This window comes from Pseudodonghicola flavimaris, assembly GCF_030164425.1.
GTDB lineage: Bacteria > Pseudomonadota > Alphaproteobacteria > Rhodobacterales > Rhodobacteraceae > Pseudodonghicola > Pseudodonghicola flavimaris.
On sequence record NZ_JASNJD010000003.1, the window covers coordinates 1 to 227,006 of the forward strand.

Here is a 227,006-nt window from a genome sequence, read left to right on the forward strand (position 1 = left end):
CCCGCCCGCCCCCCCCCCCCCCCCCCGGGGCGCCGGCGCCCCCCCCCCCCGCGGGGGGGGGGCGCCCGGGGGGGGGGGGGGCCCCCCCCCCCCCCCTCCCCCGAATGCGACAACGCCCGGCCGAGGGAGGACCGGGCATTGCTGCTTCTGCGTGGAGACGCGATCAGATCGCGATCACATCCAGCGGCGGAAAGCCGTTGAAGCCCACGCTGGCATAGGTCGAGGTATAGGCGCCGCAGTTCCGGATCAGGATGCGGTCGCCGGACTTCAGGCCCAGCGGCAGCTCGACCGGGCGCTTTTCATAAAGCACGTCGGCGCTGTCGCAGGACGGCCCGGCCAGGATGCAGGCGCCCATCGCCTCGTGATCACGATCGGTCACGAACTGATAGCGGATCGCCTCATCCATGGTTTCCGCCAAGCCGGAGAACTTGCCGATGTCCAGATAGACCCAGCGATGCAGGTCGTTGTCCGACTTGCGCGACACCAGCAGCACCTCGGCGGCGATCATGCCGGCCTCGGCGACCAGGCCGCGGCCCGGCTCTGCCATGATGTGCGGCACATCGCCGAAACGCTCCGCGATCAGCTCCATCACCCGGGCGGCATAGGAGGTCGGGCCCTCGATTTCCTCGCCGTAATAGGCCGGGAAACCGCCGCCGATGTTCAGCAACTCCAGCTCGTGACCGGCCGCATGGGCGGCCTGCCAGACAGCGGCGATCTGATCCAGCGTGGCGGTCCACATCTCGGCGCGTTTGGTCTGGCTGCCGACATGGAACGACAGGCCCGCCGGGGTCAGCCCCAGCGCGACGGCGTAATCCATCAGCGCGATGACCTTGTCCCGGGCGCAGCCGAACTTGCGGCTCAGCGGCCAATCGGCTTCCGAGGCATCGACGATCAGGCGGATGTAGACCCGCGAATCCGGTGCGAATTCGGCAATTTTCTCCAGCTCTTCCTCCGCATCGGCGGCAAAGAGGGTGACACCGGCGTGCCAAGCGAATTCGATATCGCGCGGTTTCTTCACGGTGTTGCCGAAGGAGATATTCTCCGGGTGCGCGCCCAGCGACAGGCACAGCTCGATCTCGGCGCGGGAGGCGGCGTCGAAGCCGGAGCCGAGGTTGACCAGGCGCTCCACGATCTCACGGGCGGGGTTGGCCTTCACGGCGTAATGGATCCGCGCGCGGCCCAGGCCGGCTTTCAGCGCGTGATACTGATCGGCCACGCGATCGACGTCCAGGACCAGGGTCGGACGGTCGAACTGGGTCGAACGGATAAAGGTTTCGATGCGGGATTGCGGGCGCACGTCGTGCGCGACCGGAAAACCGGTTACGTATGCGTTCATTGGTCATCTCCAACAGACCCGGCCATTCCGGTTTCCCGGCGCAGACCGCTCACTTCCAGGGAGACGTTACCGTCGCTACGTAACCGCAGGGGACCTTGCCCCTCTCGCCAGAGGCGCGTGCGTTGGCGTCTTGAGCGCGCATATCGTATCGTTTTGCGAGTCGATCAAGACAAATTTCTGCCTCGGACTCACTTTTTTCGCGAGGGGAGCGAAAATCCCCGTTTCGGGGCCGGATTTCCCTGAAAAACCAGAGAAAACCGAATATGATCAAAACCCTAGCCGCGACCCCGGACGCAGATGCGCGGCATCTTTCCGTCTCCGGCGGGCAGTTCCCCGCCACAGGCCGGACAACGCCAGACGCCGCTGGCGCGATCCAGGCGCCACCGGCAATCTCGGGTCAGCGATGAGGTGAAATGCCGCCAAGTGAAATAGGCGACCAGAGCGAGCAGCAGAAGGGGAAGGAGAAAAACCATTGTCCTGCCGTCCCCGCCCCTGCACCCGCAGCCAGATCAGGCCGCGTTGTGGTAGTGGAAGATCTCTTCCTGATCGGCCACATGCTCTGCTTCCGCCGGCAGTTGCTGCGGCGTGTAATAGGCCCAGGCTTCTTCCAGGATATGCAGGGCGGCCTCGGCGGAGACCTTGGTGTTTTCAGTGCGACGTTCCATCGGACACTCCGTTACAGGTCAGTGCCTCCCTGCGCGGTTACCTAAGCGTTACACTGATCAGAAACACCCCGGAAAATCCGCAACCTCGCCATGCGTTTTCTGCATTGCAGCATCGAAGATGTGTCGAAACGCAAACGCCCCGGGCCCTAACCGGGCCCGGGGCGCTGACAAGAGCATGACGAGGGGTCAGGTCAGACCGCGCGTTCGACCATCATCTTCTTGATTTCCGCAATCGCCTTGGCCGGGTTCAGGCCTTTCGGGCAGGTGCGGGTGCAGTTCATGATGGTGTGGCAGCGATAAAGCTTGAACGGGTCTTCCAGACCGTCCAGGCGTTCGCCGGTGGCCTCATCGCGGCTGTCGATGATCCAGCGATACGCATGCAGCAGCGCGGCCGGGCCCAGGTACCGATCGCCATTCCACCAGTAGGACGGGCAGGAGGTCGAGCAGGAGGCGCACATCACGCACTCATACAGACCGTCGAGCTTCTTGCGGTCCTCGATCGACTGGCGCCATTCCTTGGCAGGCCGGTTGGTCTTGGTTTCCAGCCAGGGCATGATCGAGGCATGCTGCGCATAGAAATGGGTCAGGTCGGGGATCAGGTCCTTGACCACCGGCATATGCGGCAGCGGGTAGATCGACACCACCGATTTCTTGATCTCGTCCAGACCGAAGATACAGGCCAGCGTGTTGTGACCGTCGATGTTCATGGCGCAGGACCCGCAGATCCCCTCGCGGCAGGAGCGGCGGAAGGTCAGGGTCGGGTCGATCTCATTCTTGATCTTGATGAGCGCGTCCAGAACCATCGGCCCGCATTTGTCCATGTCGAGGAAATAGGTATCGACACGGGGATTCTCACCGGTATCGGGGTCCCAGCGGTAGATCTTGAAGGTCCGCAGGTTGGTGGCCCCTTCCGGTTTCGGCCAGGTCTTGCCGGTGGTGATCCGGCTGTTCTTGGGAAGCGTCAGTTGGACCATGTCGTCTCTCCTGCTTCGGTCTGCGGCGCCTCCATCGGAGAGCGCCTCGTAAAGGTTGCTGCTGGTTAGGCGGCTGCCGGGGGTACTGGCAGGGTCTCGACCCAGCTGGTGTCTTTCTCATAGCCCAGCGCGATCAGATCCGCGCCGAACCGGTCTGCATAAATCTCGCCCACCGCGCGGGGCAGCTCGCGCCGCCAGCGCTGCAGACGGCCGGCCGAGGCGATGTGGCTCTCCAGCCGGCCGGTCCGGGCCTCCGCCCGGGACAGGCCGCCGAACAGGCTGTTGTCCCAGAAGGCCTTCAGCCCGGCGGCCAGCTCCGCCCCTTTCAGCCCCAGCGCCGTCAGCGCCCGGCCGAAAAGCGTCCCGTCGCGATCCGCCATCAGCGCCTCATAGCGCAGCTCGGTCGCGCGGGGATCGCCCCAGGGCCAGGCCCGCATCTCTGCCAGCGTCTCGGCGTGCTTGTTCTCCATCTCGAACAGCAGACGCTCCGCCGGATCGGCCAGGGCGTTCAGATGTTCCTGATAGGTCGCCCCGCCCAGATCGGCGCGCGGCTGATGCAGAAACTTCTCGCCCTTGACCGGAGCGCTCAAGTGATAGCCGCAGCCCGACAGAAGGATATCCCGCGGGTCGCGGACCAGGTGCAGAAACGCCACATCCGACCGGTCCCAGATCGCCCGAGGAAACCGCCCGTTCCAGTTGCACAGGAACGCGCGGCCCTCTTCCGGGACCTTGGCCAGCTGGCGATCGGACCACAGCCCGATCCAGGGCACGTCGATGGCATGGCTCAGCGCCCGGACGACCCGTTTGATCCAAACGGTGCCGCCCTTGTGGTGCGTGGCGATGCACATCAGACGCGCCATGGCCGATCAGTAGACCCGCTTCTTCGGCGCGATCTTCTTCAGGTCGATGCCACCGTCTTCGTGCTTGGTCAGCGGGTCAAGGTGCACCGGACGGAAAGTCAGATCGACTTGGTTGCCCTCGACATGCATGATCGAGTGCTTGCGCCATTCGGCATCGTCGCGATCGGGGTAATCCTCGTGGGCATGCGCCCCGCGGGATTCCTTGCGCGCCTCGGCGCCGACGATGGTGGCCAGAGCGTTGGGCATCAGGTTGGTCAGCTCCAGCGTCTCCATCAGGTCGGAGTTCCAGATCAGCGAGCGGTCGGTCACATGGACATCGTCCATCTTCGCGGCCACGGCCTTGACCCGCTCCACCCCTTCGGCCAGCGTCTTGTCGGTGCGGAAGACGGCGGCATCGGCCTGCATGGTCTTCTGCAGCTCAAGCCGCAGCTCGGCGGTGGCGATATTGCCCTTGGCATAGCGCAGGCTGTCGAAGCGCTCGAAGGCCTTGTCGACCGACGCCTGGTTCAGCACCGGGTTCGGCGCCTCGGGATCGACCACCTCACCGGCGCGGATAGCGGCGGCGCGGCCAAAGACCACGAGGTCGATCAGCGAGTTGGAGCCGAGACGGTTGGCACCGTGCACCGAGGCACAGCCAGCCTCGCCCACGGCCATCAGACCGGGCACGATGGCATCGGGATCGTCGGCGGTCGGGTTCAGCGCCTCGCCCCAATAGTTGGTCGGAATACCACCCATGTTGTAGTGCACGGTCGGCAGCACCGGGATCGGCTCCTTGGTGACGTCGACACCGGCGAAGATACGCGCCGATTCCGAAATCCCCGGCAGCCGTTCGGCCAGCGCCTCTTTCGGCAGGTGGCTCAGGTTCAGGTGGATGTGATCGCCATGCTCGCCGACACCGCGGCCTTCGCGGATCTCGATGGTCATGCAGCGCGACACCACATCGCGGGAGGCCAGGTCCTTATAGGTCGGCGCGTACCGCTCCATGAAGCGTTCGCCTTCGGAGTTGGTCAGATAGCCGCCCTCGCCGCGCGCCCCTTCGGTGATCAGACAGCCGGAGCCGTAGATGCCGGTGGGGTGGAACTGGACGAACTCCATGTCCTGCAGCGCCAGACCGGCCCGGGCCACCATGCCGCCGCCGTCGCCGGTGCAGGTATGCGCCGAGGTGGCGGAGAAATAGGCACGCCCGTAACCGCCGGTGGCCAGAACCACCATCTTGGCGTTGAACACGTGCATGGTGCCGTCGTCGAGCTTCCAGCAGACCACGCCCTGACACTGCCCGTCTTCGGACATGATCAGGTCGATCGCGAAATACTCGATGTAGAACTCGGCCTTCTGCTTCAGCGACTGGCCGTAGAGCGTGTGCAGGATGGCGTGGCCGGTACGGTCGGCCGCGGCGCAGGTGCGCTGCACGGGCGGGCCTTCGCCGAATTCGGTGGTGTGGCCGCCGAAGGGCCGCTGGTAGATCTTGCCCTCTTCGGTACGGCTGAAGGGCACGCCGTAGTGTTCCAGCTCATAGACCGCCGCGGGGGCGGAGCGAGCCAGATATTCCATCGCGTCGGTGTCGCCCAGCCAGTCGGACCCCTTGACGGTGTCATACATGTGCCACTGCCAGTTGTCCGGGCCCATGTTCGACAGCGAGGCGGCGATGCCCCCCTGCGCGGCGACGGTATGCGAACGGGTCGGGAAAACCTTGGTCACACAGGCGGTCCTGAGACCCTGTTCTGCCATGCCCAGCGTGGCACGGAGCCCCGCGCCGCCGGCACCGACAACCACGACGTCATAATTATGCGTCTCGTATTCGTAAGCAGCCATTGCTTGTAGTCTCCCGTTCGGGGTTAGAGCGCGATGCGGGCGATGGAGAAGACCCCAACCGCCATCGCGGCATAGCTCAGGCACATCACGGCGATGATCAGCCCGCGCTGTTTCCAGCCGTGCACATAGTCCTCGATGGCCATCTGCGCGCCCATGTGGAAGTGGCGGAAGCCCACCACCAGCGTCAGCGCCGCGACAATCGCCGGGAACGGACGCGAATAATAGTCGAGCACCACCTCATAGGGCGATCCGAGCACGGAGCCAAAGGTGAAGATGAACAGCGGGATCAGCACGATCAGGGCGATGGAGCTGACCTTCATCGCCCAGAAATGATGAACGCCGGACTTTGCGGTGCCCAGCCCGTCAACGCGCTTGCGGTCCGTCAGGTAACGCATGGGGGTCTCCTCAGATAACCGCGACAGTGATAAGGGTCAGCAGGACGGAACCGATGATCGCGGCCCAGCCCATCTTGTCGGAGGTGGACATGTCCAGCCCGACGCCGTTTTCCCAGATCAGGTGCCGGATGCCGGCCAGCAGGTGATACCAGATCCCCCAGAGAGACAGGAACATCACCAGATCGCCGATGAAGCTGGTGACGATCCAGTCCACCACGGCGAAATATTCCGGCGCCGTTGCGGCGGCGAGGAACCACCAGACGATCAGCAGCGCCGCGACGAGCATCGCATTGCCGGTGATCCGGTTCAGGATCGAGGTTACGGAATTGAGCTGAAACCTGTAATACTTGCCCAGCATGAATGGCGAAAGCGGGCGATTGCCCCGATTGACATCGGCCATGTTGGCTCCTTTCCGGTTGGCTGCGCCGTTTGTACTTGTTTTCGCGCAACTGTCACGCTCAGGCCAGATCAAAATCCACGGTTTTTGAGGTGCTGAGACAGAATATTCGCAGATGTGATCACATGAAACGGGCGCGTGATCACAAAACTCGCACCTTTACCTGACGCGCCGCGACGGAACCCCGGGGCTGAGTCTCTCGCCTACGCGACCCCATCGGCCGGGGTTGGCCGGCGGCGCGACGGCAGGCTTGCAACCGGCCCGTTCCCGTCCAAATCTGACGACAAGGGGGGCGAAGCGTCAGAAAGGACCTGCGATGACCCAGACAGACAAGAGCCCGGAGTCAGATCACCTGAGAGAAGAGTTGAGCGTGCCGTTCTTCTGGCCCATGGCGGCCGGCATAGAACTGGGCGAGGCCGGGCTGGATCTGTTTCGCCGCAACATGAAGTTCGTCAGCCTGGCCGAGAAGGTCGATCATCCGCCGGAACCGACCTGGGCGACGGCGAATGAAATCCGGCTGGATCTGGACACCATGCGGCTGCGGGATTTCTCTGCCCCCGGCGCCGGGGGCGTGCCGGTTCTGGTCGATGCGCCCTTTGCCGGCCACAGCTCCACCATCGCCGATTTCGGCATCGGCCAGAGCCTGGTGAAAACCCTGCTCGACAACGGCATCGGCCGGGTGCTGGTGACCGAATGGAAATCCGCCACGCCGGAGATGCGCGATTTCGACATCGACAAATACCTGGCCGAGATCAACGTCGTGGTGGATGACCTCGGCGGCCGGGTGAATCTGGTCGGCCTGTGCCAGGGCGGCTGGATGTCGTCGATGTACGCCAGCCGCTTCCCCGACAAGGTGGCGAGCCTGGTGCTGGCCGGCTCCCCCATCGACACCAATGCCGGCGCGGGCCCGATCCGCGAGATGGCCCACAGCCTGCCGCTCAGCTTCTACAAGGAGCTGGTCGAACAGGGCGGCGGCCGGATGCTGGGCAAGAACATGCTGGCGGGCTGGAAGAACATGCATCCCGACAAGCAGTATGTGGAAAAATACCTCACGCTTTATGAGCATGTCGACGATGCCGATTACATCGCCCGCACCGAGAACTTCGAAAGCTGGTATGAGAACCCGGTCGACCTGCCCGGCGTCTATTACCTTCAGGCCATCGACCTGCTGTTCAAACAGAACCTCTTCGCCAAGGGGGAATTCGTGGCGCTGGGGCAGACGCTGTCGCTGAAGTCTGTCACCTGCCCCGCCTATCTGCTGGCCGGCGAGGCCGACGACATCACAACCAAGGAACAGGTCTTCGCCGCCCGCGATCTGCTTGGCACGCCGAAGAAGCATATCGCCGAAAAGCTGGTGCCCGGCGGCCATATCGGCCTGTTCATGGGCTCGCGCACCCTGAAAGAGGCCTGGCCGGCGATCGCCAACTGGCTGAAGGAAAACGGCGGGGCCTGAGCCCCGCCGCCACAGGTTTACATCGGCATCAGCGCCCAATAATCGAGATCGAGCAGAACCTCGGGCTTGTATTTGCCGTCCTCGCCCTTCAGCTCGAACGGCGTGCCGCCCTTGGTGGCGACCAACCGAAGCCGGATCGCGCCGACGCCGGGCGCCGCGGTCTCGGCCTTGTCCAGCACTTCGGACCAGGCCTTGACGGTCTGTCCGGCGAAACAGGGGTTCGCATGCGCCCCGCCGTTCAGCCCGACGATCATCTGCGCGTTGGCCAGCCCGTTGAAGCTGAGCGCCCGGGCCATGGAAATCACGTGGCCGCCATAGATCAGCCGGCCTTCCGGGCGGAAGGTCAGGTCGAAATGCACCTTGGCAGTGTTCTGCCACAGGCGGGTGGCCAGCATATGCTCGGCCTCCTCGATGGTGACACCATCGACGTGGTCGATCGTCTCGCCCACCGCGTAGTCCCCCCAGCGATGCGGCTCCCCCGCCAGGGCGAAATCGTAGTTGCTGAAATCCAGCCCCTCCGGGATCACCAGATCGGCGGGTGCCAGCACCTTCTTCAGCTCGGGCACAACGGTTTCCGGCGCCGGCGCGTCGAGGTTGGATTTGCGCACCATCACCCAGCGCACATAGTCCATCACCACCTCGTCCCGCTGGTTCAGGCCACGGGTGCGGACATAGACCACGCCGGTCTTGCCGTTGGAGTTCTGCTTGAGCCCGATCACCTCGGATTCAGACCGCAGCGTATCGCCTTCATAGACCGGCAGCAGCCAGCGGCCTTCGGCATAGCCGAGGTTCGCCACCGCGTTCAGCGACACGTCCGGAACGGTCTTGCCGAAAACCACGTGGAAGGCGGCCAGATCGTCGATCGGCGATTTCGGCAGCCCGCAGTCCTGCGCGAAGGCGTCCGAGGAATAGAGCGCATGCCGCGCCGGATAGAGCGCGTGATAGAGCGCCCGCTCCCCCCCCGAAACGGTGCGCGGCACCGCGTGTTTCAGCACGTCGCCAACGGCGTAGTCTTCGAAAAACCGGCCCGGATTGGTCTTGGCGGCCATCATTGCTCTCCCAGTTTCAGGTCAGGGGTATAGGGCACCTCCACCTCCTTGGTGACGGCCTGACCGCAGCGCATCACACCACGCGCCGCGTCAAAAGCATAGGTGGGCGCGCCCTGCAGCACCCAGCCCTGGGCCAGCGCCTTGCTGACCTTGTGACAGAAGGCCGAGGTGTCGTCCTCGGTCAGGAAACGATAAAGCGTGGTCATGATCCAAACACCGGATAGCCCAGAAGGCCGTGAATATAGCCGATGATGCCCATCAGCACGATTGAGGCGACGAAGAACATCGCATCCTTGGCGTAGCTGCCCGCCGGTCCCGGGGTCCAGTTCGGCTCGGCCCGGTTGATCACCTTCATCTCGACCAGCGCCCACAGGAAGATGCCGCCGAACAGGACGATCGAGGCCAGATCACCGTTCACCAGCAGGTGCGCGATGGACCAGCCGTGCACGCCGCCCAGCATCGGGTGACGCACCTTGTTCAGCAGCCGCCCCTTCTTGCCCGCCGGGCTGAGCAGGAAGATCGCGATCAGCACCAGCAGGTTGTTGATGTGGATGGTGAAGGACGGCGGCGTCCAGACCGTAATGAAGGGCGCCGCCCGGAAGCCGATCACCATCAGAACGATGGCCACCACCAGCAGCAGCGCGACAACACCCTTACCGGCGTCGCCCATGGCGGCGCGGCGCGCCGGCGCCACCCGCTTGAACAGATGGGCGGCCCACCACAGCGCCAGCCCGAGAATCAGAAGTGTAAAGCCCATGCCGGCTTACCCCGCTTGCAATGCCTCGATTGCTTCGGCTTTTGCCAGAATCTCGCGGGCGGTGACAACATGCAGGTTCTCGACGATCTTACCGTCGACCACCGCGACCCCCTGCCCCGACGCCTCGACTTCCTCGAAAGCGGTGATCTGGCGGCGCGCCAGGTCGATTTCGGCCTCGGAGGGGGCGAAGGCAGCATTGGTCACCTCCACCTGCGCCGGGTGGATCAGCGTCTTGCCGTCAAAGCCCATGTCGCGGCCCTGGGCGCACTCGGCGGCCAGCCCCTCGTCGTCCTTGAAGGCGTTATAGACACCGTCGACGATGATCAGCCCCTCAGCCTTGGCGGCCAGCAGACACAGGCCGAGCCCCGCCATCATCGGCAGGCGGTCGGCGCGGAACCGGGTCTGCAGTTCCTTCGCCAGATCGTTGGTGCCCATCACCATGCCGGTCAGCAGCGGATGCGCGGCGATCTCGGCCGCGTTCAGCATGCCGCGCGGCGTCTCCATCATCGCCCAGACCGGCAGATCGCCGGTGATCGCCGCCAGCGCGTCGATATCTGCGGCAGAGCCAACCTTGGGCAGCAGCACCACATCGGCATCCATATCGCAGACCGCGCGGGCATCGTCGGCGCCCCAGGGGGTGTCCAGCCCGTTGATCCGCACGATCTTGACCCGCTGACCATAGCCGCCCTCGGCCAGCGCCTGCTTCAGCGTGTCGCGGGCGTTTTCCTTCTCATCGGCGGAGACCGCATCTTCCAGATCGAAGATGATCGCGTCCACCGGCAGGCCACGGGCCTTGTCCAGCGCGCGCGGCTTCGAGCCGGGGATATAGAGGACGGAACGGTAGGGGCGCGAACGGGGGTCCATGAATCTCTCCTCGGGTCATAATATTGCGCGGGAAAGGGGCATTCTTTTCCGGAAAATTCAAGAGGAAATCGCCGCGCCGCAGAAAAGACGCCCAAAAGACCGGGCAAACCACCGCCACGACAGGGACCACGCCCGGATTTCACCCGCGGATGACGGGCCCCGGGCAGTTTGAAAAGGCCTGAGGCCGCCCGCTGCAGCGGTGCCGCGCCCGCCGCCGGAGCGGTGGCAGAGCCGCGGCCCCCACGTATCAGAATCGAGGACTCAGTTCGACCTCACGTTGCGTCACCGCCCCGGTCCGGCGTCGCGCTCCGGCCATCGCAGCGCCCGCAAGCGATCATTGCGCGGGCGCTGGCGGCGAAAATCCACCCGCCGGCCCCGCCCGGCGTGGCGATGGCTAACAGTCCGTTATACAAATACTTTTTCCAGGGAACCGGCGCTGCGGCCGGTGCTGCACTGCGGCGGCGGCATGCGGCCAAGTCTTGCGCCTGAGCCCGTAAGGCACTACGCAACCGGAAATTCCAACCCGACCGGAGAATAGTTCCATGGCCAGACCCAAGATTGCCCTGATCGGTGCAGGTCAGATTGGCGGTACGCTCGCCCACCTCGCTGCTCTGAAAGAACTGGGCGATGTCGTCCTGTTCGACATTGCCGAAGGCACGCCGGAAGGCAAGGCGCTCGACATCGCCGAATCCGGCCCCTCCGAAGGGTTCGATGCCTCGCTGAAAGGCACCCAGTCCTATGAGGACATCGCTGGCGCCGACGTCTGCATCGTCACTGCCGGTGTGCCGCGCAAGCCGGGCATGAGCCGCGACGACCTGCTGGGCATCAACCTGAAAGTCATGAAATCCGTGGGCGAAGGCATCGGCCAGCACGCTCCCGACGCTTTCGTGATCTGCATCACCAACCCGCTCGACGCGATGGTCTGGGCGCTGCAGAAATTCTCGGGCCTGCCCGCGAACAAGGTCTGCGGCATGGCCGGTGTGCTCGACTCCGCCCGCTTCCGCCACTTCCTGTCGCTGGAATTTGGCGTGTCGATGAAAGACGTCACCGCCTTCGTTCTGGGCGGCCACGGCGACACCATGGTGCCGTCGGTCCGTTATTCGACGGTCGCCGGTATCCCGCTGCCCGACCTGATCGAAATGGGCTGGACCACGCAGGAGAAGCTGGACAGCATCCTGCAGCGCACCCGTGACGGTGGCGCCGAGATCGTCGGCCTGCTGAAAACCGGCTCGGCCTTCTACGCGCCGGCAACCTCGGCCATCGAAATGGCCGAAGCCTATCTGAAAGACCAAAAGCGCGTTCTGCCCTGCGCCGCCTACTGCGATGGCGAGCTGGGCGTGAAAGACATGTATGTGGGCGTGCCCACCGTGATCGGCGCCGGCGGCATCGAGAAGATCGTCGACATCAAGCTCAACAAAGAAGAGCAGGAAATGTTCGACAAATCGGTCAACGCCGTCAAAGGCCTGGTTGAAGCCTGCAAAGGCATCGACGGCAGCCTGGCATAAGCCTGACGCGACCAGAATTCGGAACGGGCCGGTGCAGATGCGCCGGCCCGTTTTCGTTCGGCCCCGGCCCGCGGGCGGAACGCGACATCGCACCACAGCGCAGCGACGCAGGTCACCCGGCGCAGCATTCGACCACGCAGACACGTGCGCGTGAGTGATTCTTTCAAAGTGACCCGCTTCCGACCCCGCCATCCGGTTTGTGATCACAGATTTTCGGGGTGTGATCACAGAATGGGAAAATTTCCGCCGAAACCTTTTCCGCCGCCGGAAAACCCTTTATCTGGCAGGGGCAGACATGCCTATACAGGCTAAATCGCAGCCCGACGGGAGGACATTCTACCCATGAACATCCATGAATACCAAGCCAAGGCGCTTCTGCGCAGCTACGGCGCGCCGGTATCTGACGGCCGTGCCGTTCTGAAAGCCGAAGACGCCAAGACCGCCGCAGGCGAGCTCGACGGGCCGCTCTGGGTCGTCAAAGCGCAAATCCACGCCGGCGGCCGGGGCAAGGGTAAGTTCAAGGAAGCCGAAGCTGGTGAAAAAGGCGGTGTGCGCCTGGCCAAATCGGTGGAAGAGGCTGCCGAGCTTGCCAAGCAGATGCTGGGCAAGACCCTGGTGACCCATCAGACCGGCCCGGCCGGCAAGCAAGTCAACCGCATCTACATCGAAGACGGCTCCGACATCACCAGCGAACTCTACCTGGCGCTGCTGGTGGACCGTCAGACCAGCCGCATCAGCTTCGTCTGCTCGACCGAAGGCGGTATGGATATCGAAGAGGTCGCCGCCTCCACCCCTGAGAAAATCCTCAGCTTCTCGGTCGATCCGGCCACCGGCTACCAGCCGTTCCACGGCCGTCGCATCGCCTTCTCGCTGGGCCTCGAAGGGGCGCAGGTCAAGCAATGCGTGGCGCTGATGGGCAATCTCTATAAAGCCTTCGTCGAGAAGGACATGGAGATGCTGGAAATCAACCCGCTGATCGTGATGACCGACGGCAACCTCAAGGTGCTGGACGCCAAGCTGGGCTTCGACGGAAACGCGATCTATCGCCACCCCGATATCGCCGAGCTGCGCGACACCACCGAGGAAGACCCGAAAGAGCTGGAAGCCTCGAAATACGATCTGAACTACATCGCGCTGGATGGTGAGATCGGCTGCATGGTGAACGGCGCCGGCCTGGCGATGGCCACCATGGACATCATCAAGCTCTACGGTGCGGAACCGGCCAACTTCCTCGACGTCGGCGGCGGCGCCACCAAGGAGAAGGTGACCGAGGCGTTCAAGATCATCACCTCCGACCCGAACGTGAAGGGCATCCTGGTGAACATCTTCGGCGGCATCATGCGTTGCGACGTCATCGCCGAGGGCGTGATCGCCGCGGTGAAGGAAGTGGGCCTGCAGGTTCCGCTGGTCGTCCGTCTGGAAGGCACCAACGTCGAACTCGGCAAGAAGATCATCAACGAGTCCGGTCTGGACGTGATCGCCGCCGACAACCTGTCCGACGGTGCCGAGAAGATCGTGAAAGCGGTCAAGGGCTGAGCGTTTGAGGTGCAGCGGGCTCCGGCCCCGGCGCCTCACCAGTAGAGAACACAAGCGGCCCCGCCGCCAGAAATCAGGAGAACGCCAACATGGCAGTCCTCGTCAACGAAAACACCAAGGTCATCTGTCAGGGCTTCACCGGCTCGCAGGGCACCTTCCACTCTGAACAGGCCATCGCCTACGGCACCAAGATGGTCGGCGGCGTCACCCCGGGCAAGGGCGGCCAGACCCATCTGGATCTGCCGGTCTTCAACTCGGTGCACGAAGCCAAGGCCGTGACCGAGGCCAATGCCTCCGTGATCTATGTTCCGCCGCCCTTCGCGGCCGACTCGATCCTCGAGGCGATCGACGCCGAGATGGAGCTGATCGTCTGCATCACCGAAGGCATTCCGGTGCTGGACATGATGAAGGTGAAGCGCGCGCTGATGGACAGCAAATCGCGGCTGATCGGCCCGAACTGCCCCGGTGTCATCACCCCCGGCGCCTGCAAGATCGGCATCATGCCCGGCCACATCCACAAGCGTGGCTCGGTCGGCGTCGTGTCGCGCTCCGGCACGCTGACCTATGAGGCGGTCAAGCAGACCTCCGACATCGGTCTGGGTCAGTCCTCGGCTGTCGGCATCGGCGGCGACCCGATCAAGGGCACCGAACACATCGACGTGCTGGACATGTTCCTGGACGATCCGGAGACCCAGTCGATCATCATGATCGGCGAAATCGGCGGGTCCGCGGAAGAAGAAGCCGCCGAATTCTTGGCCGAGCAGAAGAAAAAAGGCCGCTGGAAGCCGGTCGCTGGCTTCATCGCCGGTCGTACCGCCCCTCCGGGCCGCCGCATGGGCCACGCAGGCGCCATCGTCGCCGGCGGCAAAGGCGGTGCCGAAGACAAGATCGAAGCCATGAAATCGGCCGGGATCGTGGTGGCGGACAGCCCCGCCGGCCTCGGCGAAGCCGTGCTGAAAGCCATCGGCTGATACACTCTGGACGTCGGGCGGATCGCTCCGCCCGATGCCCGAATTCTGTTTGACGAACGCCGCCCGCGTCGGGCGGCGTGACCCCTTGGAGGCCTGGCAGATGCCAGTCGACATGTCGCACAAACGGATGACTTCCCGGACAGGCAGACTTGCCATGGCCGGAACGGCGCATCTGTGCGAGGTGCCGGCATGAGCTCCCTCGCCCCCGACCCGGCCCCAGCGCCGCAGCCCGAAGAAGTCCCGCAGCGCCGGCGCCCGCAGGCCGGCTCCCGGTCTCTGCCGCATCGTCCCGCCGCGCTGCCGCCCCCGGCCGGCGCCCCGCCCTGGGCCCTGCGCCATCTCCTCGCTCCGCCCCGATCCCGCCGCTCCGGCGTCCGCAGACCGGCCCTGAAACAGGCCCGCACTCAGGATCAGGTCGGCCCCGCCCCCTTCGCCATCCGCGCGCAAGCCCCTCAGAGGTAGCACCATGACAGAGCATTCCCCAAACGACCTTTTCCACGCTTCCAGCTTCATGCAGGGGCAGAACGCGGAATACCTCGATCAGCTCTATGCCCAATATGCCGGCGACCCCAATGCGGTCGACGCCGCCTGGGCCGATTTCTTCCGCCAGCTCGGCGATGACGAGCTTGACGTCAAAGCCGAAGCCAAGGGCCCGTCCTGGGCCCGCACCGACTGGCCGCCGATGCCGACCGACGAACTGACCGCGGCGCTGACCGGCGAATGGCCGGCCGCCGAGGTGAAGGCCGCCGGCGAGAAGATCAGCAAGAAGGCCCAGGAATCCGGTGTCGCGGTCAGCGACGACGCCATCAAGCGGGCGGTGCTGGATTCGATCCGCGCGCTGATGCTGATCCGCGCCTATCGCATCCGCGGCCATCTGGTGGCCGATCTCGATCCGCTGGGCATGCGCCAGGAAACCCCGCACCCCGAGCTCGACCCGAAGACCTACGGCTTTACCGAGGCCGACATGGACCGGCCGATCTTCATCGACAACGTGCTGGGTCTGCAGGTCGCCTCGATGCGGCAGATCATCGACATCGTGAAGCGGACCTATTGCGGCACCTTCGCGCTGCAGTACATGCATATCTCCAACCCCGAGGAAGCCGCCTGGCTGAAAGAGCGGATCGAAGGGCTGGGCAAGGAAATCGCCTTCACCCGCGAAGGCCGCAAGGCGATCCTGAACAAGATGGTCGAAGCCGAGGGCTTCGAGAAATTCCTCCACGTCAAATACATGGGCACCAAGCGCTTCGGCCTCGACGGCGGCGAAGCACTGATCCCGGCGATGGAACAGATCATCAAGCGCGGCGGCTCGCTGGGCCTGAAGGAAATCGTCATCGGCATGCCGCACCGCGGCCGGCTCAGCGTGCTGGCCAACGTGATGAGCAAACCCTACCGGGCGATCTTCAACGAATTCCAGGGCGGCAGCTTCAAACCCGACGACGTCGACGGGTCGGGTGACGTGAAATACCACCTCGGCGCCTCCTCCGACCGCGAATTCGACGGCAACAAGGTCCACCTCAGCCTGACCGCCAACCCCTCGCACCTCGAGGCGGTGAACCCGGTGGTTCTGGGCAAGGTCCGGGCCAAGCAGGACCAGCTGAACGACACCGACCGCACCCAGGTGATGGGCGTTCTGCTGCATGGTGACGCGGCCTTCGCCGGCCAGGGCGTCGTGGCCGAGGGGCTGGGCCTGTCCGGCCTGCGCGGCCATCGCACCGGCGGCACCATACACTTCATCGTCAACAACCAGATCGGCTTCACCACCGCGCCGCATTTCTCGCGCAGCTCGCCCTATCCGACCGACATCGCCCTGATGGTCGAGGCGCCGATCTTCCACGTCAACGGCGACGATCCGGAGGCCGTGGTGCATGCCGCCAAGGTCGCGACCGAGTTCCGCCAGAAGTTCCACAAGGACGTGGTCATCGACATGTTCTGCTATCGCCGCTTCGGTCACAACGAAGGCGATGAGCCGATGTTCACCAACCCGGTGATGTACAAGAAGATCAAGACCCACAAGACCACGCTCAGCCTCTATACCGAGACGCTGGTCAAGGACGGGCTGATCCCCGAGGGCGAGATCGAGGACATGAAGGCCGCCTTCCAGGCCCACCTGAACGAAGAGTTCGAGGCCGGCAAGGATTACAAGCCCAACAAGGCGGACTGGCTGGATGGCCGCTGGTCTGGTCTGAACCGCGAGGGCGAGGAATACGTCCGCGGCGAGACCGCGATCAGCCCCGACACCCTGCAGGAGGTCGGCCATGGCCTGACCGCCGTGCCCGAGGGCTTCGCGCTGCACAAGACCGTGGGCCGTCTGCTGGAATCCAAGAAGGACATGTTCGCCAAGGGCGAAGGCTTCGACTGGGCAACCGGTGAGGCGCTGGCCTTCGGCTCGCTGCTGACCGAAGGCTACCGCGTGCGTCTGGCCGGTCAGGACTCCACCCGCGGCACCTTCTCGCAACGGCATTCCGGCCTGATCAACCAGAACACCGAGGAACGCTATTATCCCCTGAACAACATCCGCGCGGGCCAGGCCCATTACGAAGTCATCGACTCGATGCTGTCGGAATATGCGGTGCTGGGCTTCGAATACGGCTACTCGCTGGCCGAACCGAACGCGCTGACGCTGTGGGAAGCCCAGTTCGGCGATTTCGCCAACGGCGCCCAGATCATGTTCGACCAGTTCATCAGCTCGGGCGAAAGCAAGTGGCTGCGGATGTCGGGCCTGGTGGTGCTGCTGCCGCACGGGTTCGAGGGCCAGGGACCGGAGCACTCCTCCGCCCGTCTGGAACGCTTCCTGCAGCTCTGCGGTCAGGACAACTGGATCGTCGCCAACTGCTCGACCCCGGCGAACTACTTCCACATCCTGCGCCGGCAGCTGCACCGCTCGTTCCGCAAGCCGCTGATCCTGATGACGCCGAAGTCGCTGCTGCGCCACAAGCTGGCGGTCAGCAAGGCCGAGGATTTCACCACCGGCTCCAGCTTCCACCGCGTTCTCTGGGATGATGCGGAAAAGGGCAGCTCGACCACCAAGCTGGCGGCAGACGACAAGATCAAGCGCGTCGTGATGTGTTCGGGCAAGGTCTATTACGACCTGCTGGAAGAACGCGACGCCCGCGGTATCGACGATGTCTATCTGCTGCGGATCGAACAGTTCTATCCCTTCCCGGCGATCTCGCTGGTCAAGGAGCTGGAACGCTTCAAGGGCGCCGAGATGATCTGGTGCCAGGAAGAGCCCAAGAACCAGGGTGCCTGGACCTTCATCGAGCCCAATATCGAATGGGCGCTGACCCGCATCGGGGCCAAGCACCAGCGGCCGCGCTATGTGGGTCGCGTCACCTCGGCCTCCCCCGCCACGGGTCTGGCCAGCCAACACAAAGCCCAACAAGAGGCGCTCGTGAACGAAGCGCTGACGATCGAAGGATAACGGAACAATGACTATCGAAGTTCGCGTCCCCACGCTTGGCGAATCCGTCACCGAGGCCACCGTCGCCACTTGGTTCAAGAAACCCGGCGATGCCGTCGCCGTCGACGAGATGCTCTGCGAGCTGGAAACCGACAAGGTGACCGTCGAAGTGCCGAGCCCGGCCGCCGGCACCCTGGGTGAGATCGTCGCCGCCGAGGGCGAGACCGTGGGCGTCGATGCCCTGCTCGCCACCATCGCCGAAGGCGCCGGTGCAGCCGCCGCCCCGGTCGCCGCAGCTCCGGCCCCGGCCGCAGCCCCTGCCGCCGGCGGCAGCGACGAAAGCGTCGACGTCATGGTCCCCACCCTGGGTGAATCCGTGACCGAGGCCACCGTCGCCACCTGGTTCAAGAAGGTCGGCGACAGCGTCGCCCAGGACGAGATGCTCTGCGAGCTGGAGACCGACAAGGTCTCCGTCGAGGTGCCCAGCCCCGCCGCTGGCGTGCTGGCCGAAATCCTGGCGCCCGAGGGCACCACGGTCGACGCCGCCGCCAAGCTGGCGGTGATCTCCGGCTCCGCCGCCGGTGTTGCGGCCGCCCCCGCCGCCGCGCCTGCCCCGGCGGCCGCGCCGGCCGCCTCTGGTGCCAAGGACGTGGAAAATGCCCCCTCGGCGCAGAAAGCGATGGCGGCTGCCGGCCTCTCCGCTGGCCAGGTCACCGGCACCGGCCGCGATGGCCGCGTGATGAAGGAAGACGTGCAGAAGGCCCTGGCCGCCGGCGTCGCCGCCGCTGCCGCACCGGCCCCCACCGCCGCGCCGCGCGCCCCGGTTCCCGCCGATGACGCCGCCCGCGAGGAACGGGTGAAGATGACCCGCCTGCGCCAGACCATCGCCCGCCGCCTGAAGGACGCGCAGAACACCGCCGCGATCCTGACCACCTATAACGAGGTGGACATGACCGAGGTGATGGCGCTGCGCAAACAGTACAAGGACGAATTCGAGAAGAAGCACGGCGCGCGCCTGGGCTTCATGTCCTTCTTCACCAAGGCCTGCATCCACGCGCTGCGCGAAGTCCCCGAGGTGAACGCCGAAATCGACGGCACCGACATCGTCTACAAGAACTACGTCCACATGGGCGTTGCTGCCGGCACCCCCCAGGGCCTGGTGGTTCCCGTGATCCGTGACGCCGATCAGATGTCCTTCGCCGATATTGAGAAGGCGATCGCCGAGAAGGGCAAGCGCGCCCGCGACGGCAAGCTCTCCATGGCGGAAATGCAGGGCGGTACCTTCACCATCTCCAACGGCGGCGTCTACGGTTCGCTGATGTCCTCGCCGATCCTGAACCCCCCGCAATCCGGTATCCTCGGCATGCACAAGATTCAGGATCGCCCGATGGTCATCAATGGCGAGATCAAGATCCGCCCGATGATGTACCTGGCGCTCAGCTACGATCACCGCATCGTCGACGGCAAGGGCGCCGTGACCTTCCTGGTGCGCGTCAAGGAAGCGCTGGAAGATCCCCGTCGCCTGCTGATGGACCTGTAAGTAAAGACGGCCGGGCTTAGGCCCGGCCTGCCCGAGGCGGGCCGAGGCCTGCCTCAGGCACCAATCAGGTCCAGGGCCCCTGGCTTGCCGACCTGCCCCGAGACGGCGATGGATTTCCGATCCACGGAGCGTGCACCATGACCCCCGAGCTCACCGCCCTCACCCTCGCCGCCCTGCTGCAGGTGGTCCAGATCGGTCTGTTTTCCGCCAGCGCGCAGAAACAGGTCGGCGGCGCCTATGCCGCCTCCCCCCGGGACGAGGCGAAACAGCTGACCGGCACCGCCGGGCGACTGCACCGCGCGCTCGACAACCATTTCGAGGGGCTGGCGCTGTTCACCATCGCGGCGGTGGTGATCTCGGTCTCGGGCCAGTCCTCCCCCCTTACCGCCGCCTGCGCCTGGCTCTACCTCGGCGCCCGCCTGCTCTATATCCCCGCCTATGCGCGGGGCTGGACCCCGGGGCGCTCGATCATCTGGGCCGCCGGCTTTGTCGCCACCATCGTGATGCTGCTGGCGGCGCTGCTATGACACCCACCCGTTTTCCCGGCCTTTTTCTGGCCCGAAATATCCCGGGGGAGCCGCGCAGAGCGCGGTGGGGGCAGCGCCCCCTCCCCCTTCAACGAAAGGAGCCTACCCATGGCAACATATGACGTGATCATCATCGGCGGCGGCCCCGGCGGCTATGTCTGCGCCATCCGCTGCGCCCAGCTGGGCCTGAAGACCGCCTGCGTCGAAGGCCGCGGCGCCCTGGGCGGCACCTGCCTGAACGTCGGCTGCATCCCCTCGAAGGCGCTGCTGCATGCCACCCACCAGCTGCATGAGGCCGAGCACAACTTCGCCAAGATGGGCCTGAAGGGCAAGGCACCCAGCGTCGACTGGAAACAGATGCTCGCCTTCAAGGACGAGGTCATCGAAAGCAACACCAAGGGCATCGAGTTCCTGTTCAAGAAGAACAAGGTCGACTGGCTGCAGGGCTGGGGCACTATCCCCGAGGCCGGCAAGGTCAAGGTCGGCGATGAGGTCCACGAGGCCAAGAACATCATCATCGCCACCGGCTCCGCCCCCGCCTCGCTGCCCGGCGTCGAGGTCGACGAGAAAACCGTCGTCACCTCCACCGGCGCGCTGGAACTGGCCAAGACGCCGAAGAAGATGGTCATCATCGGCGCCGGCGTCATCGGGCTGGAACTGGGCTCGGTCTATTCGCGGCTCGGCGCCGAGGTGACGGTGATCGAATTCCTCGATTTCATCACCCCCGGCATGGACGGCGAAGTGCAGAAGAGTTTCCAGCGCATCCTGAAGAAACAGGGCATGGAGTTCATCATGGGCGCCGCCGTGCAGAAGACCGAGATCGCCCGTGGCAAGGCCAAGGTCACCTACAAGCTGCGCAAGGACGACAGCGAGCATGAGATCGACGCCGACACCGTGCTGGTCGCCACCGGCCGCAAACCCTATACCGAAGGTCTGGGCCTGGAGGCGCTGGGGGTCGAGATGACGCCGCGCGGTCAGGTCAAGATCGGCGCCGACTGGCAGACCAACGTCAAGGGCGTCTATGCCATCGGCGACGTGGTGCCCGGCCCGATGCTGGCCCACAAGGCCGAGGACGAGGGCATGGCGGTGGCCGAGCAGATCGCCGGCAAGCATGGCCACGTGAACTACGGCGTGATCCCTGGCGTGATCTACACCAGCCCCGAAGTCGCCAATGTCGGCAAGACCGAGGAACAGCTGAAGGAAGAGGGCCGCGCCTATAAGGTCGGCAAGTTCCCCTTCATGGGCAACGGCCGCGCCAAGGCGACCTTCTCGACCGAGGGCTTCGTCAAGATCCTCGCCGACAAGGACACCGACCGCATCCTCGGCGCCCATATCATCGGCCCGGCAGCCGGTGAGCTGATCCACGAGATCTGCGTCGCCATGGAGTTCGGTGCGGCGGCCGAGGATCTGGCGCTGACCTGCCACGCCCACCCGACCTATTCGGAAGCGGTGCGCGAGGCGGCCCTGGCCTGCGGTGACGGCCCGATCCACGTCTGATCTGCGTCTGATCCATCTCCGATCCGAACGCCCGCCCGACCCCGGCCCGGCGGGCGTTCTTCAGGCCGGCGGCCAGCCCCGCCCCTGTCGTCTGCCCCGAAGGGAGCCCGGATGAGCGGCTTCGATCTCTCTGCCTATCTCGACCGGCTCGGGCTCACCCCGGTGCCGGTGACCGCCGCGGGGCTGCGCGACCTGCAACGCGCCCAGCTCCGCAGCCTACCCTTCGACAGCATCACCCCCTATCTCGGCGGCACCCCCGATCTCGATCTGGCCGCGATCATGCAGAAGATCGTCCATGGCCGCCGCGGCGGCTATTGCTTCGAGCTGAACGCGCTGCTCGGGGCGGCGCTGCAGGCGCTGAGGTTCCCGCTGCGCCGGTCGCTGGCCCGGGTGCGCAAGGGCGCGTCCACGGGCGGCCCGCGCAGCCATCTGATGCTGCAGGTGACTCTGGAGGACGGGCTCTACCTCGCCGATGCCGGTTATGGCGGCCCCGGTCCGCTGACCCCGCTCAGGATCGACAGCGATGCGCCGCAGCAGGCACCGAACGGGCGCTATCGGTTCTGGGACGATCCGATCAGCGGCGAACGGGTTCTGGACAAATGGACCGGAACCGCGTGGTTCCCGCTCTACGGCTTCGACGACGCCCATGTCGGTGACATGGATATCGCCGGCGCCAACCACATCTGTGCCACCTGGTCGGCGATGCCCTTTGCCGCCAACCTGATGCTGGCGGGCTTCGATGGCGACACCCGGATCGGCGTGTTCAACCGGGCCCTGACCCGCGAAAGCCCCGAGGGGCTGGAGAAATCCGAGATCGCAGACATCGCCACCTTCGCCGCGCTGCTGACCGGAGAGCTCGGCCTGCGGCTGAGCGACGAAGAGCTGGACCGCCTCTGGGACAAGCTGACCGCCGTCCCCTGATCCCGGCGTTACCAGAGGCTCTGTTGCGCCCGCTCCGGCCAGGCCTCGTCATAGGCCTTGCCATCGAAACTGCCCTGGGTCATCTCGCTCAGCATCTCGCCCACCGTCGGCAGCCGGTCGCTTTCGTCCCCGCTCTTCCAGGTTCTGGCGCGCAGCAGGGCCCGGGCGCATTGGGCATAGATCTCCTCGATCCGGATCACCATCACGCAGATCGGCAACCGCCCCTTCTTTTCGAAGCGGGCACGCAGATCGTCATCGGCGGTGATCTTCGCGGTGCCGTTCACGCGCACCACATTGTCCGACCCGGGCACCAGGAACATCAGCGACACCCGCGGATCGCGCACGATGTTGCGCAGGCTGTCGATGCGGTTGTTGCCACGCCAGTCGGGCAGCGCCAGCGTCCCGGGGTCGAGCTCCATCACCACCGGGCCATCGTCGCCACGCGGGCTGCCATCGGTGCCCTCGGGCCCGACGGTGCCGAGGATGCACAGCCGCGATGCCATGATCCACTGGCGATAGCAGGGCGTCATCCGTCGCGCGACCTTGACCAGCGCCGCCTCCGGCGGCTTCCCATACAGCGCTTCCAGGGCCTCGGTGCTCTCAACGTACTCCATAGTGCGCCTTCGCCTCCACCATCAGCATGTCCGAGCGCCCCTCAATCACCTGTTCAAGCTGATCCATGAACTGATGCCGCTCGACCCCGGGCTGGATCGGATCGAGGAATTCGACCACCCCGACGCCGGGATAGCGCATGATGCCCTTGCGCGGCCAGAACAGCCCCACATTGGTCGCCACCGGCACACAGGGATAGCCAGTGCCCTCATAGAGAATCGCCGGCCCCACCTTGTAAGGCTTGCGGTCCCCCGGCGCGACGCGGGTGCCCTGCGGGTAGATCACCAGCTGCCCGGGTTCGGCGAATTCCGCCGCCACGTCCTTGACCATCTTGGCGATGGCGCCGCCGCGCTTGCCGCGGTTGACAGGGATGCAGCCCAGCCGCTTGGCATAGAGCCCGATGAACGGGGTCCACATCAGTTCGCGCTTCATGATGAACTTGGCATGCGGCAGGGCGCCGAAGATGATCAGGATGTCGAAGAACGACTGATGCTTGGCGGCGACCAGAACCTCGCCCCGCGGCACCGCGCCGCGGACCTCGACCTTCAGGCCCAGCATCCAGCGCGCCGTCCAGATGGCATAGCGGGCATAAAGCTTGCAGGCCACCAGCGCACCGCGTTTCGACACCAGCGCCCAGGGGGTGAAGCCGAAGCCCAGCACCGCCATGGCGATATAGACCTGAATCACATAGATCAGAGACAGCGGGCCCTGCAGCAGTTTGCGCATCAGGTCAGTTCCTTCAGACGGCTTCGCGCGGCGGCCCAGGTGGCGGCAAAGGCCACCAGCGCGCCCAGAATCGGTATCAGCAGCGGCCAGAGCCAACCCAGTCCCTGAAAGCCCAGCCCGGTGAGAAAGCCGCCCTCGTCCGAGGCGGCAGGCAGCAGCAGCACCCCGCCCATCCCCAGCCCGGTGCCGAGCACGGCGCCGATCAGCGCCCGGATGGTGAAGCGCCGCACGAAGGCACTGGCGATATAGACATCGCGCGCCCCGACCAGCCGCAGCACCTCGATCACCTGGGCGTTGGCAGCCAGAGCCGCATGGGCGGCCAGGGAGATCATCGCCGCCATGGTGCCGCCGATCAGCGCGATCGAGATCCAGCCGATCCGGCGCAGGCTGGTGGCGGCCTCGACCAGCGGCCGGCGCCAGCGGGTGTGATCGTCCAGCACCGCGCCCGGCACCTCCGCCGCCAGCCGCAGCCGCAGCCCGGCGGCGTCATAGCCGGTTTCGTCTTCGGTCACCTCGATCAGCTGCGGCACCGGCAGGGTCGCCAGATCCAGTCCCGGACCGAACCAGGGGGCCAGCAGCCCGGCCTGTTCCTGCGGGCTGAGCGCGCGGGCGCGGGCGACCCCGGGGGTCTGGCGCAGGATGGTCAGCGCCACCTCGGTCTGGGCCGCCATCTGATCCGCCGGCGCGGTGATCCGCAACGTGGCGGAGCGCGCCAGTTCGCTCGCCCAGCGATCGGCCAGACGGCCGGCGGCCAGCGACAGCGCCAAGGCGAAAACGGCGAGAAAGGCCATCGCACCGGCGGCGAACAGGGTCAGCCGCGCGGTAAAGCCCGACGGCGGCACCACCCGGTCGGCCTGGGCATCGCCGATGAAATAGCTGCGGATGGTTCCCCGGTTCACAGATCCGCCCCCGCCAGTTGCAGCCGCCGGTTCGAAATCCGCAGCACGCGGGCCTGAACCTGGCTCTTGGCGGCGCGGATCAGCCCCAGATCGTGGCTGGCGATCAACACCGTCTTGCCCATGCGGTTCAGCTCGACCAGCAGCTGCAGCAGCCGCATCGACATCTCCCAGTCGACGTTGCCGGTCGGCTCGTCGGCCAGAATGACATCCGGCGACAGGATCACCGCCCGCGCCAGTGCCGCCCGCTGGCGTTCGCCGCCCGACAGCTCCGGGGGCAGCGCGTCGGCCCGTTCCGACAGGCCCACCCAGGCGATCAGCTCCCGCAGGTTCTCCGCCTCGCGCAGCATGTCGCGGCCCGAGACCACCAGCGGCAGGGCGATGTTATCCGCCACCGGCAGGTGATCGAGAAACCGACAGTCCTGATGCACCACGCCGATGCGCCGACGCAGCATCGCCATCTGGTCGCGGTCGAACCCGCGCATGTCCGACTCGAAGGCCTTGACCCGCCCCGATGTGGGTTCCAGCGCGCCATAGCAGAGCTTGAGCAGCGTCGTCTTGCCGGCGCCGGAGGGCCCGGTCAGAAAATGAAACGACCCCGGGGCCAGCGTTACCGAGACATTGCTCAGCAACGCGCCGCCGCCATAGCTGTAGCCGACATTGTCCAGCTCGATCACTGAGCGCCCCCTGGTTTGCACATGATCTTGTGCCCCAGCCTCAGGCCAGTTTCAATGCCAAGCGCGCGGGCCCCGGCGAACAAGCGGTCCGCTGCGCGGCACATGAACCGGTTTCCTCTCTTCCCCGGGAAGCGCTTGCGCCCTATGATCAGTCGAACACACAGGAAATTCGCCGGGCCAGGAGGGCTGCATGCGTCTGACATGTCCGAATTGCGGGGCACAATACGAGGTCCCGGACGAGGTGATCCCGCCTGAAGGACGCGATGTGCAATGTTCGAACTGCAGCCACACCTGGTTCCAGGCGCATCCGGCGCATCCCGAGGGGCTGCTTGAGGACGAGGCCGAGCTGCTTGAGGAAGAGGAAGAGCTGCGCGCCGCCGTCACCGGCGAGGACTGGACCCCGCCGCCGGAGCCCGAAGCCCCCACGCCCCCGCGCACCCCGGAATGGGACGCGCCGGAGGAGGAGACCGCCGCGGCGGAGGAGATCGCAGAGGACGCGCCCGAGGCCTGGGACGAGGAAGAGGACGACGAGGAGATCGTGGAAGCCGCAGCGCCGCCGCCGGCTGCCCCGGCGCGTGCCGCGATCGATACCTCGGTCGCCGACATCCTGCGCGAGGAGGCCGAGCGGGAAACCCGGCTGCGCGCCCGGGAGAGCGGATCTCTGGAAAGCCAGCCGGAGCTCGGGCTGGAGAGCTATGATCGCGACGACACCGACCTGCGCGCCCGGCAGGCCCAGGACCGCATGGCCCGGCTGCAGGGGGGCACCGCTGAACCCGAACCCAGCGAGGATGCCGCGACCGACCCCGCCACCGGTTCGCGCCGCGATCTGCTGCCCGATATCGAGGAAATCAACTCGACCCTGCGGGCCGGCGGCACCGGCGCGCGCCCCGCAGCGGCCGAGGAGAGTGCAGAGACCCGCGGCGACGCGCGGGGCGGAAGCACCATGGTGCGCGGCTTCGCGGTGGCGCTGCTGATCGGCGCGGCGCTGCTTCTGGTCTACGTCAACGCGCCCCGGATCGCCCGGGCGGTGCCGCAGGCCGACCCGATGCTCAGCGCCTATGTGGCGATGGTCGATCAGGCCCGCTATTGGGTCGACAGCACCCTGGGTGGAACACGGCCGGAATAGGGCTCGGGCGGAGCAGGGTTCAGGCAATCGGGACCATGCCTCGCCAGGGATGCACCTGGGCTATGCCCGGTGCGCGCGCCGCGCTCCTGTAAACGGCCGGCCCCAGGCAGGTCTCAGAACCGCTCCAGCAGCCGGCGCAGGTATTCCAGCTCCAGCGCCGGCCGTTCTCCCTCACCGGAGCGGCGGCGGATTTCGTCAAGCAGGTCGCGGGCCCGGCGATAGACATCCTCGCCCTGCAGCATCCCCTCGTCCGAGCCGAGTGCACCGTTCGAGCCCGCCTCGCGGCCCAGCGGATCGCGGCTGCGGCCGCTGGCGTCGCCCTCTGCCATGCCCTGCCCCTGCGGTGAGCGGCGCCCCTCTTCCTGCGCCAACGCCTCTCCCAACGCCCGCATGCCTTCGCGCAGCGCCTCGATCGCTTCGGACTGCTTGTCGATCGCCTCGGCCAGATCGTCCTGACGCAGCGCCTCCTCGGCGCCGTCCATGGCGCGACCGGCCCGGCCCAGAGCCTCGCGGGCGGCATCGCCCTCCGGCGTTCCGGCCCCGGGCAGATTCCCCTGCTGGCGCTGAAGTTCCTGCCGCAGCGCCTGCTGCCGGTCAGCGAGCGAGCCCGGGCCGTCGCCCGGGGACATCCCCTGGCGCGTTCCCGGCCGGCCGTCTTGGCCCGGCTGCTGGCCATCCTGGCCCTGCCCCTGCGCCTGCCCGCCGGAGCCGCCCTGGCCCATCTCGCCCTGGCCCATCTCGCCCTGGCCCATTTCGCCCTCGCGACCGTCCTGGCCCTGCTGCCCCGGTTGCCGCTGGCCCTGCTGCCCGTCCGGAGAGAAGCGGTCCTGCAGATCGCGGAAGGCCTGATCGCTCAGCCCCTGCTGGTTGCGCAGGGTGTCCGACAGCCCCTCCATCGCGCGCTGGCCCTCGGATTGGCCGCCCTGCCCCTGGCCCTGGGTGACGCGCATGTTCTCCATCATCTGCTGAAGCTCGCGCAGCGCCTGTTCGGCCTCGGCCATGCGGCCCTGCTCCATCAGCTCCTGAATCCGGTCCATCATCCGCTGCAGGTCGTTCTGCGACATCTGCAGGGTGTTCTCCGGCAAGGCGCTCGGGTCCATCTCCTCGCCGTTCTCGCGGGCCTGACGGCTGAGCTGGCGCATGTAATTGTCGGTGGCGTCGCGCAGCTCCTGCATCAGCTCGGCGATCTCCTGATCGCTGGCGCCGTTCTTCATCGCCTCAGACAAACGGTCCTGCGCCCGGCGCAGCCGCTCCAGCGCATCGCTCAGATCGCCCTCCTCCAGCAACAGCGCCAGGGTCCAGAGCGCTTCGGCGATCTCGTCGCGCTCCGCCGCGGTGATGCCATGGGCGGTAAAATTCTCCAGCCGGCGCAGGGTGACCCGCAACCTCAGATAGGCGGTCTCGGAGCGAAACACCTCATCCGGGCGATGAGAGATCGCCCGCAGCACCTGTGCCACCCGCACCGCATTGTCCCGGGACCACAGCAGATCGCGGCGCTGTTCGGCCACCGCGGCCGCCAGCGGATCGAAGAACCGCCGCGCCGGCAGCGCCGTGACATAGGGCAGCGCCTGCCCCACCTGGCCCGCCGCATCGGTGGCGGCAAGCGTGATGGTCACCGGCAGATTGGCCCAGGGGTGTTTCGAGAAATCCTCGATCAGTTTCTCGCTGAAATCGGTCCGGCTGCCGGTGATCGGCATCGGCAGTTCGACCGTGACCGGCTCTCGTGGTTCGGGATCGGTGGCAAGCCCATAGCGGCGGTCGACCGCGTCCAGGTCCAGTGCGATGACCGCCTGTCCGCCGATGATGCCGTAATCGTCACGCGCCAGGAACGGCAGCGTCATTTCGCCCGCGGCACCGACCTCGGCCGCGCCGGTGACCGAGATCTCGGGAACGGCATCGCGCACCACCGTCACATCCCAGCTGTGACCGCCCGGCCCGTCAATCCGCAGATGGCCGGAGCGGGTGACAGTGAAATCCTGTTGCGGGTCGGCGGCGGAGGGCAGTTCTCCGGTGCGGCCCGACACGGTTTCCGCCAGCGTCAGCGCGCCGACCTCGCCATAGAACCGCAGGGTGACGCGGCTGTTCTCCGGCACCGTCAGCTCCGCCTCGGCGATATCGTTGAGATAGAGCGTCGGCAGGCCGGTATAGCGTGGCGGCTCGACCCAGCCTTCCCAGGTCGGCCCGCCGGCCAGGGGCGCCGCCCCCCCGGGGGTCATCCGGGTGACCGAGCCCACCTGCCAGATCGATCCGAAGACCAGCCCCACCAGCAGCGCCAACAGCGCCACGTACCGCAGGGCAAAGGGATCGCGACGCGCCAGCCGCAGATCGGGGCGCACCGGCTTCGCGGCGGCGGCACGGGCCGCCATGCGGGCCTGATGCGCGCGCCAGACCGCCGCCGAGGCGGCATCGCCGGCACCGATCGCCTGCTGGTCGTGCAGCGCGCGGAGCGGCCGGCCCGGCAGGGTTTCGTCGAGCCGTGCCAGCGCGTCGGCCCGGCCCGGCCAACGGAACCGCAGCGCGCCCCGAAGGCCCAGTCCCAGACCTGCGAAAACGGCGATCACGCCGAGGATCCAGACAACCTCGATCGGGGCGAGTTCGTGCAGCCCCAGCATCAGCGCCGCCAGCACCGCCATGACGATGGAAATTACCGGCCAGAAACAGCGCAGCAACCGTTCCGCCAGCATGCCGGCCTGCGTCAGCCGCAGGGGCAGACGCAGTTTCTGTGTCACGGGGTCGTCGTCAGGCGCCCGGGGCATCGGCGGTACCACTCCTTGACGCTCTGGCGGGACAGCGCGCCCGTCCGGCTCAGAGCCATTCGGGGATGGTATCGCGATTTATCATTTCGTCAAAGGTCGGACGTCGGCGGATTACCGCGAACTGGTCCCCTTTCACCAGCACCTCGGGGATCAGCGGGCGGCTGTTATACTCGCTCGACATCACCGCGCCATAGGCGCCGGCGCTGCGGAAGGCGATCAGGTCGCCCGGGGCCACCGGCGGCATCGCCCGCTGGCGGGCGAAGGTATCGCCGGTTTCGCAGACCGGCCCGACGATGTCGTAAGGCGTGCTTTCGGCCGCAGCAGCGGCTTCCACCACCGGAACAATGTCGTGATGCGCATCGTACATCGCCGGACGCACCAGATCGTTCATCGCGGCATCGAGGATCAGGAAATCGCGCCCCTCCCCGTGTTTGACATAGACCAGCCGCGACACCATCAGCCCGGCATTGCCGGCGATCAGCCGGCCCGGCTCGATCTCGATCTCGCAGCCCAGATGCCCCAGCGTGCGACGGATCAGCGCACCATAGTCCGACGGCAGCGGCGGCGCCTCGTTCGAGCGGGTGTAGGGAATGCCCAGACCGCCGCCCAGATCGAGTCGGCGGATGTCGTGCCCGTCGGCGCGCAGCACCTCGGTCAGTTCCGCCACCTTCCGATAGGCCAGCTCGAAAGGCTCCAGCTGGGTCAGCTGGCTGCCGATGTGAACATCGATGCCGATCGCCTCGACCCCCGGCAGCTCAGCCGCACGGGCATAGACCGCACGCGCCTGGGCGATCGGGATGCCGAATTTGTTCTCCGATTTGCCGGTGGCGATCTTGGCGTGAGTCTTGGCATCGACGTCCGGATTGACCCGCAGGGTGATCGGCGCGACCACTCCCAGCTCCACCGCGACGGCGCTGATCACTTCCAGCTCGGGCTCGGATTCGACGTTGAGCTGGCGCACCCCGTCGGAGAGCACATAGCGGATCTCGTCCGCCGTCTTGCCGACACCGGAGAAGACGATCTTGTCGCCCGGCACTCCCGCCGCCCTGGCGCGGCGGTATTCGCCCTCGCTCACCACATCCATGCCGGCGCCGGCCGCGGCCAGCGTGCGCAGGATCGCCTGGTTCGAGGCCGCCTTGACCGCGTAGCAGACCAGATGGTCCATCCCCTCCAGCGCATCGTCGAAAAGCCGGAAGTGCCGCAGCAGCGTCGCCGTCGAATAGACGTAGAAGGGGGTGCCCACCGCAGCCGCGATCTCGGGCAGCGGGACATCCTCGGCGTGCAGGACGCCGTCCTTATAGAGAAAATGATCCATATCGCGCGCTTAAGAGAAAGCGCGGCACAGATCAATTGCAATCGAAGGGCGCAGGTCGCCGGCGGCTCAGCGGCGGTGGTATTTCGACCGGAGCCGCCCGCCCGGACGCGCCTTTTTCGCCGCGCGCATCCGATCCGACCGGGCGATCGCCGCCTCCAGCCGCGGCAGCAGGCCGGGATTGCGCACCCCCTGGCCGAAGGCCAGCTGATAGAGCGTGTGATGCGGCGAGTCGTTGGCCTCGATGATCACCGGACCGTCGGCGCAGATGGCGATATCCCAGCCGATCAGGCCGAAATCGGGGAACATGGCATGGGCCCGCGCCGCCACATCCAGCGCGGCGTGGAAATGCGGCACCTCGAAGCCGTCGAAGGCCATGCCGGACACCGGATGTTCTGCGATCCAGCGGCCCTGCAGGCCGGTGCCGATCCGCGCCCGCGACAGCCTGCCCGCGTCATCGACGGCGGCCACCATGCTGCCCTCCTGCCAGAAATTGTCCGACATCGCCTTGGGCGAAGGCAGTTTCCACAGCGCATAGAGCGGCCGCGGCAGCGCCTCGTCACGCAGGGTGACAATCCGCAGCGATCCCACCGCGACGCCACCGGTCATCGCCGCCATATCGGGATGCTGACGCAGCGCGGTCTGGAACAGGAAGCCATCCGGGTAATCGGTGAACACCTCCCGACAGAAGGCCTCAAGCGCGACGCGGCGACCGCTGCCCAGCACCAGCATGTCGTCGTCGATCCCGGTCAGCAGGGCCGAACCGAAGCTGCCGGAGGCGTTGCGTGGCTTGGCGAAGATCGGATAGGCCGCCTCCCGGCGTAGGAAACCGCTGATCTCCTCCGGGGTCGAGAGGGTCGGGATGTTGCCATAGAGCCGGTCGGCCTGCGCCACCGCCTGGGTCCGGGTGGAGGCGATCCCCAGCTGGGTCAGCAGCGAGGGGTAAAGCACCTTGTCGCGCATGAAATGGGTGGCGCGGCTCAACTCGCTGGGGTTCAGCCGCCAGTTCAGCTGATGGCTGCCCTTGACGCCGACATAGGCCCGTTTCGCCTCTGCCGAAATCGCCGGATCATAGAGCCCGAGGCTGTAGTAATCCTTCTGCGCGACGCGCCCCTGCCCGAGGTTGAGCTGAACCATTTCCCGCAGCTGCCGGAACGGGCTGACACGATAGCGGCGCGCAACCTCGACGATGTTGGGGGCACTGACCGGGCCGGAACTGCTCGGCGGGGTGACGAGCGCTTTGGCGTTAACGGTGGAATCGGTCATCGCGGCCTCCGGCTGGGAACGGTGTTGCGTTCACGGTTACCCAACAAAGATGGCCAAAATGGGGCTTACTGTCGCCCAATCGGAAAAAGTCAGACCACCGGGCGGCTGCGCAGGAACAGGTAGAGCGGCAGACCGCAGCTGACCCCGATCAGCAATGTCGCCGGAATCGCAACGAGGGCGATCCAGTTCCGCCGCACGGCGACTTCCGCAAGGATGAAGACGATCAGCGCGATGGCGGAGATCACCAGATCCCAGGTCACCGCCGCGCTGGCCGGCGTGCTGAACCATTCGGCGATCAGCCCCAGCGGGTTCGGCCCGTTGGCCGCGATCCAAGTTCCGATATGCATCATCGGGTGCACCGCACCCCAGATCGACAGGGCCAGAAAGATCATGCGCAGGGGGGACATCGGCCGCTCCTTCCGCCAGGGGCGATGGGTCAGTATCCGGCGATTGGCCCGGCATGGGCCGCGCGCGACGGCGGGATCGGTTCTCCGTCCACGCCGCAGGCCGCAAGTGCCAGCAGCGTCAGCATCGCAGCAATCATCTGTTTCAACGGCAAGGCTCCTCAGCTCGCGTTACGGTCGGGTCCCGGCGCCGGATCACCAAGTCTTCTTACCGGGCCGGCGGCGCGTCCATTGGCCCAGTCAGCCTGCCTCAGCCCAGCAACGCGGTCCAGCGCGCGATCTGCTCGCGCACCTGCGCCGGCGCGGTGCCGCCATAAGACATCCGCGAATTGACCGAATTCTCCACCCCGAGGACCGAGAAGACATCCTCGGTAATGCCGGCGTGGACCGACTGCATGTCTGCCAGCGTCAGGTCGGGCAGATCGCAGCCCTTCTGCTCCGCCATCGCCACCAGGGTGCCGGTGACGTGGTGGGCATCGCGGAACGGCACCTTCAGCACCCGCACCAGCCAGTCGGCCAGATCGGTGGCGGTGGAGAAACCGGACCCGGCGGCGGCGGCCAGGTTGTCGCGGTTGGCAGTCATGTCCTTGACCATGCCTTCCATCGCCGCCAGCGCCAGCATCCAGTTGTCGGCGGCATCGAAGACCTGCTCCTTGTCTTCCTGCATATCCTTGGAATAGGCCAAGGGCAGCCCCTTCATCACCATCATCAGCGCGGTATTGGCGCCGAAGATGCGGCCTATCTTGGCGCGGATCAGTTCCGCCGCATCGGGGTTCTTCTTCTGCGGCATGATCGACGACCCGGTCGAGAAGCGATCACTGAGCGCCACGAACCGGAACTGGGCCGAAGACCAGATCACCAGCTCCTCGGCCATCCGGCTCAGGTGCATGGCGCTGATCGAGGCTACCGACAGGAATTCCAGCGCGAAATCGCGGTCCGACACGGCATCGAGGCTGTTGGCCGAGGGCCGGTCGAAGCCCAGGGCCTCGGCCGTCATGTGGCGGTCGATCGGAAAGGAGGTGCCGGCCAGCGCGGCGGCCCCCAGCGGGCTTTCGTTCATCCGCTTGCGGGCGTCGCGCACGCGGGAGAGGTCGCGACCGAACATCTCGACATAGGCCATCATGTGGTGGCCCCAGGTCACCGGCTGGGCGGTCTGCAGGTGGGTAAAGCCCGGCATCACCCAATCGGCGCCGGCCGCAGCCTGCGTCAGAAGCGCGCGGATCAGCGCGATGAGCCCGGCTTCGGCGGCATCGAACTGGTCCCGCACCCAGAGCTTGAAGTCGGTCGCAACCTGGTCGTTGCGCGACCGGCCAGTGTGCAGACGGCCCGCAGGCTCGCCGATGATCTCCTTCAGCCGCGCCTCCACATTCATGTGGATGTCTTCCAGCGCGGTGGAGAAGGCGAAACTGCCGGCCTCGATCTCTGACAAGACCGTGAGCAGCCCTTCCCGAATGGCTTCGGCATCGCTATCGCTGATCACGCCCGTCGCGGCCAGCATGGCGGCATGGGCTCTCGACCCGGCGATATCCTGGGACGCCATCCGCTTGTCGAAGCCGATCGAGGCATTAATTGCCTCCATGATCGCGTCCGGTCCGGCGGCGAAGCGGCCGCCCCACATCTGGTTCGAGGATTGATCTGCCATGTTCTGCACCCGTGGAGGTAAAATGCGCCTGTTCCGTTTCCTGACCCTTTATATGGCCCTGATGCTGGGTGCAAACGTCGCAGCTGCGGCCGATCTGGCCACCCTCCAGGCGCTGCGCGAGGGCGACATGAAGAAGCTGGCCCTGCACGAGACGCCAAAACCGGTCTCGGACCTCGCTTTCCAGAAGCCGGACGGCGCCGGCACCGCGACGCTGGCCGAGTATCGCGGCAAGTATCTGCTGGTGAACTTCTGGGCCACCTGGTGCGCGCCCTGTCGCAAGGAGATGCCGATGCTGAATGCCCTGCAGGAGGAATTCGGCGGCGAAGGCTTTCAGGTGGTGACCATCGCCACCGGGCGGAATTCTCCCGCCGGGATCAAGAAATTCTTCGACGAGATCGGCGTTACCGACCTGCCCCGCTATCAGGATCCGAAACAGGCGCTTGCCCGCGACATGGGGGTGCTGGGGTTGCCCGTCACCCTGATCGTCGACCCCGAGGGGCGCGAGATCGGCCGCCTGATGGGCGACGCCGACTGGACGTCCGAGAGCGCCAAGGCGATCATCGCGGCACTGCTGCTGGAAGAGGCCTGAGCCGCGGGCCGACCTTGGCAGACCCTGCAGCGGTGCCGCGCTGCGGCGGAGACAGGCCGTGACAACAGCCGCCACGACTGACATAAGCTCTGGTATGTCACAGACAATTTTCGCATAGCGGAAGATGTTTTCTCGAGGAAGTTGACGTTACGTCAACCTTTTTCCTGTCAGCTGTCCCGCACGAAGGCCGGAGCATTTCAGCCCGGCACGCCGACCGATAACCGGCAACCTTCGATCCGACGATTTGTTTTTAGCGAGTTTCACAGCCAAGCGGCTAGATTTTGCAGAATTTTTTTCAAGGAGCCTCACCATGGCCAGCACATCATTCACCATTCCCGGCGCAATCGACATCATCGTCACCGTGACCGAGGTCATCAATCCAGGTACCGGCTATCGCGAACTGCGGTTCGACATTGCGCTGGACGAAACCGGCGGTCTCGAGGGCGACCTGCGCGGGCTCTTTTTCGATCTTGCCGATGAAAGCGTCCTGGGCGGGCTCTCGGTGCGCGGCGACGATGTCACCGCCTCGCAGTTCGCCGCCGATGCCGTGACCGATCTCGGCCGGGGCAACAACATGAATGGCAAGCATACCAACAAGGGCAACGGATTTGACGCCGGTGTCGGCTTCGGCACCCCGGGCATGGCGAAGGACGATATCGACGCCACCAGCTTCACCCTTGCCTCGGCCGACGGGGATCTGAACCTCGATATCCTCAGCGAAATGCGCTTCGGCGCCCGGGTCACCTCGGTCGGCCCGGATGGCGACCGTGGCGACGGTCAGAAGGTGGTGGGCGATGCGCCCCATATCAACCTGCCGCCGGACGCCTATGACGACGGCACCACCGCCGCCGACCGGATCGTCGTCGAAGCCGGTGACAGCGTCAGCATCGACGTGCTCGCCAACGACGAGGATCGCGACGGCAGCCTCGACCCGGCGTCACTGACGGTGGTGGCGACCAGCCCCTATGGCTCCACCTCGGTCAACGGCGGCCAGATCGATTTCACCGCCAACGATGTCGGCGGTGACAACACCGATGAGTCCCGCATCGCCGTGGTGAGCTACACTGTCGATGACACCGAAGGCGCCACCAGCAACATCGCCGACGCCCACATCCACATCATCGACCCGCTGATCGAAAGCGATACCGACACTGCCGTCGCGGCGCTGAACGGCCAGACCATCAGCCTGGGCCTGACCACCGAGGACCGCACCTATAACGACGAAAGCGAGGTGTCGGTCAGCATCAACTTCGGCGATCTGGACCAGAAGGATGTCAATGTCTCCTTCGTCATCGATGGCTCCGGCTCGATCAACGCGACGGAGTGGACCCAGCAGCTGACCGCGGTGCAGGACACCATCGACCTGTTGCGCAGCCAGTTCGCCGGCACCGGAACCGACGTCGAGATCCAGCTGGTGCAGTTCTCCGGCGAGCTCAGCCCCACCCCGGATGCCTTCGGCGCCACTTTCGATCTCTACGATGCCGCGCTCACGGATATCCGGACCGGAACCCCGCTCCAGGCGCAGCTGCGGCAGGTCACCAACTACGAAGCCGGGATGCGGCTGGCGGCGGATTTCCTGGTGCCGCAGGACGGTGACGAAAACTACATGGTCTTCATTTCCGATGGCGTGCCACTGATCGCCTATAACCCCAACGGCAACGGCACCTCGGTCAGCAATTCCAGCCCCAGCGCCTATATGGACGAGGTGCAGGCGATCTGGAATGCGGGGACCTCGGTGACCGCGATCGGTTTCGGCACGGTGACGAAATCGCGGCTGGACCAGATCGACAACACCGGTGGCGCGCAGGTCTTCGCCAATGCCTCGCAGCTGGGCGATGCGCTGGGGGCCTCGCCGCTGTTTCCCGCCGATGTGATCGAGTTCAACCTGAGTGTGAATGGCACCGATTCCGGCCTGACCACCGCCGATCTGATCGATCTCGGCGGCGGCGATCTCGGCTTCGAGGGGCAGATCACCGGGCTCGACACCACGCCCGGCGCCGTCAACACGGTGATCGCCACCGCCAGTTTCGATGTCGATGGCGACGGGCTGGCGGATGAAACCCGCACCGTCCAGACCCTTATCGAGGCGACCGACGGGTCCGACATCTTCGCCTGGGTCTGATCCCGCCACCGCTCTGCCACCGCCCGCGCCGCAGATGCGTGGGCGGTGTTTTCCCTTTTGACAGCGCCCCCTGCCCGCCGCTTATATCCGGGCAAGGGGAACGCCGATGTCGACCACGCTGATTGTTATCCTCACCGCCGCGGCCCTGGCGCTGCTGACGGTCCTGCTGAACCTGGCCGGCCGGCCCCGGCGGATGCGGCTGGATGACGATGCCGCGCGACGGGCCTGGGCCGACAGCCACCCCGGCGACGCGATCCGGCAGGTCACCCTGTCGACCGACCGCCGGGCCGCCCTGTTGCTGACCGATCAGGGCCCGGTGCTGGTCTGGGCCGCCGGCCGCGAGATCGTCGCCCGCCGTCTGCGCGATTTCGATCTGGTGGACGAGGGCCGGGCGATCCGCGTCATCTTCCGCGATTACGCCACCCCGGCGGCGGAACTGCGGCTCGATGCTTTCGAACGGCAGCACTGGCTGAACCTGATGGACCGGTCCTGAGGGCTCAGCGTCGCTCGGCCAGGGCCGCGACCGGTTGATGACAGGGGCAGCCGACCAGATGATCGTTGACCATGCCCACCGCCTGCATGAAGGCATAGACGATGGTCGGACCGCAGAATCGGAAGCCGCGCTTTTTCAGATCCTTGGAGATTGCGGTGGAGAGCGGCGTGAAAGCCGGCACCTGATCGAGATTTTTCCATTTATTTTGGATCGGGCGACCGCCGACAAATGCCCACAGATAGCGGTCGAACCCCTGTTCCGCCTCGATCGCCTGCCAGGCCCGGGCATTGCCGATGGTCGCCTCGATCTTGCCGCGATGGCGGATGATCCCGGGATCCTGCAACAGGCGGGCGACCTCTTCCTCCCCCCATCCGGCGATCACGTCAGGGTCGAACCCGGCGAAGGCAGAGCGGAAGTTTTCCCGTTTTTTCAAAATGGTAATCCAGCTCAGCCCGGCCTGGAACCCGTCCAGGATCAGCTTTTCCCAAAGCGCGCGGCTGTCCCATTCGGGCCGGCCCCATTCGGTATCGTGATAGGCGATGTAAAGGTCGTCCTGGCCGACCCAGCCACAGCGCTGCAGATTTTCGGGGAGTTCAGTGGTCATCGAGATTCTCACAAATTGTGAAAAATTTTCACTAGCGTTAATCGCCCGGAAAGGAATTTGGATGACTGTAGCGAGGTAAGGCAACGGAAACCAGAACCCCCCCGAGGTCCCGCAATGTACAGCCCCCGCACCCGTTGGGCCGATCAGCCCGAAGGCTCCGAAAACCCCCTGAACGCCGCCCTGGCCGCGCGCGACCGGTCGACCATCGACATGGTCACCGAGGCCGTCCGCCACAAGCAGTGCCTGCTGGCCTTTCAGCCGGTAGTTCAGGCCCGCGCGCCGCACAATGTCGCCTTCTACGAAGGGTTGATTCGCATCCTCGACGAAACCGGCCGGGTGATTCCCGCCCGCGACTTCATGCCGGTGGTCGAAAATACCGAACTCGGCCGCGAGATCGACTGCCTGGCGCTGGAAGCCGGGTTGCAGGCGCTGGCGGAGAACCCGACCCTGCGGCTGTCGATCAACATGTCGGCCCGCTCGATCGGCTACAGCCGCTGGATGCAGACGCTGAACCGCGCGCTGAATCTGGACAACCGGATCGGCGAACGGCTGACGCTGGAGATCGCCGAAAGCTCCGCCATGATGGTGCCGGAACTGGTGATCGATTTCATGGACCGGTTGCAGGGCAACGGCATCGCCTTCGCGCTGGACGATTTCGGATCGGGCGCCATTAACATCCGGCATTTCCGTGATTTCTTCTTCGACGCCGTCAAGATCGACGGCCAGTACGTCCGCGGTGTGCACCGCGATTACGACACCCAGGCCGCATTGCGGGCGCTGGTCGCCATGGCCCGCGAATTCGAGATGCTGATCATCGCCGAATCCGTCGAAGCCAGCGAAGACGCCGAATACCTGATGTCGCTCGGCATCGACTGCATGCAGGGCTACCTGTTCGGTGCCCCGACCATTCGCCCCGACTGGGCCGACGAAGACAGTCAGGCGGCCGCCGGCTGAGCCGGTCCGGCGCCAGGGCGCGCCGTGGTCTGGGGGGACCGCGGCACGCTCGTTATTGCTGCGGGTGCAGCAATCCGGTATCACAAGCCTATCGGGGCGGCGGCCCCGGGGCAGGTCCGATGACCCACCCGCGGGACCGACACAGGAGGATGCCGCCCTTTGGATGGCAAAGGACCGGATCACATGACAAATGTAGTTATTGCATCGGCGGCACGGACGGGCGTGGGGAGCTTCGCTGGCTCGTTCGCCAACACCCCGGCACATGACTTGGGCGCGGCGGTACTGGAAGCGGTCGTCGAACGCGCCGGGATCGCCAAGGAGGAGGTTTCCGAAACCATCCTCGGGCAGGTGCTGACCGCGGCGCAGGGCCAGAACCCGGCCCGTCAGGCCCATATCAACGCCGGCTTCCCGAAAGAAAGCGCCGCCTGGAGCATCAACCAGGTCTGCGGCTCCGGTCTGCGCTCGGTCGCCCTCGCGGCTCAGCACATCCAGCTGGGAGACGCCAGCATCGTCGCCGCCGGCGGCCAGGAAAACATGACCCTGTCGCCCCATGCCGCCGCCCTGCGCGCCGGCCACAAGATGGGTGACATGACCTATATCGACACGATGATTCGCGACGGTCTGTGGGATGCCTTCAACGGCTATCACATGGGGCAGACCGCCGAGAACGTGGCGGAGCAGTGGCAGATCAGCCGCGACATGCAGGACGAATTCGCCGTCGCCAGCCAGAACAAGGCGGAAGCGGCGCAGAAAGCCGGCAAGTTCGCCGATGAAATCGTGCCCTTCACCATCAAGACCCGCAAGGGCGATATCGTGATGGACAAGGACGAATACATCCGCGCCGGCGCCACCATCGAAGCGATGCAGAAACTGCGCCCCGCCTTCGTCAAGGACGGCACCGTGACCGCCGCCAACGCCTCGGGCATCAACGACGGCGCCGCCGCCGTGTTGCTGATGAACGCCGACGATGCCGAGAAACGCGGGATCGAACCGCTGGCCCGCATCGTTTCCTACGCCACCGTCGGCCTCGACCCGTCGATCATGGGTGTCGGCCCGATCTACGCCAGCCGCAAGGCGCTGGAAAAAGCCGGCTGGAGCCCCAGCGATCTGGATCTGGTCGAAGCCAACGAAGCCTTCGCCGCCCAGGCCTGCGCCGTGAACAAGGACATGGGCTGGGATCCCTCAATCGTGAACGTGAACGGCGGCGCCATCGCCATCGGCCACCCGATCGGTGCCTCCGGCTGCCGCATCCTCAACACCCTGCTGTTCGAAATGAAGCGCCGCGATGCCAAGAAGGGCCTCGCCACGCTCTGCATCGGCGGTGGCATGGGCGTTGCGATGTGTGTCGAGCGCCCCTAAGGCTTTGATAAAAATGCTATCGGTTGAGGGCGCCTCTGGCGCCCTTTTCTTTTGCATTGCCCCGCTCAACGGCAACGGCGTTGATTTTTCCGAATAAATTCGCCCCTAACTCACGAAACTTTATTGCGAATTTACATTTCAATATGTAACAGAGTTACCATGTCAAATTGAGATTGGAGGACACCTCAATGACTCGGACAGCACTTGTCACCGGCGGGTCCCGTGGGATCGGCGCCGCGATTTCCCAGGCGCTGAAGGCCCAGGGCTATAGCGTCGCAGCCACCTACGCCGGCAATGACGAGGCCGCAGCCGCCTTCACCGCCGAGACCGGCATCAAGACCTACAAATGGAATGTCGGCGACTACGAGGACAGTAAGGCCGGCATCGCCCAGGTCGAAGCCGATCTGGGTCCGATTGAGGTCGTGGTGGCCAATGCCGGCATCACCCGCGACGCCCCCTTTCACAAGATGACGCCGGAACAGTGGCAGCAGGTGATCGACACCAACCTGACCGGCGTGTTCAACACCATTCACCCGATCTGGCCCGGCATGCGCGAGCGCAAATTCGGCCGCGTCGTGGTGATCAGCTCGATCAACGGGCAGAAAGGCCAGTTCGGCCAGGTGAACTATGCCGCCACCAAGGCCGGCGATCTGGGCATCATCAAGTCGCTGGCCCAGGAAGGCGCCCGGTTCAACATCACTGCCAACGCGATCTGTCCCGGCTATATCGGCACCGATATGGTCATGGCGGTGCCGGAGAAGGTGCGCGAATCGATCATCGCGCAAATCCCCGTCGGTCGCCTGGGCGAACCCGAGGAAATCGCCCGCTGCGTGGCCTTCCTGGCCTCCGACGACGCCGGCTTCATCACCGGTTCCACCATCACTGCGAATGGCGGTCAGTTCTTCGTCTGATCCATGCGCGCACCACCGGCACGCGGCGCAGGAATGCGCCGGAATGAGACAGGGCCGACCCCGCGGGGCCGGCCCTTTTCAATCCCGTAAGTCCCTGCGCGCCGGGTCAGCGGGAAAGAGAACGAAACCGCAGCCGGCCCCAGATAGACCGCAGCGCATCGCCGCGAGCCACGTGTGCGCGGTCAAAGGCCGCCCGCACGGCAGGGGTTGCAGTCATCTCGGTCATCGTCATCACGGCCTCCTTTCGGAACAGGCATACTTGATGACAACCACTATGACTTACGGCATAATATGGGACAAACGAGAGTTTTCCGGCACTCACTTAAGAAAAACTAATCCGATATGGCTGACCGGCTGCCACCCCTGACCGCCCTGCGCGCCTTCGAAGCCGCAGCCCGGCACCTGTCCTTCGCCAGGGCGGCAGAGGAGTTGAACGTCACCCCCGCCGCGTTGTCGTTTCAGATCAAGTCGCTGGAACAGCATCTGGGGCAGCCGCTGTTTCACCGGCTGAACCGCGCCGTCGACCTGACCGAGGCGGGCCGCACCCTCGCGCCCGGCGCCACCGACGGGTTTCAGATGCTGGCCAGCGCCTGGCGCAGCACCACCCGGTTGAACGATAAACGCGGACTGGTCGTCACCGCCGGACCGGCACTGACGGCAAAATGGCTGGCACCCCGGCTGTATAATTTCGCCCAGGCCCATCCGGATATCGACCTCAGATTCTCCGCCAGCCTGAGGTTCATGGATTTCGAACGCGACGACATCGACGTCGCGATCCGCTTTGGCTATGGGCCGGATCCGGGTCTCTATTCCCTGAAACTGGCCGAAGAATGGCTGACCCCGGTCATGATCCCGGAGCTAGCCGACCGCTATCCAACACCGGAGAGCCTGCTTGGCGCCCCGTTGCTGATCGACGATTCCATCGATTTTCTCGATCCGCCTTGTGACTGGGCCGCCTGGTTCCGCGCGGTGGGCATCGCGTCGCCCCCACCTACGGGCCTGCGGTTTTCACAGGCCGACCATGCCATCGACGCAGCGATGACAGGCGTCGGAGTCGTACTGGGGCGACGCGCGCTGGTGATCAAGGATCTGGCCGAAGGACGACTTGTCGCGCCCTACGGAGTGGCCCTGACCACCACCGCGCATTTTCGCTTTCTCTGTCAGACCGGAGCGGAAACCCGGCCGCAAATCCGCGCCTTCCGTGACTGGATGCTGCACGAAGTTCGGAAAACCGCATCGGTTTCCGAGACGCTGACCCTCATACCGGCCGAATCCGTTCCCCCTGCTCCCTGAGAGCCCGGGCAGGCGTCAGTTCGACAGGCGTTCGATCTCTTCTTTCAGTTTCAGCTTGCGTTTCTTCAGAGAGACCAGATGCAGCGCGTCGACGCTGGGCGCGCGTTGCGCCTGTTCCACCTGGAAGCTCAGACTTTCATGCTTGCGCTTCAGTTCCGTCAGGTGCGAACTAAGGCTCATGGCAATCCTCCTCTGAATTGGTTTTGCCCAATGAGTTGAGCATAACTCGATCCACCTGTCACGCTGCAGGCGCATTAGATTTTCACAAAAGCGACACATTGCCGTCATGGCCCCGGCGCGACGGCGCGCGGGCTCCGTTGGTCTCAGGCCAGACCAAGGCCGCGCCATGCCGTAAAACAGCTGCGATTTCAGGGGCATAATCCTCACGGTCCTGGCCGTGACAGGCCCCCTGATGCAGCAGGAGCGGCGCATGCAGGCGAAAAGCCGCGCGCCCGCCCTTCCGGGCCCGCAGAATCACCAGATCGGGGGCCCGACCGGCGCGCGCTGCCAGCGGCAGCACCTCCAGCGACCCCAGTCGCCCGGCGCAGGCCGCCAGAATTTCCGGCAGCCGTTCGGTCCGCTGGATCATGTGCAGCATCCCGCGCGGCGCCAGCCGCCGCGCCGCCACCTCCAGCCAGAGCGCCAGTGGCGTCTCCGCCTCGCCCAGGGCCACCGCACGACCACTGTCCGCCGCCCGGGTATGCGCCCCGGCGCGGTAATAGGGCGGATTGGCGATCACATGATCGACCTGCCGCCGCCGCAGTTCCGCGGGCAGGGCGGCCAGATCGGCGCAGATCACCTCCAGCCCCAGATCGTTGTCAGCGGCATTGCGTCGCGCCAGCGCCGCATAGCCCGGCTGCAGCTCCACCCCGGTCGCCTCCAGCCCCGGCACCCGCGCCGCCAGGCAGAGAATCGCCGCCCCCGCACCACAGCCCAGCTCCAGCACGCTCTGCCCCGCCCGCGCCGGCACCGCCGCCGCCAGCAGCACCGGGTCCACCCCGGCGCGATAGCCCCGCCGGGGCTGCCACAGCCGCAGCCGCCCGCCCAGAAAGCCATCCCGGCTCAGCACGCTGTCGTCGAAGTCAGTCACAGTCCACGGGGGATGTCGTTGTCACTGAGCACCCGCAGCGCGGCATCGTAATCATCGTCCCGCACCATCATGCGACGGGGAAAAAGACCGATGCCGCCTTCGAGAATGCTCATATTTACGTCCATCTGAAAGCAGTCTATACCCTCACCTTCGAGAAGGGCAGAGGCAAAGGCCATGACGGTCGGGTCGGTGCTGCGCAACAGTTCCTTCATATCGGGATGTAAGGGCAAGCCGCCCGCGATGTCGAGCCTCGGGGAAACCGCGCCATGAATATGACACTCGTCACCAAACCTCACGACCGGCTGGCGGCCGCGCTCTCCACCGAGATGGCCGAAGTCGACCTGCTGATCCGCACCCGGATGCATTCGGACCACGCGCCGCGCATCCCGGAGATCACCGCCCATCTGGTCAGCGCCGGCGGCAAGCGGCTGCGGCCGATGCTGACCCTCGCCGCGGCCAAGCTCTGCGGCTATCAGGGCGAGCATCACCTCGGCCTCGCCGCCACGGTGGAATTCATTCATACCGCGACGCTGCTGCACGACGATGTCGTCGACGAAAGCGAAAAGCGCCGCGGCCGGCCCACCGCCAACCTGCTCTGGGACAATAAATCCAGCGTTCTGGTCGGCGATTACCTGTTCTCCCGCAGCTTCCAGCTGATGGTCGCCACCGGCAACCTGCGGGTTCTGGAAATCCTCGCCAACGCCTCGGCCACGATTTCCGAAGGCGAAGTGCTGCAGATGACCGCGGCCAGCGACCTGAAGACCGATGAGGATATCTATCTGCAGGTGGTGCGCGGCAAGACCGCCGCGCTCTTCTCTGCCGCGACCGAGGTCGGCGGCGTCATCGCCGGCGCCACGCCAGAGGCGGTCGCCGCCCTCTTCGCCTATGGCGACGCGCTGGGGATCGCCTTCCAGATCGCCGACGACCTGCTTGATTATCAGGGCGACAGCGGCGCCACCGGCAAGAATGTCGGCGACGATTTCCGCGAACGCAAGCTGACGCTGCCGGTGATCAAGGCTGTGGCCCAGGCCGATGAGGCAGAGCGCGCCTTCTGGACCCGCACCATCGAAAAGGGGCAGCAGCAGGACGGCGATCTGGAGCAGGCGCTGGCGCTGATGGCGAAATACGACACCCTCGCCGCCACCCGCCGCGATGCGGAGGCCTGGGCCGCCAAGGCGCAGCAGGCGCTGACCGCCCTGCCCGCCCATGAAATCCGCGAAATGCTGCACGATCTCGCCGGCTACGTGGTCTCGCGCCTGTCCTGACCAGCGCGCACCCCGGCGCCGGCGGCAAGTCTTTTTCTGGCCCTAAATATCCCCGCCGGAGGCTGCGGCCCGCAGGGGCGCATCCCCTTTCATCCTCGGACGCCGGCCACACCCGACGGGGCTCAGCCGATGGCGCTGGGGGTACTCTGCGTCGGCATCACCCACCAGCCGGGATGGGCGCGCGACAGATCCGCCGCCGCCCGCTCCGCCGCCGCCCGCGTCGCGAACAGACCGAAGCAGGTGGCCCCCGATCCCGACATCCGACCGAGATCCGCCCCCGCCTGCCGCAACGCCGCCAGCACATCGCCGATCACCGGCGCCAGCCCGCGGGCCGGGGCCTCCAGATCATTGCGCTGTGCGCCCAGCCAGGCGGCCAACCGGTGCCCGGGCCAGGGCGTCATCGCCGGGTTCTGGCGCTGCTCCAGCGCCTTGAACACCGCCGGTGTCGGCAGCGGCACACCCGGGTTGACCAGCAGCAGCGACAGGGCCGGCAGCCCGGTCACGGGGGTCAGACGCTCGCCGATCCCCTGCATCCGCTGCGGCCCGGCCGACAGGCAGACCGGCACATCCGCCCCCAGAGCGATGGCCTGATCCGGCGCGCCGAAAGCGCGCAGGATTGCCGCCGCGTCGGACGAGCCGCCGCCGATCCCGGCGCCATGCGGCAGGTTTTTCTCCAACCGGATATGCAGGCGCTGCCCGGCCAGCTCTGCCGCGCGCCACACCAGGTTACGGGCATCCGCCGGCACCCCGCCGGCAAAGGGGCCAGTGACCTCCAGCGACATCTCCGCCGCCGGTTCCACCCAAAGTCGGTCGCCGACATCACCGAAGACCACCAGCGAATCCAGCAGGTGATAGCCATCGGCGCGCTGACCGGTGACATGCAGGCTCAGGTTGATCTTGACCGGCGCGAAAAGCTCACTCGCCATCGGCGGCGGAGAGCGGCGGCGCCCCCTCTTCGGCCAGCACCTGATCCAGCCCCACGTCCAGCTTGCGGCGGATGCGGTCCGGGTCGGCCTCGCCATCGGTCTCGTCGGGCTTGATGAAGGACAGCGCCCGCTTCCACTGGAATTCCGCCTCGCGCTTGCGGCCCACCGCCCAATAGACATCGCCCAGATGGTCGTTGACCACCGGGTCGACCGCCATCAGCTCGACCGCATGTTCCATATGGCCCACCGCCTCCTGATAGCGGCCGAGGCGGAACAGCACCCAGCCCAGCGAATCGACGATATAGCCGCTGTCGGGCTGCGCCGCGACGGCGCGTTCGATCATGCCGAGCGCCTCGTCCAGCTTCACCTTCCGCTCAACCAGCGAATAGCCCAGATAGTTCAGCACCTGCGGCTGATCCGGGTTCAGCTGCAGCGCGTGGCGCAGATCCGTCTCCGCCGCGTCCCATTGCTTCAGCCGTTCATGAGCGATGCCCCGGGCATAGAGCAGGAACCACTCCCCCGGCGCGCCCTCTTCGGTATATTCCAGCGCCTTGTCATAGGCGGCGACGGCACCGGCGTAGTCCTCCTGCTGGCGCAGGAGATCGCCCAGCGAGGTATGGACCACCGGCAAGCCGGGATAATCCTTGGCCAGCCGCTCCAGCACCTCGATCGCCGCATCGGTCTTGCCGGCGCTGCGCAGCGCATCGGCGCGGCCCAGTTCGGCCGCGTGGTAATCCGGGCTGTCCGCCGGCACTTGTTTATAGGTCGCGACCGCCAGGTCGTATTGCCCCAGCTGGTCCAGCAGATCGGCGCTCAGCAGCAGCGCGTCGATGTGATCGGGGCGCAGATCGCTGGCCACCCGGGCATAGATCAGCGCGAAATCATCCGACGCCTCGCCCCTAAGGGCGGAGGCCACCGCGAAGAACACCTCGGCCATGCCGTCGCGCACGCTGGTGATATGATCGAACGGCACGGTTTCACCGGCGGCCAGCCGGTCGGCCAGCGCCGTCAGCCCGGGATCGAAGGAGGTGCCGAAAGCATCGGTCATCATCTCCAGCGCCTCGGCATCGCGGCCCAGTTGCGACAGGATCTGGGCCCGTGCGATCACCGCGCGGCGCGACAGCCCCAGAAGACCGGCATGTTCGTCGCTGTAGATCGCCTCGGCGCCTTCGAAATCGCCGACCAGCGCCAGCGCCAGCGCCTTGTGATAGAGCGCAAAGCTGCGCAGCCCCTTCTCGTCGGCCACCTCGTCGAAACGCTCCAGCGCCTTGGAGACCGAGCCGAGCCCCATATTGGCCCAGCCCGCCAGCAGCCCGTCGATCAGCGGGCCGATGCCGCTGCGGTCGGCCACCGCATCGACCAGCGGCTGATAGTCTTCCTTCATGATATGGTCGACGGCGAGGGTGATGCGGGTACCCTGGCTGCGCAGCCCTGCCGCCTCCATCTTGCGGGCCACGGGCACTGCGGCGGCGACATTGCCCAACGCCAGCTGCGACAGCACCAGGCTTTCCATCAGCGCGCCATTGTCCGGATCGTTCATCAGCGCCCGGGCGAAGTAGCTGGCGGAACTTTCGTAATCGCTGGCGAAAAGAGCATGCCGGCCAGCCAGATAGGCACCGGCGCCGACATCGATCATCGGCCCGGTCACGGTGGGATCGGGGGCTGTTTCAGTGGATTGCGCCCAGACCGGCGCCGGAACGGCGAGCGTCGCAGCCAGAACTGCGGTGGCCGCGCGTCGAAGAAGGGATGTCACCAGAAACCTGCCTCTTTTCATGTGATAGTCCCAAGCTAGGCCTATCCAGGGGCAAGGGCAAGGCAACGCCCGGAGCCCGGGCGCGCCTTTGTCGATCACGATCACATGTTGGGATAATTCGGACCGTCGCCGCCCTGCGGGGTCACCCAGTTGATGTTCTGGCTGGGGTCCTTGATGTCGCAGGTCTTGCAGTGCACGCAGTTCTGGAAGTTGATCACGAAGCGGGGATCCTTGCCCTCTTCCTCGACCACCTCATAGACACCCGCCGGGCAATAGCGCTGCGCCGGCTCGGCGTATTTCGGCAGGTTCACCGACAGCGGTACCGACGGATCCTTGAGCTGCAGGTGGCAGGGCTGATCTTCCGCGTGGTTGGTGAAGCTGAAGGAGACGTTGGTCAGGCGGTCAAAGCTGATCTTGCCATCCGGTTTCGGATAGTCGATCGGCTTGAACTTCGCCGCCTCGCCGGTGGCAGCCGCATCGGTCTTGCCATGTTTCAGCGTGCCGAAGAAAGAGAAGCCCAGCGTGTTGGTCCACATGTCCAGCCCGCCGAAAGCCAGCGACGGCAGGAGCCCCCATTTCGACCACATCGGCTTGACGTTGCGGACCTTTTTCAGGTCCTGACCGATCGCACCGCCGCGCACTTCGGTCTCATAGGCGGTCAGCTCATCGGCGCTGCGGCCGGCCTGGATCGCCTCATAGGCGGCCTCGGCCGCGGCCTTGCCCGACAGCATGGCGTTATGGTTGCCCTTGATCCGCGGCACGTTGACCATGCCCACCGAACAGCCCAGCAGCGCCACGCCCGGCGCGACCATCTTCGGCATCGACTGATAGCCACCCTCGGAGATCGCCCGGGCGCCATAGGCGATGCGCTTGCCGCCTTCCAGCAGCTCCGCCACGATCGGGTGATGCTTGAAGCGCTGGAACTCCATATACGGGAAGAGATACGGGTTCTCGTAGTTCAGGTGCACCACGAAGCCCACATAGACCTGGTTGTTCTCAAGGTGATAGATGAACGACCCGCCGCCGGCGTTCGACCCCAGCGGCCAGCCCATCGTATGGGTGACGGAACCTTCCTTGTGCTTGGCCGGATCGACTTCCCAGATTTCCTTCATGCCGATGCCGAATTTCTGCGGGCAATGGCCTTTGGACAGATCGTATTTGGCGATCACCTCTTTCGACAGCGACCCGCGCACGCCTTCCGACAGGAAGACATATTTGCCGTGCAGCTCCATCCCGGGCTCATAGGCCGGGCCAGGGGTGCCGTCAGGGTTCTTGCCGAACTCACCGGCAACCACGCCCTTCACTTCGCCGTTGTCGCCATAGACCAGTTCGGAACAGGCCATGCCGGGGAAGATTTCCACCCCCAGCTCTTCGGCCTGCTCGCCCATCCAGCGGCAGACGTTGGCCATCGACACGATGTAATTGCCGTGGTTGTTCATCAGAGGCGGCATCGGCCAGTTCGGAACGCGGATCTTGCCGGCCTCGCCCAGCATGAAGAAATTGTCTTCCTTCACCGGCACGTTCAGCGGTGCGCCCTTTTCCTTCCAGTCGGGGATCAGCGCGGTCAGACCGGTCGGATCCAGCACGGCGCCGGACAGGATATGCGCGCCCACCTCCGAGCCCTTTTCGAGAACGACGACATTCAGATCGGCGTCGAGCTGTTTCAGGCGGATGGCGGCGGAGAGACCGGCGGGACCGGCCCCGACGATCACAACGTCATATTCCATCGCTTCGCGTTCAATATCGGCCATCGCGCGGCTCCCTGGCTAGATCTTCTTGCGTGCCCTGATTTCGGGCAACAATCTTTCGCGGCTCGTTACCTTTTGTCAGCCCTCTCGGTCAATCGCAACACCGCGTCAGTCCACACTGTGACGGAATTGCCAAATCAGCTCAGATTTCCGGCCGGTCCCCCATAAGATATCGTGGTCCATTGCCTTTTTCCGCCGCCTTGTCCCCCGGATTGTAGAGTGCGCATTTCGGCAGCGACAAACATCCGCAGCCGATGCAGCCGTCGAGGTTGTCGCGCAGCCGCTCCAACGTCTCGATTCGCGCGTCCAGCCGGGCGCGAAACCCCTCTCCCATGCGCGACCAGTCGGCGGGTGTCGGGGTCCGGCCGGCCGGCAGCTGTTCCAGCAGGCCGCGAATCTCGGGCAGCGTGAAGCCGAGCTGTTGAGTGATCCGGATAAAGCTGAGCCGGCGAATATCGGCCCGCATGAACCGCCGCTGACCGCCAGCGTTGCGCCAGGGCGCAATCAGCCCCTGCTCCTCGTAATAGCGGATCGCCGAGACCGCCAGCCCGGTCCGCGCCGCCAGCGCCCCGATCGACAGCCCACGGGGCCGGCGCCGCGTCGACGGCTGCGCGGTCTCGGGCGGGGATGACAAAGACATGGCGATGCTCCGAAAAACGTCTTGACCTCAAGTTAGGTTGAGAAATTACACCCGATCAGGTCAAGGCAAAACAGAAAGGACAGGCCGATGACCTCTCATCTGGAACATGCGAATTTCACCGTTTCCGACCCCGATGCCACCGCCGCCTGGCTCTGCGAAGTGTTCGGTTGGGAAATCCGCTGGGCAGGGCCCGCGATCAGCGGCGGCTATACCGTGCATGTCGGGACCCCCGCAGGCTATCTCGCGCTCTACCGGCCGGCGAACCCGCTGCAGCCGGGGGATGACAGCTACACCCGTCTGGGCGGGCTCAATCACGTCGGCGTGGTGGTCGAGGATCTGGACACCACCGAGGCGCGGGTGAAGGCCGCCGGCTTCCTTCCGCACAACCACGCCGACTACGAACCCGGCCGCCGATTCTATTTCGACGACGGCGACGGGATCGAGTTCGAGGTGGTCGCCTATGACGATTGACCGGCCAACGCCTCCGGCGATCGCGCGGCCTCTGGCCCGGTTCCGGCCCGGCGGCGACCGGCCGAATTCCCCGGGCTGAAGCGCGATGCTCCGCCGGCGGATCGCTGCGCCCCCTTGCATTCTCCCGCGTGTTTGGGTCAGGTATTCGTCAACCTACAACTCGCCCCGGCGCTACGTGCGGCGGGGCGAAATATCATGCGTGGAAGCACTGACATGGAAAAAATCCTCATGACGCCGGCCGGCTTTGCCGCGCTGGAGGCCGAACTGAAGCAGCTGAAATCTGTCGAGCGCCCCGCGGTCATCAAGGCGATCGCCGAGGCCCGCGAGCATGGCGACCTGTCCGAGAACGCGGAATATCACTCCGCCCGCGAGAAGCAGTCCTTCATCGAAGGCCGCATCAAGGAGCTGGAAGGCGTGCTGTCGCTGGCCGACGTGATCACGCCGGCCAAACTGTCCGGCTCGATCAAATTCGGCGCCACCGTCACCCTGGTGGACGAGGACACCGACGAAGAGAAGACCTGGCAGATCGTCGGCGAACATGAGGCCGATATCGAAAACGGCCTGCTCAACATCAAATCCCCCATCGCCCGTGCGCTGATCGGCAAGGACGAGGGCGACAGCGTCGAGGTCCGCACGCCCGGCGGCGTCCGGTCCTATGAGGTGCTGAAGATCGCCTATATCTGATCGGGACGCCAGGAATGTCTGCTCCGGCTCCCTCCTCTGACCCGAAGGCGGAAAAGGCCCGCAGCACGCCGCTCGGGCTCTATGCCCAGCCGAACACGTCACGGATTTCCGGCATCGAAGTGATCGCGCTCGCGCTGAGCCTGCTGTGGCTGGCCGGCGCGGTCATCTTCTTCGTCTTCCTGCCAGAGGCCGGCGGCAATCTGGATGCGCTGCGCTTCATCATCACGCTGCTGGCGATCTTCCTGCCGGTGGCGATGATCTGGGTCGCCGCCACCGCCGCGCGCGCCAGCCGGGTGATGCGGGAGGAAAGCCTGCGCCTGCAGACCGCGATCGACGCGATCCGCCAAGCCCAGATCGCCCAGGCGCAGCGCGGGGCCGTCTCGGCCGAGGGCGCGGTGCAGAAGAAGCTGGACGAGATCGCCGAGACCGCCAAGAAGACCGAGACCGCGCTCGCCACCTTCCACACCATCCGGATGTCGTCGCCGCGCCCGGCGATGCCCGCCCCGGCCCCGGTCCAGGCCGACAGCGGCGATCAGGGCGCGCTGGAGCTCGGCACCCCGGCAGAGGCGCTGAGCCCGCCGCTGGCAACCCAGGATTTCATCCGTGCGCTCCACTTCCCCGAAACGGCGGAGGACGAGGAGGGCTTTGCCGCGCTGCGCCGGGCGTTGAAGGACCGCAAGGTCGCGCAGCTGATCCAGGCGGCGCAGGACGTTCTGACGCTGCTGAGCCAGGATGGCATCTACATGGACGATCTGCGCCCCGACCGCGCCCGCCCCGAAATCTGGCGGCAGTTCGCCCAGGGCACCCGCGGCCGCGAGGTGGCGGTGCTGGGCGGGGTGCGGGACCGCTCGTCGCTGGCGCTGACGGCGGCGCGGATGAAGCAGGACCCGATCTTCCGCGATGCGGCGCATCACTTCCTGCGCCGGTTCGACCAGATGTTCGCGGCCTTCGCCGAAGAGGCCAGTGACGAGGAGATCACCGCGCTGGCCGATACCCGCACGGCGCGCGCCTTCATGCTGCTGGGCCGGGTCGCGGGCACCTTCGACTGAGTGAGCCCTCTCTTCCCCCGATGGGGGGGCCTGCGATCAGCCGGCGGCGCCGATCAGGGCCATTTGGCCAGGGGCGGCAGGCTCATCAGCACCGCGTCGGGATCGTGGCCGGTGGCCAGGCCGAATTTGGTGCCCCGGTCATAGACCAGGTTATATTCGGCATAGAGCCCGCGATAGATCAGCTGCCGGTCGCGATCCGCGGCGTCGAAGGGGGTGGTGCGGCGGCGCTCCACCAGCGGCACGAAGGCCGGCAGGAAGGCCCGGCCGATATCCTGGGTCAGGGCGAAATCCGCCGCCCAGTCACCGGAACAGTAATCGTCCATGAAGATACCGCCGACGCCCCGCGCCCGCTTGCGATGGGGAATATAGAAATACTCGTCCGCCCAATCCTTCAGCCGCGGATAATGCCCCACCCCATGCGGATCCAGATGCGCCTTCTGGGTGGCGTGGAAATGCGCGGTATCCTCGTCGTATTCGATGCAGGGGTTCAGATCGGAGCCGCCGCCGAACCACCAGGCGTGCGGCGTCCAGAACATCCGCGTGTTCATATGGACCGCCGGCACATGCGGGTTGCGCATATGCGCCACCAGCGAAATCCCCGAGGCCCAGAACCGCGGGTCCTCGGCCATCCCCGGCAATCCCTTGCGCGCCATCATCGCCGCCTGCGCCTGGGCGCCAAGCTGGCCGTAGACGGTGGAGATATTGACCCCGACCTTCTCGAACACCCGGCCGCCGCGCATCACGCTCATCAGCCCGCCGCCGGCGTCCGATCCGTCGTCCGAGGCGCGACGGGTTTCCGTCACCTCGAACCGGCCGGCGGCCTCCTCCGACAGCGGCCCGGAGATATGGCTGTCCTCCAGCTCCTCGAACGCGGCGACGATCTGGTCGCGGAGGCTGCGGAACCAGGCCGATGCGCTGGCTTTTTCGGTGGCGAAATCGGTGGTCATGCGGACCCTCCCCCGGTCTGTCGGCTATGGTTTCGGTTGCGGCTGTCGTTCGCGCGGCACTCTAGCGGCGCTGGCGCCAGAGGCCAGCGGTTTCCGGTGCCGGCGGCCCCGGACCGGCGACCGCCCGGCCCGGATCCTGGTGGAGGAGAGGGGCTCTGCCCCTCGGTGTGCGGGCCGCGCGCCCACCCCGGGATATTTCAGGCCAGAAAAAGAGACCTGACGGACGGGAACCGCCGTCAGTGGGCCGGTGCCGCCACCGGATCGAGCAAGGTACGACCCCCGTCCAGCGTCAGAATCTGGCCGGTCATGAAGCCCGCGGCATCGGAGGCCAGGAACTGCGCCGTATCGGCCAGTTCAGAGGGGGCGGCAATCCGCGCCAGCGGCGTGTGATCCTCGATATCCTGGCGATATTCGCGATTGTCCTTCAGCGTGGTTTTCAGCGACGCGCTCATCACCGAGCCGATGGCAACGGCATTGACCCGGATCCGATGCGGCGCCAGCGCCACCGCCAGCGAGCGGGTCAGCTGATCGAGCGCGGCGGAGCTGACCGAATAGGCCATCAGATCGGGATGGGTGCGCCGGGCGGCGATGGAACTGAGGTTGATGATCGAGCCGGCACTGCCGGCGCCGTCGCGATCCTTGGCCTGCTTGATCATCCGCCGCGCCACCAACTGGCTGAGCCGCATCGCCGGCAACACGTTCTGGTTCAGCAGCGCGATCACCGAATCGTCGTCAGAATCCAGCGGATCGGAGGGGATCACCTGGCGCGCGCCGTTGACCAGCACATCGACCTGGTCGAAGGCGTCGATGGTGGCGGAGAGCAGATTGGCGATGGTCAGCCGTTCGCGCAGATCGCCAGCGAAATAGCGCACGTTGCTGTCTTCGACATGTTCGCCGAGTTCATCGATCAGCCGCGCCTCGTCGATATCGGCGAACATGACGTTGGCGCCCTTTTCGGCGAACTGGCGGCCGATGGCCAGGCCGATGCCGTTGGCGGCCCCGGTGACGATGGCGGTCTTGCCGGCGATGGAAAAGGACATCCTCAGCTCTCCCTGAAACGGATCATCCGCGGGCGCGTATGGGCCGCGTGGCGTGAAAGATCTTGAAACGCGTGTCGCCGGCGATCTCCTGATGCACGGCGAAGGCCGCGGACAGCGCGGCCTCATAGGGCAGATGGCGGTTGGCCACCATCCACAGCTGGCCACGCGGCGACAACAGCCGCGCCGCCGCGGCGATGAAGGCCTGCCCCAGCCCGGGATCGGCGCTGCGCTCGGTATGGAACGGCGGGTTCATCACCACCGCGTCGAGCGGCCGGTCAGCGTGGAAACGGCGGGCATCGGCCCAATGAAAGCGCACCCGCGGATCGGAGATATTCGCCTCGGCGCAAGTCAGCGCGATCCGGTCTGCCTCGACCAGATCGAGCGTTTCCAGCCGCGCGTCCTGCAGCAGATGAGCCGAGAGATAGCCCCAGCCGGCACCGAGATCGGCGACATGGGCGCCCAGATGCGCCGGCAGATGATCGACCAGCAGGCGTGAGGCCGGGTCGATACCATCGGCGGAAAACACTCCCGGCGCGGTGGTGAACCCCTCGACCTGCTGCCGATCAGGCGCCTGCCAGTCAGCCAGCGCCGCGGCATCGGCGGCAAACCAGAAGATGCGGCCATGCGCCTTGGAGAGCCCGCCCACGACGCTGAGCCGCTTGCGCAGGGCCCGCCACAGGCTGTCGACCCCGTCGGTCTTGCTGCCATCGACGATCACCAGACCGTCGCTGCGGGCGGCGGCCTCGGCGATCAGCGCCTGCGCCTGCCGCTTGGCGCGCGGCAGCATCACCACGACGGCGGCAAAGCGCATGCCCTCGGGCAGCTGCCAGCCGGTGGTCCAGCCAGCGGCGGCCAGCGCATCGTGATCGGGGCGAAACGGCTGAACGATCCGGACCCGCGCGAGCGTCAGCGGCGCCAGATCGGCGTCGGCGCGGGGGTGCAGCACCGCGATGGGGCCGACCTCGGGCAGGGACAACCCGCCTTCGGCCACCGCAAGGGCAAGACGCGCGGACAAGGCGCCCCTATTCCTCTTTTTCCATGGTGCATTGCAGCGGGTGCTGATGCCGGCGGGCGAAATCCATCACCTGCCCCACCTTGGTCTCGGCGATCTCGTGGCTGAAGACGCCAACAACCGCGACGCCCTTCTTGTGCACCGTCAGCATGACCTCGAATGCCTGAGCATGGGTCATGTTGAAGAATCGCTCCAGCACATGGACGACGAACTCCATCGGAGTATAGTCGTCATTGAGCAGCAGCACCTTGTACAGCGGCGGTCTCTTGGTCTTTGGCCGGGTCTTCAGCAGGATGGAGGTTTCGTCTTCATCGTCCTGCTTGTCCGTCATCATCAATGGCTGTAGCAGCATCGCGAAGCTCTAATCCGGTTCCGGGGTATGGGGTGAAGTCCCCCTACATATAACGTTCCGGCGGGTTTAGAAAAGGGAAAGCGGACTGACAAGCCATGGCGGACAGATTGACGGCAGTTGGTTTCGATGCGGATGACACCCTGTGGCATAATGAGCGCTGGTTCCGCCTGACCCAGGACCGCTTTGCCGGGCTGCTGGCCGATTACGCCGACCCCGATCACCTGTCCGACCGGTTGCTGGCAGCGGAGCGGCGCAACATCGGGCGCTATGGCTATGGCATCAAGGGCTTCGTGCTGTCGATGATCGAGACCGCCCTGGAGGTGACCGAGGACCGCGTCCCCGCCCCCGTTATCCGCGAGTTGATCGAAGCCGGGCAGGAAATGCTGGCCCATCCGATCGAGCTGCTGCCGCATGCCCGCGCGGCGGTGGAGCGGCTGGCCGAGAGCCATCGGGTGGTGCTGATCACCAAGGGCGATCTGATGGATCAGGAACGCAAGCTGGCGCAATCCGGGCTGGGCGATCTGTTCCACGGGGTCGAGATCGTGTCGGAGAAAACCCCCGAGGTCTATGCCCGCATCTTCGCGCGTCACGGCGATGGCGCGGCACGGGCGCTGATGGTCGGCAACTCCATGCGCTCGGACGTCGTGCCGGCGATCCGCGCCGGTGGCTGGGGCGTCTATGTGCCGCACGGGCTGGTCTGGGACATCGAACATGCCGAGCCGCCAACGGACTCGCCGCGCTACCGCACGATTGCCGACCTGGGGGAACTGCCCGATTTGGTGGCAGCCATCGAGGCGAATTGATTTGCCGTGACCCGCGGCGGATCCGCCGTGACGCCGCGACACTTTACTTAGAGTTTTAAGTAATACCGAGTGTTGCGGCCGAAGCGGTTCCGGTCCCAAGATGTTGGAAACCGCTTGGTCGGCAATTCAACACCGCGCCGCAAGCGGCGGGTTTATTTTGATAATTTCCTATGCTACCTTTTCATCAATAAAATTCACAAATCGCCCCGGGCCAGCCGGGAGCGACGAGGCAGACAGAGGCAACATCGTGCAGGTCCGGCGCAGTCGGTCGGCCCGCTATGGGCTGACGAATCTATACCCCGCTCTCATCATGGTCGCCCTTTGGGGCTGCCTGTTTATCACATTCTCCCCCAGACAGACGCAGGCGGCGCCCTATGCCGCGATGGTCATGGATGGCCGCACCGGAGAGGTGCTCTATTCGACCAATGCCGATACCCGGCTGCACCCTGCCTCGCTGACCAAGATGATGACGCTCTATGTCGCCTTCGAGGCGGTGCGGAACGGCGAAATCACCATGGACACCATGGTCCGGGTGTCGAAGAACGCCGCCAGCGAGCAGCCTTCCAAGCTGGGGCTGCACACCGGCCAGAAGATCGCCCTGCGCTATCTGGTGCGGGCCGCGGCAGTGAAATCGGCCAATGATGCCGCCACCGCCATCGGCGAGGCGATCAGCGGCTCCGAAGCCGCCTTTGCCCGTCGCATGACCCGCACGGCGAAGGCGCTGGGGATGACCCGGACCACCTTCAAGAACGCGCACGGACTGACCGCCAGCGGGCATCTGTCCACCGCCCATGACATGACGATCCTCGGCCGCCATCTGCTTTACGACTATCCCGAATATTACAACCTGTTCTCGCGCCGCAGTACCAATGCCGGGATCAAGACGGTGACCTCCCACAACCGTATTCTCGACAGTTACCGGGGCGCCGACGGTATCAAGACCGGCTATACCCGCGCGGCTGGCTTCAACCTCGTGGCCTCGGCCAAGCGCGGCGACAAGCGTATCATCGCCACCGTCTTCGGCGGCAAGTCCTCCACCTCGCGCAATGCCAAGGTGGCAGAGCTTCTGGACCTCGGTTTCCGCCGGGCCCCGAACCGGGCGCCGATCCGCAAGCCGTCGCGTCCCGCCTATGCCGGCAATTCCGATGGCGGCCACGGCCAGGCCGGCAAGGTGGTGCGTCTGGTCGGCGCAGTGCAGACCAGCCTGCGCCCGATCGCGCGGCCCGGCGACAGCAGCCCGGCCACGACCGTCGATCCCGAACTGGTCGCCAGGTCCGAGGGCGGGCCCGACGCGGATGTCATCGCCGCCGCCGTCGCCGAGGCGATCCTGACCTCCGGCGGCAGCGAGGCACCGACCCAGGCGCCGCGCCCGGAAATGCGCCCGGACGAACTGCGCGAGGCGGTTCTGGCCGACGCCAGCACAGAGGAACCGATCGAACCGCAGGAGATCGTCACCCGCCTGTCGACTTCCGGGGAACGGCACTGGGGCATCAATGTCGGCCGCTATCCCAACCGCTATCAGGCGGAAAAGACCCTGCTGCGCACCGCCCTGTCCGAGATGGAGACCCTGGATGGCACCCTGCGCAAGGTGGTGCACACCCAGCGCGGGTTCGATGCCAATTTCATGGGGATGAGCGAGGAAAGCGCCGAGCTGGCCTGCCGCCGGCTGAAGGCCCGCAACCTGACCTGCAACCTGATCGCCCCCTCCTGAGGCGGCGAAATCAGTGCCCAGAAGACAGAAGGAGCGGCCCGGCGGCCGCTCCTTTTTCATGTCATCCCGCGCGTTGCCCCGCCGTCAGGGTTTCGGGTGATCGTCCCACTCGTCGCTGAGGATGCGGCGACTGTCGCCCTCGGGGTCGTCGTACTGGCCCGATTTCACCGTGTAGATGAAGGCAACCAGCCCCACCGCACCCAGCGTCAGGGAGATCGGGATCAGATAACTCAGGACTTCCATCGGCTCACCTCAGCCTCAGCGCGTTCAGCGATACGGTAATCGAGGAGGAGGACATCGCCAATGCGGCTATCAGCGGCGTGGCGAAACCGGCCACCGCCAACGGCACCGCGATGATGTTATAGACCGTGGCGATACGGAAATTCTCGCGGATGCGGCGGGTGGCGCGGCGGGCGACATCGCAGGCCTCGGCGATCGGGGTCAGATCCTGCCCCAGCAGCACGATGTCGGAAGCGACACGGGCCGCATCCAGCGCCGAGGCCGGCGAGATCGACACATGCGCCGCCGCCAGCGCGGCGGTGTCGTTCAGCCCGTCGCCGACCATCAGCACCTTTCGGCCCTGCTCCGACAGCTGGGCGATCCGGGCGGCCTTGTCTTCCGGCAGAGCCTCCGCCACCCAGCGGGAAATCCCCAGCCGCCCGGCCAGCGCCTCAACCGCCGCGGTGGTATCGCCGGAGATCAGCAGCACCTCCTTGCCGGCCTTCTGCAACGCTGCCACCGCTGCGGCGGCCCCCGGACGCAGCGCGTCGGAGAAGACGAAGGGCCGGGCCTCCGCCCCGCCGACCGACAGCCAGGCCGCCGTCTGTGCGCCCTGCGTGGCCCCGACCCAGGCGGCACGGCCCAGCCGCACGGTGCGACCGCGCCAGATCGCCTCGGTGCCATAGCCGGGCACCTCGTGCAGATCGCCGAGCGTGGCGGGCTTGATCCCGGCCTCGCGCGCGGCGCGCGACAGCGCCAGCGACAGCGGGTGGGACGAGGCCTCGGCCAGCGCCAGCGCGATTTCCAGATCGGCGCGGGTGTGATCGCCCAGATTGGTCAGCTCAGGCGTGCCCGCGGTCAGCGTGCCGGTCTTGTCGAAGACCACGGTATCGACTTCGGCCAGCCGCTCCAGCGCGGTGGCATGTTTGATCAGCATCCCCTTGCGGAACAGCCGCCCGGAGGCGGCGGTGGTCACTGCCGGCACCGCCAGCCCCAGCGCGCAGGGGCAGGTGATGATCAGCACCGCCGCGGCGATGTTCAGCGCGGTGCGCACGTCCCAGGTATAGAGATACCACCCGACGAAGCTGAGCGCGGAGAGGATATGCACCCCCGGCGCATAGAGCTTGGCGGCGCTGTCGGCCAGAGAAGTATAGCGCGAGCGCCCCGATTCCGCGATTGCCACCAGATCGGCCATCCGGTGCAGCGAGGTATCCTCTCCCACGGCAGTGGCGCGGATGGTCAGGGGGCCGGTCAGATTGACCTCCCCCGCGCTGACCGGCACGCCGGGTTCGGCAAAGACCGGCACGGTTTCCCCGGTCAGGAGCGAGCGGTCCAGTTCGGAGCGGCCGGCGGTGATCTCTCCGTCGACGGGCATGCGTCCGCCCGGGCGCACCCGGATCAGATCGCCGATGCGCAGCTCGGCGACGGCGACTTCCTCTTCGCCATCCTCGGTCAGCCGCCAGGCCCGCGGCACTTCCAGCGCCGACAGCTCCTCTGCCGCCGAGCGCGCCACCGCGCGGGTGCGATAGTCCAGGTAGCGCCCCGCCAGCAGGAAGAACGTCAGCGTCAGCGCCGCGTCGAAATAGGCGTGCTCGCCCGACAGCGAGGTTTCCCACATCGAGGTGACCAGCGCCAGGACGATGGCCAGGACGATCGGCACATCCATGTTCAGCCGCCCGACCCGCAGCGCGCTCCAGGCATTGACGAAGAAGGGCTTGGCCGAAAAGGCGATGGCCGGCAGGGTGATCGCGGCCGAAATCCAGTGGAACATGTCGCGCGTCGCGTCGGTCGCCCCCGACCAGACCGAGACCGACAGCAGCATCACGTTCATCGAGGCAAAGCCGGCCACCGCCAGCCGCATCAGCAAATCCCGCCCGGTGCGGTCGGTCTGGGTGGCCTGCAGGGTGCCGGCGTCCAGCTCGTGCGCCTCATAGCCGGCGCGCTCCAGCACCGGGATCAGATCGGCGGCGCGGATCTCGGGATCGGCCTCGACCATGGCGCGTTTCAGCGTCAGGTTCACCCGCGCCGAATGCACCCCCGGGGTGGCGTTCAGCTCGCGCTCCACGGTGGAGATACAGGCCTGGCAATGGATCCCCGGCAGGGACAGCGCCAGCCGCGCGTCCTTGGGCGTCTCTTCAATGGGTTGCGCCGGGGCGGCGATACAGCCGGGACAGGCTGCGGCCGAGGGGGGGCGAAGCTCTGCGGTCATGGGATTTCCGAAGATTGGAAGGAAAATCGTGGAGCGTCCGGCAGGGGGCCGGAGCAGGCATCGCAGAGCGATGCAGGCGCGGCCGCCCGGTCCCTAAGGATCGGGCCCCCCAGGGGCCACCGGCCCGGGATCGGGGCGACCGCCGCCATCTCAGCCCGCCACGTAGAAGACGAGCCGCTGGGTGAACTCGGTCCCGTCGTCGGCCAGGGCCTGCAGCCGCAGGTCCCATTTGCCGGGACGCAGCTCCGCCGGGGCGACATAGGCCATCCCGTCGAATTCGAAGGCGGGCAGGAAATCGTCCTGCCGCTCGGTGGCGCGGCCGATGCTGGCCTGCATCGAGGCGACGCGCACCGGCTGGCCGGCATCATCCGTGATCGCCATGATCACCAGACCGCCCTGGTGTTTGACATCGACGGTCCAGCCCAGGGCCTCCTGCGCCGCCCGGCGGGTGTTGAACTCCTGACTGGCGACGTAGGAGTTATGCACCTCCAGCCCCGGAAAGGTCCGGATCGCGTTATAGGCCAGCGCGATATTCACCCCGATGATGATGCCGAAGGCACCGACGAAGACCATCAGGGCATGGCGCCCGGTAAATTCGCGTTGAGCCACGGATCAGTTCTCCCTGCCGTTGAAGGTGCTGTCCTTCGACGCCCGTTCGCCGCTCACCGTGTCCTCGACCCAGAAGCGCAGATCGGTGGCTTCGGCATGGGCCGGCGCGGACTCTTTCGGTGCGACGACATAGACCCGTTGAAGATAGGCGGTATCGGCCGGCACGTCGACCGTATCCCCGTCCACCCCTTCGAGGTGGATCTGCATCGACGGATCGCCCACCACCGACAGGCGGAACGGACGCGGCTCGCCATGCTTGTTGCGCAGCCGCATGTCATAGGTGTTGCGGATGGAGCCGTCGGACAGCGTCACGAAGGTCGGGTTGCGCACCGGCGCCACCGTCAGGTCGATATCGGGGCGGATGAACAGCGCGAAAATAAGGCCGACGCCGACCAGCGACCAAAGGGTGGTGTAGAGGATCGTGCGCGGCCGCAGGATATGTTTCCACACGCTGCGCGGCGCCTGCCCCGAGCGTTCGTTCACCTCGTCGCTGAGCGCCATGTAATCGATCAGGCCACGCGGTTTGCCGACCTTGGCCATCACGTCGTCGCAGGCATCGATGCAGAGCGCGCAGGTGATACAGGCCAGCTGTTGGCCATCGCGGATGTCGATCCCCATCGGGCACACGTTGACGCAGGCATTGCAGTCGATGCAATCGCCCAGCTGTTCCGCCCCTTCCGCCTTGCGGTGCTTGCCGCGCGGCTCGCCGCGCCATTCGCGATAGCCGACAACCAGCGTATCCTCATCCATCATCGCCGCCTGGATCCGCGGCCACGGGCAGGCGTAGATGCAGATCTGTTCCCGCGCGAAACCGCCGAAGAAGAAGGTGGTGAAGGTCAGCACCAGCATGGTGGTATAGGCCACCGGATGCGCCTGACCGGTCACCAGATCGTGCAGCAGTGTCGGCGCATCGGCGAAATAGAACACCCAGGCGCCGCCAGTGGCCAGGCCGATCAGAAACCAGACGACCCATTTGGTCAGCCGCAGCCGCACCTTGCGGAAATCCAGCTTTTTCTGACGGTGCAGCCGCAGACGCGCGTTGCGGTCGCCCTCCACCCAGCGTTCGACAAGGATGAAGAGGTCGGTCCAGACCGTCTGCGGGCAGGCATAGCCGCACCAGACCCGCCCCAGCGCCGAGGTGAACAGGAACAGCCCCAGCCCCGCCATGATCAGCAGCCCCGCCACGAAATAGAATTCATGCGGCCAGATCTCGATCCAGAAGAAATAGAACCGGCGGTTCGCCAGATCGAGCAGCACCGCCTGATCCGGCAGCTCCGGCCCGCGGTCCCAGCGGATCCAGGGGGTGATGTAATAGACGCCGAGCATGAGGGAGAGCAGGATCCATTTGAGGTTCCTGAACTTTCCCGACACGCGGCGGGGAAAGATCGGCTCCCTGGCGGAATAAAGGCTGGGGGCTGGGTTGGAATCGGTCACGGATTCACTCCGGGGTCAAAGGTCTGGGTTCTGCGCCTTGTCCCATCCGGGTCACAAGGTCACCTTGATTTGGGTCAATAATACCTATCGGGCAAATATCTTTAGCCTCAGGGGGCGCCACCGGTACAGCGCCCCTGCCCCGCCTCCCTGCGACATAACAACGCTGATCAGCTTCACCGCCCCCTGCCCCTAGAAGATTAGCGCCCCGCCTCCGGCCTCGATCCGACCGGATCGCACGCGGGCCTCAGGCGGCGGGCGGCGCCGTGCTGCGCGCCTCGCGCCGGAGCCAGGCGATGAAGGCGCGGGCGGCGGGGCGCAGCGGGCCGGGGCGGTGGACGATGTGGTATCCCCCGTCGGGCCGGCTCTGGAACAGTTCGACCAGCCGGCCGGCGGCCAGATCGGCCTCGACGAAGAGACGCACGATCAACAGCAGCCCCTGCCCCTGCCGGGCGCTTTCCAGCGTCAGGTTGCCCGGCAGATGGATGCGGCGGGTGATATCCGGCACCGCCCCTTCGGTCGACAGCCACTGGCTCGCCTCATTGGTGCCCAGCTCCTCGATCCAGGGCAGATCGGCCAGGTCCTGGGCGCTGTCCACCCGGCGTCCGGCCAGCAGCGCCGGCGCGGCCACCACCGACAGGGGCGCCGGCAACAGCGGTTCGCTCTCCAGTCCAGGCCAGCCGCCTTCGCCGTGCCGCAGCGCCAGATCAATGCCGCCCGGCTGCAGGTCGACCAGCTGAGGCGAGGGGTCGACCCGCAGGCTGACATCGGGGTGCTTCTCGGAGAACCCGGCCAGTCGCGGCAGCAGCCAGTAGCCCGCCAGGCTGGGGGTCACGCTGACATGCAGCGGCCGGTCGGCGGCCCGGCCGGCCAGGTCCTGCACCGCCGCATGGATCGCCCCGAAGCCCAGCGTCAACGCATCGGCCAGCTGGCGCCCCTCCGCCGTCAGGGTCAGCCCCCGCCCCGACCGGTCGAACAGCGTCACCCCCAGATGCGCCTCCAGCTGCCGCAGCTGCTGGCTCACCGCCGCATGGCTGACGTTCAGCGCCGCCCCGGCCTGCTGCAACGTGCCGGTTTCGGCGAAGGCGGCAAAGGCCCGCAGCGCCGCGAGCGGGGGCATCTGCAGCCAGTTCATCTGAAACCCCAGCTTACATATTCGTTTTCCATTTGAATGGCGCGACTCCCCGTTTCGGCCAAGGATAACAGCAGAGAGGATCACTGGGAAAGGATCATAGGATGCTGGATATCTTGGCCAAGACTTTCATGACCGCAACCCGCAGCACACCGCCGGATTACCCGGCAGCACGGGAAGAGCGGCGGCGCTGGCTGCCGCAGGGCCACTGGTGGTATCGCGCCGGGGAAACCCCGGGCCCGACGCGCCGCTGACTGCTGCAGGCTCCGCCCTCAGGATGGAGACAAACGGATCGGGCCCGCCCAGAGGGGAACTCTGGACGGGCCCGTATAATCTGCGTACGATATGTATCTAATCGGCGCCGGCTTTCCAGGAAACGCGCGAACAGATCGAAAAGCCGGCGCCGTCCCGCCGGGCCGCAGCAACGGCCCGCAGGAATTCTTCCGGGCTTACTCGCCGCCCCCGAGCTGGTGGACGTAGAGCGCCGCAGCACGAATTTCATGCTCGCTCAGACGCAACCCCCAGGCCGGCATCACGCCGAAACGGGCGTTCACCACCGTCTCCTTGATGGTGTCGTAATCTCCACCATAGAGCCAGATCGCATCGGTCAGGTTCGGTGCGCCCTGCTCGCGGTCGCCGGTGCCGTCGTCCATGTGACAGGAGGCGCAGTTGTCCGCGAAGACCACCGAGCCCGGCTCGACCATGGTGCCGTCCTGCGCGCTGCCGCTCAGCGACATCACGAAGTTGACCACCTGATCGATCTCCTCATCGCTCAAGAGCTCGTCGCGCCCGAAGGCCGGCATCTGCGAATAGCGGGCATCGCCGTCATCCTCGTTCCGCACCCCATGGGTGACGGTGTAGTGGATCGCTTCGATGTCCCCACCCCAGAGCCAGTCGTCGTCCAGCAGGTTGGGATAGCCCTTGGCGCCGGCAGCGCCGGAGCCATGGCACTGGGCGCACCAGGTCTTGAACACCGCCGCCCCGGCCGAAACCGCATAGCTGTTCAGGTCGGGCTCTGCCGCGACTTCGGTCAGTTCGGTCGACACCAGCCGCGCGTTGATCGCCGCGTTGGCCTCGTTCACCGCCGCGATGTCCTGGGCGACATCGCCCCGGGTCGACCAGCCCAGAACGCCGGACGTGGCGCTCTTGATACCCGGCCAGGCCGGATAGGCGATGGTATAGCCGATCGCCCAGATGATGCAGGCATAGAAGGTCCAGAGCCACCAGCGCGGCAGCGGGTTGTTGAACTCTTCGATCCCGTCCCAGCTGTGGCCGGTCGTTTCTGGGTCGCCCTTGTGTTTTTGGGGTGCCTTGCTCATGTCCGCGCCTCCTTATCCGTCGCGGGTTTGTCTTCGTGCCGGAACGGGATGTCCGCCGTGTCGCGGTAGGTCTTGCTGCTGCCCGGGCGGAACACCCAGATCACCACGCCCACAAAGAAGGCGAAGAGAAGCAGCAGCATCCAGCTGTCCGCGAATTGCCGTAGAAACGTGTAATGTTCCATTCGGCCCTCCTCAGCGGCTCTCGTCAGGCGTGAAGGTCGAGAAATCGACCAGCGTACCCAGCATCTGCAGATAGGCGATGACCGCATCCATTTCCGAAACACCGGGCTGGCCGTCGAAGTTGCGCACATTCACGCTGTCTTCGCCGTAGCGCTCGACCAGACCGTCGTAATCGCTGTCCGGGTTGGATTGGGCGAGGAAGTCCGCCTGCGCATTTTCCAGCATCTCGTCGGTATAGGGAACGCCGACGAAGGCATGGGTCTTCATCACGTCCTCGATATACTGGCCCTCGACCATCTTGTGCTTGAGGAACCCGTATTTCGGCATCACCGACTCCGGCACCACCGATTGCGGGTTGGTCAGGTGGTCGACGTGCCATTCATCCGAATAGCGCCCGCCCACCCGGGCCAGATCCGGCCCGGTCCGCTTGGAGCCCCACTGGAACGGGTGGTCGTACATCGACTCCGCCGCCAGCGAGTAATGGCCATAGCGTTCGACCTCGTCCCGCATCGGGCGGATCATCTGGCTGTGGCAGACATAGCAGCCCTCGCGGATGTAGATCTCGCGCCCGGCCAGTTCGAGAGGGGTGTAGGGACGCATGCCCTCCACCTTCTCGATGGTGTTTTCCAGCCAGAACAGCGGGGCGATCTGCACGATGCCGCCGATCGTCACGACCAGGAAGCTGAAAATCAGCAGCAGGGTCGCGTTGGTCTCGAGGATTTTGTGTTTGTCGAGAATTGCCATCGGTGCGTCCTCCCTTATTCGGCCGGCACCGTGACTGCGAGGCTGGCCTCTTTGGCCGGTGCCCTACGGACAGTCATGATGAGGTTGTAGACCATGATGACGGCACCGGTGAGGTAGAGAACCCCGCCCAGACCCCGCACCACATACATCGGGAACTTGGCCGCCACGGTATCGGCGAAGGAGTTCACCAGGAAGCCGTTGGCATCCACTTCACGCCACATCAGGCCTTCCATGATCCCGGTCACCCACATCGACGCGGCATAGAGCACGATGCCGATGGTGGCGAGCCAGAAGTGCCAGGAGACCAGCTGCACGGAATAGATCCGTTCGCGTTTCCACAGCACCGGCGTCAGGAAGTAGAGCGCGCCGAAGGTGATCATGCCGTTCCAGCCGAGCGCACCGGAGTGGACGTGACCGATGGTCCAGTCGGTGTAGTGCGACAGCGAGTTGACGGCGCGGATCGACATCATCGGGCCTTCGAAGGTCGACATGCCGTAGAAGCCGACGGAGATCACCATCATCCGGATGATCGGGTCGGTGCGCAGCTTGTCCCAGGCGCCCGAAAGCGTCATCAGCCCGTTGATCATGCCGCCCCAGGAGGGCATCCACAGCACGATCGAGAACACCATGCCCAGCGTCGAGGCCCAGTCAGGCAGCGCGGTATAGTGCAGGTGGTGCGGACCGGCCCAGATGTAGATGAAGATCAGCGCCCAGAAGTGGATGATCGACAGCTTGTAGGAGAACACCGGACGCTCGGCCTGTTTCGGGATGAAGTAGTACATCATCCCCAGGAAGCCGGCGGTCAGGAAAAAGCCCACGGCGTTGTGGCCGTACCACCATTGCGTCATGGCGTCCTGCACACCCGACATCACCTGAACCGACCGCGAGCCCCAGATCGAGATCGGGATCGAGATGTTGTTGACCACATGCAGCATGGCCACGGTGACGATGAAGGACAGGTAGAACCAGTTCGCGACGTAGATATGCGGTTCCTTGCGCTTGATGATCGTGCCCAGGAACACCGCCAAATAGGCGACCCAGACGATGGTCAGCCACCAGTCGACGTACCACTCCGGCTCGGCGTATTCGCGCGACTGGGTGGCGCCCAGCAGATAGCCGGTGGCCGCCAGCACGATGAACAGCTGGTAGCCCCAGAACACGAACCAGGCGAGGTTACCGCCCCAGAGACGGGCGGCGCTGGTGCGCTGCACCACATAGAAGGAGGTTGCGATCAGCGCGTTGCCGCCAAAGGCGAAGATCACCGCCGAGGTATGCAAGGGACGCAGGCGACCGAAGTTGCCATGCCCCTGCAGCCAGTCGAAGTTCAGCTGCGGGAAGGCCAGCTGAAAGGCGATGAACGTGCCTGCCAGAAAGCCGATCACGCCCCAGAAACCGGTGGCGATCACGCCGGCGCGCACGACGCTGTCGAGATATTCGTTTTTCGGGGTCGCGAGAACCGGTTCGCCGGTTTTCCGCAGGGTGTAGAGAAACAGGCCACCGGCCACGAGCATCACGATGATGGCGTGGACCATGTAGGCCAAATCACGCGCGTAGTTGGCGGCCATCGCTGCAAACAATGTCACCAAACCAAGCGCAATAAGCTTGATCGTATTAGGCATTTCACGTCCCTTTGCCTTGTCCCGCGCGATTCTTGCGCCGCGCCAGACGGGTTCAGACCTCAGTTTACATGCAAAAGCCCCCCGGTCGACACCTTGATCTGCATCAAGACGCCCTTGCCATTTCTGTGACAGGCATTGAAACTAAGTTCTCAAGGCTTCCGGCGGTCTCGTTGGAAGAGCCTAAGACAAAGAGGTTCCAATGGCTTACAAATCCCTGCTGACCGTTCTGACCGATCCGAAGGTGTCAGACGCCACCATCGCGCAGCTGATCGCGCTGGCGGAGGCACAGGATGCCCATGCCGAGGCGCTCTGCCTTGGTGTGGACCGTACCCAGACCGGGTATTATTACGCCGGCGCCAACGCGATGATCCTTCAGGAAACCCTGGAGCGCGCCAGCGCCGAAGCCGAGGCCACGCTGGCCTATGCGAAGGAAAAGCTCGGCCTGTCGGACATCCGCTGGTCGGTGGAGGACGGGGTGGCGCAGATCGCCGATCTCGGACGTCACGTCGCCTATCGCGCCCGTTTTTCAGATCTGGTGGTGCTGCCGCGTCCCTATGGCGAAGCACTCGGGGCCGAGGCCGAACCGATTGTTGAGGCCGCCCTGTTCGAAGGCCGTGCGCCGGTGCTGGTGGTGCCCGACAACTGTACACCCAAGGGCCAGCCCAATACCGTGCTGGTGGCCTGGAACGAAAGCGTCGAGTCGATGGACGCGATCCGCAAGGCGCTGCCCTTCCTGATCGCTGCCGAACAGGTACGGATCGTGGTGATCGATCCGCCGCAGCACGGCCCGGAACGCTCCGATCCCGGTGGCCTTCTGTCGCAGATGCTGTCGCGCCACGGTGTGAGCTGCGAGATCGATGTGCTGAGCAAGACCATGCCGCGGATCTCCGACATCCTGCTGCGCCATGCCACCGACACCAACGCCGACATGATCGTGATGGGGGCCTATGGCCATTCGCGGTTCCGCGAGGCGATCCTTGGCGGGGCGACCCGCAACATGCTGGAACAGGCGACAATTCCGATCTTCATGGCGCATTGAGCGCTGTGATCGGTTGATCCCGTGCTGCCCGGTTCGCAAGGACCGGGCGGTTCTTTTTCGGCGAAGGACGGCACGGCATTCGCCCCTGCCCCGCAGATTTGAGATCAGAAGTGGAACAGGACGCGGCCGCGTCAGGCCATCAGCCCGCCATCGCTGTCGTCACCGGCCTCTTCCATCAGCCGGCCCATGTCTGGCACGGTGACGTGGCGCTTGCCTTCCAGCAGGATCACCCCGTCCTTCTTCAGCGCCGACATCTGGCGGCTGACGGTTTCCAGCGTCAGGCCCAGGTAATCCGCCATCGCCTCCCGCGTCAGCGGCAGGTCGAAGACCATCGGCCCCGCCGGGCCATTGGGGCTGAGCGAGGCATCGCGGCGGGCGATGATCGACAGCAGCGAGGCGATCTTCTCCCGCGCGGTCTTGCGGCCCAGTACCAGCATCCACTCCCGCGCCGCATCGAGCTCGTCCAGCGTCATCTCGAGCAGCCGGTGCGCGATATGCGGGGTCTGCGCCATCAGCGTCTCAAAGGGTTTCTTGCGGAAGCAGCACATCACCACATCGGTGGTCGCCGTCACGTCATAGGCCGAACCGTCGCGCCCGGGGCGGCCGACGAAATCCGACGGCAGCAACAGCCCCACCATCTGGGTGCGGCCATCCTCCATCGTCTGGGTCAGCGAGGCGATGCCGGAAATCACCGTCCCGACGAAGCCCATCTTGTCGCCGGACCAGAGAATGGTCTGGCCGGCTTCGAAATTGCGATAATACTTGATGCTTTCCAGTTCTTCGAGCTCGTCTTGCTCACACCGCGCACAGACCGCCCGGTGGCGGATCGGACAATCCGCGCAATTGCCGGAGATATGGTGGGTCATGACAGACATCGGGGCCTCAATTGATCTGGGTCAAGGCATATAGCCGAGCATCCAAATTAGCTTAATGTCATGTCCGTGAAATCTCAATTGGCCGAGCTGGGTTTATTTGATGCGCGTGTTCCGCGCTACACCAGCTATCCGACCGCACCGCATTTCGGCGCTGCGGTGGACGGGGATCAATTTGGCGCGTGGATCGCATCGGTTCCCGAGGGGAGCCAGATTTCGCTCTACGTGCATGTCCCCTTCTGCCGGCGGCTTTGTTGGTTCTGTGCCTGCCGCACCCAGGGCACGCAGAGCGATTCTCCCGTCATCGCCTATGTCGAGACGCTGAAGGAAGAGCTGAGGTTGCTGGCCGGCCGGCTGCCCGAAGGGGTGACGCTGTCGCGGTTGCACTGGGGCGGCGGCACGCCGACGCTCCTCAGCCCCGATCTGATGACCGATCTGGCACAGGCGATCTTCGCGGTGGCCCCCTTGGGGCCGGACGCCGAATTCTCGGTCGAGATCGACCCGAACGAAATCGACGATGCCCGGCTCGATGCGCTGGCGGCTGCGGGGATGAACCGCGCCTCCATCGGGGTTCAGGACTTCGACGACGAAATCCAGAAAACCATCGGCCGCATTCAGGGCTATGAGGTGACGCGCAAGGCGATCGAGATGATCCGCGCCCGCGGCATCGAAAGCCTGAACGCCGATATTCTCTTCGGCCTGCCGCATCAGACCCGCGCGCGGATGACCGAAAGCGTGCAGAAGCTGCTGTCGCTGAACCCCGACCGGGTGGCGCTCTATGGCTATGCCCATGTGCCCTGGATGGCCAAGCGGCAACAGCTGATCCCGTCTGAGGCACTGCCGACGCCGGAGGCGCGGCTGGAGCTGTTCGACACCGCCCGGCGACTGTTTCTCTGGGACGGCTATGCCGAGATCGGCATCGACCATTTCGCCCGCCCCGAGGACGGTCTGACCCGGGCGCTGCAGGCCGGAACGCTGAAGCGCAACTTTCAAGGGTATACCGACGATCAGGCCGAGGTTCTGATCGGCGTCGGCGCCTCGTCGATCTCGCGCTTTCCGCAGGGCTATGCGCAGAACGCCCCGGCGACCTCGGCCCATACCGCGGCGATCCGCGATGGCCGATTCTCCACCAGCCGCGGCCATGTCTTCACCGATGAGGACCGGCTGCGCGGCCGTATGATCGAGATGCTGATGTGCGAGTTCCGCATCGATGCCGCCGAAATCCGCGACCGTTTCACCCTGCCCGAAGCGCAGCTGCAGGCGATGTTCGCCGAGACCGCCCGCGCCTTTCCCGGCATGCTGGAGATCGGCCCGGACGCGCTGGCGATCCGGCAGGAGGCGCGGCCGCTGGCCCGGATGATCGCGCGCAGCTTCGACGCCTATGACCTGAGCAAGGCCGGCCACAGCTCGGCGATCTGATCTTTCGGACAGGCCCGCCCCGAACAGGGCGGGTCCCCCTATCCCGCTGCGGCGATCAACGCGCGGGTGTAATCGGTTTTCGGACGTTCGAAGATCTCTTCCGCCGTGCCGGTTTCCACCACATCGCCCTGTTTCATCACCATGACCTTATGCGACATGGCGCGCACCACCTTCAGATCGTGGCTGATGAACAGATAGGCCAGCCCGTGCTTGCGTTGCAGGTCGCGCAGCAGGTTCACGATCTGCACCTGCACCGTCATGTCCAGCGCCGAGGTCGGCTCGTCCAACACCAGCAGGCGGGGATGCAGCACCATGGCGCGGGCAATGGCGATCCGCTGCCGCTGCCCGCCGGAGAATTCATGCGGGTAGCGATCCATCGCCGCCGGGTCCAGCCCGGTTTCCCGCATCGCCTCGGCCACCAGATCGCGGCGGGCGCGGTCGGGGTCGACCCGGTGCACCGCCAGCCCCTCGCCGATGATCTGGGCACAGGTCATCCGTGGGCTGAGACTGCCGAAGGGATCCTGGAACACGATCTGCATATCCTTGCGCAGCCGCCGCAATTCCCGTGTCGACCATTTGCGCACGTCGTCATCGCGGAACCGGATCCCCCCCTCCGAGGCGATCAGCCGCATCAGCGCCAGCGCCAGCGTGGTCTTGCCCGATCCGCTTTCCCCGACGATGCCCAGGGTTTCGCCGGCCCGCACCGCAAGGCTTGCATCGTTGACGGCGCGGACATGGTCCACCGTCTTGCGCATCAGCCCTTTCTGGATCGGAAACCAGACCTTGAGATGATCGGCGGTCAGAATCTCTTCGGCGCTCTCGGCCACCGGGTCGGGTTCGCCCGAGGGTTCGGCGGCAAGCAGCTTGCGGGTATAGGGGTGCCGCGGATCGGCAAAGATCGTCTCGGTCGGGCCGGTTTCGACGATCTCACCGTCCTTCATCACGCAGACCCGGTCGGCGATTCGCCGCACGATGCCCAGATCGTGGGTGATGAACAACAGCCCCATGCCCTCGGCGTCCTTCAGCTCCGCCAGCAATTCGAGGATCTGCGCCTGGATGGTCACGTCCAGCGCCGTGGTGGGTTCGTCCGCGATCAGGATGTCGGGCTTGTTGGCCAGCGCCATGGCGATCATCACCCGCTGCCGCTGCCCGCCGGACAGCTGGTGCGGATAGGCCGACAGCCGGGTTTCGGGATCGCGGATGCCCACCTTGGTCAGCAGGTCGAGGATCCGCGCCTGCGCCGCCGCGCCGACCAGCCCCTGATGCAGCGCCAGCGATTCGCCCAGCTGTTTTTCCAGTGTGTGCAGCGGGTTGAGCGAGGTCATCGGCTCCTGAAAGATGAAGCTGATATCGTTGCCCCGGACCCGGCGCAGATCAGCCTCCGAGGCGCCGATCATCTGCTGGCCGTTATAGGTGACGGAGCCCGACACCTCGGCCGTCTCGCCCAAGAGCGACAGGGTGGACAGCGCCGAAACCGACTTGCCCGAGCCGCTTTCACCCACCAGCGCCACCGTTTCGCCACGGTCGACGGAGAAGGAGACGCCATGCACCGCCTCGATCCGCCGGCCGTCCTGGCGAAAGGCCACGCGCAGGTCGCGAACCTCAAGAACGCTCATAGCCGCACCACCGCGTTCAGGGCCACGACGCCCCAGCCGGCCCCGGCGATGGCCAGCGCCGTCGCCAGCCGCCCCGGCGCCCGTCCGCTGAACCGCAGACCGGCCCAGAGACCGACGGACAGCACACAGGGCAGCAGCGGCAGCAGCCAGAGGCGCAGGAGCCCCCAGAGCACGGTCGCGCCCTCCGCGGCCCCGGAAGCAAGCTCAACCCCGCTCCAGCCCAGGATCATCGCCGACAGCGCCACGGCGGTGCCGAACAGGCCATTCCGCCGGCATTGGGTGCGGGACGAACAGGTATAGGCGCTCATGAGAAGGTCTTTCTGGGATCGAAGGCATCGCGCACGCCCTCGAAGATGAAGACCAGCAGCGACAACATCAGCGCGAAGACGGTGAAGGCGGTGAAGGCCAGCCAGGGCGCCTGCAGGTTCTGTTTCGCCTGCAGCGTCATCTCCCCCAGCGAGGGAGCCGAGGACGGCAGCCCGAATCCGAGGAAATCGAGGCTCGCCAGCGCGCCGATGGTGCCGGTGACGATGAAGGGCAGCATGGTCAGCGTCGCCACCATGGCGTTGGGCAGCATGTGGCGGAACATGATGGTCAGGTTGCCTACCCCCAGCGCGCGGGCGGCGCGGACATATTCCAGGTTGCGGGCACGCAGGAATTCAGCCCGCACCACCCCCACCAGAGAGGTCCAGGAGAACAGCACCATCAGCGCCACCAGCAGCCAGAAACTGCGTCCCAGGATCGCGAACATGATGATGATGACATAGAGCGAGGGCGTCGCCGACCAGATCTCGATCGCGCGCTGGAAGATCAGGTCGAGCCAGCCGCCGAAGAACCCCTGTACCGCGCCGGCGAAGATGCCGATCAGGCTGGCGGCGCCGGTGACCAGCAGGGTGAACAGGATCGACAGCCGAAAGCCGTAGATCACCCGGGCCAGCACGTCGCGCTTGGTGTCATCGGTGCCCAGCCAGTTCTGCCGGTTCGGCGGCAGCGGTGCGGCGCCGGGCCGGTCGACGGTGGTGTTGAAGGAATAGGGAATCGGCGGCCAGATCGCCCAGCCCTTCTGGAAGCCTTCGGTGGTGGTGTCGAACCTGTCGTCGGCGATCGCGGTCATGATCTCCTCCGGCGTGTCGAAACAGTCCTCCAGCCCGCCGGAGGCGATCAGGCACTGCACCTCGGGATCGCGATAGATCGCCTCGGTCTGGAAGTCGCCACCGAAGGCGGTTTCCGGATAGAAGCGGAAGATCGGCATGTAATAGCCGCCGCGGTACTGCACCAGGATCGGTTTGTCGTTGGCCAGAAACTCGGCGAACAGCGACAGGCCGAACAGCACGGCGAAGATCCACAGCGACCAGAAGGCCCGCCGGTTGCGCTTGAAATTGCCCCAGCGGCGCTGGTTGAGCGGAGAAAGCGCCATAACTCAGCCCTCCCGCTTCTCGAAATCGATGCGTGGATCGACCAGCACATACATCAGGTCGCTGAGAATCCCGACCACCAGGCTGAGCAGCCCGAAGATGAAGAGGGTGCCGAAGATCACCGGGTAATCGCGCGCCACCGCCGCCTCGAACCCCAGCCGTCCCAGCCCGTCGAGCGAGAAGATCGTTTCGATGATCAGCGAGCCGGAGAAGAACACGCCGATGAAGACGGCAGGAAAGCCGGCGATCACGATCAGCATCGCATTGCGGAAGACATGACCGTAGAGCACCTTGCGTTCCGACAGCCCCTTGGCCCGGGCGGTCATCACGTAGTGTTTCTTGATCTCGTCGAGAAAGCTGTTCTTGGTCAGCAGCGTCAGCGTCGCAAAGGCGGCGATGGTCGAGGCGATGACCGGCAGGGCGATATGCCAGAAGTAATCGCCGATCTTGCCCATCAGGCTCAGATCGCTCCAGTTGTCCGAGGTCAGCCCCCTGAGCGGGAAGACCTGCCAGTAGGACCCGCCGGCGAACAGCACCAGCAGCAGGATCGCGAACAGGAACCCCGGAATCGCATAGGCGACGATGATCAGCCCGCTGGTCCAGGTGTCGAAGCTGGAACCGTCCTTCACCGCCTTGCGGATGCCCAGCGGGATCGACACCAGATAAGCGATGATGGTCGACCACAGCCCGAGGCTGATCGACACCGGCATCTTTTCCAGCACCAGGTCGGTCACCCCGATCGAGCGGAAATAGCTCTGGCCGAAGTCCAGCCGCATGTAATTCCACATCATGTTCAGGAACCGTTCCAGCGGCGGCTTGTCGAAGCCGAATTCCTTCTCCAGTTCGGCGATGAACTCCGGCGGCAGGCCCCGCGCCCCGACATAGCGTTCGTTGGCCGCGCTCTGGGTCTGCACATCGGCACCGCCGCCGGCGAAGCTTTCGAAGACGTCGCCGCCGCCTTCCATCTGCGCGATGATCTGCTCCACCGGCCCGCCGGGAACGAATTGCACCAGAACGAAGTTGATCACCATGATGCCCAGCAGTGTCGGGATCACCAACAGCAGGCGGCGAAGGATATAGGATCCCATCGGGGCGGCGGACCTTTCCTAGTTCAGCGCAGCGCGCCGGAGGATTTCAGCGTGGCGGCCTTGTCGGCGTTGACCCACCACAGGTCCTCGACCCCCAGCGCATAGGGCGGCAGATCGGGATATTCGTACTTGTCCCAGAAGGCCACCCAGTATTTGCCCAGATACCAGGTCGGCACCATGAAGCGTTTCGACCTGAGCACCCGGTCCAGCGCCCGGGTGTTGGCCTCCAGCTCGTCACGGGCCTTGGAGGCGACGATATTGTCGATCAGCGCCTCGATATCCGGGCCGTGAATACCCGAGGGGTTGAAGACGCTGTAGGCCGCCGCCTCTGTGCCATATTGCTGATAGAGCCCGGTCGAGGGTTCGAGAGAGCTGCGATAGACCCCCGCGATCATGTCGAAGTCGCGTTCGCGCCGGCGCAGGGTGAACTGCGCGTCGTCGATCCGGTTATAGCTGGCGTCGATCCCCATGGTGCGCAGGTTTTCCACGAAGGGCATCACCAGGCGGTCCATCACCGGATCGTCCGACAGGAATTCGATCTTCAGCACCGTGCCCTCGGCGTTGCGGCGGATGCCGTTCTGGCCCACGGCCCAGCCGGCCTCGTCCAGAAGCTTCATCGCCGCGCGCAGGTTCTTGCGGTCGTTGGGCCGGTCGGCTCGGGCGGCATGCGCCATCACCGGGTCTGAGGTCAGGATCGCCGGGTCCAGCTTGTCGCCCAGGGCTTCCAGCACCTCGCGTTCGCGCCCTTCGGGCAGGCCCTTCGCCTCAAGCGGGCTGTTCTGCCAGAAGGAGGAGCGATGCCGGAACAGCCCGTATTGCAGGCTCTCATTGGTCCATTCGAAGTTATAGGCCAGCTGCACCGCCTCGCGCACGCGAATGTCCTGAAACTCCGGCCGGTCCATGTTCATCACGAAACCGGCGTTGTCGGGAACGTTGCCGTCCTCCAGCTCGCGCCGCACGATCCAGCCCTTGTCGATGGCCGGGAAATCATAGGCGGTGGCCCAGTTCTTGGAGTTGTTTTCCTGCCGGAAGGTGAATTCGCCGGCCTTGAAGGCCTCCAGCGCGGCAATGGAATCAGAGAAATACTCGATCCGGATGGTGTCGAAGTTGTTCCGCCCGACATTCACGTTCACATGGTCGCCCCAGTAATCGGGATTGCGGCGATAGACGACGCGGCGGTTGATGTCATAGCTCTCCAGCACATAGGGGCCGGAACCGATCCCCGGCTCCATCCGCGGCTTGTCAATGCGGCGGTTTTCCGGATCGGCCATGAACCACTTCTTCGAAAACACCGGCGTGCCGCCGACCTGGGTGATCAGCGCACGGCGGGGGAAATCCGGGCTGAAGTAGAATTTGACCCGGTGCGGCCCCAGCGCCTCGGCCTTGGGAATGCGCTTGCGCACCGCCTCGGCATAGGATTTCAGCCCCTGTTCCAGCAGGATTTCATGCGAGAAGACCACATCCTCGGCCGTCACCGGGGTGCCGTCGGAGAACCGCGCCTCGGGCCGCAGGTTGAAGATCACCCAATCCTGGTTTTCGGGATATTCCAGGCTTTCGGCCAGCAGCCCGTAGTAGGACCCCGGCTCGTCATAGGACGGATAGAGCAGCGATTCATACTGATCCGCCGATCGGGCGGCGGCGCGACCCTGCCGGGTGAAGGGGTTGAAGTTGTCGAAGGTCCCCTGCGCCGCATAGGACAGCTCGCCCCCCTTCGGCGCCTCCGGGTTCACATAGTCGAAATGCGCGAAACCCTCGGGGTATTTCAGGTCGCCGAATTCAGAGAACCCGTGGCTCTTGATGATCTTCTCGTCCTCGGCCCGGACCAGCCCGGTCCAGGCCAGCAGCAGCATCAGCGACAGAACCAGCAGCGGCAGAAGCCGGGGCGCGGCGGGGCTGAGGGCAAGAACACGGGCCGGGGCGGAAGTGCGGGCGCAGGGACGCACGCGCGCGGCGGCACGGGGTGGGATCATCAGGCGCATCCTCCGTTGATACAGGCGCAGGTGGGCAGCTCGGCCTCTGGTCGTTGCGCCTAAGCTAATGGCCCGGAGCGAGGATGTTCAAGTTGAGATTCCGTGATCACCCCCCGCCAAAACGTGAAAGCCGCTGCAAGAGCAGCGGCTTTTGGGCAGACGGATGCCGACAGGGGCGATTTCGCAAAACCGCCCCGCCCCCCGAAGGGGATCAGTTGTCGAGGCTGTCGAGATAGGCGATCACGTTGACCCGGTCGGCCTGCTTCTTCAGGCCGGCAAAGCTCATCGCGGTGCCCGGCACGGCATCGCTCGGCTTGGTCAGGAAGTGATCCAGTTCTTCCGGGGTCCAGGCGCCGCCATGCTCGCTCATGGAACTGGAGTAGCCGAAATCGCCGATCGAGGCGACCTGCCGGCCGACAACCCCGAAGAGCGACGGACCGGTGGCATTCGCGCCCGGCTCGATCTTGTGGCAGGCCTGGCATTTCTTGAAGACCTTGGCGCCCTTGCCGATATCGGCCGATGCCAGCATCTCTTCGAAGCTCATCTCGGGCTCATCCGTTGCGGGCGCGTCGGTCTCGGTCTCGACGACATAGGAGGCGGCCCCATGCGTCCCTGTCTGATAGATGCCCTCAGCGGCCCATTTGGCCAGCAGAAGCACCAGAAAGGCACCGAGAACACCGGAAGCGGCCTTTGTCACAGTCATCGTGTCAAACATAGATGCACGTCCATCTTGGCTGTTGGTCTAGCTTGTTTAGGCGAATGGTCTAAGGGTTCCCCTGGCCTCTGGCAAGGTATAGAGATGCGCGTCAACGAAGCAATTCGTTCTATGTTGCACGGAATCCGAAGTGAAGTCATGACAAACCGCATCGCCTTTCAGGGGGAACCCGGCGCTTACAGCCACGAAGCCTGCCGCAAGGCCCGGCCCGATATGGAAGCCCTGCCCTGCCGCACCTTCGAAGACGCCGTCGAGGCGGTGAAATCCGGCCAGGCCGATCTGGCCATGCTGCCGGTGGAGAACTCCACCTACGGGCGGGTCGCCGACATCCACACGCTGTTGCCGCGCTCTGGCCTGCGCATCATCGAAGAGGCCTTCGTGCGGGTGCATATCAACCTGCTGGGCCTGCCGGGCACGCAGCTGTCCGACATCAGGCATGCGATGAGCCACACCGTGTTGCTGGGCCAGTGCAAGGAATTCCTGCATGCCCACAACATCCGCCGCATCACCGGCGCCGATACCGCCGGCTCGGCCCGGCAGGTGTCGCAGGACGCAGATCCCACCACCGCCGCCCTGGCCAGCGAGCTGGCCGGCGAAATCTACGGCCTCGACGTGCTGGCCCGGCATATCGAGGACCAGTCGAACAACACCACGCGATTCCTGATCATGTCACCCGAGGCCGATCTGTCGCGCCGCGGCGATCACGGCATGATCACCAGCTTCGTCTTTCAGGTCCGCAACATTCCGGCGGCGCTGTACAAGGCGATGGGCGGTTTCGCGACCAACGGCATCAACATGACCAAGCTGGAAAGCTACATGGTCGACGGTTCCTTCACCGCGACGCAGTTCTATGCCGACATCGAAGGCCACCCCGAAGATCCGAACGTGAAACTGGCGCTGGACGAGCTGGCCTTCTTCACCAACAAGATGTCGATTCTCGGCGTCTATCCGGCGGCCGCCGAACGCGGCTGAGACCGCAGGCAAGCGGGGGCGGTGCGGCCGCCCCCTTCCCGCGCGTCGGACCCGCCTGACCGATCCGGCCCGGACATCAGGCCATCCGGGTCTTGCGATCCTCCAGAGATTTGGCGAATTCCGCCGCCTTCAGCTTGAACCGCTTGGTCAGATTGGCCTTGGCCAGCTTCAGCGACTGCAGGAACAACCGGGCGGAGAGATTCTTCGGCGACAGCGTCAGGGTGATCGCCATCCGGGTCCGTTTCGGCGACAGCGCCACCAGCTCGATCTGGAAATCCCCGGTCAGGCCGAAGCTCTCGGACTCCAGCCGCATACCCGTCGGCGGGGTATACTCGACCAGCTTCAGATCGAGATTGCGCCGCTTGCCGCGCAGATCGAAGGCCGCCTTCCAGGCCATGCCTGCGCCGATGCCGGCGTTCTCGTTGACGCGCTGGACCTCGATGCCACGCCGGATGGCGGACCGTTCGAAGGATTCAAACTCACTCAATGCGGCAAAGACGGCCTCGATCGGCGCTTCGATGTCTTCCTTGCTCGAAAATTTCATACCTGTATCACCTCTACTTAGCGGTGCCGGAGTCTCCCTTTAATCCAGGGTATCCGCAAGCCAGTTCTGCAACAGGAAATGTGCAATTGCGCCTTTCCGCGCGGGCTTGATCGTCGGGTGTTCACCGGCGAATGCGCCCATCATGTCGCTCCGGCTGACCCAGATCGCATCCTCGATTTCATTCTCGTCGATCCGGATCTCGCGCGAGATCGCCTCGCCGTAGCAGCCGAACATCAGCGAGGCGGGAAACGGCCAGGGCTGGCTGGCCAGATAGCCGACCCGGCCGACCTGCACGCCGGCCTCTTCGAAGACTTCGCGGCGCACCGCGGCCTCCAGCGTCTCGCCCGGCTCGATGAAGCCCGCCAGCAGCGAATACATCCCCTCGGGCCAGTTCGGCGAGCGCCCCATCAGCACCGCATCGCCATGGGTGATCAGCATGATCACCACCGGGTCGGTACGCGGGAAATGATGGGTGCCGCAGGCCGGGCAATCGCGCTGCCAGCCGGCCTGCACCGGCCCGCTCTCGGCGCCGCAGGCGGCGCAGAACCGGTGGCTGCGATGCCATTCCATCACCGCCTTGGCGGTGGCTGCCAGCTCCGCGTCGCGGGGGCTGAGCCGGGTCATCACCCGGCGCAGCTCGACAAAGGCGGTATCGTCGGGCAGGTCGGGGTGGCGCTGCTCGCTGGGATCGAAGAAGGTGCCCAGAGCCGCCAGATCGACCTCCTCCGGCGTCCAGCCGGAGAGATCGGCGGCAAAGCGCGGCGCGCCGTCCTCCTTCAGTCCCAGGAACAGCAGCCCCGGCAGGGCGCCGTCATAGCCGGCGCTGAACAGCGGATCGTCCAGCCTCAGCAGCGCCAGTTCGGAAAACCCCTCGCCCGTCAGCAACGGCTTGCCGCGCCAGACCGGCAGGCAGCGCGCCCCCGGATGCGCCCGCGCTCCGGCCAATGCCGTCGCGTCGCCACGCAGCTCCGCCGCGCGGTTCAGCCCCGATCCCCCGAAAGTCACCTGCTCAGCCGTTCTCATTCCGCGTTCCTTCCGCCGTCACCCTGTTGCCCGCGTTTGTGCGCTCTCGCTGGCGGCAATGCAACAGAGCCGCGGCCCGAGAATCCGCCGCCCGCTCCCCTTGTCATCGCCGGCCCGCCCGATTATGTAGGCGTCGAGAGGTTGGCGCGGGCAGGCGCCTCGCCAACCCGGTCAGGTCCGGAAGGAAGCAGCCGTAACGAGCCCCGCTTGGGTCGTTGTCCAGCCTCTCACTTACCCCCCTCCCCCGATGCATTCCGTCAGGCCCGGGTCCCCGGACCATCCCACGGCCACAGGCGCCTTGCGCCGGGCTGATGCCCATCTGCGGCCCCCTCTCCGGAAAATGAAAACGACAAACGAAAAAGGCCGCCCCGAGGGGCGGCCTTTCGAACTGCAGGACGCGGGGGCCGATCAGGCCGCCAGCGCGCCTTTTGCCTGGTCCACGATGGCGCCGAATGCGGCGGGCTCGTGCACGGCCAGATCGGCCAGAACCTTGCGGTCCACTTCGATGCCGGCCTTGTTCAGCCCGTCGATGAAGCGCGAATAGGTCAGCGCCTCGTCATGCGCGCGCACGGCGGCGTTGATGCGCTGGATCCACAGGGCGCGGAAGTTGCGCTTGCGCTGCTTGCGGTCGCGGGTTGCGTATTGGTTCGCCTTGTCAACGGCCTGACGCGCCACCTTGAAGGTGTTCTTGCGGCGGCCATAATAGCCTTTTGCGGCCTTGATGACTTTCTTGTGGCGGGCGTGGGTCGTGGTACCACCTTTAACGCGGGACATCTCTCGAACCTCCTATTAGCGGTCGTAGGGCATGAAGCCCTTGACGATCTTGGCGTCGGGGGCGGACATGGTGGTGGTGCCGCGGGCGTTGCGGATGAACTTCTTGTGACGCTTGATCATCCCGTGGCGCTTGCCGGCCTGGGCGGTGATGACCTTGCCGGTCGCGCTCACCTTAAAGCGCTTCTTGGCGCTCGATTTTGTCTTCATCTTGGGCATTTCCGTCTCCTGTCTTTCGGGTCGGTTACAGGCGCGACTCGGCATGCCACTCCGGCCGGTCGCGCGAACAGGTGGGCCGTTTAGGCAAATCCGCTCAGGCTGGCAAGGGGCCTTGGCGTGAAATCGTCATATTTTCACCGCCCACAAGGCATTTCAGGGCATGTAGCGCCCGATCACCCCGAAGAACACCTCCGGCAGACCGGCCAGATCGTAGCCGTCGGGGTGCATGACGAAGGCGAAGCCCATCATCGCCACCCCGATTCCCAGGCTGAGCAGCGGCAGCGTCAGCCGGCGCCGGTCGCTATAGGCCGAGACCATCGCCGGGATGGCGAAGAAGGCGACAACCGCACCCAGAACCAGAATAAGATCGGTATCCATGCACAGGCCCCCTCACCCTTCCGGCCTACTCGGGATCGGTGTTCGAGATCAACCGTTCGTCACAGGGCGCGATGCGAAGGATGTTGGTTGTGCCTTGTTTGTTGAAGGGCACCCCGGCGATGACCACGATCTGATCGCTTGCCGTGGCGAAGCCGCCGTCGCGGGCGGCCCGCACGGCGCTGATCACCGCGCCGCGGAACCGCTCCTGTTCCCCGGTCATCACGCAGTTGCAGCCCCAGCTGAGGCACAGCCGCCGCGCCGTGCCCAGAACGCTGGTCATGGCGATGATCGGCACCCGAGGCCGTTCCCGTGCGGTCAAGAGCGCGGTGGTGCCCGATTGGGTGAAACAGCAGATCGCCTCGATCTCCGTCGTCTCGGCGATCTCGCGGCCGGCGGCGACGATGGCATCGGCGATGCTGTGGCCGTCGGTCCGGCGCGAGGCGGCCAGAATCGCCGGGTAGTTCGGGTCGTCCTCCACCTCGATGGCAACCTTGTCCATCGTCCGCACCGCCTCGACCGGGTAATGGCCGGCGGCGGATTCGGCGCTGAGCATGATGGCGTCGGTGCCCTCGTAGATGGCGGCGGCCACGTCCGAGACCTCGGCCCGGGTCGGCATCGGGCTCTCGATCATGCTCTCCAGCATCTGGGTCGCGACGATCACCGGCTTGGCCGCGGCACGGCACTGGCGGATCAGGCGTTTCTGGATCGGCGGCACCTTCTGCACCGGCAGTTCGACCCCCAGATCGCCCCGCGCCACCATGATGCCGTCGGCGTGGCTGAGGATATCGTCGAAATTGTCCACCGCGGCGGGCTTCTCGATCTTGGCCAGAATCGCCGCCCGGCCCCGGGCCAGCGCGCGGGCTTCCTCGACATCGGCGGCGCGCTGCACGAAGGACAGCGCCAGCCAGTCGACCCCCAGTTCGCAGACGAAGTCCAGATCCGCCCGGTCCTTCTCCGACAGCGCCGCCAGCGGCAGCAGCACGTCGGGAACGTTCACCCCCTTGCGGTTGGAAATCTCGCCGCCGGCGATCACCGTGCAATCGGCGAAATCGGCGCCGCAGCTCTCGACCTTGAGGCGGATCTTGCCGTCGTTGACCAACAGCGAGGCGCCCGGTTCCAGCGCCGCGAAGATCTCCGGGTGCGGCAGGCAGACCCGGGTGGCATCGCCCGGCGCCGGGTCCAGATCGAAGCGGAAGGCAGCGCCGTCCTGCAATTGCAGCGGCCCCTCGGCGAAGGTGCCTACCCGCAGCTTCGGCCCCTGAAGGTCAGCCAGAATCGCGATCGGGCTGTCCAGATCGGCCTCAACCTGACGGATGATCGCGTGTTTGGCGCGGATATCATCGTGGCTGCCATGGCTCATGTTCAGCCGGAACACATCGGCGCCAGCCTCATGCAGCGCCCGAATCGTCTCGTAGGTCTCAGATGCGGGCCCCAGGGTTGCCACGATCTTCACGTTGCGCAGGCGCCTCATATGCCTCTCCTTGCGAGTCTTTGCCATCTGTGCGGTTCATCGCCATCTGTGCAGTCCACCGGCACCGGGCCGGTTCCACGCCGGAAACCCCGGCGCGCCTTTCATTGCCCAATTCCCATTCATGAACAACTCCCCTAAAGGTGGGGGTAAAGCGATGACAGGCCAATGACATATATCCCCTATTTCCTAGAAGGCGAAACCCGACCGGGCCGCTGGCTGATCACCTGCGACCACGCGGCCAATACCGTTCCCCCGCAGATCAACGGTGGCGACCTCGGGCTGCCGCGCACGGATATGGAACGTCACATCGCCTATGACGTCGGCGCCTGGGGCGTGTCGCGCCACCTGGGAACGCTCCTGGACGGGCCGGTGATCGCCACCAATTTCTCCCGCCTGGTGATCGACCCCAACCGGGGCGAGGATGACCCGACGCTGGTGATGAAGCTCTATGACGGCTCGGTGATCCCGGCCAACCGCGACGCCGACGCGGCCGAGGTCGAGCGGCGGCTGGACCTGTGTTACCGCCCCTATCATCGTGAACTGGCGCGGCTGGCCGCATTGCCCCATGCGGTGCTGCTGGCGATGCATTCCTACACCCGGCAGCTGCGCGGCCGCGATCCGCGGCCCTGGCATATTGGCGTGCTGCATGCCGGAGACACCCGGCTGTCCGACCCACTGCTGCGGCTGCTGCGCGCCGAGGGCGATCTGGTGGTCGGCGAAAACGAACCCTATGGCGGCCATCTGCCCGGGGATTCCATCGACCAGCACGCTCTCGCGCTCGGCCGGCCCAACGTGCTGATCGAGATCCGCAACGACCTGATCGCCGATGAGGCCGGTCAACGGGCCTGGGCCGAACGGCTGGCGCCGCTGCTGACCCGGGCGCTGGAAGAGGCCGGACTTTGATCCGCCCGGCGGGTGACAGAGCCCGCCGGAAGCCCTAGATCGGATCCCAGCAACCGGCGCAACAGGGAGAGCCCGCCATGGACGACCAGACCGAAATCGAACTGCAGGCCGCCGCCTTCCGCGCGCTGCGCGAGCATCTGATGGTGAAGCGCACCGACGTGCAGAACATCGACATGATGAACCTCACCGGTTTCTGCCGCAATTGCCTGAGCCGCTGGTATCAGGAGGCCGCCAACGCCCGCGGCATCGAGATGACCAAGGACGAGGCGCGCGAAGCCTTCTACGGCATGCCCTACGACGATTGGAAAGCGCAGTTCCAGACCGAGGCCAGCGCCACGCAGCAAGAGGCCTTCAAGACCGCCTATGCCGAGAATGTCGGCCCCGACAAGGGCTGAGCCCGAGCGCCGCTGGCCGATTGCCGGTGGCAGCAGGCGCCATCCGTGATAGCCTGTGCCCCCGATCCAGCAGAGGACAGACTGATGCGCGCCATGGTCTTTGAAAAACCAGGTCACCCCCTACGCCTGCGCGATCTGCCCCGCCCCACCCCGGGGCCTGGCCAGATCCTGATCCGCGTGGAGGCCTGCGGCGTCTGCCGCACCGATCTGCATATCGTCGACGGCGAGCTGACCGACCCCAAGCTGCCGCTGGTGCCCGGCCATGAGGTCGTCGGCCGGATCGCCGCCCTCGGCCCCGGGGTCGACGGCCTGCGCGAGGGCCAGCGCGTCGGTGTGCCCTGGCTCGGACATGCCTGCGGCTGCTGCCCCTATTGCGAGATGGAACGCGAGAACCTCTGCGACGAGCCGCTCTTCACCGGCTATACCTTCGATGGCGGCTATGCCGAATATTGCCTGGCCCATACCGATTTCACCTTCCCGCTGCCCGAACATGCCGATCCCGTGGCGCTGGCGCCGTTGCTCTGCGCCGGGCTGATCGGCTATCGCTGCCTGTCGATGGCCGGCAATGCCCAGGTGCTGGGGCTCTATGGCTTCGGGGCGGCGGCGCATATCCTGTGCCAGATCGCCGTCCATCAGGGCCGCCGTGTCCTGGCCTTCACCCGCGACGGCGATATCACCGCGCAGGACTTCGCGCTGCGGCAGGGCGCGGTCTGGGCCGGCGGCGCCTCCGAGGCGGCGCCTGAGCTGCTGGACGCGGCGCTGATCTTCGCCCCGGTCGGGGCGCTGGTGCCCACCGCGCTGAAGGCCGTGCGCAAGGGCGGCCGGGTGATCTGCGGTGGCATCCACATGAGCGACATTCCCGGCTTTCCCTATGCCGATCTCTGGGAAGAGCGTGAAATCCGCTCCGTCGCCAACCTGACCCGCCGCGACGGGGAGGAGTTCTTTCCCCTCGCCGAAGCGGCACAGGTCCAGACCACCACCGTGCGCTACCCGCTGGATCAGGCCAATGCCGCGCTGGACGATCTGCGCAGCGGCCGGTTGAGCGGCGCGGCGGTTCTGGTCCCCTGACCTTTCCCCTGCGGCACGAGCGTCATTGCACAGACCCTGTTCGCGCAGCCACCTTATCCCACGGCCCCCGCGGCATTAGAGTATCGCAAAGGGGTTTTCAAAGGAGGCGCGCGTCATGTCCCTGATGCCGACGTATTTCATTTCGCACGGAGGCGGGCCCTGGCCCTGGATCCCCGATATGGCCGCGCATCTGGCGCCCCTGGCGCAATCGCTGGCGCATATGCCCGCGGAACTGCCGCGCCGGCCGAAAGCGGTACTGATGGTCTCCGGCCATTGGGAGGCCGACGATTTCGCCGTCATGCATGCGGCGCATCCGCCGATGGTCTACGACTATTACAACTTCCCGCCGCATACCTACGAGATCAAGTATTCCGCGCCCGGCGCCCCGGCGCTGGCCGAGAAGGTCGCCGATCTGATCGCCGCCGCCGGCCTGCCCACCCATCTGGACGAGGAGATGGGATATGACCACGGCACCTTCGTCCCGATGGCGCTGATGTATCCCGAGGCCGAGATGCCGCTGTTCCAGGTCGCGATCCGCCACAGCTTCGATCCGGCCCAGCATATGGCGCTGGGACGCGCGCTGGCACCGCTGCGGCAAGAGGATGTGCTGATCGTCGGCTCCGGCCTCAGCTATCACAACCTGCGGGAATTCGGGCCCCGGGCGCGGGTGCCGTCGGTGGAATTCGACACCTGGCTGAACCAGGCACTGGCGCTGCCGCCGGCAGAGCGGACAGAGGCGATCCTGAACTGGGAAAGCGCCCCCTATGCCCGCCGCTGCCACGCCCGGGAAGATCATCTGGTTCCGCTGTTCACCGCCCTGGGGGCCGCCGAGGACGCCAAGGTCACCCGCACCTATCATCAGGCCGAGATCTTCGGCGGCGTCACCGCATCGAGCTTCCGCTTCGACTGAGCTGGGACCGCCGCCCGCTGCAACTTCGAAGCCGCGGGCGGCGATCTGGCGCGGGTGCTGCCCCGACCTTCTTCGTGGCGCCCATCACCGCCCGCGCTTGCAACTTCGCCAGCACCTCCTACGTTACCGAAAAGACTGACCCAGGAGACATCCCGACATGGACCTGACCCTCGCTGCCCTCACCCCTTCGGTATCGCTGCGAGACGTCTTGACCCATGCCTGCATCTGTTTCCCTCTCCAACCTTTCATGGGCCACGCCTGACGGCAGCCCGCTTTTCCACGACCTGACCCTGAGTTTCGACGCCGAGCGCACCGGAATCGTCGGGCGCAACGGAACCGGTAAGTCCACCCTCCTGAAGCTGATCTCAGGAGAGCTGCAGCCGACCGCCGGTCGGGTCATCGCCCCAGCCTCGATCACGATGCTGCGGCAGGAGGTGGCAGGCCACCCCGATGACACTCTCACCGACCTCTTCGGGCTGCGATCCGAGCTCGATCTGCTCGACCGGGCGGCGGCGGGCTTTGCCACTGCCGAAGAGCTGGCAGAGGCGGATTGGAGCCTGCCCGCCCGGATCGATACCGCGCTTCTGCGCGCCGGCCTGGCAATGCCCCCCGACACGCCGCTGGCGCAACTGTCCGGTGGGCAACGCCCCCGTGCGGGCCTTGCGGCGCTCCTTCTGACCGAGCCGGAGTTTCTGCTGCTGGACGAACCCACCAACACGCTCGACCGCGCCGGGCGCCGGGCGGTGATCGACCTGCTCCACGGCTGGACGGGCGGCGCCATCGTCGTCAGCCATGACCGCGAATCGCTGGAACAGATGGACACCATCGTCGAGCTGACCTCGCTTGGCGCGACGCGATACGGCGGCCCCTACAGCGTCTTCCGCCAGCAAAAGGCGCTCGAGCTGGAGGCAGCGCGCCACGAGCTGGCCCATGCGGAGAAGACCAGGACCGAGACCGCCCGCCTCGCCCAGCAGGCGGCAGAGCGCAAGGCGCGCAAGGATCGCGCCGGGCAGAGGGCGCGGGCCAAGGGCGATCAGCCCAAGATCCTGATGGATGCGGCCAAGGGCTGGGCCGAAACCTCGGATGCCAGCAACGCCCGCCTGCGCAAGACCCGGCGCGAGGCGGCCGAAACGGCCCTGACCGCCGCGCGCGACCGGCTTGAGGTTTTGACCCCGGTCCAGATGGACATCTCTCCCACCGGACTGCCAACCGGCAAGATGGTATTGCGTCTCGATGCCGTGACCGGCGGCTATGATACCGATGCCCCGATGATCGAGGAGCTGTCGCTGAGCCTCACCGGCCCCGAGCGTGTCGTCATCGCCGGCCCCAACGGCAGCGGCAAGACAACGCTTCTCAAGCTGATCACCGGAGAGATCACGCCGCAGCGGGGTGAGGTGCAGCTGATGGTTCCCGCGGCACTTCTGGATCAACACGTGACGCTGCTCGACCCCACCCAGTCACTGCGAGAGAATTTCAGACGATTGCATCCCGCAGCCGATCCCAGGACCGCCCATGCCGCGCTTGCCCGCTTCGGCTTTCGCGCCAGCGACGCCCTGCGCCGGGCATCCGAACTGAGTGGTGGCGAACGCCTGCGCGCGGGCCTCGCCTGCGCGCTCGGAGCAACCCCGCCGCCAATGCTGCTGATCCTGGACGAACCCACCAACCACCTCGATCTCGATAGCATTGCGGCGCTGGAGGCCGCGCTTGCCGCCTATGACGGGGCGCTTCTGGTCATCAGCCATGACGAGGCATTTCTGCAAGCGCTGGGGCCGCACAGGACGATCCGCCTGAAAGGATGAGTCCACGACACGCAAAAGGGCAGGCGATCCGCCTGCCCTTTCCGCGTTCCGACCGGGTCGGATCAGATCGCCGACTTGCGGCTTTCCTCGATGTAGATTTCGCGCAGCCGCTTGGCCACGGCGCCGGGCTTGCCGTCGCCCAGGGTCACACCATCGACTTCGACGATCGGCATCACGAAGGCGGAGGCAGAGGTATAGAACGCCTCGTCAGCCGCCTGTGCCTCGTCGATGGTGAAGGGACGCTCTTCCACTTCCATCTGCGCTTCCTGGGCCATCTTCAGCACCGAGGCGCGAGTGATGCCGTGCAGGATGTCGTTCGACAGCTGGCGGGTGATGATCTTGCCACCCTTCACGATGTAGCAGTTGTTCGACGAACCTTCGGTGACATAGCCGTCCTCGACGAACCAGGCGTCTTCCTTGCCAGCCTTCTCCGCCGCCATCTTCGCCATCGAGGCATAGAGCAGCTGCACCGTCTTGATGTCGCGGCGATGCCAGCGCAGATCGGGCACCGAGATCACCTTGATGCCTTTTTCGGCCTTCGGATCCTGGGTCAGGCCGGGCTTGGACTGGGTATAGAGCACGACAGTCGGCGGGACGCCTTCCGGCGGATAATGGAAATCGCGGTCGCCGGCATTGCCGCGCGACACCTGCAGGTAGACCCCGCCTTCCTCGACCCCATTGGCCTCGATCAGCTTGCGGTGAATTTCCAGCCATTCGTCGCGGCTGATGTCGCAGGTGATTTCCAGCTCCTTCAGCGACCGCTCCAGCCGGGCCATGTGACCGTCGAATTCGGTCAGCTTCCCGTCGAGGACACAGGTGACCTCATAGACCGCATCGCCCATCACAAAGCCGCGGTCGAAGATCGACACTTGCGCCTCTTCCTCGGGCAGATAGCTTCCGTTCAGATAAACAGTCCGGCTCATTTCGCGTTCCTAACCTCTTGGCCTTCGCTCGGCCCTCGCCCCGGCACCAATCGCGCAGGGAGGGGGTATGATAAATTCCGGGGCGCGCCTCGGCCTCAGCCCCAGAGGGCGGCATCGGGGGCATGCACCCCCGCATCGTCGAAGCGCAGCGGATGGTCGCGGTCTTCCGCCAACAGCAGCGGCCCGTCAAGGTCCACCACCGCCGCGCCCTGCGCCACCAGCGTCGCCGGTGCCATGGCGAGCGAGGAGCCCACCATGCAGCCGACCATGATGTCATAGCCCTCTGCCAGCGCCGCCTGACGCAGCGCCAGCGCCTCGGTCAGCCCGCCGGTCTTGTCCAGCTTGATGTTGATCACATCGTATTTGCCCTTGAGCCCGGGCAGCGAGCCGCGGTCATGGCAGCTCTCGTCGGCGCAGACCGGCACCGGGCGCTCCATGCCCAGCAGCGCGTCGTCCTCGGCCGCCGGCAGCGGCTGTTCGACCAGCTGCACCCCGAGCCGCACCAGATGCGGCGCCAGATCGGCATAGACCTCGGCCGACCAGCCCTCGTTGGCATCGACGATGATACGCGATTTCGGCGCGCCGGCGCGCACCGCTTCCAGCCGGGGCATGTCGTCCGGCGTACCCAGCTTGATCTTCAGCAGCGGGCGAAAGGCATTCTTGGCCGCCTGCGCCTGCATCTCCGCAGGCTCCGCCAGCGACAGCGTATAGGCGGTGATCTCCGGTCCCGGGGCGGCCAGGCCGGCCAGCTCCCAGACTCGTTTACCGGCGGTCTTCGCCTCCAGATCCCACAGCGCGCAGTCGACCGCATTGCGGGCCGCCCCGGCCGGCAGCAGATCGTAGAGCGCGGCACGGGTCACATCGGCAGGCAGGCCGCGGATCTCGTCCTCGACGCTCTCCAGCGTCTCGTTGTAGCGGGCGTAGGGAACGCATTCGCCCCATCCGGTCACGCCGTTGCGGCTGACCCGAACCGTCAGCACCTTGGCTTCGGTCCGCGAGCCGCGGCTGATGGTGAATACCTGGGCCAGCTTGAAGACGTCGCGCGTCACTTCGATGGTCATGCGGTCTCCCTATCGGGGCACGCGCCGGCGCCCTCTTGTCTCGAATTCCGCCCCTTAGGGGCCGGGGCGCGCCACCGGTCGCGGCGCGCCTCTTCTGGTTTCGTCAGCGCTTTCTTCTCTGCCCCAATACTCCCGCCGGAGGCTCCCGACGGTCGGACCGGGACAGAGCCGCGCCGGGTCAGAGCGCCGCCAGAGCGTCCACCAGCTTGTCCGCACCATAGCGGAACGGGTCGGTGGCGGGCAGGCCCATGTCGGCCTCCAGCTTGGCGAGATAGGCGCTCGCCTCCTCGTCGCTCATGTGCTGGGTATTGACCGAGATGCCGACCACGACACAGGCGGGGTTACCGACCTGCGCCAGTTTCAGCGCCACGTCGCGCAGCTCTTCCAGCGACGGCAGGCTATAGCCCGGCAGGCCACGCATATGCGGGCGGGTCGGCTCGTGGCAGAGGATCAGCGCATCGGGCTGACCGCCATGCACCAGCGCCATGGTGACACCGGAATAGGACACGTGGAACAGCGAGCCCTGGCCCTCGATCAGGTCCCAGTGATCGGCATCGTTGTCCGGGGTCAGATATTCGATCGAACCGGCCATGAAGTCGGCGATCACCGCATCCAGCGGCACACCGTCGCCGGTGATCAGGATGCCGGTCTGGCCGGTGGCACGGAAGGTCGACTTCATGCCGCGCTCGCGCATCGCCGCATCCATCGCCAGGGCGGTGTACATCTTGCCCACCGAACAGTCGGTGCCGACGGCCAGGCAACGTTTGCCGGTCCGCTTCACGCCATTGGCGATCGGGTATTTGACCGACGGGATCCGCACGTCGTGCAGGGTGCGGCCGGTGGCTTCGGCCACGGCCACCAGGTCGGGTTCGTCGCGCAGCAGGTTGTGCAGGCCCGACGCCAGGTCGAAGCCTTCTTCCAGCGCCGCGACCAGCACTTTCTTCCAGTCCTGGGAAATCAGGCCGCCACGGTTGGCGACGCCGATCACCAGCGTCTTGGCGCCGGCGGCCTTGGCTTCGGCCAGGGTCATGTCGGTCAGGCCCAGATCGGCCTTGCAGCCTTCCATGCGGAACTGGCCCACGGCATTCTCCGGGCGCCAGTCTTTGATACCTTGCGCCACCTTGGCAGCCAGCTGGTCGGGGGCGTCGCCAAGGAACAACAGATACGGGGTCTCGATCATCGCACGTGTCTCCATCGTGATTCCCCTTTAAGCTATAGAAATCACAGATGGATTGTATCGCGTTTTCCACTCCTCCTGCGCCAATACACGCAAGTTTCTTCGACACTATTGGAGAATTTCCGAAGAAATCCGCGTCGCTTTCGCAGTTGCGGCAGAACCCCGGCGTTCCTGCCGCAACGGCATTGCTGCGAACGCACAATCCGCTTGCAGGATGACGCGCAATTTAATACTTCCAGAGGCAGAAATTCAGCAACATCCTTACCCGGAGAGATAGGCCCATGAGCTTCCGCATCCAGCCCGCCGCCCCGGCACGCCCCAACCGCTGTCAGCTGTTCGGCCCGGGTTCGCGCCCGGCGATCTTCGAAAAGATGGCCGCCAGCGCTGCCGATGTGATCAACCTCGATCTCGAGGATTCCGTCGCCCCCTCCGACAAGGACTCGGCGCGCGCCAACATCATCAAGGCGATTTCCGACATCGACTGGGGCAACAAGACCCTCAGCGTGCGGATCAACGGGCTCGACACCCCCTATTGGTATCGTGACGTGGTCGACCTGCTGGAACAGGCCGGCGAACGCCTGGACCAGATCATGATCCCGAAGGTCGGCTGTGCCGGCGATATCTATGCCGTCGACGCGCTGGTCACCGCCATCGAGACCGCGAAGGGCCGCAGCAAGAAGATCGATTTCGAGGTGATCATCGAATCGGCCGCCGGCATCGCCCATGTCGAGGAGATCGCCGCCGCGTCGCCCCGTCTGGTGGCGATGAGCCTCGGCGCCGCCGATTTCGCCGCCTCGATGGGGATGCAGACCACCGGCATCGGCGGCACCCAGGAGAATTACTACATGCTGCGGGAGGGCGCGAAATACTGGTCCGACCCCTGGCACTGGGCCCAGGCCGCCATCGTCGCCGCCTGCCGCACCCATGGAGTGCTGCCGGTCGACGGGCCGTTCGGCGACTTCTCCGATGACGAAGGTTTCCGCGCCCAGGCGCTGCGGTCCGCCACCCTCGGCATGGTCGGCAAATGGGCGATCCACCCCAAGCAGGTCACCCTGGCGAACGAGGTCTTCACCCCCTCCGAGGCCGCCGTGGCCGAAGCGCGCGAGATCCTCGCCGCGATGGAAGAGGCCAAGGCGCGCGGCGAAGGCGCCACCGTCTACAAGGGCCGTCTGGTCGATATCGCCAGCATCAAGCAGGCCGAGGTGATCGTCGCCCAGGCCGAGCTGATCGCCGGCAAGTAAGCCGAAGCGCATCGCAGAGCATTCGGGGGCGTCCGACCGGCGCCCCCGTTTCATTGAGTCTCCCGTTCATTGAGGCTGCCGTGGCCGATCTCACCCTGATCCACACCGCCGAGGTGCATCGCGCCACCTTCGACCGGATCGCCGCCCGGATCGCCCCCGGGGCGCGGCTCGCCCATATCGTCCACCCCGACTGGCTGGCGCGGGCCCGGACCGGTATCGGCACCGATCTGGCGGCGGAGGTCACCGCAACCCTCCGGGCGATCTCCGGCCCGGTGCTGTGCAGCTGTACCACACTGGGACCGCTCGCCGCCGATGCCGGTGCAATCCGCATCGACGCGCCGATGATGGCACGCGCGGCGCGTCTCGGCGGGCCGATCCTGATGGCCTATTGCCTGGACAGCACCCGCGCGCCGTCTCTGGCGCTGCTGCGACAGGCCTGCGCCGCCGCTGGCCACGTCCCGGAGATTCGCCCCCTCGACCTCACCACCGCCTGGCCGCTGTTCGAGGCGGGACCCCCCCAGACCTTCAGCCGGCAAATCGCCGACCGGATCGGCGACCAGCTGGCCGCCGCCCCGGAGATCGCCTGCGTGGTGCTGGCGCAGGCCTCCATGGCCGGGGCGACAGGCTACCTGAAAACTGCGGTCCCGGTGCTCAGCTCTCCGGAAACCGCGCTGCAGGCCGCCCTGGGCCTGACGCCGCCCGGCTAGGGGACGCGGCTATTTCCGGCCGAAGGCTGCGTTCGGCACCCATTTCAGCGGCTTGCCCTTCTGCCCCCAACGCATCATCAGGCAGGAGGTGTTGAGCCGGTTGAAATAGGTCGCCTGGAAATCGTACCAGCCCGCCGCCGGCACCTCGACCTCGGTGACGAAGGTGCTGTCGCAGGCCTGGCGCCCGTCGAAATACCCCACCCGCTGGCCTCCGATCTGGGCATCGAGCCCGTCGTTGGTGAAGAAATCCACCTCATAGACCCCCGGCGCGTCGAAGCGGATATAGCCGCGGATGGCCGCCGCCACATTCTCCGGCGCGCTGGAGGTCAGCGTGTTCTCGCCCAGATTGTTGTCGCGGTAATCCAGCCCGCGCAACGCCGGCCCCGGCTGCCCCTTGCGCCGCAACACGGAGCTCGCGTCGGCAAGAGTCCGGATGTCCTGCCCCTGCGGCGCATAGCCATAGGTGACCGACAGCCCCGCCTTCACCCCGGAGGGCTGCGGACTGGCCGGCGTCAGCTTCAGCGGCGCGGCACCGGCGGCACCGGCGGCGATCACGGCAACAACGGCCAGCGCCGTGCGAAACCCGGTTTTCATGAACAAGCCCCCTTTTCGCAACCGGCGGCAGATCTGCGCGCCGGGGTTCACGGCCCCCAGCCTAGGCAGCGCACCCGCATCGGGCAAGGGGCGACAGGGACATCAGGCCCGCAGGTCCTTGGGCGAATCCATCACCACATAGGTGGTGATCGCCGTCACATGCGGCAGCGTGCCCAAAACATCGGTGTGAAACAGCTTGTAGGTCCGCAGGTCGGAACATTCCACGCGCAGCAGATATTCCACCGTGCCGGTGATATTGTGGCATTCGACCACCTCCGGCGCGCCAGAGACCGCCCGCTCAAAGGCCTGCTGCGCGGCCTTGGTATGCTCCCCCAGACCGACGCCAAGGTAAGCGACGAATCCCACCCCCATCGCGCCGGGGTCCAGCACCGCACGATAGCCGCGAATGACGCCCTCGCGCTCCAGCTCCTGCACCCGGCGCAGACAGGCCGAGGGCGACAGCCCCACCCGCTCCGCCAGATCAAGATTGCTGATGCGGCCATCGCGGGTAAGTTCGCGCAATATCCGGCGGTTTATCTGATCCATCTTCGGCATTTGTTGCGAAGTTTTCCGCAGATATCCGCAGAACGCAATTTCATTCCGTCGAATTGGCGCAAGATTTCACGCCATGACCCACGATCTCTTTCTCGCCCTCGCGCTCTTCGCCTTCGTCTCCTCGATCACGCCGGGGCCGAACAACCTGATGCTGATGGCCTCCGGCGCCAATTTCGGCTTTCGCCGCACCCTGCCGCATATGCTGGGGATCGCTATCGGCTTCACCGTGATGGTGCTGCTGGTCGGCGCCGGGCTGATCCGGGTCTTCGACACGCTGCCGCTCAGCTACACGCTGCTCAGGATCGGGTCGGTCGTCTACCTCCTGTGGCTGGCCTGGAAGATCGCCCATGCCGCGCCGGTCGCCTCGGGCACGGGGGGCGGCCGGCCCTTCGGCTTTCTTCAGGCGGCGGCCTTTCAATGGGTCAACCCCAAGGCCTGGGCGATGGCGCTAACCGCGATCAGCGCCTACACCCCCGAGCGCAGCCTGACCGCAATCGTGCTGGTGGCACTGGTCTTCGGCGCGATCAACCTGCCCTCGGTCAGCAGCTGGGCGCTGCTGGGCCAGCAGATGGCGCGGGTGCTGACCAATCCGCGCCGGCTCGCCGCCTTCAACTGGACCATGGCGGCGCTGCTGGTCGCCTCTCTCTACCCCGTGCTCGGGCCGCTTCTCGCTCCGCGATAGCCCGCCCCTGCCGCTTGCCGAGTTGCATCTGCCCCGCCTCAGGGTCATATAGCCCCTGATACAAAGCGCATGTGGTTCCGCAGCGAGAGGCCTGATGACCCAATATCTGGATTTCGAAAAACCCCTGGCCGAAATCGAAGGCAAGGCGGAGGAGCTGCGCGCCCTCGCCCGCGCCAATGAAGAGATGGACGTCACCGGCGAGGCCGCGGCGCTGGATGCCAAGGCGGCCGCGCTGCTCAGCGATCTCTACCAGCATCTGACGCCCTGGCGGAAATGTCAGGTCGCGCGCCACCCGCAACGGCCGCATTGCCGCGACTATATCGACGCGCTGTTCACCGAATACACCCCGCTGGCCGGCGACCGGAACTTCGCCGACGATCTGGCGGTGATGGGCGGGCTCGCCCGGTTCGACGACCGGCCGGTGATGGTGATCGGCCAGGAAAAGGGCGACGACACCAAATCCCGCATCCAGCACAACTTCGGCATGGCCCGCCCGGAAGGCTATCGCAAGGCGGTGCGCCTGATGGAGATGGCCGATAAGTTCGGCTTGCCGGTGATCACCCTGGTCGATACCCCCGGCGCCTATCCCGGCAAGGGGGCAGAGGAACGCGGCCAGTCCGAGGCCATCGCCCGCTCCACCGAGAAATGCCTGCAGATCGGCGTACCGCTGGTCTCGGTCATCATCGGCGAGGGCGGCTCCGGCGGTGCGGTGGCGCTGGCCACCGCCGACCGCGTGGCGATGCTGGAACATTCGGTCTATTCGGTGATCACGCCGGAAGGCTGCGCCTCGATCCTGTGGAAGGATGCCGAGAAGATGCGCGAAGCGGCCGAGGCGATGCGGCTGACCGCCCAGGACCTGCTGAAGCTGAAAGTGGTCGACCGGATGATTCCCGAACCGCTGGGCGGCGCCCACCGCGGCCGGGAGGCGGCGATCGCCGCCGTCGGCGACACCCTGCGCGCCATGCTGGCCGAAATGGACGGCAAGAAGCCCAAGGCGTTGATCAAGGAACGCCGGCAGAAATTCCTGAACATGGGGGCCCAGGGGCTCGCCGCCTGAGCGGCGGCGCCCGGGGCCCCGAGGTGCGCCCCGGTTCTCAGCCCCTGAGCTGGCGCAGCAGCGCGACGGAAGGCTTGCCAGTCACCGTCACCCCCGCCCGGCGCTGATAGGCGCCGATCGCGGCCTCGGTCTTGCTGCCGATCACCCCGTCCGCGCCGCCGGTGTCATAGCCGCGCCGCATCAGCCGGCTCTGGATCTCCTTGCGGTCGGCCAGGGTCAGCCCGTTGGCATCGGGCGGGAACCGCCCGACGATCGGGCCGCCACCGGCGATCCGGTCCGACAGATGGCCGATCCCCAGACCGTATTTCTCGGAATTGTTGTAGCGCAGAATCACCCAGAAGTTCTGGAACACCAGAAACGCCGGGGCCGCCGTGCCCGCCGGCGCCAGCACCGCCGCAGTACCGTGATCGGGTAGCCGCCCGCCCGCCGCCGGCCGCACCCCCAGCGCCTGCCAGGCCGCGACGCTGCGCGCCTGACCGCGCCCGGTCAGCCCGGCTGCGAACCCCGACGGCAGCGCCACCTCCAGCCCCCAGGGTTGCCCGTGCCGCCAGCCCGAGCGCGACAGATAGGCCGCGGCAGAGGCCAGCGCATCGCCCGGATCGGCCGACCAGATATCGCGCCGCCCGTCGCCGTCGAAATCCACCGCATAGGCCAGATAGGAGGTCGGGATGAACTGGGTGTGCCCCATCGCCCCGGCCCAGCTGCCGGTCATCTGCGCCGGGGGGATATCGCCGTTCTGCAGAATCTTCAGCGCCGCGATCAGCTGGCTTTCGAAGAAACTGCCGCGCCGACCGTCATAGGCCAGCGTCGACAGTGCCGAGATCACCGGCACATCGCCCCGCCGGGCGCCATAGCGGCTTTCCAGCCCCCAGATGGCGCAGACCACCCGCGACTCGACGCCATAGCGCGCCTCGATCCGGCTCAGCAGCGCACCGTGGCGGCGATACATCTCTCGCCCTGTCCCCACCCGCTCGTCCGAGGCGGCGATCGCCAGATAATCCTCCAGCGTGCGGGTGAATTCGGTCTGATTGCGGTCACGCTCGACCACCCCGGGCAGATAGCCGGCCCCGCGAAAGGCCCGCGCCACCACCTCCGGCGCGATGCCCCGGGCCGCGGCCCGGCCGCGGAACCCGGCGACCCAGGCGTCATAGCCGGCATTGGCCACCGGCCGCATCCCCGGTGTGGCCACCGGTCCCGCCGGCAGGCCGCCCGAACAGGCCGACAACAGCCCTGCCCCCAGCCCCACCCCGAAACTCCGCCGCGTCAGCCCCATCTGCCTGCCTCCTCACGTGATTTTGACGGCAGGCTAGCGCAAATCGGGGCCGCCCCCAAGCCACCGCCGGGGCGGCTGCGCAACAACATGCCGGCGGCAAGGAAGGCGCCCGGCAGACAGGCCTTCCGCCCGCCCGCTTTTCTCGCCCCACATCTTTTCTCGCCCCAGATTTTTTCTGGCCCCGAATATCCCCGCCGGAGGCCGGCGGCCCGCAGGGGCGCCTTCAGCGCACCAGAAGCCGCAGGCCCTGCGTCACGTCAGAGCGCACCGCCAGCCGCAGCCCCGGCTCGTCGCCGGCCTTCAGTGCAGCGATGATCAGCCGGTGATAATGCGGCGGCTCGGTGCGGTTCAGCCGGCCGTAAAGCGCCCGCATGGTCGGCCCTAGCTGCAGCCAGACGGTTTCCGCCATCGCCAGCATCGCCGGCGCCTGGGCGCGCAGATAGAGCGTGCGGTGAAATTCCAGATTCGAGCGGATATAGCCGACCGCATCGCGTTTCTGCACCCATTCGGCGATTACGCTGTTGATGCTGGTCAGCCGGTCGATCAGCGCCATATGCGCCCGCGGCAGGGCTCGGCTGGCCAGTTCCACCTCCAAGAGCGCCCGCAGCGCCGCCAGTTCCTCGATCCGCTCGGGGCTCAGGTCCGGGGTGGAGACGCGTCCGGAACTGGACAGCAGCAGCGCGCCTTCGGCCACCAGCCGCCGCACCGCCTCGCGCGCCGGGGTCATCGAAACCTCGAACTCGCGACCGATGCCGCGCAGGGTCAGCGCGGTGCCGGGGGCGATCTCGCCATGCATGATCCGGGTGCGCAGGGTGCGATAGACCCGGTCGTGCGCTGCCGGCAACTGCTCGGCCGCGCGGGGTTCGGGGGGGCGGGGCGTGATGATCATGACGCCCATGTGATCACAAAGCCCGCCGCCGTCAAGCGCCCGCCCCACCGGCGCGGCGCGGCCCAGCCCTGTTCAGCCGTCGAAGCGAATCCGGTGCAGATCCGCCCCATGCTGGCGCAGCCAGTGCCGCGGCGCCTCATAGGGCCCGTAAATCCGCGCCACCTGCGCCCAGAAGGCGGCGGAGTGATTCATCTCCGCCAGATGCGCGACCTCATGCGCGGCGACGTAGCGCAGCACTTCCGGCGGCGCCAGGATCAGCCGCCAGGAGAACATCAGCGCCCCCTGCGACGAACACGAGCCCCAGCGCGACCGGGTATCGCGCAGGGTGATCCGGCTGTAGCCCTTCCCCAGCAGCGCGGCATAGTGATCCGCCGCGGCAGTCAGCCGGTCGCGGGCCAGCTGCCGCAACCAACCCTGCAACCGGGCTGCCACTGCCGGCCCTGGCACCTCGATCCTCTCCGGCCCCAGCACCACCCGGCGCCCGGTGGCGGGAACCAGCTGCCGGTCGCGCCCCTCGATCGGCAGCAACGCCCCGGGACCCACCTGCAGATCGGCACCCCGCGCTGCCAGATGGTCGCGAATCCAGCTCTCCTTCTCGCGGGCGAAGGACAGCGCCTCCGCCTCCCGCGCGCCGTTCGGCAGGGTCAGGGTGACCCGTCCGTCCAGCTGGGAAATCCGCAGGCTGATCCGCCGCGCCCGCGCCGACCGGCGCAGCGTCAAGGCAACAGGCGGCGGACCTGGAAGAAAATGCTCGCTCATCGGCTGCGAATCCGAAGTCTCAAAGGCTTTGACAGAGCGTACCTCATATGGCAGGTGCACGGAATCGTCGACAGACTCAGCAGATTATCGAGGGGATTTCACATGCCCAAGGAAGAATGGGGTGTAAAACGCGTTTGCCCGACCACCGGCAAACGGTTCTACGACCTGAACAAGAATCCGATCGTAAGCCCCTATACCGGCGAGATCGTGGAACTCGACACCGGCAAGAGCCGCATGATCGCCGCCGATGCGGAAGACGCGGCATCGGCCAAGGCCAAGCAAAGCAGCATGGACGACGACGACGTGGTCCTGGACGATGACGATGATGCCGTCGACGTCGATCTGGGCGATGATGTGCTGGACGATGACGACGAGGACAACGTGTCGCTCGACGATATCGCCGACATGTCTTCGGACGACGACGAATCCTGACGCCAGCGGGCGGGCGGCGCCAGCGCCCCCGCCCGGTTCCGGGGCCCGTCTCCGGAGCCGAAAAGAGCCCTGGACCGGCCGGCCTATCCACCGGTTTCAGGGCCTTCCGAAAAATCCTCTCACCAGATGATTTTTTCGCTTGAACATCTTCGCTGCGTTCCTTAAACGACGCGCACACCGCCGGAGACGGCACGCTGGAAACAGCGACGGGGCCTTAGCTCAGTTGGGAGAGCGCTTGCATGGCATGCAAGAGGTCAGGGGTTCGACTCCCCTAGGCTCCACCAAATCCCCCTTGAAAAGCACCAGATAGTTCTGCCTTTTTCGTCAGAGGATTTGCCTTTGCCGCGCAGACCGATGCTGTTTTCCCTACAAAAATCCATGCTGCCTTGATCCGCGCCCGTGGCGTGTTGATCACTTCGCAGCGCTTTCCCCTGTCAAAGCCAAGGATGGCCCATGAGCGACCATTTCTTCGTCGTGACGGGCGGCCCCGGTGCGGGCAAGACCTGCCTGATCACCGAGCTCGCCCGCCGCGGCCTCCACACAATCCCCGAATCCGGCCGCGCGGTCATTCGCGAGGAGATGCAGAGCGGCGGAGACGCCCTTCCCTGGGCGGACCGCATGGCCTATGCCGAACGGATGCTTGAGCGCGATCTCCACGCCTACGAGGACGCTCAGGCACTCTCAGGCCCCGTGATCTTCGACCGAGGCATTCCCGACATTCTGGGCTACCTAACCCTCTGCGGCCTCCCCGTGCCGCCCCATGTGACCACAGCAGCCAAGGTAGCGCCCTACAACGCCCGCGTCTTCCTGGCGCCATATTGGGATGAGATCTTCACGCAAGACAGCGAACGCAAGCAGACTCGCGCCGAAGCCGAAGCGACCTGTGCCGTCATGCGGGAGACCTACACCGCGCTCGGATACCAAATCACGGAGTTGCCGCGCGCCAACATTGCAACACGCGCCGACTTTGTCTGTGCGCAGCGGGTCAACTGACCGTGATCGCGAGAGGCCGTGGCGAAACTGCTGAAGCGGACAAACCGCATGGTCCCTCCGGCCTCCCGCTGCCTGACACTCATGGCCCTTATCGGCCGATTGTGTTGAAAAACTCGCGTGAGCTGGAAAAACGGATCTTGAAGCAGAATTTTGTCCGCCCGATATTCATATGTCAGCTCAACACATAGCATAATAGACGTACGGCAGAACGGATGTTCTAAAATAATTGGCCGTTTTGTGCCCGTTCGACTTTTTCAACATAATCGGCCCATTGCTGACCTTCGCGCACGCTGCCAAGCCGCGCCGCAGCAACCGCCGAAGCGGGCGTTCCCGTCTACTCTCCCGAAGCACATCAGCCCTTCTTAAAGACTGAAATTGCTTGGATCAATTGATTGCTGTTGCCACAACAAGTGCGCCTGAACTCGCCCCAACGCATCTTTGTTTTCACGAGCAAAGAATAGCTTGTCCGCTGTATCAAACCCAAGTCGAAGCGCCGTACTCATCACCTCGACAACTTGCTGGTCCAGGTCTTCCTGCTCATCAAAGGGATCGAGTTCCTTCACGACATGTGCAACTAAGCCCAGTACAAAGGAATACCCTCTGGGGATCACCGCACTCGCGAGAGCTCGAGCTCTAGGACAAGTCCTTTTGGTAATCGCTGGGGAGCTTGGCTCTCCGCCCAAAACTTTGTCGATCTCGGATAATGGCGCCCCTGCTATCCAACTTAGAGTGCCAGGAAGGATGTGACGTAAGACAGCTTCGTCCAGAGGATCGGTTTGGGTCTTGCCTGCCGCAGAAAGTATCCCGGCCTTAGTGTCTCCGAGTAGTTCATTGCAAGCCTCTTTATCCTCAATCAACCACTCTGTCATCCACGATATCCAAGCGGGTATGTCTAACGGTAGCTTTCCCGTTGCTGCAACGATGCGATCCTGAAGCCTAAGCACAATTTCTGACGACAGACCACTTTGCGAAGCAAGGATAGCCGTGGTTTCATCAAGCCCGCCTGAATGATATTCTTCTACAGCCTTCGTAAAACTCTCCAATTTGGCTTCAAACTCATCGGCTTCCGACCTGCTTTGAGCCATATGGGCAGCGAGTGACTTCTTGAGATCAAAAAGTCGATCAGGGACGGTCTCCGGATTACCCGCCGGTAGGTTCGCAAAACGATTAATCGTGTATTTGACTTGCGGGTCAGCGGTTTCGCCAACGTTCACCCGATCTAACACCGTTTGCAGAGGGTCCGCGATAGTGACGCAATGATCATCTTCGGGCAGAACTGCTTTAAGTTTTTCGACTGTTCGGCGAGAGAGATTATTCTTCTGCTTAAACTCAATGATCGGCTCTGGAACAAGTAGCACCAACCCATTGGCCAGGTGTCCCGCGCGCCCGGCGCGCGCGGCCGCGTTTAGAATCTCGTGGGCTTCAAGACTTTCGCGACCACCTTTTGCGCTGGCGCGTTTGTCTCCGGCAAGTATTGCAAAATGCGCAGGGAGGTTCAGACCTTGCGCTAGCGTAGGCGTGGCAACGATGACCTTGGCACCATTTGATCGCTTGAACATCCTTTCAGCGAGGTCTCGCTCCAGTCTCAGCATTGCGGAGTTATGGGGTACGGCCGCAGCGGGGCCAGGTAGCAGTGAGTGCCTTAGTCCTCCGAGTTCGAGTTCAAGCGCTATCCAATGCAACTCTTCTTTCTCGGTAGGATTAATTCTCTCATCGAGTATGTTGGATATTTCACCAGCCACTTTGACGGCATCATTTTTAGTATTCACAAAAACAATTGTTTTCAGCCCCTTTGAGGCCGCAACGGATGCAATTTGCGAAGCCACGCTATTTGCGTTGGGTGTAAGCCACACCGAAGGGCCATCTTCAAGATTCCCGGCTAAATTAACCTGGCCGCGCAGCAATGGTGTAGTCGAACAAAATGCCTGTTTCCCCGAGAGCCAGTTGTGCTGAAGTCCCCAGATGGCGTAGGGCTGAGCCAAAAGCGCCTCTTTCGCTACCTTTCTGAGGCTCTTGGCAGTTTTTTCAAGCCTTTGATCCTCTTGCTGTTGTTTTGACAAAGAGTTTGCCTTGGCCGTTTCCAGCTCGGCTGAATCATAGATTACAACGCCGCGTGCCTGACGACTTGGTTTCCAGATCAAATCAACGTCGACAGCTTTCCTGCCTGTCAGTTGTTCAAGCCAGCCAGCAAGCTCAGTACCGTTTTTGACCATCGCTGAGAGGAAGAGAATATCGGCTTCAGGTGCAACATGGTTGAATCCCAGAACGCAGAGCATTCCATCCAGAGCGCGCCTGATCTTACCCGACTCCGGGCTCAATAGATGGCACTCATCGAACACAAGCAGACCAACGTCCTTGAACGCTTCTTGAGCGAAGGACAGCATGGCAAGGCAGCGTTCGGGGGTCATCACCTCGACGTCCTGAAATATCGCATCTTCTTGCAGGAGAAGGTCGAAGTCACTGGACACGACCGAACCGAGCAAGTCCTTTGGAAACATGTCCTGAAGGTCCTCGGTCAGTTGCTCCACGAGTGCATGAGTAGGAGCGAGAAATACGACCTTCTTGCCTCGCGCAAGAACGCCAGCAATCTTCAGCGAGGACACCGTCGTCTTGCCGGCGCCTGTAGGCAGAACAACGACACTTGAAACTCCTGTCTGATGAAAGTCCCGCTGTACGGCCTGCCTATGGTTCGGCCACATATAGGGAAACCTCTTGCTTCGAAAGCGAAGCCATCCGTTCCAATCGTTTTCGTCCGCGCCATCGGGTGGAGGGATATTCATTAGACTGGCAGATGAAATACCGTCTGTTGCAGCTAGCAGCAAAGAGGCCAGATGATGAGTGCCAGCATAAACAATGTCTATCGGCCCATATGTAGTCGAAAATGTTCTCTTTCCAGCCGATAGTTCCATCACGCGCTCAAAGGCTAATCGCGGACTCTCGTAGCGATCTGCAATAACGCCTGGCGCGGGTTCTCTCAGAAAATTCGCGGCGAAGAGCTCAATGCCTGTGGCAATGGTCTCCATCAGCGCCGCAAGGGCTCTTTCTTCGAGAGATTCGATAACGCGAGGCCTACGCCATCTTTCCGATCTACCGAGGATGTCATGCAAACGGCCTGTTCCCAGATCAGCGATATGCTCGGTCAGGATCGTGGCCTCATAGAGTTGGCCTTCTACGTTTGGGCGAATTGCTGCAGTGGCTTCATTCGCATCTGCGAACTGCTCAGACAACATGAACAAGAGAACTGCCGATAGAGCCGGATCAAGGCGATCCTTGTCAATGTTGGGTAGATTGCCCGTGGCATTAGGCTTTTCCTGCTCAATGCGGGCGAGAATTTGCTGGGCGGTTGCAGCTACAAAGGCTGCTGCGCGGGCGGTCTGGGGCTCAGCCTGAAGTACCGCCGTGAGTTCGTAGGTGTCGGCGATCCTTTGAAGTGGCCAGTCGTCGCTATCTTCGCCAGCAGATTCAATACCACCAAGCCTGTAAGACGCGAGGTTCGCGTAGTGAAATGTCAAAAGTGCGGGCAAGTTCTGCGGGTCAAGACCAGGCAGCTCAGGAGCAGAGCGCAAGAGCGCTGCGGTTTGAGCATCAAACATTGGTACATTCCCCGTCCTCAAGGCTATCTAGATAGTGGATAGCCTTATCCGCAAGGTCGGCAATCCACTTACGCATTTCATCCGAAGTGATGAACGATGCACCGATGCGCTGCTCGGATGCTATATGTTCGATGCGGTCGTAGTCAGCAAAAAGTTTCTGGCGCTCTTCCAGTGTGTCGAAGTTTGAGGGAAGAGAGAAAGCCGCCCTGTATTTCCTCCTGGTTAAATCGGTGACGGCAGCACTAAGGCGAGCCGCGTTCGAGTGCTTCAGTCCGGCCGTTCTTAGCAAGGTAGCTGCTGCATCTATGATTTCGGCGCTCCGGATGTTCGCGTGACGATCTTTGAAAGCCGGAATAACCTTGCCTAAAAACGTCGAGCGCGGATCATCAGTACATTTGTCTTCGAAAACCGTGGTGCTCGTCACCTCATCTTTGTCCGCATTGAGCTGCAGCATCAATCCATCAAGCCCTTGCGAGGTCGCACTGACGTGCGGATCCTTTAATAGAGCACCTTCACCGTGCGTAGTCTTGGCAGCTATCCAGGAAATGACCTCGAAGACAAATCCGTCTCGCTGCCACTGCGGATATCCCTTGCGAGGCTTTGAGGCGGGTTCCTCGACCGTCAGTTTTACTTTGGCTTCTTGCCTCAGCGTTTGCATGGAGAAAGCAGGCACGGGTGAAACCAGCTCTTCAAGAATGTGTGCCGCCTGAGAAGCCTGTCCCATAGCAACGATGGCAACTAGGGCAGCGAGCTCGGCGTCGTTTGCGGTGGTCCAGCGTTCTCCGGTGCAATCTCCATCAATCGGGCACGCTTCGCAGACGAGTGGGCCAGAAAGTCCTACTTCGTCGATTTTCATAGATGTACTTTTGCTTTCATTTCCAAAGAATAGGTCGCCCAAATATAGGTTGGGTCGTTGTTTTAGCGCCGAGCATGCGCTCGCCTTTCAGTTGATCGCTTCATTACAATACTTGGCAAGAGTTTTCTGGTTTTCCTACGCCAAACTGCAAATGATCGGTTCCCGCTTCAGGCCCTGAAGCGCACCAGATGCAGCGACTCTTATAGACCGCTTTCACCGCTGGCTGATGGCATTTCCCGTTTGCGGAGAGGGTCCAGATGCCGCCCTTCCTGTAGGTGGCGTGGGGTTCGGCAGCGCGAGCCTGGCTGAGCGTCTGCTTCCATCATCTGGCAAGGCGATGTTCGCACTCCCAGAGAAGGTCTGGAAGCCGCCCATCTTGCCCACGGTAGACTTCGTGCCGTCGCTGGAAGGGTTGGCTGTAAAGGGTTGGAAGGGACCGTCGGCCATTAACGTTTCGGCCCTTGCCGCGCCAGCGTGCGATAGACGGTTGGCCGTGACACAGAGAAGAGCTCGGCCAAGTCCGACACCGAATACTCCCCAGTTGCGTGCATCCGTGTCAACTCCGCCGCCTGCCGGTCGGAAAGCTTTGGCTTCTTGCCCCTCAACTTCCCTTTGGCGCGGGCCACCGCCATGCCCTCGCGGGTGCGAAGCCGGATTAGGTCGGCTTCGAACTCGGCGAAGGTCGCCAGCACGTTGAAGAACATCCGCCCCATCGGATCGGCTGGGTCGTAGACCGTGCTTCCTAGCGCGAGCCGTACCCCGCGCTCAGCTAGCCCGTCGGCGATGTCGCGCGCGTCCGGCACCGAGCGGGCCAGCCGGTCAAGCTTGGGGACCACAAGTGTGTCGCCCGCGCGCACGGCGGCCAGCGCCTGGGCAAGCCCGGGCCGGTCGCGGTTGCGGCCGGTCAGCCCATGGTCTGTGTAGATTCGCTCGGAGGCGACGCCAAGCGTTTCCAGCGCCGCGCGCTGCGCGGCGAGATCCTGAGCGTCGGTGGAGCAGCGGGCATAGCCAATACGTAGGTTTGTCATGGGTCAAGCGTAACGCAAGCGGCCCCTTCAGTGATAAGCAAATCGTACCACCCTATCGAGACATGGTTTTCTCAACAGCAGAAGTAGTTCGAAGCGAAATCAAAAACGTCCGTTGAACGATCCCCCATCGGGCACGCCTAACGTAAAGTTCTGTCACCTAACGAGGCCCGTAAGCCGACGCTTCAGCTCAGCAGGTTGTGCGTCGATTACGTCGACTCTCCTGCCGTTCGCTGCACCGGCTCGATATGTGCCGCGATTGCGGGAGGTCTTGCCGGACGCGCGGAGTGCGATTGTTCCGCACCACACGAATGGCCAAGATAGCAGGAAGTGGCCCGATGGCGGCGCAGCGAGGCACCTGCGGCATACCCAGTATAGCGGACATCCGTGCGCGGCGTAGTAACCGCCGGTGGTTCCCCGGCCTCTCAGCGCATGGAGCGGACGTTTTCATCCTTCCCCGACGCTCTGACGGGGAAAGGTCCTTGGATTTCTACTGGAGCGGCTCCATGAGGATTGCCCAGTAGAGTTCGGCACCACCTTCCTGGGTCAGCTTTTTTTCGCGGGAGCTGTAGTGAAACGCCATGCCCATAGATTTCAGATAGATGTGCTGGTCGTCGCCCTCGACGTTCAACGCCTCATTGTAGCTGCCGTCGCTGGCTTGATCATTTGTCGAGTAAGTGATTGACGCGTCACTGAACATCCCGGTGCCTAATGAAATCTTGCAGCGAGAAACGGCCGTACCGTCCTTATAGATGACTGCGGTAAAACGGTTCGCGTCGATCTGACGGAACTTGGTGGTCAATCCTGTGTTGCGCGCTTCGAACTCTTGCAGAGAATTTTCAAAGTAGGCGGCAATATACGCGAACGCCTCTTCGAGGAAGGATTCCTTATCCGCGTCGGAGAATGACTTGCGGACCGATAGGTTGCCCGACCTGGGCCGATGGACAACAGGAGCCGCGACTGCCCGTGGCGCGGAGGTTGGACGGGTTTGGGTTAGTTCAGGCTTTGGCAGTGCTGCCTTGATCTGCTGCACCACATCGAGGAAAGCCTCGTCAATATCAGGCCACGACTTGATCGCCTTGCCATCCCTCGGGGCGGCCATCAGCTTGCCAAAGGGCAAGTCGTGCCAATCACAATGACGCAGAATAACCGGGATGACCCGCGCTTCTCGCGCTTCGTGGCGCTCCATGGCGCGCCTCATCTCGATGTCGTAGCAGTATTTGGAGCCGATAAAATCGGAACTGACCAGCAGCAGAATGATGTCTGCATCATTCAAATTCTGGTCGATAGCATTCTCGAACTCGTCCCCAGCACCAATGCGGCGATCATGCCAAGTTTCGATCAACCCTTTGTGCTGGAGGCCTGCGAGATGCGTCTGAAGCATGTCGCGTAGGCTTTCGTCTTTGTGGGAGTATGAGAAGAACACTTTCGTCATTACAAGGACCTAGACTTCGCCTTTCACAGTAAATTTCGCGATCAGAACACGCCTTTCGACCGGTCGGTCTTCGTCTTCGAGATACACAGACCACGATCCGAAGAAGCCGACACCTTGGGCTTGATCTTGACCGAAGGACAGCATTGCAGAAGGAAGATGGAGCTGAGCGCGCCGACCTCGGCGATCGAATTGCTCCTCGGCCTGGACATTCAAGCTCCAACCTGCGGCTGTCCCAACTAGAACGCCTTTCTGGTCATAGAGACTGGAGGCTCGGCCCTCGCAGTGCTGCAACTGATTTGCTTCGAATACAAGCTCACCGCCATAGGCCAGCACCTTTGCAATGTCTGGCTCCTCGTCAAAGCTGTACTCTGGCCCATTCTTGGTAAGCGATATGACGCCGCGCTTCTTGATATCACCATTGTCGAAATCGAAGACGATGCCAAAATCGCTGTCTTCAGAATATCCGTAACCGCGCACCAGTTGCCCTGGATGGCAGTCTTTGAGCGTTTGAACCTTTGCGTTAGGGAAAATCTTCATACTGCTTTGCCTTTCAGGTGAGCGCCTCGCCAATAATCGGCAAAGTCGTTAGGTGCTTGTCGATGGTCTCGGCGACATCTGTGGACATCGGAAGATGTGCCTTTTCGGCCCACCACCTGTCCATGAAGAGGCTGATGGTTTCACGCGCGGTGTCGATGACCAGTTTTCTCGGTAGCGCGGCTTTGCTGGCAAGGTGCAGGAGCTCATCTTCCGTGAACTCGTCAAAGCGCCGTGTGCGACTGAAATTCAGTGCCGATTGGTCGTTGGGGAGATAGGGGATTGTCGACACGAAATCGTAGGCCGGTGAGAGCTTAGCATTTCTCTGATCAGGATAAATAAGCGACCAGTTTTTAAGATGCATGTCGCCATTGCCGATGAGCGTATTGAAGGTCAGACGGCGGATGAACTCGGCAATATCAGCACGATCAGATTCGGCGGCGATCACCGCCGCGATGTTGCGATTGCTGGCCTTCTTGTACTTGTCTTCGGCATAGACGCCGTACACCTGAGCGAAGTCTTCGATATGCACAGATGTGCCATCTTCGCGGCGATCGAAGCGCTCGATGATGAAGGCCTTGTCTCCGAGCTGATCGATGCCGTCTGGCAAGTTCTTGATGCCACCGATGTCGACCAGATCGATGGGTGGGACATTGATGCCGACCATGCGGGCAAGGGTCATCATCGAGAATTCGTTCTCGGGGACACCCCGATACTCCCTGGAGGGAAGCTTGACGATCCACCCGCCCCCGATGCCGCTGGCTGGAATGGTCAAACCACCGGCGGCGTCGATCACAGCCGAGAATTTCAGCTGCACCCCGGCGAGTGAAAACCGGAGTGCATTTTCATGGGCGTTCTCACTGTCGGACAACACCTGATCTTCAAGATCATCCGACACCGGCCATGTGTCATCGTCAGCCGCCTCAACCGTAACAGCCCCTGGCAAGTCGCGGCCGAGCGCTTGGATCAGGAAAAATTCACGCTTCTCATTGACGCCTGCCTTGTCTGCCAGATAGCTGCGAAGATGACCTTCGGGGAGCAGGTTCGAGAAGAACGGCATGAGCTTCATCTTGATCGGCTTGAAGTCGTTGCGTAGCTCGCCGTACTGGTCTTTGAATGACAAGCCGAGCGTGGCCCTGTCTGCGTTCCCAACATAGGCGTCATTGAATGCAAAGATGGAACGCTCATCGCCAAGATGCGTGAGCGTTCCGATCGGTTCGCCGTAGAGCTTGACTGTCAGCACGGTAACATCAGGCATCATCGTCCTCGTCGAGCGAGTAGGCCGGACGTGATGGGCTGTCGCCAGTATCGGGAAGCGGACCATGCGCAGCCTTATTGCGGACTGCCTGCATCAGCTTGATGCTCTGGCTGAGCGCTGCCATCTCCTTTGCTGGACGGCTGATTTGCTCCATTGATTGGCGGAGTTGCTTCAAGCCGTCGAGGTCGAGTGTCGGCACGCGGAACCGCTGTAGGTCCGAGAAGGATTTCTGGAGTTGCTGAAGGCCGTCAAGGTTTGGCGTCTTGATCTGGAGACCGCGCATGGTCTCGCTGATCCGCTGCATCTCCTTTTGCACGGCAACGATGTCCTTGCGGTTGGCGCTGACAGCTTCGCGGCTCAAGGAGCGCACGGCGGGCACGGCCTTGCGTGGGACGAGGGTCAGTTCCAGATCAAGGGCGTGGGCAAGCGCCACCAAGCTAGAGAGGCGCAAGTCGACGGTTCCGGCTTCGATGCGCGAAATCTGCGCTTGGGGCACACCAGCCAAGTCGCTCAACTCGCGTTGGCTTAACCCTTTTGTCTTGCGTGCCGCCTGCAAGCGCGCCGCTATGTCTGCTGAGTCGTAGCCCATGTCAATGTTCTTTTCTGCATCAAGCCCACACCATGATGCAGTTTAGTATATGAACCCTTGAAATGATTATCAAGCTCGATGCTCAAATCGACATCAATCTGAGGTTTGATGTCTTTAACTGCATCGCAATCAAGCGAGCGCCCGGATCAGTCTGTCGATCACGACCTACCGGCATCGAAGCAGGTCATCACGCTTCCCTGCTTACTGTTCAGTATGGGGTTCCTGCGGCCCACGCCAGTTCAGCTTGACAGCCGGAAGTTCTACGACAGAACCCCTCAAGGCGGCTTTGCGTGTGGCCGTTTGTGAGGGCCTCGAGCGACGCTTGGAGAAAGGCGAAAGTTTCGCGTTGCCGTTGATCTTGCGGGTCTTAATCAGCGAGACGATGCGTCCGCCTTGGCGCACCTTCAAGAAGCAGCCAGCCTCATTGCGAAGCCTGGAATTCACCTTGGGGAAACTACGGCATTGCCGTATGATCATCTTGTGAGACGCGAGCACTAGGAGCGAGACATGACACTAGGTGCGGAACTGGTTACAAGCGCCAAGGAAGCTTTGGCGATCGCGGAAGGGAAGCTGGAACCTCCAGCGGCATTTGAGCCGATCTCGGTGGATGTGGCTGCCATTCGCAAGGCCCAGAACCTGTCTCAAAGCCTTTTCGCGCAACGCTACGGCCTGCCCGTCAGTACAGTTCGCGATTGGGAACAGGGACGCAGACGCCCGGACCGCGCTGCCTGCCTGCTCCTCCGCCTGATCGCAGCTGAACCCGCAATCGTCGCCCAGGTTCTGTCCTCGTCGGAATGAGGCATCCCAGCCGGATGGGCTATCCCTCCCCCTCGCCGTCAGCATTCTGACCTGTCCAAGACGCGGCAAGAAGGTACAGCCGCCTGAATATTCGCGACACGCGCTCCGGCACGAGAGCTACCCCCACATAAGTAAGACACTTTGATGTCTGGATGCAGCCAATTTTGACATTTCATTTGATAGCGGATTTTGGCGTGTGTTCCGATGCGGTTTTGAGAATCCTGTTTCCCACTTTGACTCAGATTTCAGTTTTGAACCTCAGCATTCAAAATTGACGGTTTTTTCTATATTTTTTAGGGCGTTATGGCGAATCAGAAATCTTGACGCCTAGGTTGATCCTATGATTCGATCAGGTTGCGGAAATATGAAGTCCAAAGTAAGCGCCGTCTCAACCCCACATTGCTGCTAATGGCTTCGGCTGCGATGTGATCTCCATCTCATGATGGGGAGTGCGTTTCGCAATGTGCGCTACAAATTCGTTTCTCAAATCTCTGGGCGTCGAGATTTACGCGTCGGGACATCGCCGGTGGCCGGATGAGGCCAAGGCCTTGGCCGTCGCGATGACCTTGGAGGCTGGTGCGACGGTGAATGCCGTGGCGGAGCGGTTTGGCATTCTGCCCAATCAACTCTCGGCATGGCGACGTGAAGCCAAACAGGGCAAGCTCGTGCTGCCTGCGGCAGAAGTCGAGGACCCTGTCTTTGCGCCTCTCGTTGTCTGCGAGGTTGCCGAGGGGGAAGCGGGCCCGGAGGTCGCATCGCAGGCTGCCCCGATCAGGATCACTCGAGGCGCTGTCGTGATCGAACTCGCCCATGATGCATCTGCGGCCCGGATTGCCGAGATTGCCCACGCGCTGGAGGTGCATCCATGCTGATGCCCTCGCAGGGCGTGCGGATCCTGGTGGCGACGAAGCCGGTCGACTTCCGGAAGGGGCATGACGGTCTCGCGGCGCTGGTCCAGTCGACGCTTGCCGAGGATCCGTTCACGGGCACGGTCTTCGTGTTCCGGTCGAAGCGCGCCGACCGGTTGAAGATCCTGTTCTGGGACGGTAGCGGACTCGTGATGGTCTACAAACGGCTGGAAGAAAACACCTTCACTTGGCCCGCGATCCGCGACGGGGCAATGACCTTGAACCGGGCGCAGTTCGAGGCCCTGTTTGCTGGTTTGGATTGGCGCCGGGTTCGATCTCTGGAGGTGCGCCGACCGGCTGTGGCAGAGTGACTCGGCCTATTGAATAACCGGGCATCGGCGCCCCGGGCCCGGTATAATCCAGCCATGCCCGACGCCCCGCCCATCGACCTGTCCGCGATCCCCGAGAGCCAGCGCGCCGCCGTTCTGGCGGTTCTGCAGGAAAACGGCGCCCTGAAGGAAGCCAACCGGCGGCTCGAGCATCTCGTGGCCGAGTTGAACCATGGCCGAGTTCGGTGATTGGCTGCAGGCACAGCGTCTGCGTATCTCGGCTAAGTCGCGCCTCGGCGAGAAGCTGACCTACATCCACCGCCAGTGGGGCGGCCTGCAGACCTTCCTCCACGACGGCCGCGTCGAGATGGACTCCAACGCCGTCGAAAACCTGATCCGCCCGATCGCCCTGACAAGAAAGAACGCACTCTTCGCCGGCCACGACGAGGGCGGCCGCACCTGGGCTCGCATCGCCTCCCTGATAGCCACCGCGAAGATCAACGGCGTCGAGCCCTTTGCCTATTTGAAGGCGACCCTGGAAGCCATCGCCGCCGGTCACCCGGCCAGAAGGATCGACGAGCTGCTACCTTGGAACTTCACCCCGTCAAGCTGAACAGGCGTGGGGTGGCGACAGCGCTTACAGTCCAAAAAGTTGCATTAGCCCATGAGTATCGACCTGGAAAACCACGAGATGCTAAAATGCAGGCTTAGGCTTGCAGGATCGTCCATGGCGAAAATAGCCAGATCCTTGGGCGTCTCCCCGAGCACCGTGACTGTCGTAAGCCAAGGCTACCGAAATGAGAAGCTTGTTGGTGAAGGTGCAGCAGCCTTCGCCAGGATACGACCGGGCACGGAAATCAAAATTCGAAAGCTGCCGGGAAGCCGGACGGTCTTTCAGTGGGTCCGCTCCTACCAGGCCGCAGACTACTCCGCACTTTCGCTCATCCCGGCCACACACCTATCCGGCAACCGGACCCGGCGCTGATGCCCGAAGGCAGAAGCCCTGATGAACCAGGTCATCGAAATCTACGCCGACACGCAGCGCCCGAGCAAAGTCCAATCGATTCAAGAGACCCGGGCGCTGTTCGCCGAAGAGAACGCGCGCAGAACTAGCGCGGGGGCAACGCCGCTCACAGTTCCTTCCGCCTCCAGCGTTAAACGCCGACTGGACTCGGCTGACCCATTCTACGTCTGCGCCAAACGCTATGGCACGTCTGCTGCCGCCAGGAAGTTCGCCATGAGCAGCAACGGTCCTGATGTCGTGCGTCCGATGGAGCGGGTCGAGATGGATGAAAACAAGCTCGACGTCATGTCGCTGCTGACGCTGACAGGCATCTGGGATCACCTGCCGACGGAGCGACAGAAGAAATTCGAGGCGGGGCGACGCTGGCTCTACATTGCGATCGACTGCGCCACGAAATGCGTGGTGTCGATGCGGCTGGCCGACAATCCGAACTCGGATGATGCGATCCGCGCGCTGCGGCAGATTTTCGAGGACAAGACCCCGCTGGCCCAGGCGGCCGAATGCGAAAGCACATGGCATCACCATGGCGGGATCGGGACCCTCGTGACCGACATGGGGCCTGCCTTCGTCTCGGATGCCTTCCAGACGACGGTGGCTTCGCTCGGGATCACGTCGCACCTGCCGCCCGCCGGAATTCCCTGGATGCGGGGACACATCGAGTCCTTCTTCCGCACACTCGGACATCAGCTCATGCCGCTCTTGGCAGGTCGAACTTTTTTTCGACACCATTGATCGCGGCGACTATCCTTCAGAAATGCTCGCCTGTCTGTGTGACGACGACCTGATCAAGGTCCTGCTGACCTATATTGTTGATATCTACCACAACCATCCGCATGGCTCTCTGAACGGGGAAACCCCGAATGCAGCCTGGAAGCGGCTGGTGGCTGAGCACGGGACGCCTCCGGTTCCGGATGGCCTGACTCTTCGAAAAGCATTTGGTCGACCTAAATCCCGGAAATTTAATAAAGAGGGCGTCCTGTTCTCGGGCCTAAGCTATAGCTGCGAGGCGCTGCGAGAAGCGCACCTACACTCTCCCGTACGGGAGGTGGAAATCAGGGTAGATTTGCAGGACATCGGGTGGATAGCCGTCAAGGTCGGTGCGTCCTGGTATCCTGCGCTCGCCAATCAGCCTGGCTTCGAGGGCGTGAGCTTCGACGAGCTGCGTGAGGGCATTCGAGCCGTTCGGCACGCTCACGCGCGCGACGCGAGGCTGGACGCGCCCAAGGTCCAGCGTGCCATCGAGCGAATTTCCGAGGCGAACCGTTGTGCATTCGCGTTGCGCGCCCTGACGCCGTTCCACGTGGCCGACGTGGAGGTCGCGCGTGCAGATGCGGCACTGCACTATCCGCTCCGATCGGACGCGCAGCGATTGGGACACGTGCCTCCGAGCAGTGATCTGCTCAGCGATGCGATTTCCATCATCCCGCCGACGGACGAACCAGAGAAGCAAGACGGCGACAACACAGGGACCAACTCGGAGCGTCGCGCGAGACGCAAGAACCGCAATCGCTGGGGGGTTGAAAGATGAGAAATGATCTGATCCCCCAAGCGGCCCAGCGAATTGCCGAGTTGAAAGGGTGTTTTGTCGATCACGAGCGTTTCGTCCCGCTGGCGGAAGGGTTCTCCATTCTCGCTGAAAAACGTCTCGTGGACATCCAGACCGGACGGACCAGCGAAGCGCAGGGATTGGCCTTGTCCGGACAAGCGGGGGCCGGAAAAAGCGCGGCAATCAGTCATCTGCTTGCTCAGGAAAGCCAGAGACTGGCCGACCTCGGGTACGGCGGCTCCACCATCGTCAGTTTGCGAGTGCCTTCGCCTGCAACGCTGAAGTTTGTCGGGCAGATGCTCCTTCGGGCGCTCGGCTATCCGATCGGCGCCGAACGCCAAGCCTGGTACATCTGGGGTCTGGTTCGACATCACCTCAAGGAACTGCGTGTCCTCTTCGTGCATCTGGACGAGGCGCAGGACCTCGCATCGCGGTATACCGAGCACGAGCTCGATTCAGTAACATCCATGCTGAAGACGCTGATGACTGATCCGGAGTGGCCTGTCGGGATCATTCTTTCAGGGACAAACGGCCTGGAAGATATCCTCAACCACGACACACAGCTGGCACGCCGAATGAAGACCATCCGGTTCGAGAGCATGTCCCCTGCCGCCCATGGCGAAGATATCCTCGACCTGCTGGATTCCCACTGCGAGCGTGCAAGCCTCGAACCAGAGGATGACGTGCTGGAATTGTCCCACGGCGAACGCATTGTTCATGCTGCGGCCAATCAGTTCGGCATCGCCATCATCGTTATCCTGGACGCCATCGAAGACGCCTTCCTTCACGGGCAGGACACGCTGAACCGGCACAACTTCATCAGAGCATATCATCGCCGCACCGCCTGCGATGCCGAGTTCAATCCGTTCATCGTGCCGGATTTCCTGCGCATCGACACCCGGCAGGTGTTTTCCAGGGGAGCGCGGGGCGAATGATGACACGAGCTCTGCCTCTTTGCGTGGACTATGTTGCCCGGCGAATCCGCAACCTCCTTTGCCTCGCGCCTTGCGCGGCGCAACGGCGTTCCGCGCCTTGTTCCCTTCTGCTCGGATATTGGGATCGACTACGGGCAGCTGACCAACGGTGCCCCGACAGAGATCGAACGTCTCGCAGCCTTGGGCGGGTCAGACCCCGCCGCGATGCAATTCTGGACGCCGCGCGTCGTCGGGGATGGATGGTTCGAACTCGGCCATGCCACTTTGAAGTTCACCTGCTTCCGGCGAACACACGCACGCACCTGTCCGGTCTGCATGTCCGCCGCGCGTCAGCGGCCGGAGGACGTGCCCGCAGTTCACCACGGCCTGTGGCAGCTCGAAAGCATCCGTACCTGCCAGATCCACGCGTGCCTTCTGGTGCCATTGGCGCAGGCCGGAACGGGCAAGGACGTGTTCGACATCGTGCCCCACCTCCGAAACTACGCGCCCACACCTGCGGTGCATGTGGCGGACAAGGACCGTCATCTGGAGAACTGGCTGGCAGACCAGATCGGTACCGGACAGGAGACCCGCAGAGACTGGTTCTATGGCCTGCCGATCCATGTCGCCGTCCAGACCGCCGAAAATCTCGGGGCCTTGATGACCTTGGGTGCCGATGCCAAACGTACGGATATCTCGGAACAGGATTGGGTGCGTGCCGGAAACGCCGGTTACATGGTCTTGCGAGACGGGCTCGAGGCCATGCTCGCGACACTGCGCGAGATACAATCGCTCACGCCAATTGATGCACGGCTCCATCGCCACCGGTTCCGGCTGTTCTACAACTGGTTGCGGGACCGCGATGAAGACCCCGCATTCGATGTCATCCGCGACAGTGTCCGCGACTACATCTGGTCGAATTTTCCCGTCGCCGAGGGGGCCATCATCCTCGGTCAGCCAGCGCCGGAACAGCGGGTGCACACGCCAGCGACGGCCGCCGCCATCTCCGGTGTCAGCCGATGGAAAATCGAACAGCACCTGATCCGGCGCGGCCTCGCATCGGCCCGGGACAACGGACAAGGCGTGCACCTCAACACCTATCCCACCTCCGACATCATTTCCGAGATCACCACCCAGATCCACGGAATGATATCCGCGACGCAAGCCGGAGACATCCATGGCGTAACCTTGGCGACCTTGCGCCTGCTGCGCACGCAGGGGCTCATTTCTCATGCCGCGGCCTGTCCCAAGAACGGTTCCTATTTCGAGGAAAGAGAGATCTCGGATTTTCTGAGAAAACTGAGAGCGTTGGCCAAACCAGAGCAACAAGCACCGGAAGATGCTGTCATGTTCCGCGAAGCCGCGCTGCAGTGCCAGACGTCGTTGGCAGAGGTCGTGGCCTGCGTTCTGGACAATCGCCTTCCCCTCTTCGCGACGGCTCCCGCCGACGCAAGGTTCGGCGATCTCTTGGTCTCGATCCGGGCCATCCGGCAAACGACAACCATCCCGGCGGAGGATGCCCTGTCGCTCGGTGAAGCTAGCCTGCGCCTGAAAACCAATACGAGAACCATTCGCGCCCTTCTGCAACGCAGGCATATCGTCCACGTACAACCCTTCTCCGATGCCAAGCATCGCCGGTGGCAGGTAATCTGCGCCAGGAGTGTGGAAGAGTTCCGCACGACCCACATCTCGCTGACCGAACTGGCCGCGCGCCGCAACCGAGACGCCGCCAACCTCAGCAAGGACCTCTACAGCTACGGCATCCGGCCTCTGCGCCTCGGGGACAAATGCCAGCGCTTCTTCAGACGGCGAGATGTGATCTAGAAAATCATGATCTGATCGGGAAGCCGACCTTCGGGTCGGCTTTTTCATGCCCGCCGAGAGACAAACCTATGTGGCGATAAAGGCAGCATTCACGGTTCGCCGAGATTCCGCCCGTCTGATTTCAAAGGGAGAAATCGGCCCCGAAAGGCAGAACTTTGTGACGCCTCCCACCCTTTGAAAAGCACCAGATAGTTCTGCCCTTTTCGTCAGAAGCCTTGCCTCTGCCGCGCAGGCGGGTGCTGTTTTCCTTTCAAGACCTCTAGCCGCCTCGATCCCACCTATGGTGTATTGATCGTCTTGCTCCCCCGCTTGCCTCTTTGCCGCAAGCGCCGGGGCAGCGGCGGCATGTCGGAGAACCCGAACAGGTCTAGGTCGGAAAAATCCGGCCGGTTTGCGCCTGGTCAATTTGCGCCATCTCCAAAAGATGTATTCAAGAAGCAGGATAATGAGCGAAGGAACCCGAGCCATGCGCGATCTGCCTCAGAGTTTTTCCCGGACCCAGCGGCTGCTGCACTGGGCGATGGTGGGGTTGATTCTGGTCAATCTGCTGCTGCCGCAGGGCATGGGAGGCCGCGGGATCGAGATCGGGGTGGTGCTGCCGGCGCATGTCCATATCGCGGTGGGGATGCTGGTTCTGGTCCTTGCGGCGGTGCGGCTGGTGCTGCGGTTGATCCGTGGCGTGCCGCCCGAACCGATAGGGGCACCCCGGGCGTTCCGGGTTCTGGCCCGGGCCGGGCAATGGGTGTTCTATCTGCTGTTCTTCGCCATGCCGATCACCGGCGCCCTGGCCTACTACCTCGGGCAGGACACCGCGCGCCTGCTCCATGCCGAGGTGTTCCGGCCGCTGTTCTGGCTGCTGATCGCGATCCACGTCAGCCTGGCGCTGGCGCATCAATACCTGTGGCGGACCGATATGCTGGGCAAGATCGTCCGGGGCTGAGCTGCCCCCGGGGTCGACGGGCTCAGGCGGCGGCGGCCAGCAGCCAATCGGCGAAAACCCGACCGCTTTCGGGCAGGCTCGGCGCTTCGGTCAGGTAATAGGCAGTGCCGAAGTCGACCGCGCCGCCCGGCCATTCCTCCAGCGATCCTTCCTCGACCAGCCGGGCGGTGATCGACCGCCAGCCCAGCATCAACCCGCGCCCGTCCAGCACCGCCTGCGCCGCCTGCACGTAGTTGTCGAAGCTCTGCCCGGTCAGCCGCGGCCTGACGATGCCGCGCAAGGCGAAATAATCCTGCCACCCGGCCCAGTGCTGATTGTGCGGACTGCGCACATGGATCAGCGGCACGCTGTCCAGCCCCTGCCCTTCCGCCTGCAGCCGCGTGATCAGCGCCGGCCGGCCGACCGGCGCGACCCGTTCGTCAAAGAGCTTGCGGGTCCACCCCTCGCGCCAGCCGCCGGTGCCGTAGCGCAGGGCGATATCCACCCCCGCGTTCAGGGCCGGCAGATCGCTGGGCGGCGCCTGCACGTTGACGGTGATATCGGGATAGAGCGCATAGAACTCCGGCAGTCTCGGCATCAGCCAATAGGTCGCCATGCCGAGGGTGCAGGCGACGTTGACCTGCTGGTCCGACAGCCCCTGCATCGCGCGGATATCCTCGATCGCCGCCGAGATCTGGCCCAGCCCATCCCGCACCGCCCGCGCCAGCAGCTCCCCCGCGCCGGTCAGCCGCACCGGCCGTTTGCTACGGTCGAACAGATCGGCCCCCACATGCGCCTCAAGCGCCTTCAGCGCCTGGCTCACCGCCGGGCGCGAGACGTTGAGCCGGGCCGCCGCCTCGCTCATGGTTTCGAGACGCGCCATCGCCTCAAAGGCCGCCAGCAGGCGCAGGGGGGGCAGACGATCCAACGGGCGCTCCTATCAACGTAACCCATGGCTTAACTTATGTTCAGATTATTCGAGCTGTTTCGCTTTGGGAACTCCTGAAATCATAGCCGGACCGAAACTCCCCCCTCTCGGTCCACAAGGTAAGGAAACGCGATGAATGTAATGCAGGACATGACCGCTGCGGTCAGCCTCGGCGACAAGGGTCTGACGCTACCGCTCGCCGACGGGCGCGAGGCCTATTTCAATTACTACTGGCTGCGCGACAACTGCCCCAGCTCGTTCAACACCGAAACCCGTGAACGGACCTTCGACATCTTCCACCTTGAGACCGCACCGCGCGCGGCCAGCGCCAGGGTCGAAGACGGTGCCCTGGTCATCGACTGGGCGGGAGAGGATCACGTCACCCGCATGCCGCTGTCGACGCTGGCCCAATACACCGACGGCCGGCCCCGCCACGATCCCGCCGATCTGCCGCGCGTCGCCTGGTATTCCGATCACTTCGCCGACGTGCCGCGGTTCTCCCAACCCGAGCTGGTCAAGGATCCCGCGCTCTGCGCCAAGTGGATCGAGGCGCTGCTGGTCGAAGGGCTCGCCATCGTCACCGACATGCCCGACAGCAACGAGGCGCTGACCGAGACCGCCAATCTGCTGGGCACCGTCCGGCCGACCTTCTTCGGCGATTTCTTCGATGTGAAGACCTATATCAACCCGACCAACAGCGCCTATACCGCCGCGGCGCTGGAGCTGCACACCGACACCCCGGCCGAGGAACACGCCCCCGGCGTCCAGTTCCTGCACTGCCGGCGCAACAGCGTCGAGGGCGGTGGCAGCCTCTATGCCGACGGGGTGGCCGTGGCCAACGACTTCCGCGCCCGCGATCCCGAGGGGTTCAAGCTGCTTTCCACCGTCTCGATCCCCTTCTATTGCGAGCACGACACCTATGATGTCCGCTCGCGCCAGACGGTGATTGAGCTCGACGCCCATGGCGAGGTCTCCGGCCTGACCATCAGCCAGCATATGGCCGATATCTTCGATCTGCCGCAGGATGTGCTGGACGACTATTACCCCGCCTTCTGCCGGTTCGGCAAAATGCTGCAGGAAGACCGCTATGTCATGAAGTTCATGATGAAGGCGGGCGAATGCTTGGTCTTCGACAACCACCGGATCGTCCATGGCCGCGCCGCCTATACCGCCAGCTCGGGCGAACGCTATCTGCGCGGCACCTATGTCGACCGCGGTGAAATGCGCTCGCGCTACCGCGCGCTGGTCAGCGAAGGGCGGTTCAAGGCATGAGCGCGCTGGCGCTGGATCAGGTCAGCCCGCAGCACAACGGGCTGACCGCGTTGCGCCAGGACCTGGCGGCGGCCTTCCGGCTGTGCCACCGCATGGGGTGGAGCGAATCCGTCGGCAACCACTTCAGCGCGGCGGTTTCCGACGACGGGCGGCAGTTCCTGCTGAACCCCAAGTGGCTGCATTTCGGCGCCATCCGCGCCAGCGATCTGCTGCTGCTGGACAGCGACGACACCGCCACGCTGTCCCGCCCGGATGCCCCCGACGCCTCGGCCTGGACGGTGCACGGAACCCTGCACCGCAAACTGCCCCGTGCCCGGGTCGTGCTGCATTGCCATTCGCCCTATGCAACCGCGCTGGCCTGTCTCAAGGACCCGACGATGGTGCCGATCGACAACAACACCGCCCGGTTCTACGGCCGGATCGGCTATGATCTCGGCTTCGGCGGCATTGCCGACGCCGAGGAAGAGGGCGAGCGGCTGGCGGAGTCGCTGGGCGACAAGGACGTTCTGGTGATGGGCAACCACGGGGTGACCCTCATCGCCGACACCGTGGCGGCGGCCTATGAAGACCTCTATTTCTTCGAAAAGGCAGCGCAGACGCTGATCCTCGCCCGCTCCACCGGCGAACCGCTGGCGGTGCTGTCGGATGCGGTGGCGCAGAACACCGTGGAGGGGTGGGCCGCCTATGCCGGAATGGCGGATCGGCATTTCGACTTCCTGAAATCCGAGCTCGACGCCAGCGACACCAGCTGGCGGACCTGACCCCGCCGGCCGGTACAAAAGCTAACCCCCGGGTGCGATCACCGCCCCCGGGGGTTTTCGTCGCCGCCGCCCCGCCCGGTGAGATCAGTCAGCCGCGCTGGCCGACCGCGCCGCCGGCGCCCGGCGCCGCCATCTCCCGATGCGCCTCGGCCAGGGCGGCAAGCGCCGTGGCCACCGCCGGCTCCGGCGGGCAGCTGCGCCGCGTGGTCAGATCGGTGTGCAACAGCAACGTCTCGATCGTCGCTGCCAGCCCTCCGTCCGACCGCCAGGCGCGGTGGAACAGATGCATCTTCTTGCCCGCCCCCTCCAGAACCTGGGTCGTCACCGTCAGCAGATCGCCCAGATGCACCTCATCGAGATAGCGCACCCGGGTATCGACGGTGAAGTAGCTCTTGCCGGACGCGATGTAATCAGCATCCGCCCCGACCCGCTGCATCAGCCCGTCGGTGGCCCAGGTGCCCAGTTCCAGATAGGCGGCCTCGTTCATGTGGCCGTTATAGTCGGTCCAGGTCACCGGCACCCGCCGCTGGCTGGTGATCGGCAACCCGTCCCGGTCGCCCGGCGCCGGCAGCTCGGCCTCGTGATCCAGGATCACCCGCCCCGCCGCCGTGCCGCCATGCCGCAGGCTGCGCAGGATGCCGACCAGATTGTCGTCGCGGGTACGTTCCAGCTCGGCGATGCTGCGCCCGCCCGCCTGGGCGTCGGACTGCGCCGAGATCAGGTCGATCAGCGGCTGATCCAGCTCGGGCACATCGGTCAACCGGCTCAGCGGCCAGCCGAGGCTGGGACCGAACTGCGCCAGGTAATGCGCCATCCCCGCCTCGCCGCCGGCGATGCGATAGGTCTCGAACAGGCCCATCTGCGCCCACCGCAGGCCGAAGCCCATGCGGATCGCCTCGTCGATATCCTCGGTGGTGGCGATCCCGTCCTTGAGCATCCACAGCGCCTCGCGCCAGACCGCTTCCTGAAACCGGTTGCCGAGAAACCCGTCGATCTCTTGTTTCAGCGGCAGCGGGAACATGCCCAGCCCGCGCACCACCTCTGCCGCCCGGGCGCAGAGGTCCGGCGTGCCCGACAGCTCCACCAGCGGCAGCAGATAGACCGGGTTGAACGGGTGAACCACCGCCACCGGCGCCCCCAGCGCGGCGAGGTCGGAGGCCATGAACCCCGAGGTCGAGGAGGCGATGAACACCCCCTCCGCCAGCGCCGGCGCGATCTGGGCATAGACCTTCTGCTTCAGCTCCAGCCGTTCCGAGACGCTCTCCTGCACCCAGTCGGCGCCCTGCACCGCCTCCTCCAGGCTATCGCAGAACCGCAGCGTGCCTTCCGCCGGCAAAGCCCGGTCATAGAGCGCCGGCAGGGACCGGCGGGCGTTGTCCAGCACGGCGCCGATCTTGCGGGCGGCCTCCGGGTCGGGATCGAAGACCGACACGTCCCAGCCGTTCAACAGGAACCGTGCAGCCCAGCCGCCGCCGATCAGCCCGCCGCCGATAATCGCAGCCCGGCTCATGCGCTGCGGCTCCCGGGGGCCTGCTTGACCAGCCCCAGCTTGGCACGCACCTCTGCCGGGCCGATCACGCTGGCACCGAGGGTTTCCAGTGCGGTCACCGCCCGTTCCACCAGCTGCGCATTGGTCGCCAGAACGCCCTTTTCCAGCCAGAGGTTATCTTCCAGCCCGACGCGCACATTGCCCCCGGCCAAGGCGGCGGCGGCGACATAGGGCATCTGATCCCGGCCCAGGCTGAAGGCCGACCAGGTCCAGCCGGCAGGCACATTGTTGACCATCGCCATGAAGGTGTTCAGATCGTTCGGCGCCCCCCAGGGGATCCCCATGCAGAGCTGCACCAGCGCCGGGTCCTCCAGCACCCCCTCCTGCACCAGCTGTTCGGCGAACCACAGATGCCCGGTGTCGAAGGCCTCGATCTCGGGCTTTACCCCAAGCTCGGTCATCATCCGGCCGGTGGCCCGCAGCATGCTGGGCGTATTGGTCATCACGTAATCGCCATCGCCGAAGTTCATCGAGCCGCAGTCCAACGTGCAGATTTCCGGCAGGCACTCGCGGATATGGGCCAACCGCTCGGTGGCGCCGGCCATATCGGTTCCGGCCTGATCCAGCGCCAGCGGATCCTCGACCGGGCCAAAGGTCATGTCGCCGCCCAGCCCGGCGGTCAGGTTCAGCACCACATCCACATCGGCCGAGCGGATGCGGTCGGTCACCTCGCGGTAATACTCCACATTGCGCACCGGCACCCCGGTTTCAGGATCGCGCACATGGCAATGCACCACCGCCGCGCCGGCCTTCGCCGCGGCAATCGCGCTGTCGGCGATTTCCTTGGGCGAGCGGGGCACCAGGCGGCTTCTGTCCTGGGTGGCGCCGGCACCGGTGACGGCGCAGGTCAGAAAGACGTTGCGGTTCATCTTCAGGGGCATCGGACCCTCCTGTTACCGGCCCTTCCAGACCGGATCGCGTTTCTCTGCGAAGGCGCGGGCGCCTTCCTTCTGGTCTTCGGAGCGATAGAGACGCTCGACCGTTTCGAACTGGCTGCGGGTGATGCGGTTCATCGCGTCCTGGAACTTCATGTCCTCGGCCTCGCGCACCACCTCCTTGATCGCCGCGAAGACCAGCGGCGGACCGGCGGCCAGGTCATCGGCCATCTGGCGCACCTGATCCATCAGCTCGGCCGCCGGCACGATACGGTTGACCAGCCCCCAGCGATGCGCCTCCTCGGCATCGAACCAGCGGCCGGTGTAGAGAAGCTCCATCGCGATGTGATAGGGGATGCGCTTGGGCAGCTTGATCGTCGCCGCATCCGCCACCGTGCCGGAGCGGATTTCCGGCAGCGCGAAAGTGGCATGATCGGCGGCGAAGATGATATCGGCGCTCAGCGCCAGTTCCAGCCCGCCACCGCAGCAAATGCCGTTGACCGCGGCGATCACCGGCTTGTTCAGCCCGCGCAGTTCCTGCAGCCCGCCAAAGCCGCCCTTGCCGTAATCGGCATCCGGCCCCTCGCCATCGGCAGCGGCCTTCAGGTCCCAGCCGGGGCAGAAGAACTTCTCCCCGCCGCCGGTGATGATCGCCACCCGCAGCTCCGGATCGTCGCGAAAGGCGGTAAAGACCTCGCCCAGCTCCTGGCTGGTGGCCATGTCGATGGCATTGGCCTTGGGTCGGTTCAGGGTCACTTCGAGAACCGCGCCACGGCGGTCGGTGAGAACGTTCGACGAGGTCATGTCGTCTCTCCCATTCTGATCAGGGCATCCGCCGCCACCGCCCCGTCGGGCAGGCACATCAGCGGATTGATTTCGATTTCAAACAGCGTCTCGGCATGGCCGCACGCAAAGGCCTGCAGCGCCATGATATTGGCGACCACCGCCGCCATATCCGCCGCCGGCCGGCTGCGATAGCCGGTTAGCAGGGCGCCGCTGCGCAGCTGGCCAAGGGCAGCGCGGATATCCGCCTCGGTCGCCGGCAGCAGCAGCGAGACGGTATCTGCCAGAAGCTCGGTCAGGATGCCGCCCAGCCCCAGCGTCAGGACGAACCCATGCGCCGGATCGCGGGTGATACCGACCAGCAGCTCTGCCACGGTGCCGGTGATCATCTCCTCGACCAGGAAGCTTTCGGCCGGCATGGTGCGGGCCGCCGCCTCCACCACCGCCGCACTGCCGAGGTTCAGAACCACGGCGCCGGCTTCGGTCTTGTGGGCGACGCCTTCGCCCTTCAGCACCACCGGAAAACCGATCTCGGCGGCCAGAACTCCGGCCATCGCGGCATCCGCGGCGCGGCGCGACTGCGGCACCCGGACCCCGGCGCGGGACAGGATCGCCTTGGCCTCGGCCTCTGAATACAGCCGCGCCGCGGTGGCATCGGCCGGACCCGGCACCAGCAGCGGCGGTGCAGCCTCGCCGCCCCGGCGGACCGAGGCCGCCGCCCGGATCGCCGGCAGCGCATCGCCCATGCCGCAAAGCGGCAACAGCCCCGCGGCCATCGCCCGATCCGCGATCTCCTCCGGCAGGCCTTCGGCCATCAGCGACACCAGCGCCATCTGGGTGCCGGTCGCCACCTGGGTCTGCTCTGCCGCGCGGATCACCATATCCCAGTCCGGCGCCTCGAACCGGTCGCGGCGCGGGAAGTCGATGACGATGCAGCCCAGGGCCACATCGCCCTGGCAGAGTGCGCTGAAACAGGCCGTCAGCGCCGCCTCGTCGCCCCAGATATAGGTGTTGTAATCCAGCGGGTTGGCCAGGGCGACCCGGGGCCCCAGCGCAGCGCGCAGATCGGCCGCCTGCCGGTCGTCGAGCGGCGGAAAGACCACCCCGGTCGCGGCCCCGATATCCGCCATCAGCGACGCCTCGCCGCCCGAGCAGGAGGCCGAGGCGATCCGGGCCGAGGCCAGCCCGCCGGTCAGATGCAGGATCTTCAGGGTCTCCAGCAGCTCCGAGGCGGTATCGACCTGGGCGATGCCCAGCCGCGCCAGCAGCGCCCGCGCGCCGGCGTCGCTGCCCGCCAGCGACGCGGTGTGGGACACCGTCGCCGCCTGCGCCTGTTCCGAGGCCCCGACCTTGAGCGCCACGATCGGCTTGCCCAGATCGGCAGCACGCTGCGCCAGCGCCTCGAAGGACGGCAGATCGGTGATGCCCTCGATATGCAACCCCAGAGCGGTAATCCGCGGATCTTCCAGCAGCGCCATGCCGGCTTCGGCCATCGAGGTCTGGGCCTGATTGCCTGCTGCCACCACGGTCGCCAGCGGCAGACCGCGCCGTTGCATGGTCAGGTTGATCAGCACGTTGGAGGACTGCCCGACAATCGCCACGCCGCGCGCCACCGGCGACAGCCCGTGCATGTCGGGCCAGAGCGCCGCGCCGTCCAGCGCGTTGACGAAGCCATAGCAATTGGGCCCGAGGATCCGCATCTCGCCCGCAGCGGCGGCCAGCGCATCCTGCAGGCTGCCGCCATCCGCCAGCTCTGCCGTCGCCTCGCGATAACCGGCGGCGAAGCAGACCGCGCCGCCGCAGCCCATCGCGGCCAGGTCGCGCACCACCTCGACGGTGAGGCTGCGATTGACGCCGATGAAGGCGGCATCCGGCACCCCGGGCAGCGCCTCCAGCCCGGCAAAGGCGGGCAGCCCGCCGATGCTGTCCTTCTTCGGATGCACCGGCCAGATGTCTCCCTGAAAGCCGATCCGGCGACATTCCCGGACCACGCTTTCGCACCAGGCACCGCCGCCGACCACGGCGATGGACCCGGGCGAAAACAGACGGTTCAGCGGCTGCATGCTCAGGCCCCCAGCGGACGGAAGATCTCGCGGCTGATGATATGCCGCTGAATCTCCGAGGTGCCGTCCCAGATGCGCTCCACCCGGGCATCGCGCCAGAACCGTTCGATCGGCAGTTCGTCCATCAGCCCCATACCGCCGTGGATCTGCAGCGCCGCATCCGTGACCCGCGCCAGCATTTCCGAGGCATAGACCTTGGCCGAGGCGATCTCGCGGTTGGCCGGCAGGCCCTCGTCCAGCCGCCAGGCCGAGGCCAGCGTCAGGTAATCGGCGGCGTCGATCTCGGTGATCATGTCGGCGATCTGGAAGCTGACGCCCTGGAACTTGCCGATCGACTGGCCGAACTGCTTGCGCTCCGCCGCGTATTGCACCGCATGGTCGAACACCCGTCGGGCGCGCCCCACCGACATGGTGGCAACGGTGATCCGGGTGGCATAGAGCCACTCGTTCATCACCGCGAAGCCACCATCCACCTCGCCCAGAACCTGGGCATCGGACAACCGACAATTGTCGAAATACAGGATGCAGTTCTTGTAGCCCCGATGCGAGACCGAGTTATAGCCCTTGGCGACCTCGAACCCCGGCGTGCCGCGATCCACCAGGAAACAGGTGATACGCTTCTTCGGCCCCTTCGGGGTCTCGTCCACACCGGTGGCGACGAAGACGATGAAGAAATCCGCGTGATCGGCGCCGGAGATGAAGTGTTTCGACCCGTTGATCACCCAGTCGCCGCCATCGCGGGTGGCGGTGCATTTCATGCCGCGCACGTCGGAACCCGCATCCGGTTCGGTCATCGCCAGCGCGTCCATCCGCTCGCCCCGCACGGCGGGCATCAGGTATTTCTCGATCTGCTCGCCTTGGCAGGCCATCAGGATGTTCTGCGGCCGGCCAAAGAAATGGGTCAGCGCCATGGAACCGCGGCCGAGCTCCCGTTCGACCAGGGCGAATTCCAGATGCGACAAGCCGGGGCCGCCGACGCTTTCGGGGAAGTTCGACGCGTAAAAGCCCAGGTCGATGACCTTCTGCTTGATCTCCTGCGCCACCTCCTGCGGCACTTCGCCGGTTTTCTCGACCAGCGCCTCATGGGGATAGATCTCATTTTCAACGAAGCTGCGGACCGTGGAGACGATCATCTCCTGTTCGTCGCTCAAACCAAATCGCATATGGGGATCCTCTTGTCTGATCTTCTCCTGTTTTGATAAATGCAGGCGTTGCCATTGTGCGGAATTGGACGATTATCATGCAGGACCGGAAAAAATCGGAGCGCCGCCGGGATATCGGCGTGCTGCTGTTTCCGCATTTCTCCAACCTGTGCCTCGCCAATGCAGTCGAACCCTTCCGCGCGGTGAACAACCTCAGCGGCACCGAACGTTATCGCTGGCATTTCCTCAGCCTCGACGGCGGTCCGGTCACCTCGTCCAGCGGGTTGCGGGTGCAGGCCGATGCGGCGCTGTCGCGGCATGAGGGCGGCGCTTATCTGTTCGTGATGCCCAGCTATCATTTCCGGGCCGCCGACACCCCGGCCTGCGCCCGGGCCCTGCGCGCGGCGCGCGGCCGGTTCGACCGTATCGCCGGCATGGACACCGGCAGCTGGCTGCTGGCCGCCGCCGGGTTATTGAGCGGCCGCCGCGCCACCATCCACTGGGACGAACAGGTGGCGCTGGCCGAACGGTTCCCGGACGTCGAGGTCAGCGGCGACCGGGTGGTGCACGACGGCGATATCCTCAGCTGCGGCGGCGCCTCCACCACCTTCGAACTGGTGCTGGATCTGATCGAGGCGGAACATGGCGCGATGATGCGGCTGGAGGTCGCCGCCCTGTTCCTGCACGGCGATCTGGCCGGCCACGGCGACCGGCCGCCAGCGGCGCTGCGCCCGGGCCAGGTGCCGGATGCGGCGATGGCACTGATGCGGGCGCGGATCGAGGACCCGCTGAGCATCGGCGAGATCGCCCGCCAGCTCGGGTTGAGCCGGCGCATGCTGGAACAGCGCTGCATGGATCGCTACGGCATCGGACCGCAGCAGCTCTACCTCGCCACCCGGCTGCGCGAGGCCCGGCGGCTGGCCGAACAGACCGGGCTGTCGGTTGCCGAGATCGCGGCGCGCTGCGGCTATGCCGACGCCAGCGCCATGAGCCGGGCGTTCCGGCGCGAATTCGGGGTCTCGCCGCGCCAGCTCAGGCAGCGCCGCGATGCGCGCGACCAGGGCCGCGCGACAGCCGCGGACGCCCGGACCGAGACGAGGTGAGACGATCATCGGAGCGGCCAGCGCCAGGGACATTTAACGCCCGGCCGCGACGACGAAAACACGGGTCGGCCCCGAAACACAGACCGCCCGCCCGAGACCTCAGGCGGGCGCATCGCGTCGGATCCGCCGCGAGGACGGCCATCAGCTTTCGCGCAAACCCGCTTCGCGCAGCAGCGGCAGCACCGAGTCGTTGAAGAACGGCAGCTCGTCGCGATAGTTCACGAAGGACAGCGCCGTCCCCGCGAAACCGACGCCGGAGATCTTCTCCAGCTCCGAGGCGATATGCTCCGGCGTGCCGACCAGCGGATAGGAACCGCCGCCCGCGGCGAACCGCTGGCGATAGAGCTTGTAGGCATCGGCATCGTGAGAACCGGAGAACTTGGATTTGCCGGCCATGTAGATGTCCAGGCTTTCCTCGTCGACCATCTGGCGCGAGTAGTAGTCGTAGTAATCCTCGGCCTCGGCCTGGGTCGGACGGCAGACCACATAGCAGGTGGTGAAGACGCCGACATCGCGGCCAGTCTCGGCCGAGCGTTTCTTCATGTCGTCGAGCGGCTCATGCGCCTTGTCGATCTCGCTGAAGGTGGTGAAAAGGTAATCCGCCGCCTTCGCCGCGAAATCCCGGCCGGGAGGCGAGAAGGCCGCGTTCAGGGTGATCGGGCGCGGCTGCTGCACCGGGCGCGGTTTGCCCGAGACGTTGCGCAGCTGATAATATTCGCCCTCATAATCGAAGGGCGCGTCCTCGGTATAGATGCGCTGGATGATGTCGAACCACTCCAGCCCCTGATCATAGCGGTTCTCGATCATCTCCAGACCGAAGAGATCGAATTCCTCCGGGTTCCAGCCGCAGACAATGTTCAGCCCGGCCCGTCCGCCGGAGGCATGATCGACCGTCGCCAGCGCCTTGGCGGCGAAGACCGGATGCACCATCGGCACATGCACCGTGGAAAACAGCGCGATCCGCTTGGTGATCCCCGCCAGCGCCGCGGCGAAAGTAAAGGTTTCATAGGAATATTCGCGGCTGTTCATCTCGCCGCCGAACCCCTTCCAGCGCGCGATCGGCAGCAGGAAGTCCAGCCCGCCTTCATCCGCGATCCTGGCCGCCGCGGCGACATCGTCCCAGCTGGCCGACCAGCGTTCAGGCACTTTGGTCAGCGCCAGACCGCCATCCGCGTTCATCGAGAATACGCCCAGTTTGAACTTGTTCGGTCCCCGCATGGGGTGCGCGATGCCCGCTCCTGCTTCGCTCGACATGCGTTTTCCTTTCCTCTCCTGTGTGGTGTCTTCGCCCGGTCCGGCGGGGAGCCGCGGGGTTTTGCAGCCCCTTCACCCCCGGGAACGTGGTAATTACAATATACTATAAAGAAATACTTTAAACCCTGAGTCAACGATGGTATTTTAGCTGTGAACTAAGAAACTGGCTGATCGCGCCCAAGGCCGGCGATTTCACGGCGGATCGCCCGCGGAATGGCGCGAAAACGGGCAGCAACGGTATTCACTTTAGGGCTAAAGATTTTGCGAGATCACAGACCCGACACCGACCTCAACCGCCGCCTCTATCGCGGCCGCAACCCGGCCCGGGCGGTGGAGATTCGCGACCTGCGGGAAATGGCGCGGCGACGGCTGCCGGCGCTGGTGTTCGAGTATCTCGAAGGCGGCGCGGAGGAGGAGATCACTCTGCGCCGCAACCGCACGGCCTTCGACCGAATCGGGCTGATGCCGCGCCTGCTGCGCCCGGTCGGCGGCACCACGCTGGCCGGCGACCTGCTGGGGGCGCCGGTACCGATCCCGATGGCTGTGGCCCCCACCGGGTTCAACGCCCTGCTCTGGCCCAGGGGCGATGTCGCGCTAGCCCGGGCGGCGGCCGCGGCCGGGCTGCCCTTTGTCCAGAGCACAGTGTCGAACGACCCGCTGGAACAGGTCGCGGCGATCCCCGGCCTGCGCCACTGGATGCAGCTCTATGTCTTCCAGGACCAGACGGCGGTGGAAATGCTGGTCTCCCGCGCCGAGATGGCGGGATCGGAGGCGCTGGTGTTGACCGTCGACGGCAACGTCTTCGGCAATCGCCCCTGGGACAGGCGCAACTATCGGACCGGGACGGAGCCGACACTGGCCCGCCGGCTGGAGATGCTGCGTCACCCGCGCTGGATGATCGACTTGATCCGCCACGGCACGCCGCGGTTCGGGACGCTGGCCCCCGTCCTGCCCCAGGGGAAAAGCGATATGGTCAGCGCCGCCAGCTGGCTGCGCGATCAGATGGACCCCGACCTGGACTGGGACCGGGTCGCCTGGCTCCGCCGGGTCTGGCCACGCCGGCTGATCCTCAAGGGGCTGCTGGCGACGGATGATGTGGAACAGGCGATCCGCATCGGCGCCGATGCGGTGGTGCTGTCGAACCACGGCGGTCGCCAGCTCGACGGGGCGCCGAGCCCGATGGAGGTGCTCGAAGCCGCAGCCACCCTCGCCCGGGGACGGCTCAGCCTGCTGCTGGACAGCGGCATCCGCCGCGGCAGCGATATCGTCAAGGCGCTGGCGCTTGGCGCCGATGGGGTGCTGGTGGGGCGGGCCGGGCTCTATGGTCTGGGCGCCGCCGGCACTGCGGGCGCGCAGCGCGCCCATGCCATCCTGCGCGAGGAGGCCGAACGCACCGCAGCGCTGCTGGGCTGTGCCCGCCGCGACGCCCTCGGCCCCGATTGCCTGATCCGGACGGGGACATGACGATGCCGCTAGCGCACCTCGTTGACATAGCGATGCCGGCTGGTGTCGGCATGGTGCAACGCCACGATCACCGCCTGGTTGTTCTGATCGTAGACGGTTTCCTCGATCACCAGAACCGGGGCGCCGGGGGCCAGTCCCAACTGCGCCGCCACATCCTCCGGCGCGGCCTGCGCGCTCAGCTTCTCCCGCATCGCGGAAATCCGCAGCCCGCCCTCTTCGATCAGATGGCTGTAGATCAGGGGCGGCATCGCCTCGGCGCTGCGGGGCAGATCGGGGAACCGCGCGATCGACAGGGTGTAGCGGTCGACCATCGCCGGCAGCCCTCCGACCTTGCGCAGCCGGCGCACCCGCAGCACCTGATCCGCCGCACCCAGCGACAGCTCCCGCGCCTCCGCCTCGGTCGGCGGACCCAGCTCCACCACCGGCGGCTGCGGATCGGCCTTCTGCAACCCGCCATCCAGCCCGTGCAGGCGGAAATACTGCAACAGGAACCTGAGGCTGATCTGCGGCGTCCGGTCGGTGACCACGGTGCCGGTCTTGCGCCGGCGGGCCAGAAGCCCCTCCTTGCTCAGATCATTGAGCGCCCGGCGCAGGGTGCCCACCGCCACGCCGAAACGGTCCGCCAGCTCGATCTCGTTCGGCAGAACGGTGCCGGGCGGCCAGCGACCGGTAAAGATCGCCTCGGTGATCTGGCGCTTGACCACTTCGTAAAGTGGGACGGCGCGGGCCGCGCCGCGCAGCGGCCAGACCGCCGTATCAGAAGATTCATCTGCCATGCAGTTTCTTGTCCCACATTTTTCTCTATCGTATATAGTATTTTTGCGCTTCCCTCCAGAACTCTCCACATCTCCACCACGCAGACCCGGGATCACAGCACAAGATGACACCTACACTGAAACTCTTCGCCTTCTGCGGCAGCGACGGCGCCCAGTCGAAAACCGCGATCCTGGTCAAAACCGCCGTGGCGGAGGTGGCGCAGCGCCTGCCGGTCGATGCCACCTTCGCCAATATCGCCCCCTTCATGCAGGTGCGGCTGGGACAATATCGCGACACCCTGCCCGACGACGCCCGCGCGATCCTGGAGGGCATCGAGACCTGCGATCTGCTGGTCGTCGGCTCGCCGGTCTACAAGGGGTCCTATTCCGGCGCCTTCAAGCATGTGTTCGATCTGGTCGATCCCGACAAGCTGCTGCACAAGCCGGTGCTGATCTGCGCCTCGGGCGGTGGCCAGCGTCATGCGCTGATGGTGGAGCACCAGCTGCGGCCGCTGTTCGGCTTTTTCGGCGCCTCTTCCGCGCCGGTCGCGATCTATGCGGGGGCGGCCGACTTCGCCGATGGCGCCGTCGCCGACCCGGCGCTGAAAGACCGGATCGCACTGGCGGCCCAGGGCTTCGCCCAGATGGCCGGCCAGCCCGCGGCGCGGGGCTGAGCCCGCGCCGGGCGGGCGTCAGGGGGCGTCAGGGATCGAAGCTCTTGCCCCGGTTCAGGATATCCCCAGGGTCCATCGTCCGCTTGATCGCCCGCATCAGGGCGATCTCCTCGGGCGTCCGGCTGTGTGCCAGATAGTCCCGCTTGATCGCGCCGATGCCATGTTCGGCCGAGACCGTTCCGCCGGCCGCGCGGATCGCATCGTAGACAAAGGCTTTCAGCGCCTTTTCGGCGGCGTGATCCTCCGGCTCCGGCAGCGCCACCACCAGATGCAGGTTGTTGTCGCCGATATGGCCATAGGTCAGCGCCCGGGCGCCGGGCCAGCGGTCGGCAATGCCGGTCTCGATCAGCGCCACCGTGGCCGACATCCGCCGCAGCGGGATCGATACGTCGAAGGGCACCAGCGGCCCGAGGATGACGGGGTATTCCGACACGCTCTCCCGCACCGCCCAGAGCCCGCGCCCCTCCTGCGCCGATTTGGCCAGGATCGCATCGCCGACGATGCCCTGCTCCAGCGCCTCGCCCAGGGCCTCTTCGATCCCCGCGCGCAGGGCGGTGTCGGAAAACCCGGTCGCCTCGACCAGCACATGCGGACCACCGGCGGGCAGCGGCAGGGCAAGGCCGGCACCGGACGCCATGATATTATAGAAGCTCGGCCACATCACCTCGAACGACGACAACTGCGGGCCGAGCGCGGCGCGCAGATGCGCCAGCAGCGCCAACGCCCCATCGGTATCGGCCACCGCGCAAAGCGCCGTCTCGATCGCCCGCGGCTCCGGCTGCAGCCTGAGGATGCAGCGGGTGACGACGCCCAGAAGCCCCTCGGTTCCGATGAAGAGCTGCTTCACATCCATCCCGGCGTTGTTCTTGATCAGCCCGGCCATGTCGCTGATCACCGTGCCATCGGCCAGCACCGCCTCAAGCCCCAGCACATGTTCGCGCGCCATGCCGTAGCGGATCACCGTATTGCCGCCGGCGTTGGTGGCGATCACCCCGCCCAACTGACAGCTGCCCCGGGCACCGATGTCGATTCCCAGCATCATGCCGGCGTCGCGCGCGGCCGTCTGCGCCACCTCCAGCACCACGCCGGCCTCCGCCACCATCTGCGCCGCCTGCGGGTCCAGGCGTTCGATCCGGTTCATCCGGTCCAGCGACAGTGCCACTGCATCGGCCCGCGGATGCGCCGCCCCGGAAATTCCGCTGAGCCCGCCCTGCGGCACCACCGGAACGCCGGCCGCATGGCAAAGCCGCATCAAGGCCGAGACATCCTCGGTCCGGCGCGGCCGCACCAGCGCCAGCGGCGAGACCGGCGCCAGCCCGGCCCAGTCGTGGCAGTGACGGGGCGGGATATCCGCCCCGAGCGTGACCAGATCGGACCCGAGGCTGTCGAGAAGCCGTTGCGCGAAGTCCTGGGTCATGGGCGGGTCTCCGGATCGGGAAGCTCCAGCACGATCTTGCCCCGGCTGTGGCCCGCATCGCTGAGCTGCTGGGCGCGGGCGAAATCGGCGAAGGGAAGACGGGTCAGTTCCGACCGGATCGCACCCCGGGCCACCAGTTCCAACATCCCGGCCATGGCAACCGGATCGGGGGCGATCTGCACCAGCGCATGCCGGATATCGCCCCGCAGCGCCCCAGCATCGAAGGGCGCCGCATTGAGATAGACCAGCAACCCGCCCGGGCGCAGCACCGTGGCACTGGCCAGATGCACCGCGCCGCCGACCAGATCATAGACCACGTCGAGCCCCGACAGCTCTGCCGCGAAATCCGCCTGATCGTAGGCCACCACCCGATCGGCGCCGAGCGAGAGGACGAAATCGCGATTGGCGGCGGAGGCGGTGGCGATCACCTCGGCGCCCAGATGATGCGCCAGCTGCACCGCCAGATGCCCGACGCCGCCGGCCCCGGCCTGGATCAGCACCCTCTGCCCGGGCCGCAGCCCGGCCACATCGACCAGCGCCCGCCAGGCGCAGATGCCGGCCAGGGGCAGCGCCGCCGCAACCGCCGGGCTCACCCCGTCCGGCACCAGCGCCAGATCGGCGGCCGGCACCGTGACCGCCTCGGCCCAGGTCGCCTGACCGCGCGGCGCCAGCAGGCAGACCATCCGCCCCAGCAGTGCCGGATCGACCCCGGCGCCCAGCCCGCGCACGATCCCGGCACCATCGCGCCCAGTGCCGGCCGGCAGATCGACGCCACCGGCCACCGCCCCCAGCGCACCGGCCCGCAGCTTGCCATCGACCGGGTTGGCGCTGACCGCGCGCATCTCCACCAGAACCTCTCCGGGGCCGGGAACCGGCATCGGCTGCTCCATCAGCTCCAGCACCTCCGGCCCACCGTGGCGGGCATAGCGAACGGCCTTCATGTACTTGCCTCCGTCATCGCCGGTTGCCGCACCCCCTTGGGCACCGCCGCCAGCAGGCTTCGGGTATAGGGATGTCGCGGATTGGCGAAGACATCCTCTGTCGCGCCACTTTCCACGATCTCCCCCTTCGACATCACCAGCACCCGGTCGCAGAGATAGCGCACCACCGCCAGATCATGCGAGATGAACAGCATGGAAAAGCCCAGCTCCGCCCTCAGCCGCAGCAGCAGGTTCAGCAATTGCGCCTGCACCGAGACATCGAGACCCGAGGCGATCTCATCCGCGATCAGCAGCCGTGGCAGCCGGCAGAGCGCGCGGGCGATATTGACCCGCTGTTTCTGTCCGCCCGAAAGCTGCGAGGGGTAGCGCGCCACCATCTCCTGCGACAGGCCGGTCTCCGACAGCAGCTGCCGAATCCGCGCCTCGATCTCCGCCCCCGCCGGGCGCGGCACCTCGACCTCCAGCGCCTGGCCGACGATGGTGCCCACCTTGCGGCGCGGGTTCAGTGCCGACTGCGGGTCCTGGAACACGATCTGCATTTGCGCCTGCCGCCAATCACGGGTGCCGCCATCGGTGCCGGTGATGTCGCGCCCGAGCAGCTCCAACGCGCCGGAGGTCGGGGTTTCCAGCCCGATCAGGGTGCGGGCCAGCGTGCTCTTGCCACTGCCGCTCTCGCCGACGACGCCGACGAATTCGGCATCCCGCACGATGAAATCGGCCGATTTCAAAGCGTGAAACAAGGTCGCGCCGCGGAACATCCGCCATTTGGTGACGAAACTCTTGGTCAGCCCCTGCGCCTCGAGGATTTTCTCCTGCCCGGTCGCCACCCGGTCAGGTGCCTGCGGCGGCGCGATGGCCTCGGTGGCGAAGGATTTCCAGCAGGCGGAGACATGGCCCGCCCCCACCTCGGCCAGCGCCGGTTCCTCAGCCCGGCACCTGGCATCGGCCAGCGGACAGCGGCCGGCGAAGCGGCACCCCGTCAGCTCGGCAATCGCCTTCAGCCCGGGCATCCGCTCGGGCAGCAGATAAAGCCCGCGCGGCGCCCCTGCCACATCCGGCACCGCCAGTTCCAAACACCGGGTATAGGGATGCGCCGGGGTGCGGAACAGCACCTCCGCCGGGCCGTATTCGGCCTGCCGACCGGCATAGAGCACGATGACCTCGTCGCAGATCTCCGCCGCCAGCCGCAGATCGTGGGTGATGAAGATCACCGCGGTGCCGTCGCGCTCCTGCATCTCGGCGATCAGCCGCACGATCTGCGCCTGTACCGAAACATCGAGCGCGGTGGTCGGCTCATCGGCGATCAGCAGGCGCGGCCGGCTGGCAAAGGCCATGGCGATCAGCACCCGCTGGCACATGCCCCCCGACAGCTGATGCGGATAGCGGTCGAGGAGCCCGCGCGGATCGGTCAGCCGCACAGCCTCCATCTCGGCCACGGCGCGGTCCTTCCAGCCGGCCCCACCCTTGCCGATATGATCGAGGTGTTCGCGGAACTGCTGGCCGATGGTCAGCACCGGGTTCAGCGCCGACAGCGGTTCCTGCGGAATGAAGGCGATATCGCGACCCAGCAGCGCCCGCCGCCGGTCCGGCGCCATGGTCACCAGATCCTCTCCATCGAACATCAGCGCGCCGCCCGAAACCGCAAAGCCCGGCGGCAAGAGCTGGGCGATGGTGCGGCCGATCATCGACTTGCCGGCACCGGATTCGCCGACCAGCCCGACGGTACGGCCAGGCTCCAGCGAGAAGGTCAGATCACTGACCGCATCGAGCGTCCCGGTCTTGGTGGTCAGGCTGACGGTCAGCCGGTTCACATCGAGCAAGGCCATGTTACGCGCGCTCCGTCTGGGTCAGTCGGGTGTCGAGCGTGCGGCGCAGCCCGTCGCCCAGGATGTTGAAGCCGAAGACGGTGACGAAGATCGCCAGGATCGGCAGGATCAGGGTCCAGGGCGCCTGGTAGATGTCGGCCCGCGCATCGGCGATCATCTGGCCCCAGGCCGGCACCTCGGCGCCGACGCTCATGCCGACGAAGGACAGGATCGCCTCCACCACCACGGCGACCCCCATCTCCAGGCTCATCAGCGTGATCAGCAACGGCAGGGTGGCGGGCAGTATCTCCCGCGTCACCGTGCGCCAGTGCGAAAATCCCAGCAGCCGCGCGGCGGCAACGTAATCGCGGCGCGCCACCACCATGACGTCGCTGCGCAGCACCCGGCAGAAGCGGGTCCAGTCCACCACGATGATCGCCAGGATCACGTTCTGCAGCCCGGCGCCCAGCCCCACCATCAGGATCAGCGACAGGATCACCGGCGGGAAGGACAACCAGATCTCCACCACCCGGCCGATCACCCAGTCGACCCAGCCGCCGAAATAGCCGGCGATATGGGCCAGCACCGACCCCAGGATCATCGCCCCCAGCGCCCCGAAGACCGCCACGGTCAGCGCGATGCGCGAGCCGTAGATGATCCGCGACAGTACGCAGCGGCCCAGACCGTCGGTGCCCAGCGGAAAGGTCCAGTCGCCGCCCGTCTGCCAGACCGGCGGCACCAGCGTGTTCAGGATGTCCTGTTCGGTGGGATCGTTCGGCGCCAGCCAGGGCGCGAAAAGCGCGCAGATCACCAGCAGCGCGATGATGCTCAGCCCGGTGATCACCCGGCCCGAACGCAGCCAGAAAAACCGTTTCTCCATGGCTCAGGCCTCGCGCAGCTTGGGGTTCAGGACCAGGTAGAGCACATCCACCACCATGCTGATCAGCAGCACCATCACGCAGTAGGTCAGCCCGACGGTCTGGATGATCGGCAGATCGGCGTTGCGGATGGCGTCCACCATCAGGTTGCCCATGCCCGGATAGGAATAGATGATCTCGACCAGCAGGGTGCCGCCGAAAAGGAAGCCGAACTGCACGCCCATCAGGCTCAGCGTCGGCAGGAAGGCGTTCTTCAACGCGTGAAAGATCAGGATCCGGCCCTCGGAGATGCCGCGCTGGCGGGCCTGGTGGATGTAATCCTCCTGATAGACGTCCATCAGGGTGGACCGCAGGATCCGCATGATCGGCGGCGCCGCCGACAGACCCAGCGCCACCGAGGGCAGGATCATATGGCGGATCGCGTCGAGGAAGGTCAGCGGGCTGCCCGCCAGCAGGCTGTCGATCAGCAGAAAGCCGGTGATCGTCTCGGGCCGGTCGACCCCAGCCCCCAGCCGCCCGATGAAGGGCAGCAGGTCCAGCGACACTCCGAAGAGCAGCATGAAGAACAGCCCCCAGAGAAACTCCGGAATCGACAGCAGCGCCACCGTGCCCAGATCCAGCACGCTTTCGACCACCCCGCCACGGGTGTAGAACAGCCAGAGCCCGCCGAGCACGCCGAAGAGCGTGGCAAAGACCATCGCCGCCAACGCCAGTTCGATCGTCGCCGGCAGCGTGTCCAGCACCAGTTTCGACACCGCCGTGCGGTAGTGGATCGAGGCGCCGAAATCGCCGTGGATTATATTGCCGAACCAGATGCCGTATTGCTGGATCAGCGGCTTATCCAGACCCATCTCGATCCGCATCGCCTCGATCTCGGCATTGGTGGCATTGGGTGGCAGCGACATGGCGGCGGGATCAACCGGCAGCATCCTGAGGATGCAGAACAGCAGCAGCGACACCAGGATCAGCGTTGGGATCAGGGTGAGAAGCCGCCGCAGCAGCAGCTTCATGACGGGTCCGGACATGGAGGGTCTCCGGTCGGTAGACGGCAAAAGCGCCCGACCCCGAGGGGGATCGGGCCGACGATGCGACGGGGCGCTATCAGCCCCAGGACATGGTGTTGCCCAGGACCCAGCCGTTCTGGAACTTGAGGTAGCTGAGGTCGGATTTGCGGGCCAGCGTCTGCACGCTTTGCAGCAGCGGGATAGTTGCGCCCATCTCGGTCGCTTCCCGGTTCAGCTTCTGATAGCCGGCGATCCGCTTGTCGTAATCGGGCTGCTGGAACAGCGCCGGGATCTGGTCGCCCGGCTGCTCCCCCTTCCAGGAGGAGAACGGCATGTTCGGGTTCAGCAGATAGCCGGTGAAGATCTCGGGATCACCGGTGGCGTTGTCCCAGGAATAGAGTGTGGCAGCCGGCAGCTTGTGGCCGCGGTTCAGCTCGAAATACTTGGCGTATTCGATCACCTCCAGCTCGACCTCGATACCGACCTTCTTCCACATCTGCAGCAGCGCCCGGGCGATGTCGAAGTCGGACGGGAAGTGGCCGTTGGTGGTGGCCATCTTGAAACGCGCCGGGTTGTCGGCCGAGAAACCCGCCTCGGCCAGCAGCGCCCTGGCCTTCTCAGGGTCGTAGGCAAAATCGTACCCGGCGACGTCACCGGGGGTTCCCGGCGGGGCAACCACCGAGAGCGGCACCGCGGCGCCACCGTAAAAGGCCTTGGACAGCGCGGCCTTGTTGATCGCGTGATGGGCCGCCAGGCGCAGGTTGTCGCTGGCGAATTCGCCGTCGTTGCGCATCTGCAGCAGGATCACCCGGGTGATCGGATTGATCTCGCCGGTGATGCCGTAGATCTTGTCCAGCCGTTCGGTTTCGCGGACCGGGATGTTGATGGTCAGGTCGGCCTGTCCCGACTGCACCGCCGCCACCCGGGCGGAGGCATCCTTGATCACATCGACGGTGATCTTCTTGATCTCCGGCGCGCCACCCCAATAGGCGTCGTTGGCCTCGAACACCATGCGGGAGTTCATCTGGTAGTCCACCAGCTTATAGGGGCCGGTGCCGACCGGAGCATCGCGGAAGGCCTCCGATCCGACCTTCTCCATATAGGCCTTGGGCACCACGAAACTGCCCATGAAGGCCAGCCATTCCGGGGCCGTCGGCGCCGGGCGGCTGAACCGGAACACGCCGGAGGTCGGCGAGGTCACCTCGATATCCGTGATATGTTTCCAGCTGTTGCCGATATCGAGCTTTTCGCCCGACTGGAGCCGTTCGAAGAAGCTGAAGCGAACGTCCTCGGCGGTCATCGGCGTGCCATCGTGAAAGCTGACATCGTCGCGCAGCGCGAAGCGCAGCGACAGGCCGTCGGCGGCCAGCTCCCATTCGGTCATCAGACTGGGGATCAGCGTCAGATCCGGCGCCTGCAGGATCGGCTGATCGAAGACCAGTTTGAACAGCGATTGCGCATCGGGCGAAAACCGCTTGTTCGGATCCCAGGAGGGCACGTCCGAGGGCCAGGCCATCGTCACCGTGTCCTTGCCGGTTGCGGCCAGAACGGCCCGCGCCGGCAGCATCGCCCCGGCGGTGCCGATGCCGAGCAATTGCAGGATATCGCGTCTGTTGAATGTGGTCATTTCTGCTTCTCCCTGTCGGAATGCGCCCCGAACTGCCGCGCCGGGGTCACCTGAACCGCCGCCCCTCAGGCCAGCGGACGTCTCTGCATCAGATGATGGGTGCAGGCGCCGTCGCGCGGCGGCAGCTCTGCCGAATGGGCCTTCAGCCGCGGCACCACGTCGGAAGCCATCGCCGCAGCGAAGCTGCCGATATCGTCGAAGGTCACCTCATTGCCGACCAGATAGTTGGCGGGCACCGTCCCGGCGGGGGTGCCGTCGACCGGCTCCAACCCCAGGATGCGGCGAATGCCGGGAAAGTCCGCCTGAATCGGCAGATGCCCGGCCAGATACTCGGTGACGAAACCGGCGCGATCGCTGCAGGGCAGCTTGTAGCGCACGACATAGGCAGCGCCGCCGCCCACGCCCAGATCGTCACCCGGCAGGGCGTGGCGATGCCGCCGGAACGCCCCTGCCTCGGCCCGGGCACCATCGGGCAGCGCCTGCAGCGCCGCCTGCAACGCCGGGGCCTCCAGCGCAGCGCGCAGCGCCGCCTCCCCGTCAAAGCCGAGGGTGATGAGCGCCGCCGGCGGGTTGGGATCGTGATAGGGCGCGCCGGCACCGATCTCCTCATAGGGACGATAGAGCTCCGCCCGGGCCACATCCGGCAGGACCGCCAGCGCCGGACCATGAGCCGCGATCCAGGCCGTCAGCGGCGACGCGGGGCCGAAGATACTCAGCTCGAGAACGAACATGACCAGTTCCTTATAGCGCTAAACTGTATTCTGATTTTGAGGCTACCTTGGATCTCTTTTGAGTCAAGCGCAAAGGAATCTCAGAATTCTCGCCAGCATCATGCGATTTTTGCTGAATATCAGGGCAATACCTTAGATGAACACCTGCCCACATCGACATTGCAGCTTGATCCAAAGAAGCGTTACAAGAATATAGTATACTGTTTTCACCCCTATGAGGCCGCATGGACACGCCTGAATTCGACAAGATCCGCCCGGTCGAGGGGGCCAGCCGCGGCCCCAGCCTGCGGCGGCTGATCTATCAAGACCTGCGCGAGAAGCTGCGCCGCGGCGATATCACCACCGACACCCGGCTGGTCGATGTCGAGATCGCCAAGGCCGCCGGGGTCTCCCGCATGCCGGTGCGCGAGGCGCTGCTGCAGCTGACCATCGAAGGCCATCTGGTCAGCACCACCCGCGGTTTCGCCCTGCCCGATCTGAGCGATGCGGACGTCGCCGATATCTTCGAAGTGCGCAAACTGCTGGAACCGCGTGCCGCCGCCAATGCCACCCGCGATCTGGACGCCGCCGGACTGGCCCGGCTGCGCTGCGCCGTCGAACAGGCGCGCGAGGCCGTCACCACCGGATCGATCGCCGATCTGGTCGAGGCCAATATCACCTTTCGCGAAACCTGGATCGCGGCGCTGCGCAACCGGCGGTTGGCGGCCACGATCCTGCGCTTCGCCGATCAGGCCCATGTGGTGCGCCGCGACACGCTGGGAGAGCCGGAAATTCGCCAGATCGTGCTGCGCGGCCTGATCCGGCTGCGCGATGCCTTTGAGCGCCGCGATGCCATGGCCGCGCATGACGAAATGCTGGCCTTCACACTGGAGGCCGAGCGCAGCTTTTTCCGCGAGGATCGCGCCGCCGGCTCCATCCCCCCTGTTTCCGGAGACACGAACAATGACTGACACTGTCGCAGCCCCGCTGCGGGCGCATCTTCAGGCCGGCGGTACGGTCGAGCTGTTCTGGTTCTCGCTCGGCTCCCCCGCCATGGTGGAGATGAGCGCGACCGCCCGGCCGCAGGCGATCATGATCGACGCCCAGCACGGGCTGTGGACCCGCGAGGGGCTGGAAAACGTTGCTGGCCTGATGCAGGGCCGGGTGCCGCTGATGGTGCGCACCGCCGACGCCAGCCATACCGCCGCGGCCACCGCGCTGGATGCCGGTGCCGTCGGTGTGCTGGCACCGCTGATCGAAACCGCGGCGGAGGCCCGTGCCTTCGTCGATGCCAGCCGCTATCCGCCTCAGGGGCGGCGATCAGGCGGCGGGGTACGGCCACTGATGGGGGATTTCGCGCGGTATTACAGCGATGCGCTGGAACAGACCGTGGTCGGTGTGATGGTAGAGACCGCCGCCGGGCTGGAGAATATCGAGGAGATCGCCGCCGTGCCGGGGATCGACCTGATCTTTATCGGCACCGGCGATCTGGCGATTTCGATGGGCGAGTTCCCGGTGCCCGGCCCCGCCTATGAGGCGGCGATCCAACGCGTGCGCCAGGTCTGCGCCGCCGCCGGCGTGCCCTGCGGCCTGTTCAGCGCCGATGCCGCCGACGCGCGCCGCCGCACTGCCGAAGGTTTCGCCGTGACCGTCAGCGCCAATGACATCGCCCTGGTCACCAAGGGGTTCGCCGCCGCCGCGCCGGAGCACGCGGGGGACAGCGAAACCGGTTAACCAGCGCATCGCCACCACCGAGAATACCGCTCTCCGCCGCCGCCCCGGCGCCGGCGGGGAGCGACCAGCCCCACCGTCCACGGCCGACGGCCCTGCCCCCGATGCCTGGGGGTGACGCCCCAACGGCGCGACGACATCCGATTATTGGCCCGATGTCGAAATATTCCAACACCGCAATGCATTTAATAGGTGAAGTCTTTCATTTCCGAATCACTTTGCCATCAGATTTCCGAATTCCCCAAAACCGAATGACGTTAGCTCCGGATCAGACGATATTTTCGTCTGTCTTTGCCCCAATTCTTCGATTTCTTGAAGCTTAGGCCTTGCATCAGCTTCAGGTTGATGCGTAACCATAAGGTTACCGATCTAGCACCCAAGGTACGGGCGCCGGACATATGCCCCAGCCCCCCCAGGGCCTTGCGATCGGGTCACCCCCATCCTCCCATGGCCGGAGGCCGGTCCAGGAGGACACGGCAAGCTGGCCCTTTCGCTTTAGATACATAACGTTATGCACTTAAGGGAGCTGAGTGTGACCGCCAAACGCAGAAGCCAATCCGAACGCACCGAGCATACGCGGGGCGCCCTGATCCATGCGACGGTCGACGTTCTCAGGGAACACGGCATGCAGGGGGCGACCGTTCAGGCGATCTGCAAGCGGGCGCGGGTGACCACCGGCGCCATTCAGCACCACTTCGGGTCCAAGACCGGATTGATTGCAGAGGTGGTGCGCACGCTCTGCGCCCCGTTTCTGGCGGAACTGCCGCCCGACCCGACCCTGCACAATAATCTGGAGGCCCGGCTGGATGCTCTTGTTGCGCACTATTGGGCAATTTATCGCGACGACAATTATTTCGCGATGTCCGAAGTTGCCCTGGCCGCGCGCACCGATCCCGACCTGATGCAACTGATCCACGATTTCCGCGAACAGCAGCTGTCGATCCTCCGCCGGTCGCTGGCCGAGCAGTTTCCCGACCTGGACATCTGCACCGATCAGATGGTCGAAAGCGTGCAATGCATGCTGGACTACATGCGCGGCTATGCGCTGCGCCGGCGCTATTACACCCATGTCACGCAGGAGCAACTGGACGATGAGACCGCGCTGGATCATGCCCGCATGATCCTGTCGAGCGGCCTGATGCGCCCGCAGGCGCAGGCGTCAGATTAGCCGCACCGCCGTCCGCCCCCATCCCGAACAAAAACGCCCGGAGGATCGCATCCCCCGGGCGTTTTCGTTCGTGTCGGCCCCGGCGCTGGCGCCGAGGCATCAAGCCGTCAGCAGATGATGGCGTTCAGCGTCGCGCTCGGACGCATCGCGGCGGCCTTCTTCTCGACGCTGGGCATGTAGTAGCCGCCGATATCGGCCGGCTTGCCCTGCGCCGCGGCCAGATCGGCCAGGATGGTGGTTTCCTTCTCGACCAGCTCCTTGGCGATCGGCGCGAAATGAGCGGCCAGGTCGGCATCTTCGGTCTGCGCCGCCAGCGCCTCGGCCCAGTAGCGGGCGAACCAGTAGTGGCTGTCGCGGTTGTCCGGCTCACCCACCTTGCGCGAGGGCGAACGGTTGTCGTCCAGGATGCCCTGGGTGGCGACCTCGGCGGCGGCGCCCAGCACACCGGCCTTGGCGTTGCCCTTCACATCGGCCAGGAAGTTCAGCGATTCGCTCAGTGCGCAGAACTCTCCCATCGAATCCCAGCGCAGGTGATCCTCTTCCAGGAACTGCTGCACGTGTTTCGGGGCAGAGCCGCCGGCGCCGGTCTCGAACAGGCCGCCACCGTTCATCAGCTTGACGATCGACAGCATCTTGGCCGAGGTGCCCAGCTCCAGGATCGGGAACAGGTCGGTCAGATAGTCGCGCAGCACGTTGCCGGTGATGGCGATGCTGTCGTTGCCCGCGGTGATGGTCTCCAGCGAGGCGCGGGTGGCTTCGCGCGGCGCCATGATCTCGAACTTGTCGGCCACGCCGGCCGCTTCCAGCGCCGGTTTGACGTATTTGATCAGCTCGGCATCATGGCCGCGGTTCTCGTCCAGCCAGAAGATCGCCTGATAGCCGGTCAGCCGCTGACGGTCGATCGCCAGCTGGATCCAGTTCTCGATCGGCGCCTTCTTGGCAGTGCAGGCGCGCCAGATGTCGCCGGCCTCGACGTCGAGCGAATGCAGCACGTCGCCATTGGCCAGGACGATGCGGATGGCGCCATCGGCAGTCGCCTCGAAAGTGGTCGGGTGCGAGCCGTATTCCTCGGCCTTCTGGGCCATCAGGCCGACGTTCTGAACGGTGCCGGCGGTGGCCGGGTTCAGCGCGCCGTTCTGCTTGAAGAACTCGATCGCCTCGTCATAGACCGGGGCGTAGCAGTTGTCGGGGATGACGCAGTTGGTGTCGGCCTCATTGCCGTCCGGTCCCCAGCCCTTGCCGCCCGCACGGATCAGCGCCGGCATCGAGGCGTCGATGATCACATCCGACGGCACATGCAGGTTGGTGATGCCCTTGTCGGAGTTCACCATATACATGCCGGGACGCTCGGCCACGCAGGCCTCGACCGCCGCCATGATCTCGGCGTTATCCTTCACCCGCTCCAGCACATCGCCCATGCCGGAATTCGGGTTGACGCCCAGGGCTTTCATCTGATCGCCGAATTGCTCGAACACCGGGGCCAGCCAGGCCTTGACCGCATGGCCGAAGATGATCGGGTCGGAGACCTTCATCATCGTTGCCTTCATGTGCAGCGAGAACAGGATGCCGTCGGCCTTGGTCGCCTCGATCTGCTCGGCCAGGAAGGCGTCGAGCGCCTTGGCCGACATGAAGGTCGCGTCTACGACTTCGCCTTCCAGCAGGGTCCAGCCGTCCTTCAGAACGGTGGTGGTGCCGTCCTTGGCGACGAATTCGATCTTGGCAGGACCGGCCTGATCGGCGCTCAGCGTGGCGGACACTTCATTGGCATAGAAGTCATTGCCGGCCATCGACGCCACATGCGTCTTGCTGTCGGAGGCCCATTTGCCCATCCGGTGCGGGTTCTTCTGGGCGTAGTTCTTCACTGCCTTGGCGGCGCGGCGGTCCGAGTTGCCTTCGCGCAGGACCGGGTTCACCGCCGAGCCCTTGATCGCGTCATAGCGGGCGCGGATCGCCTTTTCCTCGTCGGTCTTGGGCTCTTCCGGGTAATCCGGCAGCGCATAGCCCTTGGCCTGCAGTTCCTTGATCGCGGCGGTCAGCTGCGGCACTGAGGCGGAGATGTTCGGCAGCTTGATGACGTTGGCATCGGCGGTCTTCACCAGTTCGCCCAGCTCTGCCAGATCGTCGGACTGGCGCTGCGCTTCGGTCAGAGCCTCCGGGAAGGTGGCGATGATACGCCCGGCAAGCGAGATATCCTTGGTACCCACGGTGATTCCGGCGGCGCCGGCAAAGCTGCGGATGATCGGCAGCAGCGAGGCGCTGGCCAGTTCCGGCGCTTCGTCTACGATGGTATACACAATATCGGGCTTGAAAGTGTCTGCCATGGTTCTCGTCCCTTTTCTGCCTTGCTGATGGCGTGAGATCTGATCGTGTGAAACGCGCGGCACTGCGCGCGGCGGCCAAAATGATGCGGGACCGCCCCAATGCGACGCACCAGACAGGTGCCTCGCGGCGGCGGCTGCGTTTCAAGCCCCCTGTAGAACAGTGCGCGCAGGTAATCAATCGACACAGCGGGCGCAATTTGCCCCAGTTCGCGCAAACATGGGCCCGATGGGCGGTCTGCCGCCCGATTGCTGGGCGCTGACGCCCTCGGTGATCAAGCTTTCGCCGCTGCCCGGGCGCCCTCTTGGCAGGCCGGCCAAACCACGGCTAAGAAGACCTCCCGAATATCCTGAAAGGAGTCGTCCTTGGACACTGCGCCCCAGACCGCCGGTCAGACCGCCGCCCGCATCGCCCGCACCATCGCGACCGAGATCGGCGCCCGGCCCGATCAGGTCGGCGCCGCGGTCAAGCTGCTGGATGAGGGCGCCACCGTCCCCTTCGTCGCGCGCTACCGCAAGGAGGTGACCGGTGGCCTCGACGACACCCAGTTGCGCACCCTGTCGGACCGCCTCTCCTATCTGCGCGAGATGGAGGCGCGGCGCGAGACGATCCTGAACTCGATCAAGGATCAGGGCAAGCTGACCGAGGATCTGGCGAAATCCATCGGCCTGGCCGAGACCAAAGCGCAGCTTGAGGACATCTATCTGCCCTACAAGCCCAAGCGCCGCACCAAGGCGATGATCGCGCGCGAAAACGGGCTGGAGCCGCTGGCCGAGGCGATCCTCGCCGACCGCGCCGCCGATCCAGAGGCGCTGGCCCAGGGCTTCGTGACCGAGGCGGTGCCGACAACCAAGGACGCGCTGAACGGCGCCCGCGACATCATCGCCGAGGGGCTGACCGAGAACGCCCAGCTTCTGGGCGACCTGCGCGCCTTCATGCAGGCGGAGGCGCGGCTGACCGCCAAGGTGATCGAAGGCCAGGAACAGGCCGGCGCCAAATTCTCCGATTATTTCGACCATGCAGAGCTGTGGTCCAAGGTGCCCTCGCACCGGGCGCTGGCGATGCTGCGCGCCCAGAAGGAAGGCGTGGTGACGCTGGATATCGCCCCCGACCCGGAGACCGGCGCCGACCGGGCAGAGGCCATGGTCGCCTCCTACCTCGGGACCAAGACCGACGGCGCCGGCGATCAATGGCTGCGCAAGATCGCCGGCTGGACCTGGCGGGTGAAACTCAGCCTGACCATGATGGTCGATCTGATGGGCGATCTGCGCGCCCGGGCGCAGGAAGAGGCGATCGCCGTCTTCGCCCGCAACCTAAAGGACCTGCTGTTCGCGGCGCCCGCCGGCGCGCGGCCCACGCTGGGGCTCGATCCCGGCATCCGCACCGGCGTCAAGGCGGCGGTGGTCGATGCCACCGGCAAGCTGGTGGCGACCGACACGCTCTATCCGTTCCAGCCGAAGAACGACGTGCGCGGCGCCCAGGCGGCGATCATGGGGCTGATCGCCAAGCATGGGGTCGAGCTGATCGCCATCGGCAACGGCACCGCCAGCCGCGAAACCGAAAAGCTGGTGACCGAGACCCTGGCCCTGCTGCCCTCGGGCGTGCAGAAACCCACCAAGGTGGTGGTGAGCGAGGCCGGCGCTTCGGTCTATTCCGCCTCGGAACTGGCGGCGCGGGAATTTCCCGATCTGGATGTGTCCCTGCGCGGCGCGGTGTCGATCGCCCGCCGGTTGCAGGATCCGCTGGCCGAGCTGGTCAAGATCGAACCGAAATCCATCGGCGTCGGCCAGTACCAGCACGATGTCGATCAGCACAGGCTGGGCAAGTCGCTGGAGGCGGTGATCGAGGATGTGGTGAACGCCGTCGGCGTCGACCTGAACACCGCCTCGGCGCCGCTCCTGGCGCATGTCTCCGGTCTCGGGCCCGGGTTGGCCGAGGCGGTGGTGACCCATCGCGACATCAATGGCGCCTTCACCTCGCGCAAGGAACTTCTGAAAGTCGCCCGTCTGGGTCCGCGCGCCTTTGAGCAATGCGCCGGCTTCCTGCGCATCCGCGACGGCTCCGAGCCGCTCGACGCCTCCTCCGTTCACCCGGAGGCCTATGACGTCGCCCGCCGCATCGTGCAGGCCTGCGGCCGCGACATCCGCCAGATCATGGGCAGTGACGGCGCGCTCAGGGGGCTCCGGGCCGAGCAATTCGTCGACGATCACTTCGGCCTGCCCACCGTGCGCGACATCTTCGCCGAACTGGAAAAGCCCGGCCGCGACCCGCGCCCCAGCTTCAAGACGGCGACCTTCACCGACGGGGTCGAGGAAATCACCGACCTGCGCCCCGGCATGGTGCTGGAAGGCACGGTGACCAACGTGGCCGCCTTCGGCGCCTTCGTCGATATCGGTGTGCATCAGGACGGGCTGGTCCACGTCAGCCAGCTGGCCGACCGCTTCGTCAAGGACCCGCATGAGGTGGTGAAGGCAGGTCAGGTGGTCAAGGTCACCGTGGTGGAGGTCGACGTGCCCCGCAAACGCATCGGCCTGACCATGCGCAAGGACGGCGGCGCCAGCGCGCGTGAAGATCGGGGCGCCCGCGGCGCCGGCAAGGATCGCCCCCGCGTCGGCGGCCCCAAGGGCAAACCGCGCGGCCAGATGTCCGCAGGGCCCAAGGGCGGCAGCCAGACCGGTGCGCTGGGGGCGGCCCTGCAGGACGCCTTCCGGAAGAAGTGATCTGAAACGATGCGCCACCCGGGCTCTGTCCCGGGCGGCGCCGCCTGACCGGATCGGAACGGGCGGCTCAGCCCTTGCAGCAGTCCGCCTCTCCCGCCCCCAGATCCTCCAGGATCGGGCAATCGGGCCGGTCGTCGCCGGCGCAGCAGGACACCAGATGTGCCAGCGTCGCCCGCATCCCCTGCAGCTGCGCGATCTTGTCGTCGATCCGGTGCAGGTGATCCTCGGCGATCCGCTTGACCTGGGCGCTCTCGCGGCTCTCGTCCTGATAAAGCGCCATCAGGCTGCGGCAGTCCTCGATGGTGAACCCCAACGCCCGCGCCCGGCCCAGAAAGGCCAGCCTGTGCAAATCGCTGTCGCCGAAGCTGCGATAGCCGTTGGCACTGCGTTTCGGCCGGATCAGACCGATATCCTCGTAATAGCGGATGGTTTTCGCCGGCAGCCCCGACAGCCGCGCCACATCACCGATATTCATTGACCGATCTCCTTCATTCCGCCGCGGCCAGCCGCGGCTGGCCTGCCGCCACGGCGCTGCGGGCCTCTTCCAGCACCGGCCGGATCCGCCGCAGCCGCAGCGCATTCGACAACACGAAGACCGAGGACAGCGCCATCGCCCCGGCCGCCAGCATCGGCGACAGCAACAGCCCGAAGGCCGGATAGAGCACCCCCGCCGCCACCGGGATCAGCGCGGTGTTATAGCCGAAGGCCCAGAACAGGTTCTCGCGGATATTGCGCATCACCGCCCGCGACACCGCGACCGCGTTCACCACGCCCCTCAGATCGCCCGACATCAGCACCACATCCGCCGATTCGATGGCCACGTCGGTGCCGGTGCCGATGGCGATGCCGACATCGGCATGGGCCAGCGCCGGCGCGTCGTTGATGCCGTCGCCGACGAAGGCCAGACCGCCCTCGCCTCGCAGATCGTCCAGCGCGGCGACCTTGCCCTCGGGCAGCACCCCCGCGATCACCCGGTCGATGCCGACCTCGCGGGCGATGGCCTCGGCCGTTTCCAGCTTGTCGCCGGTGATCATCGCCACCTGCAGCCCCATGCCATGCAGCGCGGCAATCGCCTCGGCGCTGCTGGGTTTGACCGGGTCGGACACGGCGATCACCGCCGCGATCCGCCCGTCGATGGCCGCATAGAGCGCGGTGCGCCCGGCGGCCGCCAGCCGTGCCTCCTCCCCCGCGAGGGGGGCGATCTCCACCCCCTCGCGCGCCATCAGCCGGTCGGCGCCCACCAGCACCTCGTGCCCCGCGACCCGGGCCCGCACGCCATAACCGGTGAAGGAGGTGAACGCGCCCGCCTCCGCCAGCGATCCCCCCGCCGCCCGCACGATGGCCTCGGCGATGGGATGTTCAGAGCGCGCCTCGACCGCCGCGACCAGCGCCAGCACCTCGGCCCGGTCGAACCCCTCGGCCAGCACCAGATCGGTCAGCTCGGGCCGGCCCGCCGTGACAGTGCCGGTCTTGTCCAGCGCCACGACGGAAACGCCCGAGAGCTGCTGCAGCGCATCGCCCTTGCGGAACAGCACCCCCAGTTCGGCCGCGCGCCCGGTACCCACCATGATCGAGGTCGGCGTCGCCAACCCCATGGCGCAGGGGCAGGCGATGATCAGCACCGAGACCCCCGCGACCAGGGCCAGCGTCAGATCCGCGCCTAAGGCGAGCCAGATCAGCACCGTCGCCAGCGCCGCGCCCATCACCGCCGGCACGAACCACAGCGTGATCCGGTCGACCAGCCCCTGAATCGGCAGCTTGGCGCCCTGCGCCTGCTCCACCATGCGGATGATCTGGGCCAGCACCGTCTCGGCCCCGACCCGGGTGGCGCGAAAGCGGAAACTGCCCTGTCCGTTCACCGTGCCACCGGTCACCGCATCGCCCGGGGCCTTGGCCACCGGCAGCGGCTCGCCGGTGATCATGCTCTCATCGACATGGCTGTCGCCCTCGGTCACCGTCCCATCGACGGCAATCCGCTCTCCCGGGCGCACCAGCAGGATATCGCCGGCACGGATCGCGTCGATGGCGACCTCCTCCGGCACGCCGTCGCGCAGGACCGTCGCGCTCTGCGGCCTCAGCCCCAAGAGCTTGCGGATCGCCGCGCCGGTACGCCCCTTGGCCCGCGCCTCCAACACCCGGCCGATCAGGATCAGCACCACGATCACCGCCGCCGCCTCGAAATAGACCGCGCGCACCCCGGCGGGCAGAACCCCCGGCAGGAAGGTCGCCACCACCGAATAGAGATAGGCCGCGCCGGTCCCCACCGCGACCAGGCTGTTCATGTCCGGCCCACCGCGCAGCAGTGCCGGCACCCCCTTGGCATAGAACATCCGGCCCGGCCCGATCAGCACCACGCTGGTCAGCAGGAATTGCAGCATCCAGCTGGTCTGCTGGCCGACGGTCGCCATCACCCAGTGATGAAACGCCGGCACCAGATGCCCACCCATCTCGATCACGAAGACCGGCAGCGCGAAGGCGGCGGCAAACACCGCCCGCCGGGCCAGCACCTGCGCCTCCGCCTCCTTGCGGGCGCCGCGATCCTCCTCTGCCCCGGCCTGCGCGATGGTGGCCGGATAGCCGATGCGGGCCGCCGCGGCGATCATCTCCTCCGGGCTCACCGCCGCTTCGAGATAGATCACCCGGGCGGTCTCGGCGGCGAGGTTCACATTGACCTCCAGCACGCCGGGCAGCGCCGACAGCACCCGGTCGACCCGCCCGACACAGGAGGCGCAGGACATCGAGGCGACATTCAAAACCACCTCGGCCCGCCGCGCCGGAAACCCCATCTTGTCGAGCTTGGCCACCACCGCCTCCAACCGCCCCACGGCGTCCAGATCCATCTGCGCGCGCTCGCTGGCCAGGTTGACTGAGACGTCGCTGACCCCTTCCAGCCCGCTCAGCCCCCGCGTCACCCGCGCCACGCAGGACGCGCAGGACATGCCCTCCACGGACATCTGAATATGCTGCGATACGGTCATGTTCTTCGCCTCCGGTCTTTCGGTTGCCCCTCAGATAAGGTTTCCAGCCGCTGGAAGGTCAAGGGGCAGAAAAAATTTGCCGCCCCACCGCGCCGCCCCCCTTGACCTTCCAGCGATGGAAGCCCCCAGATCGGCGCAATACCCGAACAGGAGACCGCACCATGAAATTCAGCGTTCCCGAGATGAGCTGCGGCCATTGTACCGCCAGCATCGAAAAGGCCATCAAGGAGGCCGACTCGGCGGCGCAGATCGCCTGCGACCTGCCCAGCCGCAGCGTCGACGTCTCGAGCAGCCTGAGCCCCGAGGCCATCGCCGCCACCCTCGACGAGATCGGCTTCGAGGCCAAACCGGCCGCCTGATCCCGGCGCCGCCACTGCGCCTCGCGGCGCAGGCCTCCGGCGGGAGTATTTGGACAGAGAAGAAGACAGGGGCGCCCGGATCCGGGTGCCTCTTTGCCGTTGGGGGCCAGCAAGCGCGGGCACTCTTTTTCTGGCCACAACTATCCCCGCCGGAGGCAGGCGCCGTCAGGCGCCTTCCGGAACTGGCCGGGCCCTGTGTCGAAGGTCAGACCCCGGCCGCGACCAGCAGCCGGTCGAGCAGCCCGACATAACCGCCCCCGAACAAGCGCAGATGCACGATCGCCGGCCACAGCTGATAGATCGGCTGCCGTTCCGCCGCACCCGGCTCCAGCGCGCCATAGCCCGCCGCGAACCCGGCGCCGGGGCTGCCGAACAGGTTCAGCATCGCCAGGTCGACCTCGCCATGACCGCAATAGCAGGCCGGGTCGACCAATCCGCTGAGCTGCCCCTCTGCCGCCAGCACATTGCCGGCCCAGAGATCGCCATGCAGCAGGACCGGCGGCGGCGACTCCGGCAGGCGGTTGGGCAGATCGCGGGCCAGGCGCTCCAGCCGCCGGGCGTATCGCGCCGGCAGCGACTCCGGATCGGACAGCAACCGCCGCTCGGCCCAGAACTCCGGCCAGCTCGGCGCCGGCGCGTTGCGGATCGGCACCGGACCGAAGGCATAATCGCACTCCCAGCCATAGGCGATACCGGGGGTCTCATGCAGCCGCCTGAGCGCCTCGCCCAGCGCCCACCAGCCCGCCACCGACAGCCCACCGGCCGATTCCAACCGCTCCATCACCAGGCAACGGTCCGACACCGCCAGAACCCGCGGCGCCGGTACATCGGCACTGCGAATCGCCAGCAGCATCGCCGCCTCGGCCCGCGGCGCCGGGCCGGTCTTGACCACCACTGCGCGTCCATCGGCCAGGTCCAGCGCCAGAACCACGTTCAGGTCGCCGCCGCCCAGTTGCCGCCAGCCCTTCGGCGCCTGTTTCAGCATTGCGGCCGCGGCCGCTGCCAGTTCATCAATCCCCATCCGCCGACTCCTTCGCCCCCCGCATCCGTAGAATCCCTTCGGCGGCGCGGGCGCAAGATCGCCATTGCGCACAGCCTATTATTTTATTATTTCATGAAATATGGAAAAAGAATCCCTCACCCAGCTCGCCACGCTTTCGCACCCGCAGCGGATGCAGGTGTTTCGCCTGCTGATGCGCCGCTTTCCCGACGCGGTGCCGGCCGGCGAGATCGCGGCAGCACTCGAGCTGAAGCCCAGCACCAATTCGGTCTATCTCTCCGCGTTGAAAGAGGCCGGCCTGGTGACACAGGACCGTCACGGGACCTCTCTACGCTACCGGGCGGAAATCACAGCGCTGCAACAGCTGATGCGCTATCTGTTCAACGATTGCTGCCGGGGCCGGCCAGAGTTCTGCACCCCCCCGGATCTGACGGAGATGCCAGCAATGCCCCATCGTGCCCCCTATCATGTTCTGTTCATCTGCTCCGGCAACTCCGCCCGCTCGATCATGGGCGAGGCGCTGCTGCGCAGCATCGGCGGCGACCGTTTCGCGGTCCATTCCGCCGGCACCCGCCCCTATTCCGAGTTGAACCCCTTCACCCTGCGCCTGCTGGCCGACAAGGGGCACGACATCTCGGGGCTGCGCGCCAAGAACGTCTCGGAATTCCAGGGGCCGGCGGCACCGAAGATGGATTTCGTCTTCACCGTCTGCGACCAGGCCGCGAATGAGGACTGCCCGACCTGGGAAGGCCAGCCGCTGAGCGCCCATTGGGGGCTGCCCGATCCGGTCAAGGCCACCGGGACCGAGGCCGAGAAGATGCTGGCCTTTCAACAGACCTACGGCCAGCTGAAGAACCGTATCCGCGCCTTCGCCGCCCTCCCCTTCGACACGCTGGACCGGATTTCGCTGCAGGCGGCGCTGGACGATCTGGGCCGGCAGGAGATCGACGCATGACCACCTATGCTCTCAACGGACTGGGCCGGATGGGCAAGCTGGCACTGCGCCCGCTGCTGGAACGGGGGGCGGAGATCGCCTGGATCAACGACAAGACCGGCGATCCGGAGATGCAGGCGCATCTGCTGGAGTTCGACAGCGTGCATGGTCGGTGGCCGGCGGAATTCGCCCATGATGCCGACAGCCTCAGCATCGACGGCACCCGCCTGCCGGTGCGGAATGCCGCCCGCATCGAGGATCTGCCGCTCGACGGTGTCGATGTGGTGATCGATTGCACCGGTGTCTTCAAGACGGCAGAGAAGCTCGCCCCCTATTTCGCCGCCGGGGTGAAGAAGGTGGTAGTCTCCGCCCCGGTCAAGGATGGGCCGACCGCGAATATCGTCTATGGCGTCAACCAGGACAGCTACGCCCCCGCGACCCATGACATCGTGACCGCCGCCAGCTGCACCACCAATTGCCTGGCCCCGGTGGTGAAAGTGATCCATGAGGCCCTGGGTATCAAACACGGCTCGATCACCACGATCCATGACGTAACCAATACCCAGACCATGGTGGACCGGCCAGCCAAGGATCTGCGCCGGGCGCGCTCTGCGCTGACCTCGCTGATCCCCACCACCACCGGCAGCGCCACCGCGATCACCCAGATTTTCCCCGAGCTCACCGGCAAGCTGAACGGTCATGCCGTAAGGGTGCCGCTGCTGAATGCCTCGCTCACCGATTGCGTCTTCGAGGTCGCGCGCGAGACCACGGCAGAGGAGGTCAACGCCCTGTTCAAGGCCGCCGCCGAAGGTCCGCTTGCCGGCATCCTCGGCTATGAGACCCGGCCGCTGGTCAGCGCTGATTACACCAACGATCCGCGCTCCTCGATCATCGACGCCCCATCGACCATGGTGGTGGGCGGCACCCAGGTGAAGATCTACGCCTGGTACGACAACGAATGGGGCTATGCCAACCGGCTGGTCGATGTGGCGCTGATGGTCGGGGCCAGCCTGTGACCACGACACCGCCCGACCGTGCCGACCGGGGATTGGCCGCCTATATCGCGGTGACCGCCGCCTATTGGGCCTTCATGCTCAGCGACGGCGCACTGAGGATGCTGGTGCTGCTGCACTTCCACGGGCTGGGATTTTCCCCGGTGCAGCTCGCCTATCTCTTCGTCCTCTACGAGGTTGCCGGCGTGGTCACCAACCTGTCGGCCGGCTGGATCGCGGCCCGCTTCGGCCTGGCGACGACGCTTTACACCGGGCTCGGCCTGCAGGTGCTGGCACTGGTGGCGCTGACGCGGCTCGATCCCGGCTGGTCGCTGGGGCTGTCGGTGGTCTTCGTCATGCTGGTGCAGGGCGCCTCCGGCGTGGCCAAGGATCTGGCGAAGATGAGCGCAAAGTCCGCGGTCAAGCTGCTGGCCCCCAAGGGTGATGGCGGGCTGTTCCGCTGGGTTGCGCTGCTGACCGGGTCGAAGAATGCGGTCAAGGGCCTCGGCTTTCTTCTGGGCACCGCGTTGCTGGCGCTCGCCGGGTTCAATGCGGCGCTCTGGGGCATGGCGGCGGTGCTGACCGTTATCCTGGCCGCGGTGCTGATCGGCATGCCGCCGGGGCTGCCAGCCGGGCGCAAGGACGCCAAGTTCCGCGAGGTGCTCTCGAAGAACCGCAACATCAACTGGCTGAGCTTTTCGCGTCTCTTCCTCTTCGGGGCGCGTGACGTGTGGTTCGTGGTCGGCATCCCGATCTATTTCTACGCGGTGCTGTCGGACGGGTCGGAGGCCGGCAATCGCACCGCCTTCTTCCTGATCGGCAGCTTCATGGCCGGCTGGATCGTCCTTTACGGCGCAGTCCAGGCCAGCGCTCCGAAGCTGTTGCGCGCCCGCACGCGGGGGGAGGCCGCGATGGTCGCCGCAGCGCGCGGCTGGGCGCTGGCGCTGCTGCCGATCCCGCTGCTGCTGGCGCTGGCCGCCGGGCTGGCCGGGACGCCGGCGCCCTGGCTGACCGGGCTGCTGGTTCTGGGACTGCTGGTCTTCGGCGCGATCTTCGCGGTCAATTCGGCGCTACATTCCTATCTGATCCTCGCCTTTACCGAGGACAGCCGCGTCACCCTGGATGTCGGCTTCTACTATATGGCCAATGCCGCCGGGCGGCTGACCGGCACGCTGCTGTCGGGTCTCAGCTATCAGATCGGCGGCCTGCCGCTCTGCCTCGGGACGGCGGCGGCGATGGTCGCGCTCAGCGCGCTGGGGGCGGGCCGGCTACGCCCGGCCTGACCCCACCTAGCCGGCGTTGGCCAGATCGCCGGTATGCAGCACCGGCGAGGCGTCCAGATCGTCGGCATCGAGCATCGAGGCCACCCGCTCCAGCGCCGCGACCAGCATGGATTGCTCCCAATCCTCCAACGCCTCGAACTTGCGGACATAGCGTTGCTGCAGCGCATCCGGGGCCGAGTCCAGCGTCGCCCGCCCCTTGTCCGTCGGCACGATATTGGTCTGGCGGCGATCCTTCTCAGACCGCTGGCGTTCGACCATGCCCTGGCGCACCAGCTTGTCGACCAGCGAGGTCACCGTCGCCTGCGACACCCCCATGCGCTGCGCGATCGCCGTCGCGGTGCAGGGGCTCTTCTCCCCCACCACCTGCAGCACCCGGAACTGCACCGCCGTCAGACCGGCGGCCTGCGCCAGTTCCCGGCCATAAAGCTCCGTCGCGCGCAGAATGCGACGCAGGGCGATCAGGCTGACATCGGTACGGTCCATCGGCGTTCCCAAACGGCTCTCTCAGACTGCCTCTCGGACTGGCAGAGCCTCATGATGACAGAGGGGGTCAGGCGCATCAATGCCAAGAAGCTTAGCCACATTACTTCACTTAATCGAAGCATAATCACCTCAAAATACCGGAATACTACCCATTATAGGCGGATATATGATCAAATTACTATTTTTTACTTTCATATGTTGAAGTTTTCCGAGGGATCATTACTTTGACGCTCGAAGCAACTGAGGACTCGATGACATCATGCCACAGGCACACACCCCGCCCCCCACTGCTCACCTGCGCAAACCCCAGGCGGAGGATGGCGGCGCGATCTGGGATCTGGTTCGGGACTGCAAGCCGCTGGATGAGAACTCGATGTATTGCAACCTGATCCAGTGCGATCATTTCCGCGACACCTGCGTGGTGGCCGAACGCGGCGACGATCTGCTGGGCTGGGTCTCGGGCTATGTGATGCCGAGTCAGGACGACACCTTGTTCGTCTGGCAGGTCGCGGTCTCGCCCGAGGCGCGCGGGCTGGGGCTCGGCTCCCGGATGCTGGAGCATATCCTCAACCGCGACGCCTGCGCCGACGTCAGCCGGATGCAGACCACCATTACACGCGACAACCAGGCGTCCTGGGCACTGTTCAGCCGCTTCGCGAAACGGCGCTTCGGTCAGATGACCTCTGAGGCGCATTTCATCCGCGACGAGCATTTCATGGGTCAGCACGCGACCGAATATATGGTCACCATCGACCTGCCGCAGCGGCTGCAACAGGCGGCCTGAGTGCTGCATCGCGCATCGGCCGGGCCACCACCACTGCCCGGCCCACGGACGCGCGCGCCCCTGCTTTCCCCCAACACATTCCGGAAGGATTTATCATGTCGACTGAGACATCAGCCGAAATCAAGATCTTTGAACGCCGCGAATCCGAGGCCCGCAGCTACTGCCGCGGCTTCGACACCGTCTTCACCTCGGCCCGCGGATCCGAACTGACCGATGCGGCCGGCCGCAGCTATATCGACTTCCTCGCCGGCTGTTCGTCGCTCAACTACGGGCACAACGATCCGGACATGAAGATCGCGCTGATCGAGCATCTGACCGATGACGGGCTGGCCCATGCCCTGGACCTGCACACCGACGCCAAGGGTGCATTTCTCGAGAGCTTCGAGACCCATATCCTGAAGCCGCGCGGGCTGGACCACCGGGTGATGTTCACCGGCCCGACCGGCGCCAATGCCGTCGAGGCGGCGATGAAACTGGCCCGCAAGGCGACCGGGCGCGACACCATCATCGCCTTCACCAACGGGTTCCACGGCGTCACCCTCGGCGCGCTGGCGGCCACTGGCAATTCCTATCACCGCGGCGGCGCCGGCATCACCCTGAACGGGGTGACCCGGATGCCCTATGACGGTTATCTGGGCGACGGCATCGACACCGCCGACGTGCTGGAGAAGATGCTGGAGGATGCGTCCAGCGGGCTCGACAAGCCGGCGGCCATCCTGCTGGAGACGGTGCAGGGCGAAGGCGGGCTGAACGCCGCGGACCCCGACTGGATCAAGCGAATCGCCGATCTGGCCAAGGCCCACGGGGCGCTGCTGATCGTCGACGACATCCAGGCCGGCTGCGGCCGCACCGGCAGCTTCTTCTCCTTCGAGGGGATGGGGATCACCCCGGATATCGTCACCATGGCGAAATCGGTCTCTGGCTTCGGCCTGCCGATGGCGCTGGTTCTGGTGCGCCCGGAGTTCGACGTCTTTGGCCCGGCCGAGCATAACGGCACCTTCCGCGGCAACACCCATGCCTTCGTCACCGCCCGCGTGGCGATCGAGAAGTTCTGGGCCGATGGCAGCTTTCAGGAGGAACTGGCCGAGAAGGCGCTGATCCTGACCACCGCGCTGCAGGAGCTGGCCGAGATGCTCCCCGATTCCCGCCTGAAGGGTCGCGGCCTGATGCAGGGGGTCGACGTGCGCTCCGGCGATCTGGCCAGTGAGATCTGCGCCGAGGCCTTCCGTAACGGGCTGGTCATCGAAACCTCCGGCCCGGAGGATCAGGTGGTCAAGGTGCTGGCGCCGCTGACCACGCCGCAGGACACCTTCCGCAAGGGGCTGTCGATCCTGCTGGAGGCCGCCCGCACCACCCTTTCCCAAAACAGCAACAGCATTGCAGCGGAGTAACAGATCATGATCGTTCGCGACTTCAACGATATCACCAAGACCGATCCCAGCCGCGTCGTCTCCGACGCCAAATGGACCAGCGTGCGCATGCTGCTGGCCGATGACGGCATGGGCTTCTCCTTCCACATCACCTTTCTCGAGGCCGGCTCGGAGCATACGTTCCACTACAAGAACCACTTCGAGAGCGTCTATTGCATGCAGGGCAAGGGCTCGATCACCGATCTGGCCACTGGCGAGACTCACGAGATCAAGCCTGGCGTGATGTATGCGCTCAACGAGCACGACAAGCACGTGCTGCGCGCCGAGGAAGAGCTGGTCATGGCCTGCTGCTTCAACCCGCCGGTGACCGGCAACGAAGTGCATCAGGCCGACGGCTCCTACGCGCTGGAAACCGCCTGAGCCGCACGCCGCCCCGAAACAGGACAAAGGAGGCCCGGGCAGGATCAAGGCCCGGGTGAGCTTCCGTGACTTTCCCAAATCATACCGTCGAGAAGATCGGCGGCACTTCGATGAGCCGCGTGGCCGACCTGCGCGACTCGCTTTTCATCGGCGACCGCAAGGGCGCCGAGCTCTATCACCGCGTCTTTGTCGTCTCCGCCTTCGGCGGCATTACCAACCTGCTGCTGGAGCACAAGAAATCCGGCACCCCCGGTGTCTACGCGCTATTCGCCAACGACGAGAGCGGGCATGACTGGCTGGACGGGCTGACCCGCGTTGCCGACGCCATGCGCGCGGCCCATGCCAAGGTGCTGGACCATCCCGCCGATCTGACCGCCGCGGATGAATTCGTCCGCGAACGGATCGAGGGCGCGCGGTCCTGCCTGTTCGATCTGCGCCGGCTGTGTTCCTACGGACACTTCCGGCTGTCGGCCCATATGATGGTGATCCGGGAGCTGCTCTCCGGTCTGGGCGAGGCGCATTCCGCCTTCGTCACCACGCTGATGCTGCAGCGCTCCGGGGTGAACGCGCGTTTCGTCGATCTCTCCGGCTGGCGCGACGAGACCGAGCACGATCTGGAAGAGCGCATCCGCGACGGGCTGGACCGGGTCGACCTGACCAGCGAGCTGCCGATCGTGACCGGCTATGCCCAGTGCCGCGAGGGGCTGATGCGCGAATTCGACCGCGGCTATTCCGAGGTGACGTTTTCCACCATCGCCGCCCTGACCGGCGCGTCGGAGGCGATCATCCACAAGGAATTCCACCTGTCCTCGGCCGATCCGAACCTGGTCGGCGAACAGGCGGTGCGCAAGCTGGGGCATACCAATTACGACGTGGCCGATCAGCTGTCGAACCTGGGGATGGAGGCGATCCACCCCAAGGCCGCCAAGATCCTGCGCAAGGCCGGCATTCCACTGCGGGTGACCAACGCCTTCGAGCCAGGCGATCCCGGCACGCTGATCGACGAGGCCCCGGGGGAGGTTCCGGGGGTGGAAATCGTCACCGGGCTGGACGCCTACGCGCTATCGCTGTTCGAACAGGACATGGTCGGGGTGAAGGGCTATGACCAGAGCGTGCTGGAGGTGCTGACGCGCCACAAGGTGCATATCGTTTCCAAGGCCACCAATGCCAACACCATCACCCACTATCTGGCCGCACCGCTGAAGCCGGTGCGCCGGTCCGAACGCGATCTGGCGGAGCGCTATCCGGGCTCCGAAGTGACGGTGCAGGGGCTGGCGCTGGTCGCCGCCATCGGCCGCGACCTCAGCGGGCTGACGGTGGCGCAGGCCGGGCTGGCGGCACTGCAGTCGGCGCAGATCACGCCGCTGGCGGTGCAGCATCTGCCCGGATCGGTCGACGTGCAGTTCATCGTGCCGAAGGACGACCGCGATGCCGCGATCAAGGCGCTGCACCGTGCGCTGATCGAACAGCGCAAGGCGGAACCCCACGCCCCGATACAGCTGCATGCCGGGGCCGAGGAGCAGGCCACCCCGCTCAGCCAGACCGGCTGACCGGACCCGGCCATACAACATGCCCGTTCAACAGGGAGGAAGGGGCGGGGCCGCGCGGGCCTGCCCCTTTCGCTTTGCCGTCCCCGCGCCTAGGCTCCCCCGGCACAGCCCGCGGGAGACGATCATGACCACAGCCCCCCTCACCGACTGGATCGGCCGCCAGGACCAGCATCACGACAGGCTCGATCCGCGGCCCGCGCAGCAACTGCGCTCGATCCTCCCGGGCGAGGACAGCCTGGCCCCGGGGACGGCGCTGCCGCCGCTCTGGCACTGGGCCTATTTCCCGGATTTCACACCCCTCTCCGCGCTTGGCCGCGACGGCCATCCGGCGCGCGGCGGCTTCCTGCCGCCGGTGGCACTGCCCCGGCGCATGTGGGCCGGCGGCCGGTTGCAGTTCCCCGGCGACCTGAGGATCGGCGACACGGTCGAAAAGACCTCCCGCATCCTCGAGGTGCGGGAAAAGACCGGGCGCAGCGGCGCGCTCTGCTTCGTCACGGTGGAGCATCGGTTCACCGTTGCCGGCGATCTGCGGCTGATCGAGGAACACGATATCGTCTACCGCGCCGATCCCGCCCCCGATGCGCCCACCCCGGTGCCGCCACAGGCAGACCCCGCCCCGATCGAAGAGGCGATCACCCCCTCCCCGGTGATGCTGTTTCGCTATTCCGCCGCCACCTTCAACGGCCACCGCATCCACTACGATCCCGATTACTGCCGCGATGTCGAAGGCTATCCGGGGCTGATCTTTCACGGGCCGCTCACCGCCACGCTGCTGGCCGATCTGGCGCGCCGCACCGGCGGACGGCCACTGGCGCGTTTCGACTTCCGCGCCATCAGCCCGCTCTACGATATCGCCCCCTTCACCCTGCGGGCGGCCCCCGGCGCGGACGGCGCCCGGGTCTGGGCCGCCGGTCCGGACAATGCGCTGGCGATGACGGCGGTGGCGACCTATCGCTGAGGCGCATGGCCGGCGTGGATCATCTCCGCCGCCTTCTCGGCGATCATGATGGTGGGGGAGTTGGTATTGCCCGAGACGATCCGCGGCATGATCGAGGCGTCGACCACCCGCAGCCCCTCGACCCCGTTGACGCGGCAGTCCGGCGCCACCACAGCGCGCAGATCGCTGCCCATCCGCGCGGTGCCGACGGGGTGGAAGATCGTGGTGCCGATCTCTCCGGCGGCGCGGATCAGATCCGCCTCGGTCTCATAGCCGGGGCCAGGGCGGAATTCCTCGGGGCGGTATTTTGCCATCGGCTCGGCGCCCATGATCCTGCGGGTCAACTGAATCGCCCGGGCCGCGACGATCTTGTCCGCTTCGGCCGACAGGTAATTCGGGGCGATCTCCGGCGCCGCCGCCGGATCGGGCGAGGTGATCGCCACATGGCCCCGGCTTTCCGGCCGCAGATGGCAGACCGAGGCGGTCACCGCCGGGAAATCGTCCAGATCCTGCCCGAAGGCCGGCAGCGACAGCGGCTGCACGTGGTATTCCAGATCGGGGGTATCCACGTCCGGCGACGAATAGGCGAAACCGCCCAGCTGGCTTGGCGCCATCGACATCGGGCCAGAGCGGAACAGCGCATATTCCAGCCCGATCTTCGCCTTGCCCCAAAGCGTCGAGGCCAGGGTGTTCAGCGTCTTCGCCCCGGTCACCCTGTAGGCGCAGCGCAGCTGCAGGTGGTCCTGCAGGTTGCCGCCGACATCGGGGGAATCGTGCAGCACCTCGATCCCGTGCTTCTGCAGCAACGCCCCCGGCCCGATCCCCGACAGCTGCAGAAGCTGTGGCGAACCGATGGCACCGGCCGACAGGATCACCTCACGCCGGGCCTGCAGCCGCTCACCGCCAATCAGTTCCACCCCGGTGGCACGACGGCCCTCGAACACCACTTTGGCGCATTGCGCATGCGGCCGCACCGTCAGGTTGGGGCGATCCTTGACCGGGCTGAGGAACCCCTTCACGGTGTTCCACCGCCAGCCCGACCGCTGGTTCACCTCGAAGTAATTCACCCCGAAATTGTCGCCGGTGTTGAAATCGTCGCGATGCGGGATGCCCACCGCCTCGAAGGCGCGGGCGACATCGTCCAGCACCTCCCAGCGCAGCCGCTGCTTCTCGATCCGCCACTCGCCGCCGGTGCCATGGCTGGCCGAGCGGCCGGCATAGTGATCCTCGGACTTCATGAAATAGGGCAGCACATCGTCCCAGCCCCAGCCACGGCATCCCAGCTGCTGCCAGTCGTCGTAATCCCGCGCCTGGCCGCGCAGATAGAGCATGCCGTTGATCGAGGAACAGCCACCCAGCACCTTGCCGCGTGGATAGCCCAGCGACCGGCCGTTCAGCCCCGGCTCCTCGCGCGTCTTGAAACACCAGTCGGTGCGCGGGTTGCCGATGCAGTAGAGATAGCCGACGGGGATATGGATCCAGTGGTAATTGTCCCGGCCACCGGCCTCCAGCAGCAGCACCTGCGCCATCGGATCCTCGCTCAGCCGATTGGCCAGAACACATCCCGCGCTGCCGCCGCCCACGATGATGTAGTCGTATTTCTGGCCATCCATCTGCAGCTCTCCTCCCGTTGTCCCGGTCGCGATCCTCAACCACAATCGCGGCATGGTCCAGCCCCTTCGCCACGCGTTTAGCGGTTCCAACCCCTGCGTAACTGCCATATGGTCCCGGCCAGCATCCGATGCTGAATTCTGCCGACCAGGAGCCCGACGTCCGGACATGTCCCGTTTTGACGGATATATGCTGCGCCAGCTTCTGGTGTTCTTCGGCTTCTTCCTGCTGGTTCTGGTGGGGGTTCTCTGGATCACCCGGTCGGTCAGCCTGTTCGACAAGCTGATCGGCGGCGGCCAGTCGGCGATGGTATTTCTGGAATTCACCGCGCTGTCGCTGCCGACACTGATCCGCACGGTGATGCCGATGGCCGCCTTCGGCGCCGCGGTCTATGCCACCAACCGGCTCAGCCGCGACAGCGAGATGACGGTGATGCTCGCCACCGGGGCAAGCCCGCTGCGGCTGGCGCGCCCGGTGCTCTATTTCGGCATGGTCACGGCGCTGATGATGGCGGGGCTGACCACCTATCTCAGGCCCGCCTCGATCCAGAAGCTCGGCGTGCGCGAGGCGGAGGTGACCCGCGACCTGACCGCGCAGTTGCTGAACGAGGGCAGCTTCATGCATCCGGCCCAGGGAGTGACCTTCTACATCGGTCGCATCGACGAGGACGGGACGCTGAACGATGTCTTCCTGTCGGACCGCCGCAACCCCGACCAGCCGATCACCTACACCGGTGCCCGCGCCTTTCTGGTCCGCGACGACGCCCGCGTCAGCCTGGTGATGGTTCAGGGCATGGCGATGCGCTACGAGGCCGCCACCAACGCGCTCTCGACCACGCTGTTTCAGGATTTCTCCTATGACATCACCTCGCTGGCCACGACGCGCGAAAACGGCCGCCGCAACCTGCGCGGCGTCCCCACGACCGAGTTGATGCGAACGGACACCCGTGCCGCGCTGGAGGCCGATCACGGCTACAGCCAGGGCCAGATCACCGAAGAACTGCACGAGCGCATCGCCTGGGTGCTGATCTGCATCGCGGTGCCGCTGCTGGGCTATGCCACGCTGATGATGGGCGGGTTTTCCCGTTTCGGGCTCTGGCCGCAGCTTCTGACCGCCTTCGCGCTGCTGCTGGTGATGGAGGGGCTGCGCGGGGCAGCAACCTCCGTCGTGGTCAATCAGCCGCACTACTGGTGGCTGCTCTATGCCCCCGCCGCCCTGGGGCTGCTGTTGACCAGCATCTTCCTGCGGGCCGCCGGGCGACCGCTGCGCCTGTTCCTCAGCCGCAGCCGCGCCGCCTGAACCACCGCCGCCGCGACCCGGCCCCACCGCCGTTTGAGAGTTGCCAGCGCCCGGCAAATCTGGTTAGACGGTTTCCATTGCGTTGCGCGGGGCGGTTTTCCCGGCGGGATGCAGAGCCAAATGGCCGTGTTTCCGTGCTGATGTTCAGTGCCGCAGAATTGTCACCTGCGCTAAGTAGGCTGCGCGGAATCAACGACCACCAGCTAAACTATCTGAGGCCATGAAGCTCTCAATCGTCATACCCATGTTCAACGAGGCGGAGAACGTCGTTCCGCTGGTGCGCGAGATCGAGCGCGCCTGCGCCGCCCTGACCGACAAGGAACTTGTCCTGGTCGACGACGGCTCCACCGATGACACCGCCCGCCTGATCCGCGAATTGCAGGCGCAATACGACTGGCTGCGGCTGATCCAGCATCCCCGGCCCGGCGGCCAGTCCGCGGCGGTGCACAGCGGTGTGCTCTGCGCCCGGGGCGAGATCGTCTGCACGCTGGATGGCGACATGCAGAACCCGCCGGCCGAGATCCCCAAGATGGTGGCGCCGCTGATGGCCGCCGATGCCCCCGCCGATCTGGCCCTGGTCGCCGGCCAGCGGGTGCAGCGGCAGGACACCTGGTCCAAGCGCATGGCCTCGAAACTGGCCAACCGGCTGCGCGCCTGGATGCTGAACGACCACACCCGCGACACCGGTTGCGGGCTCAAGGCGTTCCGCCGCGACGCGTTTCTGCGCCTGCCCTTCTTCAACCACATGCACCGCTATCTGCCGGCGCTTTTCGCACGCGACGGCTGGCAGGTGGCCCATGTGGACGTCGCCCACCGCAGCCGCGGCGGCGGCAGTTCCAAATACAACAACCTGCAGCGCGCGCTGGTGGGGATCTACGATCTCTTCGGGGTGGCCTGGCTGATCCGCCGGGCCAAGACCGTGCGGCCGCAGGAAGCCCCCCGTACGACGGAGGAGCCGTCATGATCGATCAGGCCCTGGCCTTCTTCAAGGTCGAAACCCAGGCCGAGCTGGTCTGGGTGATCATCGGTCTGGGAGCGCAGATCCTGTTCTCGATGCGCTTCATCATCCAGTGGATCGCCTCGGAGAAACAACGCCGCTCGGTGGTGCCGGAGCTGTTCTGGTGGTTCTCGATCATCGGCGGGGTGACGCTGCTCGCCTATGCGGTGCACCGGCAGGATCCCGTCTTCATTCTCGGCCAGTCTCTGGGCGTCGTCATCTACCTACGGAACCTCTGGCTGATCTATGCAGAAAAGCGCAGCGCCCGACAGAGCATCTGATCCGCTGTGGGTCGGGATCGCGGCGGTGGCCGCGCTCACGATCTACCGGGTCGTCCTGCTGGCCTTCTCCACCGCCGAACTCTTCGTCGATGAATCGCAATACTGGCAATGGGGACAGGAGCTCGCCTGGGGTTATTACTCCAAGCCGCCGCTGATCGGCTGGGTGCTGCGCGCCTTCACCGAGCTGGGCGGAGACGGCGATTTCTGGATTCGCCTGCCCGGACCGCTGTTTCAGGCCGCCACCGCCCTGGTGCTGATGGGCGCGGCACGGCAGATCGCCGACCGCCGCGCCGCCGCCATGGTCGCGGTGATCTATGTCAGCCTGCCGGTGGCGGCGGCCGGATCGCTGCTGGTCTCCACCGATACGATCCTGCTGCCCTTCTTCGCCGGGGCGTTCTGGCTCTATCTGCGGCTGACCCGCCATCGGTCCGCGCCGGCCGCCGTGGCGCTGGGGCTCTGCCTCGGGGTCGGGATGCTGGCGAAATATGCCGCGATCTACTTCGTGATCGGCGCCGGCATCGGCGCGGCGCTGGCGCCACAGGCGCGGATCGCCCTGCGCGATGCCGCACTCGCCGCCCTGGCCTTTCTGGCGGTGCTGGCGCCGAACCTGATCTGGAACCTGCAGAACGATCTGATGACCTTTTCCCACACCGCCGACAATGTCGACTGGGTGAAGCGGCCGGGGGTACACCTGAACCCCGCCGGCGCGGTCGAGTTCCTGCTGGCGCAATTCGCGGTGATGGGGCCGATCACCTTCGGCGCCTATCTCTGGCTTGCCCCCCGGGCGCTGGCCCGGGCCGACTGGGCGCCGCGCTGGCTGGTGGCGATGTCGCTGCCGACGCTGCTGCTGGTGACGCTGCAGGCGCTGCTGTCCAAGGCCTATGCCAACTGGGCGGTGACCGCCTGTCTCGGCCTGCTGCTGCTGGTGGTGCCGGTGCTGTGGCACCGGGCGCGCAGCCTGTTCTGGGTGGCGCTGGCGCTCAACCTCGCGCTCAGCGCCTTCCTGCCGATCGCCGCCACCCAGGCCGACCGCTGGGCCGTGGGCGATCACCACAGGCTGCTGATGCGCCGCTATATCGGCCAGGGCGAGATGAGCAGCCGCATCCTGGAGGAGGCCCGCGCCCGCGGTCTCAGCGCCGTGGTCAGTGACGATCGCCACCTGCTGGCCGATCTGTTCCACAAGGCCAAGGGCAGCGAGATCGCCATCTACGCCGCCCCGCCCGCCGGCCGGCCGGAAAACTTCTATGCCCAGCGGCACCCCTATCCGGCGACGCGGCAGGACGGGTTCCTCTTCGCCACGCTGAACGGCGCCAGCGCCTGTGGCAAGACCCTGCCCGATGCCACCTGGCGTCCGGGTCCCGGCATCTATGCCGATGACACGCTCTATCTCTATGTCCGGCACGCACCCTGCTGGGGAGGGGCTGAGAAGTGACACCGCGCGCGCCCGCTCCCTCCTCCGGCTTTCGTATCGGTCCGGCGCTGATGATCGCCTGGCTTGCCGCCTGCCTGATCTTCGCCATCCTGCCCGGCATCGATATCGCAGTCTCGCGGCTGTTCTTCGATCCGCAAAGCCAGAGCTTCCCGCTTTCCGACTTGCCGGCGCTCCAGTTCCTGCGCAAGCTGCTCTGGCAGGGCCTCAACCTGATGCTGCTGGCGGCGGTGGCGCTGACGATCCAGGGAATCTTCACCCGCCACGCCATGCGCATTCCCACCCGGGTCTGGGCCTTCTGCGCCAGCCTGATGCTGCTGGGGCCTGGCATTCTGGTCAATCTGGTGCTCAAGGCGCATTGGGGCCGGGCGCGCCCGGCGGATCTGGAGATCTTCGGCGGCACGCTCCGCTTCACCCCGCCGCTGCAGATCTCGGATCAATGCCCCTATAACTGTTCCTTCGTCTCGGGCGAGGCCGCCTTCCTGACCAGCGGCGCCATCATCATCGGGCTGCTGCTGTGGCATGTGGTGCCCGCCCACCGGCGCCGCAGCCTGGTGATCGCGCTGGCACTGGTCCTCGTCGCCACCGCCTCGATGCGGGTGATGAAAGGGCGCCATTTCCTCTCCGACGTGGTCTGGTCGATGATCCTGACCGCGACGCTCGCCCACCTGCTGGCCCGGCTGTTCCGGCTCGCCCCGGAGTTGCCACGGCTCAGTCCGCAGGCATTCCGGAGCGATTTGCGCACGATTTTGCAGATTTTTCGCGGTTTTCGTCCCGCCGGTGCCGCTGTCGTCACGTCATTGAAATGTTGGGGTCACATCTGTGCCGGCAAGATCAGCCAGATTTCAGCGAGATCCTCACGACATGACGTCCCCCTCCCACCGGAGCCTCCTGACAGACCCCGCAAATCCTGACACCCTTTTCGCCGGCCGCCCCTGGCTGCGCCGGGTGATGCGCCGCTTCGGCGTCTACATCATGATGGCAATCGTGATGGTCGCTTTCGGCCTGTCCGATCGCAAGCTGGAGCATATCGGCGACAACGTGCAGATCGCGGTGCCGCTGGCGGGGTTGGCCTGTGCCGCTGCAACCGGCGACGGGGTGCGGTATTTCGGCCGTTTCCTGTTGCTGTCGAGCACCTACAACACCTCGAAACGCCTGCTGGGCGAGGCTCCGATCAACATCCGCCCCAACGGCGGCACCGCCGGTTTCCCCTCCGGGCACACCGCGGCCACGGTGTTCGGCGCCTCCTGGCTGGTCAACAGCTGCCTGACGGAAAACCGTGTCGCCAAGGGGATCGCGATCCTGTCGGCGGGCTTCGTCGGCGGATCGCGCATCGCCGTGGGCGCCCATAATATCTGGCAGGTGCTGGCCGGGGCCGTCCTTGGCTGGATGGTGCAATGCCTGGCGCTTGTCTGGTTCGACCGGCTGTTCAGCCGCGGTCTGGCGGGCGCCGGCCGGCTGATCCGGCTCGGCGCGCAGACGCTCTATCGGGCGCTGCGCCAGGGCCTGGCCCAGATCGATCCGGCAACGCGCCAGCGGGTCCGCCAGCCGGTCCCGGTTCAGCGGAACAGATAAGCCGTTACATCGACCTGATCGGCGCCGCCCAGGGCGAAGCCGGTCACCTGCCCCAGCACCTCTCCGGTCTTCGGCATCGCCGCGTCGAACGCCGGCTTCTGCTCTGCCGTCACGAAGACCAGCGCACAGGGGGCAGCGGCCGCGATCTCTGCCGCCGCGGCCGCCGGGCGGAACAGCGGCAGACGCGGGCTCAGCAACAGCAACGACGGTTCCTCATAACCGACCGACAGGATCGCCGGTGCCTCGCACAGCCGATCCGCTTCGACCGCAATCTCCGACATGGCGTTCGACGGCCAGATCGGGGCGAGCCGCGCCAGATGACCGAAGAGGCTGACCGACAGCCCCAGCGACAGCGCCCCCATCCCCAGAAGCGGCGCCAGCCGGTCGCCCCGCCGCAGCGCCGCCCAGACCCAGATCATGCCGGCCACCGAGATCGCCACCCCCAGCGCCCAGATCGCGCCGGGCGCGACGCCGAAGCGCAGCGAGAAGATCACCGGCGCTGCCGCCAGCCCCAGGGCCAGCAGCAGGAACAGCCCCAGAAACAGCCCGTAGATGCGGCCCAGCGGCGCCTCCCGCCGCTCCAGCCAGCCCGCCGCCGTCAGCATCGCCAGCGCCGGATAAGTCGGCAGCACGTAGTGGATCAGCTTGGTCGCGGTGATCTCGAACACCAGCCAAGACGGCAGGATCCAGGCCAGGCAGAACATCACCGCCGGCATCCGCCGCGCCGACCAACCATACCACAGTCCGAAGGGCAGCAGGATCGAGGCCGGCCAGAAGGTCAGCCAGACCGCCAGCATATAGGCACCGAAGGGCGCGCCATGGCTCTCCTGCCCCTCGCCGATCTTGCCCAGAAGGTCGCGCCCCAGCGCCTCGGCCCAGAACGCATCGCCCGATGTCACGGTGATCGCCACATACCAGGGCAGCACGATCGCCGCGAACAGCAGCAGCCCCCACCCCCAGCGCAGCGGCGCCAGCCAGCCGATCCCGCGCCGCAGCACGATCAGCGCCAGGATCGTCAACCCGACCACCATCGGCCCGATCGGCCCCTTGATCAGCATCGACACGCCCATCGCCGCCCAGAACAGCCACGCCCAGCCGCCGCGCAGCGCCGCCGCGCCGCCCATGTGCAGCCGCGCCAGAACCAGCTGCGCCGCCAGGATGGTGGCCAGCAGCGTCGCGTCGGTCTTGGCCAGCCGCGCCTCGCCGCCCAGCACGAAACAGCTCGCCAGCAGCATCGCAGCCACCAGCGCCGCCTGGGCCCCGACCAGCGACAGCGCGATCAGATAGGTCAGCAGGACCGCAGCCACCGCCATGGTCAGCGACGGCAGCCGATAGACCCAGATTTTCTGATCCTGCGCCACGCCCACCAGCTTCACCGCCGCCGCCTGCAGCCAGTAGATGCCCACCGGCTTCTTGTACCGCGTGCCCTCGCCCAGCCGGATATCGATGAAATCGCCGCTCTCCACCATCTGCCGCGACGCCTGGGCAAAGCGTGTCTCGTCCCGGTCGATCGGCGGCAGGCTGAAAAATCCCGGCAGGAACAGCAGCAGCGCGAAGACCGCCAGAAACAGCATCGATCGCCAGGACGGTCCCGCCGCCAGATCCGCAAGGGCCAGTTCCGCCCGTTCCCGCAACAGCATCCGCCACTCCCAGATCCGCCGCGCCCGGGGCTCGGGCGCGTGCCTCCTGTCTGGCCGAAACCGCCCGGCTTTGCAATCCGCCGCCGCGCCGCCCCGCTCCCGGTCTTTTTCTGGCTGCAAACATCCTCGCCGAAGGCACGCGACCGGAGGGCGCGTTCCGATCCGCGCGCCGCCTGCCCAGCCTCTGATCAGCGCCTGAACAGCCCTGTCCAGAAACGTCAGGCGATGTCGCTTTCAGCATCGCCTTGCCGGTTGCCGCTGCTAGGCTCGCCCTGAAGCCAAGACCAGACAGGGACGCCATGACCACCGATCCGCTGCTCCAGCCCTATCAGCTCAAGCATCTCACCCTGAAGAACCGGATCATGACCACCGCGCATGAACCGGCCTATGGCGAGGACGGACTGCCCAAGGACCGCTATCGCGCCTATCACGTCGAACGCGCCAAAGGCGGCGTCGCCATGGTGATGACCGCCGGGTCGGCGCTGGTCTCGCGCGACAGCCCGGCGGCCTTCGGCAACCTCCAGGCCTATCGCGACGACATCGTGCCCTGGATGGCCAAGCTCGCCACCGAATGCCACGATCACGGCTGCGCGGTGATGATCCAGCTGACCCACCTGGGCTGGCGCACCGGCGCCAACAAGGGCGACTGGCTGCCGGTGGTGGCCCCCTCGGGACGGCGCGAACCGGCGCATCGCTCCTTTCCCAAGGTGATGGAGGACTGGGACATCGCCCGTATCATCGCCGATTACGCCGATGCGGCAGAACGGATGAAGGCCGCCGGGCTCGACGGGATCGAGCTTGAGGCCTACGGCCACCTGCTGGATGCCTTCTGGGCGCCGCGGCAGAACACGCTGGAGGCGCCCTGGAACGGCGACCTGGCGGCGCGGATGACATTCTCGCTCGACGTGCTGGCGGCGATCCGCGACCGGGTCGGCCCTGATTTCCTCGTCGGCCTGCGCTATACCGCCGACGATATGGCGCCCGATGGCATCAGCACCGCCGACGGGCTTGAGATCGGCCGGCGGCTGAAGGACAGCGGCCTGGTGGATTTCCTCAATATCATCCGTGGGCGTGTCGAGACCGATGCCGACCTGACCGAGGTGATCCCGCTGCAGGGCATGCGCAGCGCCCCGCATCTGGATTTCGCCGGCCAGCTGCGGCAGGAGATCGGGCTGCCCACCTTCCATGCCGCCCGCATCCAGGACGTGGCTACCGCCCGCCATGCCGTCGCCGAAGGGTTGCTGGACATGGTCGGCATGACCCGCGCGCATATTGCCGATCCGCACATCGTGCAGAAGATCCGGGCCGGGCGCGAGGACGACATCCGCCCCTGCGTCGGCGCCACCTACTGTCTCGACCGCATCTATCAGGGCGGTGAGGCGCTCTGCATCCACAATGCCTCTACCGGGCGGGAGCTGAGCGAGCCGCATGACATTACCCAGGCGGCGGTGAAAAAGCGCGTCGCCATCGTCGGTGCCGGCCCGGCCGGGCTGGAGGCCGCCCGGGTCGCGGCGATGCGCGGCCACGAGGTGGTGGTTTTCGAGGCCGCCGCCGATCCCGGTGGCCAGATCCGACTGACTGCCCGCAGCCCGCGCCGGCGCGAGATGATCGGCATCATCGACTGGCGCATGGCGCAATGCGCCGCCCGCGACGTGGCCTTCCGGTTCAACACCTTCGCCGAGGCGGAGGATATCACCGCCCTCGATCCCGACGTGGTGATCGTCGCCACCGGCGGCCTGCCCGATACCGAGGTGCTCGAGGCCGGCGACGATCTGGTGGTCTCCGCCTGGGATATCCTCGCCGGCGACGTCGCCCCGGGCCAGCGGGTCCTGGTCTATGACGATGCCGGCGATCCCGCCGCGCTGCAGGCCGCCGAGATGATCGCCGGAACCGGTGCGGAGGTCGAGATCATGACCCCGGACCGGACCTTCTCCCCCGAGGTGATGGGGATGAATCTGGTGCCCTACGTCCAGACGCTGCAACAGCGGGGCGCCCGTTTCACCGTCACCTACCGGCTGAAGGCGGTCCGGCGCGACGGCAATGCGCTGACGGCGGCGATCGGCACCGATTACTCCGACTGGCGGGAGGAGCGCAGCTTCGATCAGGTCGTGGTGAACCACGGCACCCGGCCGATGGACGATCTCTATTTCGATCTCAAGCCCCTGTCGCGCAACCGCGGCGCGGTGGATTACGACGCGCTGATCGCCGGCATCCCGCAGCCCGATCATGGGGCGCAGAGCGGCGATTTCCTGCTCTACCGGATCGGCGATGCGGTCACCGCCCGCAACACCCATGCGGCAATCTACGATGCTCTGCGGCTGATGCGCCGGGTCTGATACCCCCTGCCCCCGCCCGGGTCCGGCACCCGGGCGAGACGGGGCCGAGACGGGGCCGAGTCGGGGGCCTTGGACCGTCAGACGGGTTTCGCTGTGGCCTCCTCGGGCGCCTCTTCGCCGTCATCGAACTTCGCCATCCATTTCTTCAGGCTGAAGATGTCGAAATAGATCGACAGGATCGACGGCAGCACCAGAACCACCAGCACCATCGAGGCCAGCAGGCCGAAGGCGACCGAGGCCACCAGCGGCACCAGCGGCTGCACCTGCGGGCTGGTGTCGAACATGATCGGCAGCAGCCCGACGAAGGTGGTGGAGCTGGACAGCAGGATCGGCCGGAACCTGTCGTTCACCGCGTTGAGCGAGGCGGTGACGTAATCCTCCCCCTCCAGATGGTCCTGGAAGAAGGTCAGGAACAGGATCGCGTTGTTGACGACGATCCCGGAAAGCGAGGCGAAGCCGATCATCGATGGCATCGACAGATCGAGCCCCAGCACCGCATGGCCGAGGATGGTGCCGATCAGCGCGAAGGGGATCGAGATCATCACCAGAATGGGCAGGCTGTAGGAGCGGAACTGGAAGGCCAGCACCAGATAGACGCCGACCAGCCCAAGCAGCAGCGCCCGCCCCATCGAGGCCTGGGATTTCTGCTGCTCCAGCGTGGCGCCGCCGATGCCGATCTCCACCCCCGGATAGGCGGCAAGGACACGCGGGGCCAGCTCTTCGGTCACCACCGCCGAGATCAGGCCGGAGGTGGTGGCCGCCCGGTCGATCTGCCCTTCGAGCCGCGCCACCAGCAGGCCGTCCTTGCGGGTGATGGTGGGATAGCTGGTGCTCTGGGTGATGCTGGCAACCCGGTCCAGCCCGACCTGCTTGCCGTCCGGAAGCGTCACCGGGAACATCTCGAACTCTGCCAGCGAGGCGATGGTATCGCCCAGCTCCACCTGCACCGTCATGCTGGAAGGGCCGGCGCGGAAACTGTCGGCCTCGGCGCCGGCGAAGGCATTCCGCAGCTGCGCGGCCAGGTTCTGCGGCGTCAGCCCCACCGAGTAGCCGAAGGGGGTCAGCGCCAGCTGCACCTCCTGCCGGCCGCCGTGCAGGTCGACGAAGGCCTCGGTCACATCGGGCCGCGCCACCAGCTCCACCAGCAGGGCGTTGGCGGCGGCCTCCAGCGTTTCCAGATCGTGGCCCGAAAGCTCCACATCCAGGTCGGAACCGCCAGGGCCGCGCTCGGATTGCGCGAAGCTGCCCTGCACCAGATCGGGGATCGGCCCGGTCTCCTGCCGCCAGAGCGCCAGAACCTCCTCGGCCGCGACATTACGCCGGTCGCTGCCCAGCAGATCGGCGGTCACCGTGGCGGTGTTCGATCCGTTGGCGTCGACATCGGAATTGACGGCATATTGCACCAGCACCCGTTCGATCAGCGGCGCGCCGCCCTCGGTGCCCGGGCTCAGCCGGGCATTGACGCGGTTCAGCGCGGCGACCAGCTGATCGACCGTCTCCACCGTGCGGCTGCGGTCGATCCCCGGGGTCAGCGCCACCCGGGCCACCACCGTATCGCTCTCGGTCGAGGGGAAGCCGATCACCTTGACCTTGCCCGAGGCGACCAGACCGACCGACAGCATCAGCGCCGCGATCACCACCCCGAAGGTCAGATAGCGCACCCGCACCAGCGCCGCCGCCGCCGGCAGCAGCACCCGCGCCTTGAACCGTTCCAGCACCCGGGCGGCACGGCGCGCCTGCGGATCGTGCCGCCCGCCCCTGCCGCCGTGGCTCAGGTGATTGGGCAGGATCAGGAACCCCTCGATCAGCGACAGCGTCAGCACCAACAGCAGCACCATCGGGATGAACTTGAGGATCTTGCCGAAATCGCCGGAGATGAACATCAGCGGCCCGAAGACGCAGGCCGTGGTCAGAAAGGAGGACAGCACCCCCGGCAGCACCTCTGCCGTGCCCCTGGTCGCGGCCTCCAGCGGGCCGGCGCGGCGGCGCCATTTGTCGATATTTTCAGCGATGACGATGGAATCGTCCATGATCACCCCCACCGCCATCAGCAGTGCCACCAGCGTGATCATGTTGATGGTGATGCCGAACATGTTCATCAGGAACAGCCCGCCAAGGAAGGACACCGGCAGAGAGGCGGAGATCCACAGCGATTCCCGCAGCGAAAAGAACAGCGCCATGGTGCCGAAGACCAGCACCAGCCCCATGCCGATGTTCTGGACGATCAGATCCAGCCGTTCCTTGACCACATCGGTCAGGTTGTTGATCACCGTCAGCCGGAACGGCGCCGGATAGCTGGCGCGCTCGGCCTGCAGCACCTCGTCCACGGCGGAAAACACCCGGATGCTGTCGTCGTCGCTGGATTTCAGGATGGTGATGATCGCCGCCTGATCGCCGTCGATGAAGGATTGCACGTTCTCGTCGCTGTCGACCATTTCGATGGTCGCCAGATCCTGCAGCCGCACCACGCCGCCGGCGCTGTTCTGCAGGATGATCAGATCGCCCAGTTCGCTGACCGAGCGGCGCACATCGGCGTAACGCAGCACATAGCTGGTGTCCTGAACCTCCACCGTGCCCAGCGGCTGGCGCAGGCTGCGCGCCTCGATCGCGTTCAGCACATCGCTGCCCGACAGGCCGAAGCGGCGTAGCGCGCCGGGATCGAAGCTGACCCGGATTTCGCGATCGCTGATACCGCCGACCTGCGCCTCGGCGACGCCGTCGATCAGCTGCAGCCGGTCTGAGAGCCGGTCGGAGTAATCGATCAGCCCCTCCTTGCCGGGAATGCCGGAGACCGCGATCAGCGCCACCAGATCGGTCCGCCCCTGCAACTCGACCGACGGCGTTTCCGCATCAGCGGGGAAATCGGTGATGCCGGAGACCGCGGAATCCACATCGTTGAAGAACTGGATGATATCGCCGCCGTCCTGCATCTCGGCCGTGGCCAGGCCGCGCCCGTCCATCGACAGGCAATCGAATTCCGCCAGCCCGGCGGTGCCGGTCAGCGCGTCTTCCAGCGGGATGCAGATTTCCTCGTCGACATCGCGGGCCGAGGCGCCCGGATAAGGCACCGTCACCGCGACCGAGGAGGCGGCGAATTCCGGAAAGGTCTCGCGTTCGATATTGGCCACGACGGCGATCCCGAGGACGCAGATCAGGATCATCATCAGGTTGGAGGCCACCGGGTGGCGCACGAAGAAGCGGATCATCTCAGCCGCTCCGCGCCGGGGCGGTCACCGGCACCAGCCGGATGCCCGGGATCGGCGGCGTCGGGGTGCTCAGAACCAGCGTCTCGCCCACGCTCAACCCGTCGCGGATCACCTGCAGCGCCCCCAGTTCGGGCCCGATGCCGACCGTCCGGCGCTCCAGCCGACCATCCGCATCCATCAGATAAACGAAAGGCTGGCCGTCATCGCCGATATGCACCGCCGTGCGCGGCACCGCCAGAACGTCCTGCACCGCCGGCGCGGTCAGCCGCACGGTGACGAAGCTGCCCACATGCAGCGGCGGCCGTGCAATCGCGCCATTGGCGAGGTAGGGGTCATCGACCCTCACCACCAGCCCCATGGTGCCGGTCTCGCTGTCGATGGTGCCGCGCAGACGTTGGATCTCGGCCGGGTAGCTGCCCGTGACCCCGGCGATCTCCAGCACCACCTCGGCGCGGATATCCAGCTGCCGGATCAGCGCCACCATGCGGCTGGTATCGACCAGCATGTCCGGCGGCATCCTGCGCCCGAGCGCGGTGAGCGCCATCGCCCGGAAGGCGCGCGGGGCGAATTCCCCCACCACCTCGACCGCATCGGCGCTGTCGAGGGTCAGAAGCGTGTCGCCGGTGCGCACGAACTGATCCTGCTCCACGTTCAGCACATCGACCCGGCCGCGGAACGGGGCGGTAATGGTGGTCTTATCCAGCGCACGCTGCGCCTCGGCGAGCTCGGCCCGGCGCACCGCCAGCGTCGCCTCGGCCGAGGCGCGCTGCGCCGGAAACAGCGCCAGCGTGTTGGTCACATTGGTGATCGCGTTCTGCTGCGCAAAGAGCGCCTTTTCCGCGGTGTTGAGAGCGGCCTGGGTGCCGGCGCCGCGGTCGGCCAGCGATTTGACCCGCTGGTATTCGGTCTGCGCCACGTCCAGCGTGCGCTGCTCGATCTCCAGATTGCGGCGGGCATTGGCCTCCTGCCGGTCAAGCTCGGCCAGCGTCGCCTGCGCGGCGGCGATATTCGCCTGGGTCTTTTGCACCGATAGTTCGTAGTCGGTGCGGTCCACCTGCAAGATCGGATCGCCCGCCTCGACGAAGCTGCCCTCGGCCAGTCCCTCGGCCAGCGACACGATCCGGCCCTGCACTTCGGAGACCGCCGACCAGCTGTGCGCCGGGATCACCCGGCCGTAGCCTTCGGCGAAGGGAACCAGCGGCGCGGCGGTCAGCGGCATCACCCGCACGGCCAGCTCTGCCTCGGGTTGCGACCGGGCGGGCGGCTCCCCGCCCCGGGTCATCCACAGGAACCCGGCCACGCCCAGGACGAGCGGCGGCAGGATCAGCAAGGGGCGCAGGTTCATGGGTGTCCTCCTGAAGGGCAAGCATGAGCGCAGGCCAGCATGCGCCCGCCGGGCGACTATAGCCCAGCCCGGCGCCCTGCAGAAGCGTCAGCACGGTTTCAGAATGTGACGTGCTGTCCCATGTCCAGTTCCAGGGCACGGTCATAGACGTGATGCGCCGCAGCAAGATCTTGTGCCGCGACCCCGAGAGAGCGGTAGATGGTGATTTCATCCTTGCTGCCTCGCCCGGCTATCCCGCCCGACAGCAGCGCCCCGATCTCGCCGCGGATATCTCTCTCGGAAAAGTGACCCGCCGCGATCATGTCGACGATCTCTCCGGCCTGCGCCAGGGTCGAGGGCAGGTAATCCACCCAGATCGCGCCGCGATGCACCATCCGGTCGTCGACCTCGCGCATCGAGGGGATCGAGGACCCGACGATATTTACGTGGGCGCCGGGTTTGACCCAGTCCCCCATGACGATCGGCTGCGCCGCCGCGGTCACGGTGCAGAGGATATCCGCCTGCTCCACCGCATGTTTCAGATCGGTTCCGCTGGCGAAATCGACCTCGGAATACTCCCCCGCCGCCCGAGCGGCGAAGGCTGCTGCCTTTTCGGCGGAGCGGCCGGCAACCAGCACCCGGCCGATCGACGGGCGGACCGACAGCATCGCCGCCAGATGATGTTCCGCCTGTTCGCCATAGCCGATCAGCGTCAGGGTCTCCGCCGTCTCTGACGCCAGGGCCCGGGTCGCCACCGCGCTGGCCGCGGCGGTGCGCACGGCGGTCAGCAGGCTCGCGTCCATCATCGCGATGGCGCCGCCGGTTTCCGCCTCGAACAGCACCATGGCGCCGCGATGCGACGACAGCCCGCGGTCGGCATTGCCGGGAAACAGGCTGATCAGCTTGACGCCGAAACAGGCCGGATCGGCGATGGCCCCGGGCATAACCCCCATGCGGTTGCCGCCGCCCACCGGCAGGACCGAGCGCAGCGGCAGCTCCACCTCGCGGGCGGAGACACGGCGCATCACCGCATCGATCACCTCGATCGCCTCGCGCATCGGCAGCAGGGCGGCGACATCCTCATGGGTCAGAACGATCACAGCACGCGCTCCTCTCCGGCGCCCCAGTCAGGGCCGGTCCCGGCCAGCCCCATGGCCTGTTCGATCAGCGCGATATAGGCGTCGGGCCGGACGACATAGGGGAAATGCCCGCCCCAGGCGAAGCGATAGGCCACCGCGGGGGTCAACCGCGCCCGCACTGCCGCGCGCATCTCCGGCGGAATCAGCGGATCGTCAGCGGCCTCGATGGTGATCCGGCACTCTGCCGGCAGCGGTAGTTCCGGCAGTTCCGGTGCGGTCTTCAGCGCCTTGAGCCGCATCCGCAGCTCCGGCTCGGGGATCCGGCCGCCGACCTCCTGCAGCAACAGCTCGACCAGGTCGGTCTGATCGGGATGCGCCGCGCCCCAGGCCCCCAGCCCCTGGCCGAAGCCGGCGCGCAGCCCATCGATCGGCGCGATGTCGAGATCCAGCGCATAGGGCGGCCGTTCGGCGATGCCCGCCGCCGAACACAGGGTGTTAGCGGCCAGGAGCCGCCGCACCCGATGCGGAGCGGTAGCGGCGAGATACTGCGCCAGATAGCCGCCGAGCGAACTGCCCAGCACACTGGCAGAGGAGATCCGCAGCAGATCCATCAGCGCAGCCAGATCCTCGGCCCACTCCGCGATGGAACCAGTGGCAGGATAGGTCACCGCCACCACCCGCAGCCGGTCCGACAGCGCCTCGATCTGCTGCCAGAAGATATCGCCGCGCCCCAGGGTGCCGGGGATCAGCAGCAGGACCGGGCCGGCCCCCATCTCGACATAGCCCCAGTCGCGGCCGTTCACCGCCAGCCGCTGCTCCGGGCAGCGGGCGGCGAAGGCATCCCGGGCGGCGATCAGCGAATTGCTCATGCGAAAGGATCCTCGATCACCGGGAAATAGGTCTTCGCCCGATGGACATAGGGGATATTCGGGAAGTCCGGGGTGATCGAACCGGGCGTGGCCACGCCGATCATCTTGGCGGCGATCGGGTTGAACCCGGCCTGATAGTGGTTGGAAGACTTCACGCAGACATAGCGGCGCTGCGACAAGTCGATTCCCAGCTTTTCAAAGGCGTCGGGGTGAAAGGTCTGGCTGCGCAGATCGTTGATCACGATATCGAACCCGTCGCTTTCGACCCAGACGGTTTGGCCCAAGAGCGCATCCAGCTTGCCGAAACGCTGAGTCAGCCCTGAGGCGACCTTCTTCACCGTGACGGTCAGATCCAGGGGATCGCCCGACATCGGCCCGCATTTGCCGCCCAGCCGCAGCTGCAGCGTGGCGCCTTCGCCGGCCTCCTTGCAGATGCGCACCGCGATGGGATCCCAGAACACCCCGGTGGCGGTGCCGGTCATGCCGCGCTCCATCATCGCGCGCAGCAGGAAGGTGGCATCCGCCGGCGCACCGCCCCCGGCATTGTCGGACATGTCGGCCAGCACCACCGGCCCCTCCGGCGCCGCCTCGGCCATGTCGAGCGCGGTGTCGATGTCGGGCATCCTGCGCCAGAGCTCATGCCGCAGGGCAAACAGCTTGCGCCCCAGCGCCTCGGCCTCGGCCGCGGCCTGATCGGCATCGCCGTCGCAGATGGCAAAGGTCCGGGTGCCGGTGCGTTCGTGATCCGACCAGGGGAAGCCATGGGCGACCGACAGCGACAGGATCCCGTCCTGGCCCTCGCGCGCCATCATCTCGTCGACGAAACCGCGCATCGGCTGCGTGGTGGTCGGCATGGCGATGATCATGCGGCAATCCCACTCGCGCATCACCGGGGCGATCTCTCCGTCGGCGGTGGCCGCCGCCAGCCGGAACAGATCCGCGGCCCGTTCCGGCACGTCGACATGCGGGTATTCCTTGAAGGCGACCAGCAGCGTCGCCTGGGTGAGCATCTTTTCCGTCAGGTTGGAATGCGGATCGAGCAGCCCGCCGATCACCGCCTCCGGCGCGACGCTGCGCAGATGCGCGATCAGATCGCCTTCGCAATCGTCATAGCCGTCGGCGATCATCGCGCCATGCAGTGCCAGCAGGACGATATCGGCGCCGCCGGCCGCCTTCAGATCGGCGATGATCTCGTCGCGGAACCCTTCATAGACCGACCTGACAGTCGGGCCCGAGGGCTGCGCATGGGCCGACAGGCTTTCGACCACCTGCCACCCCAGCGCCTCGGCCTTTTCCCGCCAGATGTGCAGCGGCGCGGTCCAGTACATCGGCGCATCCTGCGTCGCATTGCCGTGATGGATCGTGGCTTCCTCGAAGCTGGCCATACCGGTGGGCAGCGGCGAGAAGGAGTTGGTTTCGGTACTGAGCCCGGCGATGAAGAGTTTCATGTCTTGGTCCTATGAGTTCGGATCTGCCGCCGGGGTGGCGACAGGCAGCTGGCCGGTGGCCTGCAGGCTGAGCCGGGCGGCCAGATGGATCAGGATCAGCACGAAGGCCAGCGGCACCGCCGCGGTGAACCAGATCATCGGCACATCCAGCATCTCGGCCTGGCGGCTCAGGCTGCGGCCGAGAAAACCGCGCGCCATGTCCATGCGCGCGTTGAAGAGGGAAAACCAGATCACCGGCAGGGCGAAGGCCACCACCCCCGCCCCCCGGATCAGCGCCAGCAGCATGCCCTGCGGCCCGCGCACCGCCTGCATGGCGGGAAACAGCGTCGGGTCGGAGGCGGCGCGGAAGGCGCAGGAGGCGCCCAGCATCCCGGCCCAGACCATCGCCCGGCGGGCGAGCTCCTCGGTCCAGACCGGCGGGGCATCCAGCACATAGCGGGCCAGCACCTGCCAGCCGGCGGCGAAGAGCATCGTCATCACCGCCAGCACCGCCCCCCAGAGGGCGATGCGGTCCAGCGTGGCGGACAGCCGGTCCAGGGCGCGGGCCAGCAGCTTCATCGGCTTATTCGCCCTTGGCGGCTTCCCAGGCCGCGATCTGCTCCGCGGTCAGGAGCCCGCTGTCATAGGCCGGGCCGGAGGCGGCGCGGAAGGCATCACGCGCGGCCTGATCCAGGGTGACCACGGCGACACCGGCGGCCTCGAGCTTGCCGATCACCGCATCCTGGGACTTCAGCCATTCCCGGTTGGCCGCGACTGCAGCCGTCACCGCCGCGTCGACAGTCGCGCGATCCGCATCGCTCAGCCCCTGATACCAATCTTCCGATGCGATGGTGATCCGCAGCGCCGGGCTGATCTGGGCATCGGTGAAATACTTGATGAAGTCGGTATGGCCGAACAGCAGCGGTACGAAGGCCGGGTTAAGATAGCCATCGGCCACCCCGGTCTGCAGCGCATTGGGCACCTCGGCCCAGCTGACGATGGTGCCGTCGGCGCCCCAGGCCTTGTAGAGGTCGATCTGGCTTTCATCCAGCGCCCGCATCCGCAGGCCCGCCATATCGGCGACCGAGGTGACCGGGTGCTTGGTGTTGAAGATGCCGCTCGCCGGGCCGACCACATTGACCGACAGAACCCGTACGCCTTCGGGCGTGGTGGCGGCGTTGATCGCCTCCAGCATGCCACCCTCGCCCAGCGCCTTGTCCACCTGCGCCATGTCGGTGAAGAAATAGGGCAGCCGCAACCCGTAGATCAGCTTGTCGATGGAGCCGACGATGTTGAGCGGCGACAGCGACACTTCCAGCAACCCCTGGCTCACCTGATCGAACAGCTCGTCATCGCCCCCCAGCGCACCGCGCTGGAATTCCTCGGCCGACATGCCGTGATCGTTGAGATAGGTGCTGAAGGTATGGGCCCAGACATACGAGCCGGAGCCTTCCAGATCGGCCGGGCTGTCGAGCGCGACCTTGACCTGTGCGCTGGCGGCGCCACCGGCCAGAGCCACGGCCGCCGCCAGGAGCGACCCGCTGAGAAATTTCGAGAACGTCATGGTTGGTCTCCCTTTGGTGTTCGGTTTTATGATCAGTTTCTTGGTCTTGTTATGGGTCTTCTTGTCTGTCGTGCCGGCGCCGGCTAACCACCCAGCCCGAAAGCATGCGGCAGGGTCAGGCTGATGGCGGGGAAGCGGACCAGCAGTGCCAGCACCACGATCTGGGTCAGCACGAAGGGCAGCACCGCCCGCGCCAGTTTCCAGTAGTTCACCCCGGTCACCGTCGACACCACCAGCAGGCAGCCCCCCATCGGCGGCGACACCAGCCCGATGCAGAGGTTGAAGCAGAGCACGATGCCCAGGTGCACCGGATCGGCGCCCTGAGCCAGAGCGACCGGCGCCAGCAGCGGCACCAGCAGCGCCAGCGCCACCGGGATGTCCAGCACCATGCCCGCCAGCAGGAAGATCACGTTCAGCGCCAGCATGTATTGCACCGGCCCCAGCCCGAGATCGGTCACCGCCGTCGAGATCGCCTCGGGCACCCGCTCCAGTGCGCCCAGATGCCCCAGCGCCGAGACCGCGCAGATGATCATGAAGATCGAGCCGGAGAGAACCGCAGTGCGCCGCAGCGCCTCCAGCACCGCCTGCCCCGACAGCCCGGCGTAGAACCAGCCGGCCCCCAGCGCGGCAAAGACGGCGACGGCGGCGGCCTCGGTCGGGGTCATCCAGCCGAAGACGATGCCGCCGAGAATGATGATCGGCAGCGACAGCGCCGGCAGCGACCGCAGCAGTGTCGGGAAGAACGGCGGCATATCCGCCTTTTCCAGCCGTGGATGATCCTGTCGCGAGGCGAAGATCCCGTTGACCACCAGCAGCGCCGAGGCCAGCAACAGCCCCGGCAGGATGCCGGCCAGAAACAGCGCCGTGACCGAGGTGCCCATCAGCGCGCCATAGAAGATCAGGATGATCGATGGCGGCACGATCGGCCCGATGATCGAGGAGGCCGCGGTGACCGCGCTGGCATAGGTCAACGTATAGCCGCGCCGTTGCATCTCCGGCACCAGCGTGTTCGACAGCGCCGCCGCGTCCGCCACGGCGGAGCCGGAAATCCCGGCGAAGAAGACGGAGGTGAGGATATTCACATGCCCCAGCCCGCCGCGCACCCGCCCGACCAGCGCCATCGACAGGTTGATCAGCGCCCCGGTGATCCCGCCCCGGTTCATCAGCTCTCCCGCCAGGATGAACAGGGGCATCGCCATCAGGGCGAAAACGTCGATCTTGGAAAAGATCTGCTGCGGCAGGATCGCCAGATAGCGGGTGTTGTCCGTGGCGACAAAGGCCAGCACCGCCGCGCCGCCGATCACATAGGCAATCGCCAGCCCCGACAGCAGGAGCAACAGCGCCGCGCCTCCGACCAGCACCATCATGCCGCCAGCTCCGGCCGGGCCGGCGACAGGCTGTCGGGCCCCAGCCCCTCGGCCTCGATATCGCCGGGAACCGCCGCGCCGCGCACCAGGGCCGCAGCATAGCGCGCCATTGCCGGCGCGGTCTGGATGCCGTAGCCGCCCTGCCCCGCCAGCCAGAAGAAGCCCGGCGCCTCGGGGTCGAAGCCCACCGCCGGATTGCCATCGGGCAGGAAACTGCGCAGCCCCGCCCATTTATGCTCGATCCGCCGTACTTGGATGTCGAAGGCGGTCTCAATACGGTCGACGCAGATGGCGATATCCATCTCCTCCGGCTGCGCGTCGCAGGGGGCGGACAGGGTCTCATCCGCCGGGGAGAGCAACAGCTTGCCGGCGTCGGGCTTCATATAGAAAGCCTCTTCGCAATCCACGACCATCGGCCAGCCGTCGGGGTTGCGCCCGGCGGGCGGCGACACCAGCATCGCGGTACGCCGCAGCGGACGCAGCCCCAGGGGGCGCAGCCCGGCCATGCCGGCGACCTCATCCGCCCAGGCGCCCGAGGCATTGACGACGACCGGCGCGCGCAGCCGGCCCAGCCGGGTTTCCACCATCCAGTCGGCACCGCTGCGCCCCAGCCCCAGCACCTCGGACCGCAGGTGCAGCGCCCCGGCATTGGCCTTGAAGGCGCGCAGATAGAACTGATGCAGCCCATGCACCTCGATATCCGCGGCCTCGCGATCGAACAGCGCCGCCGCCACGTAATCCTGCCGCAGCAGAGGCTGCAGATCGCGCGCGGCCGCCGCGCTGATCGGCTCCACCGCGCGGCCCAGTTCAGCCGCCATCCCGTCCAGTGCCGCCTGCTGATCGGCGCGGGCGATGAACACCACGCCCCGGGTGCGGATCAGATCGGCCGGCGGATTGCCCGGCCCCTCGCCGCGATAGAATTCGTAGCTGGCCCGTGACAGCGCCCGGATCGCCGCCGGCCCATAGGCCATGGTGAACAGCGCCGCCGACCGTCCGGTGGTGTGATAGCCTGGCTGGGTCTCCCGTTCGACCAGCACCACCCGGGCGGCCCGGGAAAGCTCCGCCGCGACCGAGGCGCCGGCCATTCCGGCACCGATCACGATGACATCGGCTGAAGTCTCGGTCGCAGTCATACCATCCCTCGCGGCTTGATCTTGCTCTTGAGGGAAAGCGTAGCACCCGTTTTCCAATCGGAAAAGAAATTTTTCCAATCCGAAAAATCCTTGGCGTCTCAGCGCGGTGTCCGTAAACTCGGCGCATGGAGCACGACCCGTCAGAGCCGAATCCCCGCGTCGATTTCGGACGCCGCCTGCGTCAGCTGCGCGCCGACCGCGGCTGGACCCTGGCCGAGGTGGCCGACCGATCCGGCCTGGCGATCTCCACCATCTCAAAGGCTGAGCGCGGCGTGATCTCGCTCACCTACGACCGGCTGGCCCAACTGGCCAAAGGCCTTGAGGTCGATCTGGCCGCCTTCTTCAATGCCGAAGGCCAGTGCTTCGAACCGGGCAGTTTCGCCGTCGCCCGCAAGGGAGAGTTCAAGCGGCAGGAAACCCAGAATTACGTCTACGAAATGCTGTTCCCCGACATGTGGAACAAGGCGATGACACCGATGATGGGATCGCTCAAGGCGCGGGAATTCGTCGATTTCGAAGATTTCGTGCGCCACCCCGGACAGGAATTCCTGGTGGTGTTGGAGGGTGCGGTGACCGTCTTCGCCGAGGGCCGCGTGCCGGTGCGGCTGACCGCCGGCGACAGCATCTATTTCGACAGCGCCATCGGCCATCTCTATGCATCGGACGGCGACCGCGACGCACGTATCCTGGTGGTCTGCGCCCCGGCGCCCGGCGCTCCGGCCGGCCCCGGGGTGGAAGGCCCCTAGGCGCGCAGCACCGCGCCCGGGTTCATGATGCCGGCCGGATCCAGCGCCGCCTTGATCGCCCGCATCGCGTCCAACCGCACCGGATCGCCGTAGCGTTCCAGATCCTCGACCTTCAGCCGGCCGATGCCGTGTTCGGCGCTGACCGATCCGCCCATCTCGTGGACCAGATCGTGCACCGCCCGTTTCACCGCCCCCACCTGATTGGCGTGATCGGCCTTGCTGCGGCCCGGTTCGGGGAAGACGTTGTAGTGCAGATTGCCGTCGCCGATATGGCCGAAACAGTTGACCCGGAATCCGCCGAGCCCCGCCACCACCTGATCGCCGCGCCGGATGAACTCGGGGATGCGGCTGATCGGGACCGAGATATCGTGGCTCGACACCGCGCCAACCCGCCGGTTCGCCTCCGGGATGTGTTCGCGCACCGACCAGAAGTCGTCCCGCTGCGCCTGCGACTGGGCGATCAGCCCGTCGCTGGTCAGCCCCTCCTCCAGCGCCGCCTCGAACAGATCGGCCAGCGCTTCTTCCGGATCGAGCCCGCGCGGCAACCCGACCTCCATCAGCACGCACCACTCCGGCGCCTGATCGAAGGGCTGGCGCACCTCCGGCAGGTTCTCCGCAAGGAAGGTCAGCCCCTGCCCGGCGATCAGTTCGAAGGCGCTCACCGCCTCGCCCAGCCGGGCATGCGCCAGCGACAACAGCGCGATCGCCGCCTCCGGATCGGGCACCACGAAGATCGCCGTACCCTGCGCCGCCGGCTGCGGATACAGCTTCAGCGTCGCCGCGGTGATGATGCCCAGCGTGCCCTCGGCACCGATCAGCAGGTCGCGCAGGTCATAGCCGGTGTTGTCCTTCCGCAGCCGCGACAGCCCGTGCCAGATCCTGCCGTCGGGCAACACCGCCTCGAGCCCGAGACAGAGATCGCGGGCATTGCCATAGCGCAGCACCCCGGTGCCGCCGGCATTGGTCGACAGGTTGCCGCCGATCCGCGCCGTACCCTCCGCCGCCAGCGACAGCGGAAACAGCCGTCCGGCCTCGCGCGCGGCCAGCTGCACCTCCGCCAGAATGGCGCCGGCCTCGGCGATCAGCACGTTTTCGGTGGGATAGACGCCACGGATCGCATTCATCCGCTCCAGCGACACGATCAGCGGTGCCGGCCCCTCGGGGGCGATCTGGCCACCGACCAGCCCGGTTCCGCCGCCATAGGGCACCACTGGCACCCGCGCCGCCGCCGCCGCCGTCACCAGCGCCGAAACCTCGTCGACATCGCGCGGCAGCGCCAGCACCCCGCATTGCCCGGCCCAGCGGCCGCGCGGTTCTTCCAGATAGCGGGGTTCGGGGCTGCGAAACACCGCTTCGGGCAGCGACTGGCGCAACCGGGCGGCAAAGGCATCATCGGCGGGATTGAGTGTCATGGCACAGTCCTGCCGCAAGCCCCTGCCGACGGCAAGAGCCGATCATTCCTCAGCGCGCAGAAACCGCGGCTCCAGCACCAGCACGGTGGGGCGGTCCGGCAGGCTGCGCAGCGATACCTCCACCTCGGAGACCCCCGGCCGCATCACCGCGAAATGATCGCCGATCCGCTGCAGGAACCGCTCCAGACTATAGCCGCTGAACCAGTGCATCGGGATCACCAGCGACGACCGCAGACGCTCCACCACCGTGACCATCTCCTCCAGCCCCATGGTATAGCTGCCGTCGACCGGCACCATCACCACGTCCAGCCGGCCCAGAGCCGCGAATTGCGCATCGTTGGGAATATGGTGCAGGTGCCCCAGATGGCCGACGCACAGCCCGGCCACCTCGAAGACGAAGATCGAATTGCCGTCCGGCTCAACGCCGGAGAATTGCGAGCGGATATCGGTCGACACGTTGCGCACCAGCATCTCGCCCAGATCCAGGTGATGCTCCACCCCCTCGCCGAATGGCCCCCAGCCCTTCAGCACATGCGGAATCGCCGGATCGGGGCTGGCGGTCCAATGGGTCTCATGCGCATGGTTCATCGTCACCACATCCGGCACCAGCGGCGCCGCGCCCAGAAAGCCGGTGTAATCGGTCACCGCATTCAGCCCACCCGCGGTCTGGATCAGGAAACTCGCATGCGCGAGATAGCGCAGCCGGATGCTGTACTCTGGCACCGGCGCCTGCCAGGAGGCCTGCTGCACATAAGCGAGCCCCGGCGCCGCCCCGGCGATGGCGATGCAATGGCTCGGACGCCGTTCCTGCGCCTGCCCCGCGCCGGCCAGCAGCACCGCCGCCGCCAGCGCCATAAATCCGCCAGCTTTTTCCGGCCCCAAATATCCCCGCCGGAGGCACGCGCCACAGGCGCGTCCAGCGCGCCCGGCGGCCGCCGAACGTGCAATGACTGTCGCAATCAGATGGCGCATCGCGGCCTCCCGCTCAGGTCCCAGCCCTGAAAAGGTAGCACGGCGCCGCCACCGGTCCAGCCCGGCGGGCGGCGCGGCTCAGCCGATGCCGGTCCGGCCGCGGCGATCGCTGCGCAGGCAGGCATAGAGCACATGAGTGCGCCAGCGGCCGTGGATCTGCAAGTAGGATTGGGCGACGCCCTCGTATTTGAAACCGGCGCTTTCCAGCAACCCGCGCGAGGCAGCGTTCTCCGGCAGGCAGGCGGCCTCTATCCGGCTCAGGTCCAGCCGGGTGAAGGCATGATGCACCACCGCGCCGATGGCCTCGCGCATGAAGCCCTGACGCGCATAGACCTGCCCGGTCCAGTAGCCGAGCGTACCCATCTGCGCCGGCCCGCGGCGGATATTGTCCAGCGTGATCGCCCCCAGCAGCACCTGATCGACGCGGCGGAACAGGAACAGCGGCAGGGCCGATCCGTTGGAGACCGAGCGCTGCGCCCAGTAGACCCGGTTGGTAAAGGCCTTGCGGCTCAGGTGATCCTCGGCCCAGCTGGGCTCCCACGGGGTGAGAAAGTCGCGGCTCTCCACCCGCAGCGCGGTCCAGGCCCGAAAATCCGAATGGGTCGGCGGGCGCAGCGTCAGCCGCTCGGTCTCGATCTTCAGCTTGCGTTTCGCCAGCAGCATCCTTGCAGCTCCCGGCGCGTCAGGCGGCGCGCCGCTGCTGCAGCTGATCCAGGCTCGGCGCCGCGTCGATCGGACCGTAAAGCGCCATGGCGACGGGCGCCCGCGCCGCCATGTCTTCGGCGAAATCGCGCACCGCGGCGGTGGTCACCGCATCGATCCGGGCGACGGTATCCTCCAGCGGCGGCACCCGGTCCCAGATCTGCACCAGCCGCGCCAGGCGCTCGGCCCGGTTCGACGGGCTTTCCAGCCCCATCAGCATGCCCGCCTTCATCTGCGCCCGCGCCCGGGCGATCTCCGCCTCGCTCATGTCCTCGGCGGCGCGCTTCATCTCGTCGATGGTGATCTCGGCCAGCTCGCCGATCTGTCCGGCCGAGGTGCCCGCATAGATCGTGGTGCTGCCGGTATCGGCATAGGCGCCGGCCTGGGCGAAGATGGTATAGCACAGCCCGCGCAGCTCGCGGATTTCCTGAAACAGCCGCGAGGACATGCCGCCACCCAAGGCGCTGGAATAGATCTGCGCGGTATAGATGGCATCGTCGCGATAGCCCGGGCTTTCCAGGGCCAGCGCGAAATGCGCCTGCTCCAGAGGTTTTGCCTTGCGGTATTCACCGCCGGTGAAGCGCGCCGGTTCCACCGGGCTGGCCGGTCCCGGTTCGAGATGCCCGAAGAGCGTCTCGGCCAGTTTCACCAGCGCGTCGTGATCGACCGCGCCCGCCGCCGACAGGATCATCTGCCCGGGACGATAATGTTCGGTCACAAAGCTGGCCAGATCGGCGCGGGAAAAGGCGCTGACCCGCTCGCTCGGGCCCAGAATGGTGCGGCCCAGCGGTTGATCGCGATAGCTGGCCTCCTGCAGCCAGTCGAAGATCACGTCGTCCGGCGTGTCATAGGCCTGGCCGATCTCCTGCAGGATGACACCGCGCTCAACTTCGATCTCCTTCGGGTCGAACACCGGGTTCAGCACGATATCGGCGATCACATCCAGCGCCAGCGGCACGTCGGCCTCCAGCACCCGGGCGTAATAGGCCGTCACCTCGCGCGAGGTATAGGCGTTGATATAGCCGCCCACGTCCTCGATGGTTTCGGCGATCTCGAGCGCGCTGCGGGTCCTGGTTCCCTTGAACGCCATATGTTCGAGGAAATGCGCGATCCCGTTCTGCTCGATCCGCTCGTGCCGCCCGCCGGCGGTGACCCAGATGCCGATGGCCGCCGACTGCAGCCCCGGCATCCGTTCGCTGACGATCCGGAACCCGTTGGCCAATTGGTCCTGCTGAACGCTCACCTTGCGATATGTCCTTTGATGTGATCCTCGATGGCGGCCAGATCGTTGGCGATCCGCGTCACCCGTTCCGACCTGTCATACAGATCCGCCATGCGCGGGGGAAGAGGCGGACGAATGCCGCTGGCCTTCTCGACCGCGTCGGGGAATTTCGCCGGATGCGCGGTGGCCAGCGTGATCATCGGGGTGCCAGCCACCCGGGTCTCTTCCGCCACTTTCACGCCGACGGCGGAATGCGGGCAGAGCAGCTCACCGCTCGACGCCAGCGTCGCCTGGATGGTGGCCAGCGTCTCCTCTTCCGACACCCGGCCGGAGGAGAAGGTCTCATTCAGCGCCTGCAGCGCCCCTTGGCTGACGGTGAAGCCGCCCGATTTCAGCTCCTCCATCAGCTGGGCGACGGCCCCGCTGTCGCGGTCATAAGCGTAATAGAGCGCGCGTTCGAAGTTCGAGCTGACCTGGATGTCCATCGACGGGCTGATCGAGGGGATCGTCTCGCCCTTGAAATAGCCTTGCCCCGACAGGCAGCGGTGCAGAATGTCGTTCTGGTTGGTTGCCACCACCAGCCGGTCGATCGGCAGCCCCATCTGCTTGGCGATGAAGCCCGCGAAGATATCGCCGAAATTGCCGGTGGGGACAGTGAAGCTGACCTTGCGGTGCGGTGCTCCCAGCGCCACGGCGGAGGTGAAGTAATAGACCACCTGCGCCAGTACCCGCGCCCAGTTGATCGAGTTCACACCCGCCAGCTTGACGCCGTCGCGGAAGTCGAAATCGTTGAACATATCCTTCAGCCGCGCCTGGCAATCGTCGAAATCGCCCTCCAGCGCCAGCGCGTGGACATTGGCATCGGCCGGCGTGGTCATCTGCCGGCGCTGCACCTCGCTGACCCGGCCATGCGGGAAGAGGATGAAGACATCGACGTTCTCCAGCCCGCGGAACGCCTCGATCGCGGCCGACCCGGTATCGCCCGAGGTGGCGCCGACGATGGTCACCCGCTCGCCGCGCCGCTTCAGCGCGACCTCGAACAGCTGGCCGATCAGTTGCATGGCGAAATCCTTGAAGGCCAGCGTCGGGCCGTGGAACAGCTCCAGCAGGAAATGGCCCGGGGCCAGTTCGACCAGCGGCGCACGGGCGGCATGGCCGAAGCCGGCATAGGCCCTGGCGATGATCTCGCGGAATTCGCCGTCGGTGAAACTGTCACCGATGAAGGGGCGCATCACCCGGAAGGCGACCTCCTCATAGCTCTGCCCCTCGAAGGCGGCGATCTCCTCGGGGGTCAGCGTCGGGATGGTGTCGGGCAGGTAGAGGCCGCCGTCGCGGGCCAGCCCGGTCAGCATCGCCTCCTCAAAGGACAGCACGGGCGCCTGCCCGCGGGTCGAGACATATTTCATTCTTTGCTACTCCGCGATCGGGCGCGCGTGCGCCACAGAAAGTAAAGGGTCATCACCGCCCAGATCAGCGCCAAACCATACCAGGTCACCGCGTATTGCAAGTGATCGTTGGGGATGCCGACGGTATCGACCGGCAGCGGCAGCACGCCGGGATCGGTTTCCGACCGGGCGATCAGCAGGACCGGTTCGGTCCTCAGCGCGGCGGCCATGCGCGGCACGTCGCGAGCGAACCAGATATTGGCGGCCGTATCGGGCTCCGGGGTGAAGCTGTCGACCTCGTCGGGCCAGTGCAGATTGCCGGTCACCGTCATCGCACCGATGCCACGGGCGGCCGATTTGTCGACGGTGGGGATGAAGCCGCGGTCGATCATGATCCGGCGGCCGGTCTCGGTGACGAAGGGGGCGATCAGCCGGTAGCCGGCGCCGAGGTCCTTGGTCGAGATCAGCACGTCGAGCTCTCCGGGCTCCATCGTGCCGGCGACGGTCACCGGCAGATAACGGTCAGCCTCCGGGTCAGGGGTGGCGGGCAGCGGCTCCGGCGCCGCGGCGATCCGCGTCTCGATCTCGGCCAGCACCGCCTCTTTCCAGGCCAGACGCCGCACCTGCCAGTTTCCCAGCGCCACGAGGATCGCGGTGCCGGCAATGCCGAAGATCAGCAGAAACAGGAGGCGGCGCATGAAAGGCTCCGGTGCGACGACAAACGCGCAGGGAAAGACCCTGCGCGCGTCGCTTTACCTAGGGTGGGGGCGGGGGTGCAACCGCAAACCCGCGATCAGGACAGGCCCGAGGTGCCCCAGATGTAGACGGCGAAGAACAGGAACAGCCAGACCACATCGACGAAGTGCCAGTACCAGGCCGCCGCTTCGAAGCCGACATGCTGTTCGGGGGTGAAGTCGCCCTTCATCGCCCGGATCAGGCAGACCAGCAGGAACAGCGTGCCGATGATGACGTGGAACCCGTGGAAGCCGGTGGCCATGAAGAAGTTGGAATAGAACTGGTCACCGCCGAATTCCCAGCCGTCGTGGGTGAGCAGGATGAAATATTCATAGCCCTGCAGCCCGGTGAAGGCGACGCCCAGCACGATGGCGATGGCCAGCCCCTGGATCAGCCCCTTGCGGTCGTTGCCATGCACCAGCGCATGGTGCGCCCAGGTCACCGCGCAGCCCGACAGCAGCAGCACCACCGTGTTGATCAGCGGCAGATGGAACGGATCGACCGCGTGGATATGCGGCGCCACATATTCGGTGCCGAAATAATCCTGCATCGGATAGATGGCGTGTTTGAAGAAGGACCAGAACCAGGCGAAGAAGAACATCACCTCGGACATGATGAAGAGGATGAAGCCATAGCGCAGGCCGATCCGCACCACCGGGGTGTGATCGCCGACACGGGCCTCTGCCACCACTTCGGACCACCAGCCGTACATCACATAGAGCACGACGACGAGCCCGGCCCAGAACAGGAAGGCGGTGACGCCGTGCATCCACAGCACCGCCCCGAACAGCATGGCAAAGCCGCCAACCGCGGCCAGAAGCGGCCAGGGCGATGGGTTGATGATATGGTAGTCGTGGTTTTTCGCGTGTGCCATGAACTCTCCCTCACCTTGTTCCTTAATTCAGGTTGGTGTCTCTGTCCTGATCGAGGGCGGCATACCCCTCGGGCAGGTCGATTTCGTAAAATGTATAGGACAGCGTGATCGTGTGAACGAATTTCGCTTCCGGATCGTCGACGATGGCGGGGTCGACGTAAAAGGTCACCGGCATCTCGACCCGCTCGCCCGGCTGCAAGATCTGCTCGGTGAAACAGAAACAGGCGATCTTGTCGAAATAGCTGCCGGCCGAATAGGGCGCGACGTTATACGAGGCCTGGCCGGCGATCGGACGGTCGGTCGGGTTATAGGCCTCGTAGAAGGCCAGCCCGGTTTCGCCGATCCTAAGCGTCACCTCCTGCTGCAGCGGCTTGAAGCTCCAGGGCATGCCACGCTCTTTCGAGGCGTCGAAGCGGATCTTGATCTCGCGGTCCAGGATCACGTCCGACCCGGCGGTCGCCACATTGGTCTCGCCGCCATAGCCGGTGACCCGGCAGAACCAGTTGTAGGCCGGCACCGCCGCCCAGGCGAGCGCTCCCATGACCAGCACCACGCCCACCAGCTGTAGCACCGTGCGCTTGACCGCGGATTGTTCCGACATGTCTGCCTTCCTCCCTTCGTTCGGCTCCTCCCCCCGTTGCATCAGCCTCCCGATCCTCCCTGAGAGGCAGACGATGCGCCGGGGCGCTCGAAATCGCCGCGCTGCACCTTGGCCACCGTCAGCCCGAAGACGATGGCGACGAAGGCGGCCAGCACCAGCCCGACCCCCAGATTGCGGCCGAAGCGGCGGCGGTGCAGTTCATGGGTGGGGCGCAGGCTCATCTCACCACCCCCCGAGCCCGTAGGACTTCAACACCGCCTCGGCGAGAATCGCGCCGAAATGGAGGAAGAGGTAGAGCAGCGACAGTTTGAAAAAACCGCGCTCGATCTTGAAGTTATCGGCCTCGCTGGCGGCCTCGTCCCGGCCGCGGATGCGCCAGGCACCGCGCAGGAACAAGAGGTTCAGCACCGCCGAGACGGTCAGATAGACCGGGCCACCGATGCCGGAGAAGGCCGCGCCCAGCGAGAACACCGCCAGCAGAACGGTATAGACCAGGATATGGGTGCGGGTGGCACGGCGGCCGTGGGTCACCGTCAGCATCGGCACGCCGGCATCGTCGTAATCCGAGCGCATGAACAGCGCCAGCGCCCAGAAATGCGGCGGCGTCCACAGGAAGGTCAGCGCGAACATCAGCCAGGGTTCGACCGACATCGATCCGGTCGCGGCGATCCAGCCGATCACCGGCGGGAAGGCACCGGCGGCGCCGCCGATGACGATGTTCTGCGGCGTCGAGCGCTTCAGCCACATGGTGTAGATCACCACGTAGAAGAAGATGGTGAAGGCCAGGAAGGCGCCGGCAAAGATATTGGTCGCCAGCGCCAGCATGATGACCGACAGGCCCGACAGGGCCAGCCCCAGGTGCAGCGCCTCGCCACGATCGACCCGGCCGGCGGGGATCGGCCGGCCCCTGGTGCGTTTCATCACCTGGTCGATATCGGCGTCCCACCACATGTTCAGCGCGCCGGAGGCGCCGCCGCCAACCGCGATGAAGAGAATCGCGCAGAAGCCCACGATGGGATGGACAGGAGCTGGTGCGGCCAGAAGCCCCACCAGCGCGGTGAACACCACCAGCGACATCACCCGCGGCTTCAGCAGGGCGAAATAATCGCCGAATCCTGCCTCGGTCTCCCGCGGGGTGCTGGCGTTGATGCTCGCATCGGTCATTTACGTACGTACTCCGGAACGGGCGGGTCGGGGACCCGCCGCAACCCTTTCTCAGTTCGAGGCGACGCGGTAGCTGGTCGTCTCCGCCGACGGGGTGCCGGCATATTCCTCGATCGCGCCCTCGAGCCATTTGTCATAGGCGTCCTGGCTCACGACCTTGACGGTGATCGGCATATAGGCGTGGTCCTTGCCGCAGAGCTCGGAACACTGGCCGAAATAGATCCCCTCCTTCTCCGGCTTGAACCAGAGCTGGGCCAGACGGCCGGGGACCGCATCCTGTTTCACACCAAAGGCCGGAACAGTCCATGAGTGGATCACGTCGGCGCCGGTCACATTCATGACAATGGTCTTGCCCACCGGCACCACCACGGCGTTGTCGGTCGCCAGCAGGAATTCGTCGCGGCTGTAGCCGGCCTCGACCAGCGCGGCCTCGACATCCGGGGTCAGCACATAGTTGCCGCCAGTCGCGGGCTGGCCGATCATGTAGCTGTCGAAGGCGAAGCCCGCATCGACATATTCATAACCCCAGTACCACTGGTAGCCGGTCACCTTGATGGTGATGTCGGCCTCCGGGATCTCCTGCTGCTTGAACAGAACCGGCAGCGAAAACGCCCCGATGAAGACCAGAATCACGATCGGCACGACGGTCCAGGCGACCTCGACCGGGGTGTTATGGGTGAATTTGGCCGGCGTCGGATTGGACCGGCGGTTATAGCGCACGATCACCCAGGCGATCAGCCCCACCACAAAGACGGTGATGGCGGTGATGATCACCAGAATCATGTGATCCAGGGATTGCAGGTCCCTGGCCAGTTCGGTCGCGGCGGGCTGAAAGCCCATTTTACCATCGACAGGCTTGCCCACGATCTCAAGCTGTTCCTGCGCCAGTGCAGGCAGGCCGCTGAGGGCCGCGAATACCCCCGAAAGAATCAAAGCAATCTTCATCTGTTGTCCCGATCGGTCGATCCCGTCCTCTCTCCCGAAATCAACAGGCACCGACGGGATCGGCGGGCACCCGTTGTCATTGACGAAGCTAAAAACCATATTCTTCACAGCGAATAAAGCAGAATGCTCGCGGCAAAGCGACACTTTTTGATTTGGATCAAATAACAAGGCCACCCCATGCCCTCAGAGACCTACCGCCCATTCGAATCAGCCCTGCCCGAGGACGAGGCGCTGGCGATCGTGAAATCGGCCACCGACGGGGCCGATGACGGCGAGCTTTTCGTCGAAAAGCGCAAGTCCGAGGCGCTGATGTTCGACGACGGGCGGCTGAAGACAGCCAGTTACGACGCGTCCGAAGGCTTCGGGCTGCGTGCCGTGCATGGCGATGTTGCCGGCTATGCCCATTCCACCGAGGTTTCGATTCCCGCCCTGCGCCGCGCGGCAGAGACGGCGCGGCTGGCGGTCGGCGCCGGTGGCGGCACCATGGCGCCGCCGCCGCAGCCGACCAACCGCCACCTTTATACCGACGACGATCCGATCGGCGGCGTCTCCTTCCCGGTGAAGATCGAGACCCTGCGCGAGATCGACGCCTTCGCCCGCGATCTCGACCCCAGGGTGGTACAGGTCTCGGCGACGCTGGCCGCCTCATTGCAGGAGGTGGCGATTCTGCGCCCTGACGGCGTGCAGGTACGCGACACCCGGCCGATGACCCGGGTCAATGTCTCGGTCATCGTGGAACAGAACGGCCGGCGCGAAAGCGGCACCGCCGGCGGCGGCGGTCGGGTCGGGCTGGACGGGCTGATCGCCCCGCAGGACTGGCAGGCCAAAGCGCGCGAGGCGCTGCGAATCGCTCTGGTCAATCTGGAGGCTGTGCCCGCCCCCGCCGGGGTTATGGAAGTGGCGCTGGGGCCGGGCTGGCCCGGGATCCTGCTGCACGAGGCCATCGGTCACGGGCTGGAGGGGGACTTCAACCGCAAGGGCAGCTCTGCCTTCGCCGGGCTGATGGGCAAACAGGTCGCCGCCCGCGGCGTCACAGTTCTGGACGACGGCACCATCCCGGACCGGCGCGGCTCGATCACCGTCGATGACGAGGGCACGCCGTCGCGCCGCAACGTGCTGATCGAGGACGGCATCCTGGTCGGCTACATGCAGGACCGGCAGAACGCCCGGCTGATGGGGGTGGAACCCACCGGCAATGGCCGGCGCGAAAGCTACGCCCATGCGCCGATGCCGCGGATGACCAACACCTACATGCTGGGCGGCGAGGCCGATCCCGCCGATATCGTCGCCGAGATCAAGGACGGCATCTGGGCGGTCGGCTTCGGCGGCGGCCAGGTCGACATCACCAACGGCAAGTTCGTGTTCTCCTGCACCGAGGCCTATCGCGTCGTAAACGGCAAGGTCGGCGCCCCGGTGAAGGGCGCCACGCTGATCGGCGATGGCCCGACCTCGCTCCAGCATATCCGTGCGCTCGGCAATGACATGGCGCTGGACCCGGGTCTGGGCAATTGCGGCAAGGACGGCCAGTGGGTGCCCGTCGGTGTCGGCCAACCCACCGTGCTGATGGACCGGCTGACCGTGGGCGGCTCCGCCGCCTGAGCCGGTCCCGCGGGCGGCCCCCAGCGCCGCCCGGTTGCCCCTGATTCTCCGGCCCCTGTCCCCTCCCCGCCTCTGCCAGGAGGGCTGCGGCGCGCGGCCCGGGGTAAAATGTGTCAAAATCTGGGCAAAATCCGCCACATTTCCGCCATGATTCATCTGTCGTTAAGACTCTTCTCCCTAGGGTTGAATTGCAAGCAGGCGGAGGGAGAACGGATGGCCGGCACGCAGCACGCTTCCATTTACCCACACCCACCCACCTCGGAAGCCGACCGGATTGCCCGCCTTCGCCTGCTTCGCTCCCGTCGTGTCGGGATTTCCACCTATCACCGGCTAATGATCGAATACGGCAGCGCCGCAGAGGCGCTGCGCGCCCTGCCCGGAATCGCGCAGGAGGCCGGGCTGGCCGACTATGAAACCTGCCCCGAGGCGCTGATCGCCGCCGAGCTGCGCGCCGGGCGCGCCACCGGCGCCCGGCTGATCGCGCTCGGCGATCCGGACTACCCCGCCACCCTGGCCGAGATCGCCGATGCACCGCCGCTGATCTGGACGCAGGGCGAACGCGCGCTGCTGCAGCGGCCCGCCATCGCCCTGGTCGGCGCCCGCAATGCCTCCTCCCTCGGGACCCGGATGGCGCGGGCGCTGGCGCGGCAGCTGGGGGAGGCCGGGCTGGTGGTGATCTCCGGGCTGGCGCGCGGGGTCGATGCCTCCGCCCATCTGGCGGCACTGGAGACCGGCACCGTCGCGGTCCTGGCCGGCGGTCTCGACGTGATCTACCCGGCGGAGAATGCCGGGCTCGCTGCCGATATCGCCCGCCGCGGCCTGCTGATCTCGGAACAGCCGATGGGCATGGCGCCGCAGTCGCGGCATTTTCCGCGCCGCAACCGGATCATCTCCGGTCTCGCCCGCGCCGTGGTGGTGGTGGAGGCCGCCGCCCGCTCCGGCAGCCTGATCACCGCCCGCGACGCGCTGGATCAGGGGCGCGAGGTGCTGGCAGTGCCGGGCCACCCGTTCGACGCCCGTGCCGCCGGTTGCAACATGCTGATCCGGGACGGCGCGGCCCTGGTGCGCAATGCCGAAGATATCCTCGCCGCCCTGCCCCAATGCTCCGCCCCCGCGGCGATGGCGGAGGCGCCCGCCGCCGCGCCCGATGCCCCCGGTGGGCTGGAGCCACCGATGGCCCGCAGCCTGCGAGACACCGCGGCGCTGCACCGGCAGATCCTCGACCGGCTCGGCCCCGCGCCGGTGGCGGAGGACCAGCTGATCCGCGATCTGAACGCCGCCCCCAGCCGGATCGGCCCGGCGCTGGTCGACCTGGAACTGGAGGGGCGGATCCAGCGGCAGGCCGGCGGGCTTCTGGCGCGGCTGCGCTGATCCCCCATGCCATCGGGCGCCAGCGCTGGCCTCACCCGGCGGAATTCGAGTATTTTTGCAGAGAAGAAACGGCAGCGCGCTCGCCCTGCCCACCGCCGGCGAGGCCCCTCGAGAGCGGTGCCTTTCCGCGCCGAAACGGCGCGCATTGACAATTGGCCCTTGCACACCACATCTTGCCCGCCCATAGAAGGCGCTGTTTCTGCCGCAAGAGGTTGTCCGCTAAATGCCCGTAGTTGTTGTCGAATCCCCTGCCAAAGCAAAAACGATCAACAAATACCTGGGCTCTGATTACACCGTTCTGGCCTCTTACGGCCATGTTCGCGACCTGCCGCCGAAGGATGGATCGGTCGATCCTGAGCATGATTTCGACATGACCTGGGAAATTTCCCCGGACAGCAAGAAACACGTCAAGGCCATCGCTGACGCGCTGAAAGACGACAACGCGCTGATCCTCGCCACCGACCCCGATCGCGAGGGCGAAGCGATTTCCTGGCACCTGCAGCAGGCGCTGACCAAGCGGCGGTCGATCCGGAAGGATACCGACGTCAAGCGGGTCACCTTCAACGCCATCACCAAGGATGCGGTGAGCGAGGCGATGAAACATCCCCGCGATGTCGACCAGGACCTGGTCGAGGCCTATCTGGCGCGCCGGGCCCTGGATTATCTGGTGGGCTTCAACCTGTCGCCGGTTCTGTGGCGCAAGTTGCCCGGCGCCAAATCGGCCGGCCGGGTGCAATCGGTCTGCCTGCGCCTCATCGTCGAGCGGGAAATGGAGATCGAAGCCTTCCGCCCGCGCGAATACTGGTCGGTCAAGGTGCAGCTGGTCACCCCCCGCGGTCAGGAATTCGAGGCGCGGCTGACGGTTCTGGCGGGCAAGAAGCTCGACAAATACGATATTGAGAACGAGACTCAGGCCGAGCTCGCGGTGCAGGCCATCGCCAGCCGCGACCTGAGCGTCGCCAGCGTCGAGGCGAAGCCGGCCAACCGCAACCCCTCGCCGCCCTTCATGACCTCGACCCTGCAGCAGGAGGCCAGCCGCAAGTTCGGAATGGGCGCCCGCCAGACGATGAGCGCGGCGCAACGACTCTACGAGGCCGGGCACATCACCTATATGCGGACCGATGGCATCGACATGGCACCCGAGGCGGTGACCGCCGCCCGCGCCGCCATCGGCGACCGTTATGGCGCCGACTACGTGCCGGGCTCTCCCCGCATCTACAAGAACAAGGCGAAGAATGCGCAGGAAGCGCATGAATGTATCCGCCCCACCGACATGACGCTGGATGTCGACGGCCTGAAGGTCGCCGATCAGGATCAGCGCCGGCTCTACGATCTGATCTGGAAACGCACCCTGGCCAGCCAGATGGAATCGGCCCGGCTGGAGCGGACCACGGTCGAGATCGCCAGCCCCGACGGTCAGATCGGCCTGCGGGCGACCGGCCAGGTGGTGCTGTTCGACGGCTTCCTGCGGGTCTACGAAGAGGGGCGCGACGACGTCACCGACGAGGACGACAAGCGGCTGCCGCAGATCATGCAGGGTGAGCCGACCGACAAGCGCCAGATCAGCCCGGAGCAGCATTTCACCCAGCCGCCGCCGCGCTATACCGAGGCGACGCTGGTCAAGCGGATGGAAGAGCTGGGCATCGGCCGCCCCTCCACCTATGCCTCGATCGTCACCACGATCCAGGACCGCGGCTATGTCCGCAAGGACAAGAACCGGCTGATCCCGGAGGACAAGGGGCGGCTGGTGATCGCCTTCCTGCAGAATTACTTCCGCAAATACGTCGGCTACGATTTCACCGCCCAGCTTGAGGACGAGCTCGATCACGTCTCCGCCGGGGAGGCCGATTACAAGGACGTGCTGGCCCGGTTCTGGCGCGATTTCTCCGCTGCGATCGCCGAGACCTCGGAACTGCGCATCACCGATGTGCTGGAAAAGATCAACGAGGTGCTGGAGCCGCATCTGTTCCCGCCGAAAGAAGACGGCAGCGATCCGCGGCTGTGCCCGAATTGCGGCAAGGGCCGGCTGTCGATGCGCACCGCCCGCTCCGGCGGGGCGTTCATCGGCTGTTCGAACTACCCCGAATGCCGCTATACCCGCCCCTTCGGCCCGCCGGGGATGGAAGATACCTCCGGCTCCGGCATCCCGCCGGAAGGCAAGCTGCTGGGCGAGGACGCCGGCGACAAGATCTATGCCTTCAAGGGCCGCTTCGGGCCCTACGTCCAGCGGGGCGAGGCGACGGAAGAGAACAAGAAACCGCCGCGCCAATCGATCCCCAAGGGCTGGACGCCCGAGGAGGTGACGCTGGACCAGGCCGTCAAACTGCTCAGCCTGCCGCGGCTGATCGGCAACCACCCCGACGACGGGGTGCCGATCTGGTCCAATATCGGCCGCTACGGACCCTATCTGAAACATGCCGACACCATCTCCAACCGTGGTGGCACCAACGCGACGCTGGAGGATGTGGAGGATGTCTTCACCATCGGTATGAACCGGGCGGTCGAAGTGCTCGCCGCCAAGCCCAAGCGCGGCCAGGCTGCCGCCGCCGCGCCGCTGCGCGAACTGGGCGAGCATCCCGATGGCGGGCCGGTCAACGTGATGAAGGGCAAATACGGGCCCTACGTCAAATGGGGCAAGATCAACGCCACTCTGCCCGACACCATCGAGGTCGATGCCGTAACACTGGAACAGGCGCTGGAGCTGATCTCCGAGAAGGCGGCCAAATCCGGCGGCGCCCGCAAGAAGGCGGCGCCGAAGAAGAAGCCCGCCGCCAAGACGACCAAGACCACCAAGACCAAGAAAACCGGCTGAGGCGCGCCCGCCCTCTCAGCCGCCGCCGTCAGAGTGCCGCAACGGCAGCCAGGGTGCCCACCCCGGGTGCCGGAGCGCTGCCGCGCCGCGGCATTCGTTTGACAAAGCCCCGGCCAGTCGTCACAAGTCTCTCGGAATTTCTTTCTTTGGGAGGCCCTTATGAAAAAGGTTTTCGACAGTGCGGCAGAGGCGCTCGACGGCGTTCTGTTCGACGGGATGCTGATCGCTGCGGGCGGCTTCGGCCTCTGCGGTATCCCCGAGCTGCTGATCAACGCGATCCGCGACGCCGGGACCAAGGACCTGACCGTCGCCTCCAACAACGCGGGTGTGGACGGTTTCGGTCTGGGGATCTTGCTGGAATCCAAACAGGTCCGCAAGATGATGGCCTCCTACGTCGGCGAAAACGCCGAATTCATGCGCCAGTATCTCTCCGGCGAGCTGGAGCTGGAATTCAACCCGCAGGGCACTCTGGCCGAACGGATGCGCGCCGGGGGCGCCGGCATTCCGGGCTTCTACACCAAGACCGGCGTCGGCACGGTGATCGCCGAGGGCAAGGAAGTGAAGACCTTCAACGGTCAGGACTACATCCTCGAAGAGGGGATCTTCGCCGACCTGGCCATCGTCAAGGCCTGGAAAGCCGATACCACCGGCAACGCGATCTTCCGCAAGACCGCCCGCAACTTCAACCCGCCGGCTGCGATGTGCGGCAAGATCTGCATCATGGAAGTGGAGGAGATCGTCCAGCCGGGCGAGCTTGATCCGGATCACATCCACCTGCCGGGTATCTATGTGCACCGCCTGATCCAGGGTGAGCACGAGAAGCGGATCGAACAGCGCACCGTGCGCAAGAAAGAGGAGGCCTGATCAATGCCCTGGGATCGGAATCAAATGGCGGCCCGCGCCGCGCAGGAACTCGAAGACGGCATGTATGTGAACCTCGGCATCGGCATTCCGACGCTGGTGTCGAACTACATCCCCGAGGGCATGACCGTGACGCTGCAGTCCGAGAACGGCATGCTGGGCATGGGCCCCTTCCCCATCGAGGGGGAAGAGGACGCCGACCTGATCAACGCCGGCAAGCAGACCATCACCGAACTGCCGCATTCGGCCTATTTCGACAGCGCCACCTCCTTCGGAATGATCCGCGGCGGCAAGATCGCCATGGCGATCCTCGGTGCCATGGAAGTCAGCGAAAAGGGCGATCTGGCCAACTGGATGATCCCCGGCAAGCTGGTTAAGGGCATGGGCGGCGCCATGGATCTGGTCGCCGGCGTCGGCCGCGTCGTGGTGGTGATGGATCACACCAACAAGCACGGCGAATCCAAGGTGCTGAAAGACTGCACCCTGCCGCTGACCGGCAAGGGCGTGGTCGACCGGATCATCACCAACCTCGGCGTGCTGGACGTGACCCACAAGGGTCTGCATATCGTCGAGCTGGCCGATGGCGTCAGCCATGACGAAATGGTCGCCGCCACCGAGGCGACTCTGGTCTGACCGCCGCGCCCGGCCCCCGGGCCGGGACGCCTTCGGCGCGAGAGTATTTGGGCAGAGAAGAAGCGCGCGGCCTGCCCTCTTCTTCTCTGTTTCAAATACTCATATCGCGCCCGCTGCCGCCGGCGCGGCGCTTATCAGTTCATCGCAGCGAAGACGCAGCCGTCCGAGATCAGCTCCGGCGGTGTCAGACAGAGCCCGCGGGCGACCTGAAACGCCGCCAGCACCTTCGGCACGTAATCGCGGGTCTCTGCGAAGGGCGGCACACCGGCATAATCGCGCACCGATCCTTCGCCGGCGTTGTAGCCGGCCAGCACCAGGATCGGATCGTTGCCGAATTTCTTCATCAGCCAGTCGAGGTATTTCACCCCGCCCTGGATGTTCTGCCCCGGCTCCAGACTGTCGCTGACGCCGAACCGCGTGGCGGTATCGGGCATCAGCTGCATCAGCCCCCGGGCGCCGGCGCCGCTGACCGCATCGGCCCGGCCGCCCGATTCGACCGAGATCACCGCCAGCACCAGCGCCGGGGACACATTGGTGCCCACCGTCGCGCGCAGGATCTGGATGCCGCGTGCCCGGGCGATATCCTGCAGTGCCTGCAGCCGTGGCGCCGCCACCGCGCCGGTGCTGCTGAGCGCCTGCAGCGCCCCCTCCAGGCGCCCCGGACCCGAGCCGGAGATCTCTGGCGAGACATGGTCCCAGAACCAGCTGTAGCGACCGGGCGCGGCGCCCGGTGACGGCGGCAAGGCCGCGATGCGGGTGTCCCCCTGTTCCGGGGCTGGCTTCGCCAGCGGTTTCGGCCCGTCGCCGGGCTGGATCTGCACGGTGATTCGCTTCTTGGTGCCCGGTGCCGGCGGCTTGACCCGCTTGGCCTGGAAATCCGCATAGGGCGCCGGCGCCTCGGCACCGGCCAAGCCGGCCGCACCGATCAGCGCGACCACGGCCAGCCCTCCGGCCAGCCGGCGTGTGGTGACACGAAGACTCATCTGCCCGCCTCGTTGTCCGTTCATGCCTGTTCGTGTTTTTCGGCAGTTTCCGTCAAATCCGGCCCCGGCGCCACGATTTCCACCGCAAATCTGGCATTTTTGCCCAATTTGACGCGCCGGCGCATCGGCGACCGGCCTCTCTCACACCGGCGTGAGGTGAAAGTTTCACGGCAAAACAAAGCCTTGAGTGGGAATCGATAAAATCCTGCCTAGAGTTCTGAAAAATCCGCCTTTTGGCCCAATTCCTGCCACGACCCGCTGGCTATATGTCCCCATACCGCGACGGACGAGGCCCATGAGAGCAGGTTCGATCGGACGGCGGGGTACGTAGAAACACTGCTATGATCCTATGGAGGGACTACCCATGATGAAGCTCATTCAGAAATTCCGCCGCAGCGAAGCTGGTGCCGTGACCGTCGACTGGGTCGTGCTGACCGCCGCTGTGGTCGCCCTGGCCGGCGCCGCCTATACCGCCATCCGCGACGGTGCCGTGAACCTCAGCGAAACCACCGGCACCTTCATCGAAGAAGCGGTTCCGGAAGAATAATTCGGCTAACGCCTACGACCGTATGACCTTGGGGCCGTGTTCTGTTTCCGGGACGCGGCCTCACGTTTGAGACGGGCTGGGTTTCCCGGCTTCAGGAGAACGCTATGAGCAAGCTGTTTAAGTCTTTCGCAAAACGCGAAACCGGGGCCGTCACTGTCGATTGGGTCGTTCTCACCGCCGCGATCGTCGGGCTTTGCGGCGTCGTCTTCGCGGCGCTCTACGATGCCACCGGCGGCCTGGGAACGAGCGTCGGCGAATACCTGAACGAAAAGACCATCGAGTGACCCGGCCCTGGCCGGCGCGGACGCCCGGCGCCCCGGATCACCCCGTTTCGGTCATATTCTAAACCCATTCTTCGCGCAGAATATGATCCGGAACGATTGAGGCGCCCGTCAGTGGCGCGGCAAAACGTGAGAGGTTCATGATGCGTGCAGTCTTCGGTCTTGTGCTGGTTGTCGGCGTGGCGCTCGCGGGCGGCGCGGTGATGATGGCGAGAAATTATATTGCGGAATATCAGCAGGCGCTGGCGCGCGAACGGTCGAACCGCGATGCGGTGGTGCCGCTGGCGGATGTCTATGTCGCCACCCATGCGCTGCGCTATGGCGAACCTCTGACCAAGAAGGACGTGCGCAAGGTACGCTGGCCCAAATCCGCCATTCCCGAGGGCGCCTTCACCGATTTGACCGCCCTGGTGCCCGCGGAGGCCGAGCGCGTCCGCGTGGTGCTGCGCGCGATGGAGAAGGACGAGGCGATCCTGGCCGTCAAGGTCACCAAGCCGGGCGAAGACGCCGGCCTGACCTCGCAACTGGCCCGCGGGATGCGCGCCTTCGCGATCCGGGTCGATGTCGCTTCCGGCGTATCGGGCTTCCTGCGGCCCGGTGACCGGGTCGATGTCTACTGGACCGGCAGCCTGCGCGATGCGGTCGAAGGTGGCCGGGGCGACGTGACCCGGCTGATCGAAAGCGGTGTACAGTTGATCGCCGTCGACCAGACCGCCAGCGACGATGTCAACAGCGTGTCGATCGCGCGCACCGTCACCGTGGCCGCCCGCCCCGAACAGGTCGCCGCCCTGGCCCAGGCCCAGAGCACCGGCCGGTTGTCCCTGGCCCTGGTCGGCGTCGATGACGATGCGCCGCTGTCCGCCCCGATCGAGGTCGATCAGAGGGCGCTGCTGGGGCTGGCCGATGTGACCGAGCCCGAGGTGAAGAAAACCCCCGAGGTCTGCACCATCCGCACCCGCCGCGGTTCGGAAGTGGTCGAAATCCCGATCCCCTGCACCAACTGAGCCGGGCCGGCACGGGTGCCAGGGCCCCGCCCCGGTCGGCCACCGCCGCCCACAACTGCGCCGCCCGCCTTTCGGGCGGCGCCGCTGCGTTGTGGCTTATCCACATCAGAAACCCTGCAGAAATCTTTGATTATTGAAAAAAAACGCCCTATGCCGCAAAGTAACGCGAAAATCGGGCAGCAGACCCGGGAGCGGGGCGTGATCGGAGAGGCAGGTCACATGGCGAAATTTCATTGGATGCGGGCCGCTTTGATCGGGCTGACACTGGGCCTTTGCGCTCCGGTGATCGCCTTGGCGCAGAACGGCGATGTGCTGCGGGTGGTCAAGAAGGGGACGGCCTCGACGCTGGATGTCCCCATGAACCGCGCCGTCGTGGTCGAAAGCGATGTGCCCTTCGCCGAGCTCAGCATCGCCAATCCCAGCATCGCGGATATCTCATCGCTCTCCGACCGGACCATCTATGTGCTTGGCAAATCGCCGGGGATGACCACGCTGACGCTGCTCGACGCCTCCGGGCGGCTGATCACCAATGTCGAAGTCAAGGTCGCCGCCGATGTGACCGAGTTCAAGGAGCGGCTGCGCCAGATCCTGCCCGGCGAGAAGATCGAGGTGCGCACCGCCAATGACGGCATCGTGTTGTCCGGCACGGTCACCAGCGCGCAGAAACTGCAACGGGCGCTGGATCTGGCCGAACGCTATGCCCCGGACCGCGTGTCCAACCTGATGGCCGTCGGCGGTGTACAGCAGGTCATGCTGAAGGTCCGCTTCGCCGAGATGCAGCGCAGCGTGTCGAAATCGCTGAGCTCGTCGCTGGGGATTTCCGGCGGCAACAGCGTCGGCGTGGTCGGCGGCACCGGCACACTGAGCAACTCCACCTCCCTGACCAATTCGCTGGCGGGCAACATCCCCACCACCAACGACAATGTCGGGGCGGTGGTCTTCGGCTTCAACGCCGGCGCCTTCCAGGTCAACCTGCTGCTTGAGGCGCTGGAGCAGAAGGGCGTGGTGCGCACCCTGGCCGAACCCAACCTCTCCGCCCTGTCGGGGCAGGAGGCGAAATTCCTCGCCGGCGGCGAATACCCGATCCCCGTCGCCCAGGCCGATGGTGTCTATACCGTCGAATACAAGCCCTTCGGCATCGAGCTGGCCTTTACCCCGCGGGTCGTCGACGAAGATCTGATCAACCTGGAACTCAGCGCGGCGGTCTCCGCCATCGACACCTCGAACAGCGTCACCATCGACGGGTTCAGCATCGATGCCTTCTCGCGGCGCGAAACCTCCACCACGATCGAGATGCGCGATGGTGAGAGCTTTGCCATTGCCGGGCTGATCGAGGATCAGTTCGTCGACAATGCCTCGCAGCTGCCCTGGCTCGGCGACGTGCCGGTGCTGGGCGCGCTGTTCCGCAGCGCCGATTACAAGCGCAGCCAGACCGAGCTGGTGATCATCGTCACCGCGCATCTGGTCACCCCCACCCGGGGCGAGGCGCTGGCATTGCCCACCGACCGGGTGAAACCGCCGACCGAAAGCGATCTGTTCCTGTTCGGCCGCACCGGCGCCACCAAGCGGCTGCCGAAAGCCGCCAGCGAGGTCGCCAAGCAGGATTTCAGCGGCTCCTACGGCTATGTGATGGACTGAACGAAGGATGGCCCGCATGCGTAAGCTGATCGCAGGATTGGGAACCGCCCTGGCGGTGGCAGGATGCGGCCCCAGCGGCGGACCGGTGCCCAACAGCTTTCTGCGCGAGGCCGGCGCCCAGGTGGACGGCGGCGCCTTCGGCAATGCCACGATGAACAACACCCTGGTGATGAATGGCGAGCGCGACTATCTGGTCAGCCTGGCCAACCGCTTCGCCCAGGAGGTGCCGACCACCCTCACCTTCGCCTTCGACAGCGCCGAACTGGATGCCACCGCCCGCGCGGTTCTCGATCGCCAGGCCGACTGGATCCGGCAATTCCCCGAAGTCCGCTTCCGCGTCTACGGCCATACCGACGCAGTCGGCTCCGCTGCCTATAACCGCCGGCTGGGCCAGCGCCGCGCCAATGCGGTGGTCGCCTACCTCAGCGCCCGCGGCATCGGCCGCAACCGGCTGGAGGCGGTGGTCTCCTATGGCGAAACCCAGCCGCTGATCGTCACCCAGGGCCGCGAGCGACGCAACCGCAGGACGGTGACCGAGGTCTCCGGTTTCCTCAAGCGCAACCCCACGATCATGGACGGCAAATACGCCCAGGTCGTCTATCGCGAATATGTTGAAAGTGCGACCAGCCTGTCCGGATTGTCGACCAATCAACTTGCGCTTGAAAGCCAACAATAAAGCTCGCCAAGGCTTATCGTAGACGGGTTCCCTACAATTGGGGTTTTTTGGCCCCAATCTCGCCCAGATTGTCCCTGAGATTACCCCCAATGGAAGACGTGTGACGATCTGAGTCGCACGCGGGATCCGACAGGGGAGCCCGGAGGCGGCGACACCGACCTCCCAGGGGCAACAGGCCGGATCTTCGAACAGAGGATGATGGCAATGAGCAGCGCAATGCCGCAACGGGACCTGGCTCCGATCGTCGCATGCACGATCAGCCGGGACGTGCAGAACTTCGATCTGCTGATCGAGGACATGGAAGCCGCTCTGGGCGAGGCCTGGGGCGATCTCGGCTTTGCCGAGGCGCTGGCCTTCTTCAACCAACCCGAAGCCGAAGCGCTGGAATTCGTCGCCCTGGCGATTGACCGCGAGGATGAGGACAACTTGGTCCTGCTGGGAGAGATCATCAGCCAGGCCAAGGCCCGCGACATCGATGTGATCCTGATCGCCGAAGACGTGACCCCGGCCTCGCTGCATCAGCTGCTGCGCAAGGGCGCCGATGAATTCGTCCCCTACCCGCTGCCTGAAAACGAACTGCAGGCCGCCATCGATCGGATCGCCGCCCAGAAACAGGAACCGCCGCATCCGGCGCAGGGCAACAGCAATCTCAGCACCGGCTCTGCCAAGGAAGGCGCGGTGATCGTCGTCCACGGTCTGGCCGGCGGCACCGGCTCCACCACCCTGGCGGTGAACCTCGCCTGGGAGCTGGCCAATATCGGCAAGGAAGCCCCCGGCGTCTGCCTGATCGACCTGGATCTGCAATACGGATCGGTCGCCACCTACCTGGATCTGCCGCGGCGCGAGATCATCTTCGACCTGATTTCCGAAACCAGCAGCATGGACGACGAAATGTTCGGCCAGGCGCTGCTGCATTTCGAGGACAAGCTGCATGTGCTGACGGCGCCGGCCGACATGGTGCCGCTCGACCTGATCTCGTCCGAGGATGTCCAGCGCATCATCGATATCGCCCGCAAGCATTTCGACTACGTCGTGATCGACATGCCCAAGACGCTGATCCAGTGGTCGGAAACCGCGCTGCAGGCGGCGCATGTCTATTTCGCGATGATCGAGCTCGACATGCGCTCGGCCCAGAACGCGCTGCGGCTGAAGCGGGCGCTGCAGTCCGAGGATCTGCCGTTCGACAAGATCCGCTTCGCCCTGAACCGGGCGCCGAAATTCACCGATCTCTCCGGCAAGAGCCGCGTCAAGCGCATGGCCGAAAGCCTGGATATCTCGATCGACCTGCAACTGCCCGACGGCGGCAAGCCGGTGACCCAGGCCTGCGACCACGGGCTGCCGATGTCGTCGTCCTGCGGCAAGAATCCGCTGCGGCGCGAGATCGCCAAGCTGGCGCAATCGCTGAATGCCATCGGGCAGGATGAGGCCGAGGCAGCCTGACGGCACAAGAGGGCAACCAGACGATGTTTTCGAAGTTCAAGAAGGCCGGTGAAACCAGCGCCAAGCCGCGCCCCGTCGCCACCGCCACCGCGGCGAAACCCGCCCCGAAGACCGCGAAGCCGGCCCCGAAGGAGCCGGCGGCAGCCGCCCCCGCTCCGGTCAGCCGGCTGCGCAAGCCGATGCCGCAGTCGCCGGCACAGGCGGCACCGCAGGACCGCGAACGCAAACGCAAGGAACGGCTGGGCGAGATCAAGCTGCAGCTGCACCGCGCCCTGCTGGACAACCTGAACCTCGCCGCGCTGGAACACGCCACCGAGAGCGATCTGCGCAACGAGATCAGCGTGATCACCAGCGAAATCCTGCAAGAGCAGAGCATCGTGCTGAACCGCGAGGATCGCCAGACCCTCAACAAGGAACTCTATGACGAGGTCACCGGTCTCGGGCCGCTGGAAACGCTGCTCAGGGACGACACCGTCAGCGATATCCTGGTCAACGGGCCACATCAGATCTTCATCGAACGCGATGGCAAGCTGCAGCTGAGCGACGTCACCTTCAAGGACGAACGCCACCTGCTCAGGATCATCGACAAGATCGTCTCGGCGGTGGGACGGCGGGTGGATGAATCCACCCCCTATGTCGACGCCCGCCTGGCCGACGGCTCGCGCTTCAACGCCATGGTGCCGCCGGTCGCGGTGGATGGCTCCCTGGTGTCGATCCGGAAGTTCAAGAAAGACAAGCTCAGCATCGACGAGCTGGTGAATTTCGGCGCCTTCACCGAAGAGATGGCCGCCTATCTGCAGGCCGCCGTCGCCACCCGGCTGAACATCATCGTCTCCGGCGGGACCGGCTCCGGTAAGACCACCACGCTCAACGCGTTGTCCAGCTTCATCGACAATTCCGAACGCATCCTGACCATCGAGGACACTGCGGAACTTCAGCTGCAGCAGACCCACGTGGGCCGGATGGAGAGCCGCCCGCCCAACGTCGAGGGCAAGGGCGAGGTCACCGCGCGCGACTGTCTGAAAAACGCGCTCCGGATGCGGCCCGACCGGATCATCGTCGGCGAGACCCGCGGCGAGGAGGTCATCGACATGCTGCAGGCGATGAACACCGGCCACGACGGTTCGATGACCACGATCCACGCCAACTCCGCCCGCGACGCGGTCAGCCGCCTGGAAAACATGGTGGCCATGGCCGGCATCGAAATGCCGATCAAGGCGTTGCGCAGCCAGATCGCCAGCGCGGTTCATCTGATCGTCCAGGCCTCGCGTCTGCAGGATGGGTCGCGCCGCATGGTCTCGATCACCGAGGTGACCGGGATGGAGGGCGATGTGATCTCGATGCAGGAAATCTTCCGCTACCAGCGGGTCGGGCTGACGCCGGATAACAAGATCATCGGCCATTTCACCGCCACCGGTGTGCGCAGCCATTATTCCGAGCGCTTCCGCATGTGGGGCTATGACCTGCCCGCCTCGATCTACGATCCCACCACGATGGAGACACGCTGATGCAATTCGGAATCGAAGCCGTCATCTATGTGCTGATCTTCGGCGGCGTCCTGGCGCTGGTCGAGGGGATCTATCTGGTGTCCTTCGGCCGCTCCATCAGCCTGAACAGCCGGCTCAACCGCCGGATGCAGATGCTGGAGAAGGGCGCGCCGCGCGAACAGGTTCTGGAACAGCTCCGCAAGGAGATGCACCAGCACATGAAATCCAAGTCGATCCCGCTCTATTCGCTTCTCGCCGACAAGGCGCAGAAGGCGGCGATCGCCTTCACCCCGCGCCAGCTGATCATGATCATGGCCGGCCTGGCGATGGTCGCCTATGCGTTGCTGGCGGTGGGCACCAATACCGGTCCGGCGATCCGGCTGATCGCCTCGGTCGCCATCGGCGTCGGCGGCGTCTATGTCTGGATCAACCACAAGGCCAAGAAACGCATGGGGCTGATCGAGGAGCAGCTGCCCGACGCCATCGAACTGATGGTGCGGTCGCTGCGTGTCGGCCACCCGTTCTCCTCCGCCATCCAGATCGTCGCCAAGGAGGTGGACGATCCGCTGGCCACCGAATTCGGCATCATCGCCGACGAGGCCGCCTATGGCCGCGACGTGAGCGAGGCGCTCAAGGACATGGCCGAACGGCTCGACATGCAGGACTTGCGCTTTCTTGCCGTGGCGGTGGCGATCCAGCAGCAATCGGGCGGCAACCTGGCCGAGGTGCTGGCCGGCCTGGCCAAGGTGATCCGCGCCCGGTTCCGCCTGTTCCGACGGGTCAAGGCGATCACCGCCGAGGCGCAGTGGTCGGGCAAGTTCCTCTCCGCCTTCCCGCTGGTCTGCCTGATGTTCATCCTGGTCAAGAGCCCGAACTATTACGACGACGTCATCGACCACCCGCTGTTCATCCCGGCCTGTTTCGTGGTCGGCACCCTGCTGGGCGCCAATCTGATCGTCATGCGGGCGCTGACCAACATCAAAGTGTGAGGCCGCCATGGGCTTTCTGAACGACATAAACAGCTTTCTGACTCGGGAACTGGGCGAATTCGGGCCCCTGATCGTGGTCGGCGTACTGGGTCTGTTCATGATCCTGCTGACCCTGCCGATGTTGCTGAACCAGCCCGAGGATCCGCTGAAGAAGCTGAAGCGCGACACCACCGCCGCCAAGCCCAAATCGAAGAAGGAACAGCTGCGCCAGCGCAGCCACAACGAGAAGCTGGAACGCTTCGCCACTTTCCTCGAGCCGCAGAACGCCGATGAGCTCTCGGCGATGCAGCTGAAGATGCGCCAGGCCGGCTATCAGTCGAAAGACGCGGTGCGGTTCTTCCACTTCGCGCAGTTCGCGCTGGGGATCCTCGGGCTGCTCCTGGGTTTTCTCTATGTGCTGACCCGTGAGGGCGGCCACGACGCGATGTCCAGCCAACAGCTGATCATGTATGTGCTCGGCCCCGGCGCGGTGGGCTATCTGCTGCCGAAATACTGGATCACCCGCCGCATTGCCGAGCGCAAGGACGAGATCACCGCCGGGTTCCCGGACTCACTCGACATGATGCTGGTCTGCGTCGAGGCCGGCCAGTCGCTGGATCAGTCCATCGTCCGGGTCGCCAAGGAGCTGCAGGCCTCCTATCCCGCGCTCGCCTCGGAATTCGAGATCGTTGCCTATGAGATGAAGGCCGGCAAGGACAAGGACAAGGTCCTGCGTGACATGGGAACCCGCTGCGGTGTGCCGGATGTGTCCTCCTTCGTCACCGTGATGATCCAGTCGGCCACCTTTGGCACCTCGATCGCCGAGGCGCTCAGGGTCTATGCCGGCGAGATGCGGGACAAGCGGGTGATGCGCGCCGAAGAAGCGGCAAACAAGTTGCCAACCAAAATGACCCTTGCCACAATGATGCTGACGGTGCCGCCGCTGCTGATCATTCTGGTCGGTCCTTCGGTCAAGGGCATCATGGAATTGGGCAACATAGGCCACTGACACGATGCCATCGCCGTACAGGCCCGCGCCCGCCGCACCGCGACGGGCGCTTGCGCTTCTCGCCCTTGCGGCGTTGCTCTCCGGCTGCGGGCCGGACCGGATCACCCCGCTCAAGGACAGCCCCTTCGCCCCCGGCATCGACCACCGCCACAGCGGCGCCGATCATATCGAGACCGCGCACCGGCTGATGAACGCCGGCGAATACGAGCTGGCGATGGATGCCTTCGCCCGCGCCGCGCTCGCCGACGGCATGAGCACCGAGATCCTCACCGGGCTCGGCACCGCGAACCTGGGCCTCGGGCGGCTGGGCCAGGCCGAGGAGATGCTGCGCCGGGCGGTCAAGCAGGCGCCGGACTGGCCCGAGGCCTGGAACAATCTGGGCGTCGTGCTGATGGAACGCGGCAAGACCGCCGAGGCGCAGCAGATATTCCAGCGCGCCTATGCGCTCGACAATGGCGAAAGCGACGCAATCCGGGACAATCTGCGCTTAGCCCTCGCAAAAACGGAAAAACCTGCTAATAATGGGCAACAAAACCAAGGCTATAAATTGGTGCGGCGGGGCAGCAGCGAATTTCTGATCCGCACGACACCCTGATCGAGGCGAGAGCAGTATAAGGACGCAGCAACATGCGCCACCCCCTTGTGATTCCGGCCTGCCTGATTGCGGGTCTGGCGCTGGCAGGATGCGCCGAAAAAGGCGACGAGACCGTCGAACGCGCCTTTCGCGACGTGAACGTGATCGACGAAACCAATCTGAACGAGGTGATGCTGACGGTCGCCGATCCGAACGAGGCAGTCGATTACTTTGCCCGGTCGACCAAATCGACCCCCGACCGGATTGATCTGCAACGCGGCCTGGCGCAGTCGCTGGTACGCGCCAAGCGCAATACCGAGGCCGCCGCCGTCTGGGGCAAGGTCGTCGGGATGCCCGGCGCGACCGAGGACGACTCGGTCGATTATGCCGATGCGCTGATCCGCAGCGGCGATTGGGATCGGGCGAAAAAGACCCTCGACAGCGTGCCGCCAACGCATGAGAGCTTCAAACGCTACCGGCTGGAGGCGATGGTCGCCGATGCCAATCACGAATGGAAGCGCGCCGACAGCTTCTATGAGATCGCGGTGGGGCTGACCACGACACCGGCGGGCGTGCTGAACAACTGGGGCTTTTCCAAGTTGACCCGCGGCGATTACCCGGGAGCGGAGCGGCTGTTCGGCGATGCGATCCGACGAGATCCGACGCTGTTCACCGCCAAGAACAACCTGGTGCTGGCCCGTGGTGCCCAGCACAATTACAGCCTGCCGGTCATCCCGATGGATCAGACCGAACGCGCCCAGCTGCTGCATACGATGGCGCTGTCGGCGGTGAAACAGGGCGATGTGAACACCGGCAAGGCGCTGCTGCGCGAGGCGATCGACACCCACCCGCAACATTTCGAAGAAGCCGTCCGGTCGCTGCGGGCGCTGGAAACCAGCTGAGCCGATGGCCCTGACCACCTCAGCGGCGCTCTGGTTTCTGCCCTTTGTGCTGCCGCTCTGCTTCTACGTCTGCTTCACCGATCTGCGCGAAATGCGGATCACCAATCAGGCGGTTCTGGCACTGGCGGCGGTCTTCGTCGTGGTCGGGCTGATCGCACTGCCGCTGCCGGTCTACGGCCTGCGGCTGCTGCAGCTGGTCGGCGTGCTGGTGGTGGGCTTCCTGCTGACCGCCGCCGGGACCATGGGGGCCGGCGACGCGAAATTCGCCGCCGCCGCCGCACCCTTTGTGGCGCCGGGCGACCTGCGGCTGCTGCTGGCGCTGTTTGCCGCCAATCTGCTGGCCGCCTTCGCCGCCCACCGGATCGCGAAGCACAGCCCGCTGCGGCGCATCGCGCCCGAGTGGAAAAGCTGGAACACCGGGCGGCAGTTCCCGATGGGGCTGGCCCTGGGCACAACTTTGGCACTTTATCTGATCCTGGCGCTGTTCTTCGGCGCCTGAGCCAACCTGCCGCCTGTTTGCCCCTGTCCTGCCACATTGCCACGACAAGGTGGGCCCTGAGTCCCCTGCCCGAGACATGTGACCGAGAGCACCTCAGATGAACATGCAGACCCCCTCCGATCTGGCCCCGCCGCAACCCCGTTCGCTGGCCGAGATGCAGCTACCGATGGTGATGATGCGGGACATCCTGCTGAAGACCATCTTTCGTAAGAACACCGAAACCGTGTCGGAGACGGCGTCGGCCCTGTGCCTGCCGATCCCGATCACCCAGGAACTGATCGATCTGGCCCGCGCCCAGCGGCTGGTCGAGGCGACCGGATCACTGAGCGCCAGCGGCGGCAATGAACTGGGCTATCAGCTGACCGATGCGGGCAAGGCGCGGGCGCTGGATGCGCTGGCGCAGTCAGAATATTTCGGCGCCATGCCGGTGCCGCTGGCGATCTACGAACAGCAGGTCAAACGCCAGTCGATCCGCAACATCCAGGTCACCCGCAGCCAGCTGACCGCGGCGATGGGCAGCCTGGTGCTGCCCGACAGCCTGCTCGACCATCTGGGGCCGGCGGTCAGCGCCGGTCGGTCGATCCTGATGTACGGTCCGCCGGGCAACGGCAAATCCTCGATCTCGAACGGCATCCGCAATGCGCTCGGCGATCAGATCTTCGTGCCCCGGGCGATCGAATATTCCGGTCAGGTCATCACCGTCTACGATCCGATCGTGCATGACGCCATCGAACAGGAGCCCGACGATCCCACCCGCCTGCGCCGGCCCAAGCGGTTCGATGCCCGCTATGTCCGCTGCAAGCGCCCGACCGTGGTGACAGGGGGGGAGCTGTCGCTGTCGATGCTCGATCTGGTCTACAACCCAACCGCGCGCACCTATCAGGCGCCGCTGCAGATGAAGTCCACCGGCGGCATCTTCATCGTCGACGATCTCGGTCGCCAGGCAGAATCGCCGCAGGCGCTGATCAACCGCTGGATCGTGCCGCTGGAGGAGAACAAAGATATCCTCGGCCTGCAGTCGGGCGAGAAATTCGAAGTGCCCTTCGACACGCTGGTGATCTTCTCGACCAACTTCCACCCAAACGAGATTTTCGACAAGGCGGCGCTGAGGCGGATTTTCTTCAAGATTCTGATCGACGGCCCCAACCAGCAGGATTTCCTGAAAATCTTCGCGCTGGTGGCGCGCAAGAAGGGCATGCCGCTGGACGAAAAGGCGCTGATCTATCTGCTGAAAGAGAAATACCCGCAGATCGACAACGTCTATGCTAACTATCAGCCGGTGTTCCTGATCGACCAGATGATCTCGATCTGCGAGTTCGAGGGGCTGCCTTATCAGATGACGCCGGAACTGATCGACCGCGCCTGGGACAACCTCTTCGTGCGCGAGAGTGAAATCATCCACTGACTCCGGCCCTGAGTGCCGCCCGGGAGAGATACGCTCTCCGGGCGGCGATGGGGTCATTCCTCCATCAGCAGCCTGAGGATACTGACCTGCTGATTGCGATCACCGCCGGTCAGCGCCGCCAGGCTCTGGCCCGGGGTCGCCTCGATCCCCGCGGAGGCGAGTTTCTGCAGCCCCGTCGCGGTATCGCTGCCGCTCAGCGCAATCACGGTTTCGATCGGCGCGGCGTTGAGCGTCCGCATCACCATCGCCACCGGGCTGCCGCTGCCCTGCGGCGCCGGCACGAAGGACACCGCCAGCACGCCCGCGAAAACCCCGACGATCCCCAGTGCCAGCGGCTTGCGGAAATAGGTCTTGAACGCGCGGAAGTTCACCAGGACATGCGCCCCGACCCCGGCCACCATGGCCCAGCTCAGCCATTCATGCGCCAGCTTGTTATAACCGCTGTCCCAATGGAAAAACATCAGGATCCCCGTTACCGCGCTGAGCAGGAAAGCCCCCATCGTCAGCGGCGTGGCCCATTTGCGGATTACCTTCATCGTCTTTGCTCCTGATAAAATCTGCGCGTCCTCATCAAACCAAACGACGGAACCCGCGGGCTCCGTCGCCAAGACATCAGATTTTTCAGGACGGGCGCCGGTCGTGCCGGCGGAGCGCGCAGGCCTATTCCGCCGCCGGCGCCGAATCCTTCGGCAGCGGCACCCGCGCATCCAGCGGGCGCTCCACCATCAGCAGCGAAACCAGACAGGCGATACAGGCGCTGCCCGCCGCGATCCAGAACACCGGGTGCAGCGCCTGGGCGATACCGTTAATCACCATTTCACGCATCCCGGGCTCCATCGCCGCGATCATCTCGTTGCTCAGCGCCCGCGGGTTGCCCCCCCCCAAGGCACCGCCCAACTGCCGCGTCAGCCCCATCGAGAAGATCGCGCCGAAGATCGCGGTGCCGATGGACCCGCCGATCAGCCGGAACATATTGGCGCTGGCGGTGCCGATGCCGACCATGTTCAGCGGTACCGCATTCTGGATCGCCGTCACCCCGACCCCCATCACCGGACCGATGCCGATGCCGGTCAGCACCATCGACGCCGCCATGCGCCAGTTCGGCGTCTCTGCGGTTGCCGTCGCCAGAGAGATCATCGCCAGCGCCAGAAGCAGCGTCGAGAAGACCGGCAGCATCCGATAGCGCCCGGTCCGCATCATGATCTGCCCGGCGGAGAAGGAGGCGCCGATGATCCCCACCATCATCGGAAAGGTGAACATCCCCGACAGCGCCGGCGACATTCCTTTGACCACCTGCATGAAGAAGGGGACGAAGGTGATGGTGCCGAACATCGCGGTGCCGACGATCAGGCCGACCACGTTGGACACGACGAAGTTGTTGATGCGGAACAGTTGCAGCGGCAGGATCGGCTCCCTCGCGCGGCGTTCGATCAGGATGAACACCACCAGCGCGACGACCGCCGCCACCGACAGGCCGATGATCTCGGGGCTTTGCCAGGGGAAGGTGCTGCCGCCGAGGCTGGCCGTCACCACCGCCAGCGACAGGGTCAGCGCCAGGCTGATCGCACCGGGATAGTCGATCGCCGGCCGGCGGGTCGGATGCGGTTTCGGCAGGCCGAAGGAGAGCACCGCGAAGGCCACAAGCCCCAGCGGCACGTTCATCAGGAACAGCCATTCCCAGGGCGCATGCTGTACAATGAAGCCGCCGGCCAGCGGGCCGATCACCGTGGAGACACCAAAGACGCTGCCCAGCATGCCCTGATACCGCCCGCGTTCGCGCGGCGGCACCGCATCTGCGACCGAGGCCATGGAAACGACGATCAGCCCGCCGCCGCCCAGCCCCTGCACCGCTCGGCCGGCGACCAGAACCCACAGGCTGGGCGCCAGGGCACAGAGCAGCGAGCCCAGCAGAAACACCACGATACCGCCCTGCATCACCCGCTTGCGGCCGAACAGATCGCCCAGCTTGCCGCAGACCGGTGCACCCACCGTGGCCGCCATCAGATAGGCGGTGATCACCCAGGTGATCTGCGACAGGCCGCCCAGATCGCTGAGAATGGTGGGCAATGCGGTGGTCACCACGGTCTGGCCGAGCGAGGCGATGAAAAGAACCGAGGCTGCCGCGAGAATCACCAGACGGATGCGGGTGCTGTCAGGGCCTTCGGTCACGCTTGGGGTCGGGGCTGGCACGTGTTAATCCTTGAAAAATCGCTTCAATACGCGTGCGGCAAAGGCTCCTCTTCCGTCTGCCGCGCGGCCGGAGGGAGATCCTTCCGGTTTCATTGTTGAATGCATATATGTGCAACTTGCAATTACATGTCAACAGCATGTAATTGCCGTCATCATCCGCTTTGCGCGGAAACAGTCTGGAGGACGGACCGATCGTCGAGCGCAATGAGGCCCTGGCCGCCTTTCTGGAAGCCGCGGGAATAGACCGCGACATCACCCGTGCATCGCTTGAGATCGACGCGACGCTGCAACGCTGGCGCCGGCGCGTGAACAAGCGCGAGCTGGGGATCGCGGCGCTGCGGGCCCTGGAACTGGAGGAGGAGATCGACCTCGCCCAGCTGGACGTGCTGATGGCCACCGATGCCACCGGCACCGATTTCGGCTGCGAGAGCGAGCCGGAAACCATGGTCTCGACCATCGCCGCGCGGCTCAGGATCGATCCGTCCCGTGCCTCCCGGCTGGTCAGCGAGCTGATCGCCAAGGGGCTCGCCCGGCGCACCGTCAGCCAGATGGACGCACGCCGCACCATTGTTGAGCTGACCGCGCGCGGCGATGCCATCGTCGATGCGGTCCGGCGATTCAAATTCCTGGTGATGGGTGAATTCCTCTCCGGCTGGACCCCAGAGGAAATCGAAACCTTCATACCGCTGTTCAACCGTTTCGCCGCCTGGACCGGCGATGCCAACGTCGTCGGGCCCGACCGTTTTCCGCAGGAGTTCGAAGAGATCGCCGCCCGCCTGCGCGCCATCCCCACCCCCTGACGGACCGGGCCGCGATGCCGCTGCTGCCACCTGGGATCGAGGGCTGGTTCACCGCCCGGGGCTGGGCCCCGCATCCGCATCAGACCGACATGCTGGCCCGCGCCGCCGAGCCCGCCACGCTGCTGATCGCCCCCACTGGCGGCGGCAAGACCATGGCGGGTTTCCTGCCGACGCTGGCAGAGCTCGGCGCCGATCCGGCCCCGGGGCTCCATACCCTCTATGTCTCGCCGCTGAAGGCGCTGGCGGCCGATATCAAGCGCAACCTGCGCGTCCCGGTCGAGGAGATGGGATTGAACATCCGCATCGAGGATCGCACCGGCGACACCTCCCAGACGCAGAAGAAGCGCCAGCGCGCCGACCCGCCGCATATCCTGCTGACCACGCCCGAGAGCCTGGCGCTGCTCCTGTCCTATGAGGATGCTCCGCGGATCTTCGCCGGGCTGCAGCGAATCGTGGTCGATGAAATCCACGCGCTGGCCGAATCGAAACGCGGCGATCAGCTGTTGCTGGCGCTGGCGCGGCTGCAGGGTCTCTGCCCCGGGTTGCGGCGCGTCGGCCTGTCGGCGACGGTGGAGGACCCGGCGGCGATGGCCCGCCTGCTGGCCCGTCACCCCGATCCCTGCACCATCGTTCAGGCCGACCCCGGCCCCGATCCCGATATCGCCATGCTGCAGACGGCGGAACTGCCGCCCTGGGCCGGCGGGGGCGGCGCCTATGCCATCCCGGCGGTGCTGGACGAGATCAAACGGCACCGGACCACGCTGATCTTTCACAACACCCGCGCGCAGGCCGAGATCTTCTTTCACAACCTCTGGCTCGCCAATGACGAGGGGCTGGCGATCGGCATCCATCACGGCAGTCTCGACCGGGCGCAGCGCGAACGGGTCGAGGCGGCGATGACTGCCGGGCAGCTGCGCGCCATCGTCTGCACCGGCACGCTGGATCTGGGCATCGACTGGGGCGATGTCGACCTGGTGATCCAGGTCGGCGCCCCCAAGAACGTCAAGCGCCTGGTGCAGCGCCTGGGGCGGGCCAATCACCGCTATAACGCGCCATCCAAGGCACTGCTGGTCCCGGCCAACCGGTTCGAGGTGGTCGAATGCGTCGCCGCCCTGGAGGCGGTGCGCGATCACGCCCTGGATGGCGATCCGCGCGGGCCGGGGCCGCTGGACGTACTTTGCCAGCACCTGCTGATCGTCGCCTGTTCCGGCCCCTTCGACGCCGACCAGCTATATGCAGAGGTCCGCAGCGCCGGCCCCTATGCCGCGCTGCCCCGCGCCGATTTCGACGATTGCCTGGAGTTCTGTGCCACCGGTGGCTATGCGCTGAAAGCCTATGACAAATGGCGCCGGCTGATGCAGCGGCCCGACGGGCGGTGGCACTTGCGCGATCCGCGCAGTGCTCAGCGGATCCGGATGAACATCGGCACCATTCAGGACAGCGACCTGCTGAAGGTGCGGATGAGCGGCCGGGGAGGCAAACCGCTGGGCGAGGTCGAGGAGGCCTTTGCCGCCTCGCTGAGCGAGGGTGACACCTTCCTGATCGGCGGCCAGATCGTGCGATACGAGGGCTTGCGGGAAATGACCGTGGTGGTGCGCCGGGACGCAGCGCGCAAACCCAAGGTCGCCACGTTTTCCGGGACTAAATTCGCCACCTCGACGCAGCTCAGCGCGCGCATTCTGACGCTCTTCGCCGCCGACGACTGGCCACAGCTGCCGCGCCACACGGCCGACTGGCTGGCGCTGCAGCGCGCGGTGTCGCGGCTACCGCAACAGGGCCGGCTGCTGATCGAAAGCTTTCCCCACGACGGGCGTGCGCATCTCTGCGTCTACGGTTTCGCCGGGCGCAACGCGCAGCAGACGCTGGGCCTGCTGCTGACCAAGCGAATGGAGGAGATGGGGCTGGCGCCGATGGGCTTCGTCGCCACCGATTACGCCACGCTGATCTGGGGGCTCGACCCGCTCGACGATCCGGCGCCGCTCTTCGATCGCGCCGCGCTGCGCAACGGGCTGGACCACTGGCTGGCCGGCAACGCGGTGATGAAACGTACCTTCCGCGCCTCAGCCACCATCGCCGGGCTGATCGAACGCAACATCCCTGCCGCGCAACGCAAGACCGGGCGGCAGGCGACGTTTTCCTCTGACATCCTCTATGACACCTTGCTGAGATACGATCCCTCTCACCTGCTGCTGCGGATCACCCGGGCCGAGGCGCTGCGCGGACTGGTCGATTTCGGCCGGATCGAGGAGATGCTGGACCGGGTCGGCAGCCGGATCGACCATCTGAACCTGCAGCGGGTCACCCCGCTGGCGGCGCCGCTGCTTCTGGAGGTGGGCAAGGTTCCGGTCTCTGGCGCGGCCGAGGAGCGGCTGATGGCAGAAGAGGCCGAGCGGCTGATGCAGAGCTCCGGCCTCGCCACGCTCCCCGGCAACTGACCGTCGATTCCACCCTCTCCGCGGCCGATCTGCTCCACGACAGCATTGCCAGCACCGACGGACTGCTTTACGAGGCAGGTTTAGTGTTACGTTATAACGTAACACACAAGTATCTGAGAGGAGTCCCATCGATGAAACAGACACTCGCCAAGCGGATCGGCGCGCTGACCCTGACCGCCCTGTTGGGCACCGCCCTGCAGGCCGCGGCAAGCGGCACCACCAGCGGCGATCACAGCCACGATCACGCCCATGACCACAGCCATGCCGACGCCCAGCAGAAGCAAATCTACAAGGGCTATTTCGAGGACAGCCAGATCGCCCCGCGACCGCTGTCGGACTGGGAAGGCGACTGGCAATCGGTGTTTCCCTATCTGATGGACGGCACCCTGGATCCGGTGATGGCGGACAAGGCCGCCCATGGCAGCAAGACCGCCGAAGGCTACAAGGCCTACTACCAGATCGGCTATCAAACCGATGTCGACCGGATCGTGATCGACGGCGATCAGGTCAGCTTCCACACCGGAGACAATGTGGTCACCGGCACCTATGCCGACGATGGATATGAGGTGCTGACCTACAAGAAGGGCAACCGCGGCGTCCGCTTCGTCTTCGCCAAGACCGCCGGCGACGACGACGCCCCCGGGTTCATCCAGTTCAGCGATCATGCCATCGCCCCCAACAAGGCCGGGCATTATCACCTCTACTGGGGCGACGACCGCGCAGCGCTGCTGCAGGAAGTGACCAACTGGCCGACCTACTACCCCTCGACCCTCAGCGGCGACCAGATCGTGCATGAGATGATGGCGCACTGACCGCCTTCCCGGCAGGGGGCGCGTTGCCGCCCCTTGCCTTTTGCTCCGCCCCCGATCATGGAACGGAGCATGAACGGTTACGATTTCACCCTCGCCGGCGTTTCGCTGGTGGCGCTTGGCAGCGGCGCGCTCTGGTGGCCCGATCAACGTCTGCTCTGCGTCTCCGATCTGCATCTGGGCAAATCCGAACGCCTCGCCCGCCGCAGCGGCGCGGCGCTGCCCCCCTATGACACCCGCGACACGCTGAACCGGCTGGCTGCGGATCTGACCCGGCTGCAACCGCAAATCGTCGTCTGCCTTGGCGACAGTTTCGACGATCTGGACGCTGCCAGCGCGCTGCCGGAGGAAGAGCGTCGGTGGATCGCACGGCTGCAGGCGGGCCGCCGCTGGGTCTGGATCGAAGGCAATCACGATCCCGGCCCGATCGGGCTGGGCGGCACCCTCCTGGCGGAACTGCCGGTGGCGCCGCTGACCTTCCGCCATATCGCCCGGCCCGGGGCCAGCGGCGAGATTTCCGGCCATTATCACCCCAAGGCAACGCTGAGGACCCGGGGACGCACGATGACCCGCCCGGCCTTTCTGGCCGACCGGAACCGGGTGATCCTGCCCGCCTATGGCACCTATACCGGCGGGCTGCGCAGTCAGAACCCGGCGCTGGCTGAGCTGATGCGACCTGAGGCGCTGGCACTGCTGACCGGCGCCACGGTCCACGCGATCCCGATGCCGCGCTGAGGCCGGCCGCCGACGACGCGCGGCTGTCAGAGGATGCCGGCGGCTTCCAGATCGGGCTTGTAGGTCCGGCTGACCGGCACCCGGTCGCCATTGACCAGCCGCAGGAAGATGCGGCCGCCCTCGCGCTCCACCCCTTCGATGGCGACCCGCGCCACCCAATGCGACCGGTGCGAGCAATAGCCGTCGACGGTGTCCATCTCGTCGATCGCGTCGGTCAGGCGCATGCGCAGCCGGTGATGGCCCTCCGCCCCGACCACATCGACGAAATGGTCTTCCGAACTCAGTCGCAGAATCGGCCCGGCAAAGGTTTCCGGCAACCGTCGCATCAGCCGCGGAGGCGGCGGAGCCATCTCCTCCGGAGGGTCGGCCTCCGCCGGCCCGACCGGGTCCCGCAAACGCTCCTCCACCGGGTCCGGCACCGCCAGATCAACCGCGGCGGGTTGCACCTGAGGCCCCTCCGCCGGCGCTGGAGCGCCGAACCGGGACGGGCCCGCATCGCCGCGCAACAGCAGCGGCGGGATCACCCGCCGCGTCAGCACCACCCCCAGGCTGATGACCGCCACGAACTGCCCCAGATGCAGCAGGAAGGGCACCGGGCTGCGGGACGGCGACAGGATGCCCATCGACAGGCCGAACAGGACCGGCGTGAAAAACACCGTCATCAGCGCCACGACGATGCCGTCCTCGACCCAGGCGCGGCGTGTCCAGGCCCGCGCCAAGCGATTGAAAAAGCTGGCGAAGAGCGATGAGATCACGACCACAAGCGACCAGTAGATCAACCTGCGGCCGAAGCTGACCCCATAGGTTCCGAACGGGGCGCCATAGGCGGCGAGAAAAGAAAAAACGGTCCAGACAACGATTTCGCCCTGCGAGACCGTTGGAAGGATTCGACCGCGGTCTATGCTGCGCTTTGAGAAAATACCCAAAAATTCGCCGTCTTCTTCGTGGTTCCGACCCTCACCCTAGTGGTCCTGTGCCGGAGATAAAATGCGCTAAGGGCAGGAATTGCCGTTACGTTAACTTTTGTGACCCCGGATGCAGCGGCCCGACGCCGGAAAATAGCTGGAAAACCACCGGATTTGCGGCCGGCGCAACCTGTGGAAGAGCCACCGTGGCGGGTGGAAAATAGGCATGGGCGGCCCGGACCGGGCCGCCCGGAATCGCCTCAGGCGGTCAGCCCCTCGGGCTCGGCCAGGCCATTGGCCCGCGAACAGGCGGTCAGCGTGTTGGCCAGCAGGCAGGCGATGGTCATCGGCCCGACACCGCCAGGCACCGGGGTGATGGCGCCGGCCACCTCGGCACAGCTGGCAAAGTCGCAATCGCCGACCAGCCGGGTCTTGCCCTCGCCCTTCTCGGGGGCGTCGATGCGGTTGATGCCGACGTCGATGATCGTCGCACCCGGCTTGATCCAGCCGCCCTTGACCATCTCCGGCCGGCCGACCGCGGCCACCACGATATCGGCGCGGCGAACCACCTCCTCGATATCCCTGGTGCGGCTGTGAGCGATGGTCACGGTGCAGCTGTCGCGCAGCAGCAGCTGTGCCATCGGCTTGCCGACGATGTTCGAACGGCCGATCACCACCGCGTTCAGCCCCGACAGACTGCCGTGATAGTCGCGCAGCATCATCAGGCAGCCCAGCGGTGTGCAGGGCACCATTGCCTTCTGCCCAGTCGCCAGCAGGCCGACGTTGGAGATATGAAACCCATCGACGTCCTTGGCCGGATCGATCGAGTTGATCACCAGATCCTCGTTCAGATGGCCGGGCAGCGGCAGCTGCACCAGAATGCCATGAACCGCCGGATCGGTGTTCAGCTGGTCGATCAGCGCCAGCAGCTCGGCCTCGGAGGTCTCGGCCGGCAGCTTATGCTCATAGGAGTTCATACCGACTTCGACGGTCATCTTGCCCTTCGAACGGACATAGACCTGGCTGGCGGGGTCTTCGCCCACCAGCACGACGGCCAGACCGGGCGTGATGCCGTGATCCGCCTTCAGCCGCGTCACATGTTCCGCCACCTTGCCGCGTACCGTCGCGGCAAAGGCCTTTCCGTCGATGATCTGTGCAGTCATTTCATGTCCTTTCCATCAGGGCCCCGGGACGGGCCCAGAACCGCCTCTTCCCGGGCGATGGCCCATTCGATCATTTCCCGCCAGAGCTTATCCGCAAGATCGGGATCAAGACCGACCTCGGCGGCATTGCGACGCGCATTTGCGGCAACTTCCTCGACTCGCGCGGGTATTCTGGCCGGTAGATTCTCCAGCTGCTTGAGCTCGGCGGCGCGGTCGATGCAGACGGCGCGGTCGGCAAGAAGCGCGATCAGCTTGCGATCGAGCGCGTCAATAGTCTGACGCAGCTCGCGCATGGTTCGACAGGTCTTCGGTGGGGTCACCCGGCGTCTCCGTCCACGATGCTTTCGGCGCCCTCATAGGGCAGCCGCGCGGCGGGCTCAAGCCGGGTCAGAACAGCCCTTCGATCTGCCCCAGATCGTTCAGCCCGATCGCCTCTGCCGCCGGCGTGCGCGGCAGCCCCGGCATGGTCATGATCTCACCGCAGATCGCCACCACGAAGCCGGCACCGGCCGACAGGCGCACCTCGCGCACCGGAATGCTGTGCCCTTCGGGCGCCCCCAGCAGCGTCGGGTCGGCGGAGAAGCTGTATTGCGTCTTGGCCATGCAGACCGGCAGGGCGCCGTAACCGGCGGCCTCCCACTCCCTGAGCTGGGCCAGCACCTGCGGCGGCGCCGTCACCTCAGCGGCGTGATAGATGCGCTTGGCGATGCACTCGATCTTGTCGAAGAGGCTGAGTTCGTCGCCATAAAGGGGCGCGAAATCCGCCACGCCACTGTCGGCGATCTCGGCCACCCGGACAGCCAGGTCCCGGCTTCCGTCCGAGCCGAGTTCCCAGTGCCGGCAAAGGATCGCCTCGGCGCCCAGGTTCGCGACATAGTCGCGCACGGCGTCGATCTCGGCGTCGGTGTCGGTGACGAAATGGTTGATCGCCACCACCACCGGCACGCCATAGCCCTGCAGATTCTGCAGGTGACGGCCGAGGTTGGCGCAGCCGGCGGTCACCGCCGCCACATTCTCCGCCCCCAGATCGGCCTTGGCGACGCCACCGTTCATCTTCATCGATCGCACGGTCGCCACCAGTACCACGCAGGCCGGCGCCAGACCCGCCTTGCGGCATTTGATGTCGAGGAACTTCTCCGCCCCCAGATCGGCGCCGAAGCCGGCTTCGGTCACCACGTAATCGGCCAGTTTCAGCGCTGTCCTGGTGGCGATCACGCTGTTGCAACCATGGGCGATATTGGCGAAGGGGCCGCCGTGGACGAAGGCCGGGGTATTCTCCAGCGTCTGCACCAGATTGGGCTGCATCGCGTCCTTCAGCAGCACCGTCATCGCCCCATCGGCCTTCAGGTCGCGGCAGGTAATCGGGCTCTTGTCGCGGCGATAGGCGACGATGATATCGCCCAGCCGGCGCTGCAGATCGTCCAGATCGGTGGCGAGACAGAGAATCGCCATCACCTCAGAGGCCACGGTGATGTCGAAACCGCCCTGCCGCGGCGAGCCATTCGACACCCCGCCCAACCCGACGACGATATCGCGTAACGCCCGGTCGTTCATGTCCATCACCCGCCGCCAGGTCACCCGGCGGTCGTCGATATCCAGATCGTTACCCCAATAGATGTGGTTGTCGATCATCGCCGCCAGCAGGTTGTGGGCGCTGGTGATGGCATGGAAATCGCCGGTGAAATGCAGGTTCATCTCTTCCATCGGCACCACTTGGGCCCGGCCGCCGCCAGCGGCGCCGCCCTTCATGCCGAAGCAGGGGCCGAGGCTGGCCTC

General features: G+C 65.6%; 215 protein-coding genes, 1 tRNA gene, 1 other RNA gene and 1 pseudogene (1 of these 218 running past the window's edge). 99 read left to right on the forward strand and 119 right to left on the reverse strand.

What is annotated here, in order from left to right; all coding sequences use genetic code 11:
* Positions 1-163 precede the first annotated feature (163 nt).
* The 7 genes from QO033_RS04520 to sdhC all read right to left on the reverse strand — a co-directional run bounded on the left by QO033_RS04520 (position 164) and on the right by sdhC (position 6,442).
* Entirely contained in the window at positions 164-1,336 is a 1,173-nt protein-coding gene (locus QO033_RS04520; protein ID WP_284479750.1) for a type III PLP-dependent enzyme, read from the reverse strand.
* A 509-nt stretch (positions 1,337-1,845) separates the two neighbouring features.
* On the reverse strand, positions 1,846-2,001 hold the full coding sequence (locus tag QO033_RS04525; protein ID WP_284479751.1) for a hypothetical protein: 156 nt from the start codon (positions 1,999-2,001) through the stop codon (positions 1,846-1,848).
* Positions 2,002-2,192: 191 nt separating this feature from the next.
* On the reverse strand, positions 2,193-2,975 hold the full coding sequence (locus QO033_RS04530; protein WP_284479752.1) for a succinate dehydrogenase iron-sulfur subunit: 783 nt from the start codon (positions 2,973-2,975) through the stop codon (positions 2,193-2,195).
* Between the two features lie 65 nt (positions 2,976-3,040).
* Positions 3,041-3,835, reverse strand: a complete 795-nt coding sequence (locus tag QO033_RS04535; RefSeq protein WP_284479753.1) for a hypothetical protein — start codon at positions 3,833-3,835, stop codon at positions 3,041-3,043.
* A 6-nt stretch (positions 3,836-3,841) separates the two neighbouring features.
* Positions 3,842-5,647: a succinate dehydrogenase flavoprotein subunit gene (sdhA, locus tag QO033_RS04540; protein WP_284479754.1), complete on the reverse strand. Its 1,806-nt coding sequence runs from the start codon at positions 5,645-5,647 to the stop codon at positions 3,842-3,844.
* Between the two features lie 23 nt (positions 5,648-5,670).
* Complete coding sequence (gene sdhD, locus QO033_RS04545; protein ID WP_284479755.1) at positions 5,671-6,042, reverse strand: succinate dehydrogenase, hydrophobic membrane anchor protein; 372 nt, start codon at positions 6,040-6,042, stop codon at positions 5,671-5,673.
* Between the two features lie 10 nt (positions 6,043-6,052).
* Complete coding sequence (sdhC, locus tag QO033_RS04550) at positions 6,053-6,442, reverse strand: succinate dehydrogenase, cytochrome b556 subunit (protein ID WP_284479756.1); 390 nt, start codon at positions 6,440-6,442, stop codon at positions 6,053-6,055.
* A gap of 313 nt (positions 6,443-6,755) precedes the next feature.
* Between sdhC and QO033_RS04555 the strand changes: the two genes are divergently transcribed.
* Positions 6,756-7,892, forward strand: a complete 1,137-nt coding sequence (locus QO033_RS04555; protein WP_284479757.1) for an alpha/beta fold hydrolase — start codon at positions 6,756-6,758, stop codon at positions 7,890-7,892.
* Between the two features lie 17 nt (positions 7,893-7,909).
* Here QO033_RS04555 and QO033_RS04560 read toward each other — a convergent pair whose 3' ends face one another.
* From QO033_RS04560 to QO033_RS04575, 4 genes are read right to left on the reverse strand one after another with little or no spacing between them, the layout of a single operon-like run.
* Complete coding sequence (locus QO033_RS04560) at positions 7,910-8,941, reverse strand: MaoC family dehydratase (protein ID WP_284479758.1); 1,032 nt, start codon at positions 8,939-8,941, stop codon at positions 7,910-7,912.
* Complete coding sequence (locus QO033_RS04565) at positions 8,941-9,147, reverse strand: DUF1737 domain-containing protein (RefSeq protein ID WP_284479759.1); 207 nt, start codon at positions 9,145-9,147, stop codon at positions 8,941-8,943. The genes QO033_RS04560 and QO033_RS04565 overlap by 1 nt, the downstream gene beginning before the upstream one ends.
* Entirely contained in the window at positions 9,144-9,698 is a 555-nt protein-coding gene (locus QO033_RS04570) for an NnrU family protein (protein ID WP_284479760.1), read from the reverse strand. Before QO033_RS04570 ends, QO033_RS04565 begins: the two co-directional genes overlap by 4 nt.
* A 6-nt stretch (positions 9,699-9,704) precedes the next feature.
* On the reverse strand, positions 9,705-10,562 hold the full coding sequence (locus QO033_RS04575; RefSeq protein WP_284479761.1) for an HpcH/HpaI aldolase/citrate lyase family protein: 858 nt from the start codon (positions 10,560-10,562) through the stop codon (positions 9,705-9,707).
* Positions 10,563-11,104: 542 nt separating this feature from the next.
* Between QO033_RS04575 and mdh the strand changes: the two genes are divergently transcribed.
* From mdh to QO033_RS04615, 8 genes are all read left to right on the forward strand, one after another.
* Entirely contained in the window at positions 11,105-12,067 is a 963-nt protein-coding gene (mdh, locus tag QO033_RS04580) for a malate dehydrogenase (protein WP_284479762.1), read from the forward strand.
* A gap of 342 nt (positions 12,068-12,409) precedes the next feature.
* Positions 12,410-13,603 (forward strand): ADP-forming succinate--CoA ligase subunit beta, encoded by a 1,194-nt coding sequence (sucC, locus tag QO033_RS04585; protein ID WP_284479763.1) that lies wholly within the window; start codon positions 12,410-12,412, stop codon positions 13,601-13,603.
* A gap of 89 nt (positions 13,604-13,692) precedes the next feature.
* The gene (gene sucD, locus QO033_RS04590; protein WP_284479764.1) at positions 13,693-14,574 is read left to right on the forward strand and encodes a succinate--CoA ligase subunit alpha; all 882 of its coding nucleotides are present in this window, start codon (positions 13,693-13,695) and stop codon (positions 14,572-14,574) included.
* A gap of 466 nt (positions 14,575-15,040) precedes the next feature.
* Positions 15,041-17,995, forward strand: coding sequence for a 2-oxoglutarate dehydrogenase E1 component (locus QO033_RS04595; protein WP_284479765.1), 2,955 nt, complete (start codon positions 15,041-15,043; stop codon positions 17,993-17,995).
* Positions 17,996-18,002: 7 nt separating this feature from the next.
* Positions 18,003-19,514 (forward strand): 2-oxoglutarate dehydrogenase complex dihydrolipoyllysine-residue succinyltransferase, encoded by a 1,512-nt coding sequence (gene odhB, locus QO033_RS04600; protein WP_284479766.1) that lies wholly within the window; start codon positions 18,003-18,005, stop codon positions 19,512-19,514.
* A 137-nt stretch (positions 19,515-19,651) separates the two neighbouring features.
* Complete coding sequence (locus tag QO033_RS04605) at positions 19,652-20,041, forward strand: MAPEG family protein (RefSeq protein WP_284479767.1); 390 nt, start codon at positions 19,652-19,654, stop codon at positions 20,039-20,041.
* A 108-nt stretch (positions 20,042-20,149) separates the two neighbouring features.
* Complete coding sequence (gene lpdA, locus QO033_RS04610) at positions 20,150-21,538, forward strand: dihydrolipoyl dehydrogenase (protein ID WP_284479768.1); 1,389 nt, start codon at positions 20,150-20,152, stop codon at positions 21,536-21,538.
* A 111-nt stretch (positions 21,539-21,649) separates the two neighbouring features.
* The gene (locus QO033_RS04615) at positions 21,650-22,459 is read left to right on the forward strand and encodes an arylamine N-acetyltransferase family protein (protein ID WP_284479769.1); all 810 of its coding nucleotides are present in this window, start codon (positions 21,650-21,652) and stop codon (positions 22,457-22,459) included.
* Positions 22,460-22,467: 8 nt separating this feature from the next.
* On the opposite strand, the gene QO033_RS04620 is transcribed toward QO033_RS04615, so the two are convergent.
* From QO033_RS04620 to QO033_RS04635, 4 genes are read right to left on the reverse strand one after another with little or no spacing between them, the layout of a single operon-like run.
* A complete protein-coding gene (locus QO033_RS04620) occupies positions 22,468-23,073 on the reverse strand; it encodes a pyridoxamine 5'-phosphate oxidase family protein (protein WP_284479770.1) in 606 nt (201 codons plus the stop codon).
* A complete protein-coding gene (locus tag QO033_RS04625) occupies positions 23,060-23,797 on the reverse strand; it encodes a lysophospholipid acyltransferase family protein (protein WP_284479771.1) in 738 nt (245 codons plus the stop codon). The genes QO033_RS04620 and QO033_RS04625 overlap by 14 nt, the downstream gene beginning before the upstream one ends.
* Positions 23,797-24,696: a cell division protein FtsX gene (locus tag QO033_RS04630; protein WP_284479772.1), complete on the reverse strand. Its 900-nt coding sequence runs from the start codon at positions 24,694-24,696 to the stop codon at positions 23,797-23,799. The genes QO033_RS04625 and QO033_RS04630 overlap by 1 nt, the downstream gene beginning before the upstream one ends.
* Positions 24,693-25,370 (reverse strand): cell division ATP-binding protein FtsE, encoded by a 678-nt coding sequence (locus QO033_RS04635; RefSeq protein ID WP_284479773.1) that lies wholly within the window; start codon positions 25,368-25,370, stop codon positions 24,693-24,695. Before QO033_RS04635 ends, QO033_RS04630 begins: the two co-directional genes overlap by 4 nt.
* A 190-nt stretch (positions 25,371-25,560) precedes the next feature.
* On the opposite strand from QO033_RS04635, the gene QO033_RS04640 reads away from it, so the two are divergent.
* Positions 25,561-26,496 carry a zinc-ribbon domain-containing protein gene (locus QO033_RS04640; protein ID WP_284479774.1) on the forward strand — a complete coding sequence of 312 codons (936 nt, stop codon included), beginning with the start codon at positions 25,561-25,563 and terminating at the stop codon, positions 26,494-26,496.
* Positions 26,497-26,609: 113 nt separating this feature from the next.
* Here QO033_RS04640 and QO033_RS04645 read toward each other — a convergent pair whose 3' ends face one another.
* From QO033_RS04645 to argH, 5 genes are all read right to left on the reverse strand, one after another.
* Entirely contained in the window at positions 26,610-29,252 is a 2,643-nt protein-coding gene (locus QO033_RS04645; RefSeq protein WP_284479775.1) for a TIGR02302 family protein, read from the reverse strand.
* A gap of 49 nt (positions 29,253-29,301) precedes the next feature.
* Complete coding sequence (gene lysA / locus QO033_RS04650; protein WP_284479776.1) at positions 29,302-30,567, reverse strand: diaminopimelate decarboxylase; 1,266 nt, start codon at positions 30,565-30,567, stop codon at positions 29,302-29,304.
* A gap of 66 nt (positions 30,568-30,633) precedes the next feature.
* Positions 30,634-31,830, reverse strand: coding sequence for a sugar-transfer associated ATP-grasp domain-containing protein (locus QO033_RS04655; RefSeq protein WP_284479777.1), 1,197 nt, complete (start codon positions 31,828-31,830; stop codon positions 30,634-30,636).
* An 89-nt stretch (positions 31,831-31,919) separates the two neighbouring features.
* Entirely contained in the window at positions 31,920-32,237 is a 318-nt protein-coding gene (locus tag QO033_RS04660) for a DUF2834 domain-containing protein (protein ID WP_284479778.1), read from the reverse strand.
* A gap of 247 nt (positions 32,238-32,484) precedes the next feature.
* Complete coding sequence (argH, locus tag QO033_RS04665) at positions 32,485-33,876, reverse strand: argininosuccinate lyase (protein ID WP_284479779.1); 1,392 nt, start codon at positions 33,874-33,876, stop codon at positions 32,485-32,487.
* 22 nt (positions 33,877-33,898) lie between these two features.
* On the opposite strand from argH, the gene QO033_RS04670 reads away from it, so the two are divergent.
* The 3 genes from QO033_RS04670 to QO033_RS04680 all read left to right on the forward strand — a co-directional run bounded on the left by QO033_RS04670 (position 33,899) and on the right by QO033_RS04680 (position 37,080).
* Positions 33,899-34,465: a TlpA family protein disulfide reductase gene (locus QO033_RS04670; protein WP_284479780.1), complete on the forward strand. Its 567-nt coding sequence runs from the start codon at positions 33,899-33,901 to the stop codon at positions 34,463-34,465.
* 310 nt (positions 34,466-34,775) lie between these two features.
* Positions 34,776-36,587, forward strand: a complete 1,812-nt coding sequence (locus QO033_RS04675; RefSeq protein ID WP_284479781.1) for a vWA domain-containing protein — start codon at positions 34,776-34,778, stop codon at positions 36,585-36,587.
* A gap of 106 nt (positions 36,588-36,693) precedes the next feature.
* On the forward strand, positions 36,694-37,080 hold the full coding sequence (locus QO033_RS04680; RefSeq protein ID WP_284479782.1) for a hypothetical protein: 387 nt from the start codon (positions 36,694-36,696) through the stop codon (positions 37,078-37,080).
* A gap of 4 nt (positions 37,081-37,084) precedes the next feature.
* On the opposite strand, the gene QO033_RS04685 is transcribed toward QO033_RS04680, so the two are convergent.
* Positions 37,085-37,684 (reverse strand): DNA-3-methyladenine glycosylase I, encoded by a 600-nt coding sequence (locus QO033_RS04685; protein WP_284479783.1) that lies wholly within the window; start codon positions 37,682-37,684, stop codon positions 37,085-37,087.
* A 114-nt stretch (positions 37,685-37,798) separates the two neighbouring features.
* On the opposite strand from QO033_RS04685, the gene QO033_RS04690 reads away from it, so the two are divergent.
* The 3 genes from QO033_RS04690 to phbB all read left to right on the forward strand — a co-directional run bounded on the left by QO033_RS04690 (position 37,799) and on the right by phbB (position 40,908).
* Positions 37,799-38,638 carry an EAL domain-containing protein gene (locus tag QO033_RS04690; protein ID WP_284479784.1) on the forward strand — a complete coding sequence of 280 codons (840 nt, stop codon included), beginning with the start codon at positions 37,799-37,801 and terminating at the stop codon, positions 38,636-38,638.
* 183 nt (positions 38,639-38,821) lie between these two features.
* Positions 38,822-39,997 (forward strand): acetyl-CoA C-acetyltransferase, encoded by a 1,176-nt coding sequence (locus tag QO033_RS04695; protein ID WP_284479785.1) that lies wholly within the window; start codon positions 38,822-38,824, stop codon positions 39,995-39,997.
* 188 nt (positions 39,998-40,185) lie between these two features.
* Positions 40,186-40,908: an acetoacetyl-CoA reductase gene (gene phbB / locus QO033_RS04700; RefSeq protein ID WP_284479786.1), complete on the forward strand. Its 723-nt coding sequence runs from the start codon at positions 40,186-40,188 to the stop codon at positions 40,906-40,908.
* Positions 40,909-41,014: 106 nt separating this feature from the next.
* Here the strand turns inward: phbB and QO033_RS04705 are convergent, their stop codons facing one another.
* Positions 41,015-41,140 (reverse strand): hypothetical protein, encoded by a 126-nt coding sequence (locus QO033_RS04705; RefSeq protein ID WP_284479787.1) that lies wholly within the window; start codon positions 41,138-41,140, stop codon positions 41,015-41,017.
* A 110-nt stretch (positions 41,141-41,250) separates the two neighbouring features.
* Here QO033_RS04705 and QO033_RS04710 point away from each other — a divergent pair, with 110 nt between their 5' ends.
* Complete coding sequence (locus QO033_RS04710; protein ID WP_284479788.1) at positions 41,251-42,201, forward strand: transcriptional regulator GcvA; 951 nt, start codon at positions 41,251-41,253, stop codon at positions 42,199-42,201.
* 15 nt (positions 42,202-42,216) lie between these two features.
* On the opposite strand, the gene QO033_RS04715 is transcribed toward QO033_RS04710, so the two are convergent.
* From QO033_RS04715 to QO033_RS04725, 3 genes are all read right to left on the reverse strand, one after another.
* Positions 42,217-42,381 carry a YdcH family protein gene (locus QO033_RS04715; RefSeq protein ID WP_284479789.1) on the reverse strand — a complete coding sequence of 55 codons (165 nt, stop codon included), beginning with the start codon at positions 42,379-42,381 and terminating at the stop codon, positions 42,217-42,219.
* Positions 42,382-42,463: 82 nt separating this feature from the next.
* Entirely contained in the window at positions 42,464-43,291 is an 828-nt protein-coding gene (locus QO033_RS04720; RefSeq protein WP_284479790.1) for a tRNA1(Val) (adenine(37)-N6)-methyltransferase, read from the reverse strand.
* Positions 43,288-43,503, reverse strand: coding sequence for a putative signal transducing protein (locus tag QO033_RS04725; protein WP_284479791.1), 216 nt, complete (start codon positions 43,501-43,503; stop codon positions 43,288-43,290). Before QO033_RS04725 ends, QO033_RS04720 begins: the two co-directional genes overlap by 4 nt.
* Positions 43,504-43,557: 54 nt before the next feature.
* Between QO033_RS04725 and QO033_RS04730 the strand changes: the two genes are divergently transcribed.
* Positions 43,558-44,556 (forward strand): polyprenyl synthetase family protein, encoded by a 999-nt coding sequence (locus QO033_RS04730; protein WP_284479792.1) that lies wholly within the window; start codon positions 43,558-43,560, stop codon positions 44,554-44,556.
* 122 nt (positions 44,557-44,678) lie between these two features.
* Here the strand turns inward: QO033_RS04730 and QO033_RS04735 are convergent, their stop codons facing one another.
* The 4 genes from QO033_RS04735 to soxR all read right to left on the reverse strand — a co-directional run bounded on the left by QO033_RS04735 (position 44,679) and on the right by soxR (position 49,623).
* Positions 44,679-45,482: a 4-(cytidine 5'-diphospho)-2-C-methyl-D-erythritol kinase gene (locus tag QO033_RS04735; protein ID WP_284479793.1), complete on the reverse strand. Its 804-nt coding sequence runs from the start codon at positions 45,480-45,482 to the stop codon at positions 44,679-44,681.
* Complete coding sequence (locus tag QO033_RS04740) at positions 45,472-47,238, reverse strand: tetratricopeptide repeat protein (protein WP_407682094.1); 1,767 nt, start codon at positions 47,236-47,238, stop codon at positions 45,472-45,474. The genes QO033_RS04735 and QO033_RS04740 overlap by 11 nt, the downstream gene beginning before the upstream one ends.
* Before the next feature lie 98 nt (positions 47,239-47,336).
* On the reverse strand, positions 47,337-48,986 hold the full coding sequence (locus tag QO033_RS04745; RefSeq protein WP_284479794.1) for an electron transfer flavoprotein-ubiquinone oxidoreductase: 1,650 nt from the start codon (positions 48,984-48,986) through the stop codon (positions 47,337-47,339).
* Between the two features lie 139 nt (positions 48,987-49,125).
* Positions 49,126-49,623 carry a redox-sensitive transcriptional activator SoxR gene (gene soxR, locus QO033_RS04750; RefSeq protein WP_284479795.1) on the reverse strand — a complete coding sequence of 166 codons (498 nt, stop codon included), beginning with the start codon at positions 49,621-49,623 and terminating at the stop codon, positions 49,126-49,128.
* Between the two features lie 87 nt (positions 49,624-49,710).
* Between soxR and QO033_RS04755 the strand changes: the two genes are divergently transcribed.
* The 3 genes from QO033_RS04755 (at position 49,711) to QO033_RS04765 (ending at position 51,827) form a co-directional block, all read left to right on the forward strand.
* The gene (locus QO033_RS04755; protein ID WP_284479796.1) at positions 49,711-50,094 is read left to right on the forward strand and encodes a VOC family protein; all 384 of its coding nucleotides are present in this window, start codon (positions 49,711-49,713) and stop codon (positions 50,092-50,094) included.
* A gap of 213 nt (positions 50,095-50,307) precedes the next feature.
* Complete coding sequence (greA, locus tag QO033_RS04760; RefSeq protein ID WP_284479797.1) at positions 50,308-50,778, forward strand: transcription elongation factor GreA; 471 nt, start codon at positions 50,308-50,310, stop codon at positions 50,776-50,778.
* Positions 50,779-50,792: 14 nt separating this feature from the next.
* Entirely contained in the window at positions 50,793-51,827 is a 1,035-nt protein-coding gene (locus tag QO033_RS04765; RefSeq protein WP_284479798.1) for a hypothetical protein, read from the forward strand.
* A gap of 53 nt (positions 51,828-51,880) precedes the next feature.
* On the opposite strand, the gene hemF is transcribed toward QO033_RS04765, so the two are convergent.
* The 4 genes from hemF to clpS all read right to left on the reverse strand — a co-directional run bounded on the left by hemF (position 51,881) and on the right by clpS (position 55,178).
* Entirely contained in the window at positions 51,881-52,774 is an 894-nt protein-coding gene (hemF, locus tag QO033_RS04770; RefSeq protein ID WP_284479799.1) for an oxygen-dependent coproporphyrinogen oxidase, read from the reverse strand.
* Positions 52,775-53,010: 236 nt separating this feature from the next.
* A complete protein-coding gene (locus tag QO033_RS04775) occupies positions 53,011-53,814 on the reverse strand; it encodes an SDR family NAD(P)-dependent oxidoreductase (protein ID WP_284479800.1) in 804 nt (267 codons plus the stop codon).
* Between the two features lie 22 nt (positions 53,815-53,836).
* On the reverse strand, positions 53,837-54,829 hold the full coding sequence (locus tag QO033_RS04780) for a class I SAM-dependent methyltransferase (protein WP_284479801.1): 993 nt from the start codon (positions 54,827-54,829) through the stop codon (positions 53,837-53,839).
* 7 nt (positions 54,830-54,836) lie between these two features.
* Positions 54,837-55,178, reverse strand: a complete 342-nt coding sequence (gene clpS, locus QO033_RS04785; protein WP_284479802.1) for an ATP-dependent Clp protease adapter ClpS — start codon at positions 55,176-55,178, stop codon at positions 54,837-54,839.
* 95 nt (positions 55,179-55,273) lie between these two features.
* Between clpS and QO033_RS04790 the strand changes: the two genes are divergently transcribed.
* Both QO033_RS04790 and QO033_RS04795 read left to right on the forward strand, forming a co-directional pair.
* On the forward strand, positions 55,274-55,981 hold the full coding sequence (locus QO033_RS04790; protein ID WP_284479803.1) for an HAD family hydrolase: 708 nt from the start codon (positions 55,274-55,276) through the stop codon (positions 55,979-55,981).
* A gap of 310 nt (positions 55,982-56,291) precedes the next feature.
* Complete coding sequence (locus QO033_RS04795; RefSeq protein ID WP_284479804.1) at positions 56,292-57,692, forward strand: D-alanyl-D-alanine carboxypeptidase family protein; 1,401 nt, start codon at positions 56,292-56,294, stop codon at positions 57,690-57,692.
* Between the two features lie 84 nt (positions 57,693-57,776).
* On the opposite strand, the gene ccoS is transcribed toward QO033_RS04795, so the two are convergent.
* From ccoS to QO033_RS04820, 5 genes are all read right to left on the reverse strand, one after another.
* The gene (gene ccoS / locus QO033_RS04800; protein WP_284479805.1) at positions 57,777-57,935 is read right to left on the reverse strand and encodes a cbb3-type cytochrome oxidase assembly protein CcoS; all 159 of its coding nucleotides are present in this window, start codon (positions 57,933-57,935) and stop codon (positions 57,777-57,779) included.
* Positions 57,936-57,939: 4 nt separating this feature from the next.
* On the reverse strand, positions 57,940-60,120 hold the full coding sequence (locus QO033_RS04805) for a heavy metal translocating P-type ATPase (protein WP_284479806.1): 2,181 nt from the start codon (positions 60,118-60,120) through the stop codon (positions 57,940-57,942).
* A 150-nt stretch (positions 60,121-60,270) separates the two neighbouring features.
* Positions 60,271-60,729: a FixH family protein gene (locus QO033_RS04810; RefSeq protein ID WP_284479807.1), complete on the reverse strand. Its 459-nt coding sequence runs from the start codon at positions 60,727-60,729 to the stop codon at positions 60,271-60,273.
* A gap of 3 nt (positions 60,730-60,732) precedes the next feature.
* The gene (ccoG, locus tag QO033_RS04815) at positions 60,733-62,163 is read right to left on the reverse strand and encodes a cytochrome c oxidase accessory protein CcoG (protein WP_284479808.1); all 1,431 of its coding nucleotides are present in this window, start codon (positions 62,161-62,163) and stop codon (positions 60,733-60,735) included.
* Positions 62,164-62,407: 244 nt separating this feature from the next.
* On the reverse strand, positions 62,408-63,295 hold the full coding sequence (locus tag QO033_RS04820) for a LysR family transcriptional regulator (protein WP_284479809.1): 888 nt from the start codon (positions 63,293-63,295) through the stop codon (positions 62,408-62,410).
* Between the two features lie 101 nt (positions 63,296-63,396).
* Between QO033_RS04820 and QO033_RS04825 the strand changes: the two genes are divergently transcribed.
* Positions 63,397-63,546, forward strand: a complete 150-nt coding sequence (locus QO033_RS04825; RefSeq protein ID WP_284479810.1) for a hypothetical protein — start codon at positions 63,397-63,399, stop codon at positions 63,544-63,546.
* A gap of 195 nt (positions 63,547-63,741) precedes the next feature.
* On the opposite strand, the gene ccoP is transcribed toward QO033_RS04825, so the two are convergent.
* Genes ccoP through ccoN form a run of 4 tightly spaced genes read right to left on the reverse strand, consistent with a single transcriptional unit; the run spans position 63,742 to position 67,154 of the window.
* Positions 63,742-64,611, reverse strand: a complete 870-nt coding sequence (ccoP, locus tag QO033_RS04830) for a cytochrome-c oxidase, cbb3-type subunit III (RefSeq protein ID WP_284479811.1) — start codon at positions 64,609-64,611, stop codon at positions 63,742-63,744.
* On the reverse strand, positions 64,608-64,793 hold the full coding sequence (locus QO033_RS04835) for a cbb3-type cytochrome c oxidase subunit 3 (protein WP_284479812.1): 186 nt from the start codon (positions 64,791-64,793) through the stop codon (positions 64,608-64,610). The genes ccoP and QO033_RS04835 overlap by 4 nt, the downstream gene beginning before the upstream one ends.
* Positions 64,794-64,803: 10 nt before the next feature.
* A complete protein-coding gene (gene ccoO / locus QO033_RS04840; protein ID WP_284479813.1) occupies positions 64,804-65,535 on the reverse strand; it encodes a cytochrome-c oxidase, cbb3-type subunit II in 732 nt (243 codons plus the stop codon).
* Between the two features lie 14 nt (positions 65,536-65,549).
* Entirely contained in the window at positions 65,550-67,154 is a 1,605-nt protein-coding gene (gene ccoN, locus QO033_RS04845) for a cytochrome-c oxidase, cbb3-type subunit I (protein ID WP_284479814.1), read from the reverse strand.
* A 199-nt stretch (positions 67,155-67,353) separates the two neighbouring features.
* Here ccoN and QO033_RS04850 point away from each other — a divergent pair, with 199 nt between their 5' ends.
* Positions 67,354-68,193, forward strand: a complete 840-nt coding sequence (locus QO033_RS04850; RefSeq protein ID WP_284479815.1) for a universal stress protein — start codon at positions 67,354-67,356, stop codon at positions 68,191-68,193.
* A gap of 131 nt (positions 68,194-68,324) precedes the next feature.
* On the opposite strand, the gene fnrL is transcribed toward QO033_RS04850, so the two are convergent.
* Positions 68,325-69,068: a transcriptional regulator FnrL gene (gene fnrL / locus QO033_RS04855; protein WP_284479816.1), complete on the reverse strand. Its 744-nt coding sequence runs from the start codon at positions 69,066-69,068 to the stop codon at positions 68,325-68,327.
* Between the two features lie 60 nt (positions 69,069-69,128).
* On the opposite strand from fnrL, the gene hemN reads away from it, so the two are divergent.
* Positions 69,129-70,484, forward strand: a complete 1,356-nt coding sequence (hemN, locus tag QO033_RS04860; protein WP_284479817.1) for an oxygen-independent coproporphyrinogen III oxidase — start codon at positions 69,129-69,131, stop codon at positions 70,482-70,484.
* A 38-nt stretch (positions 70,485-70,522) separates the two neighbouring features.
* Here hemN and QO033_RS04865 read toward each other — a convergent pair whose 3' ends face one another.
* The 6 genes from QO033_RS04865 to QO033_RS04890 all read right to left on the reverse strand — a co-directional run bounded on the left by QO033_RS04865 (position 70,523) and on the right by QO033_RS04890 (position 77,288).
* Positions 70,523-72,100, reverse strand: coding sequence for an ABC transporter ATP-binding protein (locus QO033_RS04865; protein ID WP_284479818.1), 1,578 nt, complete (start codon positions 72,098-72,100; stop codon positions 70,523-70,525).
* Positions 72,097-72,408 carry a hypothetical protein gene (locus QO033_RS04870; RefSeq protein WP_284479819.1) on the reverse strand — a complete coding sequence of 104 codons (312 nt, stop codon included), beginning with the start codon at positions 72,406-72,408 and terminating at the stop codon, positions 72,097-72,099. Before QO033_RS04870 ends, QO033_RS04865 begins: the two co-directional genes overlap by 4 nt.
* The gene (locus tag QO033_RS04875) at positions 72,405-73,517 is read right to left on the reverse strand and encodes an ABC transporter permease (protein WP_284479820.1); all 1,113 of its coding nucleotides are present in this window, start codon (positions 73,515-73,517) and stop codon (positions 72,405-72,407) included. The genes QO033_RS04870 and QO033_RS04875 overlap by 4 nt, the downstream gene beginning before the upstream one ends.
* A gap of 3 nt (positions 73,518-73,520) precedes the next feature.
* Entirely contained in the window at positions 73,521-74,603 is a 1,083-nt protein-coding gene (locus QO033_RS04880; protein WP_284479821.1) for a microcin C ABC transporter permease YejB, read from the reverse strand.
* 23 nt (positions 74,604-74,626) lie between these two features.
* The gene (locus tag QO033_RS04885) at positions 74,627-76,573 is read right to left on the reverse strand and encodes an extracellular solute-binding protein (RefSeq protein ID WP_284479822.1); all 1,947 of its coding nucleotides are present in this window, start codon (positions 76,571-76,573) and stop codon (positions 74,627-74,629) included.
* Between the two features lie 211 nt (positions 76,574-76,784).
* Positions 76,785-77,288 carry a c-type cytochrome gene (locus QO033_RS04890; protein ID WP_284479823.1) on the reverse strand — a complete coding sequence of 168 codons (504 nt, stop codon included), beginning with the start codon at positions 77,286-77,288 and terminating at the stop codon, positions 76,785-76,787.
* A gap of 138 nt (positions 77,289-77,426) precedes the next feature.
* On the opposite strand from QO033_RS04890, the gene QO033_RS04895 reads away from it, so the two are divergent.
* Positions 77,427-78,260, forward strand: coding sequence for a prephenate dehydratase (locus tag QO033_RS04895; protein ID WP_284479824.1), 834 nt, complete (start codon positions 77,427-77,429; stop codon positions 78,258-78,260).
* A gap of 76 nt (positions 78,261-78,336) precedes the next feature.
* Here QO033_RS04895 and QO033_RS04900 read toward each other — a convergent pair whose 3' ends face one another.
* Positions 78,337-78,804 (reverse strand): SRPBCC family protein, encoded by a 468-nt coding sequence (locus tag QO033_RS04900; protein WP_284479825.1) that lies wholly within the window; start codon positions 78,802-78,804, stop codon positions 78,337-78,339.
* A gap of 39 nt (positions 78,805-78,843) precedes the next feature.
* Positions 78,844-79,827, reverse strand: a complete 984-nt coding sequence (gene nudC / locus QO033_RS04905) for an NAD(+) diphosphatase (protein WP_284479826.1) — start codon at positions 79,825-79,827, stop codon at positions 78,844-78,846.
* Positions 79,828-79,962: 135 nt separating this feature from the next.
* On the opposite strand from nudC, the gene ffs reads away from it, so the two are divergent.
* Positions 79,963-80,059: signal recognition particle sRNA small type (gene ffs, locus QO033_RS04910), an RNA gene on the forward strand.
* A 176-nt stretch (positions 80,060-80,235) separates the two neighbouring features.
* Here the strand turns inward: ffs and rplT are convergent.
* The 4 genes from rplT to pyk form a co-directional block, all read right to left on the reverse strand.
* Positions 80,236-80,601, reverse strand: coding sequence for a 50S ribosomal protein L20 (rplT, locus tag QO033_RS04915; protein ID WP_284479827.1), 366 nt, complete (start codon positions 80,599-80,601; stop codon positions 80,236-80,238).
* A gap of 15 nt (positions 80,602-80,616) precedes the next feature.
* Positions 80,617-80,817 (reverse strand): 50S ribosomal protein L35, encoded by a 201-nt coding sequence (rpmI, locus tag QO033_RS04920; protein ID WP_028094766.1) that lies wholly within the window; start codon positions 80,815-80,817, stop codon positions 80,617-80,619.
* A gap of 153 nt (positions 80,818-80,970) precedes the next feature.
* Positions 80,971-81,195, reverse strand: a complete 225-nt coding sequence (locus QO033_RS04925) for a hypothetical protein (RefSeq protein WP_284479828.1) — start codon at positions 81,193-81,195, stop codon at positions 80,971-80,973.
* A 25-nt stretch (positions 81,196-81,220) separates the two neighbouring features.
* Positions 81,221-82,666: a pyruvate kinase gene (gene pyk, locus QO033_RS04930; RefSeq protein WP_284479829.1), complete on the reverse strand. Its 1,446-nt coding sequence runs from the start codon at positions 82,664-82,666 to the stop codon at positions 81,221-81,223.
* 165 nt (positions 82,667-82,831) lie between these two features.
* On the opposite strand from pyk, the gene QO033_RS04935 reads away from it, so the two are divergent.
* The 5 genes from QO033_RS04935 (at position 82,832) to QO033_RS04955 (ending at position 87,741) form a co-directional block, all read left to right on the forward strand.
* Positions 82,832-83,569: an N-formylglutamate amidohydrolase gene (locus QO033_RS04935; protein WP_284479830.1), complete on the forward strand. Its 738-nt coding sequence runs from the start codon at positions 82,832-82,834 to the stop codon at positions 83,567-83,569.
* 77 nt (positions 83,570-83,646) lie between these two features.
* Positions 83,647-83,964 (forward strand): DUF1244 domain-containing protein, encoded by a 318-nt coding sequence (locus QO033_RS04940; RefSeq protein ID WP_284479831.1) that lies wholly within the window; start codon positions 83,647-83,649, stop codon positions 83,962-83,964.
* Positions 83,965-84,048: 84 nt separating this feature from the next.
* Complete coding sequence (locus QO033_RS04945; protein ID WP_284479832.1) at positions 84,049-85,032, forward strand: zinc-dependent alcohol dehydrogenase family protein; 984 nt, start codon at positions 84,049-84,051, stop codon at positions 85,030-85,032.
* A 115-nt stretch (positions 85,033-85,147) separates the two neighbouring features.
* Positions 85,148-85,942, forward strand: a complete 795-nt coding sequence (locus QO033_RS04950) for a DODA-type extradiol aromatic ring-opening family dioxygenase (RefSeq protein WP_284479833.1) — start codon at positions 85,148-85,150, stop codon at positions 85,940-85,942.
* A 215-nt stretch (positions 85,943-86,157) separates the two neighbouring features.
* Entirely contained in the window at positions 86,158-87,741 is a 1,584-nt protein-coding gene (locus tag QO033_RS04955; RefSeq protein ID WP_284479834.1) for an ABC-F family ATP-binding cassette domain-containing protein, read from the forward strand.
* A 62-nt stretch (positions 87,742-87,803) separates the two neighbouring features.
* Here QO033_RS04955 and QO033_RS04960 read toward each other — a convergent pair whose 3' ends face one another.
* The 3 genes from QO033_RS04960 to dgcN form a co-directional block, all read right to left on the reverse strand.
* Positions 87,804-88,664, reverse strand: a complete 861-nt coding sequence (locus QO033_RS04960; protein ID WP_284479835.1) for a D-amino-acid transaminase — start codon at positions 88,662-88,664, stop codon at positions 87,804-87,806.
* 95 nt (positions 88,665-88,759) lie between these two features.
* A complete protein-coding gene (dgcA, locus tag QO033_RS04965; RefSeq protein ID WP_284479836.1) occupies positions 88,760-89,725 on the reverse strand; it encodes an N-acetyl-D-Glu racemase DgcA in 966 nt (321 codons plus the stop codon).
* 178 nt (positions 89,726-89,903) lie between these two features.
* Positions 89,904-90,905 (reverse strand): N-acetyltransferase DgcN, encoded by a 1,002-nt coding sequence (dgcN, locus tag QO033_RS04970; protein ID WP_284479837.1) that lies wholly within the window; start codon positions 90,903-90,905, stop codon positions 89,904-89,906.
* A gap of 278 nt (positions 90,906-91,183) precedes the next feature.
* Between dgcN and QO033_RS04975 the strand changes: the two genes are divergently transcribed.
* Together QO033_RS04975 and QO033_RS04980 are read left to right on the forward strand one after the other, a co-directional pair.
* Entirely contained in the window at positions 91,184-92,143 is a 960-nt protein-coding gene (locus QO033_RS04975) for an L-malyl-CoA/beta-methylmalyl-CoA lyase (RefSeq protein WP_284479838.1), read from the forward strand.
* 80 nt (positions 92,144-92,223) lie between these two features.
* Positions 92,224-92,850, forward strand: coding sequence for a hypothetical protein (locus QO033_RS04980; RefSeq protein WP_284479839.1), 627 nt, complete (start codon positions 92,224-92,226; stop codon positions 92,848-92,850).
* 9 nt (positions 92,851-92,859) lie between these two features.
* Here QO033_RS04980 and QO033_RS04985 read toward each other — a convergent pair whose 3' ends face one another.
* Positions 92,860-93,444 (reverse strand): PA14 domain-containing protein, encoded by a 585-nt coding sequence (locus QO033_RS04985; protein WP_284479840.1) that lies wholly within the window; start codon positions 93,442-93,444, stop codon positions 92,860-92,862.
* A gap of 102 nt (positions 93,445-93,546) precedes the next feature.
* Entirely contained in the window at positions 93,547-93,999 is a 453-nt protein-coding gene (locus QO033_RS04990; RefSeq protein WP_284479841.1) for an Lrp/AsnC family transcriptional regulator, read from the reverse strand.
* Between the two features lie 73 nt (positions 94,000-94,072).
* Between QO033_RS04990 and QO033_RS04995 the strand changes: the two genes are divergently transcribed.
* Positions 94,073-94,681 carry a LysE family translocator gene (locus tag QO033_RS04995; protein WP_284479842.1) on the forward strand — a complete coding sequence of 203 codons (609 nt, stop codon included), beginning with the start codon at positions 94,073-94,075 and terminating at the stop codon, positions 94,679-94,681.
* 94 nt (positions 94,682-94,775) lie between these two features.
* Positions 94,776-95,738, forward strand: a complete 963-nt coding sequence (locus QO033_RS05000; RefSeq protein WP_284479843.1) for an acetyl-CoA carboxylase carboxyltransferase subunit alpha — start codon at positions 94,776-94,778, stop codon at positions 95,736-95,738.
* Positions 95,739-95,775: 37 nt separating this feature from the next.
* On the opposite strand, the gene QO033_RS05005 is transcribed toward QO033_RS05000, so the two are convergent.
* From QO033_RS05005 to QO033_RS05015, 3 genes are all read right to left on the reverse strand, one after another.
* The gene (locus QO033_RS05005) at positions 95,776-97,011 is read right to left on the reverse strand and encodes a lytic murein transglycosylase (protein WP_284479844.1); all 1,236 of its coding nucleotides are present in this window, start codon (positions 97,009-97,011) and stop codon (positions 95,776-95,778) included.
* Positions 97,012-97,234: 223 nt separating this feature from the next.
* On the reverse strand, positions 97,235-97,900 hold the full coding sequence (locus QO033_RS05010; protein ID WP_284479845.1) for a GntR family transcriptional regulator: 666 nt from the start codon (positions 97,898-97,900) through the stop codon (positions 97,235-97,237).
* Positions 97,901-97,972: 72 nt separating this feature from the next.
* Entirely contained in the window at positions 97,973-98,659 is a 687-nt protein-coding gene (locus QO033_RS05015; protein WP_284479846.1) for a M48 family metallopeptidase, read from the reverse strand.
* Positions 98,660-98,761: 102 nt separating this feature from the next.
* Between QO033_RS05015 and QO033_RS05020 the strand changes: the two genes are divergently transcribed.
* From QO033_RS05020 to QO033_RS05030, 3 genes are all read left to right on the forward strand, one after another.
* Positions 98,762-99,091, forward strand: coding sequence for a TIGR02300 family protein (locus QO033_RS05020; protein WP_284479847.1), 330 nt, complete (start codon positions 98,762-98,764; stop codon positions 99,089-99,091).
* Positions 99,092-99,299: 208 nt separating this feature from the next.
* Positions 99,300-99,375 (forward strand) — tRNA-Ala (locus QO033_RS05025).
* Positions 99,376-99,544: 169 nt separating this feature from the next.
* The gene (locus tag QO033_RS05030; RefSeq protein WP_284479848.1) at positions 99,545-100,084 is read left to right on the forward strand and encodes an AAA family ATPase; all 540 of its coding nucleotides are present in this window, start codon (positions 99,545-99,547) and stop codon (positions 100,082-100,084) included.
* A 362-nt stretch (positions 100,085-100,446) separates the two neighbouring features.
* Here the strand turns inward: QO033_RS05030 and QO033_RS05035 are convergent, their stop codons facing one another.
* The 7 genes from QO033_RS05035 to QO033_RS05065 all read right to left on the reverse strand — a co-directional run bounded on the left by QO033_RS05035 (position 100,447) and on the right by QO033_RS05065 (position 109,374).
* Positions 100,447-103,677: a DEAD/DEAH box helicase gene (locus tag QO033_RS05035; protein ID WP_284479849.1), complete on the reverse strand. Its 3,231-nt coding sequence runs from the start codon at positions 103,675-103,677 to the stop codon at positions 100,447-100,449.
* Positions 103,670-104,533: a hypothetical protein gene (locus QO033_RS05040; RefSeq protein ID WP_284479850.1), complete on the reverse strand. Its 864-nt coding sequence runs from the start codon at positions 104,531-104,533 to the stop codon at positions 103,670-103,672. The genes QO033_RS05035 and QO033_RS05040 overlap by 8 nt, the downstream gene beginning before the upstream one ends.
* A 446-nt stretch (positions 104,534-104,979) precedes the next feature.
* A complete protein-coding gene (locus QO033_RS05045; protein ID WP_284479851.1) occupies positions 104,980-105,561 on the reverse strand; it encodes a recombinase family protein in 582 nt (193 codons plus the stop codon).
* Positions 105,562-106,048: 487 nt separating this feature from the next.
* The gene (locus QO033_RS05050) at positions 106,049-106,993 is read right to left on the reverse strand and encodes a toll/interleukin-1 receptor domain-containing protein (RefSeq protein WP_284479852.1); all 945 of its coding nucleotides are present in this window, start codon (positions 106,991-106,993) and stop codon (positions 106,049-106,051) included.
* Positions 106,994-107,002: 9 nt separating this feature from the next.
* A complete protein-coding gene (locus QO033_RS05055) occupies positions 107,003-107,530 on the reverse strand; it encodes a hypothetical protein (RefSeq protein ID WP_284479853.1) in 528 nt (175 codons plus the stop codon).
* 13 nt (positions 107,531-107,543) lie between these two features.
* Positions 107,544-108,785, reverse strand: a complete 1,242-nt coding sequence (locus tag QO033_RS05060; protein ID WP_284479854.1) for a type II toxin-antitoxin system HipA family toxin — start codon at positions 108,783-108,785, stop codon at positions 107,544-107,546.
* The gene (locus tag QO033_RS05065) at positions 108,778-109,374 is read right to left on the reverse strand and encodes a helix-turn-helix domain-containing protein (protein WP_284479855.1); all 597 of its coding nucleotides are present in this window, start codon (positions 109,372-109,374) and stop codon (positions 108,778-108,780) included. The genes QO033_RS05060 and QO033_RS05065 overlap by 8 nt, the downstream gene beginning before the upstream one ends.
* A 507-nt stretch (positions 109,375-109,881) precedes the next feature.
* On the opposite strand from QO033_RS05065, the gene QO033_RS05070 reads away from it, so the two are divergent.
* From QO033_RS05070 to QO033_RS05120, 11 genes and pseudogenes are all read left to right on the forward strand, one after another.
* Positions 109,882-110,172 (forward strand): helix-turn-helix domain-containing protein, encoded by a 291-nt coding sequence (locus QO033_RS05070; protein ID WP_284479856.1) that lies wholly within the window; start codon positions 109,882-109,884, stop codon positions 110,170-110,172.
* A gap of 449 nt (positions 110,173-110,621) precedes the next feature.
* The gene (locus QO033_RS25280; protein ID WP_284479857.1) at positions 110,622-111,044 is read left to right on the forward strand and encodes a transposase; all 423 of its coding nucleotides are present in this window, start codon (positions 110,622-110,624) and stop codon (positions 111,042-111,044) included.
* On the forward strand, positions 111,038-111,391 hold the full coding sequence (gene tnpB / locus QO033_RS05080) for an IS66 family insertion sequence element accessory protein TnpB (RefSeq protein WP_284479858.1): 354 nt from the start codon (positions 111,038-111,040) through the stop codon (positions 111,389-111,391). Before QO033_RS25280 ends, tnpB begins: the two co-directional genes overlap by 7 nt.
* Positions 111,392-111,445: 54 nt before the next feature.
* Complete coding sequence (locus QO033_RS05085; protein WP_284479859.1) at positions 111,446-111,598, forward strand: hypothetical protein; 153 nt, start codon at positions 111,446-111,448, stop codon at positions 111,596-111,598.
* Positions 111,582-111,962 (forward strand): annotated as a pseudogene (locus QO033_RS05090) (IS66 family transposase); the annotation flags it as partial. The gene QO033_RS05085 and the pseudogene QO033_RS05090, both read left to right, overlap by 17 nt.
* Positions 111,963-112,013: 51 nt before the next feature.
* Positions 112,014-112,334, forward strand: coding sequence for a helix-turn-helix domain-containing protein (locus QO033_RS05095; RefSeq protein WP_284479860.1), 321 nt, complete (start codon positions 112,014-112,016; stop codon positions 112,332-112,334).
* A gap of 21 nt (positions 112,335-112,355) precedes the next feature.
* Positions 112,356-113,105 (forward strand): DDE-type integrase/transposase/recombinase, encoded by a 750-nt coding sequence (locus tag QO033_RS05100; protein WP_284479861.1) that lies wholly within the window; start codon positions 112,356-112,358, stop codon positions 113,103-113,105.
* A gap of 22 nt (positions 113,106-113,127) precedes the next feature.
* Positions 113,128-113,901 (forward strand): Mu transposase C-terminal domain-containing protein, encoded by a 774-nt coding sequence (locus tag QO033_RS05105; protein ID WP_284479862.1) that lies wholly within the window; start codon positions 113,128-113,130, stop codon positions 113,899-113,901.
* Positions 113,898-114,854 (forward strand): AAA family ATPase, encoded by a 957-nt coding sequence (locus QO033_RS05110; RefSeq protein ID WP_284479863.1) that lies wholly within the window; start codon positions 113,898-113,900, stop codon positions 114,852-114,854. Before QO033_RS05105 ends, QO033_RS05110 begins: the two co-directional genes overlap by 4 nt.
* Positions 114,855-114,884: 30 nt before the next feature.
* The gene (locus QO033_RS05115; protein ID WP_284479864.1) at positions 114,885-116,657 is read left to right on the forward strand and encodes a TniQ family protein; all 1,773 of its coding nucleotides are present in this window, start codon (positions 114,885-114,887) and stop codon (positions 116,655-116,657) included.
* 466 nt (positions 116,658-117,123) lie between these two features.
* Complete coding sequence (locus QO033_RS05120) at positions 117,124-117,597, forward strand: cytochrome b (RefSeq protein WP_284479865.1); 474 nt, start codon at positions 117,124-117,126, stop codon at positions 117,595-117,597.
* Positions 117,598-117,619: 22 nt separating this feature from the next.
* On the opposite strand, the gene QO033_RS05125 is transcribed toward QO033_RS05120, so the two are convergent.
* Entirely contained in the window at positions 117,620-118,504 is an 885-nt protein-coding gene (locus QO033_RS05125; RefSeq protein ID WP_284479866.1) for a LysR substrate-binding domain-containing protein, read from the reverse strand.
* Between the two features lie 132 nt (positions 118,505-118,636).
* On the opposite strand from QO033_RS05125, the gene QO033_RS05130 reads away from it, so the two are divergent.
* Entirely contained in the window at positions 118,637-119,776 is a 1,140-nt protein-coding gene (locus QO033_RS05130; protein WP_284479867.1) for a TauD/TfdA family dioxygenase, read from the forward strand.
* Complete coding sequence (locus tag QO033_RS05135) at positions 119,773-120,537, forward strand: class II aldolase/adducin family protein (RefSeq protein ID WP_284479868.1); 765 nt, start codon at positions 119,773-119,775, stop codon at positions 120,535-120,537. Before QO033_RS05130 ends, QO033_RS05135 begins: the two co-directional genes overlap by 4 nt.
* Before the next feature lie 88 nt (positions 120,538-120,625).
* On the opposite strand, the gene QO033_RS05140 is transcribed toward QO033_RS05135, so the two are convergent.
* From QO033_RS05140 to QO033_RS05160, 5 genes are read right to left on the reverse strand one after another with little or no spacing between them, the layout of a single operon-like run.
* Entirely contained in the window at positions 120,626-122,047 is a 1,422-nt protein-coding gene (locus QO033_RS05140) for a carnitine 3-dehydrogenase (RefSeq protein ID WP_284479869.1), read from the reverse strand.
* Positions 122,044-122,967 carry a BKACE family enzyme gene (locus QO033_RS05145; protein ID WP_284479870.1) on the reverse strand — a complete coding sequence of 308 codons (924 nt, stop codon included), beginning with the start codon at positions 122,965-122,967 and terminating at the stop codon, positions 122,044-122,046. Before QO033_RS05145 ends, QO033_RS05140 begins: the two co-directional genes overlap by 4 nt.
* A gap of 12 nt (positions 122,968-122,979) precedes the next feature.
* Positions 122,980-123,765, reverse strand: coding sequence for a carnitinyl-CoA dehydratase (locus tag QO033_RS05150; RefSeq protein ID WP_284479871.1), 786 nt, complete (start codon positions 123,763-123,765; stop codon positions 122,980-122,982).
* Positions 123,762-125,807 (reverse strand): acetate--CoA ligase family protein, encoded by a 2,046-nt coding sequence (locus tag QO033_RS05155; protein WP_284479872.1) that lies wholly within the window; start codon positions 125,805-125,807, stop codon positions 123,762-123,764. Before QO033_RS05155 ends, QO033_RS05150 begins: the two co-directional genes overlap by 4 nt.
* 2 nt (positions 125,808-125,809) lie before the next feature.
* Positions 125,810-126,970 carry an acyl-CoA dehydrogenase family protein gene (locus tag QO033_RS05160; protein WP_284479873.1) on the reverse strand — a complete coding sequence of 387 codons (1,161 nt, stop codon included), beginning with the start codon at positions 126,968-126,970 and terminating at the stop codon, positions 125,810-125,812.
* 77 nt (positions 126,971-127,047) lie between these two features.
* Between QO033_RS05160 and QO033_RS05165 the strand changes: the two genes are divergently transcribed.
* Positions 127,048-128,052, forward strand: coding sequence for a GlxA family transcriptional regulator (locus QO033_RS05165; RefSeq protein WP_284479874.1), 1,005 nt, complete (start codon positions 127,048-127,050; stop codon positions 128,050-128,052).
* Positions 128,053-128,193: 141 nt separating this feature from the next.
* Here the strand turns inward: QO033_RS05165 and QO033_RS05170 are convergent, their stop codons facing one another.
* Positions 128,194-129,306 carry an LLM class flavin-dependent oxidoreductase gene (locus QO033_RS05170; protein ID WP_284479875.1) on the reverse strand — a complete coding sequence of 371 codons (1,113 nt, stop codon included), beginning with the start codon at positions 129,304-129,306 and terminating at the stop codon, positions 128,194-128,196.
* Between the two features lie 261 nt (positions 129,307-129,567).
* Here QO033_RS05170 and QO033_RS05175 point away from each other — a divergent pair, with 261 nt between their 5' ends.
* Positions 129,568-130,770 (forward strand): alpha-hydroxy acid oxidase, encoded by a 1,203-nt coding sequence (locus tag QO033_RS05175; protein ID WP_284479876.1) that lies wholly within the window; start codon positions 129,568-129,570, stop codon positions 130,768-130,770.
* Between the two features lie 8 nt (positions 130,771-130,778).
* Here QO033_RS05175 and QO033_RS05180 read toward each other — a convergent pair whose 3' ends face one another.
* The gene (locus QO033_RS05180; protein WP_284479877.1) at positions 130,779-131,546 is read right to left on the reverse strand and encodes a GntR family transcriptional regulator; all 768 of its coding nucleotides are present in this window, start codon (positions 131,544-131,546) and stop codon (positions 130,779-130,781) included.
* A 104-nt stretch (positions 131,547-131,650) separates the two neighbouring features.
* Between QO033_RS05180 and QO033_RS05185 the strand changes: the two genes are divergently transcribed.
* Entirely contained in the window at positions 131,651-132,199 is a 549-nt protein-coding gene (locus tag QO033_RS05185; protein WP_284479878.1) for an NAD(P)H-dependent oxidoreductase, read from the forward strand.
* A 28-nt stretch (positions 132,200-132,227) separates the two neighbouring features.
* Here the strand turns inward: QO033_RS05185 and QO033_RS05190 are convergent, their stop codons facing one another.
* The 7 genes from QO033_RS05190 to QO033_RS05220 all read right to left on the reverse strand — a co-directional run bounded on the left by QO033_RS05190 (position 132,228) and on the right by QO033_RS05220 (position 140,602).
* Positions 132,228-133,616 carry an FAD-binding oxidoreductase gene (locus QO033_RS05190; RefSeq protein WP_284479879.1) on the reverse strand — a complete coding sequence of 463 codons (1,389 nt, stop codon included), beginning with the start codon at positions 133,614-133,616 and terminating at the stop codon, positions 132,228-132,230.
* The gene (locus QO033_RS05195) at positions 133,613-134,557 is read right to left on the reverse strand and encodes an NADP-dependent oxidoreductase (RefSeq protein ID WP_284479880.1); all 945 of its coding nucleotides are present in this window, start codon (positions 134,555-134,557) and stop codon (positions 133,613-133,615) included. The genes QO033_RS05190 and QO033_RS05195 overlap by 4 nt, the downstream gene beginning before the upstream one ends.
* Positions 134,554-136,383, reverse strand: a complete 1,830-nt coding sequence (locus tag QO033_RS05200) for an ABC transporter ATP-binding protein (RefSeq protein ID WP_284479881.1) — start codon at positions 136,381-136,383, stop codon at positions 134,554-134,556. Before QO033_RS05200 ends, QO033_RS05195 begins: the two co-directional genes overlap by 4 nt.
* 1 nt (position 136,384) lies before the next feature.
* Positions 136,385-137,242, reverse strand: a complete 858-nt coding sequence (locus tag QO033_RS05205) for an ABC transporter permease (RefSeq protein WP_284479882.1) — start codon at positions 137,240-137,242, stop codon at positions 136,385-136,387.
* A gap of 3 nt (positions 137,243-137,245) precedes the next feature.
* Positions 137,246-138,265, reverse strand: a complete 1,020-nt coding sequence (locus QO033_RS05210) for an ABC transporter permease (protein ID WP_284479883.1) — start codon at positions 138,263-138,265, stop codon at positions 137,246-137,248.
* Positions 138,266-138,341: 76 nt separating this feature from the next.
* Positions 138,342-139,871 (reverse strand): ABC transporter substrate-binding protein, encoded by a 1,530-nt coding sequence (locus QO033_RS05215; RefSeq protein ID WP_284479884.1) that lies wholly within the window; start codon positions 139,869-139,871, stop codon positions 138,342-138,344.
* A gap of 65 nt (positions 139,872-139,936) precedes the next feature.
* On the reverse strand, positions 139,937-140,602 hold the full coding sequence (locus QO033_RS05220; protein ID WP_284479885.1) for an EthD domain-containing protein: 666 nt from the start codon (positions 140,600-140,602) through the stop codon (positions 139,937-139,939).
* 224 nt (positions 140,603-140,826) lie between these two features.
* Between QO033_RS05220 and QO033_RS05225 the strand changes: the two genes are divergently transcribed.
* The 3 genes from QO033_RS05225 to QO033_RS05235 all read left to right on the forward strand — a co-directional run bounded on the left by QO033_RS05225 (position 140,827) and on the right by QO033_RS05235 (position 143,480).
* Positions 140,827-141,552 (forward strand): GntR family transcriptional regulator, encoded by a 726-nt coding sequence (locus tag QO033_RS05225; protein WP_284479886.1) that lies wholly within the window; start codon positions 140,827-140,829, stop codon positions 141,550-141,552.
* Positions 141,545-142,315, forward strand: a complete 771-nt coding sequence (locus QO033_RS05230; protein WP_284479887.1) for an HpcH/HpaI aldolase family protein — start codon at positions 141,545-141,547, stop codon at positions 142,313-142,315. The genes QO033_RS05225 and QO033_RS05230 overlap by 8 nt, the downstream gene beginning before the upstream one ends.
* A gap of 529 nt (positions 142,316-142,844) precedes the next feature.
* Positions 142,845-143,480 (forward strand): TetR/AcrR family transcriptional regulator, encoded by a 636-nt coding sequence (locus tag QO033_RS05235; RefSeq protein ID WP_284479888.1) that lies wholly within the window; start codon positions 142,845-142,847, stop codon positions 143,478-143,480.
* A 107-nt stretch (positions 143,481-143,587) separates the two neighbouring features.
* Here the strand turns inward: QO033_RS05235 and QO033_RS05240 are convergent, their stop codons facing one another.
* Positions 143,588-145,801 carry an NADP-dependent isocitrate dehydrogenase gene (locus tag QO033_RS05240; RefSeq protein WP_284479889.1) on the reverse strand — a complete coding sequence of 738 codons (2,214 nt, stop codon included), beginning with the start codon at positions 145,799-145,801 and terminating at the stop codon, positions 143,588-143,590.
* A 363-nt stretch (positions 145,802-146,164) separates the two neighbouring features.
* Between QO033_RS05240 and QO033_RS05245 the strand changes: the two genes are divergently transcribed.
* Positions 146,165-148,519 carry a Tex family protein gene (locus QO033_RS05245; RefSeq protein ID WP_284479890.1) on the forward strand — a complete coding sequence of 785 codons (2,355 nt, stop codon included), beginning with the start codon at positions 146,165-146,167 and terminating at the stop codon, positions 148,517-148,519.
* A 67-nt stretch (positions 148,520-148,586) separates the two neighbouring features.
* Here QO033_RS05245 and cueR read toward each other — a convergent pair whose 3' ends face one another.
* Both cueR and QO033_RS05255 read right to left on the reverse strand, forming a co-directional pair.
* Positions 148,587-148,994, reverse strand: coding sequence for a Cu(I)-responsive transcriptional regulator (cueR, locus tag QO033_RS05250; RefSeq protein ID WP_284479891.1), 408 nt, complete (start codon positions 148,992-148,994; stop codon positions 148,587-148,589).
* A 13-nt stretch (positions 148,995-149,007) separates the two neighbouring features.
* The gene (locus tag QO033_RS05255; RefSeq protein ID WP_284479892.1) at positions 149,008-151,497 is read right to left on the reverse strand and encodes a heavy metal translocating P-type ATPase; all 2,490 of its coding nucleotides are present in this window, start codon (positions 151,495-151,497) and stop codon (positions 149,008-149,010) included.
* A 161-nt stretch (positions 151,498-151,658) separates the two neighbouring features.
* Here QO033_RS05255 and QO033_RS05260 point away from each other — a divergent pair, with 161 nt between their 5' ends.
* Positions 151,659-151,856, forward strand: coding sequence for a heavy-metal-associated domain-containing protein (locus QO033_RS05260; protein ID WP_284479893.1), 198 nt, complete (start codon positions 151,659-151,661; stop codon positions 151,854-151,856).
* A 205-nt stretch (positions 151,857-152,061) separates the two neighbouring features.
* Here QO033_RS05260 and QO033_RS05265 read toward each other — a convergent pair whose 3' ends face one another.
* Positions 152,062-152,877, reverse strand: coding sequence for a fructosamine kinase family protein (locus tag QO033_RS05265; RefSeq protein WP_284479894.1), 816 nt, complete (start codon positions 152,875-152,877; stop codon positions 152,062-152,064).
* 100 nt (positions 152,878-152,977) lie between these two features.
* On the opposite strand from QO033_RS05265, the gene QO033_RS05270 reads away from it, so the two are divergent.
* The 3 genes from QO033_RS05270 to arsJ are packed head-to-tail and all read left to right on the forward strand — an operon-like array spanning position 152,978 to position 156,065.
* Entirely contained in the window at positions 152,978-153,811 is an 834-nt protein-coding gene (locus tag QO033_RS05270; RefSeq protein WP_284479895.1) for an arsenate reductase/protein-tyrosine-phosphatase family protein, read from the forward strand.
* Complete coding sequence (locus tag QO033_RS05275; RefSeq protein ID WP_284479896.1) at positions 153,808-154,806, forward strand: ArsJ-associated glyceraldehyde-3-phosphate dehydrogenase; 999 nt, start codon at positions 153,808-153,810, stop codon at positions 154,804-154,806. The genes QO033_RS05270 and QO033_RS05275 overlap by 4 nt, the downstream gene beginning before the upstream one ends.
* Complete coding sequence (arsJ, locus tag QO033_RS05280) at positions 154,803-156,065, forward strand: organoarsenical effux MFS transporter ArsJ (RefSeq protein ID WP_284479897.1); 1,263 nt, start codon at positions 154,803-154,805, stop codon at positions 156,063-156,065. Before QO033_RS05275 ends, arsJ begins: the two co-directional genes overlap by 4 nt.
* A gap of 6 nt (positions 156,066-156,071) precedes the next feature.
* Here the strand turns inward: arsJ and QO033_RS05285 are convergent, their stop codons facing one another.
* On the reverse strand, positions 156,072-156,548 hold the full coding sequence (locus QO033_RS05285; protein WP_284479898.1) for a MarR family winged helix-turn-helix transcriptional regulator: 477 nt from the start codon (positions 156,546-156,548) through the stop codon (positions 156,072-156,074).
* 259 nt (positions 156,549-156,807) lie between these two features.
* Here QO033_RS05285 and ectA point away from each other — a divergent pair, with 259 nt between their 5' ends.
* The 5 genes from ectA to QO033_RS05310 all read left to right on the forward strand — a co-directional run bounded on the left by ectA (position 156,808) and on the right by QO033_RS05310 (position 161,630).
* Positions 156,808-157,332 (forward strand): diaminobutyrate acetyltransferase, encoded by a 525-nt coding sequence (gene ectA / locus QO033_RS05290; protein WP_284479899.1) that lies wholly within the window; start codon positions 156,808-156,810, stop codon positions 157,330-157,332.
* A 95-nt stretch (positions 157,333-157,427) separates the two neighbouring features.
* Positions 157,428-158,723, forward strand: a complete 1,296-nt coding sequence (gene ectB / locus QO033_RS05295; RefSeq protein WP_284479900.1) for a diaminobutyrate--2-oxoglutarate transaminase — start codon at positions 157,428-157,430, stop codon at positions 158,721-158,723.
* 6 nt (positions 158,724-158,729) lie between these two features.
* Positions 158,730-159,122: an ectoine synthase gene (locus QO033_RS05300; protein WP_284479901.1), complete on the forward strand. Its 393-nt coding sequence runs from the start codon at positions 158,730-158,732 to the stop codon at positions 159,120-159,122.
* Between the two features lie 65 nt (positions 159,123-159,187).
* The gene (locus tag QO033_RS05305; RefSeq protein WP_284479902.1) at positions 159,188-160,672 is read left to right on the forward strand and encodes an aspartate kinase; all 1,485 of its coding nucleotides are present in this window, start codon (positions 159,188-159,190) and stop codon (positions 160,670-160,672) included.
* Positions 160,673-160,796: 124 nt separating this feature from the next.
* Entirely contained in the window at positions 160,797-161,630 is an 834-nt protein-coding gene (locus QO033_RS05310; protein ID WP_284479903.1) for an FAS1-like dehydratase domain-containing protein, read from the forward strand.
* Here QO033_RS05310 and QO033_RS05315 read toward each other — a convergent pair.
* Positions 161,621-163,222 (reverse strand): GMC family oxidoreductase, encoded by a 1,602-nt coding sequence (locus tag QO033_RS05315; protein WP_284479904.1) that lies wholly within the window; start codon positions 163,220-163,222, stop codon positions 161,621-161,623. The two genes, QO033_RS05310 and QO033_RS05315, sit on opposite strands and share 10 nt — an antisense overlap.
* A 166-nt stretch (positions 163,223-163,388) precedes the next feature.
* On the opposite strand from QO033_RS05315, the gene lptF reads away from it, so the two are divergent.
* From lptF to QO033_RS05345, 6 genes are all read left to right on the forward strand, one after another.
* Positions 163,389-164,519: an LPS export ABC transporter permease LptF gene (gene lptF, locus QO033_RS05320; RefSeq protein ID WP_284479905.1), complete on the forward strand. Its 1,131-nt coding sequence runs from the start codon at positions 163,389-163,391 to the stop codon at positions 164,517-164,519.
* A gap of 220 nt (positions 164,520-164,739) precedes the next feature.
* Positions 164,740-165,483: a glycosyltransferase family 2 protein gene (locus tag QO033_RS05325; protein WP_284479906.1), complete on the forward strand. Its 744-nt coding sequence runs from the start codon at positions 164,740-164,742 to the stop codon at positions 165,481-165,483.
* Positions 165,480-165,797 carry a lipid-A-disaccharide synthase N-terminal domain-containing protein gene (locus tag QO033_RS05330; RefSeq protein WP_284479907.1) on the forward strand — a complete coding sequence of 106 codons (318 nt, stop codon included), beginning with the start codon at positions 165,480-165,482 and terminating at the stop codon, positions 165,795-165,797. The genes QO033_RS05325 and QO033_RS05330 overlap by 4 nt, the downstream gene beginning before the upstream one ends.
* Positions 165,798-165,822: 25 nt before the next feature.
* Positions 165,823-167,229, forward strand: a complete 1,407-nt coding sequence (locus tag QO033_RS05335) for an ArnT family glycosyltransferase (protein WP_284479908.1) — start codon at positions 165,823-165,825, stop codon at positions 167,227-167,229.
* Positions 167,226-168,140 (forward strand): phosphatase PAP2 family protein, encoded by a 915-nt coding sequence (locus tag QO033_RS05340; RefSeq protein ID WP_284479909.1) that lies wholly within the window; start codon positions 167,226-167,228, stop codon positions 168,138-168,140. The genes QO033_RS05335 and QO033_RS05340 overlap by 4 nt, the downstream gene beginning before the upstream one ends.
* A complete protein-coding gene (locus QO033_RS05345) occupies positions 168,091-168,801 on the forward strand; it encodes a phosphatase PAP2 family protein (protein WP_284479910.1) in 711 nt (236 codons plus the stop codon). The genes QO033_RS05340 and QO033_RS05345 overlap by 50 nt, the downstream gene beginning before the upstream one ends.
* On the opposite strand, the gene QO033_RS05350 is transcribed toward QO033_RS05345, so the two are convergent.
* Positions 168,786-170,441, reverse strand: a complete 1,656-nt coding sequence (locus QO033_RS05350) for an ArnT family glycosyltransferase (RefSeq protein WP_284479911.1) — start codon at positions 170,439-170,441, stop codon at positions 168,786-168,788. The two genes, QO033_RS05345 and QO033_RS05350, sit on opposite strands and share 16 nt — an antisense overlap.
* A gap of 299 nt (positions 170,442-170,740) precedes the next feature.
* Between QO033_RS05350 and QO033_RS05355 the strand changes: the two genes are divergently transcribed.
* Positions 170,741-172,777 (forward strand): NADH:flavin oxidoreductase, encoded by a 2,037-nt coding sequence (locus tag QO033_RS05355; RefSeq protein ID WP_284479912.1) that lies wholly within the window; start codon positions 170,741-170,743, stop codon positions 172,775-172,777.
* Between the two features lie 77 nt (positions 172,778-172,854).
* Here the strand turns inward: QO033_RS05355 and QO033_RS05360 are convergent, their stop codons facing one another.
* The 9 genes from QO033_RS05360 to QO033_RS05400 form a co-directional block, all read right to left on the reverse strand.
* A complete protein-coding gene (locus QO033_RS05360; RefSeq protein WP_284479913.1) occupies positions 172,855-175,983 on the reverse strand; it encodes an efflux RND transporter permease subunit in 3,129 nt (1,042 codons plus the stop codon).
* A gap of 1 nt (position 175,984) precedes the next feature.
* Positions 175,985-177,328: an efflux RND transporter periplasmic adaptor subunit gene (locus tag QO033_RS05365; protein WP_284479914.1), complete on the reverse strand. Its 1,344-nt coding sequence runs from the start codon at positions 177,326-177,328 to the stop codon at positions 175,985-175,987.
* A gap of 98 nt (positions 177,329-177,426) precedes the next feature.
* Complete coding sequence (locus QO033_RS05370) at positions 177,427-178,407, reverse strand: ornithine cyclodeaminase family protein (RefSeq protein WP_284479915.1); 981 nt, start codon at positions 178,405-178,407, stop codon at positions 177,427-177,429.
* Positions 178,404-179,255 carry an alpha/beta fold hydrolase gene (locus tag QO033_RS05375; RefSeq protein WP_284479916.1) on the reverse strand — a complete coding sequence of 284 codons (852 nt, stop codon included), beginning with the start codon at positions 179,253-179,255 and terminating at the stop codon, positions 178,404-178,406. The genes QO033_RS05370 and QO033_RS05375 overlap by 4 nt, the downstream gene beginning before the upstream one ends.
* The gene (locus QO033_RS05380; RefSeq protein WP_284479917.1) at positions 179,252-180,703 is read right to left on the reverse strand and encodes a M81 family metallopeptidase; all 1,452 of its coding nucleotides are present in this window, start codon (positions 180,701-180,703) and stop codon (positions 179,252-179,254) included. Before QO033_RS05380 ends, QO033_RS05375 begins: the two co-directional genes overlap by 4 nt.
* A 9-nt stretch (positions 180,704-180,712) precedes the next feature.
* Positions 180,713-181,261 (reverse strand): TRAP transporter small permease, encoded by a 549-nt coding sequence (locus QO033_RS05385; RefSeq protein WP_284479918.1) that lies wholly within the window; start codon positions 181,259-181,261, stop codon positions 180,713-180,715.
* 4 nt (positions 181,262-181,265) lie between these two features.
* Positions 181,266-182,246 carry a TRAP transporter substrate-binding protein gene (locus tag QO033_RS05390; RefSeq protein ID WP_284479919.1) on the reverse strand — a complete coding sequence of 327 codons (981 nt, stop codon included), beginning with the start codon at positions 182,244-182,246 and terminating at the stop codon, positions 181,266-181,268.
* 83 nt (positions 182,247-182,329) lie between these two features.
* Positions 182,330-183,613: a TRAP transporter large permease gene (locus QO033_RS05395; protein ID WP_284479920.1), complete on the reverse strand. Its 1,284-nt coding sequence runs from the start codon at positions 183,611-183,613 to the stop codon at positions 182,330-182,332.
* Positions 183,610-184,746 (reverse strand): NAD(P)/FAD-dependent oxidoreductase, encoded by a 1,137-nt coding sequence (locus QO033_RS05400; RefSeq protein ID WP_284479921.1) that lies wholly within the window; start codon positions 184,744-184,746, stop codon positions 183,610-183,612. Before QO033_RS05400 ends, QO033_RS05395 begins: the two co-directional genes overlap by 4 nt.
* 125 nt (positions 184,747-184,871) lie before the next feature.
* Here QO033_RS05400 and QO033_RS05405 point away from each other — a divergent pair, with 125 nt between their 5' ends.
* Positions 184,872-185,492 (forward strand): helix-turn-helix domain-containing protein, encoded by a 621-nt coding sequence (locus QO033_RS05405; RefSeq protein WP_284479922.1) that lies wholly within the window; start codon positions 184,872-184,874, stop codon positions 185,490-185,492.
* Here QO033_RS05405 and QO033_RS05410 read toward each other — a convergent pair.
* The 11 genes from QO033_RS05410 to coxB all read right to left on the reverse strand — a co-directional run bounded on the left by QO033_RS05410 (position 185,489) and on the right by coxB (position 195,504).
* The gene (locus QO033_RS05410; RefSeq protein ID WP_284479923.1) at positions 185,489-186,904 is read right to left on the reverse strand and encodes an FAD-binding oxidoreductase; all 1,416 of its coding nucleotides are present in this window, start codon (positions 186,902-186,904) and stop codon (positions 185,489-185,491) included. The genes QO033_RS05405 and QO033_RS05410 overlap by 4 nt on opposite strands.
* Positions 186,905-186,946: 42 nt before the next feature.
* Complete coding sequence (locus QO033_RS05415; protein WP_284479924.1) at positions 186,947-187,759, reverse strand: MBL fold metallo-hydrolase; 813 nt, start codon at positions 187,757-187,759, stop codon at positions 186,947-186,949.
* A 195-nt stretch (positions 187,760-187,954) separates the two neighbouring features.
* The gene (locus QO033_RS05420; protein WP_284479925.1) at positions 187,955-188,539 is read right to left on the reverse strand and encodes a GNAT family N-acetyltransferase; all 585 of its coding nucleotides are present in this window, start codon (positions 188,537-188,539) and stop codon (positions 187,955-187,957) included.
* 19 nt (positions 188,540-188,558) lie between these two features.
* Positions 188,559-189,821 carry a M16 family metallopeptidase gene (locus QO033_RS05425; RefSeq protein ID WP_284479926.1) on the reverse strand — a complete coding sequence of 421 codons (1,263 nt, stop codon included), beginning with the start codon at positions 189,819-189,821 and terminating at the stop codon, positions 188,559-188,561.
* A complete protein-coding gene (gene thrC, locus QO033_RS05430) occupies positions 189,818-191,206 on the reverse strand; it encodes a threonine synthase (protein WP_284479927.1) in 1,389 nt (462 codons plus the stop codon). Before thrC ends, QO033_RS05425 begins: the two co-directional genes overlap by 4 nt.
* A complete protein-coding gene (locus tag QO033_RS05435) occupies positions 191,203-191,883 on the reverse strand; it encodes an SURF1 family protein (protein WP_284479928.1) in 681 nt (226 codons plus the stop codon). The genes thrC and QO033_RS05435 overlap by 4 nt, the downstream gene beginning before the upstream one ends.
* A 95-nt stretch (positions 191,884-191,978) precedes the next feature.
* A complete protein-coding gene (locus QO033_RS05440) occupies positions 191,979-192,794 on the reverse strand; it encodes a cytochrome c oxidase subunit 3 (protein ID WP_284479929.1) in 816 nt (271 codons plus the stop codon).
* A gap of 22 nt (positions 192,795-192,816) precedes the next feature.
* On the reverse strand, positions 192,817-193,395 hold the full coding sequence (locus tag QO033_RS05445; protein ID WP_284479930.1) for a cytochrome c oxidase assembly protein: 579 nt from the start codon (positions 193,393-193,395) through the stop codon (positions 192,817-192,819).
* Between the two features lie 41 nt (positions 193,396-193,436).
* On the reverse strand, positions 193,437-193,616 hold the full coding sequence (locus tag QO033_RS05450; protein WP_284479931.1) for a hypothetical protein: 180 nt from the start codon (positions 193,614-193,616) through the stop codon (positions 193,437-193,439).
* 1 nt (position 193,617) lies between these two features.
* Positions 193,618-194,559, reverse strand: a complete 942-nt coding sequence (gene cyoE, locus QO033_RS05455) for a heme o synthase (RefSeq protein ID WP_284479932.1) — start codon at positions 194,557-194,559, stop codon at positions 193,618-193,620.
* A gap of 51 nt (positions 194,560-194,610) precedes the next feature.
* Complete coding sequence (gene coxB, locus QO033_RS05460) at positions 194,611-195,504, reverse strand: cytochrome c oxidase subunit II (protein WP_284479933.1); 894 nt, start codon at positions 195,502-195,504, stop codon at positions 194,611-194,613.
* A 177-nt stretch (positions 195,505-195,681) separates the two neighbouring features.
* Between coxB and tldD the strand changes: the two genes are divergently transcribed.
* From tldD to QO033_RS05485, 5 genes are all read left to right on the forward strand, one after another.
* The gene (gene tldD, locus QO033_RS05465; RefSeq protein WP_284479934.1) at positions 195,682-197,103 is read left to right on the forward strand and encodes a metalloprotease TldD; all 1,422 of its coding nucleotides are present in this window, start codon (positions 195,682-195,684) and stop codon (positions 197,101-197,103) included.
* 213 nt (positions 197,104-197,316) lie between these two features.
* On the forward strand, positions 197,317-198,474 hold the full coding sequence (gene dprA, locus QO033_RS05470) for a DNA-processing protein DprA (protein WP_284479935.1): 1,158 nt from the start codon (positions 197,317-197,319) through the stop codon (positions 198,472-198,474).
* A 223-nt stretch (positions 198,475-198,697) separates the two neighbouring features.
* Entirely contained in the window at positions 198,698-201,286 is a 2,589-nt protein-coding gene (gene topA, locus QO033_RS05475) for a type I DNA topoisomerase (protein WP_284479936.1), read from the forward strand.
* A 159-nt stretch (positions 201,287-201,445) separates the two neighbouring features.
* Complete coding sequence (locus QO033_RS05480) at positions 201,446-202,150, forward strand: CoA transferase subunit A (RefSeq protein WP_284479937.1); 705 nt, start codon at positions 201,446-201,448, stop codon at positions 202,148-202,150.
* Between the two features lie 3 nt (positions 202,151-202,153).
* The gene (locus tag QO033_RS05485; protein WP_284479938.1) at positions 202,154-202,780 is read left to right on the forward strand and encodes a 3-oxoacid CoA-transferase subunit B; all 627 of its coding nucleotides are present in this window, start codon (positions 202,154-202,156) and stop codon (positions 202,778-202,780) included.
* A gap of 134 nt (positions 202,781-202,914) precedes the next feature.
* On the opposite strand, the gene QO033_RS05490 is transcribed toward QO033_RS05485, so the two are convergent.
* Positions 202,915-203,763, reverse strand: a complete 849-nt coding sequence (locus QO033_RS05490) for a lytic transglycosylase domain-containing protein (protein WP_284479939.1) — start codon at positions 203,761-203,763, stop codon at positions 202,915-202,917.
* A 364-nt stretch (positions 203,764-204,127) separates the two neighbouring features.
* Here QO033_RS05490 and QO033_RS05495 point away from each other — a divergent pair, with 364 nt between their 5' ends.
* The 13 genes from QO033_RS05495 (at position 204,128) to QO033_RS05555 (ending at position 216,193) form a co-directional block, all read left to right on the forward strand.
* Positions 204,128-204,310, forward strand: a complete 183-nt coding sequence (locus tag QO033_RS05495) for a hypothetical protein (RefSeq protein WP_284479940.1) — start codon at positions 204,128-204,130, stop codon at positions 204,308-204,310.
* A gap of 104 nt (positions 204,311-204,414) precedes the next feature.
* The gene (locus tag QO033_RS05500; RefSeq protein WP_284479941.1) at positions 204,415-204,594 is read left to right on the forward strand and encodes a hypothetical protein; all 180 of its coding nucleotides are present in this window, start codon (positions 204,415-204,417) and stop codon (positions 204,592-204,594) included.
* Positions 204,595-204,734: 140 nt separating this feature from the next.
* Positions 204,735-205,595 (forward strand): Flp pilus assembly protein CpaB, encoded by an 861-nt coding sequence (gene cpaB / locus QO033_RS05505; RefSeq protein WP_284480100.1) that lies wholly within the window; start codon positions 204,735-204,737, stop codon positions 205,593-205,595.
* Positions 205,596-205,814: 219 nt separating this feature from the next.
* Positions 205,815-207,233 carry a type II and III secretion system protein family protein gene (locus tag QO033_RS05510; RefSeq protein ID WP_284479942.1) on the forward strand — a complete coding sequence of 473 codons (1,419 nt, stop codon included), beginning with the start codon at positions 205,815-205,817 and terminating at the stop codon, positions 207,231-207,233.
* 16 nt (positions 207,234-207,249) lie between these two features.
* Entirely contained in the window at positions 207,250-207,909 is a 660-nt protein-coding gene (locus QO033_RS05515; RefSeq protein ID WP_284479943.1) for an OmpA family protein, read from the forward strand.
* A 204-nt stretch (positions 207,910-208,113) separates the two neighbouring features.
* The gene (locus QO033_RS05520) at positions 208,114-209,349 is read left to right on the forward strand and encodes an AAA family ATPase (protein WP_284479944.1); all 1,236 of its coding nucleotides are present in this window, start codon (positions 208,114-208,116) and stop codon (positions 209,347-209,349) included.
* Positions 209,350-209,372: 23 nt separating this feature from the next.
* A complete protein-coding gene (locus tag QO033_RS05525) occupies positions 209,373-210,857 on the forward strand; it encodes a CpaF family protein (protein ID WP_284479945.1) in 1,485 nt (494 codons plus the stop codon).
* Positions 210,857-211,825, forward strand: coding sequence for a type II secretion system F family protein (locus QO033_RS05530; RefSeq protein ID WP_284479946.1), 969 nt, complete (start codon positions 210,857-210,859; stop codon positions 211,823-211,825). The genes QO033_RS05525 and QO033_RS05530 overlap by 1 nt, the downstream gene beginning before the upstream one ends.
* 7 nt (positions 211,826-211,832) lie before the next feature.
* Complete coding sequence (locus QO033_RS05535; protein ID WP_284479947.1) at positions 211,833-212,813, forward strand: type II secretion system F family protein; 981 nt, start codon at positions 211,833-211,835, stop codon at positions 212,811-212,813.
* A gap of 4 nt (positions 212,814-212,817) precedes the next feature.
* A complete protein-coding gene (locus QO033_RS05540) occupies positions 212,818-213,408 on the forward strand; it encodes a tetratricopeptide repeat protein (RefSeq protein ID WP_284479948.1) in 591 nt (196 codons plus the stop codon).
* A 32-nt stretch (positions 213,409-213,440) separates the two neighbouring features.
* Complete coding sequence (locus QO033_RS05545; RefSeq protein WP_284479949.1) at positions 213,441-214,289, forward strand: tetratricopeptide repeat protein; 849 nt, start codon at positions 213,441-213,443, stop codon at positions 214,287-214,289.
* Between the two features lie 4 nt (positions 214,290-214,293).
* The gene (locus QO033_RS05550; RefSeq protein WP_284479950.1) at positions 214,294-214,788 is read left to right on the forward strand and encodes a prepilin peptidase; all 495 of its coding nucleotides are present in this window, start codon (positions 214,294-214,296) and stop codon (positions 214,786-214,788) included.
* Between the two features lie 97 nt (positions 214,789-214,885).
* Positions 214,886-216,193 (forward strand): ATPase, encoded by a 1,308-nt coding sequence (locus QO033_RS05555; RefSeq protein WP_284479951.1) that lies wholly within the window; start codon positions 214,886-214,888, stop codon positions 216,191-216,193.
* A 53-nt stretch (positions 216,194-216,246) separates the two neighbouring features.
* Here QO033_RS05555 and QO033_RS05560 read toward each other — a convergent pair whose 3' ends face one another.
* Complete coding sequence (locus tag QO033_RS05560) at positions 216,247-216,729, reverse strand: DUF4405 domain-containing protein (RefSeq protein WP_284479952.1); 483 nt, start codon at positions 216,727-216,729, stop codon at positions 216,247-216,249.
* Positions 216,730-216,853: 124 nt separating this feature from the next.
* Positions 216,854-218,383 carry an MDR family MFS transporter gene (locus QO033_RS05565; RefSeq protein ID WP_284479953.1) on the reverse strand — a complete coding sequence of 510 codons (1,530 nt, stop codon included), beginning with the start codon at positions 218,381-218,383 and terminating at the stop codon, positions 216,854-216,856.
* Positions 218,384-218,544: 161 nt separating this feature from the next.
* On the opposite strand from QO033_RS05565, the gene QO033_RS05570 reads away from it, so the two are divergent.
* The 4 genes from QO033_RS05570 (at position 218,545) to pdeM (ending at position 223,162) form a co-directional block, all read left to right on the forward strand.
* Positions 218,545-219,183 carry a MarR family winged helix-turn-helix transcriptional regulator gene (locus tag QO033_RS05570; RefSeq protein ID WP_284479954.1) on the forward strand — a complete coding sequence of 213 codons (639 nt, stop codon included), beginning with the start codon at positions 218,545-218,547 and terminating at the stop codon, positions 219,181-219,183.
* A gap of 14 nt (positions 219,184-219,197) precedes the next feature.
* A complete protein-coding gene (locus QO033_RS05575) occupies positions 219,198-221,618 on the forward strand; it encodes a ligase-associated DNA damage response DEXH box helicase (protein WP_284479955.1) in 2,421 nt (806 codons plus the stop codon).
* A gap of 131 nt (positions 221,619-221,749) precedes the next feature.
* Complete coding sequence (locus QO033_RS05580) at positions 221,750-222,430, forward strand: ZinT family metal-binding protein (protein ID WP_284479956.1); 681 nt, start codon at positions 221,750-221,752, stop codon at positions 222,428-222,430.
* A 69-nt stretch (positions 222,431-222,499) separates the two neighbouring features.
* Positions 222,500-223,162 carry a ligase-associated DNA damage response endonuclease PdeM gene (pdeM, locus tag QO033_RS05585; RefSeq protein ID WP_284479957.1) on the forward strand — a complete coding sequence of 221 codons (663 nt, stop codon included), beginning with the start codon at positions 222,500-222,502 and terminating at the stop codon, positions 223,160-223,162.
* A gap of 26 nt (positions 223,163-223,188) precedes the next feature.
* Here pdeM and QO033_RS05590 read toward each other — a convergent pair whose 3' ends face one another.
* The 4 genes from QO033_RS05590 to QO033_RS05605 all read right to left on the reverse strand — a co-directional run.
* Positions 223,189-224,088, reverse strand: coding sequence for a LytTR family DNA-binding domain-containing protein (locus QO033_RS05590; protein WP_284479958.1), 900 nt, complete (start codon positions 224,086-224,088; stop codon positions 223,189-223,191).
* A 239-nt stretch (positions 224,089-224,327) separates the two neighbouring features.
* Complete coding sequence (gene folD, locus QO033_RS05595; RefSeq protein ID WP_284479959.1) at positions 224,328-225,230, reverse strand: bifunctional methylenetetrahydrofolate dehydrogenase/methenyltetrahydrofolate cyclohydrolase FolD; 903 nt, start codon at positions 225,228-225,230, stop codon at positions 224,328-224,330.
* Entirely contained in the window at positions 225,227-225,523 is a 297-nt protein-coding gene (locus QO033_RS05600) for a chorismate mutase (RefSeq protein WP_284479960.1), read from the reverse strand. The genes folD and QO033_RS05600 overlap by 4 nt, the downstream gene beginning before the upstream one ends.
* A 94-nt stretch (positions 225,524-225,617) precedes the next feature.
* Positions 225,618-227,006: the 3' portion of a formate--tetrahydrofolate ligase gene (locus tag QO033_RS05605; RefSeq protein ID WP_284479961.1), read on the reverse strand. 288 nt of this gene lie beyond the right edge of the window; the window shows 1,389 of its 1,677 coding nt (coding positions 289-1,677); the start codon falls outside the window, past its right edge — the gene reads right to left on this strand; its stop codon occupies positions 225,618-225,620.

Coding starts and splice junctions, on each gene's coding strand:
- QO033_RS04520 (WP_284479750.1), bottom strand. CDS start 1,336: ATGAACGCATACGTAACCGGTTTTCCGGTCGCGCACGACGTGCGCCCG.
- QO033_RS04525 (WP_284479751.1), bottom strand. CDS start 2,001: ATGGAACGTCGCACTGAAAACACCAAGGTCTCCGCCGAGGCCGCCCTG.
- QO033_RS04530 (WP_284479752.1), bottom strand. CDS start 2,975: ATGGTCCAACTGACGCTTCCCAAGAACAGCCGGATCACCACCGGCAAG.
- QO033_RS04535 (WP_284479753.1), bottom strand. CDS start 3,835: ATGGCGCGTCTGATGTGCATCGCCACGCACCACAAGGGCGGCACCGTT.
- sdhA (WP_284479754.1), bottom strand. CDS start 5,647: ATGGCTGCTTACGAATACGAGACGCATAATTATGACGTCGTGGTTGTC.
- sdhD (WP_284479755.1), bottom strand. CDS start 6,042: ATGCGTTACCTGACGGACCGCAAGCGCGTTGACGGGCTGGGCACCGCA.
- sdhC (WP_284479756.1), bottom strand. CDS start 6,442: ATGGCCGATGTCAATCGGGGCAATCGCCCGCTTTCGCCATTCATGCTG.
- QO033_RS04555 (WP_284479757.1), top strand. CDS start 6,756: ATGACCCAGACAGACAAGAGCCCGGAGTCAGATCACCTGAGAGAAGAG.
- QO033_RS04560 (WP_284479758.1), bottom strand. CDS start 8,941: ATGGCCGCCAAGACCAATCCGGGCCGGTTTTTCGAAGACTACGCCGTT.
- QO033_RS04565 (WP_284479759.1), bottom strand. CDS start 9,147: ATGACCACGCTTTATCGTTTCCTGACCGAGGACGACACCTCGGCCTTC.
- QO033_RS04570 (WP_284479760.1), bottom strand. CDS start 9,698: ATGGGCTTTACACTTCTGATTCTCGGGCTGGCGCTGTGGTGGGCCGCC.
- QO033_RS04575 (WP_284479761.1), bottom strand. CDS start 10,562: ATGGACCCCCGTTCGCGCCCCTACCGTTCCGTCCTCTATATCCCCGGC.
- mdh (WP_284479762.1), top strand. CDS start 11,105: ATGGCCAGACCCAAGATTGCCCTGATCGGTGCAGGTCAGATTGGCGGT.
- sucC (WP_284479763.1), top strand. CDS start 12,410: ATGAACATCCATGAATACCAAGCCAAGGCGCTTCTGCGCAGCTACGGC.
- sucD (WP_284479764.1), top strand. CDS start 13,693: ATGGCAGTCCTCGTCAACGAAAACACCAAGGTCATCTGTCAGGGCTTC.
- QO033_RS04595 (WP_284479765.1), top strand. CDS start 15,041: ATGACAGAGCATTCCCCAAACGACCTTTTCCACGCTTCCAGCTTCATG.
- odhB (WP_284479766.1), top strand. CDS start 18,003: ATGACTATCGAAGTTCGCGTCCCCACGCTTGGCGAATCCGTCACCGAG.
- QO033_RS04605 (WP_284479767.1), top strand. CDS start 19,652: ATGACCCCCGAGCTCACCGCCCTCACCCTCGCCGCCCTGCTGCAGGTG.
- lpdA (WP_284479768.1), top strand. CDS start 20,150: ATGGCAACATATGACGTGATCATCATCGGCGGCGGCCCCGGCGGCTAT.
- QO033_RS04615 (WP_284479769.1), top strand. CDS start 21,650: ATGAGCGGCTTCGATCTCTCTGCCTATCTCGACCGGCTCGGGCTCACC.
- QO033_RS04620 (WP_284479770.1), bottom strand. CDS start 23,073: ATGGAGTACGTTGAGAGCACCGAGGCCCTGGAAGCGCTGTATGGGAAG.
- QO033_RS04625 (WP_284479771.1), bottom strand. CDS start 23,797: ATGCGCAAACTGCTGCAGGGCCCGCTGTCTCTGATCTATGTGATTCAG.
- QO033_RS04640 (WP_284479774.1), top strand. CDS start 25,561: ATGCGTCTGACATGTCCGAATTGCGGGGCACAATACGAGGTCCCGGAC.
- QO033_RS04645 (WP_284479775.1), bottom strand. CDS start 29,252: ATGCCCCGGGCGCCTGACGACGACCCCGTGACACAGAAACTGCGTCTG.
- lysA (WP_284479776.1), bottom strand. CDS start 30,567: ATGGATCATTTTCTCTATAAGGACGGCGTCCTGCACGCCGAGGATGTC.
- QO033_RS04655 (WP_284479777.1), bottom strand. CDS start 31,830: ATGACCGATTCCACCGTTAACGCCAAAGCGCTCGTCACCCCGCCGAGC.
- QO033_RS04660 (WP_284479778.1), bottom strand. CDS start 32,237: ATGTCCCCCCTGCGCATGATCTTTCTGGCCCTGTCGATCTGGGGTGCG.
- argH (WP_284479779.1), bottom strand. CDS start 33,876: ATGGCAGATCAATCCTCGAACCAGATGTGGGGCGGCCGCTTCGCCGCC.
- QO033_RS04670 (WP_284479780.1), top strand. CDS start 33,899: ATGCGCCTGTTCCGTTTCCTGACCCTTTATATGGCCCTGATGCTGGGT.
- QO033_RS04675 (WP_284479781.1), top strand. CDS start 34,776: ATGGCCAGCACATCATTCACCATTCCCGGCGCAATCGACATCATCGTC.
- QO033_RS04680 (WP_284479782.1), top strand. CDS start 36,694: ATGTCGACCACGCTGATTGTTATCCTCACCGCCGCGGCCCTGGCGCTG.
- QO033_RS04685 (WP_284479783.1), bottom strand. CDS start 37,684: ATGACCACTGAACTCCCCGAAAATCTGCAGCGCTGTGGCTGGGTCGGC.
- QO033_RS04690 (WP_284479784.1), top strand. CDS start 37,799: ATGTACAGCCCCCGCACCCGTTGGGCCGATCAGCCCGAAGGCTCCGAA.
- QO033_RS04695 (WP_284479785.1), top strand. CDS start 38,822: ATGACAAATGTAGTTATTGCATCGGCGGCACGGACGGGCGTGGGGAGC.
- phbB (WP_284479786.1), top strand. CDS start 40,186: ATGACTCGGACAGCACTTGTCACCGGCGGGTCCCGTGGGATCGGCGCC.
- QO033_RS04705 (WP_284479787.1), bottom strand. CDS start 41,140: ATGACGATGACCGAGATGACTGCAACCCCTGCCGTGCGGGCGGCCTTT.
- QO033_RS04710 (WP_284479788.1), top strand. CDS start 41,251: ATGGCTGACCGGCTGCCACCCCTGACCGCCCTGCGCGCCTTCGAAGCC.
- QO033_RS04715 (WP_284479789.1), bottom strand. CDS start 42,381: ATGAGCCTTAGTTCGCACCTGACGGAACTGAAGCGCAAGCATGAAAGT.
- QO033_RS04725 (WP_284479791.1), bottom strand. CDS start 43,503: ATGAAGGAACTGTTGCGCAGCACCGACCCGACCGTCATGGCCTTTGCC.
- QO033_RS04730 (WP_284479792.1), top strand. CDS start 43,558: ATGAATATGACACTCGTCACCAAACCTCACGACCGGCTGGCGGCCGCG.
- QO033_RS04735 (WP_284479793.1), bottom strand. CDS start 45,482: ATGGCGAGTGAGCTTTTCGCGCCGGTCAAGATCAACCTGAGCCTGCAT.
- QO033_RS04745 (WP_284479794.1), bottom strand. CDS start 48,986: ATGGCCGATATTGAACGCGAAGCGATGGAATATGACGTTGTGATCGTC.
- soxR (WP_284479795.1), bottom strand. CDS start 49,623: ATGTCTTTGTCATCCCCGCCCGAGACCGCGCAGCCGTCGACGCGGCGC.
- QO033_RS04755 (WP_284479796.1), top strand. CDS start 49,711: ATGACCTCTCATCTGGAACATGCGAATTTCACCGTTTCCGACCCCGAT.
- greA (WP_284479797.1), top strand. CDS start 50,308: ATGGAAAAAATCCTCATGACGCCGGCCGGCTTTGCCGCGCTGGAGGCC.
- QO033_RS04765 (WP_284479798.1), top strand. CDS start 50,793: ATGTCTGCTCCGGCTCCCTCCTCTGACCCGAAGGCGGAAAAGGCCCGC.
- hemF (WP_284479799.1), bottom strand. CDS start 52,774: ATGACCACCGATTTCGCCACCGAAAAAGCCAGCGCATCGGCCTGGTTC.
- QO033_RS04775 (WP_284479800.1), bottom strand. CDS start 53,814: ATGTCCTTTTCCATCGCCGGCAAGACCGCCATCGTCACCGGGGCCGCC.
- clpS (WP_284479802.1), bottom strand. CDS start 55,178: ATGCTGCTACAGCCATTGATGATGACGGACAAGCAGGACGATGAAGAC.
- QO033_RS04790 (WP_284479803.1), top strand. CDS start 55,274: ATGGCGGACAGATTGACGGCAGTTGGTTTCGATGCGGATGACACCCTG.
- QO033_RS04795 (WP_284479804.1), top strand. CDS start 56,292: ATGGTCGCCCTTTGGGGCTGCCTGTTTATCACATTCTCCCCCAGACAG.
- ccoS (WP_284479805.1), bottom strand. CDS start 57,935: ATGGAAGTCCTGAGTTATCTGATCCCGATCTCCCTGACGCTGGGTGCG.
- QO033_RS04805 (WP_284479806.1), bottom strand. CDS start 60,120: ATGACCGCAGAGCTTCGCCCCCCCTCGGCCGCAGCCTGTCCCGGCTGT.
- QO033_RS04820 (WP_284479809.1), bottom strand. CDS start 63,295: ATGAACTGGCTGCAGATGCCCCCGCTCGCGGCGCTGCGGGCCTTTGCC.
- QO033_RS04825 (WP_284479810.1), top strand. CDS start 63,397: ATGCTGGATATCTTGGCCAAGACTTTCATGACCGCAACCCGCAGCACA.
- ccoP (WP_284479811.1), bottom strand. CDS start 64,611: ATGAGCAAGGCACCCCAAAAACACAAGGGCGACCCAGAAACGACCGGC.
- QO033_RS04835 (WP_284479812.1), bottom strand. CDS start 64,793: ATGGAACATTACACGTTTCTACGGCAATTCGCGGACAGCTGGATGCTG.
- ccoO (WP_284479813.1), bottom strand. CDS start 65,535: ATGGCAATTCTCGACAAACACAAAATCCTCGAGACCAACGCGACCCTG.
- ccoN (WP_284479814.1), bottom strand. CDS start 67,154: ATGCCTAATACGATCAAGCTTATTGCGCTTGGTTTGGTGACATTGTTT.
- QO033_RS04850 (WP_284479815.1), top strand. CDS start 67,354: ATGGCTTACAAATCCCTGCTGACCGTTCTGACCGATCCGAAGGTGTCA.
- fnrL (WP_284479816.1), bottom strand. CDS start 69,068: ATGTCTGTCATGACCCACCATATCTCCGGCAATTGCGCGGATTGTCCG.
- hemN (WP_284479817.1), top strand. CDS start 69,129: ATGTCCGTGAAATCTCAATTGGCCGAGCTGGGTTTATTTGATGCGCGT.
- QO033_RS04865 (WP_284479818.1), bottom strand. CDS start 72,100: ATGAGCGTTCTTGAGGTTCGCGACCTGCGCGTGGCCTTTCGCCAGGAC.
- QO033_RS04870 (WP_284479819.1), bottom strand. CDS start 72,408: ATGAGCGCCTATACCTGTTCGTCCCGCACCCAATGCCGGCGGAATGGC.
- QO033_RS04875 (WP_284479820.1), bottom strand. CDS start 73,517: ATGGCGCTTTCTCCGCTCAACCAGCGCCGCTGGGGCAATTTCAAGCGC.
- QO033_RS04880 (WP_284479821.1), bottom strand. CDS start 74,603: ATGGGATCCTATATCCTTCGCCGCCTGCTGTTGGTGATCCCGACACTG.
- QO033_RS04885 (WP_284479822.1), bottom strand. CDS start 76,573: ATGATCCCACCCCGTGCCGCCGCGCGCGTGCGTCCCTGCGCCCGCACT.
- QO033_RS04890 (WP_284479823.1), bottom strand. CDS start 77,288: ATGTTTGACACGATGACTGTGACAAAGGCCGCTTCCGGTGTTCTCGGT.
- QO033_RS04895 (WP_284479824.1), top strand. CDS start 77,427: ATGACAAACCGCATCGCCTTTCAGGGGGAACCCGGCGCTTACAGCCAC.
- QO033_RS04900 (WP_284479825.1), bottom strand. CDS start 78,804: ATGAAATTTTCGAGCAAGGAAGACATCGAAGCGCCGATCGAGGCCGTC.
- nudC (WP_284479826.1), bottom strand. CDS start 79,827: ATGAGAACGGCTGAGCAGGTGACTTTCGGGGGATCGGGGCTGAACCGC.
- rplT (WP_284479827.1), bottom strand. CDS start 80,601: ATGTCCCGCGTTAAAGGTGGTACCACGACCCACGCCCGCCACAAGAAA.
- rpmI (WP_028094766.1), bottom strand. CDS start 80,817: ATGCCCAAGATGAAGACAAAATCGAGCGCCAAGAAGCGCTTTAAGGTG.
- QO033_RS04925 (WP_284479828.1), bottom strand. CDS start 81,195: ATGGATACCGATCTTATTCTGGTTCTGGGTGCGGTTGTCGCCTTCTTC.
- pyk (WP_284479829.1), bottom strand. CDS start 82,666: ATGAGGCGCCTGCGCAACGTGAAGATCGTGGCAACCCTGGGGCCCGCA.
- QO033_RS04935 (WP_284479830.1), top strand. CDS start 82,832: ATGACATATATCCCCTATTTCCTAGAAGGCGAAACCCGACCGGGCCGC.
- QO033_RS04940 (WP_284479831.1), top strand. CDS start 83,647: ATGGACGACCAGACCGAAATCGAACTGCAGGCCGCCGCCTTCCGCGCG.
- QO033_RS04945 (WP_284479832.1), top strand. CDS start 84,049: ATGCGCGCCATGGTCTTTGAAAAACCAGGTCACCCCCTACGCCTGCGC.
- QO033_RS04950 (WP_284479833.1), top strand. CDS start 85,148: ATGTCCCTGATGCCGACGTATTTCATTTCGCACGGAGGCGGGCCCTGG.
- QO033_RS04955 (WP_284479834.1), top strand. CDS start 86,158: ATGCCTGCATCTGTTTCCCTCTCCAACCTTTCATGGGCCACGCCTGAC.
- QO033_RS04960 (WP_284479835.1), bottom strand. CDS start 88,664: ATGAGCCGGACTGTTTATCTGAACGGAAGCTATCTGCCCGAGGAAGAG.
- dgcA (WP_284479836.1), bottom strand. CDS start 89,725: ATGACCATCGAAGTGACGCGCGACGTCTTCAAGCTGGCCCAGGTATTC.
- dgcN (WP_284479837.1), bottom strand. CDS start 90,905: ATGATCGAGACCCCGTATCTGTTGTTCCTTGGCGACGCCCCCGACCAG.
- QO033_RS04975 (WP_284479838.1), top strand. CDS start 91,184: ATGAGCTTCCGCATCCAGCCCGCCGCCCCGGCACGCCCCAACCGCTGT.
- QO033_RS04985 (WP_284479840.1), bottom strand. CDS start 93,444: ATGAAAACCGGGTTTCGCACGGCGCTGGCCGTTGTTGCCGTGATCGCC.
- QO033_RS04990 (WP_284479841.1), bottom strand. CDS start 93,999: ATGCCGAAGATGGATCAGATAAACCGCCGGATATTGCGCGAACTTACC.
- QO033_RS04995 (WP_284479842.1), top strand. CDS start 94,073: ATGACCCACGATCTCTTTCTCGCCCTCGCGCTCTTCGCCTTCGTCTCC.
- QO033_RS05000 (WP_284479843.1), top strand. CDS start 94,776: ATGACCCAATATCTGGATTTCGAAAAACCCCTGGCCGAAATCGAAGGC.
- QO033_RS05005 (WP_284479844.1), bottom strand. CDS start 97,011: ATGGGGCTGACGCGGCGGAGTTTCGGGGTGGGGCTGGGGGCAGGGCTG.
- QO033_RS05010 (WP_284479845.1), bottom strand. CDS start 97,900: ATGATCATCACGCCCCGCCCCCCCGAACCCCGCGCGGCCGAGCAGTTG.
- QO033_RS05015 (WP_284479846.1), bottom strand. CDS start 98,659: ATGAGCGAGCATTTTCTTCCAGGTCCGCCGCCTGTTGCCTTGACGCTG.
- QO033_RS05020 (WP_284479847.1), top strand. CDS start 98,762: ATGCCCAAGGAAGAATGGGGTGTAAAACGCGTTTGCCCGACCACCGGC.
- QO033_RS05030 (WP_284479848.1), top strand. CDS start 99,545: ATGAGCGACCATTTCTTCGTCGTGACGGGCGGCCCCGGTGCGGGCAAG.
- QO033_RS05035 (WP_284479849.1), bottom strand. CDS start 103,677: ATGTTTGATGCTCAAACCGCAGCGCTCTTGCGCTCTGCTCCTGAGCTG.
- QO033_RS05040 (WP_284479850.1), bottom strand. CDS start 104,533: ATGAAAATCGACGAAGTAGGACTTTCTGGCCCACTCGTCTGCGAAGCG.
- QO033_RS05045 (WP_284479851.1), bottom strand. CDS start 105,561: ATGACAAACCTACGTATTGGCTATGCCCGCTGCTCCACCGACGCTCAG.
- QO033_RS05050 (WP_284479852.1), bottom strand. CDS start 106,993: ATGACGAAAGTGTTCTTCTCATACTCCCACAAAGACGAAAGCCTACGC.
- QO033_RS05055 (WP_284479853.1), bottom strand. CDS start 107,530: ATGAAGATTTTCCCTAACGCAAAGGTTCAAACGCTCAAAGACTGCCAT.
- QO033_RS05060 (WP_284479854.1), bottom strand. CDS start 108,785: ATGCCTGATGTTACCGTGCTGACAGTCAAGCTCTACGGCGAACCGATC.
- QO033_RS05065 (WP_284479855.1), bottom strand. CDS start 109,374: ATGGGCTACGACTCAGCAGACATAGCGGCGCGCTTGCAGGCGGCACGC.
- QO033_RS05070 (WP_284479856.1), top strand. CDS start 109,882: ATGACACTAGGTGCGGAACTGGTTACAAGCGCCAAGGAAGCTTTGGCG.
- tnpB (WP_284479858.1), top strand. CDS start 111,038: ATGCTGATGCCCTCGCAGGGCGTGCGGATCCTGGTGGCGACGAAGCCG.
- QO033_RS05085 (WP_284479859.1), top strand. CDS start 111,446: ATGCCCGACGCCCCGCCCATCGACCTGTCCGCGATCCCCGAGAGCCAG.
- QO033_RS05095 (WP_284479860.1), top strand. CDS start 112,014: ATGAGTATCGACCTGGAAAACCACGAGATGCTAAAATGCAGGCTTAGG.
- QO033_RS05100 (WP_284479861.1), top strand. CDS start 112,356: ATGAACCAGGTCATCGAAATCTACGCCGACACGCAGCGCCCGAGCAAA.
- QO033_RS05105 (WP_284479862.1), top strand. CDS start 113,128: ATGCTCGCCTGTCTGTGTGACGACGACCTGATCAAGGTCCTGCTGACC.
- QO033_RS05110 (WP_284479863.1), top strand. CDS start 113,898: ATGAGAAATGATCTGATCCCCCAAGCGGCCCAGCGAATTGCCGAGTTG.
- QO033_RS05115 (WP_284479864.1), top strand. CDS start 114,885: ATGTTGCCCGGCGAATCCGCAACCTCCTTTGCCTCGCGCCTTGCGCGG.
- QO033_RS05120 (WP_284479865.1), top strand. CDS start 117,124: ATGCGCGATCTGCCTCAGAGTTTTTCCCGGACCCAGCGGCTGCTGCAC.
- QO033_RS05130 (WP_284479867.1), top strand. CDS start 118,637: ATGAATGTAATGCAGGACATGACCGCTGCGGTCAGCCTCGGCGACAAG.
- QO033_RS05135 (WP_284479868.1), top strand. CDS start 119,773: ATGAGCGCGCTGGCGCTGGATCAGGTCAGCCCGCAGCACAACGGGCTG.
- QO033_RS05140 (WP_284479869.1), bottom strand. CDS start 122,047: ATGAGCCGGGCTGCGATTATCGGCGGCGGGCTGATCGGCGGCGGCTGG.
- QO033_RS05145 (WP_284479870.1), bottom strand. CDS start 122,967: ATGCCCCTGAAGATGAACCGCAACGTCTTTCTGACCTGCGCCGTCACC.
- QO033_RS05150 (WP_284479871.1), bottom strand. CDS start 123,765: ATGACCTCGTCGAACGTTCTCACCGACCGCCGTGGCGCGGTTCTCGAA.
- QO033_RS05155 (WP_284479872.1), bottom strand. CDS start 125,807: ATGCAGCCGCTGAACCGTCTGTTTTCGCCCGGGTCCATCGCCGTGGTC.
- QO033_RS05160 (WP_284479873.1), bottom strand. CDS start 126,970: ATGCGATTTGGTTTGAGCGACGAACAGGAGATGATCGTCTCCACGGTC.
- QO033_RS05165 (WP_284479874.1), top strand. CDS start 127,048: ATGCAGGACCGGAAAAAATCGGAGCGCCGCCGGGATATCGGCGTGCTG.
- QO033_RS05170 (WP_284479875.1), bottom strand. CDS start 129,306: ATGTCGAGCGAAGCAGGAGCGGGCATCGCGCACCCCATGCGGGGACCG.
- QO033_RS05180 (WP_284479877.1), bottom strand. CDS start 131,546: ATGGCAGATGAATCTTCTGATACGGCGGTCTGGCCGCTGCGCGGCGCG.
- QO033_RS05185 (WP_284479878.1), top strand. CDS start 131,651: ATGACACCTACACTGAAACTCTTCGCCTTCTGCGGCAGCGACGGCGCC.
- QO033_RS05190 (WP_284479879.1), bottom strand. CDS start 133,616: ATGACCCAGGACTTCGCGCAACGGCTTCTCGACAGCCTCGGGTCCGAT.
- QO033_RS05195 (WP_284479880.1), bottom strand. CDS start 134,557: ATGAAGGCCGTTCGCTATGCCCGCCACGGTGGGCCGGAGGTGCTGGAG.
- QO033_RS05200 (WP_284479881.1), bottom strand. CDS start 136,383: ATGGCCTTGCTCGATGTGAACCGGCTGACCGTCAGCCTGACCACCAAG.
- QO033_RS05205 (WP_284479882.1), bottom strand. CDS start 137,242: ATGGAGAAACGGTTTTTCTGGCTGCGTTCGGGCCGGGTGATCACCGGG.
- QO033_RS05210 (WP_284479883.1), bottom strand. CDS start 138,265: ATGTCCGGACCCGTCATGAAGCTGCTGCTGCGGCGGCTTCTCACCCTG.
- QO033_RS05215 (WP_284479884.1), bottom strand. CDS start 139,871: ATGACCACATTCAACAGACGCGATATCCTGCAATTGCTCGGCATCGGC.
- QO033_RS05220 (WP_284479885.1), bottom strand. CDS start 140,602: ATGTTCGTTCTCGAGCTGAGTATCTTCGGCCCCGCGTCGCCGCTGACG.
- QO033_RS05225 (WP_284479886.1), top strand. CDS start 140,827: ATGGACACGCCTGAATTCGACAAGATCCGCCCGGTCGAGGGGGCCAGC.
- QO033_RS05230 (WP_284479887.1), top strand. CDS start 141,545: ATGACTGACACTGTCGCAGCCCCGCTGCGGGCGCATCTTCAGGCCGGC.
- QO033_RS05240 (WP_284479889.1), bottom strand. CDS start 145,801: ATGGCAGACACTTTCAAGCCCGATATTGTGTATACCATCGTAGACGAA.
- cueR (WP_284479891.1), bottom strand. CDS start 148,994: ATGAATATCGGTGATGTGGCGCGGCTGTCGGGGCTGCCGGCGAAAACC.
- QO033_RS05255 (WP_284479892.1), bottom strand. CDS start 151,497: ATGACCGTATCGCAGCATATTCAGATGTCCGTGGAGGGCATGTCCTGC.
- QO033_RS05260 (WP_284479893.1), top strand. CDS start 151,659: ATGAAATTCAGCGTTCCCGAGATGAGCTGCGGCCATTGTACCGCCAGC.
- QO033_RS05265 (WP_284479894.1), bottom strand. CDS start 152,877: ATGGGGATTGATGAACTGGCAGCGGCCGCGGCCGCAATGCTGAAACAG.
- QO033_RS05270 (WP_284479895.1), top strand. CDS start 152,978: ATGGAAAAAGAATCCCTCACCCAGCTCGCCACGCTTTCGCACCCGCAG.
- QO033_RS05275 (WP_284479896.1), top strand. CDS start 153,808: ATGACCACCTATGCTCTCAACGGACTGGGCCGGATGGGCAAGCTGGCA.
- QO033_RS05285 (WP_284479898.1), bottom strand. CDS start 156,548: ATGGACCGTACCGATGTCAGCCTGATCGCCCTGCGTCGCATTCTGCGC.
- ectA (WP_284479899.1), top strand. CDS start 156,808: ATGCCACAGGCACACACCCCGCCCCCCACTGCTCACCTGCGCAAACCC.
- ectB (WP_284479900.1), top strand. CDS start 157,428: ATGTCGACTGAGACATCAGCCGAAATCAAGATCTTTGAACGCCGCGAA.
- QO033_RS05300 (WP_284479901.1), top strand. CDS start 158,730: ATGATCGTTCGCGACTTCAACGATATCACCAAGACCGATCCCAGCCGC.
- QO033_RS05310 (WP_284479903.1), top strand. CDS start 160,797: ATGACCACAGCCCCCCTCACCGACTGGATCGGCCGCCAGGACCAGCAT.
- QO033_RS05315 (WP_284479904.1), bottom strand. CDS start 163,222: ATGGATGGCCAGAAATACGACTACATCATCGTGGGCGGCGGCAGCGCG.
- lptF (WP_284479905.1), top strand. CDS start 163,389: ATGTCCCGTTTTGACGGATATATGCTGCGCCAGCTTCTGGTGTTCTTC.
- QO033_RS05325 (WP_284479906.1), top strand. CDS start 164,740: ATGAAGCTCTCAATCGTCATACCCATGTTCAACGAGGCGGAGAACGTC.
- QO033_RS05330 (WP_284479907.1), top strand. CDS start 165,480: ATGATCGATCAGGCCCTGGCCTTCTTCAAGGTCGAAACCCAGGCCGAG.
- QO033_RS05345 (WP_284479910.1), top strand. CDS start 168,091: ATGACGTCCCCCTCCCACCGGAGCCTCCTGACAGACCCCGCAAATCCT.
- QO033_RS05350 (WP_284479911.1), bottom strand. CDS start 170,441: ATGCTGTTGCGGGAACGGGCGGAACTGGCCCTTGCGGATCTGGCGGCG.
- QO033_RS05355 (WP_284479912.1), top strand. CDS start 170,741: ATGACCACCGATCCGCTGCTCCAGCCCTATCAGCTCAAGCATCTCACC.
- QO033_RS05360 (WP_284479913.1), bottom strand. CDS start 175,983: ATGATCCGCTTCTTCGTGCGCCACCCGGTGGCCTCCAACCTGATGATG.
- QO033_RS05365 (WP_284479914.1), bottom strand. CDS start 177,328: ATGAACCTGCGCCCCTTGCTGATCCTGCCGCCGCTCGTCCTGGGCGTG.
- QO033_RS05375 (WP_284479916.1), bottom strand. CDS start 179,255: ATGAGCAATTCGCTGATCGCCGCCCGGGATGCCTTCGCCGCCCGCTGC.
- QO033_RS05380 (WP_284479917.1), bottom strand. CDS start 180,703: ATGAAACTCTTCATCGCCGGGCTCAGTACCGAAACCAACTCCTTCTCG.
- QO033_RS05385 (WP_284479918.1), bottom strand. CDS start 181,261: ATGAAGCTGCTGGCCCGCGCCCTGGACCGGCTGTCCGCCACGCTGGAC.
- QO033_RS05390 (WP_284479919.1), bottom strand. CDS start 182,246: ATGACGTTCTCGAAATTTCTCAGCGGGTCGCTCCTGGCGGCGGCCGTG.
- QO033_RS05395 (WP_284479920.1), bottom strand. CDS start 183,613: ATGATGGTGCTGGTCGGAGGCGCGGCGCTGTTGCTCCTGCTGTCGGGG.
- QO033_RS05400 (WP_284479921.1), bottom strand. CDS start 184,746: ATGACTGCGACCGAGACTTCAGCCGATGTCATCGTGATCGGTGCCGGA.
- QO033_RS05405 (WP_284479922.1), top strand. CDS start 184,872: ATGGAGCACGACCCGTCAGAGCCGAATCCCCGCGTCGATTTCGGACGC.
- QO033_RS05410 (WP_284479923.1), bottom strand. CDS start 186,904: ATGACACTCAATCCCGCCGATGATGCCTTTGCCGCCCGGTTGCGCCAG.
- QO033_RS05415 (WP_284479924.1), bottom strand. CDS start 187,759: ATGGCGCTGGCGGCGGCGGTGCTGCTGGCCGGCGCGGGGCAGGCGCAG.
- QO033_RS05420 (WP_284479925.1), bottom strand. CDS start 188,539: ATGCTGCTGGCGAAACGCAAGCTGAAGATCGAGACCGAGCGGCTGACG.
- thrC (WP_284479927.1), bottom strand. CDS start 191,206: ATGAAATATGTCTCGACCCGCGGGCAGGCGCCCGTGCTGTCCTTTGAG.
- QO033_RS05435 (WP_284479928.1), bottom strand. CDS start 191,883: ATGCGCCGCCTCCTGTTTCTGCTGATCTTCGGCATTGCCGGCACCGCG.
- QO033_RS05440 (WP_284479929.1), bottom strand. CDS start 192,794: ATGGCACACGCGAAAAACCACGACTACCATATCATCAACCCATCGCCC.
- QO033_RS05445 (WP_284479930.1), bottom strand. CDS start 193,395: ATGTCGGAACAATCCGCGGTCAAGCGCACGGTGCTACAGCTGGTGGGC.
- QO033_RS05450 (WP_284479931.1), bottom strand. CDS start 193,616: ATGAGCCTGCGCCCCACCCATGAACTGCACCGCCGCCGCTTCGGCCGC.
- cyoE (WP_284479932.1), bottom strand. CDS start 194,559: ATGACCGATGCGAGCATCAACGCCAGCACCCCGCGGGAGACCGAGGCA.
- coxB (WP_284479933.1), bottom strand. CDS start 195,504: ATGAAGATTGCTTTGATTCTTTCGGGGGTATTCGCGGCCCTCAGCGGC.
- tldD (WP_284479934.1), top strand. CDS start 195,682: ATGCCCTCAGAGACCTACCGCCCATTCGAATCAGCCCTGCCCGAGGAC.
- dprA (WP_284479935.1), top strand. CDS start 197,317: ATGGCCGGCACGCAGCACGCTTCCATTTACCCACACCCACCCACCTCG.
- topA (WP_284479936.1), top strand. CDS start 198,698: ATGCCCGTAGTTGTTGTCGAATCCCCTGCCAAAGCAAAAACGATCAAC.
- QO033_RS05480 (WP_284479937.1), top strand. CDS start 201,446: ATGAAAAAGGTTTTCGACAGTGCGGCAGAGGCGCTCGACGGCGTTCTG.
- QO033_RS05485 (WP_284479938.1), top strand. CDS start 202,154: ATGCCCTGGGATCGGAATCAAATGGCGGCCCGCGCCGCGCAGGAACTC.
- QO033_RS05490 (WP_284479939.1), bottom strand. CDS start 203,763: ATGAGTCTTCGTGTCACCACACGCCGGCTGGCCGGAGGGCTGGCCGTG.
- QO033_RS05495 (WP_284479940.1), top strand. CDS start 204,128: ATGATGAAGCTCATTCAGAAATTCCGCCGCAGCGAAGCTGGTGCCGTG.
- QO033_RS05500 (WP_284479941.1), top strand. CDS start 204,415: ATGAGCAAGCTGTTTAAGTCTTTCGCAAAACGCGAAACCGGGGCCGTC.
- cpaB (WP_284480100.1), top strand. CDS start 204,735: ATGCGTGCAGTCTTCGGTCTTGTGCTGGTTGTCGGCGTGGCGCTCGCG.
- QO033_RS05510 (WP_284479942.1), top strand. CDS start 205,815: ATGGCGAAATTTCATTGGATGCGGGCCGCTTTGATCGGGCTGACACTG.
- QO033_RS05515 (WP_284479943.1), top strand. CDS start 207,250: ATGCGTAAGCTGATCGCAGGATTGGGAACCGCCCTGGCGGTGGCAGGA.
- QO033_RS05520 (WP_284479944.1), top strand. CDS start 208,114: ATGAGCAGCGCAATGCCGCAACGGGACCTGGCTCCGATCGTCGCATGC.
- QO033_RS05525 (WP_284479945.1), top strand. CDS start 209,373: ATGTTTTCGAAGTTCAAGAAGGCCGGTGAAACCAGCGCCAAGCCGCGC.
- QO033_RS05530 (WP_284479946.1), top strand. CDS start 210,857: ATGCAATTCGGAATCGAAGCCGTCATCTATGTGCTGATCTTCGGCGGC.
- QO033_RS05535 (WP_284479947.1), top strand. CDS start 211,833: ATGGGCTTTCTGAACGACATAAACAGCTTTCTGACTCGGGAACTGGGC.
- QO033_RS05540 (WP_284479948.1), top strand. CDS start 212,818: ATGCCATCGCCGTACAGGCCCGCGCCCGCCGCACCGCGACGGGCGCTT.
- QO033_RS05545 (WP_284479949.1), top strand. CDS start 213,441: ATGCGCCACCCCCTTGTGATTCCGGCCTGCCTGATTGCGGGTCTGGCG.
- QO033_RS05550 (WP_284479950.1), top strand. CDS start 214,294: ATGGCCCTGACCACCTCAGCGGCGCTCTGGTTTCTGCCCTTTGTGCTG.
- QO033_RS05555 (WP_284479951.1), top strand. CDS start 214,886: ATGAACATGCAGACCCCCTCCGATCTGGCCCCGCCGCAACCCCGTTCG.
- QO033_RS05560 (WP_284479952.1), bottom strand. CDS start 216,729: ATGAAGGTAATCCGCAAATGGGCCACGCCGCTGACGATGGGGGCTTTC.
- QO033_RS05575 (WP_284479955.1), top strand. CDS start 219,198: ATGCCGCTGCTGCCACCTGGGATCGAGGGCTGGTTCACCGCCCGGGGC.
- QO033_RS05580 (WP_284479956.1), top strand. CDS start 221,750: ATGAAACAGACACTCGCCAAGCGGATCGGCGCGCTGACCCTGACCGCC.
- pdeM (WP_284479957.1), top strand. CDS start 222,500: ATGAACGGTTACGATTTCACCCTCGCCGGCGTTTCGCTGGTGGCGCTT.
- folD (WP_284479959.1), bottom strand. CDS start 225,230: ATGACTGCACAGATCATCGACGGAAAGGCCTTTGCCGCGACGGTACGC.
- QO033_RS05600 (WP_284479960.1), bottom strand. CDS start 225,523: ATGCGCGAGCTGCGTCAGACTATTGACGCGCTCGATCGCAAGCTGATC.